Source organism: Streptomyces sp. NPDC091371, assembly GCF_040684275.1.
Taxonomy (GTDB): Bacteria; Actinomycetota; Actinomycetes; order Streptomycetales; family Streptomycetaceae; genus Streptomyces.
The window spans coordinates 1-164,243 of sequence record NZ_JBFBFP010000015.1; the positions used below are offsets into that span (position 1 = coordinate 1).

A 164,243-nucleotide genomic window follows, 5' to 3' on the forward strand; every position below is an offset into this window, starting at 1 on the left:
CAGAAGCTCGACAAGGGCGACCAGCAGGGCATCTACCTCGCCGGGCAGAACTGGTACGTCCTCGCCGGATTCGTCTGGGACGAGGGCGGCGAACTAGCGCTGCGCGCTGTGCCAGCGAACCGCCTCGCTGCGCTCGGCGGGGCTCGGCTTCGCCGAGCCAGGGCCGGCCCTTCGGCCGGAGTCCTGCGCTGCGCTCCGGACTGTTCAGGGTTCCGCTGCGCTCCGCCCTGAACTGCCTGCTTCGCAGGCTTGGGTGACCCCGTTTCACGGGGTTGGGGCCTTCGGCCCGTTGGGTGTGTCCGCTCCGCTCCCCCACCGGGTCCTTCCGGCTCCGCCTCCAGGAGCAGCCCGCTCCGCGGGCAGCTAGCAGCACAGCGGTGGTGCGTGCCTCGGCCCCCTGCTGGACTCCCGTGGCTGGCCAGGGTGGTACCGGCCCCGCGCTCAGTCTGAGGTGCCCTCCAGCGGAAGGTGGTCTCGGAAGTACTGCGACTCCAGCCACTCCTCCTTCACAAAGAGCGGACGTGTCAGGCGCGCTTCCCCGACCCGCTGCGAACGCAGAAGAACCCCGAGATCAGTCAGGGAAAGCGAGTCGTCAGGCGTGTAGAGCACCCAGTTCCCATGCTCCGCAGCATGGTCCAACAGGAACTGCTGGCCCTGCTCCGGATCGCTTCCCGCCAGCGGGAAGCCAGACAGGAAGACCTGCGGACCGGTCACCGCATCCAGCGCAACGCAGGCAAGCTTGCCCGCGTCGTAGAACGCTTTCACCCCATCCGGGAAGTCCTCCTGCGCATACGGACCGCCAACCCGTTCCTCCGGTCCAGAGACGAACAGTGCCTGCGCGACCTCGGCTGGAGACATCCCGAACCGCAACAGCCCCACGCCGGCTCCCGACCGCAGCTCCCAGCACTCCCGCTCCGCATCCACGCCCATCCACCCACTCCTACGTCCGACCGGTCCGGAACTGCATCTGCTGCTCAGGCCGCATACACACGGCCATGGGCCAAGGTGCCAACTCAGCTGCACAAGTGCCAACCGAAGTGCTGCTCTCGGCCGGAGTCATCCTGAAACGATCAGTAAGTCCACTGTCACCCGTCTCCCGAGTCCTGCCATGCGCCCGAACGGCACCCGTGTCAGTGGCGGCGGTTAGGGTCCCCGATGACGGGGCCGGTTCCGAAGCATCCAGCACTGGAGACTCAACGGCAGTCCTCCCGGTCTGCGCGGGGGTGGTCACGGCCTAACCGGCGCCGGGGAACAAGGGCTTCTCACAGCTTGCCAGCCCGGCCCCGTCACTCGACTCCTGCGAGCGGCCTGAATGGCAGCATGGTTCAAAATAGCTCTCGGATCAGCTCAGGATCTAAGGCCATGGTCCGCTCCGCTGACCCGGGGCACCTGCGGTCTGGGGTGCCGCAGCGATCCGTCATCAGCCACTCCAGCTGCCCAGTCTGCTGAACGCCCAGCGCAGCACCTCCCGATCAGGGTGGTCGCGGCCTGTCCGTTCGAGTGCGGTCAGAGTGTGGGCTGTTAGCCGGGCCCAGTTACGGAAGTTGCCATGCGCCGCGTGGCGGTCGGCGAAGGCGATGTCCTCGGGATCAGTCCGTGCCCAGACGGGGTGGTAGAGGGGGATGACCTGCTGAACTTCCTCCAGGGCGAGCTTGGTGACGTGCTGCCAGATGAAGATGCGGGAGGAGAGCATCGGCTCCTTCCGCAACACCGTGTGCGCTCCCTCGCCGCCGGCGAAGACGATCGCGATCTGTGAGTACGGGTGGTCCCAGACGAACCGGAAATATTCGAACGTCTCTCGATTCAGCCATTGAGCCTCGTCAACGACCAGCGTACGCGGCTGGGCTGCCAGCGAGTCCAGCAGCAGCCGATCGAACTCGGACGGGTGACGCGGGGGTTCGCCCGGCAGACCGAGCGCAGCGAAGAGCTCGTGGCGCACCGCTCGGGCGGTGGGGCGGGCGCGGAAGGCGATCCGGCAGACCTCCTCGCCGCGGGTCCGCTCAAGCTCACGCAAACAGACGTTCGCGGCAAGCGTCTTACCCACACCTGCCGGACCGTGGAGGCACATCATCGCCCTGGCGTCGATCGTGTCGGCGATGTTCTCCCTGGCTGTCAGGAGCGCCCGGGTCGTGACGACCACGGCGTCCGCGAGCTGGGTGTAGTGATCGGTCTCCCGCGGCGGCAGCTGGCTCGTCATCGCTTCTCCTCCCGGATGGCAGGGCGCAGGGATGCTGGGGTGTTCCAGTCGTCAGGCGGCGGGGCGTGAGGGATGAGGTCGGGCAGGGCCAAGGCGGCTAAGTCGCTGTCGGATGCCGCGGCGAGTTCCTGATCGGCTTCGGCTGCCGTGACGGCGCCCAGGCGCTGCGCTGGCGTCGGAGCGGTGGCCGGGGCGAAGCGCTGCCGACGCAGGGCCTCGGCCTTCTTCGTCTCCTCGCGCAGTCGGCGGGCGCGCACGGTGCGGGTGCGGCGCAGTTCGTCGAGCTGTTCGGGGGTTGCGGCGTCCGCAAGGTGGGCGGTACCGAGGTGGCGGCCGGCCAGGTCGCAGACCTCTATCTCGTGGTCGTGGTGGGGCATGTGCCGGATACGGACGCTGCGGCCTGCCTGGCCAGCCATCCAGGCGCCGACGTAGTCCCGGCCGCGCCATCGCACGCCGTGGCTGCTCAGCTTCCGCACCCGGCCGTCGTCCTCCAGCATCAGCCCCCACAAGGCGGCCTCGGGGACGTCCGAGAGAGGCGTGGGGTCGGCCTGCCAGGCCTCAACGGGAGTCCGGTCGGCCAGACCGGCGGGGCGGTGCTCGGTGTTCCACCACCGCGCCCAGGCGAGGACCTCGGCGGTGAACTCGGCGAAGGTCAGCGGCACCGGCTCGTCAGGGTCAGGCTTCTTCTTGGCCCGCCGGGGCTTGGGAGTGAGGGTGTAGCCGGGCAGAACGGCAAAGAGCATGCGGTCGGCACACCGGTTGAGGTTCTCAACCGTGCCCTTCAGATGGGGACTGTAGGCAGGCAGATCCTCGAACTTGGTATCCAGGTCAGTGAACGCGCCCAAGACGGTCTTCGACAGGAAGTCCCGGCCGCGGTCGACGCGCACGTGCTCAGGGATGCCGCCCGCGGGCCCGTACGGTCCGGTGCGCAGCACGGCCGCGCGCAGGGCCGCCAGGATCGAGGCCCGGGACGGATGGCCGGGAGTGACCGCGGTACCGGTAATGGTCTTCGTCGCGACATCGATGAACCACGTCACCCACGGGCGCACCAGCTCCCCGTCCACGTCAACCAGGAGCGGCGCCTGGACGTGATCGGCCTCCCAGGTATGGTTCCGCCACTGCCTCGGGCGACGCCCGAACACATCGTGGGCCCGGGCTGCCTCCGGCCCCCGGGCCAGACCCGCGCGCTCGCCCGCGGTCAGATCACGGCGCACCGCGCGCAGGAACGTCGACAACGACGGCACCGGATCCAGCAAGGGCACCGCCTCCACCGGCGCCCCACCCGGAACCGCGATGGCCGGCTCACCAGCCGCCGTCCGGGCGCGGGCCACCAGCTGCCGGTGGACCGCCGAGGCGTTGCCCCGCCAGTACGCGAGCAGCACCCGTACGTCCAGCGTCACCTCGAACCGGTCCACCGGACGTTCCCCCGGACGGTCCGCCATCCGGGGCTCGGCTTCGGCCTGCGCAAGCCACCGCCACACCGTCCGCTCCGACACCCCTAGACACTCCCCCGCCAACCGCGCATGCCCCCGCGAAAGCCGCCCCTGGGCCCGCAGCCACAACAACCGCTGCACAGCAGGACCACGCAACGCCGCGAGCGCCGAACCCCGAAGCTCAGGCACCGGCTCCGACTCGTCCAGCACTGTCAGATCTCCCGCCCCGGATGAACTGATCATGGAACCGACTCCCTGTCCCTGGCCTCCCCTTCGCTCCCATGCCGCTTCCTGTCACGGGTAAGGACCTAGCCGGGCACAGGCCTGCTCGATCAGTCCACGGTCCACATGTACATCCCGGCCTCGCTTGGACAAGGCGTAGACGTGGGAGGTGATCTTCGCCCAGGTCCGAAAGTTGCCCCGCGCCACCGTCGCATCCGCCCATCCCACGTCCGCGGGGTCGACGCCTTCCCACACGCCATGGAACATCGCCAGCGTCTCCGTGAGCCGCTCCTGGTCCAGCCCGGGGACCTGGTGCCAGGTCAGGACACGTGACCGCAGCGCGGGCGCCCGAGCGATGACCCGCTCGGCTCCAGCCCCGCACAGAAGCAGCGCAGCAGCCGTACCCGGCTCGTCCCACAGCAGCCGCAGATAGTCCAGCGACGGGGGAGACAGCCGTTGCGCATCGTCAAGGAACACCACCCCCGGTCGGCGCAGCGTCTCCACAAGGGCGCGGTCTGCCGACTGCGCCCGGTGCGAGAGGGAACCCACCGCCAGCCCTAGGGCGTCCAGCAGCGAAGCGCGCATCTGCGGCAGACCCGGCTTCACCCCCACCACCGCACGCCACACCAGCACCCGGGAAGGCAGCAGATGCAGCGCCTGCTGCACCGCCACCGTCTTCCCCACCCCCGGCTCCCCGAACACACACCCAATCCCACGCGCCGCCACCGTGTGCCCCACCACCTCCACCACCCCAGCCACGCCGGCCGTCGACACCACACGCCCGCCCGGAACGAACAACCGCACCCCACCCCGCGACGGACCGGTGTTCTCCTCACCGTCCTGCCCCGTCCCGGGCTCCCGCGGGGCCGCCGGTGCCGCATCGACCACCGGCAAACCCTCACCCGCCCGCTCAAGCCTCAGCTCAGCCAGGACCCGGTCATAACGGCTAACCTCAACCCGGCCCCGCCCCACCGAGGCAACCTCAAGGACCCGGCCCTCCTGCACATCCCGCTTCACCGCACGCTGCACCGTCCCCAACGACGGGACGTCCCGCGGCGGCGATGAACCCTCGGCCGTCAGCCGACGATGCAACGCGGCGACGTTCCCGCCCACCTCGGCCAGGACCGCCCACAACCCGTCATCCAGAACGAACCCGTCCTGCCGCCCCACCGGCTCCAGGCGACCCTCACGCGCCTCCGCCAGCCACTTCCACACCGTCCGGACCGTCACCCCGGCAGCCTCAGCCATCACCCGCACATGCAGCGACGACACCGACCCCGGCCCCAGGTCCACCGCCAACAACCGACGCACCACCACACCCCGCGCCAACCGACCGTCCACACCCATACCCACCAGCACACCCCGCGGCCGAAGCCATGCACACAGGAATGGGCAAACCCATGACAGCCACCCACGACGGTGCTAGCCACCTCATGGCAGCAGCTTGGTCACCCCACGACAGCCAAGATCACAACTCGCCCACGGAAAGACCAGGCACAACCAACCCGACCCCCGCTGACACCCAACCAGCGCCACCAAGCCACCCATTCACATCGCGCTCCTCCGTCGGCGCGGTCCTGCTCGACCTGGGACCGCATCGGAACCGCGCGGACCACACCGGGCGGTGAGCCGCGCCCGCGCGGGTGAAGGGCCGTCTTGGACCGGTGGTTCAGGCGGGCTGCGGGGCGGGCGTTGACGGTGCGGTCGCGACCTTGCGGGTCTCGCGCAGGATCAGCAGGCCGGTGGCCACCATCAGCGTCGCGGTCAGGCCGTGGATGCCGAGCGCGGTGGCCGTGGAGCCGTGGTGGGCCAGCACGGTGGTCATGTCGCCGTACGCGGCGAGGGCCTCGACCAGCAGCGCCCAGCCCAGCGCCCGGCGGTGGCCCGTCACCAGCAGGATGCCCAGGACCAGGGCCAGGACGACGTCGCGGATTCCCTTGATGACCAGGAAGCCGCCACCGTCGCCGGACGGCCAGTTCGGCAGGCCGAAGGTCGGCGCCGTCGTCTCCGGGCTCAGGATGAACTCCGTCCCGAACCAGAGGATGAAGAGGATGAAGGCGGCGGCCAGGACGGTGTTGATCTTCTTCAGCGCCATTGTTCTTCTCCTTGCGATTCTTCGTGAGCCGCCCGTGGGCTCAGACGAGGGCGGTGACGAGCAGGGTGAAGGCGGCGATGATGACGGCGACGCGGGCGTAGTGGTAGCGCTCCCAGCGGTTCAGCTGCTGCTTCCAGTCGGCGGGCCGGTTCTCGGGGGTCCAGGTCTTGTTCCGGTTGTTGATCGGGACGAGGAGCAGGACGGACATGATCACGCTCAGGATCAGCAGTGCGGCGGCGGTGACGACGAGGCCGGTGCCGGGCTGGTGCCATCCGGCGATGGCCCAGATGGCGGCGAGGACGAGCGATCCGATGTACCAGACGGGCATCAGCGCGCCGAGCATCCGGCCTCCGTGGGCGTGGCCCTGCTGGGCGCTGTCCTCCGGGAGCGCGTTGAGGATCCGGTTCATGACGAAGGCGACGGAGAACTCCACCCCCACCATCAGGCCGACGACGACGGTGGTGAAGACCTGAAGTGCGTTGAGCATGATGACCCCTCCTGAGATCGATCTAGCGTCGCTAGATGATGTGGCAACACTAGCGCTGCTGCCGCTCGATTGTCTAGCGGTGCTAGGATCGAATCATGTCGGTACAGGAACGCAGGCAGCGCGAACGGGCGGACCGCGAACGTCTCATCGTGGCGACGGCCCGCGAACTCGCCGAGCAGCAGGGCTGGGACGCGGTCACCACCCGCCGGCTGGCCGAGCGCATCGAGTACAGCCAGCCTGTTCTCTACAGCCACTTCCGCGGCAAACGCGAGATCGTCGGCGCCGTCGCCCTCCAAGGCGCGGCGGAGCTGGCGGCGGTGGTGCGGGCCGCGACCGCCGCCGTGGACGGCCCGCGCGAGCGGGTCGCCGCGCTCGCGCGCGCGTACCTCGGCTTCGCCGAGCGCAACCCGGCGGTCTACGACGCCATGTTCCTGCTCGACGGCGGTCTGGCGTTCGCGCGGGAGGAGACCCCGGAACCGCTCAAGGACGCCTTCGCCGCGCTGCTGGAGTGCCTCGGCGAGGTCGCCGGGGACGGCGTGCACCCGGGCCTGTTCACCGAGACGTTCTGGGCCTCCCTGCACGGGGTGGCCACGCTGATCCGGTCGGGACGGCTGCCGCCGGAGTACACCGGGCCGAAGGTGGAGCTGTTGGTGAACCGGCTCGCCGTGGTCTGACACACCAAGCCCTCAGGCCGCGGGTGTACCGCCCTGCGCCTCGACGGCGACGTCCTGCCAGTCGGCCCAGGTCTTGAGGCGGTCGGCGTAGACCTGCGGGAGCATGTCGTTGCCCTGGGTGCCGAAGAAGACCCGCAGCGGCGGGTTGTCGGAGTCGACGACCTTCAGCAGTGCGGCGCCCGCGGCAGCGGGGCTGCCGAAGTCGAGGGTCTGCATGAACGCTCCGAGCGCTTCGCGTACACCGTCGTACACCGGGTTCGCGTCGGCCCAGATGGCGGAGGAGCCGCCCCAGTCGGTGGCGTACGCGCCGGGTTCCACCAGGGTGACCTTGATCCCGAGGCCGGAGACCTCCTGGGCCAGGGACTCGCTCAGACCCTCGAGGGCCCACTTCGACGCGTGGTAGCCGCCCACCAGCGGCCACGAGGCGACTCCGCCGGTGGAGGAGATCTGCACGATGTGGCCGCTGCCCTGCTCGCGCAGGTACGGCAGGGCTGCCTGGGTGACCCACAGGGCGCCGAACAGGTTGGTCTCCAGCTGGTCGCGCAGCGCCTGTTCGGTCAGCTCCTCGACGGCCCCGAAGAGGCCGTAGCCGGCGTTGTTCACGACCACGTCGAGGCGGCCGAAGTGCTCCACGGCCCGCTTGACGGTCGCGGTCACCGCCTCTTTGTCGGTCACGTCCAGGTCGAGTGCGAGCACCGCGTCGCCGTACTCGGCGACCAGGTCCGACAGGGTTTCGGCATCGCGGGCCGTCGCGGCCACCTTGTCCCCGCGGGACAGGGCCGCCTCGACGAACCGGCGGCCGAAGCCGCGAGAGGAACCGGTGACGAACCAGATCTTGCTCATGTCGTTCTCCACGATCGAGTCATTGGGTGGGACGCCGGGGCGCCTCGTTGTGATATTGACTCTAAGAGCGGCAAGGCTGGTGTTCCATGACAGGAACTCTCGAAAAATTTGTCTTATCGTCTCAGTTGAAGTGATAGAGGGTGGGGTATGTTCCGGGCATGGATGTACTTGGGGACGTACTGGCGACCACCGGGTTCAAAGGGGTGCTGCTCGCCCAGCTCAGCGCCCGCGGGGCGAATTGGGGATGCGGCCTCGAGCGACTCGGCACGGCCGGGTTCCACCTGATCGCTGAGGGGACCTGCTGGCTGCGCGTCGCGGGGCAGCCGCCGCAGCAACTGGTGCCTGGGGACGTCGTCCTGCTGCCGCACGGCGAACCCCACCACCTGGCCGGCGGCCCCGAACAGGCCGCCGTGCCCTACGCGGAGTTGGAAGCCGCGCACCCGGCGGACCGCGACGGCATCGTGGACCTCGGCGGAGACGGCCCCGTCGTCCGGGTCGTCTGCGGCAAGTTCGAGTACGACGGCGACGCCTCGCAGCACCCGGTCCTGTCCGCCCTGCCCCCGGTGATCCATGTCCCGGGCATGAGCGCCGACCCCGAACTCCAGGGAATCGTACGGCTCCTGGCCGCCGAGACCACCCGGAAGCGGCCCGGAGCGCGGGCCGTCGCCGCCCGCCTGACCGACGTCCTGTTCGTCCAGGTCATCCGAGCCTGGCTCGACACCGCGGCAAGCGACCCACAATCCGCACCGCAGTCCTGGCTGATGGCCCTGCGCGACCCGCGGATCGGCGCCGCCCTCTCCCTCATCCATGAAGCCCCCCAGCAGCCCTGGACGGTGGAAGGCCTCGCGCGCGACGTGGCGATGTCCCGCCCGGCCTTCGCCCGACAGTTCAAGCAGCTGGTCGGCGTCTCGCCGCTGGCCTACCTCTCCCGCGTACGGATCGCCCTGGCCGCACGCCTGCTCCGCGACACCGACCAGCTCGTCTCCGACATCGGCGAAGCAGTCGGCTACACCTCGGAGTTCGCCTTCTCCCGCGCCTTCGCCCGCGAACGCGGCCTGCCTCCCGGCCGATACCGGCGTACTTGCCTCACACCGGCAGGACTGTGAGCGGTGAGCTGTGATGCGGGTCGGTTCCGATCGCTTGCGCGTGCGCATCGCGACCCGGAGCACTTGCGGTGTCGGTGCCGGCCCATACGCTGCGGCCATGACCACCCCCGACCCGTGCGACCAGTGCCTCTCCATGGTCGACGAACTGCTCACTCGGCCCTTCCCGGCGACCGCCACCGCCGACGCCACCGGCCACGCCGGCCCCGGCCACCGGGTGCGGTACCTCCGGGTGAGCCAGGACTTCTGGGACGACGACGGGCAGGAGTGGGATCGGGCCCATGCCGAGTTGGAGGCCTGCCTCGACGACCTGAGCCGCACGCTCTCGGCACGCTGGGGCGACCCGCTCACCGTCGACCTCTGGGCCTGGCTCACGGCCGGCTTCGACGGCGAGAGGGCGCCCGAACCGTTGGAGTACCTCAGCCAGCACGCCGTCAGCATGCGTGCCTGGCCGCTCCCCGAGGGTGACCACTGGCTCGGACTGGCCCTCGGCCAAGCCGACAAGGAGCTGCCGCTCGTCCTGTACGCGGCCGTCGGGACCGGGCCCGTGCGGCGGACTCCTGGGTGAGGGGCTCCCGGGTCAGTTGTCGGGGCCGCAGACGTTGCCGGCTCGGATCCGGTTGTACTTCACCATGTTCTGTACCGACGTCGCCTTGGGGTGCGGTGCGCGCTCGACCGTGTACCGGGCGACGATGGAGCCCTTGGTGAGGGCCGCGAGGTCGGAGGACCAGGGAACCGTGATGCGGACCTGGCGGCTCGTGACGTCATCCGTGGTGACCGTGTGCGGGAAGCTCACCCTCGTGCGCTCCAGCGGGGACTCCGCCGTGTAGTCGTTGTGCAGGACGACCTCCAGTGTCACGAGGTCGCCGTCGCGGAGTTCTGCGTACTGGATTTTGACCGGGATGCCCTTCCACGGCTCGCTGCCGCAACTGATGACATCGGTACTGGCCACGCCACTGCCCGGAATCGCGATGCTCCTGGGGCCAACGCCGCGCAACTGGCCGCTGACGAATACAGGGGGATGCAGCTCGCACCAGACTTCCGGTTCGGTGATGGCGGACTCGGTCAAGGGGGCACCTCCAGGGCTCCAACCTGCGAACTGTACCGCCGCGCACTGCGGACGCCGGCGAGGGCTCGACGGCCACGTCCCTGCGGGGTGGGCCGGGCCCACGTCGAACGCCTCCCGGAGACCGCCCGAGCAGGTTGCGTGCAGCACGCGAGGGCGTGGAGTGCGGACGGGCTCGGCATGCTGCGAGGTGCCGGGGGCTGCTACGGAGCGGGCGTTCCGCTTCGAGCGTGTCCCTGCGGACCTCGGCATTGATGCCGGGTCCGTCGTGTCGTCCATTCCGGGGCACCGCTGTGGCTGCCCGTCAGGGCCGTACGCCGGTGGGCGGGTTACGGCATCGAGTTGAAGGCGACTCCGACGCGGCAGGGTACGAGGGCAGGGCGGGTGGTGGTGTCGGAGAGGAGGGCGTGGGCGTGTTCGGGGTCGAGGGTGAACTCGATGCGGTCGCATTCCTGGGGGCGGTCCGGGGGGCCGACGACGAGGTGGAAGGCCATGGCTCCGGAGGCGTCGCGGGAGGTGGTGACCACCGCGTCGACGACTCCGGAGATGTCGTGGGCGAGCAGAGCCTCGATCTGGTGGACGTGTGCGGTGCTCATGACGGTCATGGCGCTTCCTCCTCGGTTTCGGCGGGCGGTTCAGCCCAGTACGGGGGCCTCGTCCAGCAGGGGGTGGCCGCGGCGTGCGGTGAAGGCGGCCTCCAGGGCGGCGCCGGTCTGGTAGAGGCGGTGGTCCTGCATGGGCGGGGCGATGATCTGGAGTCCGACGGGGAGGCCGTCTTCGGGGGCCAGGCCGCAGGGCAGTGACATGGCGCAGTTGCCGGCGAGGTTGGTGGGGATGGTGCAGAGGTCGGCGAGGTACATGGCGAGGGGGTCGTCAACGCGTTCGCCGAGGGGGAAGGCGGTGGTGGGCATGGTCGGCGAGACGATCACGTCGGCCTGGGCGAACGCGTGGTCGAAGTCCCGCATGATCAGGGTGCGGACCTTCTGGGCGGAGCCGTAGTAGGCGTCGTAGTAGCCGGAGCTGAGGGCGTACGTACCGAGGATGATGCGGCGTTTGACCTCGGGGCCGAACCCGGCTTCGCGGGTGAGGGCGGTGACGTCCTCGGCGGAGTGGCCGGGGGTGTCGCCGGTGCGCAGGCCGTAGCGGATGCCGTCGAAGCGGGCCAGGTTGGAGGAGGCTTCGGAGGGGGCGATGAGGTAGTAGGCGGCCAGGGCGAGGTCGAAGGAGGGGCAGTCCAGTTCGATGATGCGGGCGCCGAGTTCTTCGAGGAGTTCGACGGACTCGTTGAAGCGCCGGACGACGCCGGACTGGTAGCCCTCGCCGGCGAACTGTTTGACGACTCCGATGCGCAGGCCGGCGACGGTGGCGTTGCGGGCCGCCTCGACGACGGGCGGGACGGGGGCGTTGATGGAGGTGGAGTCGAGGGGGTCGTGGCCGGCGATGACCTCGTGGAGCAGTGCGGTGTCCAGGACGGTGCGGGCGCAGGGGCCGCCCTGGTCGAGGCTGGAGGAGTAGGCGACGAGTCCGTAGCGGGAGACCGCGCCGTAGGTGGGCTTGACGCCGACGGTGCCGGTGAGTGCGGCGGGCTGGCGGATGGAGCCGCCGGTGTCGGTGCCGATGGCGAGGGGTGCCTGGAAGGCGGCGAGGGCCGCGGCGGAGCCGCCGCCGGAGCCGCCGGGGACGCGGTTGAGGTCCCAGGGGTTGGCGGTGGGGCCGTAGGCGCTGTTCTCGGTGGAGGACCCCATGGCGAACTCGTCCATGTTGGTCTTGCCGAGGATGACGACGTCGGCTTCCTTGAGTTTGCGGGTGAGGGTGGCGTCGTAGGGCGGGATCCAGCCTTCGAGGATCCTGGAGCCGCAGGTGGTGGGTACGCCGGTGGTGGTGAAGGCGTCCTTGAGGGCGAGGGGGACTCCGGCGAGCGGGCCGAGCCTCGCGCCGGCCGCGCGTTTGGCGTCGACGGCGCGGGCCTGGGCGAGGGCGCCTTCGCGGTCGACGTGCAGGAAGGCGTTGACCTTCTCGTCGGTGGCTTCGATGCGGGCGAGGTGGGCCTCGGTGACCTGGACGGCGGTGAGTTCGCCGGAGGCGATCTTCTCGGCGGTCCGGGCGGCCGTGAGCCTGATGATGTGGTCGGTCATGGCTGTTGATCCTCGCCCAGGAACTGGGGGACCTTGAAACGCATTTGGTCCTGGGCGGGAGCGGCGGAGAGCGCCTGCCCGGGGGAGAGCGAGGGGCGGACCCGGTCCGGGCGGACGACGTTGGTCAGCGGCAGCGGGTGGGAGGTGGGCGGGACGTCCTGGTCCGCGGCTTCGGATACGCGGGCGACCGCGCCGATGACGGCGTCGAGCTGTCCGGCGAAGTGGTCGAGTTCCGCGCCGCGCAATTCCAGGCGTGCCAGCCGGGCGAGGTGGGCGACTTCCTCGCGCGTGATGCCGGGCATCGTGCGCCTTCCTTGTTCGCTCGTACGGGGGGGTGCGGCAGTGGTCCGGTCGCGGTCCTAGGAGGCCTCCGCGGTCGCGGCGCAGGCCAGTTCGTCGGCGAGGAGGCTCCACAGGCCGGCGTAGCCGTGGGCGAGCTGGGCCATCTGTTCCTTGCAGTGGGTGGGCAGCGTCGCGGTGATCTTCTCGCGGTCCTGGACGACCAGGGTGCAGGCGCCGAGCATGCGCAGGACGTTGCGTCCGGATTCGCTCAGGCGCAGGGAGGGGTCGCGGCGCAGGGAGTCGAAGATGCGCAGGAGTTGGGCGGGGCCGGGGGGTGGTTCGGGGGTGCGGGCGGGCCTGCGGCGGGACTCCAGGGAGATCGGGGGCCGGGTGTCCGCGGGGGCCGCGGGCGCCGCGGTGGGCTCGGGGGCCGCGGTGGGCTCGGGGGCCGCGGTGGGCTCGGGGCGGCGGGAGGGGACGGGGTCTTCGCCGCGGCGGAGCCGGTCGCGTACGTCGGCCACGGTCGCGGGGGACACTCCGGCCTCGGCGGCGATGCTGCGCAGCGAGGCGCCGGGGTTGGTGCGCAGGAGTTCGCCGGCGAGGGCGCGGCCGCGGGCTGGGTCCACGGGGCGGGTGCGGCCGTCGCGGCCGACGCGGTGGCCGGTCCGGGCCGCGGGCGTGTGTTTGCGGAGTTGGGAGACCCTGCGGGCGGAGAGTCCGGTGACGGCGGCGACGGCGCGGTCGGACCAGTGCGGGTGGGAGGCGAAGACGCGGCCCGCGGCGGTGGTCCGGTCGGCGGTGGAAAGGGGCCGTCCGTGGGTGACGTTGGCCGCTACGGCGAGGAGTCGGGCCTCGGCGCGGTCTCCGTCGAAGAACCGTACGGGGATGTGGGTGTCGCCGCGGAGGGCTGCGGCGCGCAGCCGGTGTGCACCGTCGATGACGTGCATGGTGGGGCGGTGGACCAGGATGGGCGGGAGTTCGTCGGCGGCTTCCGCGAGGAGCTTGGTGTACTCGGTGTCCTCGCCGTCGCTGCGCGGGGTGTATCCGATGGTGATCTCGTCGGTGGGGACGGTTTCCACGGGCTGGTCGAGGAATCCCCCGTCACGGAACCGGATCAGGTGGTCGGCGCTTTCCGTTTCCATTGTGTGCTTTCCCCCTCGTGGTGGTGGGTGCGGTGAGGGGGTGGTGTCACTGCCAGCCGAGGTCGTTCTGGCCGTTGTGGACCGGGGTGTTCTGGGTGGTGGCGGGGTTGGTGGAGCCGGCGGCGGGGTCGGCGTGCGCGGCGAGTGCGCCGAATGCGGAGGAGGCGGCGATGATCCCGGTGACCACGGCGCCCCGGACGATACGACGGGTGTTTTCGAAATTCATTGCTTTCCGCCTTTTCTTCCTGCCGGTGTTTCGCTGACAGCCATGAGTCTGCTGGGGGCGCGAGCGGCGGGGAAAGGGGGACCGGGGCGGGCAATCCGGCCTTGGCATACACAGTCCAGCTCCGCTCAAGGACGAGTCGGGTCCGGGTCAAAACTTTGTCATGTCCCTGCGGAGTCGGTCAAAACGTGCCCGACGGGTCGACGCCGGGCAGCAGGGGCACCTCGGCGCGTTCCACTTCCCATTCGCCGAGTGCGGCCAGCTGCGATCCGACGTGCCGCCACAGCCTCCGGGCGGCGGCTTCGGCCGCGTCCAGCGAGGGGGCGCTGAGGTAGAGGCCCACGACGGGGGACGCCTCCGGATCGGGGTGGACGCTGACGTGGACGAAACCGTCCCGCCCCGCGGCGCAGCGGGCGATGGCCGCGGCGGCCGGGTCCGGCAGGCGGGCACCGGAGCGCGGCGGGCGCAGGTGGACGTGTACGAGATACATGGGGGGACCTGACTCGTAGGTGCGGCCGCGGTGTTCCGCCACCGCCCGCAGTGGAATTTGTTTTCCGAAATCCGCGCGCGCCGGGTGGCGGGAATTCCCCGGATTCGCGAAGCCGTCTTGCCGGGGGGCGGGGTGGCCCGTACCGTCGGCTCAATCACTCGTCCGATTGGCCTCGACCAACAGGTGGGAGTCCCTCGGGGCCCTGGACTCTGACGGAACCGGAGTCGTCCATCGATGCTTGATCTCCTCGGTCTCGACCCGGTCGCCGAATCCGTCTACCGGGGGATCCTGGCCAAGTTCCGTGACATTCCGGAGCTGTGCCTGCGGCTCGATCTGTCCGAGGAAACGGTGCGCGCGGCGCTCGACCGGCTCAGCGAGATGGCGCTGGTCAGGGTCTCCGCCGAGGACGCCACCCAACTGCACGCGGTCAGCCCGCACGTCGGGATGGAGCTCCTGCTCGCCCGCCAGCAGGCCGATCTGGCCAGCCGGCAGCAGCAGTTGGAGGCGAGCCGGGCGGCGGCCGCGCAGCTCATCCTGGAGTACGACGGCGGGCGCGCTTCCGGGCACGCGGAGTCCGGGGTGCGCTACCTCGACGGGCTGGAGTCGATCCGCGACCACCTGTCCGCGCTGCGGGGCCAGGTCTCGCAGGAGCTGCTGACCTTCGCGCCCGGCGGCCCGCAGACGACCGCCAACATGAACGCCTCCAGACCGCTGAACCAGCAGCTGCTGGAGCGGGGCGTGCAGATGCGCACGGTGTACCTGGACAGCATCCGCGGCTGCCCGGACACGATGGAGTACGCGCGCTGGCTGACCGAACAGGGCTGCCAGGTGCGGACGGTGCCCTCGCTGCCCAACCGGATGATCATCTACGACCGTACCTCGGCGATCATCGCGGCCGACACCGGCAACACGGGGGCCGGGGCGGTCGAGGTGACCTCCCAGGGGATGGTCACCACTCTGTACACCCTCTTCGAAAACGTCTGGGAGTCCGCCGAGCCGCTGGAGAGCCGGCGCGCCGCGGACCCCGGCGGGCTCACCCGCCAGCAGGCGGAGGCGCTGCGGCTGCTCGCGCTGGGCTGCACCGACGAGACCATCGCGCACCGCCTGGGCGTCTCGCCCCGCACCGCCCGGCGCATCGCCTCCGGGCTGATGACCTTCCTGGGCGCCGGGAGCCGCTTCCAGGCGGGGGTGCACGCGGTGCAGCGGGGATACCTGCCGACCGTCCTCGAATAGTCCGGGAACGGTGCGCCCGTTCACGCCGAGGCCAGGACCGGGTGCAGCGGGGTACGGGCCGGCGCGCCCAGCAGGTCGAGTGCTTCCTCGGCGGTGTCGGCGCTGCGGATGAGCCGCCGTTCGGCCGCGGTGAGGAAGCCCTCGGCGACGAGGTGGTCGAGCATCGCGAGCATGGGGTCGTAGAAGCCCGCGTGGTTGACGACCACGATGGGCTTCTCCATCAGGGAGAGCTGGTTCCAGGTGGCCACCTCCATCAGCTCGTCGAGGGTGCCGATGCCGCCGGGCAGCACGGCGAACCCGCTGGAGAGCCGGTACATCAGGGCCTTGCGCTCGTGCATGGAGCGGACGACGAAGATGGCGCCGCGGGCCCGGTCGGCGCGTTCGCGCTCGTGCAGGCTGCGCGGGACGATCCCGGTCACCGCCCCGCCCCCCTCCAGCACTCCGTCGGCGACGGCTCCCATGACCCCGACGCCGCCGGCGCCGTAGACCAGGTCCAGGCCCCGGCCCGCGAGTGCCCGGCCGAAGCCGTGCGCGAAGTCGACATGATCCTGGCGGACCCCGGGCCTGGCACCGCAGAAGACCGCGATGCGCTCACATTTTCCGACCAGCGTCTTCATGGCTCCTCAACTTCCGGTGGTGTGTCGCTCGATGTGCGGGGCGCTGTGCGTGTGCGGCGTGTGCGGCGTGTGCGGCGCGTCCGGGCGGTCCTCGGAGCCGATCCCGATGGTGCGCAGTGCGGTGCGCAGGAGCACGCGGGCCCCGGCGACCAGGTCGGCCGGCGCGGTGTCCTCCTCGGGCACGTGGCTGATGCCGCCCAGGCTCGGCACGAAGATCATTCCGATGGGCGCGATGTCCGCGACCATCTGGGCGTCGTGCCCGGCTCCGCTCGGCAGCACCTCGTGGGGCAGGCCCAGTTCGTCGGCGCTGCGCTCGATCGCGGCGCGCAGCACCTCGCTGGTGGAGACCGGGTCGGAGCGGGTTTCGGCGACCACCTCGATCTCGGTGCCGGTGCTCGCGGCGATGGCGTCGAGCATCCGGCGCAGGGTCTCCTCGGCGGTGGCGGCCCGCCACACGTCGGTGTCGCGCAGGTCCACGGTCATCCGTACCGAACCGGCGATGGTGTTGGGGGTGTTGGGGTGGGGGTCGATCCGGCCCACGGTGGCCACCCGGCACAGCGCCCGCTCGCCGGCGATGTGCTCGGCGGCCAGGACGACGCGGGCGGCGGCGGCCATCGCGTCGCGGCGGCCCTTCATCGGGCTGGTGCCGGAGTGGCCCGCGGCCCCGCGGACCTCCAGGGTCAGCACGGTGCGGCCGGTGATCGCGTCGACCACGCCGATGCGGCTGCCGCTGCGCTCCAGGACGGGGCCCTGCTCGACGTGGAGTTCGAGGTACGCGGCGACGGAGCCGTGCGGCCAGCCCGCGCTGCCGAGGGCGTCGAGGTCCCCGCCGGCCCGGCGCAGCGCGTCGCGCAGCCGCCGGCCCTGGTGGTCGCGGGGTTCGCGGGGCAGTCCGGCCAGCCGGCCGGCCATCGCCATGGAGCCCCAGAAGGGCTGTGGGAACAGGGCCCCCTCCTCGTTGGCGAAGGCCACGGCCACCGGCTCGTAGGGGGAGTCGATGCCGCCCTCCTCGAAGGCCTGCACCACCTCCAGGGCGGCCAGCACCCCGTACGCCCCGTCGAGGCGGCCGGCGTTGACGACGGTGTCGAGGTGCGAGCCCATCATCAGGACCTGGCGGCCGTCGCCGTACGCGGTGTGCCGCGGCCGGATGATGATGTTCCCGGCAGCGTCCACGGTCGGCAGCAGGCCGGCGTCGCGCGCCTCGTCCATCAGGTACGCGCGGGCCTCGCAGTCGGCGGCGCTGAAGCCCTCGCGGGTGATGCCGCCGGTCTCGGGGTCGAGGCCGATCCGGCCGAGGCGGGCGATGCGCCGCAGCAGCCGGTCGCCGTCGATGTCGGCCGAGAGGCCGCCGGTGCGCTGGACGAGCGTGCTGGTCATGACAGCTTCCTTCCGGTCCGTTCGCAAATCCTCGAGTCCCGCCAGGTCGACCACGCCGCTCACAGGTGCCTCCCCCACCACTCCAGGACCGCTTCGAAGCGGGCGAGCCGGTGGCTGGGCAGTCCGGAGCGGGACATGTCGTGCCCCTCGCCGGGGAAGATCAGCATCTCGGCGGGGACCCCGCGCACGCGCAGCTCGGTGAACAGGCGCTGGGCCTGCTCCAGCGGGCAGTGCCGGTCCTCCTCGGACTGGATGATCAGCATCGGCGTGTTCATCGAGTCCACGTGGGTGAGGGGGCTCTGGCGGGCCCAGTCCTCGCGGTCCGGTCCGTACAGGGAGACGGCCAGGTCGACGCCGTCGTCGCTGGTGGCGGCGTAGCTGTCGATGGAGTAGAGGCCGCGCTCGCCGATCATCGCCTTGAACCGGTCCCCGTGGTGGGCGTTGAACCAGGCGGCCATGTACCCGCCGAAGGAGCCGCCCATCACGCCGACGCGGGCGGCGTCCAGTTCGGGCTGGGCCAGGGCGGCGTCCAGGAGGGCGAGGAGGTCGACGGCGGACTTGCCGGGCAGGTCGTCGCGGACGTGGGCGCCGTGCTCGGCGCCGTAGCCGGAGCAGCCGCGGGGGTTGCCGAGGACGACGGCGTAGCCGGCGCTCGCGTAGACCTGCGCCTCGTCGAAGGCGGCGGGCCCGTTGAGGGTGTAGCCCCACTGGGTGAAGGGGCCGCCCTTGACCTGGAAGACGACCGGGTGGGGGCCGGGGCCCTCGGGGCGGACCACCCAGCCCTGGAGCGGGTAGCCGTCGGGGGCGGTGGCGGTGAACTCCCGCATCGGCAGGAGGGATCCGCGCTCGCGCAGCTCGGCTCCGTAGGAGGTGAGGATCCGTTCGGTGCCGCCGCGCAGGACGAGCAGGTCGCCCGCGCTGTCGGCGGCGGCCACGACCGCGGCGATGACCGGGCCGTCCGGGGTGGCGGTGACGGCGTAGCCGCCGACCTGGCGGGGGCCGGTGATGACCGGGGTGGGGGTGCCGCCGTCGTAGGGGACGAGGACGAGGTTGACCTCGCCGCGCCGGTCCCCGGCGAAGTACACGCCGTCGGCGGCGGGCCAGATCATCTGGCTGGCGAAGCTGAGGTGGTGGGAGCCGTCGGTGAGGCGGCGCGGGGCGTGGGAGCCGTCGGCGGCGGGGGTCAGGACGTCCGGGGCGCTGACCGGGACGGTCCACAGGCCGTACGTGGCGGTGGCGCAGGAGTGGTTGGACTTGTCGAGCTCGGCTCCGACGAACACCACGGCGCTGCCGTCGGCGCTGAAGCGGGGGGTGAACAGGTACATCCCGCCGTGGGTCAGGGGCCGCAGGCCGCTGCCGTCGGGGGCCGCCGCCCAGATGTCGTTGCGCGAGTCGTCGCCGGCCTCCTCGTGGCGGGCGCACACGAAGGTCAGCAGGTCCCCGGCGGGGCTCCACGCCAGGTCCATGTGGTCGGCGGGACCGTCGGTGACCTGGACCGCGGGGGCGCCCGGGTCGAAGGGGTCGGTGACGAACACGTGGCGGGGCCGGTCGGCGGTGTAGCCGAAGCCGTCCATCTGGTAGAGCAGGGTGGTGATCCGGCGCGGCCGCTCCGCCTCGGCGGGGCCCTGGTAGCGGCCCGGCTCGGGGATCCGGCTGGTGTACGCGATCCGGGTGCCGTCGGGGCTCCAGACGGGGGCTCCCGCACCCATCGGGTGGTCGGTGACCTGGTAGGCCTCCCCCGGTCCGTCCAGCGGCAGCAGGTGGATCTGCGCCCGGCCGTGGGCGCCGGGGCGCTGGAAGGCGAGGAAGCGGCCGTCGGGCGAGAAGGCCGGGCAGCCGTCGTACGGGCCCTGGGTGAGGCGGCGCGGGGCGCTCCCGCCGGCGGTGTCGGCGATCAGCAGCTCGGTGGTGTAGTCGTCCTCGGCCACGACCGGGCGGGTGACCTCGAAGACGACGTGGCGTCCGTCGGGCGAGAGGGCGGGCCGCCCCAGGACGGGCAGCAGCTCGATGTCAGCAGGAAGCATGGCGTGGCCTCACAGGGTTACAGGAAGGAGAAGCGGGAAGCGGGGTCGAGGAACAGTCCGTCGCCGGGCCGCACGTCGAAGGCCTCGTAGAAGGCGTCGAGGTTGCCGAGTACGCCGTTGCAGCGGAACTCGGCGGGCGGGTGGCGGTCCGAGGCGAGGCGCTCGGCCAGCCGGGCGGGGACGGTGCGGGCGCGCCACAGGGTGGCCCAGTGCAGGAGGAACGACCGGGTGCGGGCCGCGTCGAGCGGTCCCTCGTGCGCGGCGAAGGCGTCGAGGGCGACGGTGGCCCCGGCGATGTCGGCCATGTTCTCGCCGACCGTGCGGGCGCCGCTGACCCGGCGGCCGGGCAGTCCGGCCGGCTCGTACCCGTCGTACTGGGCGACCAGCAGGGCGGTGCGGCGGGTGAACTCGGCCCGGTCCTCGGGGGCCCACCAGTCGCGGAGCCGGCCGTGGCCGTCGTAGCGCGAGCCGCGGCTGTCGAAGGCGTGCGACATCTCGTGGCCGATGACCGCGCCCAGGAGCGCGAAGTTGCGGGCGGGGTCCCCCGCCGGGTCGAAGACGGGCGGCTGGAGCAGTCCGGCGGGGACGACGACCTGGTTGAGCCCGTGCCGGTAGTACGCGGTCACCTGGTGGGGGTGGATCTTCCACTCGGTGCGGTCCACCGGGCGGCCCAGGCGGGCGAGTTCCCCGGCGATGCGGTGGGCCCGGCCGTGCTTGACGTTGCCGAGGAGGTCGGCGGGGTCGAAGGGCTGCGGCTCGCCGGCGTCCCGCGCCCGCACCGCGGGGCTTCCGATTTCAAAGACCATCGCGTCGAGCTTGTCCAGGGCCGCGGCCCGGGTGGCCGGGGACATCCAGTCGGCCCGCTCCAGGCGCCGCCGGAAGGCCGCGGTCAGAGCGTCGACCAGCTCGCGGGCGGCGTCCACCGCGCCGGGGGCCAGGTACTCGGCGGCGTACCGCTCTCCGACGGCGTCGCCGGCGAAGGTCTCCACGAAGGAGACGGCCCGGATGCGGCGGGGCCGGGGCTGGGTGAACCCGTTGAGGAGCTGCCCGTAGAAGGCGAAGTTGTCGGCGAAGACCTGGCGCGGCCCGAAGGGCACCATCTCGTGGACGTAGCGCCAGCAGACCCACCGCTTGAGCTCGTCGAGGGTGTGTCCGGACCACCAGGCGTCGAGGGCGTCGGGCCACTCGGGCTGGCGCACCCGCACGGTGGCGCCGGCGGGGACGGTGCCCAGCGCGGCCAGCCACGCCGCCCAGGGGAACCCCCCGGTGCGGGCGGCCAGTTCGGCGGCGGTGCACGACAGCGGCCGCAGGGGCGCGCCGCGCCGGGCGGCGGTGTGGCGGGCGGCGAGTCCGCTCTCCAGGGCGAGCACGGAGGCGGCGGACGGGGCGGGGTCGGGAAGGCCGGCGTGGGCCCACATCACGGCGATGTGGCCGAGGTAGCGGCCGCGGAGCGCGGCGCCGTCCGCGTCCTCGTCGTCGTGGTGGTAGGCGGTGGCGGCCAGGCCGAGTCCGGCCTGGGAGAGGACCAGGACGTACGCGCCGGTGCCGGCGGTGTCCACGGCGACGGTGAAGTCGACGGCGCCGCCCACGCCTTGGGCCTGGAGTCGGCCGAGGACCGAGGCGAGCTCCTCGCGGGTGGCGGCGGCGTCGACCGCTTCGAGGTCGGCGGCGAAGGCCCCGGCGGCGCCGAGCTCCTCGATGCGGTCCTCGTCCATGAAGGAGGCGTGCAGGGCGGCGATCCGGCGGCCGGCCGGGTCGCCGGCGGCGTCCCGGGCGCCTGCGCCTTCGGCGGCGCGCAGGATCACGGCCTCGGCGTCGGCCTCGGCCCGGTCGGCGAGCAGGGTCAGGGTGGTGGCCTCGGCCCGGTGTGCGGGCAGGGTGCAGCGGTCCGTCCAGTGCCCGTTCACGAACCGGTAGAAGTCGTCCTGGGGGCGTACGGAGAGGTCGAGTTCCACGTCCTCCGGGAGGGCGGGGGCGCCCGCGGCCGGGTCCGAGACCGTCGTCATCGCAGTGCCTCGGCCTTGCGGTCGGTTCCGGCGTCGGCGCGGTCGGCGTCGGCGCGCTCCGCGTCGGCGGACTTCAGGACCCGGCCGCTGAAGAGGGCCAGGGCCAGGAGGCAGAACACCCCGGCGGCGAGGAAGCCGTAGCGCGGGGCCGCGATGCTCATCGCCGCGCCGCCGACGACGTAGCCGATGGCGGGGCCGGTGTTGGAGACGGCGCCCAGGGCGGCGAAGGCGCGGCCGCGGTGGGTGTCGGGGACCCGGACGTTGAGCAGGATGTGCGTGACGGTGGCCTGGGCGCCGTTGCCGATGCCGCCGAGGATGTAGAAGGGCACGATCCACCAGACGCCGGGCGCCAGGCCCGTGCCGAGGATGGCGACCGCGATGCAGACGAAGGTGCCGATCAGGACGGTCTCGTAGCGCAGGTTCTTGGCCCGGCGCACCAGCATGCCGCCGGGGATCAGGCCCAGCATCCAGGCCGACATGATCAGGCCGAAGGTCTCCTCGGAGGACCCGAAGGTCTCCCGTACGTAGAAGACGATCAGGACGTTGATGATGCTCGCGGCGGCCATCACGGCGCCGCTGAGGATCAGGACGGCCGTCAGGAAGCGGTCGGAGGTCACCTTGTACGGGGCCTTCGCGGGCTCGTCCGCCCCGGCAGCCGGGGCATTGGCGCCGCGGCCCTTGTGCAGGCGGGTCTTGATGAGCAGGCCGCCGGCGACGACGGCGGCGAAGCTGAGCGCGTCGATCAGCAGCGGGATGGACACCCCGAAGCGGCCGATGAGCAGGCCGGCGATGCCGGGGGCGGCGACCATGCCCGCCATGGCGGTGGTCTGCGAGATCGAGGACGCCCGGGGCACGTTCTCCTTGCCCACGATGGCGCTCGGCAGGGCGCCGAACACCGGGTGGGTGAAGGCGAGTCCGGAGGAGAGCAGCACGGAGAGGGTGATCAGGACCACCGGGGAGGTCCAGATGGTCATGGCCACGCAGATCAGGGCCTGCAGGGAGCCGACGACCACGATCAGGTTGCGGCTGTCGAAGCGGTCGGCGAACCGTCCGGTCAGCGGGGACAGCAGGACCGGCGGGACGGTCGCGGCCAGCAGCAGCGCCATCACGGCGTAGGAGCCGGCGCCCTGGGACTGCAGTTGGAGGGCGATGGCCGTCTCGGCGGCGATGTCGCCGGCGAAGGACAGGCCGCGCATCCCCGCGAGGATGTACACCTCGCGCCAGGCCCGGCGGGAGGGGGGCGGGGCCTCGGTGGTGGCCGGAGTTCGGGTGTCGATGGCCATCTCGTGGCTCACTTCCCCTGGTCGTGGTGGTCGGCGGTGGGCGGCTGTACGGGGAACACGGCGTGCTCGGCGCATTCGAGGACGCCGATGCGGGCGAGACCGCGCGCGGCGCTCAGGGAGCGGGCCGCGTCCACGCCGGGGAAGAACTCGGACGTGGTGACCTGGCGGCCGCCGTCGAGGTCGCGCAGCGAGCGGGCCACGGCGTCGGGCACGGCGATCCGGTGGCCGTTCACCCGGATGCCGGTCTTGCCCCCGTCGCTCTCCCCGATCTCGACGGGGGCGCTGCTGCGCCGGACGAGGGAGTCGGTGGTGAGGGCGTCGGCGGCGTGCAGCCGGGAGAACTCGCGGGGGCGTCCGGCGCCCGCCCGCTCGCGGCCCGCCTGCGCCAGGCGCTTGGCCTCCGAGACGGGCTCGAGGCCGGCGAGCCGGTCCCGGAGGAGTTCGATGTGCCGGCTCAGGTCCGCGACGGCCTCGTCGCCCCCGGGGCCTTCGCCGGGCAGGTACGGGAACGCGTGGAACTCCGGGTCGCGGACCACGGAGTCGACGGTGTCCCGGAGCAGGTCGCGCCAGCGGCGGGGCTCGATGCCGACCGACAGGTGCAGGGACAGCTCGCTGCGGGCGGCGGCCGCGTGCGGGGTGCCGTGCGGGACGTACAGCACGTCGCCGGGGTGCAGGGTCACCTCGATGACGGGCTCCCCGAGCTCCTCGGCCGTGTACGAGGCCTCGTCGCCGCGGCGCACCTCGGGGGTGGCCCACACCCGCCAGGTCTTGGTGCCGTCGACCTGGACCACGTACACGTCGATGGAGTCGTGGTGCGGGGAGAACCCGTCGTTGCGGGCCGGGGTGACGAAGAGGACCACCTCGCCCTCGCAGGCGAAGGTGTCGGTGAAGGGCGCCAGGAGCCGGCGGGCCGAGGGCAGCACGTGGTGCAGGGAGTTCCAGGTGACGGTTCCGCCGGAGCGGAACAGCTCGTAGACCTTCTCGGGGTTCACGGCCTCGGCGAGGGCCGCGCCGCGCGCCACGGTGCGGGTGTAGGTGCCGCTGGGCACGCCTTTGCCGCCCTTGGTCACCCGGAGGTAGGAGGGCGGGGTCGTCTCCAGGGCCAGTACGTCGTCGAGCTGCCGCACCGAGGGGAGGCCGTCGAGGCGGCCCGCCAGTGCCCCCTTGCGCAGCAGCGGCTTCTTGTTGAAGTGCTCGGCGAGGAACGTGTCCCGGTCGCCGACGAAATCCTCGAAGGAGTACGTGTCCACCTTCTGTTGCCTCCACTCGTGCACGGGGACGCCCGCCGCGGACCACCGGGGAGGTGGTCCGGTGGTCCGCGACGGGTCACGTCCGGTACCGGCTGCTCGTCAGCCGGCCGCAGCCAGTTCGAACACACCCAGGCGGGTGAGTCCTTGCGCGGCCTTCGTCGAGCGGACCGCGTCCGCTCCCGGGAAGATGAGGGACGCCGCGATCGACGCGTCCGGGCCGAGCGCGGCCAGGGTTTCGGCGATCGGTGTGGGTACCGCGATCTTGTGACCGTTGACGGTCATCTGGGTCCGGCCGTTGTCGCTGGCGCCGAACTCCAGGGGGGCGCTGCCCCGCTTGAGGCGGGCGTCCGGGCCGAGTTCGTCCATGTCGGCGATGGCCTGGAAGGTGTTGCCCGCGGAGCTGCCCTCCATGTGGCGGCCGAGGTCGGCGAGCCGGTCCAGTTCGGCGCCGGCGGCCACGTGCCGCAGGCGCGCCGCGAGGGCGGCGACCTTCTCGCCGTAGGTGGTCTCCACGTCGGGCGAGCGCAGTTCCCCGATGTAGGGGTACGCGTTGAACTCGCCGGACTCGTCGGCGGTGATGAGCTCCTCGACGGTCTGGCGCAGCAGGTCCTTCCACATGCGCGGGCGCATCATGACGGACAGGTGCAGCGAGGCCTTGCCCTCCGCGGCGGCGGCGTGCGGGGTGCCGTAGGGGAGGTAGAGCACGTCGCCGGGCTGGAGGGAGACCTCGATCTCCGGCTCGCCGAGTCCTTCGAGGGTGTACTGGGCGTTGTCGCCGAGGCGTTCGGCCGGCGGGTTCCAGAGCTTCCAGTGCTTGGTGCCCTCGAGCTGGACGATGAACAGGTCGACCGGGTCGTGGTGGGGCGGGTAGCCCTTCTTCCCGGTGGGCGTCAGGAAGGCCACCGAGTCGGTGCGCACGGCCATGCGGTCGCTGATGACGCGGGTGAAGTCGCGCAGTTCCGGGACGATCTGGTTGAGCGAGCACCAGGTGACGGTGGCGCCGGCCCGGAACAGTTCGTAGATCTTCTCGGGGTCGACGACGTCGGTGATGGTCTGGCCCTGGACGACGACGTTGCGGGTGTAGCCCTGCTCGGGGACGCCGTTGCCCCCGAGGTTGACCTTGATGTAGGGCGGCCGGACGACTTCCAGGTTGACCAGCTGGTCCAGCTTGCGGTGCGAGAGGATGTCGCGCGGGTCTCCCGGCACGGCGTTCTTCCGCAGCATGGGCTTCTTGTTGAAGTATTCGGCGAAGAAGACCTGCTCGTCCCCCACCAGATCTGCGAATGCGTAGTTCGCCATACCGAGCTCCTAGAAAGAATCGGGCCGCGGGGAGGGGCGGCGCCTTCCGGCGCCGCCCTCCGCCACAGCACTACTTCAAGAACAATTACTGGATGTTCTTGTAGTAGGAGGTGGCGAGCAGCTCCTCGGCCGTCTCGATGAACTCGATGTCGTCGAAGTCGACGTTCTCCATGAGATTCACTTCCCTTCGTTTCTTTCCGGTCCGCCGGGGTTTTCCCGGGCGATGAGAAAAGAATGCCCGGGGGTTTCTGGAGGGTCAACGCCGTTCAACTGCACGGGCTTCGGCGCAGTTGAACGGAAACGAAAAGCGGCCCCGACCTGTGGGGTCGGGGCCGCGGTTCTGCGGTTCGGCGGTCCGGAAATCGGAAACGGGCGCTACGGGGCGAGGTCGCCGGCGTAGTTGGCCAGTGAGCGGTTGTAGCGGGGCAGGTGGCGGGCGAGCGCGGTCAGGGCGAGCGACAGCGCCTCGCGTTCGCGGCCGGTGTCGGCCAGCGCCAGCGCGAGGAAGCCGACGACGGCGTCGTCGAGCAGGTCCGATCCCTCGGCGCGCTCCGCCTCCAGCAGGGCGACGCTCTCGTCGGCCCGGCCGAGGTTGCGGATCGAACTGGCCATCTGGATGACGGCGCGCCGGCGCCGTACGCCCGTCAGGCCGGTGGCCAGGGCCTCGCGGTAGAGCGGGGCGGCGAGGTCGGAGTGGCCGGTGGAGTCGTGGGCGCAGGCGCGCTCGAACAGGCCCCGCGGGTCCCCCTCGGGGAGTTCCGCGGCCAGGGCCTCCACCCGGGCGAGGAACTCCTCCTCCTTGTGGTCGTCCAACTGCTCCCAGAGCGCGGCCACACGCTCTTCCCATACCGCTTCAGTCGTCGTCATTTCGGCAGCCTCCCACTTCCGCACCGCTCATCACAATCCCGTTCGGGGTCCTGGGCGAACCTGTCCGGATTTCGCCCGTACAACGCGAAGGGGCGGCGTCCGGATCGACGCCGCCCTTCACGCAGGCATTACTACAGGAACAATTACTGGATGTTCTTGTAGTACGAGGTCGCGAGGAGCTCCTCGGCGGTCTCGATGAACTCGATGTCGTCGAAGTCGACGTTCTCCATGAGATTCACTTCCCTTCTGCCTGTGCATTTCTGCCGGGGTGTTTCCCGGCAACGGCAGAAGAATGCCCAGGAGCCCGCCGCCGGGTCAACGCGTGTTCAACCGCGCCCGCGGCGCAGTTGAACACGCGGCCGCGGCCCCCGTATCGGCAGCCGCCTCTCGGAGGAGCGGGCGTGGGCGGACAGCCTGCGCGGATGGTTTCGGTTCGTGGTCCACAGGTCGTCACACACACGGCCACCGGCCCGGCTGCGCGTTCTCCCCGGACGGCCGCCGTATGGGTCTACCGGCCTGACGTCATGGGCCGCGGGACGGCGGACCAGTGGGTCGCGTACGACGCCGAGAGCGGGGCGGTTCTCCCCCGCACCGAGTTGCGGACGGCCGGGCACGGCGGGACCCAGCTCGCCCATCCGACGGACGGCAGCATGTTCCTCGACGTCGGCGAGGGACAGGACGGATCGGTCATCGTCCGGTCCGTGGCCCCGGCGGACGGGGGCGGACCCGGCTTCGTCACCTACCGTTCCTATCCAGTGTGCAGGAGTGAGTCTTGGACCCACTGGTGCGTGCTGGGCGCATCCCGAACGGTTTTGGATGCACTGGGTCCCCGCGTTCTCTTCCCGCTCGGCGTCGGCTTTCCGTGGAGCCGGTCCGTTGCGGGTGGGCGGTTTCCGTCACGCCGTTGGGTGCCTGGTCCGGCCTGGGCGGTCCGATGCCCCACACGATCACTCTGGTCGGGTGGGGGCGGTGCCGTCCGTCGCCGGATCGGGTGCCCGAGGGCGCGTCGCCCGATCGCGATACCGGCGGCATCGTGTCGGGACATCTTGCGGCGTGGGGTGACCAGCGGTTTCTGCCAGTGCTGGCCGCCCCACCGGGAGGTGTAGGCGGGATCGACCGCGACGATGGAGAGACCGTGTTCGGCGGCCATCGAAACAAGCCGGGCTTTGAGCCTGCCGGTCGGGATGCCCGAGATGAGCTGCCGGAACCGTTTCCTGCGGCCGTGCTTCTCGCGGGTCTTCTCGGCGGTGAAGTCGAGGTCTTCGATCGCGATGGCCTTGACGCCGGCGCTCTTCGTCCAGTGCAGTAACCGGGTGATGGCGTGTCGGATCTGGGCGTCGCGGTGGTCGGCCGAGCCGCTGAGGTCGTAGGGGAAGCGGTGCGGCTCACCGATCGGGTTGCCATGCGGGTCGAGCCGGTAGGCGGCGAAGTGATCGGCGTTCGTATCGACGCCGACCATGCCGCTCGACCGGGCTGCGGTGAGCGGGATCGTCTGCACCACGGGGCGCTGCCAGGACGCTGTCAGGTACCAGCGTCCACGCTCCACATCCAGGTGAATGCGGTAGGCGACAGCCCGGTTTGCTTCGATTCGGTCGGCCCATTCCTGGCCCCGATGCTTGAACGCCACAGTGGAAGCCAGGACGTAACGGCCATGCCTGGCGTTGGCCAGGTGTGCGAGCGGGGCTGGGAGCTTGATGCTGATCTCGCCGTCGGGGATAACGCGGATCGTTTCGTTCCCGAACAGTTTCCCGGACTCGCCGTCAGCGGCGATGAACCAGCGTTCGGCATCCCAGCGGGCGCGCCACCACTCCTCGGTCAGTTGGGCTTCGGCCAGGTTGTGCCGGGTGTTCGCCAGCCGCTTCCCGCCACGGACCACTCGGACCCGCCCGGCCTGCCAGTCTGCGAGAGCGGCTTCATGGCGAGCCTCCAGGGTGGCCAGACGCCGTGACTTGGTAAACCACTCCTTCCTGGAGCGGTAGCCGCCCGCCGCGCGCTTGCTCCCTTTCTCCCCGATCGGCAGCGACAGCCGGTGCCGCAGCGTGCCGATGCCGGCGGCCAGGTCCTGGATGTGCGCTACCTGGCAGCGGCGGGCGAGCGCCCACTGATCGTGGCTGGCCTTGGTGATCGCCCCGGCGATCCGCGACGACGATTCCTTCGTCAGCTCCCGCTTGCGCGCCGCCCAGGTGTCGGTGCTGTGGTCGGGCCCATCCGCGCAACGCCGCTTGAGGTCACGGGAAGCCAGAGCCCCCTGATGCTCACCCACCAGCCGCAGAACCTCCTCATCCTGCGCGGTGAGGCACTTGAGACGGTCACGTACCGCCACACCCGCCGGGCCGACCGCTACAAACGAGGGGGCGATGGCGCGCAGCTGCTGTGCTGGATCAGCCATCACCGGCCGCCGCCTCCAGCGCCCTGCGCGCCCGGTTCTTCGCGGAACGCTGTCCGTACACGCGGGCACAGAACGACGTCAGCACCTCGGCCATATCGCGGACCAGGTCGTCTTCGACCTCGCCGTCGTCCAGGACTACCAGGCGGCGGCCGGTCGCGGACAGAGCCGCTTCAATCAGTTCGACGTTCATGCGCCCAAGGCGGTCCTTGTGCTCCACCACCACAGTCGTGACATCCGGATCGGCCAACAGGCGACGCGCCTTGGTACGCGAGCCGTTCATCCCGGATGCGACCTCGGATTCGATCCTCACCACCCGATGCCCGGCCTTCGCCGCCCACGCCGACAACCTGGCCGTCTGCCGCTCCAGATCCGGCTTCTGATCATGAGAGGAGACGCGGGCATACAGTCCGACACCACCGACCCTTTCCGGCACGGCAAGGGCCTCAACGTTCACCAGAATCGTGCGCGGCCCCACACGCTCGGCCGGAACCGGCAGATTGCCCTCACGGAACCAGCGATACGCGGTCTGCGGATGCACACCCTGCGCCTTCGCCCACGCCTTGAGGTTCATGCACCCGACCGTAACGACACTCACGTAAACGCACTATCACTCACAAGAATGAACTGAAAAACCAACAGCGCCCAACCCCTGGTCCGACCGCCGGCTGATCGCCCTGTCACCGGGCGGAGAGCAGTTCATGACGGTCCACCACGAGCAGACGGACGTCGCCTTCCACCGCCACCCCGACGGCGAGGTGACCCTCACCCTTCCCGTGGAGGCCTTCGGGTACGACCCGGAGGAGGTCTTCATGGAGTGGAGCGGCGGCTACCTGACCCCGCACACCGCCCTCGTCTCGGTGGGCGGGGAGGAAGAGGACGAGGAGGTGTGGTTCCGCCACCACCTCGTCGACCTGCGCACCGGCACCGTCCGGGGCGAACTCGCCGTCGAGGTGGACAACCCGTACCAGCTCCAGCCGCTCGGCGACGGCACCCGGCTCACCCCCGGCCCGTCCGGCCACCCCACCCGCTGGGCCGACGGACCGGCGTAGGGCCCCGGGGCGGGGGTGCCGGTTCAGAGGCTGCGGGCGGTGATGTTGCCGTAGGACGTGGTCGCCTGGATGTTCAGGCCGGCCGCGGCGCCGTCGGTGTTCTTGAGGGCGTTGCTGATGCGGCCGTAGGCGGTGCCGGCGTCGAGGGTGGCGGAGGTGGTGCGGGCGGCGCCGACGGTGATGTCCCCGGCCTCGGTGCGCAGTTCGACCGTGCCGCGGTGGGCTTCGGCGATGGTGATGCCGCCCTTCTGGGTGCTGATCCGGGCGGGGCCGCCGAGGCGGCCGAGCGTGATGTCGCCGGCCTGGAGGGTCAGCTGCGCGCTCGCGGTCTCGTCGAGCTTGACGGTGCCGTGGGCGCTGGCGTAGGTGACGTCGCCCAGGCGGCCGACGCCGCGGAACTCAGCGGTGGCCGTCTTCGCCTCGACGCGGGAGCCGGCGGGCAGCTGGACGGTCACCTCGACCGCGCCGGGGTTGCCCAGCACCTTCGCCGCGGGGGCCGTGATGTGCAGGACGCCGTCGCGGTAGTCGACCGCGACCTGCTCGGCGGCCTTCACGTCGCGGCCCTTGGCGGCGTTCGCCGGCCGGACCTCGACCGTGGTGTCGGCCCGGTCGGCGGCGATGAGCTGGATGCGGCCGGCGGGGATGTCCAGGTGGGCGGAGACCGGGGCGAGGGTGTCGAACTTCTGCATGGTGTGTGTGCTCCTTCAGCGCTTCTCGTTTCTGATGACGTGAACGCTACGTTGCCTTCACGGAGTCGGCAACACATCCGTTGCGCAGAATTGATGTATGCGCAGGTCAGAGCTCTCATTTCGTTGCAACCGCGTTGATTTCAATGCAACATCGGCCGACTGTTCGTTGCATCTAATGGGGAGTGAACGCTATGCGGCGCCGGTGTGGGTCACATAGGCGGCCAGGCCCGTCGGGGAATTGCCCGCCCAGCCGATGTAGCCGTCGGGGCGGATGAGGAAGAGGCCGTCGCCGTAGGGCGCGTACGAGGGGAGGCGGACGGTGTGGAGCGGCGGGAGGGGGGCCGCCGCGGACGGGCCGATGGCCAGGAGGGTCCAGTGCGGGCCGCGGAACTCGTCGAAGAGGCGGACGCCGGGGAGGCCGTCCGGGGCGCGGTCGCCCGCGCGCAGGGCGTCGTCGGGGAGGTCCGTGCGGGTCTCCCGGGTGAGTGAGGAGTCGCGGTAGCCGAGGGCCAGTTGGCGGGTGGCCGCGCCGCGGCGGGCCTCGCCCCGGTGGATCCTCGTGGAGAGGCCGAGCATGTCGGCGGCGACGGTCAGGCGCTCCTCCTCGTAGGTGTCGAGGAGGGACTCGGGGGCCCGGCCGTGCAGTACCGCGCCCAGTTTCCAGCCGAGGTTTTAGGCGTCCTGGACGCTGGTGTTGAGCCCCTGGCCGCCGGCGGGCGAGTGGACGTGCGCGGCGTCCCCTGCCAGGAAGACGCGCCCGGCGCGGAAGCGGTCGGCCAGGGCGGCCCTGGGGCGGAAGTCCGAGGCCCAGCCCATGGCGGTGACGTCGTGGGGCGAGAGGTGCGAGCGGGCGGCCACTGCCTCGCGGACCGTGGCGGGGGTGGGCTCCACGGCGGTGCCCTGCGGGAACTGGGCCACCACCTGGAAGTCGTCCGTGCCGGCGAGCGGGCAGATCGCGAGGAAGCCCGCGTCGTCGGTGGGCGGGAAGATGTGCCAGTTGTCGCGGTCGAGGCGGTCGATGCGGACGTCGGCGACGAGCATCGGGTGCGGGTCCACGGTCTCGCCGGTCATGGCGATGCCGAGGGTGCGGCGCACGGTGGAGCGGCCGCCGTCGGCGGCGACGGCGTAGCGGGCGCGGACCGGCGGGCCGGAGGCGAAGGCGGCCGTGACGCCGTCCTGGTCCTGGTCCAGGGCCACCAGCTCCCGGCCGAAGGCGATCTCGCCGCCCAGTTCGGCGAGGCGGGCGGCGAGGATCTCCTGGGTGCGCCACTGGGGCACCATCCAGGGCTCGCGGTACGGGGAGTCCTCGCCGCCCCGGTCGCTCTCGTCGAACATGCGGTGCTCGCCCAGGCGCCGGCCGTCCTGCCAGATCATGCCGACCGGGTAGGGGCCGCCGGCCGCCCGGATCGCCTCCCCGACCCCGAGGTCGTCGAAGACCTCCTGGGTGCGGGGCTGGATGCCCTTGCCGCGCGAGCCGGGGAACAGTCCGTCGGCCCGCTCCACGACGAGGGCGCGGACGCCGCGGCGGGCCAGGTCCACGGCGAGGGTGAGGCCCGTGGGGCCTGCGCCGACGATCAGTACGTCTTGTTCAGGGGTGTGCACGGGCATCTCCTTAACGGTGTTAAGTTGCGTCTCCCGGAGAGTGCCCTTAACGGTGTTAAGCTGTCAAGCGTGACGACCCGGAGAGCTCCCCGACTGGACAAGAAGCAGGTCGTGGACGCCGCGCTGCGGCTGCTGAACGAGGTGGGGCTGGAGGGGCTGAGCCTGCGGGTGATCGCCAAGGACCTCCAGGTACAGGCACCGGCCCTGTACTGGCACTTCCAGGGCAAGCAGGAGCTGCTCGACGAGATGGCCACCGAGATGTACCGCCGGATGGTCGCGGGCCTGCAGATCGCGCCGGACACCGGCTGGCGGGAGCGGCTCACGGCCGGCAGCCGCGGGCTGCGCGCGGCGCTGCTCGGCTACCGCGACGGCGCGAAGGTCTTCAGCGGCACCCGCTTCACGGGCACCGAGCACGCGGTCCAGATGGAAGCGAACCTCGGGGCGCTCGTCGAGGCGGGCTTCACGCTGCCGCAGGCGGTCCGGGCCGCGTCCACCACGTACTTCTTCACCCTCGGGTTCGTCACCGAGGAGCAGGGGGTCGAGCCGCTCCCCGGCGACCGCAGAGAGGGCTACGACGTCGACGAACGCGCCGCCCGCATGGACGGGTTCCCGCTCTCCGCGGCCGCCGGCGCGGACCTCTTCCGGAACTTCGACGAGGGTTTCGAGGAGGGGCTGGCCCTGGTGATCGCGGGGATCGAGGCGCGCTACCGGACGCCTTGATCAGCCCCGGTCAGGCCCGGCCGGCCCCGGGGAGGCGCAGGGCCAGGCCGTCGAGCATGGCCTCCAGCCCGTAGGCGAACTTGGAGTCGCGCATCGCGACCGGGTCGAACTCCGCGGCCGCGGCGGCGGCGTAGGCATCGGCGAGGTTGTCGTGCCCCTCGGCGGCCTGCTGGGCGGCGGGCATGAGGCGGGCGATGAACTCCGCCTCCGTCTCACCGGAGCGGGCCACCGTGGTCAGCCAGGCCGCCTCGGTGGTGCTCATGCCGATCACGTACGCGAGGAGGGAGTCGATCGCCCGGGTGGGTTCGGAGAAGCCCGCCTCGATGAACACGGCCGCCAGCCGGCTGGAGAAGTCCATCAGGTTGGGGCCGAGGTACGCCAGACCGGCCTGACCCAGCAACGAGGACAGCCACGGGTGGCTCAGGGCCGTCGTACGGAAGGACGCGGCGGCCCCGGCCGCCGAGGTCCGCCAGTCGGCGGCGCCGGCGGGCGGCACGGCCATCTCCCCGAAGACCTCGTCCACGGCGAGCTCCATCAGCTCGTCCTTGGTGGCGACGTGCCGGTACAGGGAGGTCGCCCCGGCGTTCAGCCGGGCGGCCAGCTTCCGCATGCTCAGGGCCTCGACGCCCTCGGCGTCCAGCATCACGATCGCTTCCCGGACGATCGCGTCCCGGGACAGCGCGGGTTGTTCCGCCTCGCGGGCCCGGCGGGTCCAGACCGAGGGAATCGGCTGCGGCTGTTTGTCGGCGGCCATGGGCTCGCTCCTTTGCGTACGTCGTGCGCATTCAGCGTACAAGGCTCAAGGGTTGCGCACAGTGTGCGCATGGGCGTACGGTGTTCGCAAGAGCGCGAACAGTGTGCGCAGCACTGGAACAGTGTGCGCAGTCGGAGGGGAAAGAACGATGGAAGCCGCAGCCGCAGTAGCAGGGGCCGGGACCCGCAACCCGCGTCGCTGGTGGATCCTGATCGTGCTGTGCCTCAGCACGCTGGTCCTGGTGGTCGACAGCATGGCGCTGACCGTCGCCGTGCCGGCCATGACCGAGGACATCGGGGCGAGCCCCCAGCAGATCCAGTGGATCCTCGACTCCTACGTGCTGGTCTTCGCCGGCCTGCTGCTGACCTCGGGAAGCCTCGGCGACCGGTTCGGCCGCCGGAAGGTGATGATCATCGGTCTGCTGCTCTTCGGGGCGGCGTCGCTGGCCGCGGTGTTCTGCACCACCCCGGGTGAGGTCATAGCCGTCCGTACGGCCATGGGCGTCGGCGGCGCGCTGATCATGCCGTCCACCCTGTCGATCCTGATCACGGTCTTCGACGAGGTGGAGCGCCCGAAGGCGATGGCGGCGTGGGGCTCGGTGTCGATGCTCGGCCTGGTCGGCAGCCCGGTCCTCGGCGGGGTCCTGATCGACCACTTCTCGTGGCACTCGATCTTCTTCATCAACGTACCCGTCGTCTTCCTGGCCGTGGCGGCCGGTCTGCTGCTGATGCCCGAGTCCAAGGCCCCCTGGCAGAAGCCCGACCCGCTGGGCGCCGTCCTCTCCGCCGTCGGCATGACCTCGCTGGTCTGGTGGATCATCGAGATCCCGCAGCACGGCGCCTTCGAGGGCCGCGGGCTGGTCACCCTCGCCGTCGCCGTCGCCTCCCTGGCCGGCTTCGTGGTGTGGGAGAACACCACCGCCTCGCCGATGGTCCCGCTGGTCCTCTTCAAGCACCGCAACTTCACGGGCGGTTCGATCTCGCTGGCCCTGGTCCAGATCGGCAACGGCGGTCTGCTCCTGGTCCTCACCCAGTACCTCCAGTCGGTCCTCGGCTACTCCCCGGTCAAGGCCGGTCTGGCCTTCACCCCGCTGGCCGTGGCCGCGCTGGTCGGCAACGGGGTGGGCGCCAAGCTCGCCGCGAAGACCGGCTACCGGTCGCTGATCCTCGTCGGCATGCTGTTCATGGCGGCCTCCTTCGGGCTGCTGACCACCCTCGGCACCGACAGCGGCTTCACCCTCCCGGCGGTCGCCCTCGGTCTGCTCGGCCTCGGCGCCGGTATGGCCATGCCGGCCGCGGTGGGCGCCCTGATGGGGACGATCCCGGCGGACAAGGCGGGCGTCGGCTCCGCCCTGAACGACACGATCGGGCAGGCCGGTACCGCCCTCGGCATCGCCATCCTGGGCTCGCTGCTCACCAGCACCTTCTCGGGCCGGATGCCGGAGGATGCCCCCGAGCAGGCCAAGCAGTCGATCGGCGGCGCGATGGCCGTCGCCCAGGGCGACGCGGGTCTGGTCCAGGCCGCCAAGGAGGCCTTCACCGCCTCGATGTCCACCACCCTCACGGTCAGCGCGATCGGTGTCCTGGCCGCCGCCCTGCTCGCCGTGGTGGTCATGCGCGGCAACAAGGCGGAGGCCCCGGCGGAGGCCGCCGGCACCCCGGAGAAGGAGCTCGCGCCGACCGCCTGACCCGTCCGGCTCCCCCTCGCGTCCCCGCACACACCGTTCGGCCCCGGGCCGGCACCCTCCATGGGTGCCGGCCCGGGGCCGTTCGCGGTCCGGCCGGCGGGATGTGAAGTTCTCATGGGGCGGGGGGCCGCAGGTCACGGCCAACTGGTGTCGGCGTAACTGTCCCGCCGCGGGGTGCCGGTGCGAGCCTGAGGGAGGGTCATCGAAGGGAGTGGGCATGGAGCGGCTGGAGATCGGGCTGTTGGGGCCTCTCGTCATCACGGTCGACGGGAAGTCCGTCGTACCCAGTGCCGCGAAGCAGCGCGGGCTGCTCGCGCTGCTGTCCGTGAACCTGGGGCGCGAGGTGGGGATGGGGGCGATCGTCGAGGAGCTGTGGGGCGGGTGCCCGCCCAACGGGCCGGCCGCCGCGGTGCAGACGTACGTGAAGCACCTGCGGCACCGCATCGCGGAGGTCGGCGGCGCCGATCCCAAGGAGATCGTCGCCAGGGGGTACGGGGGCTACCGGCTCGGGTCGGCGGTCGCGCGGGTCGACGCGCGGGAGTTCGAGGCGACCGTGAGCGAGGCGAACCGGGCGCTGGCGGCCGGGGACGACGAGCGCGGCGCCGACCTGCTGAAGTCCGGGCTCGCCTTGTGGCGGGGTCCCGCGCTGGGCGACGTACCGCAGGGCGGGGTGCTGCGGGCCGAGGCGCTGCGGCTGGAGGAGGTGCGGCTGGCCGCCACGGAAGCCCGGATCGGCGCGGAGCTGCGGCTCGGTGCGCACACGCGGCTGGTGAGCGAGCTGACGGCGCTGACCTCGCTGCACCCGCTGCAGGAGAACCTGCACGCGCACCTGATGCTCGCGCTGTACCGCAGCGGGCGGGCGTCGCGGGCGCTTGAGGTGTTCCGGCGGCTGCGCTCCACCTTCGTCAGGGAGTTGGGGATCGAGCCGTCGCGGCGGCTGCAGGAGCTGCACCGGTCGGTGCTGGGGTGCGATCCGACGCTGGACGAGCCGGTTTCGAGCCTGGTGTCGCGTTAGCCGCGACGTGAAAAGTTCATGGTCACTGTATGACTCAGTGGCTGTCGTGGGACTCCGGCCCGGCCTCATACTCGACGAGTCCCGCCGCCCGGCAAGAGAGGTGAGATATGCGGCGCACGACTGGGGATGCCCCAACCGTTCATCTCTGGTCGCTGTCCGAGGACGTGGTCGTCGACGAGGGCTCGGGCGGCGACGCACTGCTGCTCACCAGCCGCTGGGGGCAGGAACGGCTGGACCGGCCCACGCCGGCGGTGCGCGAGGTGCTGCGGCGGATGGAGCTGGGGCCGGTGCTGCTCGCCAATGCCCTGAACGGTCCCGAGGACACGTACCTCTTCACGCTGCCGACGCTCACGAAGCTGTCGCACCTCGTGGTGCGCACGCTCGGCGTGGACGACCTGAAGGGGCCGCTGCTGTCGGTGTTCCCGCTGTCGCCGGCGGCGCCGTCGCTGCTGGTGCGCCGGCCCGGGGCGCGCCGCGTCAGGGTGCCGCGGCACGTGGCGTTCAGCGTGCCGGAGTCGGGGGGCGGGTGCGTGCTGGAGTCGGTGGACTCGCCGCACCGGGTGGTCCTGCACCGGCCGGAGGCGGCGTGGGTGGCGATGACGCTGGCCTGGCCGACCACGCTCGCCGCGGCTTCGGCGGCGCTGCCGCTGCCGCCGAAGGTGACCGAGGACATCATCGAGTACCTGTTCGCGGCCGGGATGGTCGCGGCCGTCGACGAGTCCGCCTGAGCCGTCCGGTCAGACGAGCCAGCCCGCGTCGCGGGCGATGCGGATGGCGTCCACGCGGTTGCGCGCGTTCAGTTTCGCCACGACGGTCGTCAGGTAGTTGCGCACGGTCCCGGTCGAGAGGTGGAGCTCTCCCGCGATCTCGGTGGCCTCGGCCCCCTGCGCCGCCATCCGCAGCACCTCGGTCTCACGGTCCGTCAGCGGGCTTTCGAGTCCGCTCCACGCGGCCAGGGCCAGGTTGGAGTCGATGACCCGCTGGCCGGCCACCACCCGGCGGATGGCGCTGGCCAGTTCCTTCGGGGAGTCGTCCTTCAGGAGGTAGCCCGAGACCTGGGCCGCGAGGGCGCGGCGCAGGGTTCCGGGGCGGCCGAGGCTGGTGAGCATCAGCGTCCGGCACTCGGGGAGGTGCTCGTGGATCTGCACGGCGGCGCTCAGGCCGTCGAGTCCGGGGAGGTCGATGTCGATGACCGCGATGTCCGGCTTGACTTCGAGGGCGGCGGCGAGGATCTCGTCGCCGCGCTCCAGCTCGCTGACGACCTCCAGGTCGTCCTCCAGGTTGAGCAGGGCCACGAGTGCCCCGCGCACCATGTTCATGTCTTCGGCCAACAGGATCCTGATCACCGTCTGAGCCTCCCCCCGTCGGCGCGGTCGATCTTGTCGCCGGAGCATAGCAAGTTGGCCTGTTTCGGTTAGGACTCAGAGGGAAATTGGCGTCGGATCAGAGGGCCAGGCCGAGCTTTTCCTCGTCCGCCGGCTCGTCCGTGTCGTGGTCCGGCTCGGCGTCCGCCCGGACCCTCGCGACCAGCCGGAAGAGACTTCCGGGGCCCTGCTCGACCACCAGTTCGCCGCCCACCGCGCGCACCCTGAGCTCCAGGTTCCCCAGACCGCTGCCGCTGTGCGGGGAGCTGTCCCGGTAACCCTCGGTAGTACCGTCGTTGGTGACCGAAAGCGTCACCAGGCCGTCCTTCTCCACCGCGCTGATCTCACAGCGGCCCGCGCGGCTGTGCCGCAGGATGTTGGTGACGGCCTCCCGCAGCACGGTGGCCAGGACCGTGTCCACCGGTGAGCTGACCGGGCCGAGCCGGATGTCGGTGACCGCGGTGACCTCGGCGGCGCCCAGGACCGAGCGGGCCGAGGCGATCTCCTCCTCCAGGGACATGTCCCGGTACCCGCTGGCGACCCTGCGCACATCGGCGAGGGACTGGCGGGAGATGACCAGCACTTCTTCGATCTCCTGCTTCGCCTTGGCGGGGTGGGCGGAGATCAGGCGGTGGATGAGCTCGCCCTTGAGCTGGATCGCGGACAGGCTGTAGCCGAGCAGGTCGTGCAGGTCCCGGGCGAACCGCAGGCGTTCGCGGGTGACGGCGGCCCGGGTCAGCGCGCCGCGGCTCTCGTGCAGGACGCGGACCAGCTCCGACAGCCGGCTCAGGCCGAAGGTGACCAGTCCGGTCAGCAGGGTGGTCTGCACGATGTAGACGGTGAAGACGGGCGGCTGGCCCTCCAGCAGCGCGGGCACGAGCATGCTGACGCCGACGAGGCCGTACAGGCTCCAGCCCAGCCGTGGGGGCAGGAGCAGCAGCAGGGAGCCCGCCAGGAAGCCGGCCATCGCCCCCCACTGCGATTTCAGCGTGAAGAGCGGGAGGTACGTGAGCACGGCCTGCGCACCGAGGGTGAGCACCTTGCGCGGGGTGGGCGCGTACCTCGCGCCGGGCCGGGAGTGTAAGAGCTGGAGGACGAAGACCGCGACGAGGCAGCCGAGGGCGACCACGAGGCCGCGGCCTTCGACTCCGGCATTGAGGATGTTGAGCGTGGTGATGCCCACGTAGCAGGAAATGGCGACGATGAGGATGACCTGGGCCATGCGCGGTGCGGGCAGGTCCCGACTGCGCCGGAGAATGCCTTCGACTCTCACCGCCTCCGCCAGTTCACCGGAGCTCTTGGCGCGGCGAGTCATGTCAATCCCCCTTCGGCACATACCTGATCGAACGTCAGCGTGAGCATAGGCGAGGGAAGCTTGAGGAGGGTGAAAATTGAGCCTTCACACGAACAGCGGTATGGGGTTGAGCTGGTCATATGCCGTGGGTTCGGGCAACCGGCCGAGCGTTACCGGTACGTCGAAAAGTCGGCCGGGGGCAAATCGCGCCCAAAAGTGGCGCAGCCCCGGAACGATTACTTTCACAACTGGAAGTCTCAAATCCGGTCGGCTTTGATCCAGGATCAGGAGATCCATCCCTTTTTCCCGGACCAACCGCGTAATCATGTGCACGTCATCCAGGAGATCGCCGTTGCGTACCGCCGGCCAGTCCGCCGGGGTCCGGGGCCGCGCCGCGGGATCGGGGACGAGGTAGGGCTGATTGGCCGGGGTCGCCAGGTGCCACCAGGAGAGCGGCTCCGGATCGGTGATCCGGTAGCCCGAGCCGTCCGGGCGTACGTCGGCCACCGCGGGCAGCAGCTGTCCCATCTCCCCCAGCGCGCGGCGCAGTGCCACCCGCGGGTCGAAGTGCGCGCCGAAGCCGAAGACCACGTCCTGGTCCGGCTTGTCGGTACGCCGCGACAGCGCGGCCATCACCGGGACGCCCAGGTCCGACGTGAGGTCCAGGACCCACACCTCCCGGTTCATCCGCCGGTACCCGTCGCGGACCCGCTCGGTCCACTCGTCCGCGAAGGCCGTCAGGTCGACCTCCGGCTGGCGCGTGCGGTTGTACCACCACAGGGCCACCGCGTCCCGCTCCACCAGTTCCAGGAACCCCTGCACGACGGCGTCCTCGGGGCTGCTGCCCGCCGCGTTGCCGTTGGAGTCGGCCATCAGCCCGTCCCCCGCCGGGCCCGTCCCCCGCATGTCGCCCCGCTCGAAGTACAGCATCGAGGTGGGCAGCAGCCGCTGGGCGCCCTCGGTGAGCGACCACACCGGGGTCCACTCGGTGGGCCGGTCCTCGTCGAAGGGGGCGGAGACGTAGTGGAAGCGGGAGTGCTGGGCGTTCCAGTAGTCCCGCTGCGCGTACTGGCGGCTGTCGTACAGCTGGCAGGTGTTGGGGTGCAGGGCGGGCGCGCCCAGCCCGCGCAGGGAGTCCCGTACGACGGGCTCGTCGCCGTGCCGGGTGCCGCTGTAGCGCTCCACCGCCTCGCACAGCGCGCTGGTGCGCGCCTCCTCGTCGGTGGTGCCCTTGCCGCCGTTGAGCGCGCGCAGTCCGGTGCTCAGGCCGGCGAAGGAGGCCGAGGCCATCGCCAGGTTGGGCCCGGACACGTAGGAGGCGGCGAAGTCCGGACAGCCGGGGGCCCGCCGCAACTCCTTGACCACCCCGGCCACCGGGTCCACGAGGTGCCCGTACGTACGCAGCATCTGCGCGGCCGTCAGGGCCCGGTCCCCGCCGCCGGTCGCCGCGGCCTTGGGGCGCGAGACGGGCACGAAGGGGGACATCACCCGGCGGGCCACGAGACCGGGGTCCCCGCAGCCGGCGCACTGCGGGAGCCGGCTCACGGGATGGGTGGCGGTCTTCAGCCGCAGCGTGTCCAAGGTCTGTATGTGTCCCTGCTCGGGGTGGCGCAGCCCGGCCAGCCACTTCGCGCTCTCCAGGACGGCCAGGTTCGCCGCCAGGGCCGTCCCCGCGGCCAGCCCGGCGGCCGGACGCGGGACCGGGCCCTCCAGGCCGAGCGCGCGCCGGACCGGGATCTCGGAGTGGCGGTGGCCGCGCAGCCGCACGGCGAGGCAGTGCCAGCAGGGGCCGTCCTCGGGGAGGAAGAACGGTCCGACCCAGGGGTCGGTGCCGCAGAGCTTGACGGGGAGCCACGGCCGGCCGGCGGCACGGTGGGCGGCGTCCACGGCGGCCAGTTCCGGGGAGAGGTAGTCGTCACAGAGGACGAGGGCGAGGCCGGCGGCGCGGGGGTCCGGGGTGACCGCGATCCCCGACGCTCGGCAGGCGGCGGCCACCGGCGCCGGGTCGATGCCGGGCAGCGCCTCGATCGTGACGGCCGACCGGGCGAGGTCGGCCGCCGCGCGGCCGCCGTCGAGCCCGGCCAGGTCCCAGTACGCCTCGACCTCCGCCCGGCGGGGCGCCGGCACCCGGACGCCCGCGCCGGCCGGCTCCGCGGCGGCCGCCGGCGAGGTGAACCGGATCAGCCCCGCCTCGGCGAGCGCCGCGAGGGCCGCTTCGACGTCCTCGGGGCCCAGGATCCGGGAGGCCTCGCGGTGGACGGCCCCCACGGTGCGGGTCCCGTCGAGCAGCGGTACGAGGATCTCCGCCTCGCTCCCGTGCAGCGCGGTCACTCCGCGCCGGGAGAACAGGTAGGCGGCGTCGTCCGGTACGACCGTCGGCCGCAGGTGGGACTTGAAGCCCACCAGGGCGTCCGCGTCCTCACACGCCGGCGGCTCGGTCGACCGCTCGTTCCCGGCAGGGGTCATGCTCCGAGCCGTCCGGCGCTCGGGGCCGCCGCGTCCATCACCAGCGTCGCCGTGCACACCGAGTAGAGCGCCATCGCGGTATCGGGCACGGCGTCGAGATTTTCGATGACCAGGCCCCGTCTGACGGACTGTGCGGGGGTGGTCGCACAACGGGTGGAGCTGATACGGGCGCCGGCCGAAATGCTGGTCATGGCGTGAGTTCCCTCTGCGTCGTCGAGCGGGTTCCTGTCCGTTCACCGACGATTCTGCGAGGAACCACTGAGGGCTGACAGTGCCGGGCTCACCACCGCGAGATGAAGATTTCACATAGCCCCGGCAGCCCCCTCCGCGCCGCCCTTACAGGGCCCTTACACCGCCCCTGTAGCGGGCCTCCGGGGGCCCTCGCGGGCCTTGGCGGGCCTTTAAGCGAGTGCTTGATGACGATGTTGCCCGCGTACGTCCTCAATACGCTCGCAATTCCAATTCGGATGCTCCCCTTCCCATGCTCGCCTCCCCTTGGAATTCGTGGCGGCACCCGGCCCCGCGAGGAAGAAGGTCCACGTGAACGACACCGCCGACGCACCTCCGTACGGCCGGATCCTGCGGCTGGAAGAGCTCCTGGAGGCCGCGTGCGTCCGCGAGGACGACGTGGAGCGGGTGCTGTTCCTGGCCACCCACCAGTCCTGCGAGATCTTCTTCGCCGTGGTGCTGCGCCACCTGGAGGGCGTACGGGAGGCCCTGGACGCGGGTGACGGCTTCCTCGCGGCCCGCCGCGCGGCGCCCGTGCCCATCATCTTCCGCACCCTCGTGGGGCAGTTCGACGGGCTGGCCACGCTCACCCCGGCCGCCTTCGAAGCCATCCGGACCGCGCTCGGCGAGGCCAGCGGGTTCCAGTCCGCGCAGTTCCGGGAGATCGAGTACCTCTGCGGGCTGCGCGACACCCGCTTCCTGAACACCGCCGGGTTCAGCGCCGCCGAGCGGGACCGGCTGCGCACCCGGCTGGAGGAGCGGTCCGTACAGGAGGCCTGGCACGACTACGTGGCGGCCGGCCCGGACCGGGAGAGCGCCGACGCGGCACGGCGCGTACTGCTCGACTTCGACGAGGCGATGGCGATGTGGCGGGCCCGGCACGCCGTGCTCGCCGAGCGGTTCCTCGGCGGCAGCACCGGCACGGCGGGCTCCGACGGGGCCTCGTACCTGTGGATGGCGGCCCGGCGGCGGGTGCTGCCCGAGGTGTGGGCGGAGCTGGCGTGACCACGGCCGGCCCCGACCTCGACCTGGACTACTCCCCCAGTTCCCTCGTCCCGGACCTCGACGCCCACCTGGCGCGGTACGCGGCCGACAGCGCGCGGGCCCGGCAGACCCTGCGGGTCTACCGGGACGTGCCGTGCGGGCCGCTGCCGGAACAGCGCCTCGACCTGTTCCCGGCGGCCGAACCCGGGGCGCCGCTGATGGTCTTCGTGCACGGCGGCTACTGGCAGGAGCACAGCAGGGCCGAAGCGGCCTTCGCCGCGGCGGACTTCGTGGCGGCGGGCGTGTCGTTCGCGGCGCTCGGCTACGGGCTGGCGCCGCGGCACCGGATGCCCGCGATCACCGCGATGGCGGCCGACTCCGTACGCCGGATCTGCGGCGGCCGCGCCGGGCTGCCGGGCGCGCCCTCGACCGTGCACCTCAGCGGGCACTCCGCCGGGGCGCACCTGGTGGCCTCGGCACTGCTGGACGCGGCTGGCTGGCGGGCGGCCGGGCTGGACCCGGCGGCCGAGGTCGCGTCCGCGACGCTGATCAGCGGCGTGTACGACCTCGAGCCGCTGACGCACACGTACGTCAACGACGCGCTCGGAATGGACGCGGCGGAAGCCCGCGAGCTCAGCCCGCTGCGGTGGCTGCCCGCCGGGGCTGCGGGGCTGCCGCCGCTGGTGATCGCCCGGGGGGTCCGCGAGACCGGGGCGTTCGGGCTGCAGCAGGAGGCGTTCGCGGAGGCGGCGCGGGCCTGCGGGGCGGACGTGACGGAGCTGGTGGTGCCCGGCCGGCACCACTTCGACCTGCCCTTCGACCTCGGGAAGCCGGCCACGGTGCTCGGCGCGGCGGTCGCCCGCCGGATCCGGGGGTGATCCGGGCGCTGCTGCCGCTGCCCGGTCCGGTCGTCGGCGTGGACGTCTTCGGGGACGCCCCGGAAGGCGTGCTGCTGCCGGCCGAGGAGGCAGTGGTGGCCGGGGCCGCGGCGGGCCGGCGGCGGGAGTTCGCCACCGTACGGCACTGCGCGCGCCGGGCGCTGCGCGAGCTCGGCGGGTCGGGTTCGGCCGCGCTGCTGCCGGACGCGGACGGGGTGCCGGGGTGGCCCGACGGGGTCGTGGGCAGCATGACCCACACCCGGGGGTACCGGGCCGCGGCCGTCGCCCGGGCCGCGGACGTGTCCCGGCTCGGCATCGACGCGGAGCCGGACCGGCCGCTGCGGGAGGGTGTCCTGGAGACCATCGCCTCGCCGGCGGAGTCGCGGGAGCTCGGCGGTGGCGGGGGGTGCGTCTGCTGGGACCGGCTGCTGTTCTGCGCGAAGGAGGCCGCGTACAAGGCGTGGTTCCCGCACGCGCGGGTCCGGCTGGGCTTCCGCGACGTGGCGGTGTCGTTCACCGGACCCGCCTCCGCGGGCGGCCGCTTCGAAGCGCGGATCCTGCACGGGGCGGGTGAGCTCCTGCGGGGCCGCTGGGCCGCCGGCGGCGGCATGCTGCTCGCCGTGGTGGCTGCCGGGGCGTAACGGGCCGCCGGTGCCGACGGGGTCGGGTGTGCGGTGGGGCGTCCCCGCAGGGCGTCGAACTGGGCCGCCCTCGGCCCTCCGGCCCCTGGAAACGTTCGACGCCCGAGGAGACGCCCCGGCGCGCGGCCGGCCCCGGCGGCCGCCTGCGTGCGGGCCGCTGCGCGGGGCCTGTCCCCCACCCCGCCCCTTCCCGAAACCGGGGCTCCGCCCCAGACCCCGCGCCTCAAACGCCGGCGAGGCTGGAATGGCCCGGCCAGCGCTGGGATGGTCCGGCCAGTGCTGGAATTGCCAGGGCAGGGTGGTTATTTGGCGGGTGCTTAAGGGGGTGGTTCCGGCGGGGGCGGGGTTTTTAGGCTGCTGGGGGCCTGCGGAGCGCCGCGTCAGACGGCGGAGAGCCGCCCGGGCGAACCACAGGAGGAGCGATGGTCTCAGCACCCCACCCCAGCTCGATCGCCGGCGAGGTCCGGCCGGTCGCGGCGGAATCGGTCGTGCACCTGGTGCGCGACCACGCGCGGACCCGGCCCGACGCGGTGGCCGTCCGTACGGGCCCCGAGCAGGTCACCTACAGGCAGTTGTGGCAGCGGGCGCTCGCCGTCGCCGCCGCGCTCGCCGAGGCCGGGACCGGCCCCGGGGACCGGGTCGCGCTGTGGGCCGACCGTACCGCCGGGACGGTCGCCGGGGCGCTGGGGGCGATGGCCCTCGGGGCCGCGTACGTCCCCATCGACCCGACCCATCCCGGCGAGCGGACGGCGTCCGTCCTGGCGGGGGCGGCTCCGGCCGCGCTGCTCCACGACGGGGCCGCGGGGAGCGGGACGCTGCCCGCGCTGACGGTGCCGGTGATCGACGTACGGGGGCTGTCCCAGAAGCCCGGGCTGCCCGAGCCCTCGCTGCCGAGGGCGGACGACGTCGCGTACGTCGTGTTCACCTCGGGCTCCACCGGCACCCCCAAGGGCGTCATGGTCGAGCACGGCTCGCTCGCCAACTACGTGTCCTGGTGCGGCGACCTGGTGGGCGCCGCGGGCCGCGGCAGTCCGCTCTTCGGCAGTCTCGGCTTCGACCTGGCGATGACCTCGCTGTGGGTGCCGCTCGCCCAGGGCCGTACGGTCACCACGGTCGCAGGGATCTGGGACCAGGAGACGCTGTTCGGCGGAGGCGAAGGGCACTACACCTTCGTGAAGATGACCCCTTCGCACGCCCGGTTCTTCGAGGTGCTGGCGCAGCCCCCGCGCTACGACCGGGTGACGAAGCTCCTGATGTTCGGCGGGGAGGGCCTGGACCCCGCGCTGATCTCCTCGCTCGGCTCCCGGCTGGACGGGGTCCGGCTGGTCAACCACTACGGTCCGACGGAGACGACCATCGGCTGCTGCGCGTACCGCTTCGACCGCGGCAGCCTGCCGTCGACCCCGACCGTGCCGATCGGCCGGCCCGCCTGGAACACCCGGGCGTACGTGGTCGACGAGCAGCTGCGTCCGGTGGCGCCGGGCGCTCCCGGCGAGCTGGTGATCGCGGGGCGGGCGGTCGCCGCCGGGTACCTCGGGGGCGCGGGGGGCGGGAAGTTCCTCGACGAGGGCGAGCTGGGCGGCCCGGCCGGCGGGCGGGCGTACCGGACCGGGGACACCGTGGAGCTGCTGGCGGAGGGCGCGCTGCTCTACCTCGGGCGCGGTGACGACCAGCTGAAGGTCAACGGGTACCGGGTGGAGCTGGGCGAGCTGCGCCACCACGTGCTGTCCGTGCCGGGGGTGGCGGACGCCGCCTTCGACATCGTGCGCGGACCGGTGGACGCGCTGGAGCTGTTCGTCCGGCTCGGCGGGCAGGGGCCGCGGCCCGGCGCGCAGGAGTTCGCGGCGCTGGTCCGCAAGACGCTCGCCGAGGCGCTGCCGTCGGCGCTGGTGCCGGACGCGGTGCACCTGGTGGACGAGATCGTGGTGAACGCCAACGGCAAGACCGACATCGCCGCGACCCGGGCGCGCGCGGGGAGGTAGGGGAGGAAACGGGAAAATTTCACGTCCGGGGGGTTACGAGGTCATCCGCGCGCGTCAGACGCAACTCAGCGGTCCGTCAGCGCGGTCCGGGATTCTCACAGGGCGGGCCGGCCCCCCGCCCTCGAGCGGCGCGGGGCACCGGGGGTGTCCTGTCGCTCAGGCCGCGAGACCGGCCTGGGCGACGGGGCACCCCCGAGCTCGTCCATGACGACTCGGATGACGGAGTGAGCGACGTGTCGAACCCCTTTGACAACCAGGACGGAACCTTCCTCGTGCTGGTGAACGACGAAGGCCAGCACTCCCTCTGGCCCGCCTTCGCGCAGCGCCCCGAGGGCTGGACGGTGGCCCTGGGAGAGGCGCCGCGGGAAGCGGCCCTCGCCTACGTCGAGGAGCACTGGACGGACATGCGTCCCGCGGGGCTCCGCGCGGCCGCCTCCGAGTCCGCCTGATCGGGCACGGATCCGGGGCGGAGGCGGAGGAGGACTGTGGACGTGGACATGGCGATTCGCGCGGAGGGACTGCGCAAGAGCTACGAGAGCCAGGAGGCGCTGGGCGGCGTGGACCTGGAGGTCCCGGCCGGCACGGTGCTGGGCCTGCTCGGCCCGAACGGCGCGGGAAAGACGACCACCGTGCGGATGCTGGCGACGCTGCTCGAACCGGACGGCGGGCATGCGACCGTCGCCGGGTACGACATCGTGCGCGAGGCCTCGGAGGTGCGCAGGCGGATCGGTCTGGCCGGCCAGTACGCGGCGGTGGACGAGATGCTGACCGGCCGCGAGAACCTCGAACTCATCGGCACGCTGGTGCACCTGGGCCGGACGGCGACCCGTGCGCGGGCGCAGGAGCTGCTGGAGCGGTTCGACCTGACCGACGCCGGCGACCGCCAGGCCCGCACCTACTCGGGCGGCATGCGGCGGCGCCTCGACCTGGCGGCCTCGCTGGTCGCGACGCCGTCGGTGCTGTTCCTCGACGAGCCGACCACCGGGCTGGACCCGGTGAGCCGGATGGGTCTGTGGACGGTGGTACGGGACCTGGTCGAGGACGGCGTGACCGTGCTGCTGACCACCCAGTACCTGGAGGAGGCCGACTTCCTCGCGGACCGCATCGCGGTCATCGACTCCGGCCGCGTGATCGCGGAGGGCACCCCGGACGAGCTGAAGCGCAAGGTCGGCGAGGAGCGGCTCGAGGTGGCCGTGGCCGTGCCCGGCCGGCTGCCGGACGCGGTCCGCGCGCTGCGCCGGATCACCGCGGCGGAGCCGTCCGTGGACGCCGCGCGGAGCGTGGTCTCCATCCCGGTCGGCGACGGCCTGGCGACGATCGCGTCGGCCGCCGGGGAGCTGCGCCAAGAGGGCGTGGACGTACGCGACTTCGCGCTGCGCAGGCCCACGCTCGACGACGTCTTCGTCACTCTCACCGGCACTCCGGCCTGACCCGGCCGGCCGGAAGCACGTTTTCGGACTACGGGGGCTGCACTGTGCAAAGGATCCATTTCACCGCTGCCGACGTCGCACGGACCCGCCTGAAGATCACCGCGGGGCCGCTGGTCGAGTCGGCGTTCGCGTACGGACTGCTCGGACGGGGTGTCAGCACCCCGTTCGCGCGCTGGCGCAGCCAGGTCGGGGACCGGCTGCGGCCGGTCCCCGGGCGGCTGCCGGGCGGGCCCGGCACGGACGGCGAGGCCGGCCTCGGCGCCCTGTTGCGGATCATCGAGCAGGGCGCCGCGGGCAGTGAGCTCACCCGGGTCTGGCAGGCCGCGGTGGCTCCGTACTGGGAGCACCTGCTGGCCTTCCTGGAGGTCGAGTGCGAGGCCCGGGGCCGGGTGCTGATGGGCGGCGGAGCCGAACTGCTGCTGACCACGCTGCACTCGCGGATCACCTGGCGGCCGCCGGTGCTGGAGATCCACGACGCGCCCGACGAGGACATCCACCTGGACGGGCGCGGTCTGGTGCTCGCCCCGTCGGTGTTCCTGGCGCACCGGGCGGGCCGGGTCACGCGGCGCTTCGACCGGTCCGCGCCGGTGGTGCTGGCGTTCGCCGCGCCGCCGGACAGCTACCAGGCGACCGCGCTGTGGGACAAGCCGGACGGCAGCGGGCAGTCGCTGGGGGCCCTGGTCGGGCAGACCAGGGCGGCCGCGCTGCACGTGCTGCGGGCCAGCTGCACCACCACGCAGCTCGCGGACCGGCTCGGCATCTCGGCGGCCGGCGCCAGCCAGCACACCGCGGTACTGCGCCGGACCGGCCTGATCACCACCCGGCGGGTCCGCAACACCGTGCTGCACACCCTGACCCCGCTCGGCGCGGCGCTGCTCAAGGGCATGAGCGGGCAGCCGGCCGCGGCCGCACCGCACCGGGCGCACGCGGCGCCGGCCGCGGCCCCGGCGGGCGCGCTCCAGCCCGCGTCCTGACGTACGCCTGCGCCACGCACGCCAACGGCCGCCCCCGGCACGGATTTCCGTGCCGGGGGCGGCCGTTGCTCATGGGCGGGGGCTACTCCTTGATGCCGGCCAGGTCGCCCGGCCGGCCGCGCAGGACCGCGCCGGCCGACAGCAGGGTGGTGGCCAGGGTCAGGCCCAGTGCCCCGCCGACCACCGTGACGAAGATCCACGGGGAGCCGGTCGGGAGGGTCGTGCCCAGCACGCTCATGCTGAACGGCACCAGGGTCAGCAGGGCGACCAGGAGGCCGAGGACGATGCCCGCCACCGAGACCAGGACCGCCTCCATGGCCATCATCTGCATCACCTGCCGGCGGGTGGCGCCGATCAGCCGCTGGAGCATGAACTCGCGGCGCCGCTCGGTGGTGGCCAGCACCTGGGTGTTGACCAGGGCGATCGTCGCGTAGCCGACGACCACCGCGAGGACCAGGTAGGCCATCCAGGACTGGGTGTCGCTGTTGTCCGCCGCGACGGCGGTCAGCGCCTGCCGGTCGGTGACGCGCAGTCCGGGCTGCTTGTCGGCGAGGGTGCGCAGCGAGGCGTCCAGGGCCGCCCGGTCGGTGCCCGGGGCGGCGCTCACCATGATCTGCGGGACCAGGCCCGCGTCGGTGTGCCCGACCAGGACGGACGCCGGGACCAGCGCGGTCTCGTAGCCCCGCTTGCCGTCGACGGTGGCGACCAGCTTCAGGTCGACGCGGGTGCCGTCGCCCAGGCGCATCGGGACGGTGTCGCCGATCTTCCGGTCGCCGGCGTACCGGGCGGGGAGGGCGACGGTGTCGCCGCGCAGGCCGTCGAGGCTGCCGGAGGCGGCCTTGAACGAGGTGGTCGCGGCCACGCCCTCGGGGGTGACGCCCTGCAGCGACACCTCGGTGGGCTGCGGTGCGCCGGACTCGCCGTCACCGCCGTTCGCGGTCGGGTCGACCGGTACGTCGGGCTCGATGAAGCCGAGGCTGGGGACCTGGGCGGAGGCCGCCGCGACCCCGGGCAGGTTCCGGATCGCGTCCACCGTCTCCAGCGGCATGCCGCCGGAGACGGAGGTGACCACCGCGTCGGCCCGCAGGCTCTCGTCGAACGCCTGGTCGGCGCCGTCGGCCTGGGTGGTCTGCATGTAGATCAGGCCGACGGCGAGACCGGTGGCGAGCATCACCGGCATCACCGCCGCCGCGAGCCGGGCCGTACGGGCCTTGGCGTTGCGGGTGGCGAGGTGGCCGGAGAGGCCGGACACCGCGCGCACGGGGCGGCGCAGCCCCGCGGTGATGGCGCGGGCCAGTACCGGGCCGAGGAGGCCGAAGCCGGTCGTCCACACCATGGCCGCCGGGGTGGCGACGCTGCCGGCGTCCGGGCCGTCCATGCCGGCCGTGCCGACGGCCAGGGCGACGCCGCCGACCAGGCACAGCAGGCCCAGGACCGAGCGGAAGCCGCTGAACCAGCGGCGCTGCAGGCCCGCTTCGGCGAGCGCCTCGGTGGGCCGGGTGCGGGCGGCGCCGTTGGCCGCGATGAACGCGGCGCCGACCGCGGTGACGAAGGCGGTGCCCACGCCGACGATCAGCGGGACGGATCCCGCGCGGAAGACGATCGAGTCCGGCACCACGCCGGCGTCGGCGAAGGCGCCCAGCAGCCAGCGCCCCACCCGGGGGCCCGGGATGCAGGCCAGGGCGGTCGCGATGGCCGCCAGCAGGACGGTCTCGCCCAGGATCAGCCGGCGCAGCTGGCCGGGGGTGGTGCCGATGGCGCGCAGCAGCGCCATTTCGCGCTGCCGCTGCTGGATGGACAGGCCGAGGGTGGAGGAGGCGACGAACACGGTGACCATGGCGGAGAGTCCGCCGAAGGCGGCGGCGAGCGGGATCAGGTCGCTGCCGTCGTCGATGACGCCCGGGTTCTCGGCGCGGCCCCGCTCGTCACCGGTCAGGACGGACACCTGCAGGCCGTCGACCGCCTTGCGGATGCCGTCGGCGACGGCGGCGAGGTCCGCGCCGGGGGCCGGGAAGACGCCGATGTTGTCGACCTTGCCGGACAGTCCGGCGGCGATCTGGGCCTCCTGGGCGGCGGTGTCGGCGAGGAAGACCCCGTTGGGCTCGCCGTTGCCGGCCGCCAGGCCGGAGACCTCGTAGCTCTTCGACGTACCGCCTGAGCGGATCTCGACCTTGGCGCCGGGCCGCAGGCCCGTCTGCTGGGCGAGCCGGGTGTCCAGGACGACCTGGCCGGCGGTCGCGGGCGGGGCGCCCTCGGTGATCCGGTACGGGGTGAGGGCGGCGGAGGACCAGCCGTGGCCGGCGATCTGCGCGGCCCGGCCGGCGTTGCCGGCCGGGGCGAGGGCGCCGGGGAAGGTCACGTCGGCCGCGGTGCCCTTCACCCCGGGCACCGCGGCGATCTTCTGGGCGAGCGCGGCGTCGAACCGGACCCGCTCGGGGAAGACCATCTCGCTGGAGGTGCCGAGGTAGCGCTGCTCCCCGGTGACGACGACGGGGGCCGCGGCCAGCCGCTGGGGCGGGGCGGCGTTGTGGATGCCCGTCTCCAGCAGGCCGCCGCAGGCCACGACGATGGTCGCGCCGAAGAACAGCGCGATGAACGAGGCGATGAATCCGCCCTTGTGGTAGCGCAGTGTGCGCAGCGCGATCCTGATCACAGCAGCGTCCCGTGTGCCGCGCCGACGGGGGTGGCCGCCGGGCGGGTGCCCCAGGCGCCCAGGTGGGTCATGCGCTCGGCGACCTGGTCGGCGGTGGGCCGGTCCAGGTGGTCGACGATGCGGCCGTCCGCGAGGAACAGCACCCGGTCGGCGTGCGAGGCGGCGACCGGGTCGTGCGTGACCATCACGATGGTCTGGCCCGCCTGTTCGACGGCCTCGCGGAGCAGGGTCAGCACCTCGCGCGCCGTGTAGGTGTCCAGGGCGCCGGTCGGCTCGTCACCGAAGATGACGGCCGGCCGGGTGATGAGCGCCCGGGCGATGGCGACGCGCTGCTGCTGGCCGCCGGAGAGTTCGCCGGGGCGCCGGTCCTCCCGGCCGCCGAGCCCGACCCGCTCCAGCACCTCGGCCACCGCGCCCTTCTGGGGCCGCTTGCCGGCGAGCCGCAGCGGCAGGGTGACGTTGTCGAGGACGGACAGGGCGGGCAGCAGGTTGAACGCCTGGAAGATGAAGCCGATGCGCTCGCGCCGGAACTTGGTCAGTTCCCGCTCCTTGAGCCGTGCCAGGTCGACACCGTCCAGCAGGACCGAACCCGAGGACGGACGGTCCAGCCCCGCCGCGCAGTGCAGGAAGGTGCTCTTGCCGGATCCGGAGGGTCCCATCACCGCGGTGAAGGTGCCCCTGTCCAGGCCGATGCTCACGTTGTCGAGAGCGGTGACCTCGTTCTTCGCACCGCCGTAGACCTTCGTCACGGATTCCAGGCGGACGACGTGCCGACCCTGCGGGTCCGGTGTCCCTGTCATGGGTTTTCCTTCTGCTGGGGCCGGCCCCGGGCGGGGCCGGCTGGGGGAGGGGTCAGGTCTGGGACGGGTCAGGTCTGCGACCAGGAGCGGAACTGCCGCTGCCCGTACAGGAGCGGCGGACGGATGTGCTGCCGGGTTATCCGGCGGGCCTCGCCGAAGACGGTGACGTGGTCGCCCATCCGCTGGGTCAGCACGACCTCGCAGTCCGCGACGGTGTGGGCGTCCCGGACGAGGTGCGGCCCGCCCGCGCCGGGCGGCTGGTCCCAGGGCACCAGCGCGAACCGGTCCGGGTTTCCGGAGGCGAACAGCTCGGCGGTCTCCTGGCCCTGCGCGTGCAGGAAGTTGACGGAGAACGAGCCGGAGTTGAGGAGGGCCTGGAGGGTCGGGCTGCCGGCGCGGAGGCAGACGAGCAGGGTGGGCGGGGCGAGGGAGACGCTGGTCACCGAGGAGCAGGTCATCCCGCGCGGTTCGCCGTCCAGGTCTCGGGTGGTGACGGCGCAGACCCCGGTGGGGAACTCGCTCATCAGCGAGCGGAACGCGTCGGGTGACGCCTGTGTGGAGGTCGTCGCGGTGGGTTGGGTGGTCATCGGGTGCTGCCTTCCGTCGCCAGGACGCGCTGGGGTTCGGCCGTGCCGGTCTTCTCGGTGTTCTCGCTCTGCTCGTTCTTCTCGTTCTCCGCGGCCCGGTCGCGCGTCGCGCCGCGTTCCCGGTGGTCGAGGAGGCCGAGCAGCGGGCCGGTCAGGGCCGTGGTGACGAGGGCCATCACGACCAGGGCCAGGACCAGGGGTGCGGTGAGGATCCCGGCGCTGAACCCGGCCTGGAGGACGATCAGTTCGGTCAGGCCGCGGGTGTTCATGAGGACCGCGACCCGGCGGGCGTCGGCAGGCGGGCGGCCGCCGATCCGGGCTCCCAGGTAGCCGCCGAAACCCTTGCCCACGCAGGCGAGCAGGGTGGTGGACAGGATGAGCACCCAGGACGCCTGCGAGAAGCTGCCGTTCAGGACGGTGACTCCGGTGACCACGAAGAACGCGGGTACCAGCAGGCGTCCGGAGCGGGCGATGCCGTCGACGGCGGGCGCCCAGGGGGCGTCCTTGTCCTGGGGGATCGCGAAGCCCACCAGCGCGGCCCCGACGATGGCGGTCATGCCCATCTTCTCCATGGCGATCGCCACCGCGAGGGTGGCCACCGCCAGTACGACGGCGAAGGTGCGCGGGGTCTTCCCGTACGCCCGGCGGGCGAGGGGGGTGCGCAGCGAGAACCGGATCGCCAGCGCGCACACGGCGCCGACCGCCAGCGCGAGCGCCGAGCGGAGGAAGCCCCCGAGGCTCCCCTCGCCCAGGCTGATGGCGAGCATGCACAGCAGCCAGCCGACGGCGTCCACGGTGATGGCCGCGCCGAGCGCGATCCGGCCGGCCGAGGATTCGCTCATGCCGCGGTCGGTGAGGATCCGGGCCATCACCGGTACGGCGGTGATGGACATGGCCACGGCGACCATGAGGACGAAGGCGGGCAGCGGGGCGTCACCGCGGGCCGCGGTGTCGTCGGTGACGAGGACCAGCCCCGCCAGCAGCAGGCCGCTGACGAGCGGCGCGACCAGGGAACCGGCCGCCACCCACACGGTGGTGCGGCGGGACTGCGCCCCCGGGCCGGTCTGGAGCTTGTGGGCCAGGCCGACGAGGAAGAGCGCGAGGGCGGCCTTGGAGATGAGCTTGAGGGTGTCCAGTACCGGGCCCGGGAGCACGTTCGCGAAGGCCCCGGGGCCCATCAGGTACAGGGCCGCCGGGCCGGCCAGCAGGCCCGCCGTGATCTCGCCGATCACCTCGGGCTGGCGCAGCAGGCGGGCGGCGGCCCGGCCCGCCCAGGCCAGCAGCAGGATCACGACGAGGATCGCGAGGACGTGCGCGGTGCGGGTCAGGAGTTCGATGACTTCCATGGATTCGGGCCCTTTCCGGCCGGCGGACCGATGTCAGGCGACGCGCATCTGCGCGAAGTAGTCGTAGGCCTTGGGCAGGACCTCGGCGAGACGGCGGGTCTTGTCCCGGATCGCCTCGAACTCGCGCTCCGCGACGCTCGGGTCCGACAGTGCGAGCGCCGGGGAGGGCTTGAGGTCGATGCCGCCCATGCCCAGGAGGATGCACATGTAGGAGTACGGCGGCAGGCCGTGGTAGTAGGGGTAGACCGTCTCGGAGTCCGGGAGCTGCGTCTTCCACTTCTCGATGCGGGCGGCCAGGGACTCGGGGATCGCCCGGGTCTTCGCGTCGCGCCAGTACTGGGTGTCGTTGCGCTTGGCGGCGACGTAGTGCAGGACGAGGAACTCGCGGACGCCGTCCATGACGTGGGCGATGGAGTCGTTGTACAGCTCGCGCTGGACCGGGTTCCAGTCGTCGCCGGGGAAGTTCTTGGCGAGCTGCTCGATCGCGTGGTGGATGAAGAAGATGCCGGTGGACTCGAGGGGCTCGACGAAGCCGCTGGACAGGCCGATGGCGACGCAGTTCTTGACCCAGGAGTTCTCGCTGCGGCCGATCCGCATGTTGATGTGGTTGGCGGGGACGTCCGCGGCGGCCGGGCCGACGAACTCGCGCAGGGTGCGCTCGGCCTCCTCCGGGGAGATGTAGTCCTTGGCGTACACGTAGCCGGTGCCGACGCGGCCCATCAGCGGGATCGTCCAGATCCAGCCGGCGTCCTGGGCGGTGGCGGTGGTGCACGGCAGGATGCCGCGGCGCTCCATGTCCATCGGGACCTGGAGGGCGACGGCGCTGTCGTTGGGGAGCGTGTCCTTGTACGAGATGAAGGGGGTTTCGAGGGCCTGGTTGATGAGCAGCCCGCGGAAGCCGGTGCAGTCGATGTAGAGGTCGCCGGTGATGTCGCCGTGCTCGGTGGTGGCGACGCCGGAGATCCAGCCGCGCTCGTCGAGCTTGACCTCCTCGACGTGGTCGACGACGTGCTTGACGCCGCGCTCGATCGAGTACTTCGTGAGGTACTTGGCCAGCAGGGCCGCCTCGAACTGGTAGGCGTACGGGAACTGCGTCTTGCCCTGGTGCTCGGACATGGTGAGTCCGGCCATCTCGTCCGCGCCCTCGACGAACGGCGAGTCGATGAGCGTGCCGTCCTCCTGGCGCGGGCTGAGGCCGGCGTCGATGACCGAGGCCATGACGAAGCAGTCCTTGTCGAAGCGGTCCGTCGGACCGTTCTGCAGCCACCAGTCCGTCAGCGGGAAGCCGTTGACGGACCGCATCTGCTCGAACGGGTGGTAGAAGTAGTGGCCTTTCTCCCGCCAGTTCTCGAACTTGACGGCGAGTTTGTACGTGGCGTTGCAGGCCGGCATCCAGTCCTTCTCCTTGAGTCCGAGGAACTCGAAGAAGTGCCGGATGTCGCTGAAGGTCGCCTCGCCCACTCCGACCGCGCCGACGTGGCCGGACTCGACCAGCGTGACGTCTATGCGGTCCCCGAACGCGGCCTTGAAGTACGAGGCCGTCATCCAACCCGCGGTGCCGCCGCCCACAATCACGATCTTGTTGAGCATCCCAATGACTCCCATTCGCTGACTGATCGCGGATGACCCGGAGCCTAGGAACGGGACGCGGTCCGGCACAGGCCCTTAAGCGCTCGGCAAATGTCACAGGCGGGGCACGAATTCCGGACACGTTTTCGTCCGTCAGCGCCCTGTCAGGGAGGGTCGGCAGTATGCCGTGAGGACACCTCCCCGGCAAGAGCGACGACCCGGCCATACCACGTGGCCGGATTTCGGCTGCCCGGATGGTATTTCCCCCGATCGGTTGACCCGGGACAGCATGAGGGCCTGCCGATACCAACGGGGGTTGAACAAGTGGAAATCAACGTACTCGGTTCCGTGTCCCTTTCCTGGGGAGACCGTACGTATGCCATGGCCTCGAAGCGGGTGACCTCGCTCCTGACGTTCCTGGCCCTTTCTCCGCGCACCACGGTGACGTCCGACCAGATCGAGGACGAGCTCTGGGCCCACCAGCGGATGACCAACGCCCGCAACGCCCTGCAGGCCAACGTGCTCCGGCTGCGCAAGTACCTGGAGTCCCTCACCGGGATGAAGGGCACGGAGCTGATCCGCACCGTCGGCAGCGGCTACCTGCTGGACCTGGCGCCCGAACGCGTCGACGCGCACCGCTTCCTGCGGCACGCCGAGAACGGCGCCGCGCTGGTCCACGTGGACCCGGAGCGGGCCATCGTCGAGCTGGAGCGGGCGCTCGCACTGTGGCGGGGGCCGGCCCTGATGGACTCGGTGGACGGGGTGCGGATCCGGCTGGCCGCCGCCCACCTGGAGGAACGCCGGATCACCGCCTACGAGGACCTGATCACGGCCCTGCTGACCGTCGACGCGCACCGCATCTCGGTCCCGGAGCTGCGCCAGCTGGCCGTCGAGCACCCCGAGCGGGAGCGGCTGAGCGAGCTGCTGATGCTGGCCCTGTACCGGGAGGGCAGGCAGGCCGAGGCGCTGGAGGTGTTCCACGGGGCGCGGCGCCGGCTCGCCGGGGACCTGGGGCTGGAGCCCGGCCGCGCGCTGAACCGGGCGTACCAGGCGATCCTCGAGCAGGACGACGTGCTCGGGGAGCCCCGTCAGGCCCTGGTCTATGCCGGCCGCCGGGGCTGAGGCCGGGGTCCGCCTTCCGCTCTGTTCTTCCACTGTTCCGCCGCTGTCGTCCCGCTGAGGTTTCGCGGGTGCCCCTTGTCCGGAAGCGGAATGCCGATACGGTGAAAGGACCGGTTCAGTCCGCAGGCCTCTTTCCGCCTGGATGTCCGGACCCGAGAAAATCCGGGGACGGCCCACCCCGGCGGCAGTGGACCTGCGGACTGAATTCCCATTTCCGGGAACCGCCGACGGGGGGCAGGACATGGAACTCGAATTGCGTCACGCTCGCATTGTCGTCACGATCAACACCGCCGGGAGCATTTCCGCCGGAGCACAGGAACTGGGCCTTCCACAGCCGAGCCTCACCGCACAACTGCGCCGAATCGAAAGGGCGGTCGGCGGTGACCTCTTCGTGCGTTCCCGGTCCGGGGTGACGCCGACCGAGCTGGGCGCGCGGCTGGTCCCGCGGCTGGCCGACCTGGTCCGGCGGGCGGACGAGGTGATGGCCGAGGCGCTGGCCGTCTCCGGCGGCCCGCTGCGGCTGGGATGCACCGAGTGGACGCCGCCGACGCTGCGCGGCGCCCTCCAGGCCGCGCTGCCGGACGCCGCCGTGCAGACGCAGACGCTGAACCCGGCGGCCGCCGTGGAGGCGGTGCAGCGCGGGGCGCTGGCCGCCGCCCTGGTGCCCCGGGTGCCCGAGCCGGCCGGGGGCGCGCCGGCCGGCGACGTCGACGGCGGGGAACCCGCCCTGGGCCGCGCCCTGATCGTGCGGGAGCCGGTGTGGCTGGCCGTCCCGCACGGCCATCCGCTCACGGCCCGCGCGTCCGTCGGGGCGGAGGAGCTCACGGAACTCGCCGACCGCGCGGGCCTGGCCTGGGTGCGCTCCTCGCAGGACCACTGGTTCCGCACCGTGGAGCGGCGGGTCCTGGGCGGCGCCGCGCCCGGACGGGTGCTGCACCACGTCAACAGCCACCAGGAGGCCATGAACTGGGTGCGGGACATGGACGTGGCCGCCCTCACGACACCCTCCGGGGCGACGCCCGGCGTGGCCCTGGTCCCGGTGACCGGGAGCGAGCGGGTGGAGCTGGCCGTGCTGTGGCGCGGCAGCGCCGTGTCCCGCGAGACGCTGCACACCCTGGTCGACACCGTACGCGCGTACTACTGCGGCTACGCCCGCTCCCGGCCGGCGTACTGGTCCTGGATCCAGGAGCACCGCGAGGAGTTCAGGGAGCTCGGACGCCACCTCCCGCAGCCCGTCGGCGCCTAGTGCTGTGACCGGCAAGGTTCACCGGGTCACGGCGCCCGGCACGGCACCTCGCTGCGTTGTCGGACCGCGCAAGTACGTCCAGTACGAGCCGCGGCCCTCCGCCTTGCGATGCACCGCACCGGACACCGCGCCCCGGCAAACCTTTCCGGCCACAGCACTAGTCGCCACCCCAGCGGGAGTTCAGAACGGCGTCAGAGGGGCGTCAGGGCGGTCGGCCAGCATCTGCGGCATGACAACTGCAGCGAACGGCCTCGACCTCGAATCCCGCGACCGGATCAAGGAGATCATCTGCGACATCCTGGAGATCGATCCCTCGGAGATGACCGACACCAGCCGCTTCAAGGAAGACCACGAAGCGGACTCCATGGGGGCCATCGAGATCCTCTCCCAGCTGGAGCGGATCTTCGGCACCGACATCGACCAGGCCGAGCTCTCCCGGATGGTCAACCTCGCCGCCGTCATCACGGTCGTCGAGGAAGCCATAGCCGCCAAGTCCGAAGCGGCCAACTAGGCCACGGCGCGTACGACTACGACGGGAGCGCAGGGTGTACGACGATGAGCGGGCGCCGCGCCGGGTGGTGATCACCGGCCTCGGCACGGTCACCAGCATCGGCCTCGGGGTCACGGCCTTCCTGGACGGACTGCGGTCCGGGCGCAGCGGGGTCAAGCCGATCACGGCATTCGACACGACGGGCTTCGCCCACGCCAACGGGTGCGAAGTGGACGACTTCGAGCCCGGGGACTGGATCCACCGGACCGAGCCGGCGGAACTCGGCCGGGCCACGCAGTTCTCGATCGCCGCCGCCCGGATGGCCGTCGAGGACGCCGGCCTGACCCCGGAGGACCTCCGGGAGCGCAAGGTCCTGGTCTCGGTCGGCACCACCGACGCCGAGTCCCGGGACCTCGACCTGCTCGTCGGACAGCAGCTGGAGCACGGGCCGGAGCACCTGGACCACGGCGTCGTACGCCGGGCCCAGGCCGGCCGGCTCTCCAGCGGCATCGTCCGCGAACTCGGCCTCGTGGACGTGGAGGCCCTGACCATCCCGACCGCCTGCGCGGCCGGCAACTACGCCATCGGCAGCGGCTTCGACGCCATCCGCGACGGCGACGTCGAGACCGCCCTGTGCGGTGGCGCCGACGCCGTCTGCCGCAAGACCTTCACCGGCTTCTACCGGCTCGGCACCATCGCCCCCGAGGTCTGCCAGCCCTTCGACAAGGACCGCAAGGGCATCCTCACCGGCGAGGGCGCCGGGATCCTGCTCATGGAGAGCCTGGACTCGGCGCTTGCGCGCGGCGCCCGGATCTACGCCGAGGTGCTCGGCTACGGCCTCAGCTGCGACGCCCACCACCCCGTCGCCCCCGACCAGGACGGCCTCGCCCGGTGCATCGAGGTGGCGCACCGCAACGCCGGGGTCAAGGCCGAGGACATCGACTTCATCTCGGCGCACGGCACCGGCACCCACGCCAACGACGTGACGGAGGCGGGTGCGATCCGCCAGGTCTTCGACACCCCGCCGCCCACCATCTCCATCAAGTCCATGATCGGCCACTCCATGGGCGCCGCGAGCGCGCTCGCCTCCGCCGCCTGCGCGCTGGCGATCACCGAGGAGTTCATCCCGCCCACCATCAACCACCGCGAGACCGACCCCGAGTGCGGCCTGGACTGCGTGCCCAACGAAGCGCGCCCGGCTCGGCTGAACGTCGTGCAGAACAACGCCCTGGCCTTCGCGGGCAACAACGCCGTGCTGATCCTCGGCCGGTACGAGGAGGCCGCCTGATGTCCCCCACCCCCCTGGTCGTCTCCGGCTGGTCGGCGGTCTCGCCGTTCGGCGTCGGCAGCGACTCCTTCCGCAGCGGGATGTCCGCCGGCCGCACCGCGGTCGCGGCCGTCGACCGCGAGGCCTTCCCCGGCCCGTTCGCCGAGGGCGCGGTGGTCCCCGACTTCACCGCCGCCAAGTACGTCGGGAAGAAGGGCACCCGGACCATGGACCGGGTCACCGCCATCGCGGTCACCGCGGTCGGCGGCCTCATCGACGGCTTCCGGGAGGAGCTGGCGGCCCGCTCCGAGCAGACCGCCCTGGTCCTCGGCACCGGCTCCGGCAGCGTGCAGAGCATCATGGACTTCACCCGGGACGCGCTGGCCGGCGAGCGCCCGTACCACGTGGACCCGGCGCGCTTCCCGAACACCGTGATGAACCGGGCCGCCGGGCAGAGCGCCATCTGGCACGGCATCAAGGGCCCCAACACCACCGTCGCGGGCGGCTCGCTGACCGGCCTGCTCGCCCTCGGCTACGCCCTGCGGCTGCACCGCGGCGGGCACTGCTCCCGCGTGCTGGTGGGCGCGGCCGAGGAGTACTCCGCCCAGCGCTCCTGGCTGGAGTGGCACGGCCGCGACGAGGAGGAGCGGGACACCCCGCTCGGCGAGGGCGGTGCCGTCTTCCTGCTGGAGACCTCCGAGGACGCGGCGGCGGCCGGACGGGTCCCGCTGGCCCGGATCGGGGCCACCGGCTTCCGCGCCTTCCACGCACCGGACGGGGCCCGGGAGGCGCTGGCCGTCTGTGTGCGCGGCGCGCTGGAGAAGGCCGGGGTGGCCGCTTCCGACGTACGGCTGGTGGCGCCCCTGGGCTCCGGCGGGCCGCTCGTCGCGCAGGAGGAGGCCGCCGTCGCCGACGTGCTCGGCGAGGACGCCGGCCCGCGCTGGGTACGGATCCGGCCGCTGGTCGGCGACACCTCCGCGGCGTCCGCCGCGCTCCAGCTGGCCGGGGTGCTCGCCGCGGCCGGCGAGCGGGGCCTGGCGCCCGGCGAGGCCGCGCTGGTCACCGGTATCGAGCGGGACGGCCTGGTCGGCTGCGCGGTCCTCACCGGCGGCTGACCTCCCCACACTCCGACGGCCGGCCGGGAGTACACCCCCGCCCCGGCCGGCCGTCGGATTCCCCCGCGCCACCCATCACCGAGGAGAACCGAGCACATGTCCGCAACCGAACGCCGCGTCGCACTGGTGACCGGGGGCTCCCGGGGCATCGGCCGCCACGTCGTGGCCCGCCTCGCGCAGGACGGGTACGACGTCGCCTTCTGCTACCAGTCCGACAAGGAGGCCGCCGACACGGTGGCCGCCGAAGCCGCCGCCGCCGGGGCCCGCGTCCACACCGCGCGCACCGACGTCCGCGACCACGACGCCGTACGGGACTTCGTCCGCGCGAGCGAGAAGGAACTCGGCCCGCTGCACACCGTGGTGTCCTGCGCGGGCATCGTCCGCGACAACCCGCTCGTGATGCTGGCGCCCGACGACTGGGACGCGGTCCTGCGGGTCAACCTGGACGGCACCTACAACCTCTGCAAGGCCGCGGTCTTCGCCATGATGAAGCGCCGCGCCGGCTCCGTGATCACCCTGTCCTCGGTGGCCGGCGTGTACGGCAACGCCACCCAGACCAACTACTCCGCGACCAAGGCGGGGATCATCGGGTTCACCAAGGCCCTCGCGAAGGAGAGCGGCCGCTACGGCATCCGCGCCAACGCCGTCGCCCCCGGGTTCATCGAGACCGACATGCTCTCGGGGCTCTCCGAGGAGCACGTCCGGAAGATGACCGAGCGGATCCCGCTGGGCCGGTTCGGGCGGCCCGAGGAGGTCGCGGACCTGGTCTCCTTCCTCGCCTCCGACCGCGCCGCGTACATCACCGGACAGGTCTTCGGCATCGACGGCGGCCTCGTCGTCTGACAGGCCCCCACACACCCGAAGGGTTCACCATGCCCAAGAACAAGACGCCCCGCTTCTACTTCTCGCTGCGCAGCCCGTACTCCTGGCTGGCGTACCGCGAGATCACGACCTCCCACCCGGACCTCGCCGAACAGCTGGAGTGGGTGCCCTTCTTCGAGCCGGACGAGCTCAGTGCCCGGCAGCTGGAGGAGCAGGGCGGCCGGTTTCCGTACTCGGAGATGTCCCGGGAGAAGAACCGCTACGTCCTCCAGGACGTCGGCCGGCTCACCAAGGCCCGGGGCCTGACGGTGACCTGGCCCGTGGACCGGGATCCGGTGTGGGAGGTCCCGCACCTGGCCTACCTGGTCGCGGCCCGGTACGGCCGCGGCCACGCCTTCATCGACGCCGTGTACCGGGCCCGGTTCGGCCGCGGCCGGAACATCTGCGACCCGGCCACCATCGAGGACGTCGCCTTCGAGATCGGTCTCGACCCGCAGGAGCTGGCACGTGCCAGTGAGGTCCCGGAGCTGCGCGCCGAGGGCATCCGGATCCTGCTCGACGTGTGCCGGGACGGGGTGTTCGGGGTGCCCTTCTTCGTCCACGGCTTCAGCCGGTTCTGGGGCATCGACCGGCTGGACGACTTCATCGCCCACCTGCGCGACCAGGCGGTGCCGGCCGCGTCGGTGCCGGAGCCGCTGACCGCGATCGGGCTGGGCGCCCGGGCCACGGAAGACGCCCACGCGGGGGGCTGCGGCTAGTCGGCCCGGAGGGCCCGGGCGGGGCCGGGTGTGCGGTGGGGCGCCCCCGCAGGACGTCGAACTGGGCCACCCTCGGCCCTCCGACCCGTGGAAACGTTCGACGTCCGAGGAGGTGCCCCGCCGCGCGCCCGGCCCCGTCCGGGCCCGGCCCATCCTGCCCGCCCTCCGTCCGGCCGGCCCCCGCGCGGGCCCGTCCCCGCGCGGGCCCGTCCCCGCGCGGGCCCGTCCCCGCGCGGGCCCGTCCCCGCGCGGGCCCGGGCGAGGCCCGGATCGGCCCGCGGCGTAACGCGAGGCGCGGGCGCGGCCGGGGCCGGGCGCGCGCCGGCCCCAAACCTCAGCGCGCCATCAGTTCGCTTTCAGACCGCCGTCAGCGCGCGCGGCGACGATCTGGCCCGTGACAGGGCTGACATCGGAAACCTTCGCTAGGGGATAGCCATGACGCATGTTCAGACGGTCGGCGGCCTTCCGCTCACCGCCGGCCAGAAGGACATCTGGTTCGACGCGAAACTCTCTGGCGGGGGAGCCACGTACAACACCGCCATCTACTGGGACATCAGGGGCCCGCTCGACCACGACCTGTTCCGCACCGCGCTGGAGCGGCTCGTCGAGGAGTCGGAGTGCCTGCGGACGAGATTCACCGAAGTGGACGGCGAGCCCCGCCAGTTCGTGGAGCCCCTGGCGGCGCTGCCGCTGACCGTCAGCGACGTCAGCGGCGCCGCCGACCCGGCCGCGGCCGCGCACGAGGCGATCCGCGCCGATCTGCGGGTGCCGTTCGTGCCGGCCGAAGAGGGCGACGGGCCGCTGTTCCGGCTGAGCGTGTTCACCCTCGGCGCCGACCGGGCCTTCTTCTGCCTGCTCAACCACCACCTTGTCTCCGACGGCTTCAGCTACGTCATCTACTGGCAGCGGCTCTCCGCGATCTACGAGGCCCTGCTCGCCGGCGCCGATCTCGACGAGGGCCGTTTCCCGGCGCTGACCACCCTGCTCGACGCCGAGGCCGGCTACGTCGGTTCGGCCCGTGCGGAGCGCGACGCGGCCTACTGGCAGGAACGTTTCGCCGACCGGCCCGAGCTGATCAGCCTCTCCACCAACGACGCCGAGCCCGCCCAGACCTTCCTCCAGGAGCAGGACGTCCTCCCGGAGGCCGTCGCCGAGCGGCTGCGCGCCGTGGCCTGGGAGTCCCGGGTCACCTGGCAGACCGTGCTCGTCGCGGCCCTGGGCGCCTACACCGGCCGGATGGCCGGCACCGAGGACGTCCTGCTGTCCGTGCCCGTCACCGCCCGCGTCGGCGGCGACACCCAGAAGGTGCCCGGCATGGTGGTCAACTACCTGCCGCTGCGGCTCCCCGTGGACCGCGCCGCCACCCGTTCCGGGCTGCTCGCCGACGCCTACCGCGCCTTCTCGCAGGCCCTCAAGCACCAGCGCCACCGCGTCAGCAGGATCCGCCGCGCCATGGGCCTGCCCAGCGACGACCGGCGGCCCTTCGGCCCGTTCCTCAACATGATGCCGCAGGTGGAGAAGCTGGCCATCGGGCCGTGCGCGGCCACCATCCACAGCCCGTCGACCGGGCTGGTGGACGACCTGGAGTTCACCGTCGCCGACAAGGGCGACGCCGGCATCGGCATCGACCTGAACGGCAACGAGGCCCGCTACACGCGCTCCGAGGTCCGCGCGCACCTCGACCGGTTCGTCGCCTACCTCGACCGGTTCCTGACCGCCGACGCGGACGTCCCGCTGGCCGGCCTGGAGCTCCTCTCCCCCGGCGAGGCCGCGGAACTGGCCGCCGCGCTCACCGGCCCGGTCCGCCCGACCCCGTACCTGGGCGTCGTGGAGCGGATACGGGCGCACGCCGCGGCCGCCCCGGACGCCCCGGCCGTCACCGACGACGCCGGCACCCTCAGCTACCGCGGGCTCGTCGGCCGGGCCGGCGCGCTCTCGCGCCACCTGACGGGCACCGGCCCGGTCGCCCTGCTCACCGAGCCCGGCCGGGACTTCGTCACCGCCGAGGTGGCCGTCCTCGGGGCCGGGCGGGCCTTCGTACCGCTCGACCCGGGTGCGCCGCTGCCCCGGCTGACCTCCCTGCTGCGCGACAGCGGCGCCGGCTTCGTGCTCACCGACGCCGCGCACCGGGACCTCGCCGAGCAGGCCGCCGCGGCCGCCGGCGAGGGCGCCCCGCTGCCCGTGCGCGAGATCGGCACCGAGGAGGACGCCCCGGACGCGCTGGCGCCGGTACTGGGCGGCCCGCAGGACCTGGCGTACGTCATCTACACCTCGGGTTCCACCGGCAAGCCCAAGGGCGCCATGGTGCAGCGCGGCGGCATGGTCAACCACCTGCTCGCCAAGGTCGAGGAGCTGTCCCTGGACAGCTCCGACGCGCTGGTCCACAACGCCCCGGTCACCTTCGACGTCACCGTCTGGCAGACCCTGACCACCCTGCTCGTCGGCGGCCGGGTCCGCGCCTTCAGCCGGGCCGAGGCCTCCGACCCCGACGCGCTGTTCACCACGATCGGCGCCGAGGGCCTGACCGTGCTGGAGGTCGTCCCCTCCCTGCTGCGCGCGACCCTCGACGTGTGGGACGCGGCCGGCTCCGCCCCGGAGCTGCCCGCGCTGCGCTGGATGATCTCCAACGGGGAGGCGCTGCCGGCCGAGCTGTGCGCCCGCTGGTTCGCCCGCTACCCGGACATCGCGCTGGCCAACCTGTACGGCCCGACCGAGTGCTCCGACGACGTCACCCACGCCTACGCCCGCACACCGGGCGCCCTCGACGCGATGGCCGCCGCGATCGTCCCGATCGGCCGGCCGCTGCGCAACACCCGCCTGCACGTGCTCGGCGACGACCTGGCGCCCGTCCCGCGCGGAGTGCGCGGCGAGCTGTACATCTCGGGCGCCGGAGTGGGCCGCGGCTACCTCGGCGACCCCCGCCGCACCGCCGTCACCTTCCTGCCCGACCCGTTCGCCGGCGACGGCTCCCGCATGTACCGCACCGGCGACCTGGTGGAGCTGCGCCCCGACGGGCAGCTCGCCTTCGTCGGCCGCCGCGACCACCAGGTCAAGATCCGCGGTCAGCGCATCGAGCTCGGCGAGGTCGAGTCGGCGCTGCGCGCGCTGCCCGGCGTGGCCGACGCGGTCGCCGCCGCCGTCACCGACCCGGCGGGGCACAAGCGCCTGGTCGGCTACCTGGAGCCGGAGTCCGGCGCCGTCCTCGACACCCCGGCGCTGCGCGCGCTGCTGGCGGCCCGGCTGCCGGAGGCACTGGTGCCGACGGTGCTGCTCACCCTGGACGCGCTGCCGCTCACCGCTCACGGCAAGGTGGACCGCAAGGCGCTGCCCGCCCCGGACCTGGCCGGCCCGCAGGCCGCCGTCCGGGCCGCCCGCACCCCCGAGGAGGGCATCCTCTGCGCGGTGCTGGCGGAGGTGCTGGGCCTGCCCGAAGTCGGCGTCGACGACGGCTTCTTCGCCCTCGGCGGCGACAGCATCAGCTCCATCCAGGTCGTCAGCCGGGCCCGCCGGGCCGGGCTGGTCGTCACCGCCCGCGACGTCTTCAAGCACCGCACCCCGGCCGCGATCGCCGCCGTGGCCCGGCGCGTGGAGAGCGCCGCCGCGGCCGTCGCCGACGACGGGACCGGCGAGATCGACCCGACGCCCATCTCCGACCGGCTGCGCGAGCAGCTGTCCGAACTCCCCGACGCCACCCGCGAGTTCGCCCAGTACACGGTCGTCACCGCGCCCGCCGGACTCACCCCGGCCGTCCTGGAGCCCGCCCTGCAGGCGGTCCTGGACCGGCACGACACGCTGCGCCTGAGGCTCGACTCCCCCGTGCCGGGCCTGTGGATTCAGGAGGTCCTGGCGCCCGGCGCGGTCAGCGCCGCCGACGTGGTCACCCGGGTCACCGTGCCCGCCGGAGCGGACCGCGCGGCCGTCCTCGCCGAGCAGACCGCCGCCGCCCGGGCCCGGCTGCGTCCCGAGACCGGCCTGGTCGTGCAGGCGGTGCTGCTGGAGGAGGCCCCCGGTGCGGGGGGCCGGCTGCTGCTGGTCGTCCACCACCTGGCCGTGGACGGGGTGTCCTGGCGGATCCTGCTGCCCGACCTGGAGGCCGCCTGGCAGGCGGTCGCCGAGGGCCGCTCCCCCGCCCTGGAGCCCGTCCCGACCTCCTTCCGGACCTGGGCGAAGGCCCTGTCGGCGGAGGCCCGCACCTCCCGTCGGGTGGGTGAACTCCCGCTGTGGAGCGCCCAGTCGGCCGGGGCCGCGGAGATCCTCGCCGACCGGCCGCTGGACCCGGCCGCCGACACCTGGGCGCACGCGGGCCGGCTCCGGCTGGAACTGCCCGCGGAGCTCACCGCCGACGTGCTCGCCGGGGTGCCCGCCGCCCTGCACGCCGAGGTCAACGAGGTGCTGCTGACCGGCCTCGCGCTGGCCGTCACCGGCCGGACGGGCGCCCGGGGCACGCGTACGGTCGTCGAGCTGGAGGGCCACGGCCGCGAGCAGATCGGCGAGGGCCTCGACGTCTCCCGTACGGTCGGCTGGTTCACCAGCGCCTTCCCCGTCGGGCTGGACGTCGGCGAGCTGGACCGGGCCGAGGTCGCGGCCGGCGGCCCGGCCGTCGGCGCCGCCCTCAAGCGGGTCAAGGCCGCGCTGCGCGCCCTGCCCGACCACGGCATCGGCTACGGCCTGCTGCGCCACGTGAACCCGCAGACCGCGGTGGTGCTCGCCCGGGACGCCGTACCGCAGATCTCCTTCAACTACCTGGGCCGGTTCGCGGCGGGCGACGGCGCCTGGGCGATCGAGGCCGGCGGCGCCGGTCTGACGGCCTCCCCCGACACCCCGCTGCGCCAGCCGCTGGACCTGGTCGCGCTGACCGAGGACCGCCCCGGCGGGCCGGTCCTGGTGGCCGAGTGGACCTGGCCGTCCGGCGCGCTGTCCGAGGACGCCGTACGGGAGATCGCCGAGGGCTGGTTCGCCGCGCTGGGCGCGCTCGCCGCGCACGCCTCGCGCCCCGGGTCGGGCGGCCGGATCGCCGCCGAGTTCCCGCTGGTCGACGTGGAGCAGCGGGAGGTCGACGCCTGGGAGCGGGAGCTGTCCGGGCTCACCGACGTGCTGCCGCTGTCCCCGCTCCAGCGCGGCCTGTTCTTCCAGGCGGAGTTCGACCGCCAGGGCATGGACGCGTACACCCTCCAGGTCGTCATGGACATCGGCGGCGCCCTGGACGTGGCCGCGCTGCGCGCCGCGGCCACCGCGCTGCTGGACCGCAATCCGGCGCTGCGGGCCCGGTTCCGCGAGCGGGACCAGGGCGATCCGGTGCAGCTGATCCCGGTCTCCGTCGAGCTGCCGTGGACCGAGACCGACCTCACGGCCGCGGCCGATCCCGGCGCGGAGGCGAGCCGGCGCACCGAGGAGGAGTGGCTGGACCGCTTCGACGTGACGCGTGGTCCGCTGACCCGGTTCACGGTCTACAAGCTGGGGGCCGAACGCCACCGCGTCGTGTGGACCACCCACCACATGCTGGTGGACGGCTGGTCGCTGTCCGCGGTACTCGCCGAGGAGCTCGTCACCCTGTGGGGCAACGGCGCCGACGTCAGCGCCCTGCGTCCGGTGGCGCCGGGCCGGGCCTACCTGGAGTGGTCCGCCGCCCAGGACAAGCCGGCCGCGCGGGCGGCGTGGGAGCGGGAGCTCGACGGGATCGACGAGGCCACCCGGCTCGGCCCCGCCGACCGGGCGCGGGTCTCCGTGCTGCCCGAGACGTACACCGTGGAGCTGCGCGCCGAACTGACCGCCGCCCTGACCGCGTGGGCGCACCGGCGCGGCCTGACCATGAACACGGTGGTGCAGGGCGCCTGGGCCGCCGTACTGGGCGGGCTCACCGGCCGCCGCGACGTGACCTTCGGCGCGGTCGTCTCGGGACGCCCCGCGGACCTGCCCGAGGTCGAGCAGATGGTCGGCGCGTTCCTGCACACCCTGCCGGTGCGGGCGGACCTGGATCCGGCGCTGTCCTTCGAGGAGATGCTGGCCGGCCTCCAGGACCGTCAGCTCGCGCTGGAGGAGCACCAGCACCTGGGCCTGGCAGAGGTGCAGCAGGCCGTCGGGATCGGCGAGCTGTTCGACACCGTGGTCAGCTTCCACAACTACCCGGCGGGCGCGCTGGACGCGATCGGCTCGTACGTCCCCGGCCTGACGATGCTGGACTGGAAGGCCCGGGTCATCGCCGAGTACCCGCTCGCCGTCGGGGTGTTCCCGGCCGAGGGGCAGCGGCTGCGGGTGGAGGCCCAGTACCGGCCGGACGTCTTCGACGCGGCGCGCACCGAGGTGTTCGTCGACCGTTTCGCCCGCGTGCTGGAGCAGCTCGCGGACGCTCCGGGCACCCCGCTGGGCCGGATCGACGCGCTGACGGGCGGGGAGCGGGAGCAGGTGCTCGGCGCCTGGTCCGGGGCGGCCGCGGCCCGTCCGGCCACCGCCGCGCTGGCCACGTCGACGTTCGAGCGGTGGGCCCGCTTCGCGCCCGCCAAGCCGGCCGTCTCCCTCGGCGGCGAGGAGCTCGACTACGCCGAGCTGAACGGCCGGGCCAACCGGCTGGCCCGGCTGCTGGCCGAGCGCGGTGTCGGTCCGGAGCAGCCGGTGGCCGTGATGCTGCCGCGCTCCCCCGGGCTGGTCGTCGCCGCGCTCGCCGCGCTGAAGGCGGGCGCGGTGTTCCTGCCCGTCGACGCCGACTACCCGGTCGACCGGATCGGCTACATGCTGGAGGACGCCCGCCCGCCGGTCCTGCTGACCGACTCGGCGACCTGGTCGCGCCCGGCCGGCCTGCCCGACCTGGCCGCGCTCGGGGTCGCTCCGGTGCTGCTGGACGCGCCCGAGACGGCCGCCCGGCTCGCCGCGCTCGACGGGCAGGACCTCGCCGACGCGGAGCGGGTGGCGCCGCTGCACCCGGAGAACACGGCGTACATCATCTACACGTCCGGTTCGACCGGCCGTCCCAAGGGCGTCGCCGTGGCGCACACCGGGCTGATGTCGATGGTCGCGAGCCTCTCCGACCGGTTCTGGCTCGACCACGACGTACGGGTCCTGCAGTTCGCCTCGTTCAGCTTCGACGCCTCGGTCTTCGGCATCATGCTGGCGCTCCTCAACGGCGGCACCCTGGTGATCGCCGACGAGGAGGCCCGCACCCCGGGCCGGCCGCTGGTGGACCTGATCAACGAGGCCCGGATCAACCTGGTCGCGCTGCCGCCCGTCGTGGTCGGCGGACTGCCCGCCGACGCCACCCTCCCCGCGGACCTGCGGCTGGTGGTCACCGGGGAGGCGGTGCCGGCCGGGGTGGTGGAGCGCTGGGGCGGCTCGGTGAGGCTGTTCAACGGCTACGGACCCACGGAGGCGGTCGTCGGCTGCACCGTGGCCGGCCCGCTGGCCCCGAAGGGCGGGCGGCCGCCGATCGGCAAGCCCACCAACGCCCACCGCGTGTACGTGCTCGACCGGAACCTGCGGCCCGTCGCCCCGGGCGTCACGGGCGAGCTGTACGTCGCCGGCGGCCTGGCGCGCGGCTACCTGGCCCGGCCGGGGCTGACCGCGTCCCGGTTCGTCGCCGACCCGTACGGCCCTGCGGGCTCCCGGATGTACCGTACGGGCGACCTGGTGGCCTGGCTGCCGGACGGCGACCTCGACTACCTGGACCGGGTCGACGACCAGGTCCAGCTGCGCGGGATCCGCATCGAGCTCGGGGAGATCTCCTCGGCCCTGCTCGCGCAGCCCGGCGTCGAACAGGCCGTCGTGGTGATGCGCGAGGACGGGGCGGGCGAACGCCGGCTGGTCGCGTACGTGGTCGCGGGCGCGGCCGCCGGCCCCGAGGCCACCGCGGTGCTGCGCGAGCGGCTCGCCGCGGAACTCCCCGACTACATGGTCCCCTCGGCGGTGGTCGCCCTCGAGGAGCTGCCGCTGACCGCCCAGGGCAAGCTGGACCGCAAGGCCCTGCCCGACCCGGACCTGGGTGCGGCCTCCCGCGGCCGGGCCCCGCGCACGCCCGTCGAGGGCATCCTGTGCGGGCTGTTCGCGGACGTCCTCGGCCTGGAGCAGGTCTCCATCGACGACGACTTCTTCGAGATCGGCGGGCACTCGCTGCTCGCCACCCGCCTGGTCAGCCGGGTGCGCTCCACCCTCGGCGTCGAACTCCCCATCCGCGCGCTGTTCGAGGCCCGGTCCGTGGTGGCGCTGGCCGGACAGGTCGCCCACGCGGCGCAGGCCCGGCCCGCGCTGGCGCCGGCTGCGCCGGGAGGGGAGCGCCCGCTCTCCTTCAGCCAGCAGCGCCAGTGGTTCCTCAACCGGCGCCAGGGCCGCGCGGACGGCTCGTACAACAGCGCCATGGCCTTCCGGCTCACCGGGAAGCTCGACACGGACGCCCTGCAGGCGGCCCTGCTCGACCTGACGGCCCGGCACGAGGTGCTGCGGACCGTGATCCCCGAGCAGGACGGGGTGCCCTCGCTGCGGGTCCTGGACCCGGCCGCGGGCGGGCCCGTGCTCAAGACCGTGTCGGTCTTCACCGACCAGCTCGACACGGCGCTGGCCGCGGAGGCCGACCGGGGCTTCGACCTCACCGAGGAGACCCCGCTGCGGGTGCGGCTGTTCCCGGCCGGCGCGGACTCCTTCGTCCTGCTGATCGTGCTGCACCACATCGCCTTCGACGGCTGGTCGATGGAGCCGCTGCTCGACGACCTCGCCACCGCCTACCGGGCCAGGACCGGCGCGCGGGCCCCGCAGTGGGAGCCGCTGCCGGTGCAGTACTCCGACTTCGCCGTCTGGCAGCGCGAGCTGCTCGGCGACCCGGACGACCCGGACGCCCTCGGCGCGCGGCAGCTCGACTTCTGGCGCGACGCGCTGGCGGGTCTGCCGGAGGAGCTGCCGCTGCGGACCGACTTCCCCCGCCCGGAGGGCGGCGGGACCGCCGGTGACACGGTGCTGTTCGACCTGGAGCCGGAACTGCACGGCGCGATCGCGGAGATCGCCCGGACCACCGGCACCACCGAGTTCATCGTCTTCCAGGCGGCGCTGTCGGCCCTGCTGACCCGGTGGGGCGCCGGAACCGACATCCCGCTCGGGGTGTCGGTCGCCGGGCGCGCCGATGACGCGCTCGCCGATGTGGTCGGGATGTTCCTCAACACCCTGGTGCTGCGCGGCGACACCAGCGGCGACCCCACGTTCCGGGAGCTGCTGGAGCGGCTGCGGGAGACCGACCTGGCCGCCTACTCGCACCAGGACGTGCCCTTCGACCAGGTCGTGGACGCGGTCCGGCCGGCCCGCGCGCTGGGCAGGCACCCGCTCTTCCAGGTCTCGCTGACCGTGCAGCACGACGGGGTGCGGGTGCCGGAGCTGGTGGGCGTGAGCGCGGAGCCCGAGTACGTCGGATCCGACCAGGCCAAGCTGGACCTGGTGCTGGAGCTGTTCAACTGGCCCGGCCGGGACGGCATGCGCGGTCTGCTGACCTTCAGCACCGCGCTGTTCGCCCGGGACACCGCGGAGCGGCTCGTCGAGCAGTTCCGGCAGGTGCTGCGCGCGGTCGTCGCCGACCCCGAGGTGCGCGTGAGCGGCCTCGACGCGGACCGCGGAGCGGCCGCCCCGCCGGCCGACACGCTCACCGGGCTGCTCGCCGGGCGGATCGCGGCCTCCCCGCAGGAGACCGCGGTCGGCGCCGGGTCCCGGGCCCTGTCGTACGCGGCGCTCGACGAGCGCGCCGGGCGGCTGGCGGGGCACCTCGTGGAGCGGGGGGCCGGCCCCGGCCGGGTCGTCGCGCTCGCGCTGCCGCGCGCCGCGGACCAGGCGGTGGGCGCCCTCGCGGTGCTCACGTCCGGTGCGGCCTACGTGCCGGTGGGCGCGGAGGAGCCGGGCGGCCTGGTCCGGGAGGTGCTGGAGGCGACCGCCGCGGTGGCCGTCCTCACCACCGAGGGCCTGGCCGGGAGGCTGCGGAACACCGGGGTGCCGGTGGTGGTCCTGGACGCGGCCGTCGGCGGGCCGGCGGCCGGAGCGGCTCCGGCGCGGCCGGCGGACCCGGACGCGCCCGCCTATCTGCTGCGCGGGCCGGGCGGGGCGGCCGCGGTCACCCCCGTCAGCCACGCGGAGGCGGCCGCGCTGGCCGCCGTACCGGGCGCGGCGGCGGACGCCGGGCTCTGGCCGGCCCTGCTCTCGGGCACGGCGGCGGACGCCGCGGACCGGCCGGGGCGCGACTGGTCCGCCCCGGACCCGTCGACTCCGGTGGAAGGCCCTCGGGAAGCGGCGGCCGACACCACGGAAGTCTCCGAAGCCGAGGCCGATCCGGTCGAGGGGACGCTGCTGGGGATCGTCCGCGAGGTGCTCGCCACCGACGCGCTCACCGCCGGGGCGAACTTCTTCGAGGCCGGCATGGACAGCATGAAGTCGCTGCGGCTGGTCAGCCTGGCCCGCAAGGCCGCTCTGGGGCTGAGCATCGCGGACGTCTTCGTCCACCAGAGCGTCGCCGCGCTGGCCGCGAGCCTGCGCCCGGCGGCCGAACCGGAACCCGAACCGGACCCCGCGCCGGCCCCCGCGCCGGAGGCGATGCGCAGCAGTGCCCGGGGCATGGCCGAGGCCATCGCCGAGGCCGACGGGATCGACCACATCGAGCACTTCACCCCGATGCTGGCGATCCAGCCCGACGGCGACCGCACCCCGCTGTTCTGCGTGCACAGCGGTGTGGGGCTGTCCCTGTCCTACTTGACCCTGGTGCCGTACCTGCACCCCGACCAGCCCGTCTACGCCCTCCAGTCGCCCACGGTGGTGGACGGTGCTCCCCTGCCGGAGAGCATCGAGGACAACGCCGCCGAGTACATCCGGCTGATCAAGGAGGTCCGGCCCGAGGGCCCGTACCACCTGCTGGGCTGGTCGTTCGGCGGTCTGCTCGCCTACGAGATGGCCGTCCAGCTCCGGGCTGCGGGCGACGAGGTGGGCCTGCTGACCGTGATGGACTCCTTCCCCCGCACCGACGCGGTCGACGAGCGCGACGAACAGGTGCGGCTGGGCTGGCTGATGGAGGGCATCGGCCACCACCGGGACGAGTTCGGCGGCCGCCGGCTCGAACCGGACGACCTCTACGAGACGCTGCGCCGGGACGGCAGTCCGCTGGCCCGGATGGGCCGCGAGCGGCTCGGCCGGGTGGTGGACCTGATGGGCCGCCACCAGCTCCTCAACACCCGTTACAAGCCGGGTGAGTACGCGGGGGACGTGGAGCTCTTCCTGGCCGAGCACTCGCCGTGGGGCGAGGTGACCGAGAAGGACGTGCTGTGGAAGGAGTTCATGACCGGCTCCGTGCGGGTGCACCGCGTCGACTGCGCGCACGACGACATGCTCAACCCGGAGCCGCTGACCGCCATCGGCCCGGCCCTGCGGACCGCCCTCGACTCCTGGAAGGCCGGTAACCGGTCATGACCACGACCCTTCCGCGCCCCGAGGCGGACCCCGACAAGACCGACAAGACCGCTGTGGCCGCCGCCACCGGGACGCCGCTGCCCGCGGCCGCCCCGGGGCCGGCGGGCCTGCGGACCCTGCTGACCGAGACCGGCGCCGTCATCGGCCGGCGGCTGCGCCGGATGCGGCGGGCCCCCGGCCGCTCGATCGGCATCATCCTCAACCCGATGCTCTCGCTGATCATGCTCGGCTACCTCTTCCGCTACTCGATCTTCCTGCCGCAGGGCGGCGACTACGTCGAGTACGTCTTCGCCGGCGGAGCCGTCCAGGTCGGCCTGGCCTGTGTCGGTCCGACCGCGGTCTCGCTCGCCCTGGACATGCAGGGCGGGCTGGTGGACCGGTTCCGCTCGCTGCCCATCAACCGGGCCTCGATCCCGATCGGGCACACCGCCGCGGACTGGCTCGTGGGCATGGGCGGACTGGGCACCACCATCCTGATCGGCCTCGTGCTGGGCTGGCGTTCGCACACCGGGCTGCTGCCCACCCTGGCGGGCTTCGCCCTGATCGCGGTCTTCATCTACGCGATGCTGTGGCTCGGGGTGCTGCTCGCGCTGACCCTGCGCAGCGTCGAGACGATCAGCGTGGTGGCGCCGTTCATCGTGGTCGTGCTGCCCTTCCTGTCGAGCGCCTTCCTCTCCCCGCAGACCATGCCGGGGGCCCTGCGCCCGCTCGCCGAGTGGAACCCGGTGACCGCCGTCATCTCGTCCTGCCGCGACCTGTGGGGCAACCCGGACACGCCCAGCAGCGGGTTCGCCGGCACCCATCCGCTCGTCGTGGTCTCGGTCACCCTGACCGTGATCTTCGTGACCTGCACGATCGTGAGCCTGCGGCGTTTCCGTACGGCGACCAGCTGACACCCCCGTCGAAGACCCGAGGAACACCATGACCGTGACCCAGGAGGCGGCCCCGGCCGCCGCCGTCCCCGAACCGGCCGTCCCCGAACCGGCCGCCCTCGACCTGACCGACCCGCAGACCTTCCTGGACGTCGACCCGCACGCCATGTGGCGCCGGTTCCGCGCCGAGAGCCCGGTGCACTGGCATCCGGCCGGAGCGCGCACCCCCGGCTTCTGGGTGATCTCCACGTACGCCGACGCCGTCGCCGTCTACCGGGACAACAAGCGCTTCACCTCGGAGAAGGGCAACGTCCTGACCACCCTGTTGCAGGGCGAGGACTCCGCCTCCCGCAAGATGCTGGCCGTCACCGACGGCGCCCGGCACCGCGCGATCCGCAACGTGATGCTCAAGTCCTTCGCGCCGCGCGTCCTGGAGCCGGTCGTCGCCGGGGTGCACGAGCACACCCGCGAGCTGCTCGGCCGGGCGATCGCGGCGGAGCGGGTGGACTTCGTCGCCGACGTCGTCGACCACATCCCGATCCAGACCATGGGCGACCTGCTCGACATCCCGCACGCGGACCGCCCGCGGCTGGTGGAGTGGAACACCCGCACGCTGGCCCGGGAGGGGTCCGGGGACGACGAGTTCGAGTCCCTGATGGCCCGCAACGAGATCATCATGTACATGGGCGAGCTGGCTGCCGAGCGGCGCCGCAACCCGGGCGGGGACGTCCTGAGCACCCTCGCCGCCGCGACCGTCGACGGCGAGCCGCTCACCGAGGACGAGATCGTCCTCAACGCCTACAGCCTGATCCTCGGCGGCGACGAGTCCACCCGGACCTCGATCATCGGCGGGCTGATCGCCCTCGCCGAGAACCCCGAGCAGTGGCGCCGGCTCAAGTCCGGGGAGGTGTCCGCGGACAGCGCGACGGAGGAGATCCTGCGCTGGACCACCCCGGCCATGCACTTCGGACGCCGCGCCCTGGTCGACGTACCGCTGCGCGACCAGACCATCAGGGCCGGGGACATCGTCACCCTCTGGAACACCTCGGCCAACTTCGACGAAGAGGCCTTCACCGACCCGGAGCGCTTCGACGTCGGCCGCACCCCCAACAAGCACGTGGTGTTCGGGCACGGGCCGCACTTCTGCCTCGGCGCCTTCCTGGGCCGCGTGCACGTGAAGGCCATGGTGGAGGCGCTGGCCGCGATGGTCGACGACATCGCGCTGCTCGGCCCGCCGCAGCGCCTCTACTCCAACTTCGTGCGCGCCTACAGCGCGCTGCCCGTCGCCTTCACCGGCAAGGAGACCCACTGACATGCGACACGAGACACGCACGGCCGGCGGCACGACCTTGGCCGTGCTGTACGCCGACACCCAGTCCGCCGAGGTCCGCGCGCGGGCCGAGGAACTCCTCGCCGAGCACGGCGCGGTCCTCGTACGGGGCCTCGGGCTCACCGACGCGGACGCCTTCCACGCCGCGGTGAGCCTCTTCGGCGACTCCCTCATCGACAGCTACCGGGGCGGCAACACCCCCCGGGCGGCCGTCTCCGACGGGGTGTTCACCTCCACCGAGTACCCGGCCCGCTTCGACATCTCGCTCCACAACGAGATGTCGTACGCCCGGTCGTGGCCGACCCGGCTGTTCTTCGGCTGCCTGGTCGCGCCGGAGACCGGAGGCGCCACCCCGGTCTGCGACGGCGGCGCGCTGCTGGCCTCGCTGCCGCCGGAGGTGCGGGACCGGTTCGCCTCGGGCGTGGTCTACCGCCAGCACCTGCACGGCGGGTTCGGGCTCGGCAAGTCCTGGCAGGCCACCTTCGAAACGGAGGACAGGGCGGTGGTCGAGCGGTTCCTGGAGGACTCGGGGGCCGAGTACGCCTGGACGCCCGACGGCGGCCTGCGGGTCAGCCAGCACCGCCCGGGCGTCCGGCACAACCCCCGTACGGGCGCCGACACCTGGTTCAACCAGGCCGACCAGTGGCACCCCTCCAACCTGCCCGAGGAGGAGGCCGAGACCCTGCTGTCGCTGATCGACGACGTGGACGAGCTGCCGCACTGGGTCACCTACGGCGACGGCACCCCGCTCTCGGACGACGACCTGGCCCATGTGCGCAAGGCGCAGCGGGAGAACAAGCTGGCGGAGCCGTGGCAGGTCGGCGACATCATGATCGTGGACAACATGTCGGTGCTGCACGGGCGCGAGGCGTACACGGGAGCCCGGAAGATCGTCGTCTCGATGACGTGACCGCGTGACCGCGGGAGCGGTCCGGCGGCCAGGGGCTCGGCACGCGGTACGCCGGGCCCCTTCCGGCTCCCCTCATTCACCGCCCCCTTAAGGACGTGGCCGTCCGCGGGCCGCGTCCCTAGCGTCTGATCCGATGGCGGCCCGTGGTGCCCCGCGGTGCCCGGGCGAGAAATGGACGGTAAGCATGAATGCACTCGACGACATCCTCGGAGGCGTGCGGGCCGGCCTGACGGAGCGGCGGCGCCGGATCCCGGAGTGCGAGCTGCGCGACCTGGCCTCGGAGGTCCAGCCCGTCCCGGACTGCGCCGAACTGCTGCGCGGCACGGACGGGCTGAAGGTGATCGCGGAGGTGAAGCGGGCCAGCCCGGCGCACGGCCGGCTCTCGGCGATCGAGGACCCGGGGGCGCTGGCGGCCGCCTACGAGGCGGGCGGCGCGGCGGCGGTCAGCGTGCTGACGGAGGAGCTCCGGTTCGACGGGTCGCTGGCGGACCTGGACGCCGTACGGGCCCGGGTCGGCGTGCCGCTGCTGCGCAAGGACTTCGTGGTCGACCCGTACCAGGTGTGGGAGGCGCGGGCGCACGGCGCGAGCCTGCTGCTGCTGGTCGTGGCGGCGCTCGAACAGCCGCTGCTGGTCGACCTGGTGGCGCAGGCCGCGGAGATCGGGCTGACGCCGCTGGTGGAGGTGCACGACGCCGCCGAGGCCCGCCGGGCGCTGGACGCGGGGGCCTGGGTGATCGGGGTCAACGCGCGCAATCTGAAGACCCTGGAGATGGACAAGGGGGCGTTCACGCGGATCGCGCCGGACATCCCGGAGAACATCGTGCGGATCGCCGCGTCCGGGGTGCGCGGGCCGCGCTGTGCGGTCGAGTACGCGGAGCTGGGCGCCGACGCGATCCTGGTGGGCGAGGCGCTGGTCACCAGCGGCCACCACCGGGAGGCGGTGGCCGCGCTCGTGGCGGCGGGCCGCCGGCCTACCGGACCGCGGCCGGGCGGCGGGCGGTTTCCCCGGCTGCCCGGTTCTCCCGGTCCTTCTTTTCCGTGACCGCCGCCCAGCGCTCCAGTACGGCGGCCGCCGCACCGGAGTCGACCGCCTCGGCGGCCCGCGCCACCCCGTCGGCCAGCCGCTCGGTGACCGGCCGCCCGTCGGGGGACAGGGCGGCGAGCCCGGCGGCCGCCGACAGCAGCACCGCGTCCCGGACCGGTCCGCGGGCCCCCGCGAGGACCTCGCGGGCCACCCGCGCGTTGTGGACCCGGTCGCCGCCGCGCAGCGCGCCGGCCGGCGCGTAGGGGATCCCGATGTCCCTCGGGTCGAAGGTCTCCGCGCGCACTCCGGAGCCCGTGGCGGACCACACGGTGGAGGTGGTGGTGACCGTCAGCTCGTCCATCCCGTCGTCGCCGCGGAAGACCAGCGCGGACACCCCGCGCCGGGCCAGCACCTCGGCCATCAGCGGAGCCAGCCGGGCGTCGGCGACTCCGACCGCCTGGGCCGCGGGATCGGCCGGATTGGTCAGCGGGCCCAGGACGTTGAAGACCGTGCGGATGCCCAGTTCGCGGCGGGGCCCGGCGGCGTACCGCATGGCCGGGTGGAACAGCGGGGCGAAGCAGAAGGTGATGCCGGTCTCCTCCGCGACCTCGGCGACGTCGGCGGCGGGCAGGCCGAGCGCGATCCCCAGCTCCTCCAGCACGTCGGCGGAGCCGCAGGCGGACGAGGCGGAGCGGTTGCCGTGCTTGACCACGTGGGCGCCGGCCCCGGCGGCCACCACCGCGGACATGGTGGAGACGTTCACGCTGTGCGAGCCGTCGCCGCCGGTGCCGACGATGTCGAGCGCGGGGCCGGGCACCGACAGCGGGACCGCGTGCCGGCGCATTCCGCGCACCAGGCCCTCCACCTCCTCGGCGGTCTCGCCCTTGGCGCGCAGGGCCGTCATCAGCCCGGCGAGCCGGACCGGTCCGGCCTCGCCGGACATGACCTGGTCCATCGCCCACTCGGTCTCCCGCGCGGAGAGATCCCGTCGGTCCAGCAATGCGTTCAGCAATTCCGGCCAGGCAGTCACGGAGGTCTCCTAGGAAATGACGGGCAACACGTCCGGCACCCCAGTGTGGGAAATGACCGGCCGACTTTCCAGACCACTGTTCCGCCCCTCGCACGGTCCAATTCGGAAGACACCGAAGGAGAAAACCAGTGGCTTTGCACGCCGCGGTCACGCTCGTCAGGGAATCCGAAATTCCGCTGACGTCGCAGATCCAGCGATTCATCAAGAAGGAGGTGACCGAGGGAATTCTGCACCCCGGCACCCGGCTGCCCTCCAGCCGCCGCCTCGCCGACGACCTCGGCGTCTCCCGCAGCGTCGTGGTGGAGGCGTACGGACAACTCGTCGCGGAGGGCTACCTGGAGGCCGTCCAGGGCGCGGGGACGCAGGTCGTGCGCCACCTCGACCGCCCCGTCCCGGCGCCGCCCGTGCCCTCGCTGCTCGACGACGGGCACGCCGCCCGCCGGGAGCCCCCGGTCCGCTGGGACCTGCGCCCCGGCGGGGGCAACGTCCCCGACTTCCCGCGCCGCGAATGGCTGGCCTGCTACCAGCGGGCCCTGCAGACCGCCGACCCGGCCGGCCTCGACTACCCGCCGCTCGCCGGGGATTCCCGGCTGCGCGTCGAACTCGCCCACTACCTGGGCCGGATGTGCGGGGTGCGCAGCACGCCCGGGCAGGTCGTGGTGACCGCCGGGTTCGCGCAGGCGCTGGGGCTGCTGGCCGCCGTACTGCCGCGGCTGGGCATCGGCGCCCTCGGCATCGAGAACCCGGGCCACCCGGGCCAGCGGCGCTTCGTCCGGGAGAGCGGTCTGCGGCCCGTGCCGCTGCCGGTGGACGGGGAGGGCATCGATGTGGCCGCGCTCGCCGCCTCCGGGGTGCGGGCCGTCCTGGTGACCCCGGCGCACCAGTTCCCCACCGGGGCGACCCTCTCCGCGCGCCGCCGCGAGGCGCTGGTGCGGTGGGCGCGGGAGGTGGACGGCCTGATCATCGAGGACGACTACGACCGGGGCCTGTGGTACGAGCGGGGGGCCGGCCGGCCGCTGGCCCTGCAGCGGCTCGCGCCCGACCACGTGGTGTACGCGGGAACGGTCAGCAAGTCCCTCGCCCCCGGGCTGCGGCTGGGCTGGCTGGCCGCCCCCGCGCCGCTCCTGGACCGGCTGCTGCGCGCCCGGGCCCGCCAGGACCTGGGCACCGACGTGCTGACCCAGCTCGCGTTCGCGGAGTTCCTGCGCGGCGGCTCGTACGACCGGCACCTGCGCCGGCTGAACTCCCTGTGCCGCCAGCGCCACGACGCGCTGCGCGAGGCGGTGCGCCGGCACCTGCCGGGAGCGGCCGTGGTGGGCCGGGCCGCGGGACTGCACGCGTACGTGACGCTGCCCCGGCACACCGACGAGGCGGCGCTGGTGGCCGGGGCGCTGCGCCGCTCGGTGCTGCTCTCCGGCGCGGCCGCCCACCACGCCCGCCCGGGCGAGGGCGCGCCCGCCCTGGTGGTGGGGCACGCGCACCTGCCGCGGTCGGGGGCGGAGCAGGCGGTGCGGGAGCTGGCCGCGGTGCTCAGCGGGGCGTGAGCGCGCCGGCCCGCATCGCGAGGAAGTTCCCCATCATGGCCAGTCCGCCGGTGGTCATGACGGACTCCGGGTGGAACTGCACGCCCTCCACCGGCAGCGTGCGGTGGCGCAGCCCCATCACGTACCCGTGGTCGGCGGCCACCGCCGTGGTCACCAGTGGCTCCGGCAGCGGGTCGGCGACCAGCAGGGAGTGGTAGCGGGTGGCCTCCAGGGTGTGGCCCAGGCCCTCGAACAGGCCCCGGCCGTCGTGCCGGACGGTGCTGGTCCGCCCGTGCATGACCTGCCCGGCGATCTCGATCCGGCCGCCGTACGCCAGCCCGATGGCCTGGTGCCCCAGGCACACCCCGAGCAGCGGGACCCGGCCGGCGAACTCGTGCACCAGCTCCACGTGTCCGGACTCCGCGGGGTGTCCGGGACCCGGCCCGAGCACCACCGCGTCGGGCTCCAGCCCGGCCAGCTGCTCCGGGGTGCGGGTGCGGGAGCGCACGACCTCGGTGTCCGCGCCGAGCACCCGCAGGTACTGGTCGATGATGTGGACGAAACTGTCGTACGCGTCGATCAGCAGCACCTTCACGGCAAAAGCTCCTCACCCGTGAGCGCCCAGTAGGCGGCCCCCATCTTCGCCAGCGTCTCCTGCCACTCGGACTCCGGCTCGGACTGGGCGACCATGCCCGCCGAGCTCTGCGTGGAGTAGGTGCGGCCGTCGTACTCGATCGTGCGGATGCACAGCGCCAGTTCGCTCCAGCCCCGTACGTCGACCAGCCCGACCGCGCCCGCGTAGGCGCCGCGCCGCTCGCGCTCCAGGCCGTCGATGATCTCCATGGCGCGCACCTTGGGGGCGCCCGACATGGTCCCGGCGGGGAACGTGGCCCGGACCGCGTCCCAGACGCCGACCTCCGGGTCCAGCCGGCCGGAGACGGTCGAGACCAGGTGGAACACGTGGGAGTAGGTCTCCACCTCCATCAGCCGGTCCACCGGCTGGGTGCTGGGCAGCGCGACCCGGCCGATGTCGTTGCGGCACAGGTCGACCAGCATGATGTGCTCGGCCTGCTCCTTGACGCTCTCGCGCATCTCCTTCACGCGCCGCTGGTTGACCTCCTCGTCGGGGCCGCGGCGGGCGGTGCCGGCGATCGGGCGCATCAGGATCTCGCCGTCCTCGATGCGGAAGAACAGTTCGGGGCTGGCCCCGATCAGGGTCCGTCCGGCCTGCGGGACCAGGTACATGTACGGGGAGGGGTTGCGGCCGCGCAGCCGCCGGTAGACGTCCAGCGGGGTCAGGTCGGTCTCGACGTCGACGCGGTGGCCGATCTGGATCTGGTAGACGTCGCCGACGCCGATGTGCTCCAGGCAGCGTTCGGCCCAGCCCAGGAAGGTCTCCCGGTCGACGCTGTCGCGCACCGAGCGGGGGGTGGGCGCCGACGGGTGGCCGGCCGGGGCCGACGCCTGTGGCGGAACGGGGAGTTCGGGTGGTTCGGGCAGGCCCGCGAAGGCCGGGCTGTCGGCGCGAAGCCGGCGCACCCGGCCGTCGTCGACCCCGTACCAGACGGTGTCCCGGAACAGGGTGAGCGTGATGTCGGGGCGCCCGCCGTCCCCGTCGGTCCGCTCGGGCAGCTCCTCCATGTGCCAGGAGGACTCGTACGCGAGCGAGGTCAGGAACCCGAAGGCGTAGCCGGTGTCCGGCCCGCCTTCGCCGGCATCGTCCGTGGTCACCGAGAACAGCGCCTGCGCCCGCCCCAGGGCGTCCCAGACCTGGTCGGAACGGGTGAACCGGAAGACGTACGGGCCGTCCGGAAGCGGGTGGTACGCCACCGGGCAGCCCGCGGCGGGCCCGTCGGTGACCAGCCCGGCGGCCTCGACCGCGCCGGCCAGCGCCCGCTTGACCTCGGCCGCGGGGCCGTCCACTTCGACCCGGTCCGCGTGGACCCGGATCTCGGCGAGCCGCCCGAAGCCGACGACGGCGGACCTGCGGTCGGCGGGGGCCCCCTCCAGGCTCTCGAAGAGGAACACCTCCTCGGCCGGGAGGACCTCGCGCAGCGCCGCGTACAGGTCCAGCGGGGCGTGCCGCGCCAGTTCCTCGGCGGCGACCCGGACCTCGACGTGCGGATTTCTCACATCACTCGAACCGCTTGAATGCCACAAAGTGAACTCCCCCTGAATTCGGTTTTCCGTCGGAATGAGTGAACCAATGTTTTCCGAACCACCGCCAGACCAATTCCCGGCCCCCGATGCGGTCCATTTCCAAAATGCTTGACCATTCCCCGGCCCCGGTGGGTAACTGACGCCATGAGAGAAAACGAGAACAGTGCTTCCTGGCGGGATTTCCCGGCCGCCCAGCAACCCGACTGGCCCGACCCCGGGGCCCTGCGCGCCGTCCTCGGCGGGCTGTCCGAGGCGCCTCCGCTGGTCTTCGGCGCCGAGTGCGACCAGCTGCGCCTGAAGATGGCGGCGGTGGCCCGCGGCGAGGCCATCCTGCTCCAGGGCGGCGACTGCGCCGAGACGTTCGCCCAGGTCACCACCGACTCCATCCGGGGCAAGCTGAAGACCCTGCTGCAGATGGCCGTCGTGCTGTCCCACGCCACCGCGCTGCCGGTGGTCAAGGTCGGCCGGATGGCCGGGCAGTACGCCAAGCCGCGCTCCAGCCCGTACGAGGAGCGCGACGGGGTGACCCTGCCCTCGTACCGCGGCGACGCCGTCAACGGCCTGGAGTTCACCGCCGCTTCCCGCACCCCGGACCCGCGGCGGCTGCGCGACATGTACGAGGCCTCGGCCCGCACCCTGAACCTGGTCCGCGCCCTGACCACCGGCGGTTTCGCCGACCTGCACCAGGTGCACGCCTGGAACCGGGGCTTCGTCGCCGGTTCGGGCGCCGGCGAGCGCTACGAGGCCCTCGCCGACGAGATCGACCGCACCCTCGCCTTCATGCGGGCGTGCGGGGTGGACACCCGCGAGCTGGGCACCGCCGAGTTCTTCGTGGGCCACGAGGGCCTGCTGCTCGACTACGAGGCCGCGCTGACCCGCACCGAACCGGAGACCGGCCGGACGTACGCCGCCAGCGGCCACCTGCTGTGGATCGGCGAGCGGACCCGCGATCTGGACGGCGCCCACGTGGAGTTCTTCTCGCGGATCGACAACCCGATCGCCGTGAAGCTCGGCCCCGCCACCACCGCCGACACCGTCCTCGCCCTCCTCGACCGGCTCGACCCGGACCGCGACCCGGGCCGGCTGACCTTCGTCGTCCGGGCGGGCGCCGACAAGATCCGCGACGTGCTGCCCACCCTGGTGGAGAAGGTCGCCGCCGAGGGCGCGCTGCCCTGCTGGGTCAGCGACCCGATGCACGGCAACACCGTCACCGCCCCCAGCGGGCACAAGACCCGGTCCTTCGAGACGGTGCTCGACGAGGTCCGGGGCTTCGTCGAGGTCCACCAGTCGCTGGGCACCCACCCCGGCGGCATCCACGTCGAGCTGACCGGCGACGACGTGACCGAGTGCACAGGAGGCGGCAACACTGTTCGGCCCGAGGACCTGCCGCACCGGTACGAGACGGCCTGCGACCCCCGCCTCAACCACACCCAGTCCATCGACCTGGCCTTCCGGCTCGCGGAGATGTACCGCGAGCGCCGGCCGGTCAGCTCCTTCGCGGCCGCAGGGCCTCTTCGATGAGCCCGAACGGCGGCCGGTCGCCCAGGTAGAAGTGCTCGCCCGGCACGGTCAGCGCACGGAACGGCCCCCGGGTCGACTCCCGCCAGGCGGCACTCTCGGCGGCGGTCACCCGGGGGTCGGTCTCCCCCACGATCGCGGTGACCGGGCAGGTCAGCGGGGGCCGCGGCTGCCCCTCGTAGGCGGCGAGCATCCGGAAGTCCGCCCCGATGTACGGCATCACCAGTTCCACGAAGCCCCGGTTCTCCAGCAACTCGGGCTCCGTGCCGCCCAGTTCGATGAGGATCCGGCCGATCGACTCCGCGTCCCAGGCGGCCGCGGCCACCGGGTCCCCGGCCATCAGGTGGGGCGCCCGCGCCCCCGAGGCGAACAGGTGCGCCACCTCCGAGCCGGCCTCCTCCAGCGCCCGGACCACCTCGTAGGCGACGATCGCGCCCATGCTGTGCCCGAAGAACACGACCGGCCGGTCGTCCCCCGGGGCCAGCAGCTCGGCGGCGATCTCGCGTGCCATCGGGACCAGCCGGTCCGCGCAGTCCTCGGAGAACCGCTCCGCGCGCCCCGGGTAGCAGACCGCGTGGACCTCGTGCGCGTCGAGTCCCTTGGCCCAGCCGCGGAAGAAGTACGGCGATCCGCCGGCGTGCGGGAAGCACACCACCCGCTCCGCCGCGAACGGCCTGGCCTCGACCACCTGTGTCCACACCATCACTGTCACCCCTGCCCCAACGGCCGTTCCACGGCGTCCGCACACTCCCGACGGCGCGATGGTCGTGCCTCGCCCTGACGGCGCGCTGACGTCCGGCGGGCGCCTGTCAGTGCCGCGTCAGGGGCCTTCAGCAGAGTGACAGGGGTCCGCCACGCCGATCCCTGTCCCTGGAGATTCCATGACGGTGACCTCCGCCTACCCGTCGATAGCCGAAGCGACGATGATGCCGCGCATCATCCGGCTCGGCCCGAACCTGTACGGCGCGGCCTTCACCCTGATGAAGCTGCTTCCCGCGCACCACATCCTCAAGCAGGCCGAGGAGCGGGGTGAGCTGGGCCCGGACACGGTGATCGTCGAGACCACCTCGGGCACCTTCGGGCTCGCCCTGGCCATGCAGGCCGCCCTGTTGCGCCGCAAACTGATCCTGGTCAGCGACCCCGCGATCGACGCCAACCTGTACCGGCGGCTGACCGACCTCGGGGCCCGCGTGGAGATCTGCCACGAACCGGCCGAGGTCGGCGGCTTCCAGGAGGCCCGGCTGCGCCGGCTCGCCGAGATCCGCGCCGAACTGCCCGACTCCTTCTGCCCCGAGCAGTACAGCAACCCGGGCAACCCCGGCGCCTACCGGCTGGTCGCGGAGCAGCTCACCCAGACCCTCGGCACCGTGGACGCGCTGATCGGGCCGGTCGGCTCCGGCGGATCCGTGTGCGGCACCGTGCGGGCCCTGCGCGCCGCCACCCCGCACACCGAGGCCATCGGGGTGGACAGCCACCACAGCGTGCTCTTCGGGCAGCCCGACGGCTCCCGGGAGCTGCGGGGCCTCGGCAACAGCCTGTGGCCCGCCAACCTCGACCACCGCGTCTTCGACGAGGTGCACTGGCTCAGCGCCGGCGAGGCGTACGCCTCCACCCGCGCCCTGCACGCCCGCCACGCCCTGTTCCAGGGGCCGACGAGCGGCGCCGCCTACCTCGTCGCCCGCTGGTGGGCCGAGCGCAACCCGGACCGGACCGGGGTGGTGATGCTCCCCGACGAGGGCTACCGTTACCAGGCCACGGTCTACGACGACAGCTGGCTGGAGGCGCAGGGGTACCCGCTGCGCGAGCGGCCGTCCGCGCCGGTCACCGCCGCCGGCCCCGACGCGGCGGGCGACCGCTGGACCCGGTTCGCCTGGGACCGGCGGGCCTACGAGGAGGTCCCGGGGGTCGTGTCCCGGCCCGCTCCGGCGGCTGCCGGATCCGCCGCGACGGCCGTCGCGCAGCCGGTGGGGGTGGGAGCGTGAGCGCGCCCGCGGTCACCGGCACGGGCCGGCTCGAACAGGGCCTGGGCGCCCGTACCCGACGCGTCGTCTACGGCGAGCCCGGCCCGGAGACGGTGCGCCGCGAACTGGAGGCCACCAGCACGGTCGACCTCGCCCACGTGGTCATGCTCCGCGAGAGCGGGCTGCTGACGGGATCCGCCGCGGCGGCCCTGCTGGACCGGGTCCGGCGGCTGCGGGCGAGCGGCTTCGCCGAGCTGACCGGCCGCCAGGCCCCGCGCGGCCTGTACCTCATGTACGAGGGCTACCTCGTGGAGGAGCTCGGCTCCGACGTCGGCGGGAAGGTGCACACCGCCCGCTCCCGCAACGACATCAAGGCCACCGTGACCGCGATGCGGCTGCGCTCCGAGCTCACCGAGCTGCTCGGCGAGGTACTGCGCCTGCAGGCGGCGCTGCTCTCCCGGGCGCGGCGGCACGCCGACGCGGTGATGCCCGTCTACACGCACTACCAGCCCGCGATGCCCATCAGTTACGGCTACTACCTGGCCGGCATCGCCACCGCCCTGGACCGCGACATCGCCTCGCTGCGCCACACCGTCGACGACCTCGACCGCTGCCCGCTGGGCGCCGGGGCCGTCGCCGGCACCGACCTGCCGATCCGCCCCGAGCGCACGGCCGCCCTGCTGGGCTTCGCCGGCGGCCCGACCCTGCACGCCACCGACGCGGTGGCGGCGCGCGACACGATGCTGCGCGGTCTGGCCGTGGTGGCGTCGGCGGCGGTGACGCTGAGCCGGCTGGCCACCGACCTCCAGCTGTGGAGCACCCAGGAGTTCGGGTTCGTGGAGTTCCCCGAGCGGCTGGTCGGCGGCAGCTCGGCGATGCCGCAGAAGCGCAACGCCTTCCTGCTGGAGCACGTCAAGGCCAAGGCCGCGTGGGCGGTGGGGGCCTGGACCGCCTCGGCGTCCGCCAGCAAGTCCACGCCGTTCACCAACTCCATCGAGGTCGGTACCGAGGCGGTGGCCGTGGCCTGGCCGGCGCTGGCCGCCGTACGGGAGTCCGTACTGCTCGGGCAGGTCCTGGTGTCCGGGGCCCGGCCGGTCACCGAGCGGATGGAGCAGCGGGCCAAGGAGGGTTTCACCACCGCGACCGTGATCGCCAACCGGCTGGTCGGCGAGGGCGTGCCGTTCCGTACGGCGCACCACGTGGTGGGCGCGGCCGTGCGGGACGCCATCGCCGCCGGCGAGCGCGAGCTCACCAAGATCGAGACCCCGGAGGGGGTGACCGACTTCGGCGGCGGGCTGCCCTCGCTCGCGGAGGTCGTCGCCGACCTGGACCGGGGCGGCGGCCCGGGCGAGTGCGCCGCGATCGTCGGCACGCTGCGGGACCGGCTCGCCGGGCACGCCGACTGGCTCATGGCGTACCGGGAGGGGCTGCGCGAGGCCGCCCGGCTGCTGGACGCCGATGTGGACGCCGTCGTGAGACGTTACGGAACGGGAGGGACGCGATGAGTGCGGGCGGCGGCCGGTTCGTCTTCCTGGAGAGCAACACCACCGGTACCGGGCGGGACTTCTGCGCCGCCGCCCGGGCCCGGGGGATGCGCCCCGTCCTGCTGAGCCGGGACCCCGGCCGGTACCCGTACGCCGTGCTGGACGGCATCGACACGGTGGTGCTGGACACCTCCGACCCGCAGGCCGTCCTGGAGGCCTGCACCCGGCTCGATCCGGTGGCCATCGCCTCCAGTTCGGAGTTCTTCGTCGCCCTGGCGGCGCGTACGGCCGCCAAGCTGGGGCTGCCGGGACCGGACGGCGACGCCGTGGAGCGCTGCCGGTCCAAGGACACGCAGCGGGCCGTGCACGCGGCCGCCGGGGTGCCGGTGCCGGAGTTCGCGGCGGTGACCGGGGCCGCGGAGGCCGCCGGGGCCGCGGAGCGGATCGGGTTCCCCGTCGTCCTCAAGCCCGTCAGCGGCTCCGGCTCGGTCGGGGTGCGGCTGTGCGGGGACGCGGACCAGGCCCGTGCCTGGGCGGAGCGGCTGCTGTCCGACGGCTCGGCGACCGTGCTGGTGGAGGCGGCCGTCTCCGGCCCGGAGTTCTCGGTGGAGACCTTCGACGGGGAGGTGGTGGCGGTGGTGGCCAAGCACGTCGGGCCGGAGCCGTACTTCGTGGAGACCGGGCACGACGTGCCCGCGCCCGTCCCGGCCGCCACCGCGGCCGGGCTCGGCGCCACCGCCGTACGGGCGGTGCGCGCGCTGGGTCTGGGCTACGGCGCCGCCCACACCGAGCTGCGGCTGGGCCCCGGCGGGCCGGTGGTCATCGAGGTCAACCCGCGGCTGGCCGGCGGCATGATCCCGGTCGCGGTGAAGGCGGCGACCGGGGTGGACCTGGTGGACCGCGTGATCGCCCGGGCCGCCGGACTGCCGGCCGCCCCGCGCGCGGCGGCGGCCGGCCACGCCGCCGTACGGTTCGTCCAACTGGCCGGGGAGGGCCGGGTCACGGCCGTCGCGGGCCTGGCCGACGCCGCCGCGGCGCCGGGCGTGGCGGCCGTGACGGCGAGCACCGCCGTGGGCCGGGAGCTGCGGGTGACGCACTCCTTCCAGGACCGCCTGGCCTGCGTGGTCGCCGCCGGCCCCGACCCCGCCGCCGCGGCCCGCCGGGCCTCGGCGGCCACCGCCCTGATCGACATCACCGTGGAGGAGACCCCCCGATGAAAGGCGCCCCGACGTCCCCCTCACGGACGCGCCCCACCCCTACGGCCCCCGCCGCACCCCCACCCGAAGTCCCCGCCGCCGCGGCAGGCGTGGCCGGGATTCCGGCCCCGTTCCTCCCGCCGGCGGACGCCCCCGAGGCCACCCCGGCCGCGGGCCGCGGGGCACCCGCGACCGGCACCCCGGCGGACGCCCCCGGCAGGGGCGCCGGGTCCGCGCCGAGCGGCGGCCCGGTGGGGGGCACCGCCGGAGGCACCCGCACGCGGCTGCCGCGCTGGGTCCAAGGCTCGCCCGCAGGGCACCCCGCAGGGCGCACGGCCGGGTTTCACGAGGTGACCGTGGAGCCCGGGTTGGCGGCGGCCGTGCGGCGGACGGCCGACGCGCTCGGGGTCGCGCGGGGTGCGCTGCTCGGGGCCGCGCACGCCCGGGTGCTCGCCACGGTGACCGCCGAGCGGGAGCTGCGGACCGGCCTCGCCGACGGGCCCGGCGTGCGGGAGCTGCGCCTCACGGTGCTCCCGTCCGGCTGGGCGGAGCTCGTCGCGGCCACGGCGGCCGCCCTCACCGCCGCCGCGCCGGCCGCGGGCCCCCGGCCCGAGGTGGTTCTCGACCTGGCCGGGGAGGCCACGGCCCCGCTCGGCAACGGCGAGGTGCTGCGCGTGCTGTGGAGCTCCACCGGCGCGGGGCTGCGGCTGCGGCTGCGCTACGACCCCGGCGCGCTGGACGCCTCGTACGCGGACCGGCTCGCCGGCTACCACCTCACCGCCCTGAGGCTGCTCACGCAGGACCCGTACGCCCGCCACGACCGGCAGAGCCTGCTGTCCCCGCAGGAGGTCGAGGGCCAGATCTACGGTCTCGCCGGCCCCCGCGCCGAACTGCCGGACGCCGTCCTCACCGACCTGTTCGAGGAGCGGGTCCGCCGCCACCCCGACGCCGTCGCCGCCGAGCACGGCACCCGCCGCTGGACGTACCGCCAACTCGACGCGCACGCCAACCGCGTCGCGCACGCGCTGCTCGCCGCCGGGGCACGCCCGCACGACGTCGTCGCCGTCGTCATGGACCGCTCCCTCGACTGGATCGCCGCCGCGCTCGGCGTCCTGAAGGCCGGCGCCGTCTACCTCCCCATGGGCCCCGACCTGCCCGTGGACCGGATCACCGGCCAACTGTCCGCCGCCGCGGCCTCCTTCGTCCTCGCCGAGCCCGGTACGGAGGTGCTCGCGCGGAAGGCCGCCGACGGCACGCCCGCGCCGCCGCCCGTGCTCTGCGTACGGGACGTCCACGCGGCCGGCCGGCCCGACGGCCGGCCCGGGGTCCGCGTCCGCCCCGGCGACGCGGCGTACGTCTACTTCACCTCCGGCTCCACGGGCGAGCCCAAGGGCGCGCTGTGCGAACACGCGGGCCTCCTCAACCACCTCCTCGCGAAGGCCGCGGACATGGGGATGGCGGACGGCGGGGACGCCGGGAGCGGCGAGGTCGTCGCGCAGACCGCCCCGCAGAGCTTCGACATCTCCCTCTGGCAGTTCGCGGCGCCGCTGCTGACCGGCGGCACCACCCGCATCGTGGCGACCGACGTCCTGCTCGACGTGGACGGCTTCCTCGACGAGATCGTCGAAGGGCGCGTCACCATCGCCCAGACCGTGCCCGCCTACCTGGAGGTGCTCGTCCGGCGGCTGGAGCTCCGCCCCCGCGGCCTGGGCGCGCTGCGCGCCGTCTCGGTGACCGGCGAGGTGCTCGCGCCGGAGCTGGTGCGCCGCTGGTTCGCGGTGTGCCCGGGGATCCCCCTGGTCAACGCGTACGGCGCGACGGAGGTCTGCGACGACACGATGCACGAGGTCCTCGACCGGGCGCCCGAGCCCGGCCTGCCGGTCGCGCTGGGCCGCTCCCTGCCGAACGTGAACACGTACGTCCTGGACCAGAACCTCGGCCTGGTCCCGCTGGGCTCGGCGGGCGAGATCGCCTTCTCCGGGGTGTGCGTGGGCCGCGGCTACGTGGGCGACGAGGAGCGCACCCAGCAGGTGTTCGTGCCCGACCCGTTCCGGGCCGGCACCCGGATGTACCGGACCGGCGACTTCGGCCGGTGGCTGCCGGACGGCCGCATGGAGTACCTGGGCCGGCACGACGAGCAGGTCAAGATCCGCGGCTTCCGCATCGAACTCGGCGAGATCGAGAGCCGGCTGCTCGCCCTGCCCGGCGTCCGCGAGGCGGCGGTGGTCATCGTCGGCGACTCCGGCATCCACCGGCACCTGGTGGCGTTCTTCACCACCGACGGCGACGACGCCGACGGCCCCGGTGTCGAGCGGGCCCGCGGCCACCTGGCCTCCGTGCTCCCCGACTACATGGTGCCCAGCTACCTGCACCCGCTGCGCCGGCTGCCGCGCACCGCCAACGGGAAGGCCGACAAGAAGGCCCTGGTGGAGCTGGCGAGCACCCTCGGCCACGGCGGCGACGGCCACACCGGGCCGGCCACGGCCACCGAGCGCCGGCTGGCCATGCTGTGGGCGGAGGTCCTCGGGGTGCCGCTGGAGCGCATCGGCCGCCACGACGACTTCTTCGCGCTGGGTGCCAGTTCGCTCGCGGCGGTGCGCGTGGTCGTACGGCTCGACCGCGCGCTGTCCCTGAAGGAGCTGGTCGCCCACCCGGTGCTGGCCGACCTGGCGGCCCTGCTCGACGGCCGGCGCGGCGGCGGGGCCCGGGAGGCGGCGTCCCCGCTGCTGCACCCGCTGCTGGCGGTCCGCAACCCGCACCACACCCTGGTCGGCCTGCCGTACGCGGGCGGCAGCGCCCTGAACTTCCGCGCCCTGGCGACCGAGCTGGAGCGCGAGGGGATCGCCGTGCTGGGGGCGGAGCTGCCCGGCCACGACTTCGCGGCCGAGGACGAGCCGCTGGAGGACGTGGCGGTGCTCGCGGCGCGGGCCCGCGACGAGATCCTCGCGCGGGTGGCCACGCCCGTCCTGCTGTGGGGCCACTGCTCGGGCGCGGCCCTGGCGCTGGAGACCGCCCGGCTGCTCCAGGAAGCCGGCCGCCCGGCCGACCGGGTGTTCATCGGCGGCCAGTTGCTGCACGGCGCGCAGGCGCTGCGCGCGGAGGCGGCCGAGGTGCGGGCGGTCGGCCGGGAGGTCCTGCTGGGCCGGCTGCGCGCCGACAACGCCTACGTCGAGCTGGACGCCTTCACCCCCGAGCGGGCGGCGGCCGTGGACCGGGCGTACCGGCACGATGTGATCACCGCCAACGGGCACCTGCTGCGGATCCTGGACGCCCCCGCGGCGTACCGGATCGACGCACCGGTGGAGGTGGTGGTGGCCCGCGACGACGCCTGGACGGCCGGCGCGGAGACCGCGTACCAGGCCTGGCGGGCGGTTTCCGACCGGGTCGCGCTGCACGAACTCGAAGAGGGCGGGCACTACTTCGCCGGCACCAGGGCCGCGGAGACCGCCGACGTGGTGAGGAGGACCACCGGATGATCACGACCCAGACGGCAGCGCCGGTCAGCCCGGCGGCCGTCCCCGCGGCCGGCTACCGGCAGGTGGCCGCCACCGGCGTCAGCACGGCCTTCGGCACCTTCGGCGAGCTGCTCCAGGGCGTCCTGCCGGAGGAGGACGGCAACTTCCTGGTGACGCTGCCGGTGGCCCGCTGGTCCATGGCCCGCTTCGAAGTGCGCTCGGAGCAGCCGGGGCTGGAGGTGTGGCCGCCGCACAAGAAGAAGGCGCTGCGGCTGACTTCGATGATCCTGGAGGACGAGGGGCTGCCGGCGGCCGGACTGCTGCGGATCGACAGCACCCTGCCCGAGGGCAAGGGGCTGGCCAGTTCGTCGGCCGACCTGGTGGCGACGGCGCGGGCGGTGGCCAACGCGCTGGGCGTTCCGATGCCGCCGCGCCGGATCGAGGGGTACCTGGCGCGGATCGAGCCGACCGACGGGGTGCTCTACGACGAGGTCGTGGCCTTCCACCACCGCAGTGTCCGGCTGCGGGCGAAGCTCGGCTCGCTGCCCTCCATGGCGGTGGTCGGCGTCGACGAGGGCGGCGCGGTCGACACCGTCGCCTTCAACAACATCCCGAAGCCGTTCACGGCCGCCGACAAACGGGAGTACGCGCGCCTCCTGGACCGGGTCACCGGCGCCGTCGCCGCCCGCGATCTGGCCGAGGTCGGGCGGGTGGCCACGGCGAGCGCCCGGATGAACCAGGTGCTGCGGCACAAGTGGTCGCTGGATCCGATGACCGGCATCTGCGAGGAGGTCGGCGGTCTGGGCGTGGTCGTCGGGCACAGCGGCACCACCCTGGGCATCCTCATGGACACCGACGCCCCGGACTGCCCGGCCCGGCTGGCGGCCGCCGCGCAGCTCTGCCAGGAGCTCGTGGGAAATGTGACGGTCTACCAGACCCTCAGCTTCCACTGAGGGGCCCGAGGGTCCCCGACTTCGTCCACCGAGCCCCCGGGCCGAGCGCCACGCTCGCCCCGGGGGCTTCCGCTTGGGTACTACCCGAGGGGTCCACCGGTCGGTGGACACGAGGTTCAACCGGTCGAGCCTGTCGCCGTCATACCTGTTCCGACCAGCATGTACATCATGACGAACCCCACTGTGCGCATGGCTCGATGGAGCGCCCGCAACCCCTGGAAGGCCATCACCGGCTGGCTCCTCTTCGTCGTCCTCTGCTTAGGCGCGGGCATCGCGATCGGCGCGAACCCCGCCACCAGCGAGGACTTCCGCATCGGCGAGGCCGGCCGCGCCGAGGCCATCGCCACCGAGGGCGGCCTCCAGCAGAAGCCCGTGGAGCGGGTGCTCATCCACGCCAGGCCCGGCGCCGGCGCCTTCGACAGGGCCCTGGCCGAGGCCGCCGCCCGGGACGTCGGCGCCCGGATGGCCGCCCTTCCCGAGGTGGCCGCCGTGGGGGACCCGGTGCCCGCCGCGGACGGTTCGGCGCTGCGCGTGGACGTCACCATGAAGGGCGCCGAGTTCGACGCCAAGAAGCACGTGGACGTCCTCCTGGCGCAGACCGCGGCCGTCCAGGAGGCCTACCCGGGGCTGTGGGTGGAGGAGGTCGGCTCCCCCTCGATCAGCAAGGGCGTCGACGGGCTCCGCGGCGACGACCTGGCCCGTACGGAGGTCATCGCCCTCCCCGTCACCCTGATCACCCTGCTGATCGTCTTCAGCTCCATCGCGATGGCCATCGTCCCGCTGCTGCTGGCGCTCTCCTCGATCGTCGCCGCGGTCGGCCTGTCGATGCTCGCCTCGCACGTCTTCCCGGACGCCGGTGTCGGCACCAACGTGATCCTGCTGATCGGTCTGGCCGTCGGCGTGGACTACACCCTCTTCTACCTGAAGCGGGAGCGTGAGGAGCGGGCCCGGGCGGGCGGGCGGCTCACCCCGCAGGCCGTGGTCGAGATCGCCGCCGCCACTTCGGGCCGCGCGGTCGTCGTATCGGGGCTGGCCGTGGCCGTCTCCAGCGCCACCCTGTTCCTCGCCGACGACGTGATCTTCTCCTCCATCGCCACCGGGGCCATCGTCGTCACCCTGGTCGCCGTCCTCAGCTCGCTGACCGTGCTGCCCGCCCTGCTGGCCAAGCTCGGCGAGCGCGCCGACCGCCGCCGGGCCCGCAAGGAGGCGCGCGCCGCCGCCAAGGGCCGTACCCTGCGCGTCAAGCAGCCGAAGTCCGGCGCCGGGCGGATCACCTCGGCCGTGCTGCGGCCCACCGCGAAGCACCCCGTCGCCACCCTGGCCGTCGCCACCCTCGCGATGGTCGCCCTGGCCCTGCCCGTGCTGAACCTGAACCTCACCGAGATGGGCCGCGACACCCACTCGCGGGCCATCGGCGCCATGCAGACCTACGACCGGGCGATGGCCGCCTACCCCGAGCTGGGCTCCATGCACCAGGTGCTCGTGAAGGCCGACGCCGGCCGCCGCGGTGAAGTGGCCGCCGCCCTCACCGAACTGGCCGGCCGCGCCACCGCCGAGGACCCCGCGATCAGCGGCAAGCCGTTCCTGCGCACCTCCCCCGACGGCCGGATCACCATGCTGGAGATGGCGGTCGCCCATCCGGTCGGCAGCGTCGAGGCCCACACCTCTCTGAAGAAGCTGCGTACGGAGCTCCTCCCGGCCACCGCCGGCAAGCTCACCGGCACCGAGACCGCGGTCACCGGTGACGTCGCCCGCAACGCCGACTACCCGGCGCACCAGAAGCAGAAGCTCCCGCTGATCATCGGCGCGCTGCTGCTCGTCACCTTCGCGATGACCGTGTGGGCCTTCCGCTCGATCGTCCTCGGCCTGATCGGCATCGTCCTCAACCTGCTCTCCGCCTTCGCCTCGCTCGGCCTGCTGGTCCTCGTCTTCCAGAACGAATGGGCCGAGGGGATCCTCGTCTTCGAGTCCACCGGCTCCATCGGAGCCCGGGTGCCGCTCTTCCTCTTCGTGATCCTCTTCGGGCTCTCGATGGACTACCAGGTCTTCGTGATCAGCCGGATCCGGGAGGCGGCCATGAACGGCACCCCGACCCGCCAGGCGGTCCTCGACGGCATCGGCAGCTCCGCCGGAGTGGTCACCAGCGCCGCCGTGGTCATGGTCACCGTGTTCGCCAGCTTCGCCGCGCTGCACCTGATCGAGATGAAGCAGATCGGCTTCGCCCTCGCCGCGGCCGTCCTGCTGGACGCCTTCGTGATCCGCATCCTGATCCTGCCCTCGCTGATGCTGCTGCTGGGCGAATGGAACTGGTGGCCGTCGCGCGGTATGCGCCAGGTGCGGTCCGCGGCGTCAACGGAACGTCAGCCCGCGACCGTAGGCTGATCACATGAGCGAACGGCCGCAGCCCTCCGACCGGTTGACCGTCGACAAGTTCCACGGCTGGTACACCACGGCTTGGGTGCTCCTCGGGCTGTTCCCCTCGGTCATCGGGGTGGAGAACGACTCGGGAGCACCCAAGTGGGGGGCCCTGGCCCTGCTGGCGGTCCTCGCCTCCTGCTACACCGCCGTACGGCGTTTTCCGGACAATCCCGTCCTGCGGCCCCAGGCCTACCTGGCCCTGCTCGCCCTCGGGCTGGGCGCCATGGGGGGCCTGCCGGGCGGCGGGGCGGCCCTGTTCATCGTCTCCCTCCCGCAGTTCTGGCTCTTCGCCACGGGCGTCCGCGCCTCGATCGTCCTCAGCGGGGCGGCGGCCGCGGCCACCGTCGTCGGCAGCACCCTGCGCGGCGACGAGTCCCTCACGGGCAACGTCGTCTTCATCTTCATCGGGTACGCCGCCTCGGTCCTGACCGGTCTGCTGATACACCGGCTGGTGGCGGACGGCGATGCCCGGGCCGGGCGGCTGGGCGCGGAGCTGGAGAGCACGCAGGCCCGGCTGGCCGAGGCGCACCGGCAGCAGGGCGCGGCGGAGGAGCGGGAGCGGATGGCGCGGGAGATCCACGACACCCTCGCGCAGGGCTTCGCCTCCATCATCGTGCTGGCGGAGGCGGCCCGTTCGACCGTCATCTCGGACCCGGAGCGCACCGCGCAGCAGCTGGTGTCCATCGAGCAGACCGCCCGCGAGAACTTCGTCGAGGCCCGGGTGCTGGTGGGCTCCGCCCCGCAGAGCGGCCTGGCGCCCGGCTCGGTCGCGGTGACCCTGCGCCGGACCCTGGACCGGTTCACCCAGGACACCGGGCTGACCGTGGAGGCGGAGCTGCCGCCGGACGTCGAATGCGACCAGCAGACCCGGATCGCGCTGCTGCGCTGCACCCAGGAGTCGCTGGCCAACGTGCGCAAGCACGCCGGGGCCAGCACGGTGGGCGTGGTCCTCACCCAGCACCCGCACGCCATCGAGCTGGAGATCACCGACGACGGGCGCGGGTTCGTCGTCGAGGACTCCCGCGGCTTCGGCCTCGACGGCATGCGCAAGCGGCTCGCCGAACTGGACGGCGACCTCACGGTGACCAGCTCGCTCGGGGACGGCACCCGCGTCCTCGCCACGATCCACACGAATGGACAGCCCTGAAATGAAAGACGCCGACAGGATCCGGGTCATCGTGGTGGACGACCACACGGTGATGCGCGCCGGGGTCGTCGCCCTCCTCGCCCCGGAGCCGTGCATCTCCATCGTCGGCGAGGCCGACAACGGGCGGGAGGCCGTGGAGCTCGTCGCGTCCCTGCGCCCCGACGTGGCGCTGATCGACCTGCGGATGCCGGTCATGGACGGGGTGGCGGCCACCGCCGAGATCGTCGCCGGCCCCGCCCCGACCCGGGTGCTCATCCTCACCACGTACGACACGGACGTGGAGATCGAACGGGCCGTGGAGGCGGGCGCGATCGGCTACCTGCTGAAGGACACCACCCGCGAGCAGCTCGTGAGCGCGATCCGCTCGGCGGCCCGCGGCGAGACGGTGCTGGCCCCGCGGGTGGCGGAGCGGCTGGTGGCGAGGATGCGGCAGCCGGACCCGGTGGTGCTGACCGCCCGCGAGCTGGACGTGCTGAGCGCGGTGGCGGACGGGCTGTCCAACTCGGACATCGGCAAGCGGCTGGTCATCGCGGAGGCCACGGTCAAGACCCATCTGCTGCGGGTGTTCGCCAAGCTGGACGTCAGCGACCGCACCCACGCCGTGGTCATCGCGCTCGAGCGGGGGCTGCTGGTGCGGCCGGAGCGCGACTGACCTCGTCAGGCCGCGCGCCAGATCGTCAGGTCGGCGATCAGCCACTTGGGCCCGTCGTCCATCGGGGCGGTCTGCTTGATCTGGATCACGAGCAACCCGATGTCCCCCGACGGGTGTTTGACGCAGAACTCGCTCCCGACCGCCGCCAGGGACAGCGGGGCGCTCTTCTTGTCGGCGCGCGTGAGCGCGCTGCGGCACGTGTCGAGGGTGGCACCCGGTTTGCCGTTCAGCATGGTGATCACGCTGGAGCCGCTCTCCAGGTCGCAGCTGTACGTCTCACAGGTCAGGCGGACGTCCCCCGTGCGGGTCGCGCGCTCCACCGGGCCGTTCATGCCGATCGAGTTGTCCTCCTCCAGGCGCAGCCCGGGGTAGGGGAGGGGGACGGGAGCCGGCGGCTTGGCGGGTGGGGGCGTGCTCGATGCCGGGGCGGAGGGCTGCGGTACCGAGCCGCCGGCCGCCGATCCGGCCGACGCGGACACCGAAGTCGATGCGGACGCGGACGGGGTGCGCTGCGTCGACTTGGAGGCGTTTCCCCCGCGCGGTTCCGCCCCGCTCTTGGCCGCCCGGACGACGCCCGTCACGAGCAGGGCCGCGGCCGTCACCGCAGCGGCGGTGATCAGCGCGATGCGGCGCCCGCGGGCCCGCGGCCGGCGCTGTTCCGGCGACTGCGGCGGGCGCCAGACCAGGGGGAAGGTGTGGACCGAGGTGGGTTCGGGGACCGGGGCCGGGACGACCGGCTCGGGGCCGGTGACCTCCCGCCAGACGGCCGGGCCGCCGTCGGCGTCGCCGGGCAGGTGCCGCCGGCACCACGCCACGATCTCCGCCGGGGTGGCCCGCTCCTTCGGGTCGGCGGCCAGGCAGCGGGCGATGAGCGGGCGGAGCGGCTCCGGGAGGCGGGAGAGGTCGGGCTCGGAGTGCACGATCCGGAACAGGACGCTGACCGAGGGGCCGGTTCCGTAGAGCGGCTCGCCGAGCGCCGCGAACGCCGCGGTCTGGCCGAGGGCGAAGACGTCGGTGGCCGTGGTGACCTCGCCGGCCTCGGCCTGTTCGGGGGCCATGTACTGGGGCGTGCCGATGGTGCTGCCGGTGGCGGTGGCCTCGGTGGTGCCGGAGGCCAGTGAGATGCCGAAGTCGATGACCCGGGGCCCGTCGGCGGCCAGGAGTACGTTCGCCGGCTTCAGGTCCCGGTGGACGACCCCCGCGTCGTGGATGACCTGGAGGGCTTCGGCCACCCCCGCGACCAGCCACAGCACCGCGGGCACCGGGAGCGGTCCGCGCCGGGCGACGGCCTCGGACAGCGAGGGGCCGGGCACGTACAGGGTGGCCAGCCAGGGCGGCGTCCCGTCGGACTCGGCGTCGATCAGCTCGGCGGTGTACGCCCCCCGGACCCGCCTGGCCGCCTCCACCTCCCGGCGGAACCTCCGCCGGAAGTCCGGGTCTTCGGCCAGCTCGGGCCGGACCACCTTGATGGCCACCGGGCGGCCGCCCGGGGTGTGCGACAGGTAGACCCGGCCCATGCCCCCCGCACCGAGCCGGGCCGCGAGGCGGTAGCCGGCCACACTGCGCGGATCGTCCGCGTGCAGGGGCTGGAACACCTCGGTCGCGCTGTTCATCGGTCTCCCCCATTTGCCCTGATCAACCGATGAGTTGATCGTCGCCACCCTAAGCGGCGGGGGTGGGCGGGGAACCGGCGGGCGACTACCAGCCCTGCCAGGCCGGGGCCGGGGCGGGGTACCGGAGTACGCGGCGCTTGCGGGCGGCTTCGATCCCGAGGAACGTTGCTCCGGAGACGAGCGTCGCCATGAACGTGAGCCCCATGGCGGTCACCAGCCAGAGGTCGGCGACTCCCCCCAGGCTCAGCCAGAGCGCCGCCACAACCGCCGCCACGACCACCAGCGACGGGATCCTGACCTTGCGGGACAGCCTCTTGGTCGTCACGACGAAGACGAAGCCCACGAGCAGGCCCGGCACGGTGGCCACGACCAGGCCCAGGAACAAGAAGACGAGCAGGGCGATGACCATGGCGCACTGACCTCCGGATCTCGCGGACGACCCTTACGACCGCCATGCTGCCAGAGAATCTGAACACGTTCAACGTCGCTGGACCAGCAGCCCCTTCTGAACGATGGCCCAGAGGTCCAGGCAGTCGTCGACGGCCGGCTTCCCGTCAGCCTCCGCGGCCTGCCGCGTGCGCAGGTGCGCGCCGCACCCCCGGACGAAGAGCGCCGCCACCGAGGCCGCGCGTTCGGGCCGGATCGTGGCGGGCAGATCGCCCGACCGGCAGGCCTCGTCGGCGAGGCGCAGCATGACCGGGTACCAGAGCCGGGACCAGCTCTCCGCCGCGGTCGGCCGCTCCTGTTCCAGGCGGGCGGCGCCCCGGACCGTATCACTCTCCTGGAGCTTGCGGGCGAGGCCGACCACGACCGCGTCGAGTTGGGCCAAGGGCGAGCACGCGGAGGTGACCGCCTCCTCCAACACGGCGCGCACGACGGCGTGCGCCTCCGCCAGCACGGCGTCGGCCAGATCGCTCTTGGAGTCGAAGTGGAAGGTCAGAGCCCCGATGGAGACGCCGGCGACCTTGGTGATGGCGCTCACCGCGGTGCCAGCGTACCCGCGCCGGGCGAACTCCACGGCCGCGGCCCGGATGAGGGCGGCGCGGGTCCTCACTGCCCTGTCCTGCCTCACAAGCTCGCCAGGGCGCCCTTGCGGACCGTCAGCCGGCCCGCGACCGCCGACAGCAGCTCCTCCCGCTCGGCGATGGCCTTGCGCAGGCCGGCCGCGTGCAGCAGGGCCACCGCCGTCTGGTGCGAGATGCCGAACCACGGCAGGTACGAGAGCACCCGGCGCGCGTCCGCGTAGTGCCGCCGCACGCTGTCGCCGTGGATCTGCGCGTGGTCGGCGACGGCCCGCAGGACGTCCGCGGACATCGCGTGGACCGTGCCGGGCGCGATGAGCTCCTCGACGTACCGGGTGTCGCGGTGCTCCGGGTGCCGCACGGACGTGGAGGTCCACACCAGCCGGGGCGCCCCGGCGCCCGCCGCGGCCAGTGCGCGCCACCGCGAGGAGGCGAGCGCCTGCTGGAAACCCTCGTACGCCAGCCTGGCGTTGGCGATCGCCGAGGTGCCCATCAGCGCGCGGGCCTCCGCCGTGCCGGCCCGCTCCAGCGCCCGGTCCACCTCGGTGTCCAGATCGCCGACGGAGAAGGACGCCACCGCGCAGACCGGGGACGGCCCCGATCCCCGTGCGTGCGCCTGCTCCAGACCGTCGAGGAAGGCGCCCGCCACGCTGTCGAGCCGGTCCGACGAGAAGATCAGCGCGGCGTTGACGTTCATGGTCTCGGCCAGGCACGCGGTGATGACCGGGAGGTTCTGCACCGTCGCCGGAATCCTGACCATCAGGTTGGGCCGGTCCACGGCGCGCCAGAGCGCGCGGGCCTCCGCCAGGGTGGCGCCCGCGTCCCAGGCGTTCCTCGGGTCGACGTCGACCGATACGAGGCCCTCGCGCCCGGCCGTCGCCTCGTGGACGGGCAGCAGCTGGTCGCACAGCTGCCGGGCGTCCTCGACGGCCAGGTCCCACAGTGCTTCCGCGGCGCTCGTGGAATCCGTCCGCACGGTGCGGGCGGAGGGGGACCGGGGAGCGGCGATCCCCGTGACGTCCCCCTCGCCGATCAGGTTCCGCAGGGCGCCGGGGGTGCCGAGGGCGCCGTCCGAACCGTCCAGCCAGACCGACACCCCCTGTGCGGCGAGCCGCGTGACGGTGTTGTTCACCGCTCCTCCTGTGCGTGCGGTACGGGTTCCCCGGCCGGGAGTTCCGGCAGCCGCGCCGGCAGCCGCCGCGACACGGCCGCGGGCAGCCCGCGGACCACGAGGAGGGCCGTGGCGGGCTCCTCCGCGCGCAGTTCGCCGGCGAGGCCGTGCGGGATCAGCAGCAGTCGGCCGCTGCCGGCCGGCACGGCGGGCTGCCCCTGGGCCCGGAAGCCGACCGCGCCGCGCAGCACGAGTACGGCCTCTTCGGTGCCGTCCTCCGCGCGAACGGGCAGGGTCGAGCCCTCGGGCAGGTCCCAGAACTCCACGCCCTCGCACTCGCTGAAGAGCATTCCGCGCCGGATCAGGCTCTGCCACCTCGCCGGCACGTTCCCGGCGAGGACCTGCACATCGCCCACCGCGGTGGAGACGATCACCGTCCGTCCCCTTCCCGCACGACCGCGAGGGTGACCACTGCCAGGCGCAGGGGGCGGGTGGCGGAGAAGGAACTGCGCGAACCCGCGGCCAGCAGCAGGCAGGTGTCCGGGACCAGGCCGACCCTCTCGGTGACCCCCGGGGCCGACACCTCCCCCTCGCCCGCGTGCACGAACACGGCGAGTTCGGCATCGTCACGGCCGAGCACCCGCTCCTCGCCCGCGGCCAGTTCGACGACCTCGACGCGCCTCAGCGGCCCGCTGAACACTCCCGCCGTATCGACGCTCTTCTCCTCGAACAGGTCGTGGACCACGGCCTTCGTCATGTCTGCTCCTTGGGGCGGCAGGGCTCCGGACAGCACCGCCGTGGTCGCCGGTGCGAGCGTTTCTATGACCCACCAGTCGAGGCTGCGGGTACCGGTGTTGAGCAGTCCGTGGATGTTGCCGACGCTCGTCAGGGCCAGCGATCCGGCTTCCACCGGGTGCTTCTCGCCGTTGAGCAGCAGTTCCCCGGTGCCGGACAGGATGAGGTAGATCTCTTCGGTGCGGGTGTGCCGGTGTTCGCCGCTGACCCCGCCCACCGGGAGCGAGGCCCACTCGACGGCCTCGCTCTCCGAGCGGAGCTGGCGCCGGGTCGCGAACGCCTTCCAGTGCGTCTTGCCCTCGGCTCCGTGGACTCCGTACACGGAGGCCCGGTGGCCGGTCGTGCCCACGGCCGTCCAGGGGACGGGCAGTCTGGTGTCCGTACTCACCGGACGTCACCCCAGTGCAGGTCCGCGAGCAGCTGCGCCGCGCTCTCCAGCTCGTCCTCGGTCAGGTCGTTGACGAAGACGGCGGAGCCTATGCCGGCGGGGAGCGGCAGCCGCTGCTGTCCGTCGCGGTGGCGCACCGTGTCGCGCAGGGCCGGAACCAGCAGCTTGGGCGTGCACAGCTCGTGCCAGCAGGGCAGGCCGAGCCCGGTCATCACGGACAGGATCCGACGGCGCTCGTCGGAGGTCACCAGACCGCGCTGCTCGGCGATGACGGTGGTGAAGGCCATGTCGATCGCCACGGCTTCGCCGTGCAGCAGTTCGGGAAGGGCGTGCATCTCGATGACCGGGCTGAACGAGTGCCCGTAGTCGACGACCCGTTCCAGGACCTTCTCCCAGAGATTGGGCTGGAGTTCTTCGAGCATGCCGTGGATGGCCCGCTCCACGACCTCGGCGGCGGGGTCGGCGCCGCCGTCGGCGGGGGGCTGGAGCCGCTCGCCCCGCAGGCGCGCGCCGTACTGCTCCAGCAGCGCGAACAGCCGGCGGTCCTTGATCAGGGCGATCTTGAGGATCTCGGCGAGGCCGTTGCCGATGTGGCGCTCGTCCAGGGTGGCCAGGAAGGTCCGGTCGAGCAGGGTGCGGTCGGCGGAGAAGTAGCTGCCGACCCGGTTCTTGTGGCCGTCGTTGTTGACGCCGGTCTTGACCCCGACGCCCGCGTCCACGAGACCGATGAGCGTAGTGGGGATGCGGATCCACGGGGTCCCGCGCCGGTACATGCCGGCGGCGCAGCCGACGATGTCCATCAGGACGCCGCCGCCGATGGCGATGACCGGCTCGCGACGACGGTCCACGCCGAAGTCGTCGAGGGCCTTGACGACCTCCAAGACCTGCCGCATGTCCTTGAACGACTCGCCGTCCTTCAGCACGAGCAGCCCGTACTCGACGCCGTGGTGCTCGAAGTACGCCCGGATGCGCGTTCCGTAGAGCTCGTCGACCACCGAGTCCACGACCACCAGGCGGCGCGCGCGTTCCCCCTCGGCGACGTCTTCGAGGATCGCGCGGTTGCCCAGGCTCAGCAGGTCGTCCTCGACGCGTACCTCGTAGTCGACCTGCTTGTAGGCCCGTACGGACCAGTGTGTGACGGGGTTGCCGACCGTGAACAGACCGCCGTCGCCGCTGCGTTCGGTCACCTGAAGATCTGACTGCATGCCTGTCTCCTCACTCGGTGCTTCGCCGGGAACATTAACCGTGAAGTCAATGCATCTGCAAGCAAATTATTGGGGGATCCCCCGGCGAGGGGCAATCAGTCTTGCTTTCAGATGCAAGTACTACTACGTTCGAGCAACCCCGTACGGATCACGAACGCTTCGGAAAGGAGTCGGGCATGCAGCCAGCAGCGCTCGCGCAACGAGCAAGCCCGGCCGGGATACCGACCGTCCGGCGCGTGGACCACTTCGCGTTCACGGTGCCGGACCTGAACGGCGCCATCGCCTTCTTCGCCGAGCTGCTCGGCGGTGAACTCTGCTACGTCGAAGGGCCCGTCGAGGCGTCCGAGGGCGACTGGATGACCCGCAAGCTGGGCGTCCACCCGAGGGCCTCGGCCCGGGTCGCCCTGCTGCGCGTCGGCCCCTCCACCAACCTGGAGCTCTTCCAGTACACCGCCCCTGACCAGCGCACCCGCCCGCCCCGGCAGGGCGACAGCGGCTGGCACCGGCTCGCGCTGCGCGTCGCGGACATCGGGACCGCCGCCGCCCGGCTGCGCGAGCGCTCCGACGTGGTCGTCCACGCGGACACGACCGCGCCGACCGCGCGCCCGGGACACTCACTGCGCCGGGTCGGCTTCTCCACCCCCTGGGGGATGGAACTCCAGCTCTGCGGCGCCTTCGACCCGCTCGCCCCCGCATCCGCCGGGGCACCGGGGCGCATCGCGGTGCTCGGGGCCGAACGGCTGGTCCTCACCGTCGCGGACCTGGACGCCGCCGTCGGCTTCTTCACCGCGGTCATCGGCGCCGACCCGCTGCCGCCCCGCCGGCCCGCACCGCCCGGGGCGCGGCGGCACGTCACCCTGAGCCTGGGCCCCACCGACCTGATCGAGCTGCGGCAGGCCGGGCCGGGAGGCCCGCTCCCCCCTCGCAACAGCGACATCGGCGGCCACCACATCGCCTTCCACAGCGACGACGTGGACGCGGCCGCGCGCTACCTCGGGGAGCAGCCCGGCGTCCGCGTCATGGGCACCCCCGAGACCATTTCCGACGGCCCGATCGCGGGCAACCGCTGGGTGTACTTCGCCACCCCCATCGGCGTGCAGATGGAAGTCCTGTGCATGCCGGACGGGCGGCTGCCCTACGAGCGGCACACCACGGCGCGCCGCGCCGCCTCACACGGATTCAGCTGGCGCTGAGCCGACTCGGCACGCGTCCGGCACGTACGCCGGCAGTTTCGCCACCACCACGCTCAAGGAGCCCACCACCACCATGCGCTGGAACGATCTCTACATCGCCGGAACGGGTGCCTTCCTGCCCAAGCAGGTCACCGTCGAGGAGGCCATCGACGCGGGACTCTACGACGAGGAGTCCGCGGGGCACAGCGGCCACCTGGCCCTGACGGTCGCCGCCCCCGAGGACAGCATCCCCGAGATGGCCGTACGGGCCGGCCGCCAGGCCCTGGCGCGCTCGGGGTACCTCCCCGAGGACGTCGCGGCCGTGACGTACTCCGTCGTGTTCCACAACGGCATCGACATCTGGAACTCCGGCTCGTACATCCAGAAGGGCATCGCCAGGGCCGGGGCGCTCGCCGCCGAGGTGCGCGCCGGCTCCAACGGCGGCCTGATCGCCGCCGAGCTGGCCGCCGCCTACCTGTACGCCCACCCGGAGGCCAAGGTCGCCGTGTCCACCGCGGGCGACCTGTGGACGGACCCGTACTTCGACCGGTGGCGGACCGACCGCATCCTCTACGGCGACGGCGCCGCGGCGGTGGCCCTCTCCCGCGAGGGCGGTTTCGCCCGGGTGGTCTCCATGGCCACCTACACCGACCCCGACCTCGAGGCCATGCACCGCGGCCACGAGCCCTTCGGGCCCTTCCAGCACGACGCCGAGCACCCCATCGACCTCAACCGCCGCCACCAGCAGTTCCTCGAGACCTTCGACAAGGACGAGGTGTGGCGCCGGGTGGAGAGCGGTATCCGCAAGGCCGTGGACCAGGCGCTCGAAGAGGCCGGCTGCTCGATCGACGACATGGACCACATCGTGGCCCCGCACTTCGGCGCCGGCCTGACCGTACGCCAGTGCCTGGCCCCGATCGGTGTCCACGACCTGAGCCGGACCGCCTGGGAGTTCTCCCGGCGCACCGGCCACATCGGCCCCGGCGACCAGTTCGCAGGCCTCAACCACCTCACCGAGACGGGCGCGCTGACGCCCGGCCGGCGCGTGCTGCTCCTCGGTGTCGGGGGCGGCTTCAGCTGGACCGGCGCCGTCCTGGACATCGTGGCCGAGCCTTCCTGGCGCGGCGTCCCGAGCTGACGCCCGCACCGCGTTCCCGGGCCCGCGCCTGCCGCGCCGGGGCGTCCACCCCCACCTCAGACAAGGAGCCATCCAGCCATGCCCGTCGGAATCGTCGGCGTGGGCGCCTACGCCCCGCCGCGTGTCATCGACAACGACCGGATCAGCCAGTGGGCCGACATCCCGAAGGAGTGGATCGCCGAGCGCACGGGCGTCCTCACCCGGCGGTACGCGGAGCCCGGCACCACGACTTCGGAGCTCGCCGCCCGGGCCGTCGAGGACCTCTTCGAGGGTTCCCCGCACCACCGTGAGCAGGTGGGTCTGACCGTCCTGGCGACCTCCACCCCGGACCAGCCGCAGCCCGCCACCGCCGTGCGCATGCAGCGGCTGCTGCGCATGCACAGCACCCCGGCGTTCGACGTCAACGCCGTCTGCTCCGGCTTCGTGTACGGGCTCTCGGTGGCCCATTCGATGCTGGGCGCCGACCCGGCGGCGGGGACCGCGCTGGTCGTGGGTGCCGACATGTACTCCACCATCATGGACCGCTCCGACCGGCGCACCGTGTCGCTGTTCGGCGACGGTGCCGCGGCCGTACTGCTGGGCGAGGTGCCCGAGGGGTTCGGCATCCACTCCACCCGGCTGTACGCGGAGGGCGACGGCGCGGACCTCGTGGAGGTCGCCGCGGGCGGCACCCGCGAGGCCGCGGACGAAGCCGCGCGCGGGGCGGGCCGCCACTACTTCCGCATGCAGGGGCGGTCGGTCAAGGAGTACGCCATGCAGATCATCCCCAAGGTGGTGGACGACGCGCTGAGCACGGCGGGCTGGACCGTCGACGACCTCGACCGGGTCTTCATCCACCAGGGCAACACCCGGCTGGTCGAGGCTGTGGCGGCGGAGCTCGGCGTCGACATGGCCAAGGTGCCGCTGACCGCGCCGGACTTCGGCAACACGGGCGCCGCGTCGATCCCCTTCACCCTCGCCCACGCCCAGCGGGAGCAGCCGCTGCGCCGGGGCGACAAGGTCCTGTTCGCCACGGTCGGCGGCGGCATGACCGCCGGCGCGGCCGCCCTCACCTGGTACTGACGAGGAGTTGTGCTGATGCGTCTGAAGGACAAGGTCGCCGTCGTCACGGGCGGCACCCGCGGACTCGGACGGGCGATCGCCGAGCGCTTCCTCGACGAGGGCGCCACGGTGGTCTGCGCGGCCAGGAATCCGTACGACATCGACAACCTGATCCGCCAGCTGCCGGACCGGGTGCTCTACCACGAGACCGACGTGACCGACCCCGGGAGCGTCGATGCGCTCATGGACGCCGCGGTCGCCGCCTACGGCCGGATCGACGTGCTCGTGGCCAACGCGGGCGTCAACCGCGACGGCAAGGTGGAGCGCCTCAGCCCGGCGGACTGGCGGGCCATGATGGACACCAACGTCAACGGCACGTTCCACTGCCTGCAGAGCGCCGCGCGCCACATGATCGCGCAGGGCGACGGCGGCCGGATCATCACCGTCTCCTCCAGCATGGCCAGCCGGGTGGCCATCGGCGCGGCGGGCTACTCCGCGACGAAGGCGGCCATCGAGACCCTCACCAAGGTCTCCGCGATCGAGCTGGGCCGCAAGGGCATCCAGGTCAACGCGCTGGCCCCCGGGGTCCTGGAGGACGGGATGGGCCGGGAGCTCTCCCAGAACCAGAAGGTGTGGGAGGCGTACCACCACCGCTTCTCGCTGGGCCGGGCGGGGACGCTCGACGAGGCCGCGCTCGGTGCCGTGTTCCTCGCCTGCGACGACAGCACGTACGTCAACGGCCACGTACTCGAAGTCAACGGAGGTCTGCTGTGGGCGTGAACCCGTCCGATCCGCGCGTCCGGCTCGTCGTCGCCGAGGGGATCGGGACGATCGAACTGTCGCGGGCCCCGGTCAACGCGCTCGACCACCAGGCCCAGGCCGAACTGCGCGCGGCGGCCGAGGAGGCGGCCGCCCGTACGGACGTCTCCGCCGTGGTCCTGTACGGCGGGCCCGAGCGGTTCTCGGCCGGGGCCGACATCCGCGAGATGTCGAGGCTGGAGCCGGTGGACATGGTCCTGTGGGCCGGCAGGCTCCAGGGCGCGTTCACCGCGGTGGCCGACATCCCCAAGCCGGTCGTGGCGGCCGTCACCGGTTTCGCCCTCGGCGGCGGCTGTGAGCTGGCGCTCACGGCGGACCACCGCATCCTCGCCCCCGAGGTCCGGATCGGGCTCCCGGAGATCAAACTCGGGGTGATCCCGGGCGCCGGCGGCACCCAGCGGCTGTCCCGGCTGGTCGGTACCGCCAAGGCCAAGGAGCTCATGCTCACCGGCCGTGCGCTGACCGCCGAGGAGGCGCTCGCCATCGGGCTGGCCGACCGGGTCGTGCCGCGCGACCAGGTGCTCGCCGAGGCCAGGGCCTGGGCCGGCCAGTTCGTGGGCGGTCCCGCTCTCGCGCTGCGCGCGGTCAAGCAGGCCGTCGACCTCGGGGCGGGCACGGATCTCAGGTCCGGCCTGGAGATCGAACGCACCCTCTTCGAGGGGCTGTTCGGCACGCAGGACCAGCTGGCGGGCATGCGGACCTTCGTCGAACAGGGGCCGGGCAAGGCGGTCTTCTCCGGCCGCTGACGGGGCGCGTGACAGGGGGTGGCCCCGAGAGGATCTCTCTCGGGGCCACCCCCTTCACCCGTGTGCGGGGCGGGGCCGGCGCGGCAGACCGGCCCCCCGGGCGTCACGGCGTGAGGATCAGCTTTCCGCGCGTGCCGCCCGCGGCCAGCCGGCGGTGCGCCTCCGGGCCTTCGGCGAGGTCGCTGACCTCGGCCACGCGCAGGGTCAGCACGCCTTCGTCGACCAGCCCGGACAGGACGGCCAGCTGGTCGCCGTCCTGCTCGACGAAGGTCTGGAGCACCGTGATCCCGCGCTCGGCCTTGGGCGGCTCGGGTGCGTAGATGGACACGGCCCGGCCTCCGTCCCGTACCGCGCCGATGACCCGCGGCGCGATGCCCGCGGTCTCCAGCAGGACGTCGGCGACGCCGGAGGGGACGGGCTCCTCGCTGGAGTACACCTCCGCGGCGCCCAGTTCACGGGCGAGCGCGGCGTCCTCGGGCCGCGCCAGGGCGATCACCCGGACCCCCCGCGCGGCGGCGATCTGGGTGGCGAACCCGCCGACGGCCCCGACAGGGCCGGTGATCAGCAGCGTCTCGCCCGGGCGGGGAGCGGCCTTCTCGAGGGCCTGGTAGGCGGTGAGGCCGCCCAGCGGCAGTGCCGCCGCGTGCACCAGGTCGACACTGCGCGGGGCGGGCGCCGCGAGGGCGGCGTCCAGGGCGACGTACTCGGCGTGGGTTCCGACGCCGGTGGCGTACTGGGCGGACATGGCCACGATGCGGTCGCCGGGGGCGAACCGGTCCACGCCCTCGCCCACTTCCTCGACGGTTCCGGACAGGTCCCAGCCGAGGATCAGCGGGAAGGGGTGGCCGATGCTCCCGGCCAGCTCGCCGGAACGGACCAGCAGGTCCACCGGGTTGACGGCGGTCCCCGCGGTGCGCACCAGGATCTGGCCGGGACGGGGGGCGGGGACGGGGAGTTCGGAGACCGTGAGGCGGCTCGGGTCGCCGTACTCGGGCAGGGTCAGCGCACGCATGGTGTGCCTTTCTCGGGAGATCGACTCAAACAACGGTCAATATAATTGCTTGCGGATGCATGTTAAACCTTCCTAGGATGACGGAACTGCCACTCACCCGCCCTCGCAGGAGGTTCCATCGCCATGCCCAGAACAACCACGCCGGCTTCCGTGGGCGGCAGTTCCCGGCTCCCGTCCCTGACGGGCATGCGCTTCATCGCGGCCGTGCTCGTCTTCCTGCACCACGGCATCTGGGTCAACGTCTTCTCGGACCAGGACGTGGTGTCCTTCTACCGGGAGCTGTTCATCAACGCCGGCCACGTCGGCGTCTCGTTCTTCTTCATCCTCAGCGGCTTCGTGCTCACCTGGTCGGCCCGCAAGAAGGACACCTTCGGCCGCTACCTGCGCCGCCGGGTGGCGAAGGTGTACCCCAACCACGTCGTGACCTTCGTGGCCGCCCTGCTCCTCGTGGCCACCACGACCAAGGCGTACCAGGCCGTCCCGAACCTGCTGCTCGTCCAGTCCTGGTTCCCGGCCTACGACGTGCTGTTCAGCGTGAACCCGCCCAGCTGGTCGCTGGCCTGCGAGGTGCTGTTCTACCTCTCCTTCCCGCTCCTGCTGAAGTGGGTCTCCCGGATCCCCGCCGCACGGCTGTGGTGGTGGGCCGCGGGGGTCGTCGCCGCCGTCTTCGGTGCGGCCCTGCTGGCGCAGTCCGTCCTGCCCTCGGACCCGGCCATGCCCGACGGCCAGCCGATCGGCCTCTACCAGTTCTGGTTCGTCTACGCCTTCCCGCCGGTGCGCGCCCTGGACTTCCTGCTCGGCATCCTGATGGCGAAGATCGTGATGAACGGCCGCTGGATCCGCCTCGGGCCGGCCCCCGCCGTCCTGCTCTTCGTCGCCTGCTACGCCCTGGCGAGCGAACTGCCCTACGTCTACGGGCTCAACGCCGCCACCATCATCCCGCTCGCCCTGCTGGTCCCGGCCGTCGCCGTCGCCGACGCGGAGGGCCGTCGCACCCTGCTGCGCGGCCGCGTCGCGGGCTGGCTGGGCGAGGTCAGCTACGCCTTCTACCTGGTCCACGTGGTCGTCCTGATCTGGGCCCGCGGGCAGCTCGGCAACCCGCAGGGCTGGGGCACGGCCGCCGGCCTCGGCCTGCTGCTCGCGGGGCTGGCCCTCAGCCTGCTGGCCGCCTGGGCGCTGCACGCCTGGGTGGAGCAGCCGGCGATGCGCCGCTGGAGCAAGCCGAAGGCCGACCGCGTCGCCCGCGTACCGGCCCAGGGTCAGAAGCCGGAGCCGGAGGCCCGCCCCGAGCCCGTGCCGACGGCCGGAACCGTCTGACACCCGACCGACCGCCCCGACGGTTCCCAGTCGCGGAGCCCCCACCCCATGGAAGTGCAACGATGAGCAGTACGACATCCGTCCGTCCGGAATCGATCGGCTTCGGGGGCGAGGCCAACCCCTATGCCCTGTACGCCCGGCTGAGGGCCCAGGCCCCGGTCAGTCACATGTCCCTGCCGGACGGCGGCGAGTTCTGGCTCGTGACCCGGTTCGCCGACGCCAAGGACGCGCTGACCGACCCCCGCCTGAGCAAGGACCCGAACAAGGTCGGGCCGCAGTGGCGGGCCACGGTCGCCCAGCCGACGGACGGCGAGGACGCCTCGCTGGTACGGCACTTGCTCAATGTCGACCCGCCGGACCACACCCGGCTGCGCCGGCTGGTCCACAAGGGCTTCACCCCGCGCCGGATCGAGTCCCTGCGCACCCGGATCCAGGAGATCACCGACGGCCTCCTGGACGGCATGGCCCGCCAGGAAGGGCCGGTGGACCTGCTGGAGCAGTTCGCCTTCCGCCTCCCGGTCACCGTGATCTGCGAGCTGCTCGGTGTCCCCCTCGACGACGTCGACCGCATCCACGACTGGTCGACGGCGCTCTCCACCCTGGTCGCCGACGCGGAGGGGCACGCCCGCGTCGCCGACGCTTCGCTGCAGCTCGGCAGCTACCTCGCGGAGCTGATCGAGCGCAAGGCGGTGGAGCCCGGCGAGGACCTGATCAGTGCCCTGATCGCGGCCCGTGACGACGACCAGCGGCTGTCGCACGCCGAACTCACCGCCATGGCCTTCCTGATCCTGGTCGGCGGTCACGAGACCACCGTCCACCTCATCGCCAACGGGATGCTCGCGCTGATGCGGCACCCCGACCAGATGGCCCTGCTGCTGAACGACCCGTCGCTGATCACCGGCGCCATCGAGGAGGCGCTCCGGTACGAGGGCTCGGTGGAGGTCGCCACCTGGCGGTTCGCCGCCGAGCAGATCGACATCGGAGGCGTCGTCGTCCCCCAGGGCGCGCCCGTGCTGATCTCGCTCGCGTCGTCGAGCCGCGACCCGGAGCGCTTCAAGGACCCCGACACCTTCGACATCACCCGCGGGGACTCGGCGCACCTCGTGTTCGGCCAGGGCCTGCACTACTGCCTCGGCGCCCCGCTGGCCCGGATGGAGGGGCAGATCGCCATCGGCAGCCTGGTCCGCCGGTTCCCGGGCATCCGGCTCGCCACGTCCCCCGAGTCCCTGCGGTGGCGCCAGGGCCTGCTGATCCGCGGGCTCTTCGAGCTGCCCGTACACCTGAGCTGATCCGTGATGCAGCCCTCCACGCGGGAGGCCTCCACCGCCGGGGCCTCCGTCTCCCTCCGGGACCGGCTGACGATGCCGGCGCCCGTGTTCGCGCTCGTGCTCGGCGTGTTCGGGCTCGGGACCGCCGAATCCGTCATCGCGGGTCTGCTGCCGCAGCTCGCCGGCGATCTGCGGGTGTCCCTGTCCGACGCCGGGCTGCTGGTCTCGGGCTATGCCCTGACCGTCGTGGTCGGCGGTCCCCTGGTCACCCTCGCGACCAGCAGGCTCGCCCGCCGTCCGCTGCTCATCGGTCTGCTCGCCCTGTTCACCGTGGGCAATCTGGCCGCCGCCCTGGCTCCCGGTTACGAAGCCCTGATGGCGGCGCGGGTGGCCTCGGCGCTGAGCCACTGCACGCTGTTCGCGATCTCCCTGGTCACCGCCGCGGAGATCGCGGGCCCCGAGAAGTCGGGGGCCGCCGTGGCGCGGATCATCATCGGCGTCAACCTCTCGACGATCGTCGGGGTGCCGCTGGGCCTGCTGCTGGCGCAGCGGTGGGGCTGGCGGGCGGCGTTCTGGGGGGTGGCCCTGCTCAGCCTGGCCGCACTCGTGGCGGTGGCGGTGCTGGTCCCCCGGTCGCGCACGCAAGCCACCAACAGCGTCGGCGCGGAGCTGCGGGTGCTGCGCGACCGCCGGGTGCAGGTGGCACTGCTGCTGACCGTGGTCGCCATGACCGGTGGGTTCGCGGCCTTCACCTACCTGACCCCGGTGCTGGGGCAGGTCAGCGGATTCGGTCCGCAGGCCGTCACCGCGCTGCTGTTCCTCTTCGGCCTCGGCTCGCTGGCCGGCGGCATCCTGGGCGGCAGGCTGGCGGACCGCGCGCTGATGGGCTCCCTCACCGCCTTCCTCGGCCTGCTCACGCTGGTGCTCCCGGCCTTCGCCGCCGTCGCCGCCGTACCCGTCGCGGCCGTGGCGGCCCTGGTCGCCTTCAGCGTGCTGTTCTTCGCGCTCAACCCCGGCCTGGGCGCGCGCATCCTCAACTCGGCCGGCGGCCGGGCTCCCACACTCGCGGTGTCGGTGAGCATCGCGGCCGTCCAGACGGCCATCGCCCTCGGCGCCTGGCTCGGCGGGCGGGTGCTCGACGCCGGGTTCGGCCTGACGGCCGTGTTCATCGCCGGAGCGGTCCTCACCTTCGTCGCGGGCGTCATCGCCTGGTTCGAGTGGCGGGCCGGACAACGGCCCCCGGTCCGCTCCGGCTCCGGCTCCGGCTCCGGCCCCCATGACGTTCCCGCTGCGAGCAGCGGGCGCACCGCCGCTCTCTCGACCGACTCCTAAGGAGCAGAAGTGACCAGTACCGTGACACGCAGACGGTTCGTTGCGGGAACTGCCGTCGGGGCCGGAGCCGCCGCGCTCGGCACCGGCGCCGCGGGCCTCCTCTCCGCCCGGCCCGCCTCGGCCGCCGAGGGCGCCGAGGCCGCCGACGCCGTATTCGGGCCCGTGACGGTCGGCCCGTCCGACGTCCGCTATCCCGACCTCATACGCGGCACGAACCAGCGCTTCGTCGGCAACCCGGAGTCGATCCGGGTCGTCGGGACGACCGCGCAGGTGGTCACCGCGGTGCAGGAGGCGGTGACCGCCGGCAAGCGGATCGCCGTCCGCAGCGGCGGCCACTGCTACGAGGACTTCGTCGCCAATCCCGCGGTCAAGGTCGTCATCGACATGTCCGTGATGAACAGCGTGTCGTACGACTCCTCCCGGCGCGCGTTCGTGGTGGAGGCCGGCGCCAAGCTGGGCCAGGTCTACGACCGGCTGTTCAAGGGCTGGGGCGTGACCGTGCCGGGCGGCGCCTGCCCGACCGTCGGGGCCGGCGGCCACATCCAGGGCGGCGGATACGGAGCCCTGTCCCGTAAGCACGGCCTGATCAGCGACTACGTGTACGCGGTCGAGGTCGTCACGGTGAACGGCAGCGGCACGGCGCGCTCCGTCGTGGCCACCCGCGAGGCGTCCGACCCCAACCGCGATCTGTGGTGGGCCCACACCGGCGGTGGCGGCGGCAACTTCGGGGTCGTCACCAAGTACTGGCTGCGCACGCCCGACGCCACCGGTTCCAACCCGTCCCAGCTGCTCCCGCAGCCGCCCTCCGAGGTCTGGATCTCGACCGTCAACTGGCCCTGGGCCGGGCTGACCCGGGACGGTTTCAGCCGGCTGATGAAGAACTACGGCGAGTGGCACGAGCGCTTCAGCGGTCCGAACGCCCCCGAGCTGTCCCTGTTCAGCGAGCTGAAGCCCGCGCACCAGGCGGGCGGCGCCGTGTCGCTGACGACCCAGGTCGACGCGTCGGCACCGAACGCCGAGCAGATGCTGCAGGGCTTCATCGACTACGTCGGCGCCGGTACCGGGGTCACGGCGCAGGTCGCCGAGCACCGCAAGGTGTCCTGGCTGCACGCCACCCAGTGGTCCGGTTTCACCGGCCCCGACCCGCTGTTCCGTTTCAAGGGCAAGCCGGCCTACCAGCGCAGGAACTTCACGGACAGCCAGGTCAGCGCCATGTACCGGCACCTGACCCGGACCGACTACGCCTACCCGGCCGCGTTGATGCTGATCTCCGCCTACGGCGGCAAGGTCAACACCGTCGCCCCGGACGCGACCGCCGTGGCGCAGCGCGACTCGATCCTGAAGGTGCAGGCCGCGGCGCTGTGGACCAACCCGGCCGATGACCAGAAGCACCTGACCTGGCTGCGCGAGTTCTTCCGCGACCTCTACAGCGAGACCGGCGGCGTCCCCGGCCTGAACGGCGTGACGGACGGCATGTTCATCAACTATGCGGATGTGGACGTCAAGGATCCGGCCTGGAACCCGTCCGGCACTCCCTGGCAGCGGCTGTACTACAAGGACAACTACGCGAAGTTGCAGCAGGTCAAGGCCAAGTGGGACCCGCGCAACGTGTTCCGGCACGAGCTCTCCATCGAGCTTCCCGCCTAATTACATGCTTGCACATGAAAGTATTTACAGGTAGGTTCACATGCGTGTCCGGATTGCGGATCGCCTCCGGAACCTTTCTGCATACCTGGAATTGACTAGTCGAAAGGTGTGACTCCTCATGAGCACGCAGACCTCTCAGCGCCTGCAGGGCAAGACCGCCCTGGTCACCGCTTCCTCCCGCGGCATCGGCCGCGCCATCGCCCTGCGCCTGGCCGCGGACGGCGCCGAGGTGGCCATCAGCTACCAGAGCAACGCAGCCGCCGCGCAGGAAGTCGTCGACGCGATCGTCGCCGCGGGCGGCAAGGCCGTCGCCTTCAAGGCCGACTTCGCCGTCAAGGAGGAGATCGAGAACCTCTACAAGGAGGTCTTCAACTCCTTCGGCAAGCTCGACATCGTCGTGAACAACGCCGGCATCGCCGGCAACGGCCCGATCGCCGACCTGGACGACGAGACCTTCGACCGCGTCGTCGACGTCAACTTCAAGGGCACGTTCTACTCGCTGCGCCAGGCCTCCGCCAAGGTCGCCGACGGCGGCCGCATCGTCAACATCTCCACCGGGTACACCCACGCGTCCTACGCGGGCGTGGGCGCCTACGCGGCCACCAAGGCGGCCGTCGAGGCCCTGGGCCTGGCCCTCGCCAAGGAGGTCGGCGGGCGTGGCATCACCGTCAACTCCGTGCTGCCCGGCCTGATCGAGACCGACCAGACGGCCCCGATCAAGGACCAGTTCCCGGCCTTCGCCTCGATGATGCCGCTCGGCCGCATCGGCCAGCCGGAGGACGTCGCGGACATCGTGGCGTTTCTCGCGAGCGACGACGCCCGCTACGTCACGGGCCAGTACATCGCCGCCGCCGGCGGCCTTGTCTGATCCCGCTCCCTGCCGCGCGGGCGGGGTCCTCCCCCGCACCCCGCCCGCGCACCCCTCCACCCGGTGCCCGTGGCCGCCCACGCCGACGACGAAGGACTGACATGGATTCCCTGGCCGAGGCCGTGCTGAGCGGAGCCTCTCCGGAGCAGTTGGAGGCGGCTCCGCTGCCGAGCGACTACCTCGCCGTCCACACGCTGGCCGAGGACGTCGACATGTTCCGCGGCGTCGCCGACAAGGACGTGCGCAAGTCCCTGCACCTCGGCAGGGTGCCGATGCCGCAGATCGCGCCGGACGAGGTGCTGGTCGCCGTCATGGCGAGCTCGATCAACTACAACACGGTGTGGTCCGCGACCTTCGAACCGGTGTCGACGTACGCCTTCCTGAACAAGCTGGGGAAGACGGGCGGATGGGCCGCCCGCCACGACCAGCCGTACCACGTGCTCGGTTCGGACGCCTCCGGCGTCATCGTCCGCGTCGGTGCGGGTGTGCGCCGCTGGCGGGCCGGCGACCACGTGGTCGTCAGCTGCGTCCAGACCGACGACCAGGAACCCGCCACGCACGCCGACGGCATGATGGCGGGCGAGCAGCGGATCTGGGGGTACGAGACGAACTTCGGCGGACTGGCCCACTACACGGTCGTGCGCGCCAGCCAGCTGCTCGCCAAGCCGGCCCATCTGACCTGGGAGGAGTCGGCGAGCAACATGCTCACGGCCGCCACCTCGTACCGGATGCTGGTCAGCGAGCGCGGCGCCCGCATCAAGCAGGGCGACATCGTCCTCATCTGGGGCGCGACGGGCGGCCTCGGCGGCTTCGCGGTCCAGCTCGTCAAGAACGCCGGCGGCATCCCGGTCGGCGTGGTCGGTTCCGAGGCCAAGGCCGAGCTGTTGCGCCGGATGGGCTGCGACGTCGTCATCAACCGCAACGAGATCGGTCTCGGCGGTGACGCCGCGCTGACCCCCGAGCGGACCATCGAGCTCGGCAAGCGGCTGGGCCGGGCCATTCGCGAACGCGTGGGCGAAGACCCCCACGTCGTCTTCGATTTCATCGGACAGGCGACCTTCGGCATCTCCGTGTTCGTCGTCCGCCGCGGCGGCGCCGTCGTCACCTGCGGATCGAGCACCGGCTACCAGCACACGTTCGACAACCGCTACCTCTGGATGAACCTCAAGCGCATCATCGGCAGCCACGCCGCCAACCTGCAGGAGCAGTGGGAGTGCAACCGGCTGTTCCGGCTGGGGATGCTCACGCCCATCCTCTCCGAGGTCCACGCCCTCGAGGACACGGCCGAGGCCGCTCGCCGGGTCCAGGAGAACCGGCACACCGGAAAGGTCGGCGTACTGGCGCTGGCCCCCGGGACCGGGCTCGGCATCACGGACCCGGGCCTGCGGGCCCGTATCGGCGAAGCGCGGCTGAGCCCGCTGCGCGCCCACGGCGACGCGTCCGCCGCCCCCGCACTCGCCGGGCGGCCGGCATGAAGGAGAAGGGCACGACGGGCATGGTGGAGAAGGTCGGCATAGTCGGCTGCGGCACGATGGGCGCGGGCCTCGCGGAACTGAGCGCGAAGGCCGGGCTCGACGTGCGCGTCGCGGTGAGCTCCGACGAGTCCCGCAACCGGGGACTGCGGCGCATCACCCGCTCGCTCGACCGGGGCATCGCCAAGGGCCGGATCTCCGAGCGGGACCGGGAGTCCGTGCTCGCACGGATCGACTTCACCACGGACCTCGGCCGGCTGGCCGACCGCCAGCTGGTGATCGAGTCGATCCGCGAGGACGAATCGGCGAAGCTGGAGGTCTTCCGGACCCTGGACAAGGTCCTCGAGGACGACAGGGCGATCATCGCCACGAACACCTCCTCGCTGTCCGTGGCCCGGCTGGCCCGCGCCACCGGCCGGCCCGAGCACGTCATCGGGATCCACTTCTTCAACCCGGTGCCGGTGCTGCCGCTGGTCGAGCTGGTCGAGTCGGTCCTGACCAGCCCCGAAACGGCGGCCCGCGCCGAGGAGTTCGCGGCCGCGACACTGGGCAAGACCGTCATCCGCGCCCCCGACCGGGCCGGATTCCTGGTCAACGCCCTGCTCTTTCCCTATCTGCTCTCCGCGATCCGGATGGTGGACAGCGGGCTGGCGACCGCCGAGGTCGTCGACCAGGGCATGGAGCTGGGCTGTTCACATCCGATGGGACCGCTCAAGCTCGCCGACCTGATCGGCCTGGACACCACCGTCTCCATCGCCGAGGCGATGTACGAGGAGACCAAGGAACCGCTCTACGCGCCTCCGCCGCTGCTGCTGCGCATGGTCGAATGCGGGATCCTCGGCAAGAAGTCGGGCCGCGGCTTCTACAGCTACAACTGAGACCGCCCCCGCGGCCCCTGCCGGACCCGGAACCACCGGGTCACTCGGCAGGGGCCGCCGGGTTGTGCCGGAGGCGGGCCACCAGCGAGGCGGTCCGCTCGTCGAAGGAGGCCACGTCCAGTGCCGTGCCGAGCTCCTTCTTGAAGGTGTCGACGGCCTCCGCGACCACCCGCTCGCCCGTCTCGGTGATCTGGGCGTAGGTGACCCTGCGGTCCTCCGCGCTGATGCTCCGGCCGGCCAGGTCGCTGTTCTCCAGCCGCACGATCAGACGGCTCATGGTGGACTGGCTCTGCCCGACGGCCTCGGCGAGATCCTGCATGCGCACGCCGCCCGAGCGCTTGTGCTCGGACAGGACGGTCAGCGCGGTGTACTCCGCGACGCTCAGACCGTGGGCGCGCTGGAGCTTCCGGTCGAGCGTGTTGCCGATCCGGTTGGTGAGCGCGACCATCTGACGCCAGACGTCGACCTCGCCGTCACGTCGCCCCTGGGCAGCAGCCATGTCTCTTCTCCCGAACCGTCACCTCGCCATCATTAACCCAATATTAATGCTTACGCAAACATTTACAAGTGTCCGGGTGGGCGAGGTTCGGATTCCGGACTCAGATTCCGTAGGCGGACCGGGCGAGTCCACGAACATTCTGCATCACCGCGGGGGCGGGCTCGACCTCGAGGAACTCCAGGACCCGGCGCACCACTCCCGCCGGATCCGCCACCAGATCGTCATGGCGTACGTCGAGCAGCCGGCCGGGCTCCAGCGCGCCCGCGGCACCGTCCGCCCGCGCCAGGTGCCGCTCCAGGTGCCCGGCCCACTCCCGGCGCACCCCCCGCGGATCCACCCGCGTCGACGTCGCGGAGCGCAGGGTGCTGGACAGCCCGGCCGTGGCGGCGACCACGTGCGCGAGCTCGCGGTGGACGCGGATCACCCGCGCATCGGGATACGCGTGCAGCAGGCCTCCGACGTAGGCGGCGTGGAACGGGTCGCGCAGCAGGAGCGTGGCGGCGGGAATCCGCGAGGTGACGGCCTGGAGCTGCGTGCGGTGGAAGGCGTACGCGTCGGAGAGGTCCCTGCCCTCCAGCCAGCGCAGGTACCGGGGAACGCGCAGCCCCATGCCGAACATCGGGCTCTGGAAGGCGTTGGCCAGCAGCCGGTGGCAGCCGCCGGGCCGGGTGGCCTCGCGCAGCCGGCCCAGCCTGCACTGCGGAGCGGACGCGCGCGAGCGCTCCACGCAGGTGCGGGCGCGCTCGATGAGGGTCCGCCGATGCCGGTAGTCGGAGCCTTCCGAGGCGGGGTCGAGCAGCTCCCACAGCACGGGGGAGTCCAGCAGCGGGTGCTCCACCAGCAGGTTCTGGAGCAGCGAGGCGCCGCTGCCGGGAAGCCCGGCGATGAACACGGGCCGGGTGATGGGCGTGGCGGAGATCGCCGGCGAGGCCTTCACCAGGGCGTGCAGCCGTCGCTGATGCGTCAGCGCCGCGACGAGCCGGTCGCGGACGGCCGCCCGGCCGGACGCGGTCAGCCGGGACTCGGCGTTCACCGACTCGACCAGCAGCTCCAGTTCGGAGAGGAACCGGAAGGACCCGGAACCCGCTCGCGCCGTACCGGCTCCCGCCGTACCGGCTCCCGCTGTCGCGGCGGCGAGCAGCTCGCCCGCGTCGAGGGGTCGGACCGGTTCGCGCCCGCTCGCCTCGATGCCTGGGTGGCGCTGCGCGTGCCGCTCCGCACCGCTCCTCACGCTCGACGGATCTCCCGAAGCCACAAGTCCCTTGACCGCCACTGCGCTCCCCCAGCCACCGATTTGCCCGATCCGGGGAGGCCGTGTCTGCGCCCCTCCGGTCACGCAGGACCTGTTTGGGCGCACCGGCGACTGCCACAGGACCTGCGACTCAACAAAAGAATACAGAACGCTCTCAATGTTTTCTAGCCAAGGGCCGCCCCGCCGAGCCGCGGCCCGCTCCGCCGTTGCCGACCGGCCCGCCCGGCGCGCGGGCGATACCGATGGGAATCCGCCAATCCAGTTGGTTAGGCGGCATTCCGGGAAGGCCGCCGGGCCGTCGCCAGTTGAGTTTGTGCCGGAACACACCGGGTGGGCCGGAATCTGGAGACTGCCCATGGCGAAACAGGAGAGAGCCGCCCGCACGAGGGAGGCGCTGGTGCGGGCGGCCGCGTCGGCGTTCGACGGCGCGGGGTACGAAGCCACCACGCTGGCCCGGATCATCCAGTCCACCGGACTCTCCATGGGAGCCCTGACCTTCCACTTCCGGTCGAAGGACGAGCTGGCGGACGCCGTCCAGGCGCGGGGCGAGTGCGCCGTGCGGGCCGCGGCGGAACGGGCCGCCGCGGCCGGGCAGCCGCCGCTGCGGTCCGTGGTCGCCCTGACCCTCGAGATCGCGCGGCTGCTGGAGGGGGACGCCGCCGTCCGCGCCGCGGCGCGGCTCGCCCGTGAGCGCGCCGACGGCTCGACCGCCTGGTCCGCCCTCTGGCTGCCCGTCATGGAGCGGCTGCTCGCGCGCGTGACGGAAGCCGAACTGCGCCCGGGCACCGACCGCGAGGCGGTTCTCGCGCTGGTGGCCCACCTCATCACCGGCGCGGAGGCCGACTCCCGCACCCGGGCCGCGGCCCCCGGTGACCGCCGCGACGGCGCCGAGCAGCAGCTCGCCCGCATCTGGGAGCTGGTCCTGCCGGGGATCTCGGGCACGGACCGGACCTAGGGTCTGTTGCGTAAAGTGGATCTTGTTCGTTCATGATCACGTGTTGTGGGACGTGGTGATCTGACGAATGGCCAGTGGGCCCGGCTTGAGCCGTTGCTGCCGCAGGGCATCAAGCCGGGGCGTCCGCAGGTGTGGATGTGGCGGGTGGTCCATTCGTCGACCCTTGACGGCCTCGGTCTCCTGTCCCAGACCCGGGTGCAAAGCAGGCGTCTCAGCTCTCGGCGGGGGCGGCGGGCTGGTCTGCTTGCCGGGAATCGGATCGCCATCAACGGGGTTGGTGGGGATGAACCGTTATTGGAGGGCCATGCGAGCGATTCAGGTGTACGAAGTGGGCGGTCCCGAGGTGCTGCAGGAGGCCGAGGTGGACCAGCCGCGGCCGGGTCCGGGCGAGGCGCTCGTGGAGGTCGCCGCGTCCGGGGTCAACTTCCTCGACGTCTACCACCGCGAAGGCCGGTACAGCCTCCCGCTGCCCTTCACCCCGGGCGCTGAGGGCGCCGGCACGGTCGTCGAAGTGGGACCCGGCGTCGCTGACGTCGCAGTCGGGGACCGGGTCGGTTGGGTGGAGATTCCCGGCACGTATGCCGAGCGGGCCGTCGTGGACTCCTCCCGGCTGGTGCCGCTGCCCGACGATATCGGCTTCGAGACAGCCGCCGCCGTGCTCCTCCAAGGCATGACCGCGCACTATCTCGTCAAGGACGCCTACCCGGTTCAGGGGGGCGACACGGTGCTCGTGCATGCGGCTGCTGGTGGCATGGGGCTGCTTTTGACCCAGCTCATCACCCATCTCGGCGGCAGGGTGATCGGCACGACGTCGACCACGGCGAAGGCCGAGCTGGCGAAGCGTGCCGGGGCCGCTGAGGTGATCCTTTCCTCCGCAGTCGACGATCTCGCAGCCGAGGTGAGGCGGCTCAACGGCGGTCAGGGACTGCCGGTTGTCTTCGACGGCGTCGGCGCGCACACCTTCGATGCGAGCCTCGCCAGCCTGCGAACCCGCGGCCATCTCGTGCTCTTCGGCGCGGCAAGTGGTGCCGTGCCGCCGTTTGATCCGATTCGGCTCGCCCACGGCGGTTCGCTGACCCTGATCCGGCCCAGCCTCGGGCACTTCATCGCCGATCGGTCCGAACTGCTCCGACGGGCCGCCGATGTGTTCGAGTGGGTGCGCTCCAAGGCGCTTGAGGTCACCGTAACGGGCCGCTACGCATTGTCCGAGGCCGCCCAGGCCCACAGCGATCTGGAGGCTCGCCGTACCACCGGCAAGCTGCTCGTCGTACCCGATGCGGCCGCTATTGGACGCCGCGAGGAGACGCAGAGCTGATCGCGGGTGACGAGGTCGGGGATCTTGGAGACTGAGATGTCGAGGGCATGGCCGACCGTCATCCCCAAGATCCCCGACAGCGTCAGGCCAGGCACTCAGCAGGCCAAGATCAAGTTCTGGCGGGTTTCTGGCGTATCCGGGTCACACCCCTTGATCCCCGTGGGTTCATGGAAACCGAAGGTTCTTCAGCGCGAGCCCACGGGTGCACCGGTGTGCGTCAGGCCGATGCATCCGTGGGTTCGGGTGAAACGCGGGGATGCTGAGCGATCCGAGGGGCTTCGGCGGTAACGTCGGCCGGACGTCCTGGGGTTATGACGGCCGCCCGCCGAACTGCCAGTTGTGCACCTCAATGTCGGCGTACCGGTCCGGGGTCAGGGTGGCGCGTGCCGTGTCCGGGTCCGGCGCCCGGAGCAACGCCGCCGTGCCCAGCCAGGTGGCGCCGTTGTCGGACAGCAGTGGCCCGTAGGCGATCAGCTCGTCGCGGTCGGGCGGCAGTGCGAGGTCGGCGGCATGCCCCGTGCCAAGGCCGAGCACCAGGTACCGGTTGCCGCCGGTCCGGCCGCCGGGGAAGTCCCACATGGTGCGCCCCAGCGTGTTGCGCCACCGTCGCAGCAGCACGTCCCGGTAGACGCCGGCCTGGTAGTTCGGCTCGTCGAAGGCGAACGCGCGGGCGGCGACGGGATCGGGCAGGTCGACGATGTGCATGCTGCCGGTGGGTGTGTCGCCGTCGCTGGCGAGGGTCGGGCCTCGGGCGATCATCTCCTTCGCGTACCGGTCCATATATGACCAATGCTCTTGCAGTAGCTCGTCGCGCAGCGGCAGGGAGCCGGGCCGGTCGCGGTGGTAGCAGAGGAACTCCATGCCCATAGGGTCTCTTCAACGAGGTGACCAGGTCGAGCGGGTTTCACTGCGATGACCGCTCGGCAGCCTCACCCAGAAGCACGCGTGCCGAGTCCGCGTAGCGGATGGCCGTCTTCTCGTCGATGCCGAAGACGAGCGCGAGGTGGAGCGGATCGGCGCCGTGGGTGAGGGCCTCTTCGAGCTGACGGTCGACGCGGAGCCGTTCGAGGGTGGCGGTCTGGCCGCGAAGCGCCGCTGAGACGGAGACACCGCTGACGGGCCCGGTCTCCAGCGCGGTCTGCTTGTTGATCAGAAGGTGCAGGTTGGCGGTGTCGGGCCAGCGGCGTCGCCGGTGGTCCAGCCAGGCAAGGGCGAGCTGCAGCGTCAGCTCGTCCAGGGGCCGGAGACGGCCGTTGATGACCAGTCGGCGGTTGCCGATGTCGAGGTCGTCAAGCTGGAGACGGCGGATCGCGCCGGGGCGGGCGGCGTGGACGGCCGCGAGGGCGAGGACCAGTCGGTCCGCCGGCCGTATCGGGCCCATACCGGGCAGGGACTCGATGATCTCCGCCTGCGGGTGACCGCGGAACGTGTCTCGGATCTGCTTGTCGATCCGCTTGAGGCGCTCGTCCAGGGCCAGGACCTGCGCGGCCAGGTCCGCGACGATCTGGGCGGCGACGTCCTCGCCGGGCAGCGCGGTGTGCTGGGCCTGCGCAGCTTCCAGCGCAGTCGCGGCAACCGCGTCGGCGCCGCGGTTGGCCAGCCAGGATGTGAGTCGGGACCGGCCGCGACGGCGAAGGGCGGCCGGGGTCTGGTAGCCGGTCAGCAACACCAGCGCGCCCTTGTGGCCGCTGTAGTCGAAAGCCCGCTCCAGCGCGGGGAAGATGCCGGTCAGCACGTCGCGAAGCCGGTTGATCAGCCGGACCCGGTCGGCGACCAGGTCGGATCGGTGGGCGGTCAGCAGGGCGAGGTCCGCGGCCAGCCGGGCGGGCACGTCGATGACGGCGAAGTCCCGGCGCTGGCGGGCCGTTTCGGCGATGACGTAGGCGTCACGGGCGTCGGTCTTCGCCTCGCCCCGGTAGGCGCCCGACATGCGGTTGACCGTGCGGCCGGGAACGTAGACGGCCTGCTGGCCGTGGGCGGCGAGCAGAGCCAGCAGCAGCGCGGAGGACGTTCCGGAGATGTCCACCGCCCAGTGGACCTCTTCGGCCAGCTCCAGGATTTCGCCGAGCGCGGTCAGGATCGCCGACTCGTCGTTGTCGATCTTCTTCGACCACAAGGTCGCGCCGGTCTCATCGACCGCCGCCGCCCAGTGGTGACCCTTGCCCGCGTCGATGCCGGCCCAGATGCGGGCCCGTCGCTCGCTCACTCGCCCCTCCCCAGTTCCAACAGCATGCCGTCGGCCCGAGGAACACCCCGCTGTCATCTCCGTAAACAGCGACCGCACGAAGCGCGCACATCTCAATCAGCAGCCAGGGCGCCCCGGAAAGCCGGGCGGCCACTCCTTCCAAGCCACTGAAGGCAAGAACGCATCAGCCACACCCGGCCCTCCCGGGCCGCCTAACAACTTACGGAGCACGCATGCTCGGCCTGTCGCAGGAGGCCGCTGACCTTCATGTCGTTGATGCGCTGGCACGGATAGCCCTCCAGCATCCCCCCGTAGGTCGTAGCCATCCGGAGCTCGGTGAGCTCGATCGAACGACCGGACGAGAGGGTTATGTGGCTCAGCGACATGCCGACACCCTACGCGCATGATCCGCTTCCGATACACGCCCTAGCGGGCGCCCGGGCCTACCCGCCCGCTCGGGTGCCCGTGCCGGCCCGGTACCCCCGGTGCCCGTCGAGGAGGACCCGCAGCCGCCTGCGGCCCCGGTGCAGACGGGAGTTGACGGTTCCGTTCGGAATGCCGACGAGTGCGGCGATCTCCTCGTACGGCATGCCTTCGACGTCGGCGAGGTAGACGACGGTCCGGAAGTCGCCCGGTATCGCCCGCAGCGCCTCGCTGACCACCGGGTCGGGGATCCGGTCCATGACCTGGCACTCCGCCGACGGCAGCCCCCCGGAGGTGTGCGAGGCCGCGCCGGCGAGCTGCCAGTCCTCGATGTCCGAGGCGTGCGCGAAGCGCGGCTCCGCCCGCTGTTTGCGGTAGTCCGAGAGGAAGGCGTTGGTGAGGATCCGCAGCAGCCAGGCCCGCAGGTTGGTGCCGGGGCGGAACTGGTGGAAGCTGCGGTACGCCCTCGCGAACGTCTCCTGGACCAGGTCCTCCGCGTCCGCGGAGTTGCGGGTCAGCCGAACGGCATGGGCGTACAGCAGTTTCCGGTGGCCGAGGGCGTCCCGCTCGAAGCGGGCCGAGCGCTGCTCGTCCGTCTCCGCGGCGCAGACCGTGGTCGTGTCCGTCATGAACACAAGATTACATATAGAGCGCTTTTTTTTCTTTGTGTACGGGGAACATCCTCGGCGGTCCGGCCGACTCCGGGTCCCCGCGGGTCAGATGGCGGTGCAGCCCCCGTCGACCGGGACCGCGCCGCCGGTGACGAAGGAGGACCGGTCGCTGCACAGCCATGCGGCGGCCTGCGCGATCTCCTCGGGCTCGCCCATCCGCCGCTGGATGCCGCGGGAGCCGGCGGACTTCTCCGCGCCCGGCCTGCCGCGCAGCGCCTCCTCCATCAGCTCGGTCCGGACGGTGCCCACCACCAGGGCGTTCACGCGGATGCCGCGGGCGCCGTATTCGGCCGCGGCGGACTTGGTCAGGCCGAGGACGGCGTGCTTGGCCGCGACGTACGGGGCCAGCGCGCCCGTCGCGAACAGACCCGCCGTACTGGAGGTGTTGACGATCGAGCCCCCCTGGCCGAGCTCCAGCATCACCGGGATCTGCGCGCGCAGGCAGTTCCACACCCCGCGCACGTTGACGTCCATGATCCGGTCGTAGAGCGCGTCGTCGGTCTCGTGGAGGGCCGTTCCCCGGGTGCCCCAGCCGGCGTTGTTGAAGGCTCCGTCCAGAGCTCCGAAGGTCTCGACGGTCGCGGTGACCGCCCGCTGGACGTCGGCCGTCGAGGTCACGTCCCCGGTGACCGTCACGACCCGCCCGCCCGCCGCCTCGATCTCCTCGGCGACCTGGCGCAGCCGGTCCTCCCTGCGCGCCATCAGCGCGACCGCCGCGCCCTCGGCGCTGAAGAGGCGTGCCGCCGCTGCCCCGATGCCGCTGGAGGCGCCGGTGATCATGATCGTCTTGTCCTGGAGCATCGGCTGCCCCTGACGTGCGGAGTCCGCTGAACGCATGGCGTGCTCTCTACCTCGTCGGCTCGGTCGGGCTGAAGTCGGGCGCGTGGTCGGCGGCCCAGGCGGCGAAGGAGGCCGGCGCCCGTCCGGTGACGGCCTCGACGTCGCCCGCGCTGTCCCGCGACGCGCCGGCGGAGCGCCGCACGGCCGCTTCGAGCAGGGCCTGGGCGAGCGGCTCCGGAAGGCGCTCGCGCCACCGGGCGAGCGCCTGGTCGGCGGTGAGCTCCTCGAACCCGATCGGGCGCCGCAGAAGTCGGGACAGCTCCTGGACCTGTTCCCGGACGCTGATGGGTTCGGGGCCCGTCATCGCGTACGTGCGCCCCTCGTGGCCGGGTTCCGTCAGTGCCCGCACGGCCACGGCGGCGACGTCCCGGGGGTCGACGCAGGCGGTCCGGGCGGTTCCGCCGAGCGCTCGGACCACTCCCCCGGCACGGATCGACGAGGCCCAGGCCAGGGCGTTCGACATCGGGGTGCGCATGCGCAGGACGGTCCAGCCGAGCCCCGAGGTCCGCAGCAGTTCTTCGCTGTCGCGGTTCCAGCGGGCGATCAGATCGTCCGCGGCCGGGTCGGCGACGGCGAGCCAGGACAGCTTGACCGCCTGCCGGACACCGCCGGCCCGCGCGGCGGCCAGGATGTTCTCGTCGTCGGCGGGGCGCAGCGGGTTCGCCGTCACGACGAAGACCGCGTCGGCTCCCCGCAGGGCACGCTCCAGGCCCGGCCGGTCCTGGTAGTCGCCCGGTACGAGCTCGCCGCGCAGCCCGATCCGGCGGGCCTTGTCCACGTCCCGGGCCAGCACCCGTACGTCGGCACCGGCGGGGAGCATGCGGGCGACGTGCCGCCCCACGGCGCCGGTCGCGCCGGTCACCACCACCTTCGGCGCCACCCGCGCTCCCGGCATCAGGAGGCCGCCCGGGCCCGGGTGGGCCCGAACTCGATGCGCGACACGGCGCTCGGGGTGGCGATCGCGGGCAGCAGGCACCGCCACATCTCCTCCACCCGGTCCGGCAGGTCCGCCCGGCCGCTCTCCAGCTGGGCGTGCATCTGGGCGCCGGTGCACGCGTTGACCACGACCCTGGACAGCGCCTTCACATCGACCCCGGCGCGCAGCTCGCGCCGCTGCAGGGCTTCGGAGAAGACCTGCGCCAGCAGGTCGGCCCACTGCGTGTGCGAGTTCTCCTCGGGGGTGATGAACAGTTCCTGGTCCATCACCAGCCGCGCGCCCGCGAGCAGAAGCGGGTCGTCCAGCATCTGGTACGCCCAGGTGAGGGTGATGTCGACGGCGTGCTGCAGCCCGGTCGCCGGACAAGGGGGGTCCACCAGGCCCGGTTGGGCACGGACGATCTCGCGGGCGAGCGCTTCTTTGTTCTTGAAGTGGAAGTACATCGCGCCGAGCGTCAGCCCGGCCCGCTCGGTGATCTTCGAGACGCTCGCCCCGGCGAACCCGGACTCGGCGAACACCTCGGCCGCGGCCCGCACAAGGGCAGCACGCGTCCGCAGCGCCCGCTCCTGCTTCACGTCTCGCCTACCGGTCAGTTCGGTCACTGGGTCTCCTCCGGGCTCGACAAAAAAAAGAATACTCTCTATTTTGCTGCGAGGGTACCTCGGGTCCGGGCCCGCACCCAGCACGGTCAACGCCGCTGTTCCCAGGGGGGAAATTCGATGACTTCTGCTGCTCACTGGATTCTGGAAGCAGACCACACCACGTCGCGGAACACCGACACCAGACGCCTGGTACGCAAGGCCGACGCCTCGGAGGTCCTCGTCACCGACTGGCGCGAGGTCGGCGACGCCGAGCACCTCGTCACCGTGCGCTGGCCGGCCGACCACTCCTTTTACCGCCCCACGCGCGACGCCTACAGCCCACTGCTGTTCACCGAAAGCCTCCGCCAGGGCCTGGCCCTGCTGTCGCACACCGCGTTCGGCTTACCGCTCGACCACCGGCTGGGCTGGGAGCGGTTCCGGTCCCCCGTGTCGCCCGCGGCGCTCCGCGCCACCGGAGAGCCCGCAGTCATTGACATGTATATTACACACAAAGAGATCACCCGGCGCCGGATGGGCACGACGTACCTGACCGCGCACGTGGAGGCCACACGCGACGGCAGGCACGTGGGCAGGGCCGAGGTCCGCTACGTCACCCACCCCGGCGCCATCTACGACCGGCTGCGCGGCGCCTACGCCAACGCGGCCGAGGCCTTCGCCCGAGCGCTGCCGCCGGCCCCGTCCATCACCCCGCAGCTGGTCGGCCGCACCAACCCGCACGACGTCACCCTGGCCGCCACCGACCGGCCGGGGCTGTGGCAGCTGCGGGTCGACACCTCCAACACCGTGCTGTTCGACCACCCGCACGACCACGTGCCCGGCATGGTGCTGCTGGAAGCCTTCAGCCAGGCGGCCCAGGCGGAAGCCGCACCGCGCCGTGTCTGCCCCGTGAACTTCGACGCGACGTTCCACCGGTACGTCGAGCTCGACCAGCCGTGCTGGATCACGGCGGAGCGCGTCACCCGGTACGACGTCCGGCTCGGCGCGGTCCAGAACGGCGCCGCGGTCGCCTCCGCCATCGTCACGTCCGCGCCGTATCCGGGGCACTGAGCCCGACCGCGGGGCGGGCCCCGGTCGGCCGGCAGGAGCCGCCGCTGGTACAGAATGGCCGGCATGCGCGCTCCCATCGGCCCCTTCGAGCAGGCCCGCCCCGCCCCCGAGTGCCTCGACGAACTCACCCGGCCGGTGGCCGACGCGATCCGATCCTGGACGGCCGGCGTCCCCGCGGAACGGATCGTCTACGTGGACACCGACCCCGCGATCGCGGACACCGCCGCCTTCGTCGAGCACTACGGGCGGGAGCTCCTCGCCCAGTCGGCGAACTGCGTGGTCGTGGCCGCCAAGCGCGGTGGCGAGACCGCGCTGGCCGCCTGCCTGGTCCCCTCGGGCGCCCGGGCCGACGTCAACGGCGCGGTGCGCCGCCGGCTCGGCGCGCGCAAGGTGTCGTTCGCTCCGATGGAGACCGCCGTGGAGCGCACCGGCATGGAGTACGGGGGGATCACCCCGATCGGGCTGCCGGCCGACTGGCCGCTGCTGGTGGACCCCGCCGTCGTCGGCATGCCGTACGTCCTGATCGGCAGCGGACGCCGGCGCGGCAAGCTCATCGCGCCCGGCGAACTCTTCGCCGCGCTCCCGGCGGTGGAGGTGGTGGAAGGGCTCGCCGTGTAGCGACGGCGGGTCAGCCCTCGGCCCGGGGGCGGTAGGTGGAGACCTGGACGCCGGTGGCGCTGGTCACCGTGGAGACGAGGTCGAGCGGGCGCAGGGTGCCGTCCTCGGGGAAGATCGACTTACCGGGGCCGAGGAGCACCGGCATGATCATCAGGCGGAGCTCGTCGGCCAGGCCCTCGCTCAGGAGCGTGCGGGCGAGGGTGGGGCTGCCCATGACCAGCAGGTTCCCGCCGGGGGCGTCGCGCAGTTCGCGGATGCGGGCGACGGCCTTGTCGCCCGCGATGAGCGAGGTGTTGTGCCAGCTGAGGTCGCCCTCGGTGAGGGTCTCGGAGACGACGTGCTTGGGGATGGAGTTCATCCTGTCGGCGAAGGGGTCACCGGCCCGCTCGGGCCAGGCGCCGGCCATCGTCTGCCAGGTGCGGCGGCCGAACAGGAGGGCGTCGGCCTGCTCCAGCGCGTCGGTGAAGGCGCCGCCGACGACCTCCGGGTCGAAGAAGGGGTGCGACCAGCCGCCGTGGGCGAATCCGCCGTCGGTGTCCTCCTCGGGACCGCCGGGGGCCTGGACGACGCCGTCGAGGCTGATGAACTCGCTGATGACGATGCGCATGGTGTGCTCCTTGTGTGCCGTGCGTGCTCCGTACGCCAATAGAGACCGGCGGGCCGCGCGGAACTCATCGCCCGACACGCGAACTCACGATGTGACCTGCGTCACCCTCCTCGCGGCGGCGGGTGAACCGGCGGCCCGGACGGGGCGCTCCACCGGGAGTGCCTGGACGTGGAGCAGTACGAGGGGGTGGAAGCGGAAACCGTCGCCGGCCGCGGCCCCCAGCGCGCCCGGAGCGCGGACCGGCTCCAGGAACGAGCCGTCGACGAGGCCCTCCACGAGGTCCTCGGCCCGCCGCACGGGCAGCCCGAGGACCGTCGCGGCGGAGGCGGCGGAGAAGGGGAGTCCGCCGAGCACCGAGAGCCGGGCCAGCAGTTCGAGGCTCTCGGTGTCGGTGCGCCGCAGCCAGCCGGCCAGCGAGGCGGCCACGTCCAGTTCGCCGAAGGAGAGCTCCTCCAGCCGGGTGCGCTCGTCCGCCAGCCGCTGGGCCAGCCGCGCCACGCTCCAGTGCGGGCGCGAGGCCAGCCGGGCTCCGGCGGCGCGGAGCGCGAGCGGGAGGCCGGCGCAGGCGTCCACCAGCCGCTCCGCGGCCGCCGGTTCGGCGGTGGTGCGTGCGCTGCCGATCGCCTTCGTGAGCAGGTCGAGGGACTCGTCGCGGCTCATCGGACCGAGGGCGAGCGCGTGCGGACCGGTGGCCGCGGCGAGGTGGACGTGCCCGGTGACCAGCGTCGCGCAGTGCGGGCCGGGCGGCAGGAGCGGGGCGAGCCCGGCGCTGTCGGCCGCGTTGTCCAGCAGGACCAGGAGCCGGCGGCCCGCCGTGCGGGTGCGGTAGATCCGCACCAGTTCCTCCAGGTCGTGCACGGCGGACTCGGGCGGTTCCTGCCCGAGCGCGCGCAGGAACCGGACCAGCACGGCCCGCGGGTCCTTCGGGGCGCCGTCCGGCCCGGCCAGGTCCGCGTAGAGCTGCCCGTCGGGGAAGTCCGCCCGGGCGGCGTGTGCGGCGTGCACGGCGAGGGCGGTCTTGCCCATGCCCGCCATGCCGGTGATCAGACAGCGGCGCGGTTCCGCGGTGGCGAGCAGACGGCGCAGCGCGGCCAGTTCGCGGGTGCGGCCGGTGAAGGCGACGCCGGTGTCGGGCGGCAGCATGAAGGGCGGCATCTCGGCGGGGGCGGCAGCGGAGGCCGGGGCGTTGGCCGAACCCGAGGCGGAGGCGGAACCCGAGGCGGAGGCGGAGGCGCCTCCCGCGCCCCGGCGGGCCCGCGCCGCGCCGGACCCGTTCGCCGCGGGGGTGCCGGAGTCCGTGCCGGGGGCGGGGGCGAGGTCCAGCGTGGCGCGCAGCAGGGCCTCGTGGGCGGCCTTGAGGCCGTTGCCCGGTTCCACGCCCAGCTCCTCGGCGAGCACCGAGCGGCCCTCGTGGAAGACGTGGAGCGCGTCGGCCTGGCGGCCGCACCGGTAGAGGGCGGTCATCAGCTGGGCCCGCATCCGCTCGCGGAGCGGGAAGTCGGCCACCAGCCGGGTCAGTTCGGCGACGATCTGCTGGTGGCGGCCGAGCGCGAGGTCCGCCTCGATCCGGTTCTCCAGTGTGGCGGCGCGCCCCTCCTCCCACTGCGGGACCTCCTCCTGCGCGAGGTGCTCGCTGACGTTCACCAGCATGGGTCCCTGCCACAGGTCCAGCGCGTCGCGCAGCAGGGTGCCGGCCTCGCCGTAGCGGCGTTCCTGGAGGGCCTGCCGCCCGAGCCGGTCGAGCCGCTCGTACTCCACTATGTCCAGGCGGCTTTCGCCGGTCCTGATGGCGTAGCCGGGTGAGCGGCGCTCCAGGACGACCTCGGGTTCCAGGAGCTTGCGCAGCCGGGAGACGTACGTGTGGAGCTGCGCGTTCATCGTGACGGGCGGCCGGCCGTCCCACAGCAGCCGGCTGAGCCGGGTGTCGGGGACCACCCGGCCCCGGGCGAGGAGCAGGGCGGCCAGAACGGTGTGCGTCTTGGTTCCCGAGAGCGCGATCCGCGCACCGTCGCGGGTGGCCTCGACCGGGCCGAGCAGCTGGAGGTCCATGGTTTCCTCTCGACGTCGGGCGGGTTGAGGCTCTGTCTGCCACCTTCGCCGACCGCTCTGTCGCACCGCTGTCGGATCGCTTTCCCCACCTCGGAAGCGGGGATCCCCGATGGCGGATCAGGGGCCGCGCCGGGTTGACGAGCCGGACTCCCGGACGGGCACGGGAAGTTCGGGGACCGGGGCGCCGCCGTGCCGCGGCGGGGGCGCTCCGGCTCGCGGGGGCCTCCGCTTCGACCACCAGAGGTTCCGTATAGGGGCGCCGGGGGTCCGTGATATCCCGCCCTCCCAGTCTGAGGCCGCCCGGCGCCGGGAGTTCCCCGGCGCCCCCGTCCTTGGAGAACTCTGATGCGCCGTCGACTCGCCACCGTGATAGCCGCTTCCGCCGCCGCCCTCGTCGCCCTGGCCACCCCGGCCTCCGCCGCGCCGGCCGACAAGCCCCAGGTCCTGAGCAGCTGGACCCAGACGAGCGCCTCGAGCTACAACGCCTGGGTGGCGGCCCGCGGCAACCAGGGGGCCTGGGCGGCCTACGGGTTCGACTGGTCGACCGACTACTGCTCGTCCTCCCCGGACAACCCGTTCGGCTTCCCCTTCCAGACCTCCTGCGCCCGCCACGACTTCGGCTACCGCAACTACAAGGCGGCGGGCACTTTCAGCGCGAACAAGTCGCGGCTCGACGACGCCTTCTACGCCGACCTCAAGCGGGTCTGCTCCGGCTACTCCGGGCTGACGAAGACCTCGTGCGACTCCACCGCCTGGACCTACTACCAGGCCGTGAAGGCCTTCGGGAACACCGCCGCCGTGGACAGCGGCGCCGTGGCCTGACCGGTCGAACCCTGAGCCGGCTCCCCGTCAGACCTCCCCGTCAGGCCGCCGCGCGGGCGGGGCGTCTGCGGGAGACGGCCACTCCGGCCAGGCAGATCGCGCCGCCGAGCAGGGTCAGCCGGCCGGGTATCTCGTCCAGGGCGATCCAGGCGATGAGCACGACGACGGCGGGCACCGCGTAGGTGGTCGCCCCCATCTTCCCGGCGGTGGTCCTGGAGAGGGCGTACGTCCAGGTGGTGAAGGCGAGCGCGGTCGGGAACAGGCCGAGGTAGACCATGTTGAGCGTGGCCGTCAGCGGGGCCTCGGTCACCTGGGTGAGCAGCTGCCAGGCGAAGGGCAGCGTGACCGCCGTGCCGACGAAGCAGCCGTACGTGGTCACCTGGATCGGGGTCGCGTACTGCAGGGCGGGCTTCTGCGCGACCACTCCGGCCCCGTAGGTGAGTGCCGCGAGCAGGCAGAGCAGCACACCCGTGACGGAGGAGGAGCCTCCGTCGGAGGTGGACAGGCCCACCACGACCGCGCCGGCGAAGGACACGCCCATGCCCGCCAGCAGCATCGGCGGGAAGCCCTCCCGCAGCAGCCACCCTCCGAGCAGGGCGATGACGATCGGGCCGATGTTCACGATCATGGCCGCCGTGCCGGCGTCCACGCCCTGCTCGCCCCAGTTCAGCGCCACCATGTAGAGGCCGAACCACAGCACTCCGGAGGCGAGGATGCCGGGCCAGGCCTGGCGCGGCGGTGGGGGGACCCGCTTGACGAGCAGCACGACCGCGAGCGCGGCCGATGCCGTCAGGAGGCGCCCCAGGGCGAGTGCTCCAGGGTGGTAATGGGCCGCCGCCGCCCGGATGGAGACGAACGCGGAGGCCCAGAGGACGACGGTGACGGCCGCCGCCGCTAGGGCACGATGGTCGGTTCTGTGGCCCTCGGCCGTGTGATCCATACGGGCCAACGTACTCATGCCGCTCCGCCCGCCTCAGCCGAATTTCCGGAGCGTCGCCTTGAGGGCGGCCGCATAGGCCTTCGGGTGCGTGGTGTTGCCGTTGTGGCCGCCCGGGAAGGTGTGTATCCCGGTGCCGAGCAGCTCCGCCAGAGCGGTGGCGCACTGGTGGTCGAAGACGGTCTGCGGGGTGGCCGCGCCCACTGCCGGGAGGATCCGGGTCGTGGTGCGGGGGAGCTCGGCCGGTTCGAGGGTGTCCTGGATGATCGCCGAGAAGTCGTGCCGGATGAAGTAGTCGAAGTTCGCCAGCCGCCGCTCGTCCAGGGGCTGGGGCGTCAGGCCGGGCTCCACGTCCCGCCGGGAGAGGTCGATGCCGAGCACCCGTGCCATCTCGGGGAAGGCGGCGGCGAGTCCGCCCGTGCGGTAGGTCTCCTGGAGTGCGGCGAGCTCCGCCTCGTGGTGGGCGCGGCCGGCCTCGGGCAGCAGTCGCGGGGCGACCGGCTCGTGGGCGATCAGGGTGGAGATCTGCCCGGGGTGCCGGGCGGCCAGGTGCAGTCCGATGACGGCGCCCAGGCTGCAGCCGAGCATCAGCACCGGCTCGTCGGTGATGGCGGCCAGCAGCCGGTGCAGGTCCTCCGCGTGCTCGGCAAGGCTCGTGGCCCGATCGGACCGGCTGCGCGAGAGGCCCCGGCGGTCGTAGGTCAGGACGGTGTACTCGTCGGTGAGGTGCGGGACCAGGTCCACCGTGCGGTCCGCGTCCCCCTCGCCGCTCTGCGAGATGACCAGCAGCGGTCCGTTGCCCTGGAGTTGGTGGTGCAGCGTGGTTGCGACGGACATGACGACCCCCCGGATCGATCGGCGCGGACCCTTCGTCCGCTGCTCTGCGATCAGGCTAACCCATCGAAACAGATACATCAAGAGAGATGCATTGCGAGAGATGCATCGACCCTGATGTATCTTGGCGGGGTGGATGGCATCGAACTGTTCCTGCTGGGCCGGGCTCTGATGAAGCTCGGCGAAGAAGCCCTGCCCGAACCCCCCGGCGGCTCCGGCCAGTACGCCGGCAGCACCCGCGCCGTGGTCATCGTGGCCGGGGACGTCGCCGCGCACCCGGACACCACCGTGGGCGAGACGGCCCTGCGCACGGGACTGCCGCAGAGCCAGGTCTCCGGCGCCGTGGCCCGCCTGCGGGAGGCCGGGTCCGTGGAGACCGCGCCCGACCCCGCCGACCGCCGCCGCACGCTGGTCCGCCAGGCCCCCGGGGTCTCCGCGCGCGTGGCCGCCGTACGGGCCGCCGGGGCGTCCAAGGTGGAGGAGGCCCTGGCCAGGGCGCTCGGCGAGGCGGAGGCGCAGCGGCTGCCCGAGGTGACCGAGGCCCTGGAGGTCCTGGCCCGCCACCTGGTCCGCGAGGCCCGCTGACGAGCCGCCGCGCGCGCAGGGGCTCAGGCCCGGCAGTCCGGCCGGCGCCCGTGGTGGCCGGCCATCTCCTCGAACAGGGCCCCGATGTCGAGCGGGGCGCCCTCGGGCAGCCCCTGCTCCTCCGCGTACCCGCGGTGCAGGTTGGGGAGCAGGCGCTCCGCGTCGAGCAGCCCGCCGTACGGGCCGAGGTCGGTGGCGCGGGCCAGCTCCGCGGGGCTCACCCCGGCCGCCGCGCCCTCCTTGGCCAGCCCCTGCACCCAGCGCAGGTACGCCTCGTTGGCGTCGAGGACCTCCGGGCCGCCGACCGGGCCGTGCCCGGGGACGATCGTGGTCGCGCCCAGGGCCCGCAGCCGCTCCAGGGCCCGCAGGGAGCCCGCGACGGAGCCCATGACGCAGAAGGGGGTGACCCCGTTCATCGCGAGGTCGCCCGTGAACAGCACGCCCTGCTCGGGCAGCCAGACCACGGTGTCGTCGACGGAGTGCGCGGCCGGGCCGATGTGCACGAGCTCGGCGCGGACGGCGTCGCCCACGTGCAGCGTCATCCGGTCCCGGAAGGTCAGTTCGGGCGGGGTGATCTCGATGTCGCCCCAGCGGACGTCCGGCCACAGTCCGGCCATGTGCAGCCCGGCCGCGTCCACCAGCGTGCGGGTCTTCTCGTGGCCGATGGTCAGGGCCTCGGGGAAGACGAAGTTGCCGTAGGTGTGGTCGCCGTGGAAGTGGGTGTTGACCACGGCGTGCGGGGGCCGCGGCGCCAGCCGCAGGGCGGCCCGGCGCAGTTGCCGGGCCCTGGCCTCGGTCGCGGCGGTGTCGACCAGCACGCTGCGGTGCCCGTCGGTGAGGATGCCCGCGTTGTTCAGGCACCAGCCGCCGTCGGGCTGGACGTACGCGTGGACGCCCTCGGCCACTTCGATGACGTGCACGGCATGCCCCTTCACCGGCCGCGCCACGTCCCCGCGGCGGCGTGCGGGTTGTGATGGGCGCGGTGCCAGCCGCTGTCGGGAACCCGATCGCCGGCGGCCGGAGCCGGCGCGGCGGCGGTCCGCCGTGCCAGCAGGGCCGTGAGGACGGCGGTGAGGGCGGCGGTCTCCTCCGCGGAGGGGTGGCCGCCGGTGATCTTCCATGGCGTGGTCATGGGTACCGGCCCCTCACACCGGCGGGTTGCCGTGTTTGCGGGACGGGGCGTCCGCGTACTTGGTGCGCAGCATGGCGAGCGCGCCGATGAGCGCGGAGCGGGTCTCGGCCGGGTCGATGACGTCATCGACGAGGCCGCGCTCGGCGGCGTAGTACGGGTGCATCAGCTCGGTCTGGTACTCCTTGATCTTCTGCGCCCGTTCGGCGTCCGGGTCCTCGGCCGCCGCGATCTCCCGGCGGAAGATGACGTTGGCCGCCCCCTCGGCGCCCATCACCGCGATCTCGTTGCTCGGCCAGGCCAGGGAGAGGTCGGCGCCGATGGAGCGCGAGTCCATGACGATGTACGCGCCGCCGTAGGCCTTCCGCAGGATCAGCTGGATCCGCGGGACGGTCGCGTTGCAGTACGCGTACAGCAGCTTGGCGCCGTGCCGGATGATGCCGTTGTGCTCCTGGTCGACGCCGGGCAGGAAGCCGGGCACGTCCACGAGGGTGACCAGCGGAATGCTGAAGGCGTCGCAGAACTGCACGAAGCGGGCGGCCTTCTCACTGGCGTGGATGTCGAGGACCCCGGCCATCGCGGAGGGCTGGTTGGCGACGATCCCGGTGACGTGGCCGTCGAACCGGGTCAGGGCGACGACGACGTTCTGCGCCCAGCCCGGCTGGACCTCGAAGTACTCGCCGTCGTCGGCGATCTCCTCGATGACCTTGCGGATGTCGTAGGCCTGGTTCGGGTTGGCCGGCACGAGGCCGAGGAGGGCGTCGGTGCGCCGGTCGGCGGGGTCGCCGGTCTCCTCGCGGGGTGCGGTCTCGCGGTTGTTGGAGGGCAGCAGCGACAGCAGGAACCGTACGTCCTCCAGGCAGCCCTCCTCGTCGTCGTAGGCGAAGGCCGCCACGCCCGACACGCCCGCGTGCACGTCGGCGCCGCCGAGCCCGTTCTGGGTGATCTCCTCGCCGGTCACCGCGCGCACCACGTCGGGGCCGGTGATGAACATCTGCGAGGTCTCGCGCACCATGAACACGAAGTCCGTCAGGGCCGGGGAGTACGCGGCTCCGCCGGCGCACGGGCCGAGCATCACGGAGATCTGCGGGATGACCCCGGAGGCCTTCGTGTTGCGCTGGAAGATGCCTCCGTAGCCGGCGAGGGCGGTGACGCCCTCCTGGATCCGGGCTCCCGCGCCGTCGTTGAGGCTGACCAGGGGGGCGCCGGCGGCCACCGCGAGGTCCATCACCTTGTGGATCTTCTGCGCGTGGGCCTCGCCGAGCGCGCCGCCGAAGATGCGGAAGTCGTGCGCGTACACGAACACGGTCCGCCCGTGGACGGTGCCCCAGCCGGTGACGACCCCGTCGGTGTAGGGCTTCTTGTGCTCCAAGCCGAAGCCGGTGGCCCGGTGCCGGCGCAGCGCCTCGATCTCGTGGAAGGAGCCTTCGTCGAGGAGCGCCCCGATGCGCTCCCGCGCCGTCAGCTTGCCCTTGGCGTGCTGCCGTTCGGTGGCCTTCGGGTCGGGCCCGGCGATGGCCATGGCCTTGATCTCGGCCAGTTCCGCGGCACGGTCCTGGACGGGGGGTGGGGCGACGTCACTGATGGTCACGGGATTCCTCCGGGGCGGTGGGGAGGTGCTGCCGGCTGCCGGGCCCGCCCGCCCCGCCGGCTGCGACGGGGCGGGCGGGTGGCGGCTTCAGTAGCGGTAGTGGTCCGGCTTGTACGGGCCCTCGACCTGCACGCCGATGTAGGCGGCCTGCTCCGGGCGCAGGGTGGTGAGCTTGACGCCCAGCGCGTCGAGGTGGAGGCGGGCGACCTTCTCGTCCAGGTGCTTGGGCAGCACGTAGACGTCGGTCGGGTACTCCTCCGGCTTCGTGAACAGCTCGATCTGCGCGAGGGTCTGGTCCGCGAACGAGTTCGACATCACGAAGGACGGGTGGCCCGTCGCGTTGCCCAGGTTCAGCAGACGGCCCTCCGACAGCACGATCAGGACCTTGCCGTCGGGAAACGTCCAGGTGTGGACCTGCGGCTTGACCTCGTCCTTCACGATGCCCTCGACCTTGGCCAGACCCGCCATGTCGATCTCGTTGTCGAAGTGGCCGATGTTGCCCACGATCGCCTGGTGCTTCATCTTGGCCATGTCCGCGGCCATGATGATGTCCTTGTTGCCCGTGGTGGTGATGAAGATGTCGGCCGTCTCCACCACGTCGTCGAGGGTGGCGACCTGGTAGCCGTCCATCGCCGCCTGCAGGGCGCAGATCGGGTCGATCTCCGTGACGATCACGCGGGCGCCCTGGCCGCGCAGCGACTCGGCGGACCCCTTGCCGACGTCGCCGTAACCGAAGACCACGGCCGTCTTGCCGCCGATGAGGACGTCGGTGGCGCGGTTGATGCCGTCGATCAGGGAGTGGCGGCAGCCGTACTTGTTGTCGAACTTCGACTTCGTCACGGCGTCGTTCACGTTGATCGCCGGGAACAGCAGGGCGCCCTCACGGTGCATCTCGTACAGGCGGTGGACACCGGTGGTGGTCTCCTCGGTCACGCCGCGGATGTCGGCGGCGAGGGTGACCCAGTCGATGGTGCTCTTCTGCAGCAGGCCGAGGACGAGCGCGTACTCCTCGTTGTCCGCGGTGGACGGGTCCGGGACGGAGCCGGCCTTGGCGAACTCGACGCCCTTGTGGACGAGGAGGGTGGCGTCACCGCCGTCGTCGAGGATCATGTTGGGTCCCGCGTGGCCGGGCCAGGTCAGCGCCTGCTCCGTGCACCACCAGTACTCCTCCAGCGTCTCGCCCTTCCAGGCGAAGACGGGGATCCCGGCCGCGGCGATGGCGGCGGCCGCGTGGTCCTGCGTCGAGTAGATGTTGCACGACACCCAGCGGACGTCGGCGCCGAGGGCGACGAGGGTCTCGATGAGCACGGCCGTCTGCACGGTCATGTGCAGGGAGCCGGTGATGCGGGCGCCGGCCAGCGGCTGGGCCGCCGCGTACTCACGCCGGATCGACATCAGACCGGGCATCTCGTGCTCGGCCAGGGTGATCTCCTTGCGGCCGAAGGCGGCGAGGGAGAGGTCGGCGACCTTGAAATCGGTGAACTCGGCGGTGGAGGTGGCGGTGTCGGTGGACTGGCTGGGCATGGACTACTCCGGGGTGTGGGCGGCGTCGGCGTGCAGCGTCAGTTGACGTTCAGGTTCTGGTGGATCTCTCGGGTCGCCGTGGAGCGGTTGAGGGTGATGTAGTGCAGGCCGGGGGCGCCCTCGGCGAGCAGCCGCTCGGCCATGGCGGTCGCGTACTCGACCCCGATGGCGTGGCCGGCGGCCGCGTCGTCGCGCGCGGCCTCCAGGCGGCGGGCGAGGTGTTCGGGGAAGTGGGCGTCGCTCAGTTCGGCGAAGCGCTGGATCTGCCGTACGTCGGTGGCGGGCATGATCTCGGGGATGACCGGGGTGAGGCAGCCGACGGCGGCCAGCCGGTCGCGCAGCCGCAGGTAGTCCTCCACCTGGAAGAACATCTGCGTGATCGCGTAGTCGGCGCCCGCCCTGCACTTGGCGGCGAAGTGCCGGATGTCCTCGGTCCAGCCGGGCGAACGCGGGTGCCGCTCGGGGAAGGCGGCGACGCCGACGGTGAAGTCGCCCAGCCTGCGGATCAGGCTGACGAGTTCGTGCGCGTGCGTGAAGCCCTCCGGGTGCCGGGTCCACACGCCCTTCGGGTCGCCCGGCGGGTCACCGCGCAGCGCGAGGACGTCACGGATCCCGGCGTCCGCGTACTGGCCGATGATGTGCCGCAGCTCGGCGACCGAGTGCCCGACCGCCGTCAGGTGGGCCACCGGGCGCAGCGTGGTCTCGGTCGCGATGCGCTTGGTGACCTCGACCGTGCGGTCGCGGGAGGAGCCTCCCGCACCGTAGGTGACGGAGACGAAGGACGGCGAGAGGGCCTCGATGCGCCGGATCGCCTTCCAGAGGGTGCGCTCCCCCGCTTCCGTCTTCGGCGGGAAGAACTCGAAGGAGAACGAGCGCCGGCCGCTGGCCAGCAGCTCGCGCACGTCGGGGCGGGGACGGGCCGCGGGTACGGCTGCGGGTGGTGCGGGCGTGGGCGCGGGCGCGGGAGGCGAGAGCGCCGGATGCTCGGTGAGGACTATGGCCACGGCTCGTTCCTTTCCGTTCCGTAGGGGTCGGTCAGCGCGCGTTGAAGTACGAGGCTTCGGGGTGGTGGATGACGATGGCGTCGGTGGACTGCTCGGGGTGGAGCTGGAACTCCTCCGAGAGGTGGACGCCGATCCGTTCCGGCCGGAGCAGGTCGGCGATCTTCGCGCGGTCCTCCAGGTCGGGGCAGGCGGGGTAGCCGAGCGAGTAGCGGCAGCCCTGGTACTCGGTGCGGAACATGCCGGCCATGGACGCCGGATCGGATCCGGCGATGCCCAGTTCGGCGCGGACGCGGGCGTGCCAGTACTCGGCGAGGGCCTCGGCGAGCTGGACGGAGAGGCCGTGGAGCTCCATGTACTCGCGGTAGGCGTCGGCGGCGAAGAGCCGGGCCGTCTCCTCGCCGATGCGGCTGCCGACGGTGACGACCTGGAGGCCGACGACGTCGGTCTCTCCCGACTCCTCGGACCGGAAGAAGTCGGCGAGGCAGAGGCGGCGGCCGCGGCGCTGGCGCGGGAAGGTGAAGCGGGTCCGCTCGGAGCCGTTCTCGTCCAGGATGATCAGGTCCTCACCCTTGGACACGCAGGGGAAGTACCCGTGCACGACGGCCGCTTCGAGCAGTCCATCAGTGTGCAGCCGGTCGAGCCAGCCGCGCAGCCGGGGCCGCCCGTCCGTCTCGATGGAGTCGGGCGACTTCAGGCCCCACTGGCCCTTGAACAGGGCGGTCTCGTCCAGCCAGGAGGCGTAGTCCTTGAGCGGGATGCCCTTGACGACACGGGTCCCCCAGAACGGCGGGGCGGGCAGCGGATTGTCGACGACCACGTCGGACCGGCCGCCGGGATCGGGCTCCGCCACCTGGAGGGCGGGCGTGTCCCGCTTGGCTACGCGGCGCTGCTTCAGGGGAGGGAGCTCGACGCCGGGGACGCCGCGCTTGACGCCCATGAGCGCGTCCATGAGGCGCAGGCCTTCGAAGGCGTCGCGGGCGTAGCGGACTTCGCCCTCGTAGATCTCGTGGAGGTCCTGTTCGACGTAGGCGCGGGTGAGGGCGGCGCCGCCGAGGATGACCGGGTAGTCGGCCGCCAGCTTGCGCTGGTTGAGCTCCTCCAGGTTCTCCTTCATGATCACGGTCGACTTCACGAGCAGGCCCGACATGCCGATGACGTCGGCCTTGTGCTCCTGCGCGGCCTCCAGGATCGCGGAAACGGGCTGCTTGATGCCGATGTTGACGACGTTGTAGCCGTTGTTGGTGAGGATGATGTCGACGAGGTTCTTGCCGATGTCATGGACGTCGCCGCGGACCGTGGCGAGCACGATGGTGCCCTTGCCCTCGGCGTCGGACTTCTCCATGTGCGGTTCGAGGTGGGCGACGGCCGTCTTCATCACTTCGGCCGACTGGAGGACGAAGGGGAGCTGCATCTGGCCCGAGCCGAACAGCTCGCCGACGACCTTCATGCCCTCCAGAAGGGTGTCGTTGACGATGTCCAGCGCCGGGCGGGTCTGCAGGGCCTCATCGAGGTCGGCCTCCAGGCCGTTCTTCTCGCCGTCGATGATCCGGCGCTGCAGCCGCTCGTCGAGCGGCAGCGCGAGGAGCTCCTCGGCCCGGCCGGCCTTCAGGGACTTGGTGTTGACGCCCTCGAAGAGGGCCATCAGCTTCTGCAGCGGGTCGTAGCCCTCGGCACGGCGGTCGTAGATCAGGTCGAGTGCCGTGTTGACCTGCTCCTCGTCGAAACGGGCGATCGGCAGGATCTTCGAGGCGTGCACGATCGCCGAGTCCAGACCCGCCTTCACGCACTCATCCAGGAAGACCGAGTTCAGCAGGACGCGGGCAGCGGGATTGAGGCCGAACGAGATGTTCGAGAGGCCCAGGGTGGTCTGCACGTCGGGATGACGCCGCTTCAGTTCGCGGATCGACTCGATGGTCGCGATGCCGTCGCCCCGGGACTCCTCCTGGCCCGTGCAGATCGTGAAGGTCAGGGTGTCGATGAGGATGTCCGACTCGCGGATGCCCCAATGGGTGGTCAGGTCCTCGATCAGCCGCTCGGCGATGGCGACCTTGTGGTCGACCGTGCGGGCCTGGCCCTCCTCGTCGATGGTCAGCGCGATCAGCGCGGCACCGTGCTCCCGCGCCAGCCGGGTGACCTTCGCGAAACGCGATTCGGGGCCGTCGCCGTCCTCGTAGTTGACCGAGTTGATGACCGCACGCCCGCCCAGCTTCTCCAGGCCCGCCTTGATGACGGGAACCTCGGTCGAGTCCAGAACGATCGGCAGCGTCGAAGCCGTCGCGAAACGCCCCGCCAGCTCCTCCATGTCCGCGACCCCGTCACGGCCCACGTAGTCGACACACAGGTCGAGCATGTGCGCGCCCTCACGGATCTGGTCCCGCGCCATCTCGACGCAGTCGTCCCAACGGGCCTCCAGCATCGCCTCGCGGAACTTCTTGGAGCCGTTCGCGTTCGTCCGCTCGCCGATCGCCATGTACGAGGTGTCCTGCCGGAACGGCACCGTCTGGTACAGCGAAGCCGCACCCGGCTCGGGCTGCGGGGTCCGTGCGGTGATCGCCGCGCCCCGCACCCGCTCCACGACCTGCCGCAGGTGCTCCGGCGTCGTACCGCAGCACCCGCCGACCAGCGACAACCCGTACTCGCGGACGAAGCCCTCCTGGGCGTCGGCCATCTCGGCGGCGGACAGGGGGTAGTGCGCGCCGTCCTTCGTCAGGACGGGCAGGCCGGCGTTCGGCATGCAGGAGATCGGGATACGCGAATGCCGGGCGAGGTAGCGCAGGTGCTCGCTCATCTCCGCCGGGCCCGTCGCGCAGTTCAGACCGATCATGTCGATGCCCAGCGGCTCCAGGGCGGTCAGGGCCGCACCGATTTCGGAGCCGAGGAGCATGGTGCCGGTGGTCTCCACCGTCACCGAGCAGATGAGGGGAACGGACACCCCGAGGGCGTCCATGGCCCGGCGGGCGCCGATGATCGAGGACTTCGTCTGCAGCAGGTCCTGTGTGGTCTCGACGAGGAGTGCGTCGGCGCCGCCCGTGAGGAGGCCCTCCGCGTTCACCTGGTAGGCGTCGCGAATCTTGTCGTACGTGATGTGGCCGAGCGTCGGCAGCTTCGTTCCCGGTCCCATCGAGCCGAGGACCCAGCGCTGCTGCCCGGTGGAGGCGGTGAACTCGTCCGCGACCTCGCGGGCGATCCGGGCGCCCGCCTCCGACAGCTCGAAGTTGCGCTCCGCGATGTCGTACTCGGCCAGTGCGGCGTAGTTCGCGCCGAAGGTGTTCGTCTCGACGCAGTCCACTCCCACCGAGAAGTACGCCTCGTGGACCGTGCGCACGATGTCCGGACGGGTGACGTTCAGGACCTCGTTGCAGCCTTCGAGCTGCTGGAAGTCCTCCATCGACGGGTCCTGCGCCTGGAGCATCGTTCCCATGGCTCCGTCGGCGACGACCACACGGGTGGCGAGCGCTTCGCGCAGTGCGTCGGCCCGGGTCATGAGGTGCCTCCGCGCGGGTCCAGTACGGCTTCCAGCCGCTGCCCGGCGTCCGGCCCGTACACCGTCCGCACTGTGCGCAGCAGTTCGGCGCGGTCGGCTTCGTACGACTGGGAGCCGACGGCGCGCAGGACCAGTGCCGACATCGCGCAGCCGAGCTGGGCCGCCGCCTCCAGCGGGAGGTCCTTGCTGATGGCGGCGAGGAATCCGGAGCGGAAGGCGTCGCCGACGCCGGTCGGGTCCTCGGCGGGCACGTCGGGAATGGCGTCCACGACGATGGCCGGGGCGCCCTGGCGTTCGATGCGCACGCCCTTCGCGCCGAGGGTGGTCACCCAGGTGTCGACGCGGGCGAGTACGTCCTCGGCGCTCCACCCGGCGCGCTCGCGCAGCAGCGCCGACTCGTACTCGTTGGTGAACAGCCAGCGGGCTCCTTCGACGAGGCTGCGCGCTTCGTCGCCGGAGAGGCGGGCCAGTTGCTGGGAGGGGTCGGCGGCGAAGGGGATGCCCAGGGCGCGGCACTCTTCCGTGTGGCGGACCATCGCGGCCGGGTCGTTGGGCGATACGAGGACGAGGTCCAGGGGGCCGGCGGCGGCGACGAGCCGGCGCAGGTCGATGTCGGAGGCCTCCGCCATCGCGCCCGCGTAGAAGGAGGCGATCTGGTTGGAGTCCTGGTCGGTCATGCACATGAACCGGGCGGTCTGGTGTCCGGCGGAGACGTGCACTCCGCCGGTGTCCACGCCGTGCTCCTTGAGCCAGACCTCGTACTCGCCGAAGTCGGGGCCGACGGCGCCGACGAGCAGCGGGTCGAGCCCGAGCACGCCGAGGCCGTAGGCGATGTTGGCCGCCACCCCGCCCCGCCGGACCTCCAGGGAGTCGACGAGGAAGGACAGCGAGACGTGTTCCAGCTGGTCGGGAAGGAGCTGGTCGACGAACCGGCCCGGAAAGGCCATGAGGTGATCCGTCGCGATGGATCCTGTCACCGCAATACGCACGGGGTCTCCTGGGGCGGGTTGGGGCCGGCTCTCGCTGTCGGCGGGGTGGGGCGGGGAGGAAGGGCAGGTGCAGGAGGAGCCGTCAGCGGGCGGCAGCGGCCTTGAGGGCCTCGGCGCGGTCGGTGCGCTCCCAGGTGAAGTCCGGCAGCTCGCGGCCGAAGTGGCCGTAGGCGGCGGTCTGGGCGTAGATCGGGCGGAGCAGGTCCAGGTCGCGGATGATCGCGGCCGGGCGCAGGTCGAAGACCTCGGCGATGGCGTCCTGGATCTTGGTGATCTCGGTCTTCTCCGTGCCGAAGGTCTCCACGAAGAGGCCGACGGGCTCGGCCTTGCCGATGGCGTACGCGACCTGGACCTCGCAGCGCGAGGCGAGGCCGGCGGCGACCACGTTCTTCGCGACCCAGCGCATCGCGTAGGCGGCCGAGCGGTCGACCTTCGACGGGTCCTTGCCGGAGAAGGCGCCGCCGCCGTGGCGGGCCATGCCGCCGTACGTGTCGATGATGATCTTGCGGCCGGTGAGGCCGGCGTCGCCCATCGGGCCGCCGATCTCGAAGCGGCCGGTCGGGTTGACGAGCAGGCGGTAGCCCTCGGTCTGGAGCTTGATGCCGTCCTGGGCGAGCTGGGCCAGTACGTACTCGACCACGTGCTCCTGGATGTCGGGGGCGAGGAGCCCCTCCAGGTCGATGTCGGAGGCGTGCTGCGAGGAGACGACCACGGTGTCCAGGCGGACCGCCGCGTCGCCGTCGTACTCGATGGTGACCTGGGTCTTCCCGTCCGGGCGCAGGTACGGCAGCGTGCCGTTCTTGCGAACCTCGGACAGCCGGCGGGAGAGCCGGTGCGCGAGGTGGATCGGGAGCGGCATCAGCTCGGGGGTCTCGTCGGTGGCGTAGCCGAACATCAGGCCCTGGTCGCCGGCGCCCTGCTTGTCGAGCTCGTCCTCATCTCCTTCGACCCGGCTCTCGTAGGCCGTGTCGACGCCCTGCGCGATGTCCGGGGACTGCGCGCCGATCGAGACGGAGACGCCGCAGGAGGCGCCGTCGAAGCCCTTGACGGACGAGTCGTAGCCGATCTCGAGGATCTTTTCGCGGACGAGCTGCGCGATCGGCGCGTAGGCCTTCGTCGTCACCTCGCCCGCGATGTGCACGAGACCGGTGGTGATGAGGGTTTCCACGGCGACGCGCGAGGTCGGGTCCTCGGTGAGGAGCGCGTCGAGGATCGTGTCGCTGATCTGGTCGGCGATCTTGTCGGGGTGGCCCTCGGTCACGGACTCCGAGGTGAACAGACGGCGGGACATGTCACTCCTGGTGGTTTGGGACGGAGGGGACTGAGGGGGGAGCCGGTGATGCCGGGGAGGCCGGCCGGACTGGAGGGGCGGACGTGGAGCGCGGGCTCCGCACCGCGGCCGCCAGCGCGATGGCGAGCGTCCGCAGCGGGCCGGGCCCGCCGTCCGCGACGCCGGCGATGGCGACCGGCGGCGGGGGCCAGCCGTGTGCGGCGACCCGCTCGGCGGTCTGCCGGGCGGCTTCGCCCGCGCCGGAGAACCCGCCGATCAGGACGGGTTCGCCCCGGGCGAGCGCGGGGCGAAGGGCCCGCAGGCAGCGGGCGGGGTCCTGCCCGTCGGGGAGGGTGGCCACGGTGGCGAGGGCCTGCGGGCCGTCGTAGAGCTCGGGAAGGCCGTCGTAGCAGCCGGGCGGCGAACCCGGCGGCGGCAGCAGGCAGATCGTGCCCGCCCCGGGGCGGGCGGCCGCCCGCAGGATCCGCGCCGGGGCGGGCGGCCCGGACGACAGGCGCGGTACGGGCACACCGTCGAGCAGCTCCAGGACCCCGGCCACGTCGGGGGCGGTCCGCGGGTCGGGCAGGGCGCTCAGCAGCATGGCGGCCTGGGCGAGCAGCGCGGCCGCGTCGGCGTCCGCGAGCCGGGCGCGGTCGTGTCCGCCGGTCAGGACCAGGCCGCCCTCGGCGTCGTGGTGGGCGGCGAGGGCGAACGGCACCGCGGCGTGCCCGTCGATCACCTCGGGCGGGTCCACCCGTACCCCTGCTTCGGCGAGTTCGTCCGCGACCGGGCCGAGGACGGCGGCGTTCGCGGTCCCCGGCTCGAAGACGACGAGCGACTCGACGGGCGGCGGCGCGTCCGCCCCGTCCTCTCGGCGGCCCGCCCCCGCCGCCCACTGCTCGATCTGGCCGGCGGACACCCATTCGTACGCCGCGCGGTCCAGGGCCTGCCGGCTCAGCTCCTCCAGCAGCAGCGCCACCGGCATCGAGGCCCGGACGCGCACCGACAGCGGCTGGGAGCTGCGCAGCGTCCCGGAGAGCAGCTCGGCTCCGGCGAGGGCGATGCCCCGGCCGGAGACGGCCGCGGAGAAGGCGACGGGCACCGGATCGGCGAGCTCGGCGGCAGCGGCGGCCCGGTACAGCAGCAGCGCCCACACGGCGTGCAGGGCGGTCGACTCGGTCGCCCCGTGGCCCGCGGCCCAGGCCCGCAGGCGGGCGACCTCCGGCGGCGTGAGCCGTTCCCGGCTCCAGCCGTGGCCGGAGCGGCCCGGCTCCCCCGAAACCGGCAGGGCGGGCAGGGTGACCGCCCCGGGCGGCGGCGCCGCCCGCGACCAGAACTCCCGGGCGGCCGCCGTGTCCTGGCGGGACAGCCAGTGCGCGTGGTCGCGTACGTCGGGCCGGCGCTCGCCGCCCAGCGGTCTGCCGTCGGCGAGGTAGGCGCGCAGGAACGCGCGCAGCAGGCCGCGCACGCTGCGCCCGTCGAGGAAGGCGTGGTGGTAGGTGAACAGGATCCGGGTGGCCCCGGGCGGCGCTCCCTGCGCCCCGAGCAGGATCCGCAGCTGTCCGGGCCGGTGCAGGTCGAACGCGCGCAGCCGCTCCGCCCGGACGAGGGTGTGCCAGTCGGGGCCGCCCGGGTCGTGGTGCGCGATCCGCGGCTCCACCCGCGGGTGGACGGCCATCACGGGCAGCTCTCCGGCGGGGTCGGCGAGCGCGGTGCGCAGGGCGGCGTCCGTGTCGTGGAGGGTCTGCCAGGCCGCGTCGAACCGTGCCGCGTCCAGCGGCCCGTACCAGCGCACCAGCAGCTGCCCGGCGTGGATCCCGGCGCCCGGGCGCTCCAGCGTGTCGAGCAGCAGGTCCCGTTGCAGGGCCGAGGCGGGTACGGGCAGCGGGCGCGGGCCGGTGCCCGTGCGGAAGCTCTGGCGGGCCGCGCTCATCGCGTTCCTTCCTCCTCTCCTGTCCGGTTCCTGATCGGGGTCTCGCGCGTTCGTGGGGTCCCGGCCTCAGCCGGCTTCGAGTTCGGCCTCCACGGCTCCCATGAACCCCTCGTCGAACATCGTGTCGACGGCCGTGTCGCGTGCCGTGTCCAGCCCGGTGTCGGACCGGGCGGTGCTGAGCAGGTACCGCCCCAGCACCCGGTGCGTGGCGAACCGCCAGGAGCCGCCTCCGGCCGCCGGACTGCCGTCGGGGCCGAGGAACGCGCCGTCGGACAGGCCGAATCCGAACTCCGTGAACGCCAGCCTCAGCCCCTGTCCCAGCGCCTTGGTGTAGGCCTCCTTGAGGGTCCACAGCCGCAGCATCTCGGCGGCCTGCCGGTCGGGGGGCATCCGGTCGAGTTCGGCGGCCTCGGCGGGGATGCACACGCGGTCCTTCAGCAGCTCGAAGGACATCCGCCGGCCGGCCGGTTCCACGTCCACGCCGATCCGGCCGATCCGGCTGATCCCGACGGCGATGAGGTCCTCGGTGTGGCTGAGGCTGAGGTCGATCTGGCTCATGCCGCGGATGTACGGACGTCCACCGATCCGGTACGAGAGGTCGAGCGCGGCCGGCTCGGTCCTCAGCGCGGCGGCCGCCGTGTACTTGACGACCATCCGCGAGGTGACGAAGCGGTAGCGGACCGCCGCGTCGGGAGTGCGGCGGTAGCGCTGCCAGTCCCGGCCGAGCAGCGGGCGCAGCGAGGCGTCGGCGAGGGCCGCGGTCAGCCACTCGCCCCAGGTCGCGTACACGACGACGCTGCCGCGCAGCTCCAGCCCCGCGGACACCTCTTCCCAGGGGCCGTCGGGCCCGGTGACGTGGACGGGCGGCGTCATCGGGTGAGCTCCGTCCCGACCAGGTCGTAGCTGCGGCCCGCGCGGTGGCGGCGGATCAGCTCGTCGAGCACCTGGGCGAGGCAGCCTTCGGGCAGGTCGGGCACGGCGATGCCGAGGCGGCTGCCGATCCGGGTGAGCGCGAGCACGGCCCACGCCGGGTCGGCGAGGAAGGGGTCCGTGCCGTCCTGGGCCTCCCAGGTGCCGAGGACCGAGGCGGCGGCCAGGAGCAGCGCGTACCGGTCGGCGAGCACCGCCACCCCGGGGCCGGCCAGCGTGGCCCGTCCCGCGGGCAGTGCGGCGCAGCGGGTGCGCAGCTCGCGCAGCTCGCCCGCGAATCCGTCGGCGAGTTCGGCGAGGGCCGCCATCTGGCCGCCGAGCCGCAGGGCCGCGCCGAGCCGGTCGGCCGCGCCGACGAGGGTGGCCGCGAGGAAGTCGTCGCCGCCGGCGATGCCGAGCCGGCGGTAGTCGAGGTCGGGGAGCCGGGCCCCGTCGGCGAAGAGGCCGGGGGGCGGCTCGGGCATGCGGAACCAGGAGCGCTCGGCCAGGCCGCGCAGCTGGGGCACGATGACGGCCTGGCAGGCGGCGGTTCCGGCGTGGCCGAGGCCGGCCACCGGGAGGTCGCGGACCAGCTTGTCCAGGGCCCCGTACTGGGCGTCGCCGCGCACGTAGCCGTGGCCGCCGAGCACGCCGGCCAGCTCCTCCAGGTTCTCCCGGATCAGGTCCGGTACGACGTACTTGACGGCCGCGGCCAGCACGTTGACGTGCGCCGGCAGCAGGCTGAGGGCCCGCAGCGACACGGTGGCCATGCTGTCGGCGGCGAGCAGGTCGGCGAAGACCCCGGCGAGCGGTTTGTGCCAGCGGCGGGCCAGGGGGGCGCTGCGGCCCTGGGTGACGGCCCGTACGGCGGAGTGCAGGACGGTGTCGGCCGCGGCGACGGCGACGGAGGGGATCAGGCACCGGTTGACCTGGAAGGTGCGCAGGGCCAGGGCCACCCCTTGGCCCTCCTCCCCGACCAGGGCGTGCCCGGGCAGCGGGAAGCCGCTGAACTCCAGCCCGGAGAAGAGGCCTCCGCGCATGCCGTGGGTGGTGACGCGGGGCAGGTGGGTGAGCCTGCCGGCGGCGCGGGCGCGCTCGATCGCGTCCGAGTCGACCAGGAAGACGGAGTGGCTGCGGGGGCCGCGGGCCGGGGCGGTGCGCGCGTAGACCACGTACGCCTCGGAGCGGGCGGCGTTGAGGATGACGTCCTTGCTGCCGCTGAGCCGGTACCCGCCGGTGGGCCGCGGTTCGGCGGTGAACTCGTCGCGCAGGATGCCGTTGGCGTGGGCGAGCTCGTGGTGCACGATCGACGCCCGGCCGCCGCCGAGCAGCACCCCGGCGAGTTCGGCGCGCTGCTCCGGGGTGCCCTCGGCCCATACCGCGGCGGAGGCGAACAGCGAGGTGATGCCGTACCCGAAGCCGAGGGCCACGTCGCGCCGGAACACCGGGCGCAGCACCTGGGCGAGGAGGTCGGCGCGGGTGAGCCGGCCGCCCTCGGCGGCGGGCACGAACTCGGCCCCGAGCCCGGCCGAGGCGAGCAGTTCCTCGGTGGCGGCCGGGGGCCGGCGCCGCGCGTCGGCTCCGGCGAGGGCGGCGATGCCGTGCCGGTTGGCGGGGTCGTGCGGGTCTCCGAGCAGCGTTTCGAGGCGTGCGGCGCGGGCGGCCGCCTCGGGTGCGCCCAGTGGGGGCAGGGCGGTGGCGGGCAGGCCGGCGGGCAGGCCGACAGGGGCCAGGGAAGTCGTCATGTCCGGAGCTCAACTCCCTGGTCAGAGGCTGCGGACAGCGGATTCCGCGTGGTGTGCGGCGACGGCGAGGGTGGCCGTGCTGTCGCGGCCGAGCGCCTGGCGCACGTAGGCACGGGCTGCGGCGAGGTCGGTGTCGGGGCCGAGCACCTCGGCGACGGCCTCCTCGCGCAGCAGGACGCTGTGCCGGGAGACGGCGGTGACGCCGGACTCGTCGGGGAACAGCGCCCATTCACCGGTGTGCGCGGCGAACAGCGGGGTGGCCGGGGTCTCCTTGTAGACGAGCCGGTAGGCGGCCGGGAAGCAGATCCGCACGGATTCGGTGGTCTGCCGGGTGCCGTCGGCGCCGAGGGTGTCCGTGCTGACGTGCTGGATGCCGGGGGCGTCCTCGGTGACCCGGGCGCGGGTGACGTGCGACAGGTGCGCGGGCCAGGCGTCGGCCCGGTAGAGGAAGTCGTAGACCAGCTCCGGCGGCGCCTGGACCTTGATCTTGTCCTCGAAGGTGAGGACGAGCTCGTCGAGGCGCGCCCAGCGCTCGGCGGTCTCCTTGATGCGGTCGAGTTCGGCCCTGCTGTTGGTGTCGGTGGCGAGCCCGACCCAGGCGGCGTCGTCGGGGCGGCCGGGCGCCACGGTGAAGTCGTGGTCGAGGGTGAGGCGGGAGCGGCCCGCGCCGAGTTCCTCCACGGTCCAGCGGCCGCCCATGCTGAGCGCGGGCGCCGCGGGGGTCTCCTGGCGGAACTCGACGCGGCGGGCGACGGGGTCCATGGCCCGGCGGGAGAACCAGGACTTGACCTGGCCGTTGGCGGTGACCCACATCTGGAACCGGTCCTCGGTCCCGTCGAAGTCGAGCCGTTCGACGTGCACGCTGGGCGGCATGAGCAGGGGCCACTGGGTGGTGTCGGCGATCAGGCCGTACACCACGCCCGCGGGTGCGTCCATGTCCACCGTGTAAGCCCTGTGATGTGTCCGCTCGAGTGACATCGGTCCACCTCTCTCGCCCTAGGACCACGAATGTGCCCGAGCCCGCCGGAAGGTGGCTGGAAGTCCGCTAGAGGACCGTTCGGGGACGGTCAGAGGAGGCGGTCAGACGGCGGCGCGTGCGGCGGCCAGCGCCCGGTTGACCATGTCGAGGTAGCGGCGCGGGGTGTACGCCTCGTCGAGTTCCTCCTCGTCGAGCTGCACGGCGTGGTCGCGCTCCACCCGGCCGGTGGTCTCCAGCATCGCCAGCGAGTCGTAGCCGAGGTCCGCGAAGGTGCTGTCGAGGATGTCCCCGTCGAGGTCGGCCCCCTCGGCCTCGCCCGCGCAGGCGCGCAGCAGCCTGACCAGGTCCGCGAGTTCGAACTGCTCCTGTCCCATGAATCTGCCTCTCTTCCGTTGTGTCCGTACGTGTCAGGCGGCGCGGACGACGGCCGCCGCGTTGAAGCCGCCCCGGCCCCGGGCGAGCACCAGGGCGGTGCGCAGCGCCACCCCGGTGCGCGGGGTGCCGGTGACCAGGTCCACGGGGCAGTCGGCGGCGGGCCGGGCGGTGCCGGTGGTCGGCGGGATCACCTGGTCGCGCAGGGCGAGCAGGGCGGCCGCCAGGTCGAGGGCGGCGCCGCCCGCGGAGAGCCGTCCGGCCATGCTCTTGGGGGCGGTGACCGGGACCCCGTACGGCCCGAAGACGGCGGCGAGGGCCTCGGCCTCGGCCCGGTCGGCGGCCCGCTCGCCGGCGGCGTCCGCGAAGACGAGGTCGACGTCGTCCGGCCGCAGCCCGGCGTCGGCGAGCGCGAGCCGCGCCGCGTCCGCGAGCCGCGGCTCGTGCGGGGAGGCGTCGAAGGTGGCCGCGTGCCCGGCCAGGCTGCCGTAGACGCGGGCGCCGCGGGCGGCCGCGCTGCCGGCCTCCTCCATGACGAGCAGTGCGCCGCCCTCGCCGACCACGTGGCCCGAGGCGTCCTCGTCGAAGGGCAGGTAGGCGCGGGCGGGGTCGGCGACGGTGCTCATGGAGCCGCCCGCGAGGTGTGCGGCCCAGCCCCAAGGGCACAGGGCGGAATCGAGGCCGCCGGTCACCACGAGCCGGGCGCCCTTGCGGAGCTGTCGGCGGGCGTGGGCGACCGCGTCGAGGCCGCCGGCCTGTTCGGAGACGACGACGCCGGAGGCGCCGCGCAGGCCGTGCTTGATGGAGATCTGGCCGCTGTTGACGGCGTAGAACCAGGCGAAGGACTGGTACGCGCTGACGTGCTGCGGGCCCTGGCTCCACAGGGCCTGGAGCTCGCGGTGGCCGAACTCGAAGCCGCCGGAGGAGTTCGCGGTGACCACGCCCGCCGCGTAGGGGGGCAGTTCGGCGATGTCGGCCCCGGAGTCGTCGATGGCCTCCTGGGCGGCGGCCAGCGAGAGCCGGGTGACCCGGTCGGTCTGCGGCAGGAGCCGGCTGGAGACGTGGTCCTCGTCGACGAAGCCGGGCACCTCTCCGGCGAGGCGGACCGGGTACGGGGAGGCGTCGAAGCGGGTGACGGGGCCGATGCCGCTCTCGCCGCGCAGGACGGCGGCCCACCAGGCCCCGGCGCCCAGCCCGCCGGGGGCCGCGATCCCGATCCCGGTGAAGACGGCGGTGGTCGCGGGGGCCGCGAGGGCGGTGTTCATACGGCTGCCTCCAGACGGGGGCGGGTGAGGATCATGGCGCTCTGGAAGCCGCCGAAGCCGCTGCCGACCGTGAGGACGGTGTCCGTGCGCTGTTCGCGGGCGGTGAGCGGGGTGTAGTCGAGGTCGCAGGTCGGGTCGGGCTCGTGCAGGTTGGCGGTCGGCGGGACGACGCCGTGCTCGATGGTGAGCGCGCAGGCGGCCACTTCCAGGGCGCCGACCGCGCCGAGGGAGTGCCCGATCATCGACTTGATCGAGCTGACCGGTATCTGGCGGGCGCGTTCGCCGAGGCTGCGTTTGAAGGCGTCGGTCTCGTGGCGGTCGTTCTGTTTGGTGCCGGAGCCGTGCGCGTTGATGTAGTCGACGGCGGACGCGTCGAGCCGTGCCTCGTCCAGCGCTGCGCGGATGGCCTCGGCCATCTCCGTGCCCTCGGGGCGCAGTCCGGTCATGTGGTACGCGTTGCTGCGCGAGGCGAAACCGGCGATCTCGGCGTAGACGTGGGCGCCGCGCCGCCGGGCGTGCTCCAGTTCCTCGATGACGAGGACGGCCGCGCCTTCGCCCAGGACGAAGCCGTTGCGGGTGCGGTCGAAGGGGCGGGAGGCGCCGGCCGGGTCGTCGTTGCGCGGGGTGGTCGCCTTGATCGCGTCGAAGGAGGCCAGGCTGATGGGCGAGATCGGTGCCTCGGCGGCGCCGGTGACCATCACATCGGCGCTGCCCTCGCGGACCAGGTCGACGGCGTGCCCGATGGCGTCCAGGCCGGAGGTGCAGCCGGTGGACACGAGGGAGACCGGGCCGCGTGCGCCGGCGGCGCGGGCGACCTCGGCGGCCATGGAGGAGGGCACGAAGTGGTCGTAGAGCTGGGCGGCGGCCCGGCCGTGGTCCACCAGCCACCGTCCGCCGCGGTCACTGAGGACGGCGTACGCGTGTTCCAGGCCGGTGGTGCAGCCGAGCGCGCTGCCCAGGGTGACCCCGCACCGGGCGGGGTCCAGAGCCCCCGCCGGCCCGCTGTCCGCCAGCGCCTCGCGAGCGCTGACGAGCGCGAACTGCACTGCCCTGTCGAGCCGATGGACATCCGACGGTCCGAAGCCGTGCTCCAGCGGGTCGAAGTCTGCCTCGGCGGCGACCTGTGAGCGGTAGGGGGCGGGGTCGAGGAGGGTGATGGTGCGGGTGGCCGTGCGCCCGGAGGTCAGCAGGGACCAGAACTCCTTGGTGCCGGGCTTGCCCGGGGCGACGACCCCGATGCCGGTGATGACCACGCGTCTCATCGCCTTGCCCCCCACGGGTTGGTTGCCGGTGCCGGTCTTCGAGCGTCGGCGACCGCGCTGGAGGACTGCTGGAGCCGCTCAGAGCCCTTCGGCGTACCGCTTGGCGAAGGTGAGCGTGGCGGTGCTGTTGCGTCCCAGTGCCGTACGGACGTACGCGCGCGCGGAGCGCAGGTCGGCGTCCTCCCCGAGCACGGCGGTGACGGCGTCCTCGCGCAGGACCACGCTGTGCTGGGCGGTGGCGGTGGTGCCGTGTTCGTCGCCGGTCACCGTCCAGGAGCCGGTGTGGGCTTCCATCAGGGCGGGGGTGCGGGTCTGCTTGTAGACGATGCGGCGGGTCTCGGGGAAGCAGACGCGTACCGAGTCGGTGGTGTGCGCGGCACCGTCCGCCGTCAGCGTGTCCATCGACATCACCTGCACCGGGCCCTGTTCGGTCACGTCGAGCCGGGAGACGTGCGGGAGCAGCTCCGGCCAGTCGGCGACCTTCTCCAGGAAGGTGTAGACGGCTCCGGGCGGCGCATCGATGTGGACGGTGTCCTCGAAGGACATCACGAGGGCGTCCAGCCGCCCCCAGCGCTCCCCGAGGCGGGCGATGCTGCCCAGTTCGGCGCGGCTGTTGGTGTCGGTGGCCCGGTTCACCCAGGCCACGTCCTCGGCGCGGTCTCCGGCGACGGAGAACGCGTGCAGCAGGGTCAGCCGGGAGCGTTCGGCGCCCAGCGCCACCACCTCCCAGGTGCCGGTCATCGCGGACAGCGGGGCCGCGGGGACCTCCTGGCGGAACTCGATGCGGCGGGCGGCCGCATCGAGCCGGCGGCGGGAGGTCCAGTGCGTGGCGCGGCCGTTGGCTGTGGCCCACACGGCCAGGTGCTCGTGCACCCCGTCGAAGGCGAGCCGCTCCGCGTGGACGTTGGGCGGGAAGTACAGGGGCCATTTGGCGGCGTCCGCGATCAGCCCGTAGACCACGCCCGCGGGGGCGGCGACCTCGATCGCGTGGGAGGTGTGGTGGAGGCGCCCGGTCTCGGGGAGGGAGGTGGTCATCAGAAGTTCCCCAGCCCGCCGCAGACGTTGAGCGCCTGGGCCGTGATCGAGGCCGCGAGCGGCGTGGTCAGGTAGCCCACCAGGGCGGCGACCTCTTCGGGGGTGGAGTAGCGGCCCAGCGGGATCTTCGCCTCGAACTCCTCCAGGACCTCCTCCTCGCTCTTGTTCCACGCGCCCGCGTACCCGGCGCGGACCCGGGCGGCCATCGGCGTCTCGACGTATCCCGGGCAGACCGCGTTGACGGTGGTGCCGGTCGCCGCGAGCTCCTTGCCCAGGGACTTGGTGAAGCCGACGACGGCGTGCTTGGAAGCCGTGTACGGGGCGCCGAGGACGACGCCCTGCTTGCCCGCGGTGGAGGCGATGTTGATGACGCGGCCGTAGGGGCCGGTGCCGAGCCCGCCGCTGCGCAGCGCCTCGCGGGTCACCAGGAACACGCTGTTGAGGTTGGTGTCGATGACGTCGTACCAGAGCTCGTCGGTGAGTCCGGCGGTGGGGCCGCCGCCGCTGCGCCCGGCGTTGTTGACCAGGATGCCGAGCGGTCCGAAGGCCTCGACGGCCGCGGCGACCAGCCGGACGACGTCCTCCTTGACGCGGACGTCGGCGGCCGTTCCCTCGACGTCCAGGCCCTCGGCCCGCAGGTCCTCGACGGTCTGCTTGACGGCCGCCGCGTCGCGGGCGCAGAGGAACACCCGGTGGCCGCGCCGGCCCAGGTCCCGTGCCACGGCCAGGCCGATCCCGCTGGTCGCGCCGGTGACCAGGGCCACGGGGTGGGCGGGCACCGCCTCGTCAGTCGTCGCCGTCATCGTCGTCCCTCCAGGACTCGGGTGGTTGTCCCGACCGTGTCCGCAGCCGCTGGGGACCGGTTCGAGGAGCGGTGGAGGAGCACTGGACCGAGCACCGGACCGAGCACGGCGAGGGCCTCTTCCAGCCGCCGCGCGGTGAGCCGGGGGCCGCTCGCGGCCAGGTAGCCGTCGGGGCGGATCAGCACCCAGCCGCCGGAGGCGAGGCCCAGCGCGTCGCGCAGCGCTCCGTCCGGGTCGGGCAGCGGCCACGGTGCGCTGCCCGCGGGGGCGCCGACGGCGCGGACCGAGAGCCAGTCCCGGGCCGTGGCGGCGGCGCCCTCGGCGGCGGCGCTCGCCTCGTCGCCGTCGGGCGCGTACAGCAGGGTCCAGCGGATGTCGCGGAGTTCGGCGTGCAGCGCGGTGGCGGCGGGGCCCGCGGGAAGGGCGGCGGCGATGGCGGCGGCGCGCGAGCCGGCGGGTGCGCGCAGCCCGCCGCCGGCGCCGGTCAGTGAGGAGTCGGGGTAGCCGAGGAGCAGCCCGGACATGCCGCCGAGCACCTTGCGCTGGATGGCGCGGCGCAGCGGCGGTGCGCCGCGTACGACGGAGAACACAGCCGGGAGCATCACGCCGGCGAGGCTGTTCTTGAGCTGGACGAGGAAGGTCGCCTGCTTGGTGGAGCCGAGCAGGCTGCGGCCGACGGGGACCCGTTCCTCCGTGTACGTGTCGAGCAGGTCCCGCCCCGCCGCCTGGCCATGTGCCGCCATCGCGAGTTTCCACGCAAGGTTGTACGCCTCCTGAATCCCGGTGTTCATGCCCTGGCCGGAGGCGGGGCTGTGCACGTGCGCCGCGTCGCCCGCCACGAAGACGCGGCCCTCGTGCATGCGGGGCACCATGCGCTGCTGGAAGGTGAAGACGGAGGTCCACTCAGGCCGCCCGACGCGCACCTCGCGGCCGAGGCCGGCGCTGAGCCGTTGGGAAAACCGTTCGGCGCTCTCGCGGTCGTGGGCGGCGCCGGTGGTGCCGGGACGGGCGGTGGGGGCGGTGTCGAGCAGCCGCCAGTGGCCGTCGCGCTGGTAAGGCACCATCATCAGGGCCTGGCCGCCGGTGTGCACCCAGTAGATGGTGTCGGGCGGCAAGTCGAAGTCGACTTGTGCATCGGCCAGTTCCCAGGTCTCGCTGGACTCGCCGATCAGCTCCAGCCCGAGTTCCTTGCGCACGGTGCTGTGGCCGCCGTCGCAGCCGACGAGCCAGCCGGCCCGGTACTCCTCGGTCCGGCCGCCCCCGTGCTCCAGACGGGCCCGCACGCCGTGCTCGTCCTGGTCGAGGCCGGTCAGCCGCACGCCCCACTCGGGGCTTACCCCGAGCCGTGCGCAGGCCTCGCGCAGCAGCTCCTCGGTGCGGGTCTGCTCGATGACGACGGTGAAGGGGAAGCGGGTGGGCATCGTGGCGTAGTCGGCCTCCAGCCGCACCAGCCGCCGCCCGCCGGCGTACATGGTGAAGGCCTTGTTGTGCCGGCCGCTCGCGAGCACCGGCTCGGCCACGCCCATCTGGTCGAAGGTCTCCAGGGTGCGCGGGTGGACGGCGACCGCCCGGCTGGTGCGGGCCGGTCCGGGCGCGGCGTCGACGAGCCGTACGCGGATGCCCCGGCGGGCCAGTTCGTGGGCGGCGGTGAGGCCGACGGGCCCCGCTCCCACGACGAGTACCGAGGCCTGGTCGGACGTCACCATGGCAGTCCCTCTCTCTGGGTCTCAGGCAGCGGCTTCGATGGCGGCCCGGCTGTGCAGGGCCTGGCGCAGCCGACGCCGCTCGGGCTTGCCCACGGGCGTGCGGGGCACGGCGTCGACGACCTCGACGCGGCGGATCCGCTCGAAGCGGGCCAGGCGCCGGTTGGCGCCGTCGACGATCGAGTCGAGGGTGTCGAGGGGGTGGGCCGCGTACGGTTCGCGCAGCACGATCCCGGCCCAGGTGACGGCGCCGTGTTCGGGGTCGGGCCAGCCGGTGACCACGCAGTCGGCCACCCGCGGGTCGGCGGCGAGGACGCTCTCGACGGCGGTGGGCGAGACGAGTTCGTTGTCGTATTTGAAGACGTCCCCGATCCGGTCCACGAGGAACAGCTCGCCGTGCTCGTCGAGGTAGCCGATGTCCCCGGTGGACAACCACCCTTCGTCGTCGATCCCGCACCCCTCGGCGGGATCCAGGTAACCGGCCATCAGCTGGGGCCCGCGCACCTGGACCTCGCCGGTGGCGTACGCACCCAGCGGCACCCGGCCGTCCAGGTCCACGACACGGCATTCGGTCCCGGCCACGGGCCGCCCCACGGACCCCGTCTTCCCTCCCTCGGGGCTCTGGCAGTGCGAGAGCGGGGACAGTTCGGCCATCCCGTAGCCCTGGATGACGGGCACCCCGAGCCGGTCGGCGAGCGCACCGGCCGTGGCGGGCGCGAGCGCGGTGCCGCCCGACAGGACCGCTGTCAGCGCGGGCCCGGCGGGTACGCCCTCGGTACGGGTACGGGGCCCGGCCTGGGCGAGCTGCCCGGCCAGCCGGTGCAGCCGGGCGGGCAGCCCGTAGTAGTGGGTGGCCCCGGTACGGGCGGCCAGGGCGAGGGAGGCCAGCGGGTCGGGGTCGGTGCACAGCACTTGGGCGGCGCCCGCGAACACGGCCGAGTTCAGGTGCATGGTGTGGAAGAGCGGCAGGTGGTTGAGGGTGACGGACCCGCTGCCCAGACGATGCGCGGCGGCGGTCTGCGCCGCGTTCGCGACCAGGTTCCGGTGGGTGAGCCGGACCCCGCGGGGCCGTCCCGTCGTACCGGTGGTGAACTGGACGCAGGCATCCCCATCAAGATCGGCCACGGGAAACCCGCCGGCCCGCGCCTCAGGCAGCCCCTCACCGAACACCACGACCGCGCGCAGCGCCGGCAGCCGGTCACGGAGCCCGTCGAGCAGCTCTGCAGTCGCAGCGGGCACGAAGGCGACCTCAACTGCCGCGGCCGAGAACACGTGCAGCAGCCCCGCCTCCTTGATCAGCGGATTGACGAGCACGGCCGTATTGCCGCTGCGCACGGCCCCGTAATAGGCGGCGGGAAACTCCCACCCCAAGGCATTGGCCACCCCGATCCGCGCCCCCGGCCCACCGGCCAGCTCCGCGGCACACACGGCGAACCGATCGGCAAGGGCGTCGAGTTCGGCAAACGTCATCGCCCCCGACCCGGTCCTCAGCGCACACCCGTCGGGATCCCGCTCGGCGGCACGGCGCAGCAGCCCGTCGAGGGGCAGTTGCGGATACGCGAATCTCGACACGGCACGGCCCTCCTCGTCGGACGTGCCCCCACCTTCGGCGGGGCCGCTTGAGAAGGATTCGAAGCACCCTCGATCTCGGGTACAGAAGCTGTCTCACATGACCCCGACCACGACGACGACCGACGCAACGGACCGGTCCGCGCGCGAGCAGGCGGAGTTCGGTGTCCTGTACGCGGAGATCCAGCAGTTCTACGCCCACCAGATGCAGCTCTTCGACTCGTTCCGGGCGGAGCCGTGGGCGGCGACGTTCACCGAGGAGGCCGTCTTCGACGTCCCGACGCTCCCGGAACCGGTCCGCGGCCGCACAGCTTTGGCGGCGTGCGTGCGCCACAACGAGGAGCTGGCCCAGCGCACGGGCGAGCGCCTGCGCCACTGGCTCGGCATGCTCGACGTACAGCCCCGCCCCGACGGCACGGTCCGCACCCGCGCCTACGCCCTGGTGTACCTGACCCCGCCGGACAGCACCCCGAAGGTCCACCGGGTCTGCGTCATGCAGGACACCCTGACCCGCAGCCGAGGCCGCTGGCGCACAACGCACCGCCTGGTCACCCGCGACGACCTGGCGTAGCGGGTGAACCGCTCCAAGGCCAGCGCCGCCTCCGGAACCTGGGCGCCGAGCCGGCTCAGCCCCCGCTAAACGCAGCCGCGCCTGCGATCGTGGCCGCATCGACGCACCGACGGACGGACCAACCGTGGCCTGGGGACGGACGTAGCCATCGGCGTTCCTTCCCCCTCGGGGCGCCTTGAGCGGGTCTCCTCAACGTCGACCACTCACCCGCTTCAGAGGAACAACCACGCGCCGGCCGGTGGCCCTCACACCCAGACGGAAGAACTTGATCTGACCCTCCTTGTGCGTGAACTCCAGCCACCCCTCCGCCACCAGGTCGCGCCGGGTTCGGGAGAAGTGCGGAGCGGGAACTCCTGCGATCCCTGCCAGCTCGGCGGCCGTCACTTCCACGGAGTGGGCCATCCCGCCATAGATCGCGTACGTCATCAGCACGTTCTGCTTGAGGTGCGACAGTCCGCTCGTCCGCAGACTCAGCGCTGCAAGCTCGGGGTACAGGATCTGACGTGGCATGAGGTTTGTCCTCCGGTGCTGTGTCGGCTCTCCCCGGGAGAGTCGGCAGGTGGTATGCGGCAGCCACTTCCGACTGTTCCTCGCCGGTGAGGCTGGACACGATGTGGGGACTGGCCCGGTACTTGAGCGTGCGTCCCACGGTCTCGGCAACGAGCAAGATCTTGTTCGCAGCCAGCTTCTTCGCGATCCTCCTGGTTCCCTGCGGCGTCAGCCCAAGGTGCGCGGCAGTCTCGGTGGCCGTGGTCCCGCCCTGCTCGTACGTCTGGATCGCGCAGTAGAAGAACACCCGGAAGTCGTCGCCGGTCAGACCGGAGTCCTTACTCAGCATGGCCATGATCCGAGCGAACGAGAACTGCCCGAACCGGCCGCCAAGGTTGTACGAGCGCCGCGAAGATCCGCCCTCCCACAGCTCGTGCAGTTCACCGGTCTGCCGGTTGACCAGCTCCAAGCAGGCACTGCGCGAATTCCTCGGCACCTTCCGACCCCCGACCTGTGCGATCCGAACCCCTCAAACGTTCATGAAGACATCATGTCGCCCGTAACAACTGAACGAATCCAACGGTTCCTTCAGCCGCCAGCAGCAGCATGACCACACACGTCAGGTAATGGCATCCTGGGATGCCGATATAGGCATCCCAGGATGCCATTACTTACCGCATTTCCGCAGGTCAGAGCCCTTCGGGGGCTGCGCCCTCTATGTACGTCATCAGGAACAGGAACACCCCTGGGGCCGTCCTAGCCGCCCCTCAACATTCACCCGTACGGATTACGCACCGCAGGCCGCTACCTCCCCCCGGCCGCTTCGCGACAGCGCTCCCGGGTGGATCCACCGCCCGGCAACCACCAGTGCTCACCGCGTCGGCGCGGGAGGATGAACAACCAAGTAGCGTGGCTGATACCGGGGCTGGCTGATGCCCACATTGCTACCGGAGCCCGCATGGCGGGCATCGTCGGGGCTGACTTTCTGTGGCTGGTGTTCACAACACCTGACGGGGCCGGGCATGTGCGTCACTCCAGGGACCTGTTGCTCTATTCCAGCGGGGAGATGGTCAGCGCGGCCTCGGCAAGGGCCTGCGCCTACGCCGTCTTGAGACTGCTCAACGAGGTGTCGAGCCAGTCCTGCACCAGGCGGTCCCACTCGTCGGCGTCTTTGGCCACGACCTCCTCAGGGGATCGACGTAGGCACCACCAACATCCGCCATTCCCCCAGGGCACCCGAACCCACGGGCCACTCACCCCCGCCAATCTCACTCGCCCTGGCGGGAAGGGTCATTCGTCGGTCTGCGTTTTCGCAAGTCAGCGGAACTCGGCCAGTCCGTGGGTGTGCGTGGAAGTGCCGCGTCGTGCACCCCTGTTGCCGTCGGCATTGCCGTTAGACGGCTACGCGCGCGAGGGCGGCGGAGTGGGCTTTGGCCTGTGTCCTGTCCGGGTTGGGGTCGGGCATGGCCAGGGGGCCGTAGGGAGTGGCCCCCTGGCCTTGCCTGACGCGGGCCCCGAGCCGAACATGTGGGTAAAGTCCACGGAGCCGACCGGCCCCACCTGCGAGCTGTGCACTGGCCAAGGCCCTGACGCTGCCTCGTCGTCGGCTTGGCGCTCATCATGCGAGTGCGTCCGGCTTCTTCGCGCTTCCGGTCGTACGGTGCGCTGTCTCTGCGCGGCCTGGTCGCTTGCCAGCCCGCGGTGGCGGAGCCGAGAGCGGCCGGATGGGCGGCCGCGCCGCGCGCGACGCGCAGCGGGTCGCCTTGAAGACGTAAAGAAAATTTGGACGCACACCGCTTGGACCATGTGCCGCGACTCGCGATGCCCGCTGTCTGCGCAGTGGACACTGCGTACCATAAGGCTCCCCCTCAGGAGAGGCGGGGCGGAGGGCGACCATGCTGTTGCCCGTGTAGTGGAGCGTGCCGGGCCACACCGGTAACCATCAACAGACACTCGGGTACCCGACGAGATGCTCGCCGGGTACCCGCGTCTGACCTGCGTTGCCGCTGAGGTTGAAAGGGTGGGGTGACAGCGGGCGTTGGCGGTGCTACATCCTCGTCATGAGGTACGCGGATGGCGGCGGTCTGACCGCCGTGGGACGGGCGAAGCGTGAAGCGGTACGCTTCGAGGCCGCGAAGATGTTCGAGCAAGGGGTGCGGCCGCCGGAGGTGGCCCGCAGGTTACGGGTGTCACGGAAGTCGGCGTACGCCTGGCACGTCGCCTGGCGGGATGGCGGCAGAGCGGCTCTGGCATCCAAGGGGGCCGGCGGCTTTCCTTGTCAGCTCAGCGATGAGCAGGCGGAACGCCTGCAGTTCGAGCTGGAGGCGGGACCGGCGGCGCACGGCTGGATGGAGGACCAGCGGTGGACCCTTGTCAGGGTGGCGGAGCTGATCTATCGCCTGTTCGGCTACCGGTACACCCCGCGTGGGGTGTCGTATCTGCTGCACGGCTGGGCTGGTCGCCGCAGGTCCCTGTGCACCGCGCTGTTGAGCGGGACGAACAGGCCGTCGCACAGTGGCGGACGGAGCAGTGGTCACGGGTAAGAGGACGGCCCAGCTCCTGGGCGCGTGGATAGTCTTCGAGGACGAGGCCGGGCAGGACCTGAAACCCGCGAAGGGCCGCACCTGGTCGCGGCGGGGCCGAACCCCGGTCATCAAGGTGACGGGAAAGGGCTCGGGCCGGGTCCTGATGGCAGGGATGGTCTGCGTCAAGCTGGGTCGCGAAACCCGCCTGATCTACCGGACGCAGATGTACCGGGGCCGCACGGGCGAGAGGAAGGGCTTCCGTGCTCGCGAGTTCGCCGAACTGATCACCGCCGTCCGCCGGCAACTGGGCGGTCCGTTGATCGTGGTGTGGGACAACGCCAGCACCCACCACTCCAAGGCCCTGCGGGAGTTCTGCGACCGCAACAGCGACTGGCTCACCATCGTCAGACTCCCGCACTACGCACCCGATCTCAACCCCGTCGAAGGTGTCTGGGCCTACCTGGAGAAGTCCCTGGCCAACCTCGCACCCCGCGCGATCGAAGACCTCGCTCCGCTGGTGAAGATCCGGTTACGCAACATCCAATGTCGATCCGAAGTACTCGACGGCTTCATCGCCGAGACCGGCCTGGGGCTGGAGCCTCCGTAGTCTGTCACCCCAACCTTTCAACCTCAGCGTCACCATTGCCGTCAGATCGTTGCTAAGAGCTCGTAACAGGATCTTGCGATTCGTTGGGGTAGGCGTGTCCGGCGTAGGCTTGGGAAAGCGGCTTCCCGGCACCGCAGCCGCCATCAGGA

General features: G+C 72.6%; 137 protein-coding genes and 3 pseudogenes. 60 read left to right on the forward strand and 80 right to left on the reverse strand.

Annotation, left to right across the window (positions count from 1 at the left end; genetic code table 11):
• Positions 1-231 (forward strand): hypothetical protein (locus tag AB0O21_RS18325; protein ID WP_365172298.1); only part of this gene is annotated, 231 nt, incomplete at its 5' end.
• Between the two features lie 210 nt (positions 232-441).
• On the opposite strand, the gene AB0O21_RS18330 is transcribed toward AB0O21_RS18325, so the two are convergent.
• The 6 genes from AB0O21_RS18330 to AB0O21_RS18355 all read right to left on the reverse strand — a co-directional run bounded on the left by AB0O21_RS18330 (position 442) and on the right by AB0O21_RS18355 (position 6,434).
• The gene (locus AB0O21_RS18330; RefSeq protein ID WP_365172163.1) at positions 442-930 is read right to left on the reverse strand and encodes a hypothetical protein; all 489 of its coding nucleotides are present in this window, start codon (positions 928-930) and stop codon (positions 442-444) included.
• Between the two features lie 490 nt (positions 931-1,420).
• Positions 1,421-2,197 (reverse strand): ATP-binding protein, encoded by a 777-nt coding sequence (locus AB0O21_RS18335; RefSeq protein ID WP_365172164.1) that lies wholly within the window; start codon positions 2,195-2,197, stop codon positions 1,421-1,423.
• A complete protein-coding gene (locus tag AB0O21_RS18340; RefSeq protein WP_365172165.1) occupies positions 2,194-3,840 on the reverse strand; it encodes a transposase in 1,647 nt (548 codons plus the stop codon). Before AB0O21_RS18340 ends, AB0O21_RS18335 begins: the two co-directional genes overlap by 4 nt.
• A gap of 84 nt (positions 3,841-3,924) precedes the next feature.
• On the reverse strand, positions 3,925-5,199 hold the full coding sequence (locus tag AB0O21_RS18345; RefSeq protein ID WP_365172166.1) for an ATP-binding protein: 1,275 nt from the start codon (positions 5,197-5,199) through the stop codon (positions 3,925-3,927).
• A 322-nt stretch (positions 5,200-5,521) separates the two neighbouring features.
• Positions 5,522-5,947, reverse strand: coding sequence for a DUF4267 domain-containing protein (locus AB0O21_RS18350; protein WP_365172167.1), 426 nt, complete (start codon positions 5,945-5,947; stop codon positions 5,522-5,524).
• Between the two features lie 40 nt (positions 5,948-5,987).
• The gene (locus tag AB0O21_RS18355) at positions 5,988-6,434 is read right to left on the reverse strand and encodes a DUF1772 domain-containing protein (RefSeq protein WP_365172168.1); all 447 of its coding nucleotides are present in this window, start codon (positions 6,432-6,434) and stop codon (positions 5,988-5,990) included.
• Between the two features lie 95 nt (positions 6,435-6,529).
• Between AB0O21_RS18355 and AB0O21_RS18360 the strand changes: the two genes are divergently transcribed.
• The gene (locus AB0O21_RS18360; protein ID WP_365172169.1) at positions 6,530-7,108 is read left to right on the forward strand and encodes a TetR/AcrR family transcriptional regulator; all 579 of its coding nucleotides are present in this window, start codon (positions 6,530-6,532) and stop codon (positions 7,106-7,108) included.
• Between the two features lie 12 nt (positions 7,109-7,120).
• On the opposite strand, the gene AB0O21_RS18365 is transcribed toward AB0O21_RS18360, so the two are convergent.
• A complete protein-coding gene (locus tag AB0O21_RS18365) occupies positions 7,121-7,951 on the reverse strand; it encodes an SDR family oxidoreductase (protein ID WP_365172170.1) in 831 nt (276 codons plus the stop codon).
• Between the two features lie 158 nt (positions 7,952-8,109).
• Between AB0O21_RS18365 and AB0O21_RS18370 the strand changes: the two genes are divergently transcribed.
• Together AB0O21_RS18370 and AB0O21_RS18375 are read left to right on the forward strand one after the other, a co-directional pair.
• The gene (locus AB0O21_RS18370; RefSeq protein WP_365172171.1) at positions 8,110-9,057 is read left to right on the forward strand and encodes an AraC family transcriptional regulator; all 948 of its coding nucleotides are present in this window, start codon (positions 8,110-8,112) and stop codon (positions 9,055-9,057) included.
• A 97-nt stretch (positions 9,058-9,154) separates the two neighbouring features.
• Entirely contained in the window at positions 9,155-9,622 is a 468-nt protein-coding gene (locus tag AB0O21_RS18375) for a hypothetical protein (protein WP_365172172.1), read from the forward strand.
• A 12-nt stretch (positions 9,623-9,634) separates the two neighbouring features.
• On the opposite strand, the gene AB0O21_RS18380 is transcribed toward AB0O21_RS18375, so the two are convergent.
• From AB0O21_RS18380 to AB0O21_RS18410, 7 genes are all read right to left on the reverse strand, one after another.
• On the reverse strand, positions 9,635-10,006 hold the full coding sequence (locus AB0O21_RS18380) for a hypothetical protein (RefSeq protein ID WP_365172173.1): 372 nt from the start codon (positions 10,004-10,006) through the stop codon (positions 9,635-9,637).
• 443 nt (positions 10,007-10,449) lie between these two features.
• Positions 10,450-10,725 carry a hypothetical protein gene (locus AB0O21_RS18385; RefSeq protein WP_365172174.1) on the reverse strand — a complete coding sequence of 92 codons (276 nt, stop codon included), beginning with the start codon at positions 10,723-10,725 and terminating at the stop codon, positions 10,450-10,452.
• A gap of 30 nt (positions 10,726-10,755) precedes the next feature.
• A complete protein-coding gene (gatA, locus tag AB0O21_RS18390; RefSeq protein ID WP_365172175.1) occupies positions 10,756-12,255 on the reverse strand; it encodes an Asp-tRNA(Asn)/Glu-tRNA(Gln) amidotransferase subunit GatA in 1,500 nt (499 codons plus the stop codon).
• Entirely contained in the window at positions 12,252-12,557 is a 306-nt protein-coding gene (gene gatC, locus AB0O21_RS18395) for an Asp-tRNA(Asn)/Glu-tRNA(Gln) amidotransferase subunit GatC (RefSeq protein ID WP_365172176.1), read from the reverse strand. The genes gatA and gatC overlap by 4 nt, the downstream gene beginning before the upstream one ends.
• 57 nt (positions 12,558-12,614) lie before the next feature.
• On the reverse strand, positions 12,615-13,679 hold the full coding sequence (locus tag AB0O21_RS18400) for a ParB/RepB/Spo0J family partition protein (RefSeq protein ID WP_365172177.1): 1,065 nt from the start codon (positions 13,677-13,679) through the stop codon (positions 12,615-12,617).
• Between the two features lie 46 nt (positions 13,680-13,725).
• Complete coding sequence (locus tag AB0O21_RS18405; protein WP_365172178.1) at positions 13,726-13,905, reverse strand: hypothetical protein; 180 nt, start codon at positions 13,903-13,905, stop codon at positions 13,726-13,728.
• A gap of 178 nt (positions 13,906-14,083) precedes the next feature.
• Positions 14,084-14,392 (reverse strand): hypothetical protein, encoded by a 309-nt coding sequence (locus AB0O21_RS18410; RefSeq protein WP_365172179.1) that lies wholly within the window; start codon positions 14,390-14,392, stop codon positions 14,084-14,086.
• Between the two features lie 234 nt (positions 14,393-14,626).
• On the opposite strand from AB0O21_RS18410, the gene AB0O21_RS18415 reads away from it, so the two are divergent.
• Positions 14,627-15,625 (forward strand): helix-turn-helix transcriptional regulator, encoded by a 999-nt coding sequence (locus AB0O21_RS18415; RefSeq protein WP_365172180.1) that lies wholly within the window; start codon positions 14,627-14,629, stop codon positions 15,623-15,625.
• A gap of 20 nt (positions 15,626-15,645) precedes the next feature.
• Here AB0O21_RS18415 and AB0O21_RS18420 read toward each other — a convergent pair whose 3' ends face one another.
• The 10 genes from AB0O21_RS18420 to AB0O21_RS18465 form a co-directional block, all read right to left on the reverse strand.
• Positions 15,646-16,242: a TIGR00730 family Rossman fold protein gene (locus AB0O21_RS18420; protein WP_365172181.1), complete on the reverse strand. Its 597-nt coding sequence runs from the start codon at positions 16,240-16,242 to the stop codon at positions 15,646-15,648.
• 6 nt (positions 16,243-16,248) lie between these two features.
• Complete coding sequence (locus AB0O21_RS18425; protein WP_365172182.1) at positions 16,249-17,619, reverse strand: Zn-dependent hydrolase; 1,371 nt, start codon at positions 17,617-17,619, stop codon at positions 16,249-16,251.
• A gap of 59 nt (positions 17,620-17,678) precedes the next feature.
• Positions 17,679-19,643 carry a S9 family peptidase gene (locus AB0O21_RS18430; RefSeq protein WP_365172183.1) on the reverse strand — a complete coding sequence of 655 codons (1,965 nt, stop codon included), beginning with the start codon at positions 19,641-19,643 and terminating at the stop codon, positions 17,679-17,681.
• A gap of 17 nt (positions 19,644-19,660) precedes the next feature.
• Positions 19,661-21,649 carry a M13-type metalloendopeptidase gene (locus AB0O21_RS18435; protein ID WP_365172184.1) on the reverse strand — a complete coding sequence of 663 codons (1,989 nt, stop codon included), beginning with the start codon at positions 21,647-21,649 and terminating at the stop codon, positions 19,661-19,663.
• Positions 21,646-22,944, reverse strand: a complete 1,299-nt coding sequence (locus tag AB0O21_RS18440; protein ID WP_365172185.1) for an MFS transporter — start codon at positions 22,942-22,944, stop codon at positions 21,646-21,648. The genes AB0O21_RS18435 and AB0O21_RS18440 overlap by 4 nt, the downstream gene beginning before the upstream one ends.
• A complete protein-coding gene (locus AB0O21_RS18445; protein ID WP_365172186.1) occupies positions 22,941-24,182 on the reverse strand; it encodes a cupin domain-containing protein in 1,242 nt (413 codons plus the stop codon). The genes AB0O21_RS18440 and AB0O21_RS18445 overlap by 4 nt, the downstream gene beginning before the upstream one ends.
• 99 nt (positions 24,183-24,281) lie before the next feature.
• Positions 24,282-25,481 (reverse strand): cupin domain-containing protein, encoded by a 1,200-nt coding sequence (locus AB0O21_RS18450; RefSeq protein ID WP_365172187.1) that lies wholly within the window; start codon positions 25,479-25,481, stop codon positions 24,282-24,284.
• A gap of 375 nt (positions 25,482-25,856) precedes the next feature.
• The gene (locus tag AB0O21_RS18455) at positions 25,857-26,348 is read right to left on the reverse strand and encodes a tetratricopeptide repeat protein (protein WP_365172188.1); all 492 of its coding nucleotides are present in this window, start codon (positions 26,346-26,348) and stop codon (positions 25,857-25,859) included.
• Between the two features lie 748 nt (positions 26,349-27,096).
• Complete coding sequence (locus AB0O21_RS18460; RefSeq protein WP_365172189.1) at positions 27,097-28,737, reverse strand: IS200/IS605 family accessory protein TnpB-related protein; 1,641 nt, start codon at positions 28,735-28,737, stop codon at positions 27,097-27,099.
• Positions 28,730-29,308 carry an IS607 family transposase gene (locus tag AB0O21_RS18465; RefSeq protein WP_365172190.1) on the reverse strand — a complete coding sequence of 193 codons (579 nt, stop codon included), beginning with the start codon at positions 29,306-29,308 and terminating at the stop codon, positions 28,730-28,732. Before AB0O21_RS18465 ends, AB0O21_RS18460 begins: the two co-directional genes overlap by 8 nt.
• 127 nt (positions 29,309-29,435) lie before the next feature.
• Here AB0O21_RS18465 and AB0O21_RS18470 point away from each other — a divergent pair, with 127 nt between their 5' ends.
• On the forward strand, positions 29,436-29,786 hold the full coding sequence (locus tag AB0O21_RS18470; RefSeq protein ID WP_365172191.1) for a hypothetical protein: 351 nt from the start codon (positions 29,436-29,438) through the stop codon (positions 29,784-29,786).
• Positions 29,787-29,809: 23 nt separating this feature from the next.
• On the opposite strand, the gene AB0O21_RS18475 is transcribed toward AB0O21_RS18470, so the two are convergent.
• Together AB0O21_RS18475 and AB0O21_RS18480 are read right to left on the reverse strand one after the other, a co-directional pair.
• On the reverse strand, positions 29,810-30,475 hold the full coding sequence (locus AB0O21_RS18475) for a DUF4097 family beta strand repeat-containing protein (protein ID WP_365172192.1): 666 nt from the start codon (positions 30,473-30,475) through the stop codon (positions 29,810-29,812).
• A 189-nt stretch (positions 30,476-30,664) separates the two neighbouring features.
• Positions 30,665-32,104: pseudogene (locus AB0O21_RS18480) on the reverse strand (FAD-dependent monooxygenase); the annotation flags it as partial.
• Positions 32,105-32,146: 42 nt separating this feature from the next.
• Between AB0O21_RS18480 and AB0O21_RS18485 the strand changes: the two are divergent.
• Positions 32,147-32,797 carry a TetR/AcrR family transcriptional regulator C-terminal domain-containing protein gene (locus tag AB0O21_RS18485; RefSeq protein WP_365172193.1) on the forward strand — a complete coding sequence of 217 codons (651 nt, stop codon included), beginning with the start codon at positions 32,147-32,149 and terminating at the stop codon, positions 32,795-32,797.
• A 10-nt stretch (positions 32,798-32,807) separates the two neighbouring features.
• On the opposite strand, the gene AB0O21_RS18490 is transcribed toward AB0O21_RS18485, so the two are convergent.
• Complete coding sequence (locus AB0O21_RS18490) at positions 32,808-33,551, reverse strand: TetR/AcrR family transcriptional regulator C-terminal domain-containing protein (protein WP_365172194.1); 744 nt, start codon at positions 33,549-33,551, stop codon at positions 32,808-32,810.
• Between the two features lie 148 nt (positions 33,552-33,699).
• On the opposite strand from AB0O21_RS18490, the gene AB0O21_RS18495 reads away from it, so the two are divergent.
• From AB0O21_RS18495 to AB0O21_RS18505, 3 genes are all read left to right on the forward strand, one after another.
• Positions 33,700-35,238 (forward strand): MFS transporter, encoded by a 1,539-nt coding sequence (locus AB0O21_RS18495; protein ID WP_365172195.1) that lies wholly within the window; start codon positions 33,700-33,702, stop codon positions 35,236-35,238.
• Positions 35,239-35,455: 217 nt separating this feature from the next.
• Entirely contained in the window at positions 35,456-36,253 is a 798-nt protein-coding gene (locus AB0O21_RS18500; RefSeq protein WP_365172196.1) for an AfsR/SARP family transcriptional regulator, read from the forward strand.
• A gap of 107 nt (positions 36,254-36,360) precedes the next feature.
• Positions 36,361-36,981, forward strand: coding sequence for an NADH oxidase (locus AB0O21_RS18505; RefSeq protein WP_365172197.1), 621 nt, complete (start codon positions 36,361-36,363; stop codon positions 36,979-36,981).
• Positions 36,982-36,990: 9 nt separating this feature from the next.
• Here AB0O21_RS18505 and AB0O21_RS18510 read toward each other — a convergent pair whose 3' ends face one another.
• The 4 genes from AB0O21_RS18510 to AB0O21_RS18525 form a co-directional block, all read right to left on the reverse strand.
• A complete protein-coding gene (locus AB0O21_RS18510) occupies positions 36,991-37,599 on the reverse strand; it encodes a response regulator transcription factor (protein WP_365172198.1) in 609 nt (202 codons plus the stop codon).
• A gap of 97 nt (positions 37,600-37,696) precedes the next feature.
• Positions 37,697-38,932 (reverse strand): histidine kinase, encoded by a 1,236-nt coding sequence (locus tag AB0O21_RS18515; RefSeq protein ID WP_365172199.1) that lies wholly within the window; start codon positions 38,930-38,932, stop codon positions 37,697-37,699.
• Positions 38,933-39,016: 84 nt separating this feature from the next.
• Positions 39,017-41,377, reverse strand: a complete 2,361-nt coding sequence (locus tag AB0O21_RS18520; RefSeq protein ID WP_365172200.1) for a TOMM precursor leader peptide-binding protein — start codon at positions 41,375-41,377, stop codon at positions 39,017-39,019.
• Positions 41,374-41,568 (reverse strand): hypothetical protein, encoded by a 195-nt coding sequence (locus tag AB0O21_RS18525; protein WP_365172201.1) that lies wholly within the window; start codon positions 41,566-41,568, stop codon positions 41,374-41,376. Before AB0O21_RS18525 ends, AB0O21_RS18520 begins: the two co-directional genes overlap by 4 nt.
• A 349-nt stretch (positions 41,569-41,917) precedes the next feature.
• On the opposite strand from AB0O21_RS18525, the gene AB0O21_RS18530 reads away from it, so the two are divergent.
• From AB0O21_RS18530 to AB0O21_RS18560, 7 genes are all read left to right on the forward strand, one after another.
• On the forward strand, positions 41,918-42,610 hold the full coding sequence (locus AB0O21_RS18530; protein ID WP_365172202.1) for a tryptophan 2,3-dioxygenase family protein: 693 nt from the start codon (positions 41,918-41,920) through the stop codon (positions 42,608-42,610).
• Complete coding sequence (locus tag AB0O21_RS18535) at positions 42,607-43,467, forward strand: alpha/beta hydrolase (RefSeq protein ID WP_365172203.1); 861 nt, start codon at positions 42,607-42,609, stop codon at positions 43,465-43,467. Before AB0O21_RS18530 ends, AB0O21_RS18535 begins: the two co-directional genes overlap by 4 nt.
• Positions 43,464-44,108, forward strand: coding sequence for a 4'-phosphopantetheinyl transferase superfamily protein (locus tag AB0O21_RS18540; protein ID WP_365172204.1), 645 nt, complete (start codon positions 43,464-43,466; stop codon positions 44,106-44,108). Before AB0O21_RS18535 ends, AB0O21_RS18540 begins: the two co-directional genes overlap by 4 nt.
• A 422-nt stretch (positions 44,109-44,530) precedes the next feature.
• On the forward strand, positions 44,531-46,090 hold the full coding sequence (locus tag AB0O21_RS18545; protein WP_365172205.1) for an amino acid adenylation domain-containing protein: 1,560 nt from the start codon (positions 44,531-44,533) through the stop codon (positions 46,088-46,090).
• A 233-nt stretch (positions 46,091-46,323) separates the two neighbouring features.
• Entirely contained in the window at positions 46,324-46,539 is a 216-nt protein-coding gene (locus AB0O21_RS18550) for an MbtH family protein (protein ID WP_365172206.1), read from the forward strand.
• A 48-nt stretch (positions 46,540-46,587) separates the two neighbouring features.
• The gene (locus AB0O21_RS18555; RefSeq protein WP_365172293.1) at positions 46,588-47,520 is read left to right on the forward strand and encodes an ATP-binding cassette domain-containing protein; all 933 of its coding nucleotides are present in this window, start codon (positions 46,588-46,590) and stop codon (positions 47,518-47,520) included.
• 44 nt (positions 47,521-47,564) lie between these two features.
• Positions 47,565-48,494: a winged helix-turn-helix domain-containing protein gene (locus AB0O21_RS18560; protein WP_365172207.1), complete on the forward strand. Its 930-nt coding sequence runs from the start codon at positions 47,565-47,567 to the stop codon at positions 48,492-48,494.
• 82 nt (positions 48,495-48,576) lie between these two features.
• Here the strand turns inward: AB0O21_RS18560 and AB0O21_RS18565 are convergent, their stop codons facing one another.
• The 5 genes from AB0O21_RS18565 to AB0O21_RS18585 all read right to left on the reverse strand — a co-directional run bounded on the left by AB0O21_RS18565 (position 48,577) and on the right by AB0O21_RS18585 (position 55,470).
• Positions 48,577-51,147, reverse strand: a complete 2,571-nt coding sequence (locus tag AB0O21_RS18565; protein WP_365172208.1) for an FtsX-like permease family protein — start codon at positions 51,145-51,147, stop codon at positions 48,577-48,579.
• Entirely contained in the window at positions 51,144-51,947 is an 804-nt protein-coding gene (locus AB0O21_RS18570) for an ABC transporter ATP-binding protein (RefSeq protein WP_365172209.1), read from the reverse strand. The genes AB0O21_RS18565 and AB0O21_RS18570 overlap by 4 nt, the downstream gene beginning before the upstream one ends.
• A 68-nt stretch (positions 51,948-52,015) precedes the next feature.
• Positions 52,016-52,534, reverse strand: a complete 519-nt coding sequence (locus tag AB0O21_RS18575; protein WP_365172210.1) for a flavin reductase family protein — start codon at positions 52,532-52,534, stop codon at positions 52,016-52,018.
• Positions 52,531-53,880, reverse strand: a complete 1,350-nt coding sequence (locus tag AB0O21_RS18580; RefSeq protein ID WP_365172211.1) for a cation:proton antiporter — start codon at positions 53,878-53,880, stop codon at positions 52,531-52,533. The genes AB0O21_RS18575 and AB0O21_RS18580 overlap by 4 nt, the downstream gene beginning before the upstream one ends.
• A 33-nt stretch (positions 53,881-53,913) precedes the next feature.
• Positions 53,914-55,470 carry a tryptophan halogenase family protein gene (locus tag AB0O21_RS18585; protein WP_365172212.1) on the reverse strand — a complete coding sequence of 519 codons (1,557 nt, stop codon included), beginning with the start codon at positions 55,468-55,470 and terminating at the stop codon, positions 53,914-53,916.
• 360 nt (positions 55,471-55,830) lie between these two features.
• Between AB0O21_RS18585 and AB0O21_RS18590 the strand changes: the two genes are divergently transcribed.
• The 12 genes from AB0O21_RS18590 (at position 55,831) to trpC (ending at position 77,835) form a co-directional block, all read left to right on the forward strand.
• Complete coding sequence (locus AB0O21_RS18590) at positions 55,831-56,571, forward strand: AfsR/SARP family transcriptional regulator (RefSeq protein ID WP_365172213.1); 741 nt, start codon at positions 55,831-55,833, stop codon at positions 56,569-56,571.
• A gap of 241 nt (positions 56,572-56,812) precedes the next feature.
• Positions 56,813-57,817: a LysR family transcriptional regulator gene (locus tag AB0O21_RS18595; protein WP_365172214.1), complete on the forward strand. Its 1,005-nt coding sequence runs from the start codon at positions 56,813-56,815 to the stop codon at positions 57,815-57,817.
• A 229-nt stretch (positions 57,818-58,046) separates the two neighbouring features.
• A complete protein-coding gene (locus tag AB0O21_RS18600; RefSeq protein WP_365172215.1) occupies positions 58,047-58,328 on the forward strand; it encodes an acyl carrier protein in 282 nt (93 codons plus the stop codon).
• Between the two features lie 34 nt (positions 58,329-58,362).
• Complete coding sequence (locus AB0O21_RS18605; protein ID WP_365172216.1) at positions 58,363-59,595, forward strand: beta-ketoacyl-[acyl-carrier-protein] synthase family protein; 1,233 nt, start codon at positions 58,363-58,365, stop codon at positions 59,593-59,595.
• Positions 59,595-60,689 (forward strand): beta-ketoacyl synthase N-terminal-like domain-containing protein, encoded by a 1,095-nt coding sequence (locus AB0O21_RS18610; protein WP_365172217.1) that lies wholly within the window; start codon positions 59,595-59,597, stop codon positions 60,687-60,689. Before AB0O21_RS18605 ends, AB0O21_RS18610 begins: the two co-directional genes overlap by 1 nt.
• Before the next feature lie 96 nt (positions 60,690-60,785).
• Positions 60,786-61,532: a 3-oxoacyl-[acyl-carrier-protein] reductase gene (fabG, locus tag AB0O21_RS18615; protein ID WP_365172218.1), complete on the forward strand. Its 747-nt coding sequence runs from the start codon at positions 60,786-60,788 to the stop codon at positions 61,530-61,532.
• Positions 61,533-61,561: 29 nt separating this feature from the next.
• The gene (locus AB0O21_RS18620; RefSeq protein ID WP_365172219.1) at positions 61,562-62,269 is read left to right on the forward strand and encodes a DsbA family protein; all 708 of its coding nucleotides are present in this window, start codon (positions 61,562-61,564) and stop codon (positions 62,267-62,269) included.
• Positions 62,270-62,704: 435 nt separating this feature from the next.
• Positions 62,705-73,681 (forward strand): amino acid adenylation domain-containing protein, encoded by a 10,977-nt coding sequence (locus tag AB0O21_RS18625; protein WP_365172220.1) that lies wholly within the window; start codon positions 62,705-62,707, stop codon positions 73,679-73,681.
• Positions 73,678-74,574 carry an ABC transporter permease gene (locus AB0O21_RS18630; protein WP_365172221.1) on the forward strand — a complete coding sequence of 299 codons (897 nt, stop codon included), beginning with the start codon at positions 73,678-73,680 and terminating at the stop codon, positions 74,572-74,574. Before AB0O21_RS18625 ends, AB0O21_RS18630 begins: the two co-directional genes overlap by 4 nt.
• Positions 74,575-74,602: 28 nt before the next feature.
• The gene (locus AB0O21_RS18635; protein WP_365172222.1) at positions 74,603-75,865 is read left to right on the forward strand and encodes a cytochrome P450; all 1,263 of its coding nucleotides are present in this window, start codon (positions 74,603-74,605) and stop codon (positions 75,863-75,865) included.
• Between the two features lies 1 nt (position 75,866).
• Positions 75,867-76,793 (forward strand): TauD/TfdA family dioxygenase, encoded by a 927-nt coding sequence (locus tag AB0O21_RS18640; RefSeq protein ID WP_365172223.1) that lies wholly within the window; start codon positions 75,867-75,869, stop codon positions 76,791-76,793.
• Positions 76,794-76,977: 184 nt separating this feature from the next.
• Positions 76,978-77,835, forward strand: coding sequence for an indole-3-glycerol phosphate synthase TrpC (trpC, locus tag AB0O21_RS18645; RefSeq protein WP_365172224.1), 858 nt, complete (start codon positions 76,978-76,980; stop codon positions 77,833-77,835).
• On the opposite strand, the gene trpD is transcribed toward trpC, so the two are convergent.
• Positions 77,765-78,847: an anthranilate phosphoribosyltransferase gene (gene trpD, locus AB0O21_RS18650; protein ID WP_365172225.1), complete on the reverse strand. Its 1,083-nt coding sequence runs from the start codon at positions 78,845-78,847 to the stop codon at positions 77,765-77,767. The two genes, trpC and trpD, sit on opposite strands and share 71 nt — an antisense overlap.
• Positions 78,848-78,975: 128 nt before the next feature.
• Here trpD and AB0O21_RS18655 point away from each other — a divergent pair, with 128 nt between their 5' ends.
• The gene (locus tag AB0O21_RS18655; RefSeq protein WP_365172226.1) at positions 78,976-80,391 is read left to right on the forward strand and encodes a PLP-dependent aminotransferase family protein; all 1,416 of its coding nucleotides are present in this window, start codon (positions 78,976-78,978) and stop codon (positions 80,389-80,391) included.
• Here the strand turns inward: AB0O21_RS18655 and AB0O21_RS18660 are convergent.
• On the reverse strand, positions 80,378-80,965 hold the full coding sequence (locus AB0O21_RS18660) for an aminodeoxychorismate/anthranilate synthase component II (protein WP_365172227.1): 588 nt from the start codon (positions 80,963-80,965) through the stop codon (positions 80,378-80,380). The genes AB0O21_RS18655 and AB0O21_RS18660 overlap by 14 nt on opposite strands.
• Positions 80,962-82,503 carry an anthranilate synthase component I family protein gene (locus AB0O21_RS18665; protein WP_365172228.1) on the reverse strand — a complete coding sequence of 514 codons (1,542 nt, stop codon included), beginning with the start codon at positions 82,501-82,503 and terminating at the stop codon, positions 80,962-80,964. The genes AB0O21_RS18660 and AB0O21_RS18665 overlap by 4 nt, the downstream gene beginning before the upstream one ends.
• A gap of 171 nt (positions 82,504-82,674) precedes the next feature.
• Here AB0O21_RS18665 and AB0O21_RS18670 point away from each other — a divergent pair, with 171 nt between their 5' ends.
• A complete protein-coding gene (locus AB0O21_RS18670) occupies positions 82,675-84,051 on the forward strand; it encodes a class II 3-deoxy-7-phosphoheptulonate synthase (protein ID WP_365172229.1) in 1,377 nt (458 codons plus the stop codon).
• On the opposite strand, the gene AB0O21_RS18675 is transcribed toward AB0O21_RS18670, so the two are convergent.
• A complete protein-coding gene (locus AB0O21_RS18675) occupies positions 84,017-84,751 on the reverse strand; it encodes an alpha/beta fold hydrolase (protein WP_365172230.1) in 735 nt (244 codons plus the stop codon). The two genes, AB0O21_RS18670 and AB0O21_RS18675, sit on opposite strands and share 35 nt — an antisense overlap.
• A 178-nt stretch (positions 84,752-84,929) precedes the next feature.
• Between AB0O21_RS18675 and AB0O21_RS18680 the strand changes: the two genes are divergently transcribed.
• From AB0O21_RS18680 to AB0O21_RS18715, 8 genes are all read left to right on the forward strand, one after another.
• On the forward strand, positions 84,930-86,030 hold the full coding sequence (locus tag AB0O21_RS18680; RefSeq protein ID WP_365172231.1) for a pyridoxal-phosphate dependent enzyme: 1,101 nt from the start codon (positions 84,930-84,932) through the stop codon (positions 86,028-86,030).
• Complete coding sequence (gene argH / locus AB0O21_RS18685) at positions 86,027-87,514, forward strand: argininosuccinate lyase (RefSeq protein ID WP_365172232.1); 1,488 nt, start codon at positions 86,027-86,029, stop codon at positions 87,512-87,514. The genes AB0O21_RS18680 and argH overlap by 4 nt, the downstream gene beginning before the upstream one ends.
• Positions 87,511-88,710, forward strand: a complete 1,200-nt coding sequence (locus AB0O21_RS18690) for an ATP-grasp domain-containing protein (protein ID WP_365172233.1) — start codon at positions 87,511-87,513, stop codon at positions 88,708-88,710. Before argH ends, AB0O21_RS18690 begins: the two co-directional genes overlap by 4 nt.
• Positions 88,707-92,165, forward strand: a complete 3,459-nt coding sequence (locus AB0O21_RS18695) for an amino acid adenylation domain-containing protein (RefSeq protein WP_365172234.1) — start codon at positions 88,707-88,709, stop codon at positions 92,163-92,165. Before AB0O21_RS18690 ends, AB0O21_RS18695 begins: the two co-directional genes overlap by 4 nt.
• Positions 92,162-93,097: a kinase gene (locus tag AB0O21_RS18700; RefSeq protein WP_365172235.1), complete on the forward strand. Its 936-nt coding sequence runs from the start codon at positions 92,162-92,164 to the stop codon at positions 93,095-93,097. The genes AB0O21_RS18695 and AB0O21_RS18700 overlap by 4 nt, the downstream gene beginning before the upstream one ends.
• Positions 93,098-93,265: 168 nt before the next feature.
• Entirely contained in the window at positions 93,266-95,479 is a 2,214-nt protein-coding gene (locus AB0O21_RS18705) for an MMPL family transporter (RefSeq protein ID WP_365172236.1), read from the forward strand.
• Between the two features lie 4 nt (positions 95,480-95,483).
• Positions 95,484-96,662: a sensor histidine kinase gene (locus AB0O21_RS18710; RefSeq protein ID WP_365172237.1), complete on the forward strand. Its 1,179-nt coding sequence runs from the start codon at positions 95,484-95,486 to the stop codon at positions 96,660-96,662.
• Position 96,663: 1 nt separating this feature from the next.
• Entirely contained in the window at positions 96,664-97,314 is a 651-nt protein-coding gene (locus AB0O21_RS18715) for a response regulator transcription factor (RefSeq protein ID WP_365172238.1), read from the forward strand.
• A gap of 5 nt (positions 97,315-97,319) precedes the next feature.
• Here AB0O21_RS18715 and AB0O21_RS18720 read toward each other — a convergent pair whose 3' ends face one another.
• The 7 genes from AB0O21_RS18720 to AB0O21_RS18750 form a co-directional block, all read right to left on the reverse strand.
• Entirely contained in the window at positions 97,320-98,927 is a 1,608-nt protein-coding gene (locus AB0O21_RS18720) for a serine/threonine-protein kinase (RefSeq protein WP_365172239.1), read from the reverse strand.
• Positions 98,928-99,012: 85 nt separating this feature from the next.
• Positions 99,013-99,336 (reverse strand): hypothetical protein, encoded by a 324-nt coding sequence (locus AB0O21_RS18725; RefSeq protein WP_365172240.1) that lies wholly within the window; start codon positions 99,334-99,336, stop codon positions 99,013-99,015.
• Positions 99,337-99,405: 69 nt separating this feature from the next.
• Positions 99,406-99,981: a TetR family transcriptional regulator gene (locus tag AB0O21_RS18730; protein WP_365172241.1), complete on the reverse strand. Its 576-nt coding sequence runs from the start codon at positions 99,979-99,981 to the stop codon at positions 99,406-99,408.
• A gap of 14 nt (positions 99,982-99,995) precedes the next feature.
• Positions 99,996-101,081 carry a transaldolase family protein gene (locus tag AB0O21_RS18735; RefSeq protein WP_365172242.1) on the reverse strand — a complete coding sequence of 362 codons (1,086 nt, stop codon included), beginning with the start codon at positions 101,079-101,081 and terminating at the stop codon, positions 99,996-99,998.
• A complete protein-coding gene (locus tag AB0O21_RS18740; RefSeq protein ID WP_365172243.1) occupies positions 101,078-101,494 on the reverse strand; it encodes a hypothetical protein in 417 nt (138 codons plus the stop codon). Before AB0O21_RS18740 ends, AB0O21_RS18735 begins: the two co-directional genes overlap by 4 nt.
• A complete protein-coding gene (locus tag AB0O21_RS18745; protein ID WP_365172244.1) occupies positions 101,491-102,243 on the reverse strand; it encodes a cupin domain-containing protein in 753 nt (250 codons plus the stop codon). Before AB0O21_RS18745 ends, AB0O21_RS18740 begins: the two co-directional genes overlap by 4 nt.
• A complete protein-coding gene (locus AB0O21_RS18750) occupies positions 102,240-103,448 on the reverse strand; it encodes a sedoheptulose 7-phosphate cyclase (protein ID WP_365172245.1) in 1,209 nt (402 codons plus the stop codon). The genes AB0O21_RS18745 and AB0O21_RS18750 overlap by 4 nt, the downstream gene beginning before the upstream one ends.
• 176 nt (positions 103,449-103,624) lie before the next feature.
• On the opposite strand from AB0O21_RS18750, the gene AB0O21_RS18755 reads away from it, so the two are divergent.
• The 5 genes from AB0O21_RS18755 (at position 103,625) to AB0O21_RS18775 (ending at position 108,364) form a co-directional block, all read left to right on the forward strand.
• A complete protein-coding gene (locus AB0O21_RS18755; RefSeq protein WP_365172246.1) occupies positions 103,625-104,641 on the forward strand; it encodes a VOC family protein in 1,017 nt (338 codons plus the stop codon).
• 73 nt (positions 104,642-104,714) lie between these two features.
• Positions 104,715-105,758 carry a ketoacyl-ACP synthase III family protein gene (locus AB0O21_RS18760; protein ID WP_365172247.1) on the forward strand — a complete coding sequence of 348 codons (1,044 nt, stop codon included), beginning with the start codon at positions 104,715-104,717 and terminating at the stop codon, positions 105,756-105,758.
• Positions 105,759-105,836: 78 nt separating this feature from the next.
• Entirely contained in the window at positions 105,837-106,820 is a 984-nt protein-coding gene (locus AB0O21_RS18765) for a ketoacyl-ACP synthase III (RefSeq protein ID WP_365172248.1), read from the forward strand.
• Positions 106,821-106,835: 15 nt separating this feature from the next.
• On the forward strand, positions 106,836-107,579 hold the full coding sequence (locus tag AB0O21_RS18770; RefSeq protein ID WP_365172249.1) for an SDR family NAD(P)-dependent oxidoreductase: 744 nt from the start codon (positions 106,836-106,838) through the stop codon (positions 107,577-107,579).
• Positions 107,576-108,364 (forward strand): enoyl-CoA hydratase/isomerase family protein, encoded by a 789-nt coding sequence (locus tag AB0O21_RS18775; RefSeq protein WP_365172250.1) that lies wholly within the window; start codon positions 107,576-107,578, stop codon positions 108,362-108,364. Before AB0O21_RS18770 ends, AB0O21_RS18775 begins: the two co-directional genes overlap by 4 nt.
• 103 nt (positions 108,365-108,467) lie before the next feature.
• Here AB0O21_RS18775 and AB0O21_RS18780 read toward each other — a convergent pair whose 3' ends face one another.
• The gene (locus AB0O21_RS18780) at positions 108,468-109,376 is read right to left on the reverse strand and encodes an NADP-dependent oxidoreductase (RefSeq protein ID WP_365172251.1); all 909 of its coding nucleotides are present in this window, start codon (positions 109,374-109,376) and stop codon (positions 108,468-108,470) included.
• A gap of 123 nt (positions 109,377-109,499) precedes the next feature.
• Here AB0O21_RS18780 and AB0O21_RS18785 point away from each other — a divergent pair, with 123 nt between their 5' ends.
• The 7 genes from AB0O21_RS18785 to AB0O21_RS18815 all read left to right on the forward strand — a co-directional run bounded on the left by AB0O21_RS18785 (position 109,500) and on the right by AB0O21_RS18815 (position 118,158).
• Entirely contained in the window at positions 109,500-110,693 is a 1,194-nt protein-coding gene (locus tag AB0O21_RS18785; RefSeq protein WP_365172252.1) for an acyltransferase, read from the forward strand.
• A 62-nt stretch (positions 110,694-110,755) separates the two neighbouring features.
• Positions 110,756-111,982 carry a cytochrome P450 gene (locus tag AB0O21_RS18790; RefSeq protein ID WP_365172253.1) on the forward strand — a complete coding sequence of 409 codons (1,227 nt, stop codon included), beginning with the start codon at positions 110,756-110,758 and terminating at the stop codon, positions 111,980-111,982.
• 6 nt (positions 111,983-111,988) lie between these two features.
• The gene (locus AB0O21_RS18795; protein ID WP_365172254.1) at positions 111,989-113,293 is read left to right on the forward strand and encodes an MFS transporter; all 1,305 of its coding nucleotides are present in this window, start codon (positions 111,989-111,991) and stop codon (positions 113,291-113,293) included.
• 9 nt (positions 113,294-113,302) lie between these two features.
• Positions 113,303-114,940 carry an FAD-binding protein gene (locus tag AB0O21_RS18800; RefSeq protein ID WP_365172255.1) on the forward strand — a complete coding sequence of 546 codons (1,638 nt, stop codon included), beginning with the start codon at positions 113,303-113,305 and terminating at the stop codon, positions 114,938-114,940.
• Between the two features lie 118 nt (positions 114,941-115,058).
• The gene (locus AB0O21_RS18805) at positions 115,059-115,808 is read left to right on the forward strand and encodes an SDR family oxidoreductase (RefSeq protein ID WP_365172256.1); all 750 of its coding nucleotides are present in this window, start codon (positions 115,059-115,061) and stop codon (positions 115,806-115,808) included.
• Between the two features lie 101 nt (positions 115,809-115,909).
• Positions 115,910-117,283 carry a crotonyl-CoA carboxylase/reductase gene (gene ccrA, locus AB0O21_RS18810; RefSeq protein WP_365172257.1) on the forward strand — a complete coding sequence of 458 codons (1,374 nt, stop codon included), beginning with the start codon at positions 115,910-115,912 and terminating at the stop codon, positions 117,281-117,283.
• Positions 117,280-118,158, forward strand: coding sequence for a 3-hydroxybutyryl-CoA dehydrogenase (locus AB0O21_RS18815; RefSeq protein WP_365172258.1), 879 nt, complete (start codon positions 117,280-117,282; stop codon positions 118,156-118,158). The genes ccrA and AB0O21_RS18815 overlap by 4 nt, the downstream gene beginning before the upstream one ends.
• A 40-nt stretch (positions 118,159-118,198) precedes the next feature.
• On the opposite strand, the gene AB0O21_RS18820 is transcribed toward AB0O21_RS18815, so the two are convergent.
• Both AB0O21_RS18820 and AB0O21_RS18825 read right to left on the reverse strand, forming a co-directional pair.
• The gene (locus AB0O21_RS18820) at positions 118,199-118,657 is read right to left on the reverse strand and encodes a MarR family transcriptional regulator (RefSeq protein WP_365172259.1); all 459 of its coding nucleotides are present in this window, start codon (positions 118,655-118,657) and stop codon (positions 118,199-118,201) included.
• A 100-nt stretch (positions 118,658-118,757) separates the two neighbouring features.
• Positions 118,758-119,888 (reverse strand): sulfotransferase, encoded by a 1,131-nt coding sequence (locus AB0O21_RS18825; protein WP_365172260.1) that lies wholly within the window; start codon positions 119,886-119,888, stop codon positions 118,758-118,760.
• Positions 119,889-120,264: 376 nt separating this feature from the next.
• On the opposite strand from AB0O21_RS18825, the gene AB0O21_RS18830 reads away from it, so the two are divergent.
• Positions 120,265-120,864, forward strand: a complete 600-nt coding sequence (locus tag AB0O21_RS18830; protein WP_365172261.1) for a TetR/AcrR family transcriptional regulator — start codon at positions 120,265-120,267, stop codon at positions 120,862-120,864.
• Between the two features lie 304 nt (positions 120,865-121,168).
• Positions 121,169-122,179 carry a quinone oxidoreductase gene (locus tag AB0O21_RS18835; protein WP_361752216.1) on the forward strand — a complete coding sequence of 337 codons (1,011 nt, stop codon included), beginning with the start codon at positions 121,169-121,171 and terminating at the stop codon, positions 122,177-122,179.
• A 309-nt stretch (positions 122,180-122,488) separates the two neighbouring features.
• Here the strand turns inward: AB0O21_RS18835 and AB0O21_RS18840 are convergent, their stop codons facing one another.
• From AB0O21_RS18840 to AB0O21_RS18865, 6 genes and pseudogenes are all read right to left on the reverse strand, one after another.
• Positions 122,489-123,040, reverse strand: coding sequence for a YciI family protein (locus tag AB0O21_RS18840; RefSeq protein ID WP_365172262.1), 552 nt, complete (start codon positions 123,038-123,040; stop codon positions 122,489-122,491).
• Between the two features lie 481 nt (positions 123,041-123,521).
• Positions 123,522-124,385: pseudogene (locus AB0O21_RS18845) on the reverse strand (IS110 family transposase); the annotation flags it as partial.
• 422 nt (positions 124,386-124,807) lie between these two features.
• On the reverse strand, positions 124,808-125,416 hold the full coding sequence (locus AB0O21_RS18850) for a sigma-70 family RNA polymerase sigma factor (RefSeq protein ID WP_365172263.1): 609 nt from the start codon (positions 125,414-125,416) through the stop codon (positions 124,808-124,810).
• Between the two features lie 87 nt (positions 125,417-125,503).
• Positions 125,504-126,295, reverse strand: coding sequence for an SDR family oxidoreductase (locus AB0O21_RS18855; RefSeq protein WP_365172264.1), 792 nt, complete (start codon positions 126,293-126,295; stop codon positions 125,504-125,506).
• 10 nt (positions 126,296-126,305) lie between these two features.
• The gene (locus AB0O21_RS18860; protein ID WP_365172265.1) at positions 126,306-127,178 is read right to left on the reverse strand and encodes an NAD(P)H-binding protein; all 873 of its coding nucleotides are present in this window, start codon (positions 127,176-127,178) and stop codon (positions 126,306-126,308) included.
• 14 nt (positions 127,179-127,192) lie between these two features.
• A complete protein-coding gene (locus AB0O21_RS18865; protein WP_365172294.1) occupies positions 127,193-127,828 on the reverse strand; it encodes a ScbR family autoregulator-binding transcription factor in 636 nt (211 codons plus the stop codon).
• 126 nt (positions 127,829-127,954) lie between these two features.
• On the opposite strand from AB0O21_RS18865, the gene AB0O21_RS18870 reads away from it, so the two are divergent.
• Together AB0O21_RS18870 and AB0O21_RS18875 are read left to right on the forward strand one after the other, a co-directional pair.
• Positions 127,955-128,884: a ScbA/BarX family gamma-butyrolactone biosynthesis protein gene (locus tag AB0O21_RS18870; protein ID WP_365172266.1), complete on the forward strand. Its 930-nt coding sequence runs from the start codon at positions 127,955-127,957 to the stop codon at positions 128,882-128,884.
• 63 nt (positions 128,885-128,947) lie between these two features.
• The gene (locus AB0O21_RS18875; protein WP_365172267.1) at positions 128,948-129,502 is read left to right on the forward strand and encodes a YbaK/EbsC family protein; all 555 of its coding nucleotides are present in this window, start codon (positions 128,948-128,950) and stop codon (positions 129,500-129,502) included.
• A gap of 10 nt (positions 129,503-129,512) precedes the next feature.
• Here AB0O21_RS18875 and AB0O21_RS18880 read toward each other — a convergent pair whose 3' ends face one another.
• Together AB0O21_RS18880 and AB0O21_RS18885 are read right to left on the reverse strand one after the other, a co-directional pair.
• Entirely contained in the window at positions 129,513-130,109 is a 597-nt protein-coding gene (locus AB0O21_RS18880) for a dihydrofolate reductase family protein (protein ID WP_365172268.1), read from the reverse strand.
• Between the two features lie 84 nt (positions 130,110-130,193).
• The gene (locus AB0O21_RS18885; protein WP_365172269.1) at positions 130,194-132,158 is read right to left on the reverse strand and encodes a BTAD domain-containing putative transcriptional regulator; all 1,965 of its coding nucleotides are present in this window, start codon (positions 132,156-132,158) and stop codon (positions 130,194-130,196) included.
• Positions 132,159-132,503: 345 nt separating this feature from the next.
• Between AB0O21_RS18885 and AB0O21_RS18890 the strand changes: the two genes are divergently transcribed.
• Complete coding sequence (locus tag AB0O21_RS18890) at positions 132,504-132,980, forward strand: phospholipase (RefSeq protein WP_365172270.1); 477 nt, start codon at positions 132,504-132,506, stop codon at positions 132,978-132,980.
• A gap of 40 nt (positions 132,981-133,020) precedes the next feature.
• Here the strand turns inward: AB0O21_RS18890 and AB0O21_RS18895 are convergent, their stop codons facing one another.
• Positions 133,021-133,920 carry a DMT family transporter gene (locus tag AB0O21_RS18895; RefSeq protein WP_365172271.1) on the reverse strand — a complete coding sequence of 300 codons (900 nt, stop codon included), beginning with the start codon at positions 133,918-133,920 and terminating at the stop codon, positions 133,021-133,023.
• Between the two features lie 33 nt (positions 133,921-133,953).
• Positions 133,954-134,754, reverse strand: coding sequence for an alpha/beta hydrolase (locus AB0O21_RS18900; protein ID WP_365172272.1), 801 nt, complete (start codon positions 134,752-134,754; stop codon positions 133,954-133,956).
• A gap of 168 nt (positions 134,755-134,922) precedes the next feature.
• On the opposite strand from AB0O21_RS18900, the gene AB0O21_RS18905 reads away from it, so the two are divergent.
• Positions 134,923-135,336: a helix-turn-helix domain-containing protein gene (locus tag AB0O21_RS18905; RefSeq protein WP_365172295.1), complete on the forward strand. Its 414-nt coding sequence runs from the start codon at positions 134,923-134,925 to the stop codon at positions 135,334-135,336.
• 23 nt (positions 135,337-135,359) lie between these two features.
• Here AB0O21_RS18905 and AB0O21_RS18910 read toward each other — a convergent pair whose 3' ends face one another.
• The 19 genes from AB0O21_RS18910 to AB0O21_RS19000 all read right to left on the reverse strand — a co-directional run bounded on the left by AB0O21_RS18910 (position 135,360) and on the right by AB0O21_RS19000 (position 159,905).
• Complete coding sequence (locus AB0O21_RS18910) at positions 135,360-136,256, reverse strand: MBL fold metallo-hydrolase (RefSeq protein WP_365172273.1); 897 nt, start codon at positions 136,254-136,256, stop codon at positions 135,360-135,362.
• Between the two features lie 11 nt (positions 136,257-136,267).
• Positions 136,268-136,468 carry an acyl-CoA carboxylase epsilon subunit gene (locus AB0O21_RS18915; RefSeq protein ID WP_365172274.1) on the reverse strand — a complete coding sequence of 67 codons (201 nt, stop codon included), beginning with the start codon at positions 136,466-136,468 and terminating at the stop codon, positions 136,268-136,270.
• Positions 136,469-136,481: 13 nt separating this feature from the next.
• Positions 136,482-137,987, reverse strand: coding sequence for an acyl-CoA carboxylase subunit beta (locus tag AB0O21_RS18920; RefSeq protein WP_365172296.1), 1,506 nt, complete (start codon positions 137,985-137,987; stop codon positions 136,482-136,484).
• Between the two features lie 156 nt (positions 137,988-138,143).
• Positions 138,144-139,580 (reverse strand): adenosylhomocysteinase, encoded by a 1,437-nt coding sequence (gene ahcY, locus AB0O21_RS18925; RefSeq protein WP_365172275.1) that lies wholly within the window; start codon positions 139,578-139,580, stop codon positions 138,144-138,146.
• Positions 139,581-139,618: 38 nt separating this feature from the next.
• The gene (metF, locus tag AB0O21_RS18930) at positions 139,619-140,482 is read right to left on the reverse strand and encodes a methylenetetrahydrofolate reductase [NAD(P)H] (protein WP_365172297.1); all 864 of its coding nucleotides are present in this window, start codon (positions 140,480-140,482) and stop codon (positions 139,619-139,621) included.
• A gap of 133 nt (positions 140,483-140,615) precedes the next feature.
• Positions 140,616-144,068, reverse strand: a complete 3,453-nt coding sequence (gene metH, locus AB0O21_RS18935) for a methionine synthase (protein WP_365172276.1) — start codon at positions 144,066-144,068, stop codon at positions 140,616-140,618.
• Positions 144,065-145,057: a carbohydrate kinase family protein gene (locus AB0O21_RS18940; protein WP_365172277.1), complete on the reverse strand. Its 993-nt coding sequence runs from the start codon at positions 145,055-145,057 to the stop codon at positions 144,065-144,067. Before AB0O21_RS18940 ends, metH begins: the two co-directional genes overlap by 4 nt.
• 82 nt (positions 145,058-145,139) lie before the next feature.
• Positions 145,140-146,348, reverse strand: coding sequence for a methionine adenosyltransferase (gene metK, locus AB0O21_RS18945; RefSeq protein ID WP_365172278.1), 1,209 nt, complete (start codon positions 146,346-146,348; stop codon positions 145,140-145,142).
• 1 nt (position 146,349) lies between these two features.
• Complete coding sequence (locus AB0O21_RS18950) at positions 146,350-148,260, reverse strand: condensation domain-containing protein (RefSeq protein WP_365172279.1); 1,911 nt, start codon at positions 148,258-148,260, stop codon at positions 146,350-146,352.
• A 66-nt stretch (positions 148,261-148,326) separates the two neighbouring features.
• Entirely contained in the window at positions 148,327-149,133 is an 807-nt protein-coding gene (locus AB0O21_RS18955) for a 4'-phosphopantetheinyl transferase superfamily protein (RefSeq protein WP_365172280.1), read from the reverse strand.
• On the reverse strand, positions 149,130-150,914 hold the full coding sequence (locus AB0O21_RS18960) for an acyl-CoA dehydrogenase (protein ID WP_365172281.1): 1,785 nt from the start codon (positions 150,912-150,914) through the stop codon (positions 149,130-149,132). Before AB0O21_RS18960 ends, AB0O21_RS18955 begins: the two co-directional genes overlap by 4 nt.
• Positions 150,915-150,935: 21 nt before the next feature.
• Positions 150,936-151,892 carry an aromatase/cyclase gene (locus AB0O21_RS18965; RefSeq protein WP_365172282.1) on the reverse strand — a complete coding sequence of 319 codons (957 nt, stop codon included), beginning with the start codon at positions 151,890-151,892 and terminating at the stop codon, positions 150,936-150,938.
• A 102-nt stretch (positions 151,893-151,994) separates the two neighbouring features.
• A complete protein-coding gene (locus AB0O21_RS18970) occupies positions 151,995-152,267 on the reverse strand; it encodes an acyl carrier protein (protein WP_365172283.1) in 273 nt (90 codons plus the stop codon).
• Positions 152,268-152,300: 33 nt separating this feature from the next.
• Positions 152,301-153,530 (reverse strand): beta-ketoacyl synthase N-terminal-like domain-containing protein, encoded by a 1,230-nt coding sequence (locus AB0O21_RS18975; protein ID WP_365172284.1) that lies wholly within the window; start codon positions 153,528-153,530, stop codon positions 152,301-152,303.
• On the reverse strand, positions 153,527-154,792 hold the full coding sequence (locus AB0O21_RS18980) for a beta-ketoacyl-[acyl-carrier-protein] synthase family protein (RefSeq protein WP_365172285.1): 1,266 nt from the start codon (positions 154,790-154,792) through the stop codon (positions 153,527-153,529). Before AB0O21_RS18980 ends, AB0O21_RS18975 begins: the two co-directional genes overlap by 4 nt.
• 78 nt (positions 154,793-154,870) lie before the next feature.
• Complete coding sequence (locus tag AB0O21_RS18985; protein WP_365172286.1) at positions 154,871-155,827, reverse strand: aromatase/cyclase; 957 nt, start codon at positions 155,825-155,827, stop codon at positions 154,871-154,873.
• On the reverse strand, positions 155,827-156,630 hold the full coding sequence (locus AB0O21_RS18990; RefSeq protein ID WP_365172287.1) for an SDR family NAD(P)-dependent oxidoreductase: 804 nt from the start codon (positions 156,628-156,630) through the stop codon (positions 155,827-155,829). Before AB0O21_RS18990 ends, AB0O21_RS18985 begins: the two co-directional genes overlap by 1 nt.
• Positions 156,627-158,336, reverse strand: coding sequence for an FAD-dependent oxidoreductase (locus tag AB0O21_RS18995; RefSeq protein ID WP_365172288.1), 1,710 nt, complete (start codon positions 158,334-158,336; stop codon positions 156,627-156,629). Before AB0O21_RS18995 ends, AB0O21_RS18990 begins: the two co-directional genes overlap by 4 nt.
• Before the next feature lie 21 nt (positions 158,337-158,357).
• Positions 158,358-159,905 (reverse strand): AMP-binding protein, encoded by a 1,548-nt coding sequence (locus AB0O21_RS19000; protein WP_365172289.1) that lies wholly within the window; start codon positions 159,903-159,905, stop codon positions 158,358-158,360.
• Between the two features lie 97 nt (positions 159,906-160,002).
• Between AB0O21_RS19000 and AB0O21_RS19005 the strand changes: the two genes are divergently transcribed.
• Complete coding sequence (locus AB0O21_RS19005; protein ID WP_365172290.1) at positions 160,003-160,473, forward strand: nuclear transport factor 2 family protein; 471 nt, start codon at positions 160,003-160,005, stop codon at positions 160,471-160,473.
• A gap of 189 nt (positions 160,474-160,662) precedes the next feature.
• On the opposite strand, the gene AB0O21_RS19010 is transcribed toward AB0O21_RS19005, so the two are convergent.
• Positions 160,663-160,983 (reverse strand): hypothetical protein, encoded by a 321-nt coding sequence (locus AB0O21_RS19010; RefSeq protein ID WP_365172291.1) that lies wholly within the window; start codon positions 160,981-160,983, stop codon positions 160,663-160,665.
• 2,117 nt (positions 160,984-163,100) lie between these two features.
• Between AB0O21_RS19010 and AB0O21_RS19015 the strand changes: the two are divergent.
• Together AB0O21_RS19015 and AB0O21_RS19020 are read left to right on the forward strand one after the other, a co-directional pair.
• Positions 163,101-163,537 (forward strand): annotated as a pseudogene (locus AB0O21_RS19015) (winged helix-turn-helix domain-containing protein).
• Positions 163,492-164,094 carry an IS630 family transposase gene (locus AB0O21_RS19020; protein WP_365172292.1) on the forward strand — a complete coding sequence of 201 codons (603 nt, stop codon included), beginning with the start codon at positions 163,492-163,494 and terminating at the stop codon, positions 164,092-164,094. Before AB0O21_RS19015 ends, AB0O21_RS19020 begins: the two are co-directional and overlap by 46 nt.
• Positions 164,095-164,243 lie beyond the last annotated feature (149 nt).

Bases quoted from the DNA above. Each gene is read 5' to 3' on its own strand.
- AB0O21_RS18770 (WP_365172249.1), top strand. From the start codon at position 106,836: ATGCGTCTGAAGGACAAGGTCGCCGTCGTCACGGGCGGCACCCGCGGA.
- AB0O21_RS18385 (WP_365172174.1), bottom strand. From the start codon at position 10,725: ATGACCGTCATGAGCACCGCACACGTCCACCAGATCGAGGCTCTGCTC.
- AB0O21_RS18365 (WP_365172170.1), bottom strand. From the start codon at position 7,951: ATGAGCAAGATCTGGTTCGTCACCGGTTCCTCTCGCGGCTTCGGCCGC.
- AB0O21_RS18575 (WP_365172210.1), bottom strand. From the start codon at position 52,534: ATGACCACCCAACCCACCGCGACGACCTCCACACAGGCGTCACCCGAC.
- AB0O21_RS18985 (WP_365172286.1), bottom strand. From the start codon at position 155,827: ATGACCACCTCCCTCCCCGAGACCGGGCGCCTCCACCACACCTCCCAC.
- AB0O21_RS18750 (WP_365172245.1), bottom strand. From the start codon at position 103,448: ATGCAGTCAGATCTTCAGGTGACCGAACGCAGCGGCGACGGCGGTCTG.
- AB0O21_RS18370 (WP_365172171.1), top strand. From the start codon at position 8,110: ATGGATGTACTTGGGGACGTACTGGCGACCACCGGGTTCAAAGGGGTG.
- AB0O21_RS18525 (WP_365172201.1), bottom strand. From the start codon at position 41,568: ATGACCAGCATTTCGGCCGGCGCCCGTATCAGCTCCACCCGTTGTGCG.
- AB0O21_RS18900 (WP_365172272.1), bottom strand. From the start codon at position 134,754: ATGTCCGTCGCAACCACGCTGCACCACCAACTCCAGGGCAACGGACCG.
- AB0O21_RS18870 (WP_365172266.1), top strand. From the start codon at position 127,955: ATGACTTCTGCTGCTCACTGGATTCTGGAAGCAGACCACACCACGTCG.
- AB0O21_RS18965 (WP_365172282.1), bottom strand. From the start codon at position 151,892: ATGTCACTCGAGCGGACACATCACAGGGCTTACACGGTGGACATGGAC.
- AB0O21_RS18765 (WP_365172248.1), top strand. From the start codon at position 105,837: ATGCCCGTCGGAATCGTCGGCGTGGGCGCCTACGCCCCGCCGCGTGTC.
- AB0O21_RS18410 (WP_365172179.1), bottom strand. From the start codon at position 14,392: ATGTATCTCGTACACGTCCACCTGCGCCCGCCGCGCTCCGGTGCCCGC.
- AB0O21_RS18495 (WP_365172195.1), top strand. From the start codon at position 33,700: ATGGAAGCCGCAGCCGCAGTAGCAGGGGCCGGGACCCGCAACCCGCGT.
- AB0O21_RS18585 (WP_365172212.1), bottom strand. From the start codon at position 55,470: ATGCTCAACAAGATCGTGATTGTGGGCGGCGGCACCGCGGGTTGGATG.
- AB0O21_RS19005 (WP_365172290.1), top strand. From the start codon at position 160,003: ATGACCCCGACCACGACGACGACCGACGCAACGGACCGGTCCGCGCGC.
- AB0O21_RS18835 (WP_361752216.1), top strand. From the start codon at position 121,169: ATGCGAGCGATTCAGGTGTACGAAGTGGGCGGTCCCGAGGTGCTGCAG.
- AB0O21_RS18330 (WP_365172163.1), bottom strand. From the start codon at position 930: ATGGGCGTGGATGCGGAGCGGGAGTGCTGGGAGCTGCGGTCGGGAGCC.
- AB0O21_RS18840 (WP_365172262.1), bottom strand. From the start codon at position 123,040: ATGGAGTTCCTCTGCTACCACCGCGACCGGCCCGGCTCCCTGCCGCTG.
- AB0O21_RS18640 (WP_365172223.1), top strand. From the start codon at position 75,867: ATGCGACACGAGACACGCACGGCCGGCGGCACGACCTTGGCCGTGCTG.
- AB0O21_RS18505 (WP_365172197.1), top strand. From the start codon at position 36,361: ATGCGGCGCACGACTGGGGATGCCCCAACCGTTCATCTCTGGTCGCTG.
- ccrA (WP_365172257.1), top strand. From the start codon at position 115,910: ATGGATTCCCTGGCCGAGGCCGTGCTGAGCGGAGCCTCTCCGGAGCAG.
- ahcY (WP_365172275.1), bottom strand. From the start codon at position 139,580: ATGCCCAGCCAGTCCACCGACACCGCCACCTCCACCGCCGAGTTCACC.
- AB0O21_RS18890 (WP_365172270.1), top strand. From the start codon at position 132,504: ATGCGCCGTCGACTCGCCACCGTGATAGCCGCTTCCGCCGCCGCCCTC.
- AB0O21_RS18950 (WP_365172279.1), bottom strand. From the start codon at position 148,260: ATGAGCGCGGCCCGCCAGAGCTTCCGCACGGGCACCGGCCCGCGCCCG.
- AB0O21_RS18430 (WP_365172183.1), bottom strand. From the start codon at position 19,643: ATGCTTCCTGCTGACATCGAGCTGCTGCCCGTCCTGGGGCGGCCCGCC.
- AB0O21_RS18715 (WP_365172238.1), top strand. From the start codon at position 96,664: ATGAAAGACGCCGACAGGATCCGGGTCATCGTGGTGGACGACCACACG.
- AB0O21_RS18700 (WP_365172235.1), top strand. From the start codon at position 92,162: ATGATCACGACCCAGACGGCAGCGCCGGTCAGCCCGGCGGCCGTCCCC.
- AB0O21_RS18975 (WP_365172284.1), bottom strand. From the start codon at position 153,530: ATGAACACCGCCCTCGCGGCCCCCGCGACCACCGCCGTCTTCACCGGG.
- AB0O21_RS18885 (WP_365172269.1), bottom strand. From the start codon at position 132,158: ATGGACCTCCAGCTGCTCGGCCCGGTCGAGGCCACCCGCGACGGTGCG.
- AB0O21_RS18465 (WP_365172190.1), bottom strand. From the start codon at position 29,308: ATGAACCTCAAGGCGTGGGCGAAGGCGCAGGGTGTGCATCCGCAGACC.
- AB0O21_RS18790 (WP_365172253.1), top strand. From the start codon at position 110,756: ATGAGCAGTACGACATCCGTCCGTCCGGAATCGATCGGCTTCGGGGGC.
- AB0O21_RS18625 (WP_365172220.1), top strand. From the start codon at position 62,705: ATGACGCATGTTCAGACGGTCGGCGGCCTTCCGCTCACCGCCGGCCAG.
- AB0O21_RS19010 (WP_365172291.1), bottom strand. From the start codon at position 160,983: ATGCCACGTCAGATCCTGTACCCCGAGCTTGCAGCGCTGAGTCTGCGG.
- AB0O21_RS18450 (WP_365172187.1), bottom strand. From the start codon at position 25,481: ATGGCGAACTACGCATTCGCAGATCTGGTGGGGGACGAGCAGGTCTTC.
- AB0O21_RS18785 (WP_365172252.1), top strand. From the start codon at position 109,500: ATGCCCAGAACAACCACGCCGGCTTCCGTGGGCGGCAGTTCCCGGCTC.
- AB0O21_RS18955 (WP_365172280.1), bottom strand. From the start codon at position 149,133: ATGACGCCGCCCGTCCACGTCACCGGGCCCGACGGCCCCTGGGAAGAG.
- AB0O21_RS18830 (WP_365172261.1), top strand. From the start codon at position 120,265: ATGGCGAAACAGGAGAGAGCCGCCCGCACGAGGGAGGCGCTGGTGCGG.
- AB0O21_RS18820 (WP_365172259.1), bottom strand. From the start codon at position 118,657: ATGGCTGCTGCCCAGGGGCGACGTGACGGCGAGGTCGACGTCTGGCGT.
- AB0O21_RS18680 (WP_365172231.1), top strand. From the start codon at position 84,930: ATGACGGTGACCTCCGCCTACCCGTCGATAGCCGAAGCGACGATGATG.
- AB0O21_RS18795 (WP_365172254.1), top strand. From the start codon at position 111,989: ATGCAGCCCTCCACGCGGGAGGCCTCCACCGCCGGGGCCTCCGTCTCC.
- AB0O21_RS18780 (WP_365172251.1), bottom strand. From the start codon at position 109,376: ATGCGTGCGCTGACCCTGCCCGAGTACGGCGACCCGAGCCGCCTCACG.
- AB0O21_RS18335 (WP_365172164.1), bottom strand. From the start codon at position 2,197: ATGACGAGCCAGCTGCCGCCGCGGGAGACCGATCACTACACCCAGCTC.
- AB0O21_RS18425 (WP_365172182.1), bottom strand. From the start codon at position 17,619: ATGACCAGCACGCTCGTCCAGCGCACCGGCGGCCTCTCGGCCGACATC.
- AB0O21_RS18710 (WP_365172237.1), top strand. From the start codon at position 95,484: ATGAGCGAACGGCCGCAGCCCTCCGACCGGTTGACCGTCGACAAGTTC.
- AB0O21_RS18695 (WP_365172234.1), top strand. From the start codon at position 88,707: ATGAAAGGCGCCCCGACGTCCCCCTCACGGACGCGCCCCACCCCTACG.
- AB0O21_RS18675 (WP_365172230.1), bottom strand. From the start codon at position 84,751: ATGGTGTGGACACAGGTGGTCGAGGCCAGGCCGTTCGCGGCGGAGCGG.
- AB0O21_RS18435 (WP_365172184.1), bottom strand. From the start codon at position 21,649: ATGACGACGGTCTCGGACCCGGCCGCGGGCGCCCCCGCCCTCCCGGAG.
- AB0O21_RS18490 (WP_365172194.1), bottom strand. From the start codon at position 33,551: ATGGCCGCCGACAAACAGCCGCAGCCGATTCCCTCGGTCTGGACCCGC.
- AB0O21_RS18760 (WP_365172247.1), top strand. From the start codon at position 104,715: ATGCGCTGGAACGATCTCTACATCGCCGGAACGGGTGCCTTCCTGCCC.
- AB0O21_RS18360 (WP_365172169.1), top strand. From the start codon at position 6,530: ATGTCGGTACAGGAACGCAGGCAGCGCGAACGGGCGGACCGCGAACGT.
- AB0O21_RS18420 (WP_365172181.1), bottom strand. From the start codon at position 16,242: ATGAAGACGCTGGTCGGAAAATGTGAGCGCATCGCGGTCTTCTGCGGT.
- AB0O21_RS18345 (WP_365172166.1), bottom strand. From the start codon at position 5,199: ATGGGTGTGGACGGTCGGTTGGCGCGGGGTGTGGTGGTGCGTCGGTTG.
- AB0O21_RS18500 (WP_365172196.1), top strand. From the start codon at position 35,456: ATGGAGCGGCTGGAGATCGGGCTGTTGGGGCCTCTCGTCATCACGGTC.
- AB0O21_RS18875 (WP_365172267.1), top strand. From the start codon at position 128,948: ATGCGCGCTCCCATCGGCCCCTTCGAGCAGGCCCGCCCCGCCCCCGAG.
- AB0O21_RS18375 (WP_365172172.1), top strand. From the start codon at position 9,155: ATGACCACCCCCGACCCGTGCGACCAGTGCCTCTCCATGGTCGACGAA.
- AB0O21_RS18350 (WP_365172167.1), bottom strand. From the start codon at position 5,947: ATGGCGCTGAAGAAGATCAACACCGTCCTGGCCGCCGCCTTCATCCTC.
- AB0O21_RS18815 (WP_365172258.1), top strand. From the start codon at position 117,280: ATGAAGGAGAAGGGCACGACGGGCATGGTGGAGAAGGTCGGCATAGTC.
- AB0O21_RS18470 (WP_365172191.1), top strand. From the start codon at position 29,436: ATGACGGTCCACCACGAGCAGACGGACGTCGCCTTCCACCGCCACCCC.
- AB0O21_RS18475 (WP_365172192.1), bottom strand. From the start codon at position 30,475: ATGCAGAAGTTCGACACCCTCGCCCCGGTCTCCGCCCACCTGGACATC.
- gatC (WP_365172176.1), bottom strand. From the start codon at position 12,557: ATGCCCGGCATCACGCGCGAGGAAGTCGCCCACCTCGCCCGGCTGGCA.
- AB0O21_RS18570 (WP_365172209.1), bottom strand. From the start codon at position 51,947: ATGACAGGGACACCGGACCCGCAGGGTCGGCACGTCGTCCGCCTGGAA.
- AB0O21_RS18670 (WP_365172229.1), top strand. From the start codon at position 82,675: ATGAGAGAAAACGAGAACAGTGCTTCCTGGCGGGATTTCCCGGCCGCC.
- metK (WP_365172278.1), bottom strand. From the start codon at position 146,348: ATGTCCCGCCGTCTGTTCACCTCGGAGTCCGTGACCGAGGGCCACCCC.
- AB0O21_RS18805 (WP_365172256.1), top strand. From the start codon at position 115,059: ATGAGCACGCAGACCTCTCAGCGCCTGCAGGGCAAGACCGCCCTGGTC.
- AB0O21_RS18630 (WP_365172221.1), top strand. From the start codon at position 73,678: ATGACCACGACCCTTCCGCGCCCCGAGGCGGACCCCGACAAGACCGAC.
- AB0O21_RS18520 (WP_365172200.1), bottom strand. From the start codon at position 41,377: ATGACCCCTGCCGGGAACGAGCGGTCGACCGAGCCGCCGGCGTGTGAG.
- AB0O21_RS18705 (WP_365172236.1), top strand. From the start codon at position 93,266: ATGACGAACCCCACTGTGCGCATGGCTCGATGGAGCGCCCGCAACCCC.
- AB0O21_RS18545 (WP_365172205.1), top strand. From the start codon at position 44,531: ATGGTCTCAGCACCCCACCCCAGCTCGATCGCCGGCGAGGTCCGGCCG.
- AB0O21_RS18755 (WP_365172246.1), top strand. From the start codon at position 103,625: ATGCAGCCAGCAGCGCTCGCGCAACGAGCAAGCCCGGCCGGGATACCG.
- AB0O21_RS18995 (WP_365172288.1), bottom strand. From the start codon at position 158,336: ATGGTGACGTCCGACCAGGCCTCGGTACTCGTCGTGGGAGCGGGGCCC.
- AB0O21_RS18400 (WP_365172177.1), bottom strand. From the start codon at position 13,679: ATGGAAACGGAAAGCGCCGACCACCTGATCCGGTTCCGTGACGGGGGA.
- AB0O21_RS18610 (WP_365172217.1), top strand. From the start codon at position 59,595: ATGTCCCCCACCCCCCTGGTCGTCTCCGGCTGGTCGGCGGTCTCGCCG.
- AB0O21_RS18980 (WP_365172285.1), bottom strand. From the start codon at position 154,792: ATGAGACGCGTGGTCATCACCGGCATCGGGGTCGTCGCCCCGGGCAAG.
- AB0O21_RS18590 (WP_365172213.1), top strand. From the start codon at position 55,831: ATGGCCTCGAAGCGGGTGACCTCGCTCCTGACGTTCCTGGCCCTTTCT.
- AB0O21_RS18635 (WP_365172222.1), top strand. From the start codon at position 74,603: ATGACCGTGACCCAGGAGGCGGCCCCGGCCGCCGCCGTCCCCGAACCG.
- AB0O21_RS18720 (WP_365172239.1), bottom strand. From the start codon at position 98,927: ATGAACAGCGCGACCGAGGTGTTCCAGCCCCTGCACGCGGACGATCCG.
- AB0O21_RS18405 (WP_365172178.1), bottom strand. From the start codon at position 13,905: ATGAATTTCGAAAACACCCGTCGTATCGTCCGGGGCGCCGTGGTCACC.
- AB0O21_RS18515 (WP_365172199.1), bottom strand. From the start codon at position 38,932: ATGACTCGCCGCGCCAAGAGCTCCGGTGAACTGGCGGAGGCGGTGAGA.
- AB0O21_RS18555 (WP_365172293.1), top strand. From the start codon at position 46,588: ATGGCGATTCGCGCGGAGGGACTGCGCAAGAGCTACGAGAGCCAGGAG.
- AB0O21_RS18725 (WP_365172240.1), bottom strand. From the start codon at position 99,336: ATGGTCATCGCCCTGCTCGTCTTCTTGTTCCTGGGCCTGGTCGTGGCC.
- AB0O21_RS18595 (WP_365172214.1), top strand. From the start codon at position 56,813: ATGGAACTCGAATTGCGTCACGCTCGCATTGTCGTCACGATCAACACC.
- AB0O21_RS18970 (WP_365172283.1), bottom strand. From the start codon at position 152,267: ATGGGACAGGAGCAGTTCGAACTCGCGGACCTGGTCAGGCTGCTGCGC.
- AB0O21_RS18915 (WP_365172274.1), bottom strand. From the start codon at position 136,468: ATGACCACGCCATGGAAGATCACCGGCGGCCACCCCTCCGCGGAGGAG.
- gatA (WP_365172175.1), bottom strand. From the start codon at position 12,255: ATGACCGACCACATCATCAGGCTCACGGCCGCCCGGACCGCCGAGAAG.
- AB0O21_RS18600 (WP_365172215.1), top strand. From the start codon at position 58,047: ATGACAACTGCAGCGAACGGCCTCGACCTCGAATCCCGCGACCGGATC.
- fabG (WP_365172218.1), top strand. From the start codon at position 60,786: ATGTCCGCAACCGAACGCCGCGTCGCACTGGTGACCGGGGGCTCCCGG.
- metH (WP_365172276.1), bottom strand. From the start codon at position 144,068: ATGACCCGGGCCGACGCACTGCGCGAAGCGCTCGCCACCCGTGTGGTC.
- AB0O21_RS18855 (WP_365172264.1), bottom strand. From the start codon at position 126,295: ATGCGTTCAGCGGACTCCGCACGTCAGGGGCAGCCGATGCTCCAGGAC.
- AB0O21_RS18895 (WP_365172271.1), bottom strand. From the start codon at position 133,920: ATGGATCACACGGCCGAGGGCCACAGAACCGACCATCGTGCCCTAGCG.
- trpC (WP_365172224.1), top strand. From the start codon at position 76,978: ATGAATGCACTCGACGACATCCTCGGAGGCGTGCGGGCCGGCCTGACG.
- AB0O21_RS18580 (WP_365172211.1), bottom strand. From the start codon at position 53,880: ATGGAAGTCATCGAACTCCTGACCCGCACCGCGCACGTCCTCGCGATC.
- AB0O21_RS18850 (WP_365172263.1), bottom strand. From the start codon at position 125,416: ATGACGGACACGACCACGGTCTGCGCCGCGGAGACGGACGAGCAGCGC.
- AB0O21_RS18455 (WP_365172188.1), bottom strand. From the start codon at position 26,348: ATGACGACGACTGAAGCGGTATGGGAAGAGCGTGTGGCCGCGCTCTGG.
- AB0O21_RS18415 (WP_365172180.1), top strand. From the start codon at position 14,627: ATGCTTGATCTCCTCGGTCTCGACCCGGTCGCCGAATCCGTCTACCGG.
- AB0O21_RS18880 (WP_365172268.1), bottom strand. From the start codon at position 130,109: ATGCGCATCGTCATCAGCGAGTTCATCAGCCTCGACGGCGTCGTCCAG.
- AB0O21_RS18355 (WP_365172168.1), bottom strand. From the start codon at position 6,434: ATGCTCAACGCACTTCAGGTCTTCACCACCGTCGTCGTCGGCCTGATG.
- AB0O21_RS18905 (WP_365172295.1), top strand. From the start codon at position 134,923: ATGAAGCTCGGCGAAGAAGCCCTGCCCGAACCCCCCGGCGGCTCCGGC.
- AB0O21_RS18920 (WP_365172296.1), bottom strand. From the start codon at position 137,987: ATGGCCATCGCCGGGCCCGACCCGAAGGCCACCGAACGGCAGCACGCC.
- AB0O21_RS18620 (WP_365172219.1), top strand. From the start codon at position 61,562: ATGCCCAAGAACAAGACGCCCCGCTTCTACTTCTCGCTGCGCAGCCCG.
- AB0O21_RS18960 (WP_365172281.1), bottom strand. From the start codon at position 150,914: ATGACGACTTCCCTGGCCCCTGTCGGCCTGCCCGCCGGCCTGCCCGCC.
- AB0O21_RS18990 (WP_365172287.1), bottom strand. From the start codon at position 156,630: ATGACGGCGACGACTGACGAGGCGGTGCCCGCCCACCCCGTGGCCCTG.
- AB0O21_RS18460 (WP_365172189.1), bottom strand. From the start codon at position 28,737: ATGGCTGATCCAGCACAGCAGCTGCGCGCCATCGCCCCCTCGTTTGTA.
- AB0O21_RS18690 (WP_365172233.1), top strand. From the start codon at position 87,511: ATGAGTGCGGGCGGCGGCCGGTTCGTCTTCCTGGAGAGCAACACCACC.